227 protein-coding genes, 3 pseudogenes and 1 riboswitch (1 of these 231 cut by a window edge) are annotated in these 230,686 nt (G+C 34.8%); of the genes and pseudogenes, 119 read left to right on the top strand and 111 right to left on the bottom strand.

Going from position 1 to position 230,686, the window contains the following annotated elements:
• The 5 genes in view from CQA38_RS01130 to rimO are tightly spaced (at most 42 nt apart) and all read right to left on the bottom strand, a layout consistent with a single transcriptional unit that may run on beyond the window.
• A protein-coding gene (locus CQA38_RS01130; protein WP_137632169.1) for a thiamine-binding protein crosses the window boundary here: on the bottom strand, positions 1 to 73 show its 5' portion. Its footprint begins 218 nt before the window's first position; 73 of the gene's 291 nt are visible here — the first part of the coding sequence; the start codon lies at positions 71 to 73; its stop codon lies beyond the left edge, outside the window.
• On the bottom strand, positions 70 to 711 hold the full coding sequence (gene thiE, locus CQA38_RS01125; RefSeq protein WP_137632168.1) for a thiamine phosphate synthase: 642 nt from the start codon (positions 709 to 711) through the stop codon (positions 70 to 72). Before thiE ends, CQA38_RS01130 begins: the two co-directional genes overlap by 4 nt.
• Entirely contained in the window at positions 708 to 1,520 is an 813-nt protein-coding gene (gene thiD / locus CQA38_RS01120) for a bifunctional hydroxymethylpyrimidine kinase/phosphomethylpyrimidine kinase (RefSeq protein ID WP_137632167.1), read from the bottom strand. Before thiD ends, thiE begins: the two co-directional genes overlap by 4 nt.
• A 42-nt stretch (positions 1,521 to 1,562) precedes the next feature.
• The gene (gene tilS / locus CQA38_RS01115; protein WP_137632166.1) at positions 1,563 to 2,558 is read right to left on the bottom strand and encodes a tRNA lysidine(34) synthetase TilS; all 996 of its coding nucleotides are present in this window, start codon (positions 2,556 to 2,558) and stop codon (positions 1,563 to 1,565) included.
• On the bottom strand, positions 2,558 to 3,868 hold the full coding sequence (rimO, locus tag CQA38_RS01110) for a 30S ribosomal protein S12 methylthiotransferase RimO (RefSeq protein ID WP_137632165.1): 1,311 nt from the start codon (positions 3,866 to 3,868) through the stop codon (positions 2,558 to 2,560). The genes tilS and rimO overlap by 1 nt, the downstream gene beginning before the upstream one ends.
• Positions 3,869 to 4,032: 164 nt before the next feature.
• Here rimO and CQA38_RS01105 point away from each other — a divergent pair, with 164 nt between their 5' ends.
• From CQA38_RS01105 to CQA38_RS09295, 5 genes are all read left to right on the top strand, one after another.
• A complete protein-coding gene (locus CQA38_RS01105) occupies positions 4,033 to 5,619 on the top strand; it encodes an AAA family ATPase (protein WP_137632164.1) in 1,587 nt (528 codons plus the stop codon).
• A gap of 78 nt (positions 5,620 to 5,697) precedes the next feature.
• Entirely contained in the window at positions 5,698 to 7,185 is a 1,488-nt protein-coding gene (locus tag CQA38_RS01100) for a hypothetical protein (RefSeq protein WP_137632163.1), read from the top strand.
• Between the two features lie 62 nt (positions 7,186 to 7,247).
• A complete protein-coding gene (gene prfB, locus CQA38_RS01095) occupies positions 7,248 to 8,339 on the top strand; it encodes a peptide chain release factor 2 (RefSeq protein WP_137632162.1) in 1,092 nt (363 codons plus the stop codon).
• Between the two features lie 45 nt (positions 8,340 to 8,384).
• A riboswitch (TPP riboswitch) is annotated at positions 8,385 to 8,490 on the top strand.
• Between the two features lie 106 nt (positions 8,491 to 8,596).
• Positions 8,597 to 9,892: a phosphomethylpyrimidine synthase ThiC gene (thiC, locus tag CQA38_RS01090; RefSeq protein ID WP_137632161.1), complete on the top strand. Its 1,296-nt coding sequence runs from the start codon at positions 8,597 to 8,599 to the stop codon at positions 9,890 to 9,892.
• A gap of 393 nt (positions 9,893 to 10,285) precedes the next feature.
• Positions 10,286 to 11,596: a Cj0814 family flagellar-dependent secreted protein gene (locus CQA38_RS09295; RefSeq protein ID WP_212741802.1), complete on the top strand. Its 1,311-nt coding sequence runs from the start codon at positions 10,286 to 10,288 to the stop codon at positions 11,594 to 11,596.
• A 71-nt stretch (positions 11,597 to 11,667) separates the two neighbouring features.
• Here CQA38_RS09295 and CQA38_RS01080 read toward each other — a convergent pair whose 3' ends face one another.
• The 6 genes from CQA38_RS01080 to CQA38_RS01055 are packed head-to-tail and all read right to left on the bottom strand — an operon-like array spanning position 11,668 to position 17,091.
• A complete protein-coding gene (locus tag CQA38_RS01080; protein WP_137632160.1) occupies positions 11,668 to 13,392 on the bottom strand; it encodes an ATP-binding protein in 1,725 nt (574 codons plus the stop codon).
• Positions 13,385 to 13,813 (bottom strand): hypothetical protein, encoded by a 429-nt coding sequence (locus CQA38_RS01075; protein ID WP_137632159.1) that lies wholly within the window; start codon positions 13,811 to 13,813, stop codon positions 13,385 to 13,387. Before CQA38_RS01075 ends, CQA38_RS01080 begins: the two co-directional genes overlap by 8 nt.
• A gap of 58 nt (positions 13,814 to 13,871) precedes the next feature.
• Positions 13,872 to 14,363 (bottom strand): YajQ family cyclic di-GMP-binding protein, encoded by a 492-nt coding sequence (locus CQA38_RS01070; protein ID WP_137632158.1) that lies wholly within the window; start codon positions 14,361 to 14,363, stop codon positions 13,872 to 13,874.
• Positions 14,353 to 15,285, bottom strand: coding sequence for a D-2-hydroxyacid dehydrogenase (locus tag CQA38_RS01065; protein ID WP_137632157.1), 933 nt, complete (start codon positions 15,283 to 15,285; stop codon positions 14,353 to 14,355). The genes CQA38_RS01070 and CQA38_RS01065 overlap by 11 nt, the downstream gene beginning before the upstream one ends.
• A 12-nt stretch (positions 15,286 to 15,297) precedes the next feature.
• Entirely contained in the window at positions 15,298 to 16,470 is a 1,173-nt protein-coding gene (locus CQA38_RS01060; protein ID WP_137632156.1) for a glutathionylspermidine synthase family protein, read from the bottom strand.
• Positions 16,471 to 16,491: 21 nt separating this feature from the next.
• Complete coding sequence (locus CQA38_RS01055; RefSeq protein ID WP_137632155.1) at positions 16,492 to 17,091, bottom strand: UPF0323 family lipoprotein; 600 nt, start codon at positions 17,089 to 17,091, stop codon at positions 16,492 to 16,494.
• Between the two features lie 475 nt (positions 17,092 to 17,566).
• Here CQA38_RS01055 and CQA38_RS01050 point away from each other — a divergent pair, with 475 nt between their 5' ends.
• Positions 17,567 to 18,004, top strand: a complete 438-nt coding sequence (locus CQA38_RS01050) for a pseudoazurin (RefSeq protein ID WP_137632154.1) — start codon at positions 17,567 to 17,569, stop codon at positions 18,002 to 18,004.
• Between the two features lie 40 nt (positions 18,005 to 18,044).
• Here CQA38_RS01050 and CQA38_RS09170 read toward each other — a convergent pair whose 3' ends face one another.
• From CQA38_RS09170 to CQA38_RS01010, 9 genes are all read right to left on the bottom strand, one after another.
• Positions 18,045 to 18,200 carry a hypothetical protein gene (locus CQA38_RS09170; RefSeq protein WP_170999454.1) on the bottom strand — a complete coding sequence of 52 codons (156 nt, stop codon included), beginning with the start codon at positions 18,198 to 18,200 and terminating at the stop codon, positions 18,045 to 18,047.
• 11 nt (positions 18,201 to 18,211) lie between these two features.
• Positions 18,212 to 19,180 (bottom strand): UDP-3-O-(3-hydroxymyristoyl)glucosamine N-acyltransferase, encoded by a 969-nt coding sequence (gene lpxD / locus CQA38_RS01045; RefSeq protein ID WP_137632153.1) that lies wholly within the window; start codon positions 19,178 to 19,180, stop codon positions 18,212 to 18,214.
• A gap of 74 nt (positions 19,181 to 19,254) precedes the next feature.
• Positions 19,255 to 20,643 (bottom strand): replicative DNA helicase, encoded by a 1,389-nt coding sequence (locus CQA38_RS01040; protein ID WP_137632152.1) that lies wholly within the window; start codon positions 20,641 to 20,643, stop codon positions 19,255 to 19,257.
• 99 nt (positions 20,644 to 20,742) lie between these two features.
• Complete coding sequence (pyk, locus tag CQA38_RS01035) at positions 20,743 to 22,188, bottom strand: pyruvate kinase (protein ID WP_137632151.1); 1,446 nt, start codon at positions 22,186 to 22,188, stop codon at positions 20,743 to 20,745.
• A 50-nt stretch (positions 22,189 to 22,238) separates the two neighbouring features.
• Positions 22,239 to 23,582, bottom strand: coding sequence for an FAD-dependent oxidoreductase (locus CQA38_RS01030; protein WP_137632150.1), 1,344 nt, complete (start codon positions 23,580 to 23,582; stop codon positions 22,239 to 22,241).
• Positions 23,583 to 23,602: 20 nt separating this feature from the next.
• Complete coding sequence (locus CQA38_RS01025) at positions 23,603 to 24,232, bottom strand: type III pantothenate kinase (protein ID WP_137632149.1); 630 nt, start codon at positions 24,230 to 24,232, stop codon at positions 23,603 to 23,605.
• Positions 24,219 to 24,533, bottom strand: coding sequence for a hypothetical protein (locus CQA38_RS01020; protein ID WP_170999453.1), 315 nt, complete (start codon positions 24,531 to 24,533; stop codon positions 24,219 to 24,221). The genes CQA38_RS01025 and CQA38_RS01020 overlap by 14 nt, the downstream gene beginning before the upstream one ends.
• A complete protein-coding gene (locus CQA38_RS01015; RefSeq protein ID WP_137632148.1) occupies positions 24,530 to 25,525 on the bottom strand; it encodes a hypothetical protein in 996 nt (331 codons plus the stop codon). The genes CQA38_RS01020 and CQA38_RS01015 overlap by 4 nt, the downstream gene beginning before the upstream one ends.
• Positions 25,522 to 26,085, bottom strand: a complete 564-nt coding sequence (locus CQA38_RS01010) for a hypothetical protein (protein ID WP_137632147.1) — start codon at positions 26,083 to 26,085, stop codon at positions 25,522 to 25,524. The genes CQA38_RS01015 and CQA38_RS01010 overlap by 4 nt, the downstream gene beginning before the upstream one ends.
• A 118-nt stretch (positions 26,086 to 26,203) precedes the next feature.
• On the opposite strand from CQA38_RS01010, the gene gatC reads away from it, so the two are divergent.
• From gatC to CQA38_RS00950, 12 genes are all read left to right on the top strand, one after another.
• The gene (gene gatC / locus CQA38_RS01005) at positions 26,204 to 26,491 is read left to right on the top strand and encodes an Asp-tRNA(Asn)/Glu-tRNA(Gln) amidotransferase subunit GatC (RefSeq protein ID WP_137632146.1); all 288 of its coding nucleotides are present in this window, start codon (positions 26,204 to 26,206) and stop codon (positions 26,489 to 26,491) included.
• Between the two features lie 11 nt (positions 26,492 to 26,502).
• Positions 26,503 to 27,051, top strand: a complete 549-nt coding sequence (locus CQA38_RS01000; protein WP_137632145.1) for a CvpA family protein — start codon at positions 26,503 to 26,505, stop codon at positions 27,049 to 27,051.
• Positions 27,052 to 27,066: 15 nt separating this feature from the next.
• Positions 27,067 to 27,534 (top strand): Fur family transcriptional regulator, encoded by a 468-nt coding sequence (locus CQA38_RS00995; RefSeq protein ID WP_137632144.1) that lies wholly within the window; start codon positions 27,067 to 27,069, stop codon positions 27,532 to 27,534.
• Positions 27,534 to 29,033, top strand: coding sequence for a lysine--tRNA ligase (gene lysS, locus CQA38_RS00990; RefSeq protein WP_137632300.1), 1,500 nt, complete (start codon positions 27,534 to 27,536; stop codon positions 29,031 to 29,033). Before CQA38_RS00995 ends, lysS begins: the two co-directional genes overlap by 1 nt.
• A 2-nt stretch (positions 29,034 to 29,035) precedes the next feature.
• Complete coding sequence (locus tag CQA38_RS00985) at positions 29,036 to 30,280, top strand: serine hydroxymethyltransferase (RefSeq protein WP_137632143.1); 1,245 nt, start codon at positions 29,036 to 29,038, stop codon at positions 30,278 to 30,280.
• Complete coding sequence (locus CQA38_RS00980) at positions 30,277 to 30,822, top strand: DUF1882 domain-containing protein (protein ID WP_137632142.1); 546 nt, start codon at positions 30,277 to 30,279, stop codon at positions 30,820 to 30,822. The genes CQA38_RS00985 and CQA38_RS00980 overlap by 4 nt, the downstream gene beginning before the upstream one ends.
• A gap of 13 nt (positions 30,823 to 30,835) precedes the next feature.
• Positions 30,836 to 31,639 carry an SPOR domain-containing protein gene (locus CQA38_RS00975; protein ID WP_137632141.1) on the top strand — a complete coding sequence of 268 codons (804 nt, stop codon included), beginning with the start codon at positions 30,836 to 30,838 and terminating at the stop codon, positions 31,637 to 31,639.
• On the top strand, positions 31,636 to 32,430 hold the full coding sequence (locus CQA38_RS00970) for a shikimate dehydrogenase (protein ID WP_137632140.1): 795 nt from the start codon (positions 31,636 to 31,638) through the stop codon (positions 32,428 to 32,430). The genes CQA38_RS00975 and CQA38_RS00970 overlap by 4 nt, the downstream gene beginning before the upstream one ends.
• A 254-nt stretch (positions 32,431 to 32,684) precedes the next feature.
• Positions 32,685 to 33,824 (top strand): hydrogenase small subunit, encoded by a 1,140-nt coding sequence (locus CQA38_RS00965; protein ID WP_137632139.1) that lies wholly within the window; start codon positions 32,685 to 32,687, stop codon positions 33,822 to 33,824.
• 3 nt (positions 33,825 to 33,827) lie between these two features.
• Positions 33,828 to 35,543, top strand: a complete 1,716-nt coding sequence (locus CQA38_RS00960) for a nickel-dependent hydrogenase large subunit (protein WP_137632138.1) — start codon at positions 33,828 to 33,830, stop codon at positions 35,541 to 35,543.
• 10 nt (positions 35,544 to 35,553) lie between these two features.
• Positions 35,554 to 36,276, top strand: a complete 723-nt coding sequence (cybH, locus tag CQA38_RS00955) for a Ni/Fe-hydrogenase, b-type cytochrome subunit (protein ID WP_238386846.1) — start codon at positions 35,554 to 35,556, stop codon at positions 36,274 to 36,276.
• Positions 36,276 to 36,812: a HyaD/HybD family hydrogenase maturation endopeptidase gene (locus CQA38_RS00950; protein ID WP_137632136.1), complete on the top strand. Its 537-nt coding sequence runs from the start codon at positions 36,276 to 36,278 to the stop codon at positions 36,810 to 36,812. Before cybH ends, CQA38_RS00950 begins: the two co-directional genes overlap by 1 nt.
• 224 nt (positions 36,813 to 37,036) lie before the next feature.
• Here CQA38_RS00950 and CQA38_RS00945 read toward each other — a convergent pair whose 3' ends face one another.
• Together CQA38_RS00945 and CQA38_RS00940 are read right to left on the bottom strand one after the other, a co-directional pair.
• Positions 37,037 to 38,224 carry a type II secretion system F family protein gene (locus CQA38_RS00945; RefSeq protein WP_137632135.1) on the bottom strand — a complete coding sequence of 396 codons (1,188 nt, stop codon included), beginning with the start codon at positions 38,222 to 38,224 and terminating at the stop codon, positions 37,037 to 37,039.
• The gene (locus CQA38_RS00940; protein WP_137632134.1) at positions 38,221 to 39,864 is read right to left on the bottom strand and encodes a GspE/PulE family protein; all 1,644 of its coding nucleotides are present in this window, start codon (positions 39,862 to 39,864) and stop codon (positions 38,221 to 38,223) included. Before CQA38_RS00940 ends, CQA38_RS00945 begins: the two co-directional genes overlap by 4 nt.
• A gap of 348 nt (positions 39,865 to 40,212) precedes the next feature.
• Between CQA38_RS00940 and plsY the strand changes: the two genes are divergently transcribed.
• From plsY to CQA38_RS00920, 4 genes are all read left to right on the top strand, one after another.
• Entirely contained in the window at positions 40,213 to 40,839 is a 627-nt protein-coding gene (plsY, locus tag CQA38_RS00935) for a glycerol-3-phosphate 1-O-acyltransferase PlsY (RefSeq protein WP_249355141.1), read from the top strand.
• The gene (locus CQA38_RS00930; RefSeq protein WP_137632133.1) at positions 40,824 to 41,141 is read left to right on the top strand and encodes a dihydroneopterin aldolase; all 318 of its coding nucleotides are present in this window, start codon (positions 40,824 to 40,826) and stop codon (positions 41,139 to 41,141) included. Before plsY ends, CQA38_RS00930 begins: the two co-directional genes overlap by 16 nt.
• A gap of 83 nt (positions 41,142 to 41,224) precedes the next feature.
• A complete protein-coding gene (gene hsrA, locus CQA38_RS00925; RefSeq protein WP_137632132.1) occupies positions 41,225 to 41,896 on the top strand; it encodes a homeostatic response regulator transcription factor HsrA in 672 nt (223 codons plus the stop codon).
• Positions 41,897 to 41,963: 67 nt separating this feature from the next.
• The gene (locus tag CQA38_RS00920; protein WP_137632131.1) at positions 41,964 to 43,424 is read left to right on the top strand and encodes a Ppx/GppA phosphatase family protein; all 1,461 of its coding nucleotides are present in this window, start codon (positions 41,964 to 41,966) and stop codon (positions 43,422 to 43,424) included.
• A gap of 8 nt (positions 43,425 to 43,432) precedes the next feature.
• Here the strand turns inward: CQA38_RS00920 and CQA38_RS00915 are convergent, their stop codons facing one another.
• The 14 genes from CQA38_RS00915 to accB all read right to left on the bottom strand — a co-directional run bounded on the left by CQA38_RS00915 (position 43,433) and on the right by accB (position 60,416).
• Positions 43,433 to 43,978, bottom strand: a complete 546-nt coding sequence (locus CQA38_RS00915) for a phosphatase PAP2 family protein (RefSeq protein ID WP_137632130.1) — start codon at positions 43,976 to 43,978, stop codon at positions 43,433 to 43,435.
• Between the two features lie 57 nt (positions 43,979 to 44,035).
• Positions 44,036 to 44,833, bottom strand: coding sequence for a hypothetical protein (locus CQA38_RS00910; protein ID WP_137632129.1), 798 nt, complete (start codon positions 44,831 to 44,833; stop codon positions 44,036 to 44,038).
• Complete coding sequence (gene fliN, locus CQA38_RS00905; protein ID WP_137632128.1) at positions 44,833 to 45,144, bottom strand: flagellar motor switch protein FliN; 312 nt, start codon at positions 45,142 to 45,144, stop codon at positions 44,833 to 44,835. Before fliN ends, CQA38_RS00910 begins: the two co-directional genes overlap by 1 nt.
• Complete coding sequence (locus tag CQA38_RS00900; protein WP_137632127.1) at positions 45,141 to 45,560, bottom strand: hypothetical protein; 420 nt, start codon at positions 45,558 to 45,560, stop codon at positions 45,141 to 45,143. The genes fliN and CQA38_RS00900 overlap by 4 nt, the downstream gene beginning before the upstream one ends.
• Before the next feature lie 66 nt (positions 45,561 to 45,626).
• Positions 45,627 to 46,370, bottom strand: coding sequence for a tryptophan synthase subunit alpha (gene trpA, locus CQA38_RS00895; protein WP_137632126.1), 744 nt, complete (start codon positions 46,368 to 46,370; stop codon positions 45,627 to 45,629).
• Complete coding sequence (gene trpB / locus CQA38_RS00890) at positions 46,363 to 47,541, bottom strand: tryptophan synthase subunit beta (RefSeq protein WP_137632125.1); 1,179 nt, start codon at positions 47,539 to 47,541, stop codon at positions 46,363 to 46,365. The genes trpA and trpB overlap by 8 nt, the downstream gene beginning before the upstream one ends.
• Complete coding sequence (locus tag CQA38_RS00885; RefSeq protein WP_137632124.1) at positions 47,538 to 48,128, bottom strand: phosphoribosylanthranilate isomerase; 591 nt, start codon at positions 48,126 to 48,128, stop codon at positions 47,538 to 47,540. Before CQA38_RS00885 ends, trpB begins: the two co-directional genes overlap by 4 nt.
• The gene (trpD, locus tag CQA38_RS00880) at positions 48,118 to 49,731 is read right to left on the bottom strand and encodes an anthranilate phosphoribosyltransferase (RefSeq protein ID WP_137632298.1); all 1,614 of its coding nucleotides are present in this window, start codon (positions 49,729 to 49,731) and stop codon (positions 48,118 to 48,120) included. The genes CQA38_RS00885 and trpD overlap by 11 nt, the downstream gene beginning before the upstream one ends.
• Positions 49,731 to 50,972, bottom strand: a complete 1,242-nt coding sequence (locus CQA38_RS00875) for an anthranilate synthase component I family protein (protein ID WP_137632123.1) — start codon at positions 50,970 to 50,972, stop codon at positions 49,731 to 49,733. Before CQA38_RS00875 ends, trpD begins: the two co-directional genes overlap by 1 nt.
• A 107-nt stretch (positions 50,973 to 51,079) precedes the next feature.
• Positions 51,080 to 54,256: a S8 family serine peptidase gene (locus CQA38_RS00870; RefSeq protein WP_137632122.1), complete on the bottom strand. Its 3,177-nt coding sequence runs from the start codon at positions 54,254 to 54,256 to the stop codon at positions 51,080 to 51,082.
• 49 nt (positions 54,257 to 54,305) lie between these two features.
• Positions 54,306 to 56,102: a glutamine--fructose-6-phosphate transaminase (isomerizing) gene (gene glmS / locus CQA38_RS00865; protein WP_137632121.1), complete on the bottom strand. Its 1,797-nt coding sequence runs from the start codon at positions 56,100 to 56,102 to the stop codon at positions 54,306 to 54,308.
• A gap of 2 nt (positions 56,103 to 56,104) precedes the next feature.
• A complete protein-coding gene (locus CQA38_RS00860; RefSeq protein ID WP_249355139.1) occupies positions 56,105 to 58,159 on the bottom strand; it encodes a nucleotidyltransferase in 2,055 nt (684 codons plus the stop codon).
• Between the two features lie 473 nt (positions 58,160 to 58,632).
• Positions 58,633 to 59,964, bottom strand: a complete 1,332-nt coding sequence (locus CQA38_RS00855; RefSeq protein ID WP_137632119.1) for an acetyl-CoA carboxylase biotin carboxylase subunit — start codon at positions 59,962 to 59,964, stop codon at positions 58,633 to 58,635.
• On the bottom strand, positions 59,964 to 60,416 hold the full coding sequence (gene accB, locus CQA38_RS00850; RefSeq protein WP_137632118.1) for an acetyl-CoA carboxylase biotin carboxyl carrier protein: 453 nt from the start codon (positions 60,414 to 60,416) through the stop codon (positions 59,964 to 59,966). Before accB ends, CQA38_RS00855 begins: the two co-directional genes overlap by 1 nt.
• Before the next feature lie 146 nt (positions 60,417 to 60,562).
• Between accB and dcd the strand changes: the two genes are divergently transcribed.
• From dcd to glpQ, 33 genes are all read left to right on the top strand, one after another.
• Positions 60,563 to 61,123 (top strand): dCTP deaminase, encoded by a 561-nt coding sequence (dcd, locus tag CQA38_RS00845; RefSeq protein WP_137632117.1) that lies wholly within the window; start codon positions 60,563 to 60,565, stop codon positions 61,121 to 61,123.
• Positions 61,124 to 61,193: 70 nt separating this feature from the next.
• Positions 61,194 to 62,198, top strand: coding sequence for a UDP-N-acetylglucosamine 4,6-dehydratase (inverting) (gene pseB / locus CQA38_RS00840; RefSeq protein WP_137632116.1), 1,005 nt, complete (start codon positions 61,194 to 61,196; stop codon positions 62,196 to 62,198).
• The gene (gene pseC, locus CQA38_RS00835) at positions 62,192 to 63,322 is read left to right on the top strand and encodes a UDP-4-amino-4,6-dideoxy-N-acetyl-beta-L-altrosamine transaminase (protein WP_137632115.1); all 1,131 of its coding nucleotides are present in this window, start codon (positions 62,192 to 62,194) and stop codon (positions 63,320 to 63,322) included. Before pseB ends, pseC begins: the two co-directional genes overlap by 7 nt.
• The gene (locus tag CQA38_RS00830) at positions 63,316 to 64,626 is read left to right on the top strand and encodes a DUF4910 domain-containing protein (RefSeq protein WP_137632114.1); all 1,311 of its coding nucleotides are present in this window, start codon (positions 63,316 to 63,318) and stop codon (positions 64,624 to 64,626) included. Before pseC ends, CQA38_RS00830 begins: the two co-directional genes overlap by 7 nt.
• Positions 64,623 to 66,125 (top strand): amino acid adenylation domain-containing protein, encoded by a 1,503-nt coding sequence (locus CQA38_RS00825; RefSeq protein WP_137632113.1) that lies wholly within the window; start codon positions 64,623 to 64,625, stop codon positions 66,123 to 66,125. The genes CQA38_RS00830 and CQA38_RS00825 overlap by 4 nt, the downstream gene beginning before the upstream one ends.
• Positions 66,112 to 66,864, top strand: a complete 753-nt coding sequence (locus CQA38_RS00820; RefSeq protein ID WP_137632112.1) for a GNAT family N-acetyltransferase — start codon at positions 66,112 to 66,114, stop codon at positions 66,862 to 66,864. The genes CQA38_RS00825 and CQA38_RS00820 overlap by 14 nt, the downstream gene beginning before the upstream one ends.
• Positions 66,865 to 66,894: 30 nt before the next feature.
• Positions 66,895 to 67,128: an acyl carrier protein gene (locus CQA38_RS00815; RefSeq protein ID WP_137632111.1), complete on the top strand. Its 234-nt coding sequence runs from the start codon at positions 66,895 to 66,897 to the stop codon at positions 67,126 to 67,128.
• Positions 67,125 to 67,913 (top strand): AAC(3) family N-acetyltransferase, encoded by a 789-nt coding sequence (locus CQA38_RS00810; protein ID WP_137632110.1) that lies wholly within the window; start codon positions 67,125 to 67,127, stop codon positions 67,911 to 67,913. The genes CQA38_RS00815 and CQA38_RS00810 overlap by 4 nt, the downstream gene beginning before the upstream one ends.
• The gene (locus CQA38_RS00805) at positions 67,910 to 68,914 is read left to right on the top strand and encodes a 3-oxoacyl-ACP synthase (protein WP_137632109.1); all 1,005 of its coding nucleotides are present in this window, start codon (positions 67,910 to 67,912) and stop codon (positions 68,912 to 68,914) included. The genes CQA38_RS00810 and CQA38_RS00805 overlap by 4 nt, the downstream gene beginning before the upstream one ends.
• Positions 68,915 to 69,012: 98 nt before the next feature.
• Positions 69,013 to 69,705 (top strand): pseudaminic acid cytidylyltransferase, encoded by a 693-nt coding sequence (gene pseF, locus CQA38_RS00800; RefSeq protein ID WP_137632108.1) that lies wholly within the window; start codon positions 69,013 to 69,015, stop codon positions 69,703 to 69,705.
• Positions 69,702 to 70,556 (top strand): UDP-2,4-diacetamido-2,4,6-trideoxy-beta-L-altropyranose hydrolase, encoded by an 855-nt coding sequence (gene pseG / locus CQA38_RS00795; RefSeq protein ID WP_137632107.1) that lies wholly within the window; start codon positions 69,702 to 69,704, stop codon positions 70,554 to 70,556. Before pseF ends, pseG begins: the two co-directional genes overlap by 4 nt.
• Positions 70,528 to 71,088, top strand: a complete 561-nt coding sequence (gene pseH, locus CQA38_RS00790; RefSeq protein WP_137632106.1) for a UDP-4-amino-4,6-dideoxy-N-acetyl-beta-L-altrosamine N-acetyltransferase — start codon at positions 70,528 to 70,530, stop codon at positions 71,086 to 71,088. The genes pseG and pseH (CQA38_RS00790) overlap by 29 nt, the downstream gene beginning before the upstream one ends.
• The gene (locus CQA38_RS00785) at positions 71,088 to 71,819 is read left to right on the top strand and encodes a formyltransferase family protein (protein WP_137632105.1); all 732 of its coding nucleotides are present in this window, start codon (positions 71,088 to 71,090) and stop codon (positions 71,817 to 71,819) included. The genes pseH (CQA38_RS00790) and CQA38_RS00785 overlap by 1 nt, the downstream gene beginning before the upstream one ends.
• The gene (locus tag CQA38_RS00780; RefSeq protein ID WP_137632104.1) at positions 71,809 to 72,495 is read left to right on the top strand and encodes a methionyl-tRNA formyltransferase; all 687 of its coding nucleotides are present in this window, start codon (positions 71,809 to 71,811) and stop codon (positions 72,493 to 72,495) included. The genes CQA38_RS00785 and CQA38_RS00780 overlap by 11 nt, the downstream gene beginning before the upstream one ends.
• The gene (locus tag CQA38_RS00775; protein ID WP_137632103.1) at positions 72,485 to 73,165 is read left to right on the top strand and encodes a PIG-L deacetylase family protein; all 681 of its coding nucleotides are present in this window, start codon (positions 72,485 to 72,487) and stop codon (positions 73,163 to 73,165) included. The genes CQA38_RS00780 and CQA38_RS00775 overlap by 11 nt, the downstream gene beginning before the upstream one ends.
• Positions 73,162 to 73,602: a UDP-4-amino-4,6-dideoxy-N-acetyl-beta-L-altrosamine N-acetyltransferase gene (gene pseH / locus CQA38_RS00770; protein WP_137632102.1), complete on the top strand. Its 441-nt coding sequence runs from the start codon at positions 73,162 to 73,164 to the stop codon at positions 73,600 to 73,602. The genes CQA38_RS00775 and pseH (CQA38_RS00770) overlap by 4 nt, the downstream gene beginning before the upstream one ends.
• A 36-nt stretch (positions 73,603 to 73,638) precedes the next feature.
• The gene (pseI, locus tag CQA38_RS00765) at positions 73,639 to 74,670 is read left to right on the top strand and encodes a pseudaminic acid synthase (protein ID WP_137632101.1); all 1,032 of its coding nucleotides are present in this window, start codon (positions 73,639 to 73,641) and stop codon (positions 74,668 to 74,670) included.
• Positions 74,671 to 74,744: 74 nt separating this feature from the next.
• Positions 74,745 to 76,409 carry a VWA domain-containing protein gene (locus CQA38_RS00760; protein WP_137632100.1) on the top strand — a complete coding sequence of 555 codons (1,665 nt, stop codon included), beginning with the start codon at positions 74,745 to 74,747 and terminating at the stop codon, positions 76,407 to 76,409.
• An 8-nt stretch (positions 76,410 to 76,417) separates the two neighbouring features.
• Positions 76,418 to 77,392 carry a GDP-mannose 4,6-dehydratase gene (locus tag CQA38_RS00755; RefSeq protein ID WP_137632099.1) on the top strand — a complete coding sequence of 325 codons (975 nt, stop codon included), beginning with the start codon at positions 76,418 to 76,420 and terminating at the stop codon, positions 77,390 to 77,392.
• Positions 77,385 to 78,533: a LegC family aminotransferase gene (locus CQA38_RS00750; RefSeq protein ID WP_137632098.1), complete on the top strand. Its 1,149-nt coding sequence runs from the start codon at positions 77,385 to 77,387 to the stop codon at positions 78,531 to 78,533. The genes CQA38_RS00755 and CQA38_RS00750 overlap by 8 nt, the downstream gene beginning before the upstream one ends.
• An 87-nt stretch (positions 78,534 to 78,620) precedes the next feature.
• Positions 78,621 to 78,815 carry a hypothetical protein gene (locus CQA38_RS00745; protein ID WP_137632097.1) on the top strand — a complete coding sequence of 65 codons (195 nt, stop codon included), beginning with the start codon at positions 78,621 to 78,623 and terminating at the stop codon, positions 78,813 to 78,815.
• Positions 78,808 to 79,074, top strand: coding sequence for a type II toxin-antitoxin system YafQ family toxin (locus CQA38_RS00740; RefSeq protein ID WP_137632096.1), 267 nt, complete (start codon positions 78,808 to 78,810; stop codon positions 79,072 to 79,074). The genes CQA38_RS00745 and CQA38_RS00740 overlap by 8 nt, the downstream gene beginning before the upstream one ends.
• A gap of 11 nt (positions 79,075 to 79,085) precedes the next feature.
• Positions 79,086 to 79,691 carry a NeuD/PglB/VioB family sugar acetyltransferase gene (locus CQA38_RS00735; protein ID WP_137632095.1) on the top strand — a complete coding sequence of 202 codons (606 nt, stop codon included), beginning with the start codon at positions 79,086 to 79,088 and terminating at the stop codon, positions 79,689 to 79,691.
• A gap of 27 nt (positions 79,692 to 79,718) precedes the next feature.
• Positions 79,719 to 80,786, top strand: coding sequence for a formyltransferase family protein (locus CQA38_RS00730; RefSeq protein WP_137632094.1), 1,068 nt, complete (start codon positions 79,719 to 79,721; stop codon positions 80,784 to 80,786).
• A complete protein-coding gene (locus tag CQA38_RS00725; RefSeq protein ID WP_137632093.1) occupies positions 80,783 to 81,505 on the top strand; it encodes a class I SAM-dependent methyltransferase in 723 nt (240 codons plus the stop codon). The genes CQA38_RS00730 and CQA38_RS00725 overlap by 4 nt, the downstream gene beginning before the upstream one ends.
• On the top strand, positions 81,498 to 82,163 hold the full coding sequence (locus CQA38_RS00720; protein ID WP_137632092.1) for a class I SAM-dependent methyltransferase: 666 nt from the start codon (positions 81,498 to 81,500) through the stop codon (positions 82,161 to 82,163). Before CQA38_RS00725 ends, CQA38_RS00720 begins: the two co-directional genes overlap by 8 nt.
• On the top strand, positions 82,157 to 83,191 hold the full coding sequence (locus CQA38_RS00715; RefSeq protein ID WP_249355136.1) for a hypothetical protein: 1,035 nt from the start codon (positions 82,157 to 82,159) through the stop codon (positions 83,189 to 83,191). Before CQA38_RS00720 ends, CQA38_RS00715 begins: the two co-directional genes overlap by 7 nt.
• Before the next feature lie 52 nt (positions 83,192 to 83,243).
• Entirely contained in the window at positions 83,244 to 83,870 is a 627-nt protein-coding gene (locus CQA38_RS00710; protein WP_137632091.1) for a DapH/DapD/GlmU-related protein, read from the top strand.
• Positions 83,857 to 84,636 (top strand): 3-hydroxyacyl-CoA dehydrogenase NAD-binding domain-containing protein, encoded by a 780-nt coding sequence (locus CQA38_RS00705; RefSeq protein WP_137632090.1) that lies wholly within the window; start codon positions 83,857 to 83,859, stop codon positions 84,634 to 84,636. The genes CQA38_RS00710 and CQA38_RS00705 overlap by 14 nt, the downstream gene beginning before the upstream one ends.
• Position 84,637: 1 nt before the next feature.
• A complete protein-coding gene (locus CQA38_RS00700; RefSeq protein ID WP_137632089.1) occupies positions 84,638 to 85,831 on the top strand; it encodes a DUF2972 domain-containing protein in 1,194 nt (397 codons plus the stop codon).
• A 45-nt stretch (positions 85,832 to 85,876) separates the two neighbouring features.
• Positions 85,877 to 87,010, top strand: coding sequence for an N-acetyl sugar amidotransferase (locus CQA38_RS00695; protein ID WP_137632088.1), 1,134 nt, complete (start codon positions 85,877 to 85,879; stop codon positions 87,008 to 87,010).
• 11 nt (positions 87,011 to 87,021) lie between these two features.
• Positions 87,022 to 87,708, top strand: coding sequence for a class I SAM-dependent methyltransferase (locus CQA38_RS00690; protein WP_137632087.1), 687 nt, complete (start codon positions 87,022 to 87,024; stop codon positions 87,706 to 87,708).
• A 71-nt stretch (positions 87,709 to 87,779) separates the two neighbouring features.
• Complete coding sequence (gene glpQ, locus CQA38_RS00685) at positions 87,780 to 88,835, top strand: glycerophosphodiester phosphodiesterase (RefSeq protein WP_137632086.1); 1,056 nt, start codon at positions 87,780 to 87,782, stop codon at positions 88,833 to 88,835.
• Between the two features lie 24 nt (positions 88,836 to 88,859).
• On the opposite strand, the gene CQA38_RS00680 is transcribed toward glpQ, so the two are convergent.
• Positions 88,860 to 89,114, bottom strand: a complete 255-nt coding sequence (locus CQA38_RS00680; RefSeq protein WP_170999452.1) for an NAD(P)H-dependent oxidoreductase — start codon at positions 89,112 to 89,114, stop codon at positions 88,860 to 88,862.
• A gap of 96 nt (positions 89,115 to 89,210) precedes the next feature.
• Between CQA38_RS00680 and neuB the strand changes: the two genes are divergently transcribed.
• The 10 genes from neuB to CQA38_RS00630 all read left to right on the top strand — a co-directional run bounded on the left by neuB (position 89,211) and on the right by CQA38_RS00630 (position 102,910).
• Positions 89,211 to 90,221, top strand: a complete 1,011-nt coding sequence (gene neuB, locus CQA38_RS00675; RefSeq protein WP_137632084.1) for an N-acetylneuraminate synthase — start codon at positions 89,211 to 89,213, stop codon at positions 90,219 to 90,221.
• Between the two features lie 32 nt (positions 90,222 to 90,253).
• Complete coding sequence (gene neuC, locus CQA38_RS00670; protein ID WP_137632083.1) at positions 90,254 to 91,408, top strand: UDP-N-acetylglucosamine 2-epimerase; 1,155 nt, start codon at positions 90,254 to 90,256, stop codon at positions 91,406 to 91,408.
• Between the two features lie 7 nt (positions 91,409 to 91,415).
• On the top strand, positions 91,416 to 92,456 hold the full coding sequence (locus tag CQA38_RS00665) for a nucleotidyltransferase family protein (protein WP_137632082.1): 1,041 nt from the start codon (positions 91,416 to 91,418) through the stop codon (positions 92,454 to 92,456).
• On the top strand, positions 92,419 to 93,411 hold the full coding sequence (locus CQA38_RS00660) for a gfo/Idh/MocA family oxidoreductase (RefSeq protein ID WP_283202088.1): 993 nt from the start codon (positions 92,419 to 92,421) through the stop codon (positions 93,409 to 93,411). Before CQA38_RS00665 ends, CQA38_RS00660 begins: the two co-directional genes overlap by 38 nt.
• Positions 93,404 to 94,117 carry an acylneuraminate cytidylyltransferase family protein gene (locus CQA38_RS00655; protein WP_137632081.1) on the top strand — a complete coding sequence of 238 codons (714 nt, stop codon included), beginning with the start codon at positions 93,404 to 93,406 and terminating at the stop codon, positions 94,115 to 94,117. Before CQA38_RS00660 ends, CQA38_RS00655 begins: the two co-directional genes overlap by 8 nt.
• The gene (locus CQA38_RS00650; protein ID WP_137632080.1) at positions 94,117 to 94,896 is read left to right on the top strand and encodes an oxidoreductase; all 780 of its coding nucleotides are present in this window, start codon (positions 94,117 to 94,119) and stop codon (positions 94,894 to 94,896) included. Before CQA38_RS00655 ends, CQA38_RS00650 begins: the two co-directional genes overlap by 1 nt.
• Positions 94,897 to 95,051: 155 nt before the next feature.
• Positions 95,052 to 97,055 carry a motility associated factor glycosyltransferase family protein gene (locus CQA38_RS00645; RefSeq protein ID WP_137632079.1) on the top strand — a complete coding sequence of 668 codons (2,004 nt, stop codon included), beginning with the start codon at positions 95,052 to 95,054 and terminating at the stop codon, positions 97,053 to 97,055.
• Positions 97,037 to 98,911 carry a motility associated factor glycosyltransferase family protein gene (locus CQA38_RS00640; RefSeq protein WP_137632078.1) on the top strand — a complete coding sequence of 625 codons (1,875 nt, stop codon included), beginning with the start codon at positions 97,037 to 97,039 and terminating at the stop codon, positions 98,909 to 98,911. The genes CQA38_RS00645 and CQA38_RS00640 overlap by 19 nt, the downstream gene beginning before the upstream one ends.
• Positions 98,912 to 98,920: 9 nt before the next feature.
• The gene (locus tag CQA38_RS00635) at positions 98,921 to 100,822 is read left to right on the top strand and encodes a motility associated factor glycosyltransferase family protein (RefSeq protein ID WP_137632077.1); all 1,902 of its coding nucleotides are present in this window, start codon (positions 98,921 to 98,923) and stop codon (positions 100,820 to 100,822) included.
• A gap of 363 nt (positions 100,823 to 101,185) precedes the next feature.
• Entirely contained in the window at positions 101,186 to 102,910 is a 1,725-nt protein-coding gene (locus CQA38_RS00630) for a flagellin (RefSeq protein WP_137632076.1), read from the top strand.
• Positions 102,911 to 102,956: 46 nt separating this feature from the next.
• Here CQA38_RS00630 and CQA38_RS00625 read toward each other — a convergent pair whose 3' ends face one another.
• A complete protein-coding gene (locus tag CQA38_RS00625; protein WP_137632075.1) occupies positions 102,957 to 103,814 on the bottom strand; it encodes a phospholipase A in 858 nt (285 codons plus the stop codon).
• On the bottom strand, positions 103,801 to 104,385 hold the full coding sequence (locus CQA38_RS00620; protein WP_137632074.1) for a molybdenum cofactor guanylyltransferase: 585 nt from the start codon (positions 104,383 to 104,385) through the stop codon (positions 103,801 to 103,803). The genes CQA38_RS00625 and CQA38_RS00620 overlap by 14 nt, the downstream gene beginning before the upstream one ends.
• 81 nt (positions 104,386 to 104,466) lie before the next feature.
• On the opposite strand from CQA38_RS00620, the gene CQA38_RS00615 reads away from it, so the two are divergent.
• From CQA38_RS00615 to CQA38_RS00585, 7 genes are read left to right on the top strand one after another with little or no spacing between them, the layout of a single operon-like run.
• Complete coding sequence (locus CQA38_RS00615; protein WP_137632073.1) at positions 104,467 to 105,777, top strand: NFACT RNA binding domain-containing protein; 1,311 nt, start codon at positions 104,467 to 104,469, stop codon at positions 105,775 to 105,777.
• A gap of 2 nt (positions 105,778 to 105,779) precedes the next feature.
• The gene (locus tag CQA38_RS00610; RefSeq protein ID WP_137632072.1) at positions 105,780 to 106,112 is read left to right on the top strand and encodes a hypothetical protein; all 333 of its coding nucleotides are present in this window, start codon (positions 105,780 to 105,782) and stop codon (positions 106,110 to 106,112) included.
• Positions 106,113 to 106,127: 15 nt separating this feature from the next.
• The gene (locus CQA38_RS00605) at positions 106,128 to 106,856 is read left to right on the top strand and encodes a phosphatidate cytidylyltransferase (protein ID WP_137632071.1); all 729 of its coding nucleotides are present in this window, start codon (positions 106,128 to 106,130) and stop codon (positions 106,854 to 106,856) included.
• Positions 106,853 to 107,935, top strand: coding sequence for a 1-deoxy-D-xylulose-5-phosphate reductoisomerase (dxr, locus tag CQA38_RS00600; RefSeq protein WP_137632070.1), 1,083 nt, complete (start codon positions 106,853 to 106,855; stop codon positions 107,933 to 107,935). The genes CQA38_RS00605 and dxr overlap by 4 nt, the downstream gene beginning before the upstream one ends.
• Complete coding sequence (locus CQA38_RS00595) at positions 107,932 to 109,320, top strand: M99 family carboxypeptidase catalytic domain-containing protein (protein ID WP_137632069.1); 1,389 nt, start codon at positions 107,932 to 107,934, stop codon at positions 109,318 to 109,320. Before dxr ends, CQA38_RS00595 begins: the two co-directional genes overlap by 4 nt.
• Positions 109,317 to 110,324 (top strand): tRNA (adenosine(37)-N6)-threonylcarbamoyltransferase complex transferase subunit TsaD, encoded by a 1,008-nt coding sequence (gene tsaD, locus CQA38_RS00590; RefSeq protein WP_137632068.1) that lies wholly within the window; start codon positions 109,317 to 109,319, stop codon positions 110,322 to 110,324. Before CQA38_RS00595 ends, tsaD begins: the two co-directional genes overlap by 4 nt.
• 36 nt (positions 110,325 to 110,360) lie before the next feature.
• A complete protein-coding gene (locus CQA38_RS00585; protein ID WP_137632067.1) occupies positions 110,361 to 110,930 on the top strand; it encodes a prepilin-type N-terminal cleavage/methylation domain-containing protein in 570 nt (189 codons plus the stop codon).
• A gap of 154 nt (positions 110,931 to 111,084) precedes the next feature.
• Here the strand turns inward: CQA38_RS00585 and CQA38_RS00580 are convergent, their stop codons facing one another.
• From CQA38_RS00580 to CQA38_RS00515, 15 genes and pseudogenes are all read right to left on the bottom strand, one after another.
• Positions 111,085 to 112,173, bottom strand: a complete 1,089-nt coding sequence (locus CQA38_RS00580) for a DegT/DnrJ/EryC1/StrS aminotransferase family protein (RefSeq protein WP_212741801.1) — start codon at positions 112,171 to 112,173, stop codon at positions 111,085 to 111,087.
• Positions 112,174 to 112,270: 97 nt separating this feature from the next.
• Positions 112,271 to 112,855: an acyltransferase gene (locus CQA38_RS00575; protein ID WP_249355135.1), complete on the bottom strand. Its 585-nt coding sequence runs from the start codon at positions 112,853 to 112,855 to the stop codon at positions 112,271 to 112,273.
• A gap of 259 nt (positions 112,856 to 113,114) precedes the next feature.
• Positions 113,115 to 113,522 carry a hypothetical protein gene (locus CQA38_RS00570; protein WP_137632066.1) on the bottom strand — a complete coding sequence of 136 codons (408 nt, stop codon included), beginning with the start codon at positions 113,520 to 113,522 and terminating at the stop codon, positions 113,115 to 113,117.
• Positions 113,519 to 114,082, bottom strand: a complete 564-nt coding sequence (locus tag CQA38_RS00565) for a dTDP-4-dehydrorhamnose 3,5-epimerase family protein (protein ID WP_137632065.1) — start codon at positions 114,080 to 114,082, stop codon at positions 113,519 to 113,521. Before CQA38_RS00565 ends, CQA38_RS00570 begins: the two co-directional genes overlap by 4 nt.
• 43 nt (positions 114,083 to 114,125) lie before the next feature.
• Positions 114,126 to 115,193: a GDP-L-fucose synthase gene (locus CQA38_RS00560; protein ID WP_137632064.1), complete on the bottom strand. Its 1,068-nt coding sequence runs from the start codon at positions 115,191 to 115,193 to the stop codon at positions 114,126 to 114,128.
• Positions 115,186 to 116,454 (bottom strand): DegT/DnrJ/EryC1/StrS family aminotransferase, encoded by a 1,269-nt coding sequence (locus tag CQA38_RS09290; RefSeq protein WP_212741803.1) that lies wholly within the window; start codon positions 116,452 to 116,454, stop codon positions 115,186 to 115,188. The genes CQA38_RS00560 and CQA38_RS09290 overlap by 8 nt, the downstream gene beginning before the upstream one ends.
• 12 nt (positions 116,455 to 116,466) lie before the next feature.
• Positions 116,467 to 117,384: pseudogene (locus CQA38_RS09285) on the bottom strand (GDP-L-fucose synthase); the annotation flags it as partial.
• Positions 117,385 to 117,390: 6 nt separating this feature from the next.
• Positions 117,391 to 118,527, bottom strand: a complete 1,137-nt coding sequence (gene gmd, locus CQA38_RS00550) for a GDP-mannose 4,6-dehydratase (RefSeq protein ID WP_137632062.1) — start codon at positions 118,525 to 118,527, stop codon at positions 117,391 to 117,393.
• A gap of 28 nt (positions 118,528 to 118,555) precedes the next feature.
• A complete protein-coding gene (locus CQA38_RS00545; RefSeq protein WP_137632061.1) occupies positions 118,556 to 119,950 on the bottom strand; it encodes a mannose-1-phosphate guanylyltransferase/mannose-6-phosphate isomerase in 1,395 nt (464 codons plus the stop codon).
• Positions 119,951 to 120,142: 192 nt separating this feature from the next.
• Positions 120,143 to 121,093: a KpsF/GutQ family sugar-phosphate isomerase gene (locus tag CQA38_RS00540; RefSeq protein ID WP_137632060.1), complete on the bottom strand. Its 951-nt coding sequence runs from the start codon at positions 121,091 to 121,093 to the stop codon at positions 120,143 to 120,145.
• Positions 121,094 to 121,105: 12 nt separating this feature from the next.
• Complete coding sequence (locus CQA38_RS00535; RefSeq protein ID WP_137632059.1) at positions 121,106 to 122,779, bottom strand: polysaccharide biosynthesis/export family protein; 1,674 nt, start codon at positions 122,777 to 122,779, stop codon at positions 121,106 to 121,108.
• Positions 122,779 to 123,897: a capsule biosynthesis protein gene (locus tag CQA38_RS00530; protein WP_137632293.1), complete on the bottom strand. Its 1,119-nt coding sequence runs from the start codon at positions 123,895 to 123,897 to the stop codon at positions 122,779 to 122,781. Before CQA38_RS00530 ends, CQA38_RS00535 begins: the two co-directional genes overlap by 1 nt.
• A 76-nt stretch (positions 123,898 to 123,973) precedes the next feature.
• Complete coding sequence (locus tag CQA38_RS00525; RefSeq protein WP_137632058.1) at positions 123,974 to 124,660, bottom strand: ABC transporter ATP-binding protein; 687 nt, start codon at positions 124,658 to 124,660, stop codon at positions 123,974 to 123,976.
• Complete coding sequence (locus tag CQA38_RS00520) at positions 124,657 to 125,436, bottom strand: ABC transporter permease (RefSeq protein WP_137632057.1); 780 nt, start codon at positions 125,434 to 125,436, stop codon at positions 124,657 to 124,659. Before CQA38_RS00520 ends, CQA38_RS00525 begins: the two co-directional genes overlap by 4 nt.
• Positions 125,437 to 125,641: 205 nt before the next feature.
• Positions 125,642 to 126,070 carry a hypothetical protein gene (locus CQA38_RS00515; RefSeq protein WP_137632056.1) on the bottom strand — a complete coding sequence of 143 codons (429 nt, stop codon included), beginning with the start codon at positions 126,068 to 126,070 and terminating at the stop codon, positions 125,642 to 125,644.
• Between the two features lie 79 nt (positions 126,071 to 126,149).
• Here CQA38_RS00515 and CQA38_RS00510 point away from each other — a divergent pair, with 79 nt between their 5' ends.
• Positions 126,150 to 126,704: an ATP-binding protein gene (locus CQA38_RS00510; RefSeq protein WP_137632055.1), complete on the top strand. Its 555-nt coding sequence runs from the start codon at positions 126,150 to 126,152 to the stop codon at positions 126,702 to 126,704.
• Between the two features lie 39 nt (positions 126,705 to 126,743).
• Here the strand turns inward: CQA38_RS00510 and CQA38_RS00505 are convergent, their stop codons facing one another.
• Entirely contained in the window at positions 126,744 to 128,522 is a 1,779-nt protein-coding gene (locus CQA38_RS00505) for a hypothetical protein (RefSeq protein WP_137632054.1), read from the bottom strand.
• A 93-nt stretch (positions 128,523 to 128,615) separates the two neighbouring features.
• Here CQA38_RS00505 and CQA38_RS00500 point away from each other — a divergent pair, with 93 nt between their 5' ends.
• Both CQA38_RS00500 and CQA38_RS00495 read left to right on the top strand, forming a co-directional pair.
• Positions 128,616 to 129,311, top strand: coding sequence for a dUTP diphosphatase (locus CQA38_RS00500; protein ID WP_137632053.1), 696 nt, complete (start codon positions 128,616 to 128,618; stop codon positions 129,309 to 129,311).
• Positions 129,312 to 129,410: 99 nt separating this feature from the next.
• On the top strand, positions 129,411 to 130,148 hold the full coding sequence (locus CQA38_RS00495) for an EI24 domain-containing protein (RefSeq protein WP_137632052.1): 738 nt from the start codon (positions 129,411 to 129,413) through the stop codon (positions 130,146 to 130,148).
• Here CQA38_RS00495 and CQA38_RS00490 read toward each other — a convergent pair.
• The 3 genes from CQA38_RS00490 to CQA38_RS00480 are packed head-to-tail and all read right to left on the bottom strand — an operon-like array spanning position 130,125 to position 133,344.
• On the bottom strand, positions 130,125 to 131,021 hold the full coding sequence (locus CQA38_RS00490) for a radical SAM protein (RefSeq protein ID WP_170999460.1): 897 nt from the start codon (positions 131,019 to 131,021) through the stop codon (positions 130,125 to 130,127). The two genes, CQA38_RS00495 and CQA38_RS00490, sit on opposite strands and share 24 nt — an antisense overlap.
• 5 nt (positions 131,022 to 131,026) lie before the next feature.
• Entirely contained in the window at positions 131,027 to 132,049 is a 1,023-nt protein-coding gene (hemE, locus tag CQA38_RS00485; RefSeq protein ID WP_137632050.1) for a uroporphyrinogen decarboxylase, read from the bottom strand.
• Positions 132,046 to 133,344, bottom strand: a complete 1,299-nt coding sequence (locus CQA38_RS00480; RefSeq protein WP_170999451.1) for a glycosyltransferase family 2 protein — start codon at positions 133,342 to 133,344, stop codon at positions 132,046 to 132,048. The genes hemE and CQA38_RS00480 overlap by 4 nt, the downstream gene beginning before the upstream one ends.
• Positions 133,345 to 133,451: 107 nt before the next feature.
• Here CQA38_RS00480 and CQA38_RS00475 point away from each other — a divergent pair, with 107 nt between their 5' ends.
• The gene (locus CQA38_RS00475; protein WP_137632048.1) at positions 133,452 to 134,537 is read left to right on the top strand and encodes a glycosyltransferase family 4 protein; all 1,086 of its coding nucleotides are present in this window, start codon (positions 133,452 to 133,454) and stop codon (positions 134,535 to 134,537) included.
• On the opposite strand, the gene CQA38_RS00470 is transcribed toward CQA38_RS00475, so the two are convergent.
• From CQA38_RS00470 to CQA38_RS00455, 4 genes are read right to left on the bottom strand one after another with little or no spacing between them, the layout of a single operon-like run.
• Complete coding sequence (locus tag CQA38_RS00470) at positions 134,526 to 135,467, bottom strand: glycosyltransferase family 2 protein (RefSeq protein ID WP_137632047.1); 942 nt, start codon at positions 135,465 to 135,467, stop codon at positions 134,526 to 134,528. The two genes, CQA38_RS00475 and CQA38_RS00470, sit on opposite strands and share 12 nt — an antisense overlap.
• Positions 135,464 to 136,402, bottom strand: a complete 939-nt coding sequence (locus tag CQA38_RS00465) for a glycosyltransferase family 2 protein (protein WP_137632046.1) — start codon at positions 136,400 to 136,402, stop codon at positions 135,464 to 135,466. Before CQA38_RS00465 ends, CQA38_RS00470 begins: the two co-directional genes overlap by 4 nt.
• A gap of 15 nt (positions 136,403 to 136,417) precedes the next feature.
• The gene (locus tag CQA38_RS00460) at positions 136,418 to 137,275 is read right to left on the bottom strand and encodes an alpha-1,2-fucosyltransferase (protein WP_137632045.1); all 858 of its coding nucleotides are present in this window, start codon (positions 137,273 to 137,275) and stop codon (positions 136,418 to 136,420) included.
• Between the two features lie 52 nt (positions 137,276 to 137,327).
• Entirely contained in the window at positions 137,328 to 138,416 is a 1,089-nt protein-coding gene (locus CQA38_RS00455) for a hypothetical protein (protein ID WP_137632044.1), read from the bottom strand.
• A gap of 67 nt (positions 138,417 to 138,483) precedes the next feature.
• On the opposite strand from CQA38_RS00455, the gene CQA38_RS00450 reads away from it, so the two are divergent.
• Genes CQA38_RS00450 through waaF form a run of 3 tightly spaced genes read left to right on the top strand, consistent with a single transcriptional unit; the run spans position 138,484 to position 140,952 of the window.
• Positions 138,484 to 138,870, top strand: coding sequence for a hypothetical protein (locus CQA38_RS00450; protein ID WP_137632043.1), 387 nt, complete (start codon positions 138,484 to 138,486; stop codon positions 138,868 to 138,870).
• A 6-nt stretch (positions 138,871 to 138,876) separates the two neighbouring features.
• On the top strand, positions 138,877 to 139,908 hold the full coding sequence (locus CQA38_RS00445) for a hypothetical protein (protein WP_137632042.1): 1,032 nt from the start codon (positions 138,877 to 138,879) through the stop codon (positions 139,906 to 139,908).
• Positions 139,909 to 139,959: 51 nt separating this feature from the next.
• Complete coding sequence (gene waaF, locus CQA38_RS00440) at positions 139,960 to 140,952, top strand: lipopolysaccharide heptosyltransferase II (protein ID WP_137632041.1); 993 nt, start codon at positions 139,960 to 139,962, stop codon at positions 140,950 to 140,952.
• On the opposite strand, the gene CQA38_RS00435 is transcribed toward waaF, so the two are convergent.
• The 8 genes from CQA38_RS00435 to carB all read right to left on the bottom strand — a co-directional run bounded on the left by CQA38_RS00435 (position 140,942) and on the right by carB (position 149,876).
• A complete protein-coding gene (locus CQA38_RS00435; protein ID WP_137632040.1) occupies positions 140,942 to 141,334 on the bottom strand; it encodes a DUF4878 domain-containing protein in 393 nt (130 codons plus the stop codon). The genes waaF and CQA38_RS00435 overlap by 11 nt on opposite strands.
• 43 nt (positions 141,335 to 141,377) lie before the next feature.
• Complete coding sequence (gene gmhA, locus CQA38_RS00430) at positions 141,378 to 141,938, bottom strand: D-sedoheptulose 7-phosphate isomerase (protein ID WP_137632039.1); 561 nt, start codon at positions 141,936 to 141,938, stop codon at positions 141,378 to 141,380.
• The gene (rfaE1, locus tag CQA38_RS00425) at positions 141,932 to 143,320 is read right to left on the bottom strand and encodes a D-glycero-beta-D-manno-heptose-7-phosphate kinase (RefSeq protein ID WP_137632038.1); all 1,389 of its coding nucleotides are present in this window, start codon (positions 143,318 to 143,320) and stop codon (positions 141,932 to 141,934) included. The genes gmhA and rfaE1 overlap by 7 nt, the downstream gene beginning before the upstream one ends.
• Positions 143,313 to 144,269 carry an ADP-glyceromanno-heptose 6-epimerase gene (gene rfaD, locus CQA38_RS00420; RefSeq protein ID WP_137632037.1) on the bottom strand — a complete coding sequence of 319 codons (957 nt, stop codon included), beginning with the start codon at positions 144,267 to 144,269 and terminating at the stop codon, positions 143,313 to 143,315. The genes rfaE1 and rfaD overlap by 8 nt, the downstream gene beginning before the upstream one ends.
• A gap of 1 nt (position 144,270) precedes the next feature.
• Positions 144,271 to 144,807: an HAD family hydrolase gene (locus CQA38_RS00415; RefSeq protein WP_137632036.1), complete on the bottom strand. Its 537-nt coding sequence runs from the start codon at positions 144,805 to 144,807 to the stop codon at positions 144,271 to 144,273.
• A 116-nt stretch (positions 144,808 to 144,923) separates the two neighbouring features.
• A complete protein-coding gene (locus CQA38_RS00410) occupies positions 144,924 to 145,766 on the bottom strand; it encodes a site-specific DNA-methyltransferase (protein WP_137632035.1) in 843 nt (280 codons plus the stop codon).
• The gene (locus CQA38_RS00405) at positions 145,747 to 146,592 is read right to left on the bottom strand and encodes a type II restriction endonuclease (RefSeq protein WP_137632034.1); all 846 of its coding nucleotides are present in this window, start codon (positions 146,590 to 146,592) and stop codon (positions 145,747 to 145,749) included. Before CQA38_RS00405 ends, CQA38_RS00410 begins: the two co-directional genes overlap by 20 nt.
• Positions 146,589 to 149,876, bottom strand: coding sequence for a carbamoyl-phosphate synthase large subunit (gene carB, locus CQA38_RS00400; RefSeq protein WP_137632033.1), 3,288 nt, complete (start codon positions 149,874 to 149,876; stop codon positions 146,589 to 146,591). Before carB ends, CQA38_RS00405 begins: the two co-directional genes overlap by 4 nt.
• Positions 149,877 to 150,052: 176 nt before the next feature.
• On the opposite strand from carB, the gene CQA38_RS00395 reads away from it, so the two are divergent.
• Positions 150,053 to 150,310 carry a zf-TFIIB domain-containing protein gene (locus tag CQA38_RS00395; protein ID WP_137632032.1) on the top strand — a complete coding sequence of 86 codons (258 nt, stop codon included), beginning with the start codon at positions 150,053 to 150,055 and terminating at the stop codon, positions 150,308 to 150,310.
• A gap of 150 nt (positions 150,311 to 150,460) precedes the next feature.
• Here the strand turns inward: CQA38_RS00395 and CQA38_RS00390 are convergent, their stop codons facing one another.
• Positions 150,461 to 150,874 (bottom strand): helix-turn-helix transcriptional regulator, encoded by a 414-nt coding sequence (locus CQA38_RS00390; protein WP_137632031.1) that lies wholly within the window; start codon positions 150,872 to 150,874, stop codon positions 150,461 to 150,463.
• Positions 150,875 to 150,978: 104 nt separating this feature from the next.
• Here CQA38_RS00390 and CQA38_RS00385 point away from each other — a divergent pair, with 104 nt between their 5' ends.
• The 4 genes from CQA38_RS00385 to CQA38_RS00370 all read left to right on the top strand — a co-directional run bounded on the left by CQA38_RS00385 (position 150,979) and on the right by CQA38_RS00370 (position 152,840).
• Positions 150,979 to 151,254 (top strand): DUF6150 family protein, encoded by a 276-nt coding sequence (locus tag CQA38_RS00385; protein ID WP_137632030.1) that lies wholly within the window; start codon positions 150,979 to 150,981, stop codon positions 151,252 to 151,254.
• A gap of 73 nt (positions 151,255 to 151,327) precedes the next feature.
• Positions 151,328 to 152,047: an ion transporter gene (locus CQA38_RS00380; protein ID WP_137632029.1), complete on the top strand. Its 720-nt coding sequence runs from the start codon at positions 151,328 to 151,330 to the stop codon at positions 152,045 to 152,047.
• A 33-nt stretch (positions 152,048 to 152,080) separates the two neighbouring features.
• Positions 152,081 to 152,377, top strand: coding sequence for a hypothetical protein (locus CQA38_RS00375; RefSeq protein ID WP_137632028.1), 297 nt, complete (start codon positions 152,081 to 152,083; stop codon positions 152,375 to 152,377).
• Positions 152,325 to 152,840, top strand: coding sequence for a hypothetical protein (locus tag CQA38_RS00370; RefSeq protein WP_170999449.1), 516 nt, complete (start codon positions 152,325 to 152,327; stop codon positions 152,838 to 152,840). The genes CQA38_RS00375 and CQA38_RS00370 overlap by 53 nt, the downstream gene beginning before the upstream one ends.
• Positions 152,841 to 152,931: 91 nt before the next feature.
• Here CQA38_RS00370 and argS read toward each other — a convergent pair whose 3' ends face one another.
• From argS to CQA38_RS00320, 10 genes are all read right to left on the bottom strand, one after another.
• Positions 152,932 to 154,536: an arginine--tRNA ligase gene (gene argS, locus CQA38_RS00365; RefSeq protein ID WP_137632026.1), complete on the bottom strand. Its 1,605-nt coding sequence runs from the start codon at positions 154,534 to 154,536 to the stop codon at positions 152,932 to 152,934.
• Between the two features lie 3 nt (positions 154,537 to 154,539).
• A complete protein-coding gene (locus tag CQA38_RS00360; RefSeq protein ID WP_137632025.1) occupies positions 154,540 to 154,788 on the bottom strand; it encodes a twin-arginine translocase TatA/TatE family subunit in 249 nt (82 codons plus the stop codon).
• A 1-nt stretch (position 154,789) separates the two neighbouring features.
• A complete protein-coding gene (gene gmk / locus CQA38_RS00355; protein ID WP_137632024.1) occupies positions 154,790 to 155,410 on the bottom strand; it encodes a guanylate kinase in 621 nt (206 codons plus the stop codon).
• Positions 155,411 to 155,412: 2 nt separating this feature from the next.
• Positions 155,413 to 157,308: a hypothetical protein gene (locus CQA38_RS00350; protein WP_137632023.1), complete on the bottom strand. Its 1,896-nt coding sequence runs from the start codon at positions 157,306 to 157,308 to the stop codon at positions 155,413 to 155,415.
• Between the two features lie 56 nt (positions 157,309 to 157,364).
• A complete protein-coding gene (gene fliR, locus CQA38_RS00345) occupies positions 157,365 to 158,132 on the bottom strand; it encodes a flagellar biosynthetic protein FliR (protein ID WP_137632022.1) in 768 nt (255 codons plus the stop codon).
• Positions 158,119 to 158,754: an ABC transporter ATP-binding protein gene (locus tag CQA38_RS00340; protein ID WP_137632021.1), complete on the bottom strand. Its 636-nt coding sequence runs from the start codon at positions 158,752 to 158,754 to the stop codon at positions 158,119 to 158,121. Before CQA38_RS00340 ends, fliR begins: the two co-directional genes overlap by 14 nt.
• A 1-nt stretch (position 158,755) precedes the next feature.
• Complete coding sequence (gene tsf, locus CQA38_RS00335; protein WP_137632020.1) at positions 158,756 to 159,832, bottom strand: translation elongation factor Ts; 1,077 nt, start codon at positions 159,830 to 159,832, stop codon at positions 158,756 to 158,758.
• A gap of 2 nt (positions 159,833 to 159,834) precedes the next feature.
• Positions 159,835 to 160,635, bottom strand: a complete 801-nt coding sequence (gene rpsB, locus CQA38_RS00330) for a 30S ribosomal protein S2 (RefSeq protein ID WP_137632019.1) — start codon at positions 160,633 to 160,635, stop codon at positions 159,835 to 159,837.
• 107 nt (positions 160,636 to 160,742) lie between these two features.
• Positions 160,743 to 161,321, bottom strand: a complete 579-nt coding sequence (locus CQA38_RS00325) for a threonine/serine exporter family protein (protein WP_137632018.1) — start codon at positions 161,319 to 161,321, stop codon at positions 160,743 to 160,745.
• Positions 161,318 to 162,094 (bottom strand): threonine/serine exporter family protein, encoded by a 777-nt coding sequence (locus CQA38_RS00320; protein WP_137632017.1) that lies wholly within the window; start codon positions 162,092 to 162,094, stop codon positions 161,318 to 161,320. Before CQA38_RS00320 ends, CQA38_RS00325 begins: the two co-directional genes overlap by 4 nt.
• 118 nt (positions 162,095 to 162,212) lie before the next feature.
• Here CQA38_RS00320 and CQA38_RS00315 point away from each other — a divergent pair, with 118 nt between their 5' ends.
• Positions 162,213 to 163,160 carry an L-lactate dehydrogenase gene (locus CQA38_RS00315; protein ID WP_137632016.1) on the top strand — a complete coding sequence of 316 codons (948 nt, stop codon included), beginning with the start codon at positions 162,213 to 162,215 and terminating at the stop codon, positions 163,158 to 163,160.
• A gap of 221 nt (positions 163,161 to 163,381) precedes the next feature.
• Here CQA38_RS00315 and CQA38_RS00310 read toward each other — a convergent pair whose 3' ends face one another.
• The 3 genes from CQA38_RS00310 to gltB are packed head-to-tail and all read right to left on the bottom strand — an operon-like array spanning position 163,382 to position 170,362.
• A complete protein-coding gene (locus tag CQA38_RS00310) occupies positions 163,382 to 164,833 on the bottom strand; it encodes a glutamate synthase subunit beta (protein WP_137632015.1) in 1,452 nt (483 codons plus the stop codon).
• A 1-nt stretch (position 164,834) separates the two neighbouring features.
• The gene (locus CQA38_RS00305; protein WP_137632014.1) at positions 164,835 to 165,809 is read right to left on the bottom strand and encodes an HTH domain-containing protein; all 975 of its coding nucleotides are present in this window, start codon (positions 165,807 to 165,809) and stop codon (positions 164,835 to 164,837) included.
• 53 nt (positions 165,810 to 165,862) lie between these two features.
• A complete protein-coding gene (gltB, locus tag CQA38_RS00300) occupies positions 165,863 to 170,362 on the bottom strand; it encodes a glutamate synthase large subunit (protein WP_137632013.1) in 4,500 nt (1,499 codons plus the stop codon).
• Between the two features lie 228 nt (positions 170,363 to 170,590).
• Here gltB and CQA38_RS00295 point away from each other — a divergent pair, with 228 nt between their 5' ends.
• Positions 170,591 to 171,028 carry a replication/maintenance protein RepL gene (locus CQA38_RS00295; protein ID WP_170999448.1) on the top strand — a complete coding sequence of 146 codons (438 nt, stop codon included), beginning with the start codon at positions 170,591 to 170,593 and terminating at the stop codon, positions 171,026 to 171,028.
• A 42-nt stretch (positions 171,029 to 171,070) separates the two neighbouring features.
• Here CQA38_RS00295 and CQA38_RS00290 read toward each other — a convergent pair whose 3' ends face one another.
• Positions 171,071 to 173,587, bottom strand: coding sequence for a molybdopterin guanine dinucleotide-containing S/N-oxide reductase (locus CQA38_RS00290; RefSeq protein ID WP_137632011.1), 2,517 nt, complete (start codon positions 173,585 to 173,587; stop codon positions 171,071 to 171,073).
• A 1-nt stretch (position 173,588) separates the two neighbouring features.
• Positions 173,589 to 174,167 (bottom strand): cytochrome c3 family protein, encoded by a 579-nt coding sequence (locus tag CQA38_RS00285; RefSeq protein WP_137632010.1) that lies wholly within the window; start codon positions 174,165 to 174,167, stop codon positions 173,589 to 173,591.
• Between the two features lie 237 nt (positions 174,168 to 174,404).
• Here CQA38_RS00285 and CQA38_RS00280 point away from each other — a divergent pair.
• Both CQA38_RS00280 and CQA38_RS00275 read left to right on the top strand, forming a co-directional pair.
• Positions 174,405 to 174,743, top strand: a pseudogene (locus tag CQA38_RS00280) (multidrug efflux SMR transporter); the annotation flags it as partial.
• 80 nt (positions 174,744 to 174,823) lie between these two features.
• Entirely contained in the window at positions 174,824 to 175,141 is a 318-nt protein-coding gene (locus CQA38_RS00275; protein ID WP_137632008.1) for a multidrug efflux SMR transporter, read from the top strand.
• Positions 175,142 to 175,143: 2 nt separating this feature from the next.
• On the opposite strand, the gene CQA38_RS00270 is transcribed toward CQA38_RS00275, so the two are convergent.
• The gene (locus CQA38_RS00270; RefSeq protein ID WP_137632007.1) at positions 175,144 to 176,136 is read right to left on the bottom strand and encodes a putative sulfate exporter family transporter; all 993 of its coding nucleotides are present in this window, start codon (positions 176,134 to 176,136) and stop codon (positions 175,144 to 175,146) included.
• A 173-nt stretch (positions 176,137 to 176,309) separates the two neighbouring features.
• On the opposite strand from CQA38_RS00270, the gene modA reads away from it, so the two are divergent.
• The 6 genes from modA to ung all read left to right on the top strand — a co-directional run bounded on the left by modA (position 176,310) and on the right by ung (position 181,689).
• Positions 176,310 to 177,059, top strand: a complete 750-nt coding sequence (gene modA / locus CQA38_RS00265) for a molybdate ABC transporter substrate-binding protein (RefSeq protein WP_137632006.1) — start codon at positions 176,310 to 176,312, stop codon at positions 177,057 to 177,059.
• Complete coding sequence (locus tag CQA38_RS00260) at positions 177,060 to 177,443, top strand: hypothetical protein (RefSeq protein ID WP_137632005.1); 384 nt, start codon at positions 177,060 to 177,062, stop codon at positions 177,441 to 177,443.
• A gap of 3 nt (positions 177,444 to 177,446) precedes the next feature.
• Complete coding sequence (gene modB, locus CQA38_RS00255) at positions 177,447 to 178,127, top strand: molybdate ABC transporter permease subunit (RefSeq protein ID WP_249355133.1); 681 nt, start codon at positions 177,447 to 177,449, stop codon at positions 178,125 to 178,127.
• An 8-nt stretch (positions 178,128 to 178,135) separates the two neighbouring features.
• The gene (locus CQA38_RS00250; RefSeq protein WP_137632004.1) at positions 178,136 to 179,020 is read left to right on the top strand and encodes an ATP-binding cassette domain-containing protein; all 885 of its coding nucleotides are present in this window, start codon (positions 178,136 to 178,138) and stop codon (positions 179,018 to 179,020) included.
• A gap of 71 nt (positions 179,021 to 179,091) precedes the next feature.
• A complete protein-coding gene (locus CQA38_RS00245; protein ID WP_249355130.1) occupies positions 179,092 to 180,888 on the top strand; it encodes a PhoX family phosphatase in 1,797 nt (598 codons plus the stop codon).
• Between the two features lie 111 nt (positions 180,889 to 180,999).
• The gene (ung, locus tag CQA38_RS00240; protein ID WP_137632003.1) at positions 181,000 to 181,689 is read left to right on the top strand and encodes a uracil-DNA glycosylase; all 690 of its coding nucleotides are present in this window, start codon (positions 181,000 to 181,002) and stop codon (positions 181,687 to 181,689) included.
• Positions 181,690 to 181,727: 38 nt separating this feature from the next.
• Here the strand turns inward: ung and CQA38_RS00235 are convergent, their stop codons facing one another.
• A complete protein-coding gene (locus CQA38_RS00235) occupies positions 181,728 to 182,225 on the bottom strand; it encodes a flagellar FLiS export co-chaperone (protein ID WP_137632002.1) in 498 nt (165 codons plus the stop codon).
• Positions 182,226 to 182,350: 125 nt separating this feature from the next.
• On the opposite strand from CQA38_RS00235, the gene CQA38_RS00230 reads away from it, so the two are divergent.
• The 5 genes from CQA38_RS00230 to CQA38_RS00210 all read left to right on the top strand — a co-directional run bounded on the left by CQA38_RS00230 (position 182,351) and on the right by CQA38_RS00210 (position 187,318).
• Positions 182,351 to 183,187: a biotin synthase gene (locus CQA38_RS00230; protein ID WP_137632001.1), complete on the top strand. Its 837-nt coding sequence runs from the start codon at positions 182,351 to 182,353 to the stop codon at positions 183,185 to 183,187.
• Positions 183,168 to 184,361, top strand: coding sequence for a cation:proton antiporter (locus tag CQA38_RS00225; RefSeq protein WP_137632000.1), 1,194 nt, complete (start codon positions 183,168 to 183,170; stop codon positions 184,359 to 184,361). The genes CQA38_RS00230 and CQA38_RS00225 overlap by 20 nt, the downstream gene beginning before the upstream one ends.
• 114 nt (positions 184,362 to 184,475) lie before the next feature.
• Entirely contained in the window at positions 184,476 to 185,744 is a 1,269-nt protein-coding gene (locus CQA38_RS00220; protein WP_137631999.1) for a citrate synthase, read from the top strand.
• A 38-nt stretch (positions 185,745 to 185,782) separates the two neighbouring features.
• Positions 185,783 to 186,547 carry a 3'(2'),5'-bisphosphate nucleotidase CysQ gene (locus tag CQA38_RS00215; protein ID WP_137631998.1) on the top strand — a complete coding sequence of 255 codons (765 nt, stop codon included), beginning with the start codon at positions 185,783 to 185,785 and terminating at the stop codon, positions 186,545 to 186,547.
• A 9-nt stretch (positions 186,548 to 186,556) separates the two neighbouring features.
• Positions 186,557 to 187,318, top strand: coding sequence for a hypothetical protein (locus CQA38_RS00210; protein WP_137631997.1), 762 nt, complete (start codon positions 186,557 to 186,559; stop codon positions 187,316 to 187,318).
• Here CQA38_RS00210 and CQA38_RS00205 read toward each other — a convergent pair.
• From CQA38_RS00205 to CQA38_RS00195, 3 genes are read right to left on the bottom strand one after another with little or no spacing between them, the layout of a single operon-like run.
• Positions 187,311 to 188,087 carry a UDP-N-acetylmuramate dehydrogenase gene (locus CQA38_RS00205; RefSeq protein ID WP_137631996.1) on the bottom strand — a complete coding sequence of 259 codons (777 nt, stop codon included), beginning with the start codon at positions 188,085 to 188,087 and terminating at the stop codon, positions 187,311 to 187,313. The two genes, CQA38_RS00210 and CQA38_RS00205, sit on opposite strands and share 8 nt — an antisense overlap.
• Entirely contained in the window at positions 188,084 to 188,350 is a 267-nt protein-coding gene (gene fliQ / locus CQA38_RS00200) for a flagellar biosynthesis protein FliQ (protein ID WP_137631995.1), read from the bottom strand. The genes CQA38_RS00205 and fliQ overlap by 4 nt, the downstream gene beginning before the upstream one ends.
• A 59-nt stretch (positions 188,351 to 188,409) precedes the next feature.
• On the bottom strand, positions 188,410 to 189,273 hold the full coding sequence (locus CQA38_RS00195) for a menaquinone biosynthesis family protein (RefSeq protein WP_137631994.1): 864 nt from the start codon (positions 189,271 to 189,273) through the stop codon (positions 188,410 to 188,412).
• 184 nt (positions 189,274 to 189,457) lie between these two features.
• On the opposite strand from CQA38_RS00195, the gene recA reads away from it, so the two are divergent.
• From recA to flgE, 10 genes are all read left to right on the top strand, one after another.
• Entirely contained in the window at positions 189,458 to 190,489 is a 1,032-nt protein-coding gene (recA, locus tag CQA38_RS00190; protein ID WP_137631993.1) for a recombinase RecA, read from the top strand.
• Positions 190,486 to 191,727, top strand: coding sequence for a phosphopyruvate hydratase (eno, locus tag CQA38_RS00185; protein ID WP_137631992.1), 1,242 nt, complete (start codon positions 190,486 to 190,488; stop codon positions 191,725 to 191,727). Before recA ends, eno begins: the two co-directional genes overlap by 4 nt.
• Before the next feature lie 116 nt (positions 191,728 to 191,843).
• Positions 191,844 to 191,999: a hypothetical protein gene (locus CQA38_RS09165; protein WP_170999447.1), complete on the top strand. Its 156-nt coding sequence runs from the start codon at positions 191,844 to 191,846 to the stop codon at positions 191,997 to 191,999.
• The gene (locus tag CQA38_RS00180) at positions 191,986 to 192,657 is read left to right on the top strand and encodes an AMIN domain-containing protein (RefSeq protein ID WP_137631991.1); all 672 of its coding nucleotides are present in this window, start codon (positions 191,986 to 191,988) and stop codon (positions 192,655 to 192,657) included. The genes CQA38_RS09165 and CQA38_RS00180 overlap by 14 nt, the downstream gene beginning before the upstream one ends.
• On the top strand, positions 192,657 to 192,800 hold the full coding sequence (locus CQA38_RS09160) for a hypothetical protein (protein ID WP_170999446.1): 144 nt from the start codon (positions 192,657 to 192,659) through the stop codon (positions 192,798 to 192,800). The genes CQA38_RS00180 and CQA38_RS09160 overlap by 1 nt, the downstream gene beginning before the upstream one ends.
• 92 nt (positions 192,801 to 192,892) lie before the next feature.
• Positions 192,893 to 193,813 carry a branched-chain-amino-acid transaminase gene (gene ilvE / locus CQA38_RS00175; protein ID WP_137631990.1) on the top strand — a complete coding sequence of 307 codons (921 nt, stop codon included), beginning with the start codon at positions 192,893 to 192,895 and terminating at the stop codon, positions 193,811 to 193,813.
• An 11-nt stretch (positions 193,814 to 193,824) separates the two neighbouring features.
• Positions 193,825 to 194,883, top strand: a complete 1,059-nt coding sequence (locus CQA38_RS00170) for an SPFH domain-containing protein (protein WP_137631989.1) — start codon at positions 193,825 to 193,827, stop codon at positions 194,881 to 194,883.
• 16 nt (positions 194,884 to 194,899) lie between these two features.
• Positions 194,900 to 195,430, top strand: a complete 531-nt coding sequence (locus CQA38_RS00165; RefSeq protein WP_137631988.1) for a DUF2393 family protein — start codon at positions 194,900 to 194,902, stop codon at positions 195,428 to 195,430.
• The gene (locus tag CQA38_RS00160; protein ID WP_137631987.1) at positions 195,430 to 195,933 is read left to right on the top strand and encodes a DUF2393 family protein; all 504 of its coding nucleotides are present in this window, start codon (positions 195,430 to 195,432) and stop codon (positions 195,931 to 195,933) included. The genes CQA38_RS00165 and CQA38_RS00160 overlap by 1 nt, the downstream gene beginning before the upstream one ends.
• Before the next feature lie 534 nt (positions 195,934 to 196,467).
• Positions 196,468 to 199,170: a flagellar hook protein FlgE gene (gene flgE / locus CQA38_RS00155; protein WP_137631986.1), complete on the top strand. Its 2,703-nt coding sequence runs from the start codon at positions 196,468 to 196,470 to the stop codon at positions 199,168 to 199,170.
• 493 nt (positions 199,171 to 199,663) lie between these two features.
• On the opposite strand, the gene CQA38_RS00150 is transcribed toward flgE, so the two are convergent.
• The 3 genes from CQA38_RS00150 to ribA are packed head-to-tail and all read right to left on the bottom strand — an operon-like array spanning position 199,664 to position 201,265.
• The gene (locus CQA38_RS00150) at positions 199,664 to 200,047 is read right to left on the bottom strand and encodes a hypothetical protein (RefSeq protein WP_137631985.1); all 384 of its coding nucleotides are present in this window, start codon (positions 200,045 to 200,047) and stop codon (positions 199,664 to 199,666) included.
• Between the two features lie 29 nt (positions 200,048 to 200,076).
• Positions 200,077 to 200,688 (bottom strand): 16S rRNA (guanine(527)-N(7))-methyltransferase RsmG, encoded by a 612-nt coding sequence (gene rsmG, locus CQA38_RS00145; RefSeq protein ID WP_137631984.1) that lies wholly within the window; start codon positions 200,686 to 200,688, stop codon positions 200,077 to 200,079.
• 1 nt (position 200,689) lies between these two features.
• Complete coding sequence (ribA, locus tag CQA38_RS00140) at positions 200,690 to 201,265, bottom strand: GTP cyclohydrolase II (RefSeq protein WP_137631983.1); 576 nt, start codon at positions 201,263 to 201,265, stop codon at positions 200,690 to 200,692.
• Between the two features lie 67 nt (positions 201,266 to 201,332).
• Between ribA and hemB the strand changes: the two genes are divergently transcribed.
• Both hemB and argF read left to right on the top strand, forming a co-directional pair.
• A complete protein-coding gene (gene hemB, locus CQA38_RS00135) occupies positions 201,333 to 202,319 on the top strand; it encodes a porphobilinogen synthase (RefSeq protein ID WP_137631982.1) in 987 nt (328 codons plus the stop codon).
• 117 nt (positions 202,320 to 202,436) lie between these two features.
• Positions 202,437 to 203,336, top strand: a complete 900-nt coding sequence (gene argF / locus CQA38_RS00130) for an ornithine carbamoyltransferase (RefSeq protein ID WP_137631981.1) — start codon at positions 202,437 to 202,439, stop codon at positions 203,334 to 203,336.
• On the opposite strand, the gene CQA38_RS00125 is transcribed toward argF, so the two are convergent.
• Positions 203,333 to 204,742: a DASS family sodium-coupled anion symporter gene (locus CQA38_RS00125; RefSeq protein WP_137631980.1), complete on the bottom strand. Its 1,410-nt coding sequence runs from the start codon at positions 204,740 to 204,742 to the stop codon at positions 203,333 to 203,335. The genes argF and CQA38_RS00125 overlap by 4 nt on opposite strands.
• A gap of 270 nt (positions 204,743 to 205,012) precedes the next feature.
• Here CQA38_RS00125 and CQA38_RS00120 point away from each other — a divergent pair.
• From CQA38_RS00120 to CQA38_RS00110, 3 genes and pseudogenes are all read left to right on the top strand, one after another.
• A pseudogene (locus CQA38_RS00120) lies at positions 205,013 to 205,505 on the top strand (DUF2603 domain-containing protein).
• Positions 205,492 to 206,844: an oxygen-independent coproporphyrinogen III oxidase gene (gene hemN, locus CQA38_RS00115; protein ID WP_137631979.1), complete on the top strand. Its 1,353-nt coding sequence runs from the start codon at positions 205,492 to 205,494 to the stop codon at positions 206,842 to 206,844. Before CQA38_RS00120 ends, hemN begins: the two are co-directional and overlap by 14 nt.
• 2 nt (positions 206,845 to 206,846) lie before the next feature.
• Positions 206,847 to 208,166, top strand: coding sequence for a (Fe-S)-binding protein (locus tag CQA38_RS00110; protein WP_137631978.1), 1,320 nt, complete (start codon positions 206,847 to 206,849; stop codon positions 208,164 to 208,166).
• Here CQA38_RS00110 and CQA38_RS00105 read toward each other — a convergent pair.
• The 5 genes from CQA38_RS00105 to gltX all read right to left on the bottom strand — a co-directional run bounded on the left by CQA38_RS00105 (position 208,144) and on the right by gltX (position 213,840).
• A complete protein-coding gene (locus tag CQA38_RS00105; RefSeq protein ID WP_137631977.1) occupies positions 208,144 to 209,679 on the bottom strand; it encodes an inorganic phosphate transporter in 1,536 nt (511 codons plus the stop codon). The two genes, CQA38_RS00110 and CQA38_RS00105, sit on opposite strands and share 23 nt — an antisense overlap.
• Before the next feature lie 92 nt (positions 209,680 to 209,771).
• On the bottom strand, positions 209,772 to 210,956 hold the full coding sequence (gene pdxA / locus CQA38_RS00100; RefSeq protein WP_137631976.1) for a 4-hydroxythreonine-4-phosphate dehydrogenase: 1,185 nt from the start codon (positions 210,954 to 210,956) through the stop codon (positions 209,772 to 209,774).
• The gene (locus CQA38_RS00095; protein WP_137631975.1) at positions 210,953 to 211,723 is read right to left on the bottom strand and encodes a pyridoxine 5'-phosphate synthase; all 771 of its coding nucleotides are present in this window, start codon (positions 211,721 to 211,723) and stop codon (positions 210,953 to 210,955) included. Before CQA38_RS00095 ends, pdxA begins: the two co-directional genes overlap by 4 nt.
• Positions 211,724 to 211,780: 57 nt before the next feature.
• On the bottom strand, positions 211,781 to 212,440 hold the full coding sequence (locus tag CQA38_RS00090) for an MqnA/MqnD/SBP family protein (protein WP_137631974.1): 660 nt from the start codon (positions 212,438 to 212,440) through the stop codon (positions 211,781 to 211,783).
• Positions 212,437 to 213,840, bottom strand: a complete 1,404-nt coding sequence (gene gltX, locus CQA38_RS00085; RefSeq protein WP_137631973.1) for a glutamate--tRNA ligase — start codon at positions 213,838 to 213,840, stop codon at positions 212,437 to 212,439. The genes CQA38_RS00090 and gltX overlap by 4 nt, the downstream gene beginning before the upstream one ends.
• Positions 213,841 to 213,904: 64 nt before the next feature.
• On the opposite strand from gltX, the gene CQA38_RS00080 reads away from it, so the two are divergent.
• Positions 213,905 to 214,726: a peptidylprolyl isomerase gene (locus CQA38_RS00080; protein WP_137631972.1), complete on the top strand. Its 822-nt coding sequence runs from the start codon at positions 213,905 to 213,907 to the stop codon at positions 214,724 to 214,726.
• A 17-nt stretch (positions 214,727 to 214,743) separates the two neighbouring features.
• Here CQA38_RS00080 and serC read toward each other — a convergent pair whose 3' ends face one another.
• Positions 214,744 to 215,820, bottom strand: coding sequence for a phosphoserine transaminase (gene serC, locus CQA38_RS00075; RefSeq protein WP_137631971.1), 1,077 nt, complete (start codon positions 215,818 to 215,820; stop codon positions 214,744 to 214,746).
• A 29-nt stretch (positions 215,821 to 215,849) separates the two neighbouring features.
• Entirely contained in the window at positions 215,850 to 216,815 is a 966-nt protein-coding gene (locus CQA38_RS00070; RefSeq protein ID WP_137631970.1) for a Ppx/GppA family phosphatase, read from the bottom strand.
• 245 nt (positions 216,816 to 217,060) lie between these two features.
• Between CQA38_RS00070 and gdhA the strand changes: the two genes are divergently transcribed.
• Positions 217,061 to 218,413, top strand: a complete 1,353-nt coding sequence (gene gdhA, locus CQA38_RS00065; RefSeq protein WP_137631969.1) for an NADP-specific glutamate dehydrogenase — start codon at positions 217,061 to 217,063, stop codon at positions 218,411 to 218,413.
• 269 nt (positions 218,414 to 218,682) lie between these two features.
• Positions 218,683 to 219,276 carry a hypothetical protein gene (locus tag CQA38_RS00060; RefSeq protein ID WP_137631968.1) on the top strand — a complete coding sequence of 198 codons (594 nt, stop codon included), beginning with the start codon at positions 218,683 to 218,685 and terminating at the stop codon, positions 219,274 to 219,276.
• Positions 219,277 to 219,425: 149 nt separating this feature from the next.
• Here CQA38_RS00060 and CQA38_RS00055 read toward each other — a convergent pair whose 3' ends face one another.
• From CQA38_RS00055 to CQA38_RS00045, 3 genes are read right to left on the bottom strand one after another with little or no spacing between them, the layout of a single operon-like run.
• Positions 219,426 to 219,953, bottom strand: coding sequence for a hypothetical protein (locus tag CQA38_RS00055; protein WP_137631967.1), 528 nt, complete (start codon positions 219,951 to 219,953; stop codon positions 219,426 to 219,428).
• A 2-nt stretch (positions 219,954 to 219,955) separates the two neighbouring features.
• On the bottom strand, positions 219,956 to 220,684 hold the full coding sequence (locus CQA38_RS00050) for a thioredoxin fold domain-containing protein (RefSeq protein WP_137631966.1): 729 nt from the start codon (positions 220,682 to 220,684) through the stop codon (positions 219,956 to 219,958).
• Positions 220,685 to 220,739: 55 nt separating this feature from the next.
• Positions 220,740 to 222,053 carry an MFS transporter gene (locus CQA38_RS00045; protein ID WP_137631965.1) on the bottom strand — a complete coding sequence of 438 codons (1,314 nt, stop codon included), beginning with the start codon at positions 222,051 to 222,053 and terminating at the stop codon, positions 220,740 to 220,742.
• A 128-nt stretch (positions 222,054 to 222,181) separates the two neighbouring features.
• Between CQA38_RS00045 and CQA38_RS00040 the strand changes: the two genes are divergently transcribed.
• Both CQA38_RS00040 and CQA38_RS00035 read left to right on the top strand, forming a co-directional pair.
• A complete protein-coding gene (locus tag CQA38_RS00040; protein ID WP_137631964.1) occupies positions 222,182 to 223,051 on the top strand; it encodes a hypothetical protein in 870 nt (289 codons plus the stop codon).
• A gap of 44 nt (positions 223,052 to 223,095) precedes the next feature.
• Positions 223,096 to 223,704 (top strand): non-canonical purine NTP pyrophosphatase, encoded by a 609-nt coding sequence (locus CQA38_RS00035; protein ID WP_137631963.1) that lies wholly within the window; start codon positions 223,096 to 223,098, stop codon positions 223,702 to 223,704.
• A gap of 56 nt (positions 223,705 to 223,760) precedes the next feature.
• On the opposite strand, the gene CQA38_RS00030 is transcribed toward CQA38_RS00035, so the two are convergent.
• From CQA38_RS00030 to CQA38_RS00005, 6 genes are all read right to left on the bottom strand, one after another.
• Positions 223,761 to 226,184, bottom strand: a complete 2,424-nt coding sequence (locus CQA38_RS00030; RefSeq protein WP_137631962.1) for an MMPL family transporter — start codon at positions 226,182 to 226,184, stop codon at positions 223,761 to 223,763.
• Positions 226,181 to 226,762, bottom strand: a complete 582-nt coding sequence (locus CQA38_RS00025; RefSeq protein ID WP_137631961.1) for an ABC transporter substrate-binding protein — start codon at positions 226,760 to 226,762, stop codon at positions 226,181 to 226,183. Before CQA38_RS00025 ends, CQA38_RS00030 begins: the two co-directional genes overlap by 4 nt.
• Positions 226,763 to 226,774: 12 nt before the next feature.
• Complete coding sequence (locus CQA38_RS00020; RefSeq protein ID WP_137631960.1) at positions 226,775 to 227,461, bottom strand: MlaA family lipoprotein; 687 nt, start codon at positions 227,459 to 227,461, stop codon at positions 226,775 to 226,777.
• Between the two features lie 116 nt (positions 227,462 to 227,577).
• Positions 227,578 to 228,015 (bottom strand): phosphoribosyltransferase family protein, encoded by a 438-nt coding sequence (locus CQA38_RS00015; protein WP_137631959.1) that lies wholly within the window; start codon positions 228,013 to 228,015, stop codon positions 227,578 to 227,580.
• A gap of 9 nt (positions 228,016 to 228,024) precedes the next feature.
• Positions 228,025 to 229,344, bottom strand: coding sequence for an NCS2 family permease (locus CQA38_RS00010; protein WP_137631958.1), 1,320 nt, complete (start codon positions 229,342 to 229,344; stop codon positions 228,025 to 228,027).
• Between the two features lie 87 nt (positions 229,345 to 229,431).
• Positions 229,432 to 230,686, bottom strand: a 1,255-nt coding sequence (locus CQA38_RS00005; RefSeq protein WP_137631957.1) for a DUF2972 domain-containing protein, incomplete at its 5' end; no start/stop codon positions are given.

Raw genomic sequence — 230,686 nt, 5'->3', positions numbered from 1 at the left:
CCTTAGCCACTTCGGCACTTTTTGATACTTCCCCACTTATACTAAATATACAAAATTCCATTAAAACACTCATCTAGCCTCCTTAATCTGTATTATCTTTGCTCTAAGCCTTAAAGCTGTCTCATAAGCATTAACGCTTTGCATTAAAGCTCTTATCACAGCTATACCAGCGATTTTGCTTGATTTTAACTCTAAAACATTGCTTTCATCTATGCCACCTATTGCCACGACTTTTAAATTCGTATTTAAGGCTAGTTCTTTAACACCTTTTACGCCTATAAGCTCGCTTTCTTTTGAAAGGCTAGGAAACACTGCCCCACAACCTAGATAATCAGCTCCAGCTGTATTTTTAAGCTGAGCTAGAGTTTTTACACTTAAACCTATGATTTTTTGCTCTCCTAAAAGCTTTCTTGCCACATTTACACTTAAATCATCTTGCCCTAAATGCACCCCAGCACATTCTAAAGCTAGGGCAATATCAAGCCTATCATTAATGAGTAGTGGCACACAAAGCTCATCACAAAGCCTTTTAAGCTTTAAGCCAAGCTCGAAAAACTCCCTTGAACTTAGCTCTTTTTCTCTAAGCTGCACCACGCTTACACCGCCTAAGATGGCGTTTTTTACTTGATTTAAAAAGCTCTCATCGCTTCTTTTTTGCCTGCTTGCTACAAGATATAAGCTCAAATCAAGCTTGTTTTTATCAAAACTCACTCAAGCCCCATAGATTCAAAAAGATGATTAGTAGGACCACAACCCTTGCCTAAATTTAAAGAATATTTTATAGCCTTAAACACATAATCTTTTGCCTCTTTTACCGCTTCAGCCTTGCTTTTACCAAGGGCTAAGCTTGAAGCTAGAGCTGAACTTAAGGTGCAGCCTGTGCCATGTGTATTTTTTGTTTCTATCCTCTCAGCCTTAAAAATCTGCACATTTTGCCCATCAAAAAAGACATCATTAGCATTTGTCTTACTATGTCCGCCCTTAAGCAAAACCGCCTTTGCTCCAAGCTCACAAAGCTCTTTTGCAGCTTTTATCATATCTTGTTCATCTTTGATCTCAAAGCCACACAAATACTGAGCTTCTGGGATATTTGGGGTTAAGATATCAGCAAATTTAAGCATTTTTTGCTTAAAAAGCTCGCAATTTTCAAGAGGCATTAAAGCAAAGCCATTTTTAGCAAACATAACCGGATCAATCACAATATTTTCTGGCTTAAAATGAGCTAAATTTTCAGCCACGCATTCTATAGTGGCTTTACTTCCAAGCATACCTATCTTAACAGCTTTTGGAGGGATATCCTCAAAGATAGCCTGCATTTGCTCGTCAATTACTTGCTTTGGTATATCAAAACAGCTTATCACACGCGCTGTATTTTCAGCCACAACGCTTACTACAACGCTCATTCCAAAAAGCTTAAAAGCACTAAAGGTTTTAAGATCAGCTTGCAAGCCAGCCCCACCGCTACAATCACTTCCAGCTATTGTTAAAATAGGCGTTAAACTCGATCCTATAGCTTTCATTTGTATCCTTTTTTGCTTGAAATTATATCAAAATTTAAAGCTTTATGAGCCAAGTTTAAAACTTTGTTGAATTTCATTTAAAAAATCCTGCTCATTAATGCCTTGAGTGTAAAAATAAGCCCTTAAAAGCTTAGGAATGCCTGCTTTTCTATACCTTTCTTTAAATTCTTTTGGGATTTTTTCACAAGTTTTATACTCAAATACAAAGGCAAGCTCATCTTTAAAGCAAAGTGCTATTTTACCTGATATAACCCCATCTTGTTTCATCATTTGTTCTCTTTGCTTAGCACTTATTCTTAGTCCTTTTGCCTTAATGGCTTTTGCGATCAAGCTTTCTTGCTTTGAGAGTATGCTTATGCCTTTAAATTCCTTGTAAAAAGCATTTTGATAAAGGGCATTTGTGTCTTTTTGAAGATAATTAAAACTTCTTTTTACTCCCTTAGCAAAAAGCTTTAAAAAAGGCTTTGAGAAGTGTTTTCTTATATAATTGCGTTCAAATCGTTCATCTTCATTGCTTAAATCTTTAAAATAAACAATATGCTTTTGCTCTAAAAAATCTAAAATTTCATCTTTACTCACGCTTAAAAAAGGACGCACTAAGGTAAAACTTGGCTCTTTTTGAAGCTCTTGCATACCTAAAAGCTCGCTTAAGCCTGCTCCTTTTTTAAGCTGCATTAAAAACCACTCAAACTTATCATCAAGCTGATGGGCTAAGATAAGGTTTTCATAGCCTTTTTGCTCGCAAAGTTCTTTAAAAAAGCTATAGCGAAAATCCCTTGCATTTTTTTCAAAATTATTCTTAAATTTTGGGGCAGTTTTTATAAAAATTTGCTTATTGTGCTTTTTGGCAAGCTCTTTGGCTGCTTTTAGCTCAGCCTTGCTTTGCGCTCTTGTGCCATAATCAACTAAGGCTAAATCAAAGCTGATATTTTGCTCTAAAAGCGTGTAAAATAAAGCTGTGCTATCGCTTTGATAAGAAAAGCCAAGTAAATTCTTAGCCTTGCTTAAAGCCTGCAAGCTTTTTTGACTAAGCTTCATCAAAGCTCTTTTAAGGCTGTTGCGATGAGCTTTTTATCGATACTTTGAGTGATTTTGCATTCATAAATTTTACCAAGTTCTAGCTTGCCACATAGGCTTTCATTGATGAGAATTTCCCCATCAATCTCCCTGTCCCAACGCAAATCCTTTCCAGCGATGAAAAACTCGCCCTCGCTACTTTGCCCTGTGATGACAACCTGCCTTGTTTTGCCTACTTCTTTTGCAAAGCTTTTTTCTATGGCTTGATCAACGATTTTTTCGATGATTTTAAGTCTTTTGTTGATGATTTTACTTGGCACTTGAGGCATGTTAAAAGCGGCGGTATCTTCTTCTTTAGAATAACCAAAAACGCTGATTCTATCAAAGTCAAAGTCCTTGATAAACTCGCAAAGCTCGTTAAATTCAGCCTCATTTTCATGAGGATGTCCTACTATAAAGCCTGTGCGTAAAAAGCTATCTTTGGCTGAACTCATAAGCTTTAAAAGCTCTAATAAAGCCTTTTTGCTTGTGCCTCTTTTCATGATTTTAAGCATGGTATCATTGATGTGCTGTAAAGGCATATCAAAATAATTTACAAAAACCTTTGAAGCGATGATTTTTTCGATCAAAGCCTTGCTCGCAGTCGTTGGATACAAATACAAAATGCGTGCAGATTTTATGCCCTCTAGCTTTTCAACCGCTTCTATAAGCTTAATGAGCCCATCCTTTTGCCCCTCATCAAAAAGATAAGAGCTCGTATCTTGAGCGATGAAAGAAAAGTCAAAATAACCCTTTGCTATAAGGCTTTCAAGTTCGCTTATTATGCTTTTTATGCTTCTACTTTTTAGCCTGCCTTTAAAGCTTGGTATGGCACAAAAGGAGCAGTTTTGATTGCAGCCCTCAGCGATTTTGATAAAAGCATGCGTTTTTGAACCAGTGATAAGCCTTTTGCTTTGTTCATTTTGCAAATAGGTTGAGTTTGAAAACAAATTCACTTTTTTAAGGATGATCTCATCAATCTTATCATAATCACTCACCCCAGTAAATAAATCAACCTCAGGAAGCTCCTTAATCAGTTCATCTTTATAACGCTGCATCAAACAGCCCGTTACAACAAGCACAGAACTATCTTTTCTTTGCTCGTGCAAGGATAAAATGGCATTAACGCTTTCTATCTTGGCGGATTTGATAAAGCCACAAGTATTGACTATCAAAACATCAGCATTTTGAGGCTCATCACAAAGCTCATAATTTTCAAGCCGTCCTAGCATAATCTCACTATCAACTAAGTTTTTATTACAGCCTAAAGACTGCAGGTAAAGTTTTGGCATAATCTTCCTCTTGATAAATTAAAGGCAAATTATAGCTAAAATTGTTTAAATTAAAAATAGCATAAAATTTTTAACTTTTTATAATTAAAAATTCAAAAAATGATACAAGCTATCATAAAAACTCGTTATAATACAAAATTATTTTATTTTTTAAAGGAAAAAAAATGAACTATATTTCAAGAATTCAAAAACTACGAAAAGTTCTGGGCGAAGGTTTGCTTGAAAAAGAAGAAGCCATTGCTCTAACACTTTTGTGTATGATAGCTGGCAAATCTATCTTTTTATATGGTCCTGCTGGCACGGCAAAAAGTCTTGTGGCAAGACGTGTAAGTCAAGCCTTTCAAAGCCATAAATTTTTTGATTATTTGATGAATAAATTCAGCACTCCTGAAGAAGTCTTTGGTCCTTTAAAACTTAGCGAATTAAGAAAAGATAATTTAGAACGCAATATAGAAGGCTTTTTACCAGCTGCGGATTTTGCGTTTTTAGATGAAATTTTTAAAAGCTCCCCAGCTATCTTAAATGCTTTACTTACTATCATCAATGAAAAGAAATTTAGAAATGGCAAAGAAAATATCAAAGTGCCTTTAAAAGCCCTTGTTGCTGCAAGTAATGAGCTTCCAGCTAAAAATCAAGGCTTAGAAGCCTTATATGATCGCTTTATCATGCGTTTGATTGTGCCAAGACTTGACGAAAAAGACAATTTTGCTAAGCTTTTACAAACCCTGCCTTTAAATGAGGAAATAAAGCTTGATGAGGCTTTGAAATTTAGCAATGATGAGCTTGAAAATATCAAAGAAAAAGCCAAAAAAGTAGAACTTCCTAAAGAAATCATAGACATATTGCTTAACCTTAAAGCAAGGATAGAGCTTTTCAACAAAGAACTAGAAACAAATCAAGAAGTAAATGTAAATTTTATCGATGTGAGCGAAAGAAGATGGATAGTCATAATGGAGCTTTTGCGTTTTGCTGTAGTTTTAAGCGATAGGACAAAAATGAAAGTGGTTGATCTGCTTTTAATCAAGCATTGTTTGTGGAGCAATGAAGAACAAAAAGAAGTTGTAGAAAAACTTTTAAATGAAAGTTTATCTGGATCAAATACCCAAATACTAAAGTATGAAAAGGAATTTGAGGAGCAAAAAGAAGGCATTATAGAAAGTTTAGAAGAAGAGGTGTTTTATTATAAAACATTAAAAAAAGATGGAAAAGTATTTATACATTATGAAATCCCATACTTAAACAAAGACAAAAAACAAGAGATAGCGCATATTAACGCACCAGAAGAAGACTTAGATAAAAAGGAAATTTTTCAAGGATATAAATATGACTCTTATTATGGGTGGCGGAGAACAAGCGAACATTATTATTGTTTTAATAAAGCAAGAAATAAGTGCCTTATTTATATAAATGTTAAATATAATGATCCATCACAATGTGAATGTAAAAAAGAAATTAGCATCACAAATCACTCAAAAATAGTTTCTTCACGCATCTCATTAAAAATTCAAGCAAAACTCAAAGAAGACTGCGAAGAAATGATTGAGAAATTTCAAGCTGAACTAGATATGATTAAAAAGAAAAAAGAAGTATTTTGCAAAGAAAATCAAAATGCCTTTATCGATCAAGAAAATGAAGAATTTCAAATCTTACTTCAAGGTTTAGAAACAGAAAAAAGCACCTGCGAACAACTTGTCATAGAAACTAAAAAGCTCAAAGATAAGGTTGAAAAGCACCCAAATATAAAGGGCTAAAATGGCTTTAAAGCAGGAGAAAAAGAAGATTTCAAACTTTGTGATACAAGGCATTTAGCCTCTTATTGTGGGTATGATTTGGAGCTTGATGAGCTAAACATCAAAGAAAGCTTGGAACGAAGGCGAAATTTATGCGATGAAGAACTTCAAAAAAAACTTGAAAATATACCTCTTGAGATCAAACAAGAAAAAAGCAAACATTTTAAGCACGAACTTGAATTTAAAGCCCAAGAAATGCCGAGTCTATCAGCCTTACCAAAACTTTTAAAAGAGATAAAAAAATATAACGCAAATTTTGATACCAAATTTTATACAAAAGAGCTTAAGCAAAGACAAGCAAAAGAAAAAGACTACGACGCAAAAGATTTGCATAAAAATGCCTTAAATAACTGGGAAAAACACATTCAAGAAAAGCTCAAAAAACGTAAAGAAAATCTCACTGAAAATGCCCAAAGCAAGCTCATCAAAGATACAAGAGAATATCTTGAGCTTTTAAGGCAAATGCAAGAAAGCTTTGATGAGATGGGCGAAGCTGGTGAGGTATTTAAAGACGGCGTGATGAATGAGCTAAGAGAGGGTTTAGCAAGCGGTAGAAGTGCTGATGAGTTTTTACAAGATAGTGAAGCAAGAAATGAATTTGGACGCGGTAGCGGAGGAGGCAAAGGGGAGTTAAAAAAACGCATACAAAATTTAAGTGTTTGGCTTAAGCTTTTAAATCAAGAAAGCGTAAAAAAACTTTGTGATATGCTAGGTAAGCTTACCAAAGAAGAAAAAAAGCTAGAACTTGAAAAGATACAAAGCCTTCAAAGCTATGATATCAAAATAAGAACACCACACATCAAAGAAGAAATCACGGGCATTGTTTTAGGCAGGGATTTAGAAAATACCCTGCCAAGCGAGTTAGCTTTGATTGATGATGTAGATTTTGGCATACTTTTTGATCTTAAATTTAGCGAAAACCGCCTTTTTTGTTTCGAAAAACAAGGCTTTGAAAGTCAAAGCAAACAAAAGATGATAGATGAGGAAAAAGAAAAAGAGCTAAGCGAAGCAAAAGGTCCTATAATACTTTGCGTAGATACAAGTAGCAGTATGAGTGGCACACCAGAAACCATAGCTAAAGTCGTGGCTTTATATATGGCAAAAAGGGCTATGGAGCAAAAAAGAGCGTGTTATCTTATCAATTTTAGCGATGGCATTCATACCCTTGATCTTAGTCCACCAAACAACCTTTTTAAGCTTTATAATTTTTTAGAACTGAGCTTCAACGGAGGCACAGACGCCTTACCTGCTTTAGAAGCTGGCTTTAAAAAGATGAAAGAAGAGGCGTATCAAAAGGCTGATATGCTAGTGATTAGTGATTTTATCTTTAGTGGCTATGATATGCAAAGGATAAAAACCCTAATGAAGCAAAAAGATGAAACAAATAAATGCTACGCTCTTTATGTAGGCTCTTTTGGGGATAGTTTAGCAAAAACGAAGCTTTTTGATGATGAGTTTATCTGCGAAGCAAATGGCAGAGTTTCTAATCTCAATCTTAGTATAAAATCCTTAAAAGCTAAAATTTAACTTAACTTTTTCTCAAACTTTAAGCCAAGTTTTGTTAGAATTTAAGTTTTTTGAGGGATAAAATGGATACTTATGAATACAGTGAACTTTTAAAAAGCTTAAAAAATAAAGTCGGCAATATCGCTTCCATCATCAAGCCAGATGAGCTTAAAACGCGTTTAAAAGCTATAGAAGAGCTTGAAAACTCGCCTGATTTTTGGCAGGATGCTAAAAATGCAGCTAGCATTGGCAAAGAAAAAACCAAACTTTCAAATTTACTTAAAAATTATGAAAATGCTTTTAATGCCCTAAATGACGCTAACGAACTTTTTGAGCTAGCTAATGCTGAAGAAGATCATGCTACGCTTGAAGCTTTATTTGAGGACTCCAAAAGCCTTGAAGAACATATCAGCCAGCTTGAAATTTCCATGCTCTTAAGCGATGAAAATGACAATAAAAATGCCATTATTTCCATACACCCAGGAGCTGGAGGAACAGAAAGTAATGACTGGGCGAGTATGCTTTATAGAATGTATTTAAGATTTTGCGAGCGAGAGGGCTTTAAGGTTGAAACCTTAGACTTTCAAGAGGGGGAAGAAGCTGGGCTAAAAGATGCAAGTTTTTTGGTAAAAGGCGTAAATGCTTATGGGTATTTAAAGGCTGAAAATGGCATACACCGCCTTGTAAGAACCAGCCCTTTTGATAGTGCAGGACGCCGCCACACTAGCTTTTGTAGTGTTATGGTAAGCCCTGAACTTGATGATGATATAGAAATAGAAATCGCTGAAAAAGACATAAGAGTGGATTATTACAGAGCTAGTGGAGCTGGAGGACAGCATATTAATAAAACTGATTCAGCAGTAAGAATCACTCATTTTCCAAGTGGCATAGTGGTGCAGTGTCAAAACGATAGAAATCAGCACAAAAACAAAGCCACAGCCTTTAAAATGCTCAAATCCCGCCTTTATGAGCTAGAACTCATGAAACAACAAGATGCTAGCCAAGTAGGAGAAAAAAGCGAAATGGGCTGGGGACATCAAATCCGCTCTTATGTGCTTTTTCCTTATCAGCAGGTTAAGGATACGCGTTCAAATGAAGCATTTAGCAATGTTGAAGCTATTTTAGACGGAGATATTAAAAAGCTTATTGAGGGTGTTTTAATCGCTTCAAAATAAAAGTTAAATTTAGCCTTCTTAAAGCAAAACTAAGTTAAAATTCGCCTCATAAATGACGGGAGCTTGTGTAACAGGCTGAGAGTAAGCTAAAAAGCTTAGACCGAACCGGAACTAGATAATGCTAGCGTCGGGAAGATTTATGTTTTTGCTGTTTTTATCTTTAGGTATTGTAAATTTTACACGCAAAGATAAACACTCTTTATTTCTCACACTCAAACTTCTTTCATTTATCTTCAAAATTCAAACAAGGAGATCAAATGAATACTCAAATGTCTTATGCCAAAAAGGGCATAATCACCACTCAAATGCAAGAAGTTGCTAAAAAAGAAGAAGTTAGCGAGGATTTTTTACTTGAAAATATCGCTAAAGGCAAGATCATTATCCCTGCAAATATCAACCACAAAGCCCTTGAGCCAAATGGTATAGGCAAGGGTTTAAAAACCAAAGTCAATGTTAATCTAGGCGTTTCAAATGATTGTGTGGATTATACTGAGGAGATGAAAAAGGTTGATTTGGCACATAAATTTAAGATTGAAGCCATTATGGATTTGAGTAATTATGGCAAAACAAGCCGTTTTAGAGATGAACTTATCGCTAAATCAAAAGCTATGATAGGCACGGTGCCAGTTTATGATGCGGTGGGCTTTTTGGAAAAAGACTTAGCTCAAATTAAGGCAAAAGACTTTTTAGATGTGGTGTATCATCATGCAAAAAGTGGGGTGGATTTTATGACTATTCATGCTGGCATAAACTCACGTGCAGCAAGGGTTTTTGAAGAGGCAAATCCTCGCATAACCAACATAGTTTCAAGAGGTGGTTCTGTGCTTTATGCGTGGATGAAAATGAGTGGAAATGAAAATCCTTTTTTTGAGTATTATGATGATTTGCTTGAAATTTGTGCTAAATTTGATGTTACGCTTTCACTTGGCGATGCTTTGCGTCCAGGCTGCACGCATGATGCAAGTGATGCAGCTCAAATCGCTGAACTTATCGAGCTTAGCTTGCTTACAAAAAGGGCATGGGAGGCAAATGTACAAGTGATGATAGAAGGACCAGGGCACATGGCGATTAACGAAATTGCTGCAAATATGCAACTTGAAAAAAGAATTTGCAATGAAGCGCCTTTTTATGTGCTAGGACCTTTGGTTACTGACATAGGTGCAGGACATGATCATATAAGCGCGGCTATTGGCGGGGCAGTTGCGGCTGCAAATGGGGCTGATATACTTTGCTATGTAACCCCAGCAGAGCATTTGCGTTTGCCAAATTTAGACGATGTGCATAATGGCATAGTAGCCACTAAAATCGCAGCTCATGCTGGAGATATAGCCAAACTTGAAAAAGCAAGGGAGATTGATGATGCGATGAGTAAGGCTAGGCAAGAAATTGATTGGCAGATGATGTTTAAACTTGCAATTGATGGGGACAAGGCTAAAAAAATGTTTAATGAAAGACGTCCTGAGGAACTCAATTCCTGCTCAATGTGTGGAAAAATGTGTGCGATGAATACCATGAATCAAATCCTAAAAGGCGAACAAGTAAGCCTTGTGTGAAATTTGACTTTTGCCTACTTTTGGTGTTTAACGCCAATATGCTTAAACACCAAAAAATCTTTAAATCAAAGCTCAAATACAAAAAAGCAAAATCTAAGCATTCCTTATCCTAAAATACAAACTCTTCAATTTAAACCCTAGCAGATCAAATTTATCTTGCTCTTTTACTGCTACACCTTCATATCCACACTTTTATTTAAAACATTAAAAGTATTTAAGCTTATCTTTGAAAGCATACTTACTAAATCATTTGAATTTAAAAACTCACTTTGATAGACATTTTGGCGGTTTGCAAATTAAATAATATTTTTCAATTTGCTGGAGTTTAATGGCTTCAGCAAAAATTCATTCTGCCGATTTACTTTAATAATAAATTTCAAAAGGCAAGCTCAAATGCAAATAAGCTCTATAAATTCATATTCAAGCTACGCAAATACTTTTAATTCTCAAACAAAAACTCAAAATTTAAATGAAAATTCCACTCAAACTAATACTTTAAATTCAAGCATTTCAAATTTAGTCCAAGATGAAAGCAAGGCAGTCTCTCAAGTCTTAGGTTATGGTGTGGATAAGGAAGGCTTTTTTACTAGTGATTTTAATGAAGCAGCTGGCTTGCCAAAAGATTATAAAATTTATGCAAAAGGAGCTGAAAATTTTGTAAATTCTATAACAAGTTTAGAAAAAAACCCTACTGGTAGAGCTTTTACAAGTATAGATTTAGCTAAAAGTTTAGGTAGGGCTTATCAAGTTTTTTCACAACTTATAAGCAATGTTAAGGGAAATTTTACAAAAGAAGACATTGATAAAATCCCCCAATGGTTTGAGTGGGATACTCAAAGCTTGCAAGTCAGTAAAATTTATACAAAAGATGAGTATTTAAATATCACACCAAGCAAAGAAAGTGCATATAGCTCTTCAAAACATGCTTTGAGCTTTGCAAGCTGGGATAAACTCGGTTTGGATTTTGTAGATAAGAGCGAGGATATTTTTGCTTCTCATTATGGTGATATAGGCAAAAGCATTTATACTCATACTGATAAAAGCATATCTAAAGGCGGTGTTTTAATGGCATTTTTTACAAGAAATGCTGACTTTTTGCGTGGAGAAACGACTGTATTTGGTAAGATGACAGGCGTGGATGATGATTTTGGTGTAAGTCAGAGAAAAGAATTAGATGAATTTATGCAAAATAATCCCATTACCTACACACTCAATGAAAATGTAGCAGCTGAATTTTTAAAACGCTTTGCACTTAGAAGCACCTATACAGATGTAGAAGACTTTAAAAACGAATGGCTAAAACTTAAAGCTGAATCTGATAAGGCTTATGCTACAATGCAAAATGAAAAGCTATATTCACAAGCTTTAAATAATACAAATAACTTTTTAGCCCAAAACAATGATAACCCACAAAGTAATGAAGCAAACAAAACAACTTTTACTCCAATACAAGCAGAAAGTAAAAATGAAACTTATAAAGCTATAGATACAAATGAACTTCTTAAAAAACTTTTAGAAGAAAGTTTTGATGAAAAAGATTTTCTTAAAATGCTTTTTGGGATAAAAGATGAGAATTTAAATTTAAAAAGTCTTGATTTAAATTCAAATGAGTTTTTAAATTCAAATAATTTAGTAAGTATGCTTTCAAAGATAAGCTTAAATACCTTTAATGTTTTAAATAAAAGTGTGGATATGAAGGTGTGAAGCTGGGAGATAAGCTTGATATTTTGCTTGTGGATGAAAATATTTTTAAACTCAAACTTTTTAAAAACCTCCTAAGCTCCAAAACCTACGATTTTGTTTTTATCAAAGCTTGAGCTTAATTCTTTATGTATGCTTTCTAAAAAATCTTGCATTTTGAAAATGCCCTCTTTTGAAATGGCTGCTTTTAGGGCTGTGTTTTTAATCACCATGATGATTTGAGCGCCACTAAGTTCATAGTTTGCTAGCACATTGACGCTAAATTCTTTGTCAAATTCGGCATTTTTAGGTAGGGATTTTTGCCAGATTAAAAGCCTTTGAGTAAAATCTGGCTTTTTAAACTCTATCTTATACTCAAACCTTCTTGAAAAGGCACTATCTAGGCTTTCTAAGAAATTTGTTGTAGCGATGATTACCCCACTAAAACGCTCGATTTGTTCTAGGAAAATATTTTGCATTTGATTGTGCATTTTATCAGCCCCACTGCTACTTTCAATCCTCGTGCTTAAAAATTGATCGGCTTCATTTAAGAGTAAAATTGGGCTTTGCTTGCAATTTTGAGCGATTTTATTATAAGTGTCAAAAATTTTTCTTACATTTTGCTCGCTTTCGCCCACATATTTGCTTAAAATTTTAGAACAATCAAAGCTTAAAACCGCCTTTTTCATAGACTTTGCAAGGCTTAAAGCACTCATAGTCTTACCCGTTCCAGCAGGTCCATAAAAAATGATCTTTGCTTCTATATTTTTAGAGCTTTTTATGCCCCAAGAACTTAAACGCTCAAGCACTTTTTTATCCTGTTGCTTTAAGATATTTTCTAAAAGCTCCTTTGTTTTTATAGGCATGATCACATCGTTTATATCAGTGTTTGGCTCTATAAGCTCAAATATATCTTGATCCTTTACAACGCTTTCTAGCCTTAGCTTAGTGTTTTTGCTTGGCTCTTTAAAATCAATTATGCGTTGTAAAATGCTCTCACTTAAATAAAAGCTTTTATTAATATCTCCAAAAGGGCTTAAAAACTCATCATAATCAATGAGATTTTTTTCCATAAGTTTTGAGTTTTCATCAAATAAGGCTTTATTTTTAAGTCTTTCAAGCTCAGAATTGCTGATAAGTAAGAGTAGGGAATTTAAATCCCTTGCATTTGAGTTTTCATCATTAATGCTGTATTCTTCTTTTAAAAGGGCGATGAAGATGATTTGCTCTTTTTCATTTAGGGCGTATTCTTTAAAAATTTCAGCCAAGACATTGTAAAATTTGCTGTGTTTAAGACGCTCTTTGATATGCTTTTCATAAGCTTTTATGGTGTTTTTAAGCTCATCATTTTGATATTTTAAGTTAAAATTAAGTCTTGCATAAAGCTCAATACGTTCAAACTCATCTTTTAAATACTCCAAATAATCACTATAAGCGTCTTTTTTAGACATATCAAGCACACTTTTTTCCTCGATAAAATGCAAAAAAAGCTCGCTTAAGCTCAGCTCAGTTTGAAGTAAATAAAGCATTGAAGCTCTTAAAGCCCTTGAGTCCGTGCTTTTAAAAGCACTCATACTTTGAGTGATAAAACCAAGCTCTATAAGATGTTTAAGCTCTTCTAAGTGATCTAAATGTGAAAAAGAAGAATCCCCAAAAAGAGTAAAAAGCACGCTAAAAGCACTGGTGCTTGAGTTTGCTTGCACATAGTTTTTACAAAGCTCTCTTAAGATCAAAGCCTCATTTTCACTGCATTTGAGTTTTTTAAAAAGCTTAGTTTCTGTGATATTTTTTTTGTTTAAAAACTCTTTTAAATCATTCATTATCAACCTTTTTAATGCTTAGCCTTATATTGTTTTTCTTTTCTATAAAAAGCATTTCCTTATCACAAACTTGATATCTTATATCATAATTTACACCCTGTAAATTCTGGCTAAAACCACAAGCATTTTGCACTAAATTCTTGCCCTCAAAAAGAGGCTTAAAACGCAAAATATCTTCTAAAAAATCATCATAATAAGCCTGTCCTAAATACCTTTGATTAAAAGCTTTTTTCTCAAAACAAGCTTGTTCTAAGCAAATTTTATCTTCTATCTTAAGCCTTAAAAGCACCTGAGCGAGTTTATAAAGCTCTAAGCTCACTCCCTTTTGCTTTTCATACAAAAAACCAAAATCAGCATTTCTTAAGCCCTGCACCTTTAAGCTTACATATACAGGCTCTGATTTTCCTTTTTTTAAAGGCATAGAACAACTGAGCAAAAAAAAGCTTAGTAAAATGATGGTAAATCTCAAAATTTAGACTTTATTTTAAATTTTTAAAGCTTAAATTCAGCTCTAAATTGAGTTCTTTAACCAGCTTCATCACATCTTGTAAATCATCAATTTGCTTAGCACTTACCCTAATCTCCTCGCCTCTAATTTGAGAGCTTACCTTAAGTTTGCTTTCTTTGATAGCTTTGTTGATTTTTTTGGCATTTTCACTATCTATGCTTGAAGCTAGTTCTAGGCTTAATCTTGCTAAAGCCCCGCTTTCTCTGCTTTTTTCTTTAATAGCGGCAGCATTAACCCCTCTTTTGATAAGCTTTGAAATAAGCATATCTTTTAAGGTATCAAGCTTAGCTTCGCTTGAGGAAGAAATTTTAAAAAGCCCAAGCTTTTCATCAAGCTCAAACTCAGCCTTTATACCCTTTAAATCATATCTGCTTTCAAGTTCTTTTTTAGCTTGCTCTAGGGCGTTTTTAAGCTCTCCGCTATCAATAGCTGCGCTTATATCAAAACTATGCTCACTTGCCATTTTTTACAAACTCCTTTAAATTCTCAAGCACCATTTCTATGAGCTTTTTCATAGCTTCAGCACTCGCAAAAGCTATGTGAGGTGTGATGATAAGCTTTTCTTTATCTTTGATTTTTAAAAGTGGATGATTTTCCCTCATAGGCTCATGTTCAAGCACATCAAGTGCTACTCTTATATCTTTTTTATCAAGCACAAGGGCTAAAGCCTCTTCATCTACTATACCACCGCGTCCTACATTGATCAAAATAGCCCCATCTTTCATGAGTTCAAGCTCTTTTTGCGAGATGAGCTTTTTTGTCTTTTCATTAAGCGGAGCGTGAATGCTGATAATATCACAAGTTTTAAGCAAATCCTCAAGGCTAAGATGAGTAAAATCAGCCTTTAAATTCGCCCCTGTTGTAGAATGATAAAAAACCTTTGCTCCAAAGCTAGAAGCTATATTTGCAACCTGCTTTCCTATACTACCAAGCCCTATAATGCCATAATTTTTTCCCTCAAGTGTATGAATGATACGAGAAAAATCCGTAAAAATAGCACTCTTACACCATGCTCCACTCTTAGTAAAAGTATCATAATACACCACATGATTTAAAAAGGCAAAAAGCAAGGCAAAGGTATGCTGAGTAACGCTTGAAGTAGAATAACCTGCTACATTTTTTACCACTATGCCCTTATTTTGTGCGTATTCTACGGCTATGTTATTCGTGCCTGTGGCTGTTTCTAAGATGAGTTTTAGGTTGGTATTGTCAATAACTTCTTCATCGATAATGACTTTATTAACCACGGCTACATCAGCTCCTTTTAGCCTTTGTATCACCTCATCGGTGCTTGTAAGCTCATAACTTACAAATTCGCCAAAGTCCCGAAAAGCACTCAAATCAGCTTCCCCTAAAGTAAGGGCGTCTAAACAAACTATTTTCATTGTATCTCCTTTTTATGCCTTTATGATATGTCCTACAAATTTAGCAAAATTATCAAGCACCAAGCCACCTTTTCTAAAGCCTAAACCACAGCCCTCATAGGCAAAAAATACTCCAGCTTGGTATTTTTGTCCCTCATGTTCGTTAAACTCCACAAATTCTTGATAGATGAATTTATTATTTGCATACTCGCCCTCTGTTTCAAAGCTGATAGAACCATCTGCTTCTATTATGCTTATATTTGCGCCTTCTCTACCAAAAACAGGCTTTTTCACGCATTTTTTACCCACTAAAGGCTTATCGCTAGTTTCTAAAAGCAAAGGATGGTTTGGATAAAGCTCCCATAACACTTTTAATATGCCCTTACTTTGAAAAAGTAAGGTATAAGCTGGATTTAAGATAATCGCCTTTTGATTTTGCATGATCTGTGTTAAAAGCATGGCTAACTCGCCTTCTTCTATGGCTATATTTTCCCAAGGGATAAGCTTAAAGAAGTATTCAAAATTGATACCATTTTTGAAAATTCCCTCTGGGCTAAACTCCACCTCATCAATAAAGCTAAAATCACTCTCAAAGCCAGCTTCTTTAGCAATATGAGCTAAAAGCTTAGTGGTGATCTCATCTTCATGAGAGCCAGCTATGCTTGAAAAAAGGATTTTCCAGCCCTGATAATACTGCTCAAAGCCCTCAACACTTTCTTCAAGAGTAACAAGTCTTTTAAAATTATCCATCAAGCTTTCATAAAGGCTGTTAAATTGCAAGCTTTCATCAAGAGCATTTTGCTTTAAAATCGCCCATTGTAAAATCGCTGTTTCAAAAAGACTGGTTGGAGTATCAGCGTTAAACTCTATAAGCTTAATTGGCTTGCTATCAAGCCCGCCAGCTAGATCAAAGCGAGAATACAAATGCCAATGCACCTCATTTTCCCAGCTCATCTTAATAGCATCAATTAAATTAAAAGGAATGCCTAGCTCATCAAAGCGGTTCTTATCAATCACTTCTTGAGCCGCAGCCACAACCATATCATAAAGCTCATTTACCGCTTCATAATACGCATTTGCTTCTTTTTGACTCACTTGCACTAGCTCATTTGAAAGATACTCACTGCCATCATTATCGGTGTGCCAGCTAAAACCTATGCTTTCTAAATAGCTTTTTTCAAGGGCTTTTACTCTTAAAAAATTCATATTAACCTCATCTTTATTAAATTAAGAGCCAAAGCTGCTTGAACTTGAACTTGCTGCCTTTGAACCGCCTCCAAAAAAGCCTGATCTTGAGCTTGAACCAGCCCTTGCGTTTTGGCTGTTAAAGCTATTCATACTTCTTTGATAGGCACTTTGATTTGAAAAAGCTCCTCTTTGATTGTTGGCAAAATTTTGATTATTAAAAAGTTTTGAGCCTATCCAAGAACCTATGATGGCTCCAGCTGCACTAGCAAGCAAGGCTTCTCCTAAACTTAAACCACCTCCGCTCATTTGGGCGTTTTCTTGAGTAAGCTTTGAAGTGCCATTATCAATTTTAGCCTCTTCTTGTTTAAGCAAGGCGTCCATTTCTGCTTTAGTCAGTACTCTTTCAGTGCCATCAAGCTGTTGCAAAACCACTCTAGTTTCAGCACTTGGGAATTGTTCTTTGATCTTATACTCGCCTTTTGCAACTTCTTCTATAATGACAAAGGCACCTTGCTGGGCATTTTGGCTCATATCCTCTGCCCTAGTTCCTCCATCATTGCAAGCTATCAAAGCTCCAGCTGCAACCGCACTCAGTCCTGCTATCATGGTAAGTTTGGCTATTTTTTTGATGTGTTTCATGATCTTTTCCTAGTAAAAAATGAAATTTTTTAAGTGTAGCAAAGTTTTACTAAAATTTTGTAAAAATGAAAGAAAATTGCAAAAGTGTAGAATAAAAATAAACACAAAAGCCTGAATAACTCAGGCTTAAAATTTAATGTTGATGGCTAGCTTGATCAGATTTAGTATTATGATCAGCGCAAGCAAAAGCTGAAATGCTAAAAAGGCTCAAAAGAGCTGCAAAAACGATCTTTTTCACTGCTTATCCTTTCTATGAAATATTTTTTTTAAGCGTGATGATAATATCATGTCATTTTTTAAAAACTACTTAAAAACAATAAGAAATATTAATATCTAAAATATTATCTTATATCTTTGAATTCTAATAATATATAAGTTTTAATAAAACTTAATAATGAATTAACTATTTTAAAGTTATAATTATTCTCACACAAAAATTTGTGTTTTAAAAAATTCAATTCTTAAAGGATTTCAAATGAAAAAAACTTTAGCAATGCTTGCTATGGTAGGCGTTAGTGCTCTTTTTGCAGCTGAACATGAAGTAAAGATGCTTAATAAAGGTGCTGATGGCATTATGGTTTTTGAACCAGCTTATGTCAAAGCAGCTGCAGGCGATACTATCACTTTTGTAGCTACTGATCCAACTCACAATGTCAAAAGTGTGCTTGTTCCAGATGGTGCTTCAAGTTTTCAAAGTCCGGGTGGAACAGTAAAAAAAGGTGAAAAATACAGCGTAAAGCTTGATAAAGAAGGTGTATATGTATATGAATGCGTCCCTCACACTCCAATGGGTATGGTGGGACTCATTCAAGTTGGAAAAGCTGTTAATGCTGATAAGGTAAATGATGGCTTATTTAAACCAGCAAAGGCAAAAGAAAGATTTAATAAATACGCTGCTCAAATTCAAAAATAAAGTTTCAATCTAGGCTTTTTAGCCTAGATTTTGAAAATATTTACGAGTATTTACGCACTAAAATGACGTGAAATATAGGATTTATAGACGTATTTAGCTCTTGTGTGGCTGGGTATTTCTTAGCTTTAATAGCTGGGATATCTTTAAAACACAAGCAAAGAAAAGAGCTAAATTCAGCCCTTTTCTTGACTTTCATAGCTTCTTAATTTATTCTTTTGTTTTTAAATCCTTGTGAAACAAATTTGCAAGCTTAGCTTGAAATTTAAGCCAATCTTTTTGAAGCATGATAGGAAAGCCTCCATATACCCTGCCTCCTTCTAAGCTCTTGCTTACCCCACCTCGTGCAGCAACGGTAGTAAAATCGCCTATCTTAAGATGTCCGCTTGTCGCACTTTGTCCGCCCATAACGACATTTTGCCCAAGTTCGCTTGAACCAGAAATTCCTGTTTGAGCTACGATAATGCAGTTTTTGCCAATAACGCAGTTATGTCCTATTTGAACAAGATTATCAACCTTAGTCCCAGCCTTTATGATGGTGCTTTCAAACACAGCCCTATCGATACTCGTGCAAGCCCCAATCTCAACAAAATCTTCTAAAATCACATTGCCATTATGATAAATTTTATAATGCTCCCCAGCGTTGTTGTGAGCATAACCAAAGCCATCACTTCCTATAACGCAGTTTGCAAGCAAATGACATTTTTTACCGATTTGACTATCACTATAAATAACCACATTTGGATGGATTATACTAAAATCGCCTATGCTGACATTATCGCCTATATACGCTCCTGCCATAATCACGACATTTTCGCCTATATTTACGCCACTTCCTAAATACACATTTGGCATTATAGTAGCACTTTTAGCGATAGTATTTGGTTTTTTTTCATTCGATACTAAAGGCTTTGCATACAGCTTACTTAAATACGCAAAAGAAAGCTGAGGATTAGCACTGATGAGCTTTTGCATATCTTTTGGCACTAAATTTTCATGCTTTTTGCTTACTATGATCGCTCCAGCTCCGCAATGAGCGATATTCTTAGCATTTTTATCGCTATCACAATAACTCAATTCATCAAAACTTGCCCTTGAAAGCGAATTTAAAGCCTTAATCTCTAAATCCTCGCCCTTAAACTCAAGCCCCAAAAACTCCGCTATCTCGCTTAATTTCATCATCGCCCCTTAATAAAATAAAAATATTATAATCATTCTTTCGTAAAAAAAGAATAAATCCTAGCAATTCACACTCATTCTTCAAAGCTCGTTGCTACAAATTCTTCCTTAGGAACTTGAGCAAAACTTGATTTTTCTTTATAAAAAACAAGCTCAACCGTGCCTGTAGGTCCATTTCTGTTTTTACCTACTATAAGTTCTGCTTTTTCTTCAAAAGGGTGTGGGATAAATTTCCTGACATATTCCTTGCCCTCAGCCTTTGCTTTATTTTCTCTTTCTTTTTCTTCTTGCTCTCTATACACTTCATCTCTATATACAAAAAGTATGGTATCTGCGTCTTGTTCTATGGCTCCACTTTCACGCAAATCACTAAGCATTGGGCGTTTATTTGCTCTACTTTCAAGGCTTCTGTTAAGCTGAGAAAGAGCGATAATAGGCATATCAAGCTCTCTTGCAAGAAGTTTTAAGCCTCTTGAAATTTCACTCACTTGCAAATGTCTATCTTTAAAGTCTGAATTACTCATCATCAAGCCTATATAATCCACCACGCAAAGCTTGATACTCTCATCGCTTGATTTTAGCCTTCTTAAAACAGCTCTAATATCCGTGATACTTGCATATCCACTATCATAAATATAAAAGTTTTTCTTTGAATACTCATCACAAGCATCACTCACCCTGCTCCACTCATCATCGTTTAAATCCGCAATCAAAAGCCTTTGAAGAGGAATGGAAGTTTTGGCTGAAAGTAATCTTTGCATGATCTGAGTAGCTGGCATTTCAAGAGAGAAAAACACCACACCTTGATCTTCTCTTAACGCCTTTTCGATGAAATTTAAACAAATCGTTGTTTTACCCATACCCGGTCTTGCTGCAACGATGATAAGATCACCATCTTTAAAGCCTTTTATCATTTTGTTTAAATCAGAAAAGCCCGTATCAAGCCCTAAAATTTCTCTGTGTTCGCTTTGCTTTTGCTTTTTAAACTCTTCCAAAAGCTCGCTTAAAACCACTTGCATATCTTTTATATCAGCACTATTAACGCGATTTGTAAGGTTAAAAATTTCTTTATTTAATTCATCAGTGATTTGTGATACGGCTTTGTTTGAGTTGATCTTTGAAGGTATGGTGTGAGCGAAATTTAAAAGCTGTCTTTTGATAGATTTTTCACGAAGCTCATGAGCGTATTTAACAACATCAACTATAGCTGTAGTAGAAAGCACTTCATTAAATACATTCTCATCAATCTTGCCGTGTTTTTTTACAAAACTTGAGCTGATAGGATCGTTTGCACTCACGCATGCTACAAAGGCTTTGAATATATCTTGATGAGGCTTAAAGCTAAAATCACTTGGCTCAATATCCCCAGCAATGCTCGCATAAGAATCCTCACTATACAAGCAAGAACTCAAAATCGCTCTTTCTAAATCCAAATCCACATTTTCGTCTATATTGTTTTTCATACACACCCTCTAAAAAGAGTAAATTTTAACAAAGAAAGCTTTAAAATCAGGATAAATTAATGAGTTTTTTAAGGTTTTTACGCTCAAAAAGGTGAAAACTCACCTTAAATAATACTCAATTTGCTCTTTTTTAAGCAAGCGAATAAGATTGCACGAGCCCTCAACACCGGTTGGAAAACCAGCTGTAAGGATATAAGTTTTATCTTTGTCGATAAATCCTTGTTTAAGGCTTGTATTTACCGCATCTTTTATAAGATCTGTTAAATCTCTCTTATCTCCATCAACAAGAACTGCAGCATTCACACCCCAAACTATACTTAAAAAATTCAAAGTTTTTTCACTATGTGCTGCAGCGATAATACTTGCATTTGGGCGATACCTTGCCATTTTAATGGCACTTTTTCCACTACTTGTAAGAGCAATAAGTGCATTAACATTTAAATCTCTTGCAAGATGAACGCTTGAACGCATCATAATATCTGTTTCATCAAAGTCATCAAAAATGCTAAATTTGTTGTAAGGATAGTTTTTTTCTGTCTCTATAATCGTTTTTGCCATGATATCTACAGCATTTGCCGGATCTATACCCACTGCACTTTCTTCGCTAAGCATTACCGCATCAGTGCCATCTAAAACAGCATTTGCGACATCTGAAATTTCAGCTCTTGTAGCATTTTTGGTTTTTGCTAAAGAAAAGAGCATTTGAGTGGCTGTGATGACGGGCTTGCTGGCTTGATTTGCTTTAAAGATGATTTGTTTTTGTATATTTGGGACTTTAAAATACGGCACTTCTATACCAAGATCGCCTCTTGCTACCATTATGCCATCGCTTGTTTTGATGATTTCATCGATATTTTCTACAGCGTCAAATTTTTCTATCTTGGCAAATATAGCTATTTTAGCATTGTTTTGTGCTAAAATTTGCTTTACTTCATCTATATCATGGGCATTTTGGACAAAAGATATAGCTAAAAAATCCACATTATTTTCAATCCCCCAAAGCAAATCGTCCTTATCTTTAGTCGTAATCACATCGATATTAATACGAGTATTTGGGAAATTTATACCCTTGTTTGAGCTTAAAAAGCCGTCATTTTCTATCACGCTTTCTACCTTATCATCGCTGATTTTTACAACTATAGCCCTAATGCTACCATCATAAAGATAGATATATTCGCCAATTTTAAGCATATCAAGAATTTCTGGGTGATTTATACCTAGTTTGTAATGATTTGGTGCTATTTTTTCGCCGATGATGTGTTCTTTATAAAAATCAAGCCTATCGCCACTTTTAAGCTCAAAAGGTTCTTTAAGCTCTAAGGTTCTTATCTTTGGTCCGCTGATATCTTGTAAAATTCCCACTCTTGCACCAAGTTCTTTAGCAACTTCTCGAATGGTGCTAAGGTTGTTTTGGTGGTATTCGTGCGTGCCATGCGAGAAATTAAGACGAAAAACATTTACCCCGTTGATGATCATTTGCTTTAATACTTCCTTGCTCTGGCTAGCTGGTCCAACGGTTGCGACAATCTTTGTTTTTTTAATCATCATTTCTCCTTGATTTTCTCATATCATAGCGTATTTTGGAAACAAAAAAGCTACACTAACTCGCTTTGAAATTTATCCTCATCAAACTTTGCACCCAAATACGTACACACGCTTAAAGCATCTTTTTTAGCATTGCCTAGGCAACTTGTTGCACCCGGACTTGGAGTCATGTTAAAGATAATGCCTTCTATATCATTGATACTTGCTTCGCCTAAAAGTAATTCACCTTTTGTTTTATCGATCACTTGAGGACGCACCCCACCAAAGCCATGAGCATAGTAAATATCCTCTGGTTTTAAGCTAGGTATGATTTTGCCTATCTTTTTGGCAAATAATTGTTTATTAAGCATTGGAATTTCATATAAATAATTATAAAATATATAATTTCTTACAACCTTATCCTTAAGCATATCAAGGCTTACTTTTGCAACCATTTTGTCAAATTTTAAGGCTTCAAAAAATTCAGGCATTGACTTTAAGCCTCTATATCGTTCAAGTTTTGGGATCACAAGTGCAGTAGGTCCAAAGCGGGTATTCATATCAGCCATGATATCTGGATCGCCATGCAAAGCCGCAAAAGGAAGTTTTGGATTTTGCACTGTATAAACCTTGCCATTTAAAAGCTTTTGTTTGGTTAAATAAAAGCTCCCAGCTACAGGCCAACAAGACTTATCAAGCCCAACGCCCATTTTATGTGCAAGATATAAGGAGTGCGCTCCGGCATTTACTACTATAGCTTTTGCTCTGTATTCTTGATAATCTTTGGTAAAAATATAAAAATAGCCATCTTTTTTCTCAAGTTTAATCACTTCTTGATTAAAGGCTACAAAGGTATTTTTATCCTCCTGTGTGGCGTTTTTTACCAAGCTTTCACTCATCTTACCAAAATCAATAGTCGTATAAGACTTGCCAGCTTCAGCACCCATAGCGACTATGTTTTCACTTCTATCTTTTATGCCATCTTTGCCAAGTACAACTTTTGGCTCAAGCTTTTTAAGCTGAGTTTTGTCAAAAAATTGTGCGTAAGGATACAAACTTTTAAATTCTTCATAACGATTTGTAAGATATTCGCACTCTTTATCGCCAACAGCAAGCACCATTTTTTGGTGTGAATATACAAAAAGATTGCCTTTTTCTTTTTCTTTAAGGGCATATTTTACCACCATATCAGCATTTGGCTTTACCTTAGCTGCTTTTTGGGCGCTATAATTTGTCTCTATATCTCCGCAATGAATGGTTTGAGAATTGCTCGTAGCCTTGCTATTAAGCGTTGCTGGGGCGTTGTATTTCTCAAGCAGTGCAATGTTTTTAATATCTGTATATCTTGCAAGCTCATAAAACAAAGCTGCACCTGAAATTCCAGCACCGATAACGATGACATCAAATTCTTTCATTTTTTTTCCTTATCATTTTTTTAATACAAAAGCTGCGGGTTTTCCTCAATAACCTTTTTCATTCCTCTAAATACAAGTAATTTATCATAAATCGCCTTTTCAAAAAAATTCGCCAAAAACTGCCCATCTCCACCGGTAAAATAAAGCTTTTGCTGGTGCGTAGCATTTTCTATAAGCAAGCAGATTCCTTTAAATACCCCATAGCTTAAAGCATCAATAGTTCGTTGCGGAAAGGCATCTAAGCGAAGTTGAGTGTTTAACTCGCATTTTAAACGTGGAGAAATTTCAGCATAAGCTTTTCTATAGCTTGCAATACCGGGCAGGATAAAGCCTCCTAAGTGCATACGATTTGACATTATATCTACACTTATAGCACTACCTGCATCAACGACTACACCATCTTCTATAGTATAACAAGCAGCGATTCTATCAATGCCTAAGCCCTTATAAATAGTGTCAAATTTAAAATAAGGCTCAAGATTGACAAAATGAGCTTTTTGTCTTATAAGCTCTTTAAGCCTATCATTAACGCTGATATAAAAAACCTTCTTTTCACTTTGAAAATTTACAAACTCATCAAGGCTAAGGCTGTGGTATTTATTATCATCTAAAAAGCTCGCACTTGAGTTGCCTATATCACACAAAAGCATAGTGTTTTATCTGCCTTTCATCAAGTAGCTTTTTTGCTTTTGAGCATAAAGGCGCTTTGATAAAAATAATACAATTTTGAATGTGTTGATAATGCTGGATAAGTTTTAATTTAAGTTCAAATAAAAACAAAGCATCTTTGCAAACAAATCTTGCCTGAGCTGAGTTTGAAAAAACAAGGGTATCTTCATCTTTAAACTCGCTTGCTAAAGCACAGCGATATACTCTTTTTTTACTTAGCTGGCTTAAATCGATACTTTTTATATACTTAAGCCCCAAGTAATCACAAAATTCTTCTATCATAACAAATCTAAAATTTTATTAGAATAATAAAATCTACCTTCCTTCATAAAAGCTTTCTCATCAACCGCACCTTTAAGCCTATAAACTTTCACATTTTCAAGGTTTAAATCACTTTTTATCAAATAGCCGGTTTTTTCAAAAACATATAAGTGCTTATTATATATTTCACTCTCATTATAAATCGCGAATTTAAATTTTTTTTCAACAAGCTTTTGTAAAGTCAAATCTGTTTTGATAATGTTACCATTTTTCGCAAAGATAAAAATAAAATCGTCCGCAAAATCCACATTCTTAATATCTTCATCTAAAGAATAAGTATTTTCAGCACTTACCACAACGATCTTTTTTGCTGTGGCAGCGATCATTTTATCGTGAAAAATTTCAAAATAAATGATGTTATTAAAAAAATCCTCACTGCTTACAACTACGCTTCTGATGATCTTTTGCGTGCTTTTATCAACGATATTAAGCTTGCCATCTAAACTTGGATATACGATAATGCTTGATAAAAAATACGGTGCTACAACGCGTGAATCTTGTGCAAGTGCTGGGGTTAAAGCTTGACTCATTTTTATACCTAAACTTCGGTTGGCTAAAATAAGCGTATTATCAGCCAAAACAAGAGCCAAATCATCACCTTCTAAAGCCACACTTAAAACAGCAGCACTAAACTTATGCGTATAAAGCTCTTCGCCTGCTTCATCAATAATCTTTAAATTTCCGTTCGCATCTGCAATGACAAACTCGCCTGCTTCATATTTTAAAAGCTCATAACCTTTTTCAAGCTTGAAATTTTCAATGACGCCGTTTGTGTCAAGAACTTGATTGTTGCGTAATTTTGCATAATTTAAATTTTTATCTATAATGCTTGATCTTAGTTTTTCATCATAGCTTAATTTTGCCTCTATACTTTCTGGTTCAAAATACTGCCGCTTCGTTCCACAAGCCGTAAAGAACAAAATAAAACTTAAAGCTAAAAGAAAGCTTTTCATTGCTTTATGCCTTTATAGTGCTTAAAATTATTTGCCAATCCTCTTAGCTCAGAAGTCGTTGGAATTTGAGCAAGCAAAAGCTGAGCTTGTTCTATCTTGCCCTCTTCAAGCAATTCAAAAGCTTGTAAAAGCTTGTTATAATTTCTTAAAAAAGTGCTATTATTTAAATCTGATTTTAAAATCGAGATTAACAAAGGATCAAGCTTTAGTTTTTCAAGCTCTGTAAATCTTGTGTCAAAATCACTCATATCTTTTTCATGGGCGAGTAAAAACAAAGCATATAAATTTGCGTTTTTTTCTTTAAGCAAGTCAAGATTTTGGGTATTGTTTGGATCTTGCATTAAATTTGCATAAATTTCATTATTTGCTTTTGTGTTTTTTTCATGAATCACCCCACTTGCATAATCATAAACAAAATAAACCACCAACGCAAGTACTAAAGCCAGGATATAATACTTGTATTTTTTAAAAAATCGTTCGCCTTTAATGAAGTTTTCGATCATCTGTTCTTCGGTGCTTAAACCCGTTTTGATCGCTTTTATATCATCTTTTAAAGCCATATTTTTCCTTTAAACTTAAAAATAAAACATAATTGTAGCATTAAAAAATTACAAATATCCTAAAATTTTGATAATTTTGTGCTATAATTATAAGGAAAATATTGATTTAGGTTTGCTTATGAAAATAGATAATGAATTGCTCCATAAACTTGAAAAGCTCAGTGCCTTAGAAATAGCAACTGAAAAACAAAATGAAACCATAGAACAACTGAGCGAGATCGTAAGCTTTGTTGAAATTTTAAACGAACTTGAACTTGATTCTATACAAGGCACAACAAGCGTAATCGAAGCTGCAACGCCTTTTAGACAAGATGAAGTAAAGTCTTCACAAGTTATTGATGCAGTGTTTGCACACGCTCCATCATGTCAAGATGGCTTTTTTATAGTGCCAAAAATTATAGAATAATAGAGGGATAAATGAGTCATATTTATTGGTTTGATGTATTTATCATTGCTTTTACCATTATCTTAGGACTTAAGGGTATTGTTAATGGACTTGTAAAAGAATTTTTTGGGCTTTTGGGTGTTGTGGGTGGCGTGCTTGTCGCATCAAGATACTCTCAAGAAGCAGCTGCTTTTATCGATAAAAGCTTTTATCAAATTCAAAATCAAGACTTAGCCGTTTTCATTGGCTTTTTAGCAGTTTTACTTATCTTTTGGATACTTTGTCTGATTATAGGAAGTGTGGTATCAAAGCTGATTAAACTCAGTGGCTTAGGAATTTTAGACCGAATAGGAGGGTTTCTTTTTGGAAGTGCGAAAGTTTTTTTGATTTTTGCAATCTTGCTTTTTTGTATCGGCAGGATAGATTTTCTAGATCAAAACTTACGCAAATTTACTCAAGGAAGCTATACTTTACCTTTGCTTGAACAAACCGGTGCTTTTATCATGAATGCACCTTCAGTAAAAGCAGGTATTGAAAGTGTAAGTCAAAGTTTTGACACCAATGATACAAAAACAAACTAATTAAGGAGAAAAACAATGTTTATCGAAAACATAGAGTATGATGCTTTGCTCGAGAAATTTAAAAAGATTTTGAAAGAAAGCGGACTTAAATACACAAGACAAAGAGAAGTTGTATTAAAAATTCTCTATCATAGTGATATGCACTACACACCTGAAGCTCTATATATGGAAGTAAAAGCCAAAGAACCGGATTTAAATATCGGCATAGCAACGGTTTATAGAACCTTAAATTTACTTGAAGAAGCCGAAATTGTTACTTCCATCTCTTTTGGTACAGCTGGAAAGAAATTTGAACTTGCTAACAAACCTCACCACGATCACCTTATCTGTAAAAATTGTGGCAAAATAGTCGAATTTGAAAATCCAACCGTAGAAAGACAACAAGCACTCATTGCCAAAGAGCATAAATTTAAACTCACTGGACATTTAATGCAGCTTTATGGAATTTGTGAGGATTGCAACCAAAACAAAGTGAAATTTTAATGTTTGATAATGTTTTAGAACAACAAAGGATAGCTAAGGCTGAAGAGCTACGAAAAAATGGGGTCAATCCTTATCCTCACTTTCTTAAAAAAGAGTTGAATATAAGCGAGTTTAAAGAAAAATTTGCTTATGTTAAAGAAAGCGAAGAAGGCAGAGATGAGAACCAAAAAGTCGTAATAAGCGGTCGTTTAAAGCTTTTAAGGATAGCTGGAAAGTCTGTTTTTGCTCACATAGAAGATGAGCTTGATCGCATTCAAATTTATTTTAATAAAGATGGCTTGGGTGAAGAGTATTATAATCTTATCAAAAAAAACCTTGAAGTAGGCGATATAATCCTTGTTAAAGGCTATCCTTTTGTGACTAAAACTGGCGAGTTTAGCTTGCATGTTGATACGCTAGAGCTTGCTGCTAAGGCTATCACGCCTTTACCTGAGAAATTTCATGGCTTAACTGATATAGAGCAAAGATACCGCAAAAGATACCTTGATATGATTATGAATGCTGAAGTAAGAAAAGACTTTATCTTGCGTTCAAAAATCATCTCTTTAATCCGCCATTTTTTTGAAAACAAAGGCTTTTTGGAGGTTGAAACCCCTATGATGCACCCTATTGCTGGTGGGGCAAATGCAAAGCCTTTTATCACTCATCATAATGCCTTAGGTGTAGATCGTTTTTTAAGAATAGCGCCTGAACTTTATCTAAAAAGACTTGTTGTAGGGGGATTTGAGGCTGTTTTTGAGATCAATCGTTGTTTTAGAAATGAGGGCATGGATCTTACGCACAATCCTGAGTTTACTTCCATAGAGTTTTACTGGGCGTATCATAATTACGAGGATTTGATGAATCTAACTGAAGAGCTTTTTGCTTTACTTTTAAAAGAGCTAAATTTAAGCACTAAGCTTGAGTATGATGAGCAAATTATCGACTTTTCAAAGCCTTTTGAGAGGATAAGCTATAAAGAAGCCTTGAAAAAATATGGCAATTTAGATGAAACCCTCATTAATGATAAGGAAAAAATTCTAGCCAAACTTAAACAAGATGGCTTTGAAGCCAATGAAAAGCTTGATTTAGGCTATTTACAAGCTGAGCTTTTTGATCATTATGTAGAAAGTAAGCTCATCAATCCAACCTTTATCACGCATTTTCCAATCTCTATAAGCCCACTTTCAAGAAGAAGTGATGAAGACGCACAAATTGCTGAAAGGTTTGAGCTTTTCGTCGCTGGTAAAGAATTTGCCAATGGCTTTAATGAGCTTAATGATCCTTTGGATCAATATGAGAGATTTTTAAAACAAATAGAAGCAAAAAAAGCAGGTGATGATGAGGCTTGCGAGATGGACGAGGATTTTGTGCAGGCTTTAGGCTATGCTATGCCACCAACAGCTGGGCAGGGTATAGGCATAGATAGGCTTGTTATGCTTTTAAGCAACAAAAAATCAATACGCGATGTCATACTTTTCCCAGCTATGCGTCCTTTAAAAACAGAAATCAAGGAGTAAAAATGAGTTTAGAGCAATTTGACAAAGAAATTTTTGATCTTACCAATAAAGAACTTACTAGGCAATGTGATCATCTTGAGATGATAGCTAGTGAGAATTTTACCCTCCCTGAAGTTATGGAGGTTATGGGTAGCATACTTACTAACAAATACGCTGAGGGTTATCCTGGCAAGCGTTATTATGGGGGTTGTGAATTTGTTGATGAGATAGAAAACATAGCTATAGAGCGTTGCAAAAAGCTTTTTAATTGTCAGTATGCAAATGTGCAGCCAAACTCAGGCTCACAAGCAAATCAAGGCGTGTATATGGCACTGCTTCAACCTGGCGATAAGATTTTAGGTATGGACTTAAGCCATGGCGGACACCTTACACATGGGGCTAAGGTAAGTTCATCTGGCAAGGTTTATGAGAGCTTTTTTTATGGCGTTGAACTTGATGGGCGTATAAATTATGAAAAAGTAAGAGAAATCGCTCACATAGTAAAGCCTAAGATGATAGTATGCGGTGCAAGTGCGTATGCAAGGGTGATTGACTTTGCTAAATTTAGAGAGATTGCTGATGAGGTTGGGGCGTATTTATTTGCTGATATAGCTCATATTGCTGGGCTTGTTGTAGGTGGGGTTCATCCAAGTCCTTTTCCTCACGCTCATGTAGTAAGCTCAACTACGCACAAAACCTTAAGAGGTCCAAGAGGCGGTATTATCATGACAAATGATGAAGAGCTCGCTAAAAAGATAAACTCAGCCATTTTCCCAGGCATTCAAGGTGGCCCTTTAATGCATGTTATCGCTGCAAAAGCAGTAGGCTTTAAGTTTAATCTTAGTCCTGAGTGGAAAGTATATGCCGAACAAATCATTAAAAATGCAAAAAAATTAGCCCAAGTACTCATGGCAAGAAAATATAAAATCGTAAGTGATGGCACAGATAATCACCTTGTATTAATGAGCTTTTTAGATCGTGAGTTTAGCGGAAAAGACGCTGATATAGCACTTGGAAATGCTGGCATTACAGCAAATAAAAACACAGTTCCAGGCGAAAAAAGAAGTCCATTTATCACATCTGGCTTAAGACTTGGCACTCCAGCACTTACAGCAAGGGGCTTTAAAGAGCAAGAAATTCAGCTTGTAGGAGAAAAAATCGCTGATGTTTTAGATGACATTAACAACACCGCCTTACAAGCTAAGGTAAAACAAGAGCTTAAAGAACTAGCTCATCAATTTATCATCTATACAAAGGCTATGTTTTGATTGCTATGAGTGATTTATCGCTGATTAAGATGATTAGCGATCATTATTTTATAAAACGGGATAAGATAATCAATAAATTTGAACATCGGGGTAGATATTTTTTCAATAAATTTGAAAGAATTAATGCTCCTTTAACTTCAAATTTAATCAAAGAACATATGGAAGGCAAGATTATCATTGCTCACGATCTCATCACGAGAGATAATCATGTCGAAAATATAGTCTTTGATTACAATGGTTTTAATGCTGAAAAATTTTGGCATAGAGCCCAACTCATCTTAAGAGAGCAAGGCTTTATTAATTTTACAGCTTACAAAACAAAAACGCCTGGGCATTTGCATCTTTATGTGCATAAAGGGCATACAACCTTTACAGAAGGTTGCCAGCTTGCTTCAAAGCTTTCTTCGCTTTTTGCAAGCAAAATGCCAACTGAATGGAGGGCATTTCCAAATTTAAATATGCCAAAAGAATACAATATTATGATCTTACCTTATGAAGTATATCGCAAAGAACGCGGTTCTTCATGGTCTAGACATATGTAAAAGGAGCAAAAATATGGAGAATAAAAATAGTTTTGATGATCTCATCTTGGATAAAAACAACAAAAGCGAAAAGATTAAAAAAATCCTGCTTCGTGTTATCGCCCTTGTTATCTTGTTTTTGATTGTAATGATAGTGATGAAGCTCATTAACAGCGATGAAAGCACGAACCAAGCGCAAAATTCTCAAAGTATCTTTCCGAGCGAACCAAGCAACGAACAAAGTCCAAATACTTTTGATCAAATTCCAATCAGCTCTTCAACCATAGAAGATGATCAATTTCAAGCTTTAAGAGATAGAATGCAAGGACTTGAACAAAACGAAAGTGCTGGCAATGAAGCCAATCAAAGCTTTGCAATGCCACCTTTAGAAGAACCTAGAGTAGAAATTCCAACTACCCTGCCACAAGAACCAGTCCAAACGACAGCAAAGCCCTCTGCCGAAGAGAAAAAGCCAACACCACCAAGCAAAACCCAATCAAGCCCTACAACTACAACAAAGCCAAAAACTGAGCCAAAACCAGCAGCTACTGACCCTAAAGACTTATTTGATGATGTAAAAACCACAGCAAATGATGACAAACTTAGTGCTGGGACTTATATACAAATTTTTTCAGTGTCTAAGTTTGATCCAAAGTCAAAAGAACTTGCCCTCATCAAGCAAAATGGCTATGAATATAAGCTTTATAAAACAAAAGTCAATAATAACGATGTAACAAGAGTGCTTATAGGACCTTTCTCAAAAGATGAACTTAGCGCCGAACTTAGCAAGATCAGGGAAAAGATCAAAAAAGACGCCTTTACTTTCCAAGTAAAATGAAATGTCTTTTAGCTGTCATTGGCGATCCTATCGTGCATTCAAAGTCCCCTAGAATGCACAACAACGCCATTAAAGCTTTAAAGCTTGATGGCTTGTATCTTCGCTATCATTTGCGTGATAAAAATGAACTAAAAAATACACTTTTTGCTTTAGGGCTTTATGGAGCAAATATCACCTTACCCTTTAAAGAAGAAGCTTTAAAAATCGCTGATTTTAAGGATGAACTTGCTTTAAAAATAGGTTCAGCCAATACTCTACTTATCAAAGAAAAGCAAATTTATGCTTATAATACCGATGGCTTAGGCTTTTTAAAGGCTATAGAAAATTTCACAACTATAAAAAAAGCTTTGATTTTAGGAGCTGGTGGCACAGCTAAGGCTTTAGCCTTTATACTTGATCAAAAAGGCGTTGAAGTGTGCGTTGCGAATCGCTCAAAAGAAAAATTACTTCATTTTCAAAACTATGAAAACTATACTTATGACAAACTCAAAGTGCAAGAATACGATCTTATCATCAATACTACTTCAGCTGGACTTAAAGATGAGAATTTACCTTGCGAAGTAAATTTACTTAACGAACTTTGCAAAAAAGCTCGATATGCTTTTGAGGTGATTTATGGCAAGCAAACACCCTTTTTACAGCTTTGCAAACACAACAAACTCGAATGCAAAGACGGACTTGATATGCTTTTATGGCAAGGTATTTTTGCTTTTAAACTCTTTTTTGATTTAAAAGACGAGACTAAAGATGCAAGCATAATCAAAGCCATGAAAGAAGCTCTTTTACTATAATCAAAACTTATAAATTTAGTTTTTTAGCTAAAAATTTACTTTTAAAAAGCTCTTAGGTAAGAAAAATTTTTAGATATGTTAAAAATGCGAAAATATGCATGAGGCACAAAAATATAAAATTAAAAGGTAAATAAATTACATTTCTCTTGTGTTTATTTTTTACACGCTTGAAAATAAATTATCAAAATTAAACTAAAATTAATAAATCTTATCTTATCATTAGCTTAATCAAATAAAAACCAAAAGGGGTCAAAATGACTTTTAAAGAACTAGAAGCTCGTTTGAAAGAGCTTGAAAGTCTGCCTTCTATGAAAGGAAATTCTTCTATACCCAAAGCTTTAGAAGAAGCTGGATTTTCAAGAAGAGATTTTATGAAATGGGCTGGGGCAATGACAGCATTTTTAGCTTTGCCTGCAAGCTTTACGCCTATGGTCGCAAGGGCTGCAGAGCTTACTGATCGCGTGCCTGTTATATGGCTGCATATGGCTGAATGCACAGGTTGTAGCGAAAGCTTACTAAGAAGCGATACACCAACTATTGATAGTCTTATTTTTGACTATATCTCTTTAGAATACCATGAAACGGTTATGGCAGCTTCTGGTTGGCAAGCTGAAGAGAATTTAGAATCAGCCATTGAAAAATACAAAGGGAATTATTTTTTAATGGTTGAGGGTGGAATTCCAGTTGGAGAAACTGAAAACTATCTTACTATAGGAGCTCACGCTAAAACGGGCAGACAAATCGCTACTGAAGCCTGTAATAACGCCAAAGCTATCCTTGCTATAGGTACTTGTTCAAGCTTTGGTGGCATTCAAGCAGCCCACCCAAATCCAAGCAACGCTAAACCTTTACACAAAATCACAAACAAAGAAGTGATTAATGTCCCGGGCTGTCCGCCAAGTGAAAAAAATATAGTTGGCAATGTGCTTCAGTTTTTACTCTTTGGCAAACCAGCTCTTGATGTGTATAATCGTCCAAAATGGGCTTATGGCTTAAGAATTCACGATCTTTGCGAAAGAAGGGGGCATTTTGATGCGGGTGAATTTGTCGAGCATTTTGGTGATGAGGGAGCAAAGAATGGATATTGTTTATATAAAGTAGGTTGCAAAGGACCTTATACTTTTAATAATTGCTCAAGAGAAAGATTTAACCAGCACACTTCTTGGCCTATTCAAGCAGGACATGGTTGCATAGGTTGTTCTGAGCCAAATTTCTGGGATACTATGCAACCTTTTGAAAAACCTTTAGCAAGCCACCAATTTAACAGCGTATTTGGTGGTTTGGGTTCTGATGCTATGGCTGATAAAATCGGCATTGGCGTGCTTTGTCTTACAGGCGTAGCTATAGCTGCTCACGCTGCAATTGCAACTATGAAAAAAGGAAATGAGGAATAAAATATGAGTCAAAAAATTATCGTAGATCCTATCACAAGAATAGAAGGACACCTTAGAGTTGAAGTTGTCGTTGATGAAAATAATGTCGTTAAAGAAGCCTACTCAGGCTCAACTTTGTGGCGTGGTATAGAAGTTATCGTTAAAGGACGCGATCCAAGAGATGCTGGCTTTTTAACCCAAAGAATCTGTGGGGTTTGCACTTTTTCTCATTATAAAGCAGGCATTGTAGCAGTTGAAAACGCTCTTGGTATTACTCCTCCTCTTAATGCACTTTTAACGAGGACATTGATGAACTCAGCCCTCTTTTTACACGATCACATAGTGCATTTTTATCAATTGCACGCGCTTGATTGGGTAGATATAGTTTCAGCCTTAAGTGCTGATGTGAAAAAAGCAAGTGATTTGGCTTTTACTTTTACTCCAAATCCTTATGCAACTGGAGCTGATAAACTCCTAGAAGTGCAAAAAAGAGTAAAAACCTTTGTGGATAAGGGCAATCTTGGACCTTTTGCAAATGCGTATTATGGACACCCGACTTATCGCTTAAGTCCAGAAGAAAACCTTATCGCACTCTCTCATTATCTTGAGTGCTTAAGGGTGCAAAGGATTATCGCTCAATGTATGGCTATTTTTGGTGCTAAAAATCCACACCCTCAAAGCTTAACAGTTGGCGGTGTAACTTGTGTTATGGATCTTTTAAGTCCAGCTAGAATGGGCGAGTATTTAGAAAAATTCAAAGAAGTGGCTGACTTTGTAAATCGTGCGTATTATCCGGATTTAATCATGGCTGGTAAAAAATACGCCACAGAAGCAAGCGTGGTTAATGATGTGGGCGTGCCAAATTTATTTACTTTCCAAGAATTTCAACTTGGAGCAAATGAATGGCTCTTTGAAAGCGGTATCATCAAAAATGGCGATTTAAGCAAGGTTTATGAGGTAGAAGAAGATAAGATCACTGAAGAAGCAACGCATTCTTGGTATAAAAATGACGCTCCACTTCATCCTTATGATGGCGAAACTGAGCCAAATTATACCGGACTTGTTGATGGTGAGAGCATAGATCATCATGGCAAAGTTGTTAAAACAAAGAATTTTAACACAGCAGGTAAATACAGCTGGATCAAAGCACCAAGATATGATGGTGAGGCTATGCAAGTAGGACCTTTGGCAAATATAGCTGTAAATTATGTCAAAGGTAATAAATATGTCGTGCCAGTTGTTGATGAGTTCTTAAAGGTAACAGGGCTTCCTATAACAGCCGTTTTAAGCACACTTGGAAGAACTGCAACTCGTTGTATAGAAGCAAAAGTTATCGCTGATAATGCTCTTACAGCATTTAACAACTTGGTTGAAAATTTAAAAACAGATCAAAGTACTTGCGCGCCTTATGTTATCGATCCAAACAAAGAGTATAAAGGACGATATATGGGGCATGTACCAAGAGGAACTTTATCTCATTGGTGCAGGATTAAAAACGGCGTGATTGAAAACTGGCAAGCTGTAGTGCCAAGCACTTGGAATGCTTCTCCAAAAGACAGCAAAGGCAAAGGCGGAAGCTATGAAGAATGCCTCATAGGGCTTAAAATAGCCGATGTCAAACAACCGCTTGAAATCATACGCAAAATTCACTCCTACGATCCTTGTATAGCGTGTGCTGTGCATGTTATGGATACTAAAGGCAATAATTTAAGCGAATACAAAGTCAGCGTAAATGTCTAAGGAGCTTCACATGAAAGAAAAAATTGCACTAAATAGCCTAAGGGCTGATCTTGACGGACAGCCTCGTCGCACTGAGTATGAATTTAGCATAGGACTTCGTGCTACGCATTGGCTTAGAGCTATTAGCATAGTGATTTTAGTAGGCACAGGCTTTTACCTTTCTTATGTGTTTCAAAGCCCTATAAGCAATGCAGAGCCAACAAATTTTATGCAGGCAAAATACCGCTTTGTACATGAAGTTGCTGGCTTTATCTTGCTTGCTTGTATACTTTTTAAGGTATATTTGTTCTTCTTTGATAGGATCAGTCACAAAGAACGCGTCAGTCTTAAAGATACGCTTAGCCCAAAAGTATGGATAGAACAGCTTAAATTCTATCTTTTTATAGGCAAACATCCACATTTAAAAGGTTGTTATAATCCTTTGCAGTTTGCAACTTATACTTTTTTTTATGCAGTTATGTTTGGTATCATTATCACAGGGCTTATTTTGTATGTGCATGTATATCATGACGGACTTGGCGGCTTTTTGTATGGCATACTTCGCCCTATAGAAGCTATGCTTGGTGGATTAGCTGAAGTTCGTACTTACCATAGGCTTTTAATGTGGGTTATTATTGTTTTTGTGCCTATACACATTTATATGGCTGTGTTTAACTCGCTTAAAGGTAAAGATGGTAGTTTAGATGCTATATTTAGTGGCTACAAATACATAAGAGACGATCAAAGATTTTAATGCGTTATCTTGTACTTGGTATAGGCAATATCATGTTTGCCGATGAGGGCGTGGGGGTGCATTTTGCAAAGCTTATGCAAAAAAACTACGCCTTTCATCACCCAAATGCAAGCCTTGAATTTATGGATGGAGGCACCTTAGCCTTTCAGCTTAGCTACATACTTGCAAGCTATGATAGGCTTATCATTATAGATTGCTTAGAAGCTGATGATGCAAATATAGGCGATGTGTTTTTCTTTCCTTATTCAGCCATGCCAAAAAAAATCTCTTGGAGTGGAAGCGCTCATGAGATAGAAATGCTTCAAACTCTGCAGTTTATGGAGCTAAACGGGGATTTGCCCCAAACTCAAATTCTAGCTGTGATACCAAAACGCATAGAACCTATGAGCTTTGAGCTTTCAAGCGAGCTTTTAAAAGCCATACCTCTCATGCAAAAAACTTTACTTGAATACCTTAGCAAAGAAGGCTTTAGTTACGAAAAAATAAATGATTTTTCTATACAAGAACTTGCTGAAATTTCATATAAAAACCCCTAAACCACACCCGCTTATTTTTAATATAAGCTTAAATTTAATACTTTTTTAAAAAATGAAATTAAGAGAAAAATAATTTATTATGTAAAAATTTAAACCAAGAAAATTAGATTTTACTAAATTTTGTGGATTGGTTGTTAAGCTTGAGGCAACTAAAGATTAGATTATAATGCCCTTTCATTTCTCACAATGGAAAAAATTCTTGCTTTTTTATGATTTATTTCATATCAAAAACTTACGCCAGAATTAAGCTCCCACATTGGCAAGAAAATTCCCAAAGCCAAAAATAGCACCAAAACTGCTACAAAAAGCGTCATTAAAGGCTCTAAAAGAAGTAAAAAAGTATCCATGATATGATTTTGTTTGAGCTCATAATACTCAGCGATTTTTGCACTCATTTCGTGAAGTTTGGAGCTTTTCATCGCTACAGCTAACATAGATAAAACTATAGGCTCAAACAAAGCTAGCCTCTTAAATGCCTCATCAAGCCTTAAGCCTTGCTCGCAAAGCTCGTCTAGCTTTTGAAACTTTTCTTGCAAGAAAAGATTACTTAGGCTCATTCTTGCAAGTTTTAAAGAGTGCTGTAGTGGCAACGCACTTTGCAAAAGCAAAGCAAAAATCATAAAAAAATGAGTGTTTTGATTATAAAAGATGAGTTTTGAGAAAAAAGGAATTTTTAGCAACAAAGCATGATTAAAATACGCAAAATCGTGATTTTTCTTATACAAATACACAAAAAATATCAAAAACACGCAACAAAGCACAAGCAAAGGCACGAAAAAGTCTTGCAAAAAATTATATATAGCCAGCATAAAACGCGTGATAAAAGGCAGTTCAAGCTCAAAATCATCAAAGATAAGTTTAAATTCAGGCACTACAAAAAGCATTAAAGCACAAAATACCACGATCAAAGATACAAAGACAAACAAAGGATACGCCAAAGCTTTTTTAAGACGTTTTGTATTGTTTAAGCTTTTTTCTCTTAGCTCGCAAAGTCTTAAAAACACACTAGATAAATCGCCTGTGTTTTCTCCCATCTTAATCAAAGCAAGCTCAGCCCTATCAAAAGCAAAACCAGAATTTTCAAAAGCTATATTTAAGCTTTGTCCGCTTTGAAGAGCTTGGAGAATTCGTGTTAAAAAAAGCTTGATTTTAGTGTCTTTATGATGAGCTTTTAACTCTTTAAAAGCCAAAGATACACTCACTCCAGCACCCAAAAGCAAGGAAAGCTCCTTAAAAAGCAAGGCTAAAATTTGTGGCTTTAAACTAAGATCAAAATACCTAAATTCTTCTATATGAAGGACATTAAAACCCTTAGCCCTAAGCTCATCTTGTGCTTTTAGCTTGTTTTGAGCTTTGATGATAAGGCTTTTTGTTTTATTTTTAGACTTGATAAGAACACTAAATTTTTTCATCTTAGCACCCTTAAAAGCTCTTGCAAACTCGTAACTCCAAGCCTTACCTTAGCCAAACCTAGCTCAAACATAGTTTTAAAACCTTGTTTTCTTGCATACGCTAAAAGCTCGTTTTTGCTCTTGTTTTCTCGTATCATTTCAGCTAAATTTGTATCGATAAATAAAAACTCAGCCACCACTTCCCTACCTACAAAACCGCTTTGCCTGCAGTATTCACAACCTCTTGCTTCAAAAAACTCTTCTTTTACGCCTTCAAATTCAATGCTAACTTTTTCTTTACAATGCTTACAAAGCTTTCGCACAAGCCTTTGAGCGATGATGAGCGTAAGAGCTGAAGCAAGTAAATAAGGCTTTGCTTTCATATCAAGCATTCTGCTGATGGCTGAGACAGCATCATTTGTATGCAAGGTTGAAAACACTAAATGCCCTGTAAGAGCTGATTTAACAGCTATATCAAGACTTTGTTCATCTCTCATCTCACCTATCATAATCACATCTGGATCTTGCCTTAAAATCGCCCTTAAAGCATTGTTAAAATCAAGCCCAGCTTTAGGATTAAGTAAAATTTGCTGCACCAAGCTTAAGCGGTATTCTACCGGATCTTCAACGCTGATAATCTTTTTATTTTCATTTTGAATTTCACTCATCGCTGCATACAAAGTCGTGCTTTTTCCGCTTCCTGTTGGCCCTGTAACAAGGATCATACCAAAAGGCAGTTGAATGCTTTGGCAAAAAAGTTGCAAACTCTTAGCTTCAAACTCCAAATTTTCAAGGCTTAAAAACTTCTGTTTTCGTTTTAAAATTCGAAGCACCAAACTTTCAGCATAAAGCAAAGGTAAAGACGAAAGCCTAAAATCGTATTCTAAGCCCTCAAATTCCATCACAAAACTTCCATCTTGGGCTTTTCTTGTCTCAGCTATATTTAAGTGAGCCAAAAGCTTGATATATAAAATCAAAGCATGATAAATTTCAAGCTCTACTCGCAAAAAAACACCCAAAAGTCCATCTATCCTAAAACGTATCAAAGCTTCTTCACTGCTTGGTTCAAAGTGTATATCACTTGCCCTAAGCTTTATAGCTTGCAAACAAATAAGCTCAAAAAGCTTTGCTACTGCACTCTTATCCTTTTTATCGCTATGTGTAAGTTCTATTTTAAGCTCAGCGATTAAGTCATTAATCTCGCATTCAAGGCTATATTTTTCAATGAAATTTTCTATCTTTGAAGGATTTGCAAGAAAAATTTTGATGAATTTATGTTTAAAAGAAGCTTGAAGCTTATCTAAAAGTTCATTTGAAGGTATTTTTGCAAAAGCAAGATAAATGAAGTTCTCATCTTCTTGAAAAACAAGACATTGACACTCTTTCATCTGCTTAAGACTTAATTTAGACAAAAAATAAGGATTATACTCTTTTAAAGCTTGAAATTCAAACCCTTTAAACACAGCAAAATCACGCAAAAAACGATCTTTATTGATATTTAAATCAAGATAAATTGTATCAAGTGTAAGCTTATCTTGCTCATATAACTCACATAAAATAGGCAAGATTTTCACATACTCAAGTTTTTGAAGCGAGTTTTTATCTTGAATATTTATGCCTAAAGCTTGAAATTTGTTTTTTAACTCATCACAATTTTGCACCCTACCCTCCTTTCTTTAATCATAACAAAAGCCAACTTTAAGAAAGGCGAATTTATAAAGATTTTTTAAGAATGTGTTAATTTATAGCTTATGAATTCGGGTATAATTTCAAAAAATAAGGAAAAATTGATGCAAAAAAATACCACTCTCTTTGCTTTTGGCTTAGCTGCAGCTGTTTTGATCTGCGTTGTACCGTTTTTTCATACTCATTTTATGCTTAAAATCATCTGCGGACTGATTTCTGGACTTATTTTGTATGTCTGTGCGTTTAAAAAACTTGATTTTGATGATAGCGCTTTATATGTTTTTGTGGGCTTTTTCATCGTGCTTAACTTTGCTTTTGGCGATATAAGTTCAAATCAAGGGGCAAATTTACTCATTTATCTTAGCATATATCTTTTAGGCTCTATTCCTTTTGGACTGATTTTAGCCCTTGTTTTTGCAAAAGTAGATATTAAAAGCGAGGGAAGCAAAAGTATAGGCGCAACAAATGTCTTAAGGGTAGTCAAGCAAACTGACCCAGCCCTAGCTAAAAAACTTGCTATCGCAACTATCATTCTTGATTTTGCTAAGGCAGCATGTCCGATTTTAATCGCTAAATTTATGGGAGCTGATGCAAATATGCTTTGGAGTATAGGTGTTTTTGCGGTGCTTGGGCATTGTTTTTCTATCTATCTTTTTTTAGACGGAGGCAAGGGCATAGCTACTGGGGCTGGGGTTATGGCTGTTTTGTTGCCACTTGAGCTTTTGGTGGCTTTATTTGTTTGGTTTGTGGTTGCTAAGGTGTTTAAAATTTCAAGTCTTGCTTCACTTGCTGGGGCATTAAGCTTTATTATCGCTTCTTTTGTATTTCATTATGATATGCCCCAAATTCATACACACGCACCGATTCTTATCATCTGTTTTATCATCTTTTATAAACACATACCAAATATCAAAAGATTGATTTTCAAAGAAGAATGCAAAGTCATATAAAAATAAAACTTCAATTCAAATGTATCATTGGAATTTTGGATTTTGAGCGAGAAAAAAAGCAAAAGATTATCATTAAGCTTAGGGCTAAAAGTAGTGATTTTTTAGATTATGCTTTGATTTGCAAATGGCTTAAAAAGACTTTCAAAGAAGAGCGATTTAAGCTTTTAGAAGAGGCTTTGAGCTTTATAAGTCTTCATCTAAAAGAGCTTTATCCAAATTTGACATTTATAAAAATCAGCATTTATAAACCAAAGATTATAAAAAAAGCAAAATGCGGTGCTTACTTAAAGAAAAAATATTAAATTTTTTTTAAAGTTTTTTGAATATTTACTTAAATTGTGTTATCATTTACACTTAAGATTTTAAAAATTTAAGGATTAATCCAATGAGAATTTTAGTGATTGAAGACGACAATGCTTTAAACAAAAACCTCGTAGAAAATCTCAATCAATCAGGCTATCAAACTGATTCTTCAGAAAATTTCAAAGATGGCGAATACTTTATCGGCATTAGACATTATGATCTTGTACTTTCAAGCTGGAGCTTACCAGACGGCGAGGGTGCTGATCTCATCGGTGTGGTAAAGCAAAAATCTCCTCGTACTGCTGTTTTGATACTCTCTGCTAAAAACGACAAGCAAAATGAGATCAAAGCCCTTAAACTTGGTGCTGATGATTATATCAAAAAGCCAGCTGATTTTGATGTGCTTTTAGCCCGCATTGAAGCTCGTTTAAGAATGGGTGGAAGCAATGTCATTAAGATAGATGAGCTAACTATTGATCCAGATGAAGAAAAGATCACTTATAAAGGACAAGAAATAGAGCTTAAAGGTAAGCCTTTTGAAGTTCTTACACATCTTGCAAGGCATTCTGATCAAATTGTCTCTAAAGAGCAACTTTTAGATGCGATTTGGGAGGAGCCAGAGCTTGTCACTCCTAATGTTATCGAAGTTGCTATCAATCAAATTCGTCAAAAAATGGATAAACCTTTAAATATCTCAACCATAGAAACCGTTCGTCGTCGCGGTTATCGCTTTTGTTTTCCTAAAAAATCATAAGCTATTTAAAGTTTGAGATAATGCAAAAACTCAACAATCAAGCCCAAATTGCTTAGGGAGTTTTGTGATGGCAAAACGAACAGCTATAGTGGATTTGGGTTCTAACTCAGTGCGTCTTGTTATCTTTGAAAAAAGTTCTCGATACGCCTTTCATACTTTAGCTGAATACAAACGCAAGGTAAGACTTGGCGAAAACGCCTATAATAACGCTAAATTCTTACAAGCTCAAGCCATGCAAAGAACTCTAGAAACCTTAGAGTATTTTAAAGAAATGGCTTTAAAGCACAAATGTAAAAAAATTCTCATTGTTGGCACCTCAGCCTTAAGAGACGCTCCAAATGGCAAGGATTTTATCAAAGAAGTAAAAGCTAAGCTTGGCTTAAACATACGCTGTATAGACGGCAAAACAGAATCTTACCTAGGCGGCTTAGCGGCTTTAAATTTACTCTCAAACATAAAAAATGCGACGACTTTAGATATAGGCGGAGGTTCAAGTGAGCTGTGTTTGATTAAAGAAGGTAAAATTCAAGACTGCCTTTCTTTAGACCTTGGAACAGTGAGGCTTAAGGAGTTATTTTATGATACAAACAGGTTTGAAAAGCTTGATACTTTTTTAGATGAGAGCTTAAAGCTGATCCCAGAGCATTTTAAAAACGACAAACTCATCGCTATAGGGGGAAGTTTAAGGGCGATTTCAAGTTCCATTATGGATAAAAACTCATATCCTTTGAAAACTTTGCACGAATTTAGTTATAAACTTAAAAATGAAAAAAAACACCTTGAGAGAATTTTAAATGCGAGCGTTGAGGATTTGTATGATTATGGTATCAAAAAGGATCGTTTTGATACGATCAAAGAAGGCGCGTTGATCTTTACAAAAATCGCAGCCAAACTTGGCACAAAAGAAGTGATTACAAGTGGAGTTGGAGTGCGTGAGGGTGTGTATTTAAATGATATCTTACCACCTAATAAACGCTTTGCAAGTAATTTTAATCCAAGCGTAAAGTCCTTGCAGGATCGATTTTTGGGCAAAGAAAAAACTAAAATTCCTCATTATGTTTCTTTGCTCTTTGATGAGCTTTCAATTTTACACAATCTTGACGCGCATTATAAAAGCACATTAATTCATGCTGCTAAGCTTTGCAATATAGGCTCGTATTTGAATTTTTACTTTTCAAATGAGCATAGTTCATATTTTATCCTCAATGCTTTAAATTATAATTTTTCTCATCAAGAAAAAACACTCATTGCCATACTTATTCGCAGTGCTGGACGAAAGATCGGCATTTATGCTGAACCTTTTAAGGAGCTTTTGCCTTCATTTGAGATTATGTCTTGGCTGAATTTTATGCTTGGTTATGCAAAAATCATCGCTTTAAATCACCCAAATGAAAGCAAACTTGAATTTACACTTCACAATAACAGCTTATATCTTTACAGCACTAAAAATCTCAATATCCCAAAAGATGAGCTTAAAAAACTTATCTTACCTCAGGACTTGGTTCTTGTTTTAAATCAAAAGCCTTGATTAAAAGCTTAGAATTTATATGAAAATACAAGCTTATACGTGTTTTGATAACTTTGATCTAGCTTTTTCTCATTATCCATAAGAAAAGCTAAATGTAAATTTTCATCAAACTCATCAGCGCTGAAATAACTTAAACTATAGCCCAAAACTGCTCCGGCGATAACTTGAGCTGTGGTGTGTCTTTGAGCGTGTATCCTTGAAGCTCCAACCGTGCTAGCTAGCAAAGTAAAAGGCAAACTCGCTTTTAAACCATATCGTTTATGTGAAAAACCAGCTGCAACAAAGGCAAAAGAAGTGTGTCCGCTAGGAAAGCCATCAAAACTGCCGTTTTTAGGACGTTGAGAAATTTGAGCTAAGTGTTCATCGTGTTTAGAAAGGGCTACGAAGCTGTATTTGACTGCGTAAGTTGAAGCAAGAGTTAAAGCAGAGCCTAAAGCAAGTTGCTTAAAGCCTTCATAATCTTGTGTTGCAAGCGTGTAAGTAGCTAAGCTTAAGGGCAAAAACTGCATTACATCGCCATATTTTTCAATCCAATGCCCCCCCCCCATTGCCATAAGAAAAGCTTATCATGCAAGCAAAAGCTAGCACAAGCTTTCTTAATCGATATTTTTTCATTGTTTCTCCTTTTTTTTGATGAGATTTTGAATTTTTTGTTTATTTTCCTCAAAAAAGCTGTCAAAACTACGCTCTTTAGGTGTATGTTCAAGGCTTTCTTCACTTTGTGCATCACTGGTTTGCAAAAGTAGATTTGAAGCCCCTATGATTAAGGTGTAGCGTTTATTATCATATTCAAGTATGATGAATTTATTATTTTTATCTAAAGGTCTTTGAAAGATGAGTTTAACTTCTTTTGAGTTAAAATGATTTTTGTATTCAAGCTTGCGTTTAATCCACCAAAGCACGATTAAGAGTAAAACAAGCACGCTTAAAACAAGGATATAATTTGTAAAATCAAAGCCCTCTAGGCTCGAGTTCTTGGGCTTTATGCTTTCATTGTTTTCATTTTTTAAGCTTAAAATACTTACTGTAGAGGCATTTAAGGCATTTTGACTTACACCTTGAGGTAAAACTCTTACGCGAAGTGAAATTTGATCTTTATCGCTACTTGCATTCACGCTTGCGTTATTTTGCGTTTCAAGCATGATAAGGGTTTGTTTATTTTGTGGGGTGATGAGAATTTGCTTGAGTAAATTTGACTTGAGTTCCCTTTTTTCTTCTTTTGCAGTGCTTAACTCATCAAGCGTGATAAGCACGAAATTCCCTTCTTTTTTCTGGACGATCTTGCCCTTATACGCACTATCAAAAACAAACATCAAATCAACCCTATCGCTTCTTTCATACACGCTAAAATCAACAAGCTTGGCAGCAAAAAGGGGTAGAGCAAAGCATAAAAAGAGTAAAAATTTCATTATGCTTCTTTTTTAAAGTATTGCAAAACGCTTTTAGAATCTAAAATTTCATTGATACGAATGGCAAGATTTTTTTCATATACCATTACTTCGCCTTTACCAAAGATTCTTTTATTGATATAAAGTTCAACACTTTCTCCGGCTGGCTTTTCAAGATCAATAACAGAACCCACATCAAGCTTTAAAAGATCACTTACGCTCATATTTGTAGTGCCAAGTTCGCTGACAAAATCAACGGTTATGTCTAAGATATCTTCGTATGACTCAAGTAAGCCGGCATGATCGCCAAATTCATTTAATTTTTCACTCATATTTTTTTATAACCTACTCTTAATAAAGCTCCGTTAAGATCAAAAGTTAAAGCTCTATCAAGCTTGAAATTTTCAAAATCAACCCTACCTAAATACTCAGGTATGCCAAGCACATAATCCCCGCCTTTTTCATTGAGTTTCATCTTTGCATAGCCTATGATTTCATTAGCACATTCTTTAGCTAAGTCGCAAAAATCGCCCTCATGAAAAGTTACATTTTGCAAAAATACCAATCTAAAATGTTCAAAAACTTCTTTTGAGAAAAAAAGATAGAAGTTAAATTCCCCCTCGATCTCGCTTTTAAGCATAATAGCCGCACCATAAAGCTCACCTTCTATATGCTCCCTTTGAGTAAGCTTGCCTTTTAAAATTTCCTCAAAAAAATGCTTGATAGAATCCTCAACAGCTCTAAACATCTTTTCTCCTTTTTTAAGTATAATTATAATAAATGAAAAATAAAAAAATAATTTATTCTTCGCTTTTTAAAAAATTTCATTCACTTTTTGCATGATTTTTGTGATCTTTTTTTCTTTAAAAGCCTCAACAATACTTGTGCCAACTATAGCTCCATCACAAATTTGCTTGATATTTTGCACATCTTTAGCATTTTTTATTCCAAAACCTATAAAAATAGGTAAAGTTGTGTAAGCTCTTAGCTCTTTAACTAAGCTTTTAAGCCTTGAAAATCCTACTTGCTTGCCCCCTGTTATGCCAAGACTAGCCACCACATATACAAAGCCACTTGCCCTTGTGAGTATCTTTTGCATACGTTCTTTTGAAGTTGTAACGCTGATTAAAGGGATGAGTGCAAGCCCTGCTTTTTCACACTCCCTAAAAAGCTCTTCATTTTCTTCAAAAGGAAGTTCTGGCACGATAAGCCCTTTAATGCCTACTTTTTTACTCTCTTCAACGAATTGTTTTATCCCATAAGAAAAGATTAAATTATAATAGACTAAAAAAACTATAGGCTTTTTGATTTTTAGCTCAGTTAAGCTTTTAAAAACCTCGTGTATATTTATGCCTTCATTTAAGGCTTGTAAGGCTGCCTCGCTGATTATCCTACCATCAGCTATAGGATCAGAATAGGCTATGCCAAGTTCTAAAATATCAATCTTACTTGTATCAAGTCTTTGTAAAAAAGCCTTAGTTGTGGCTAAATTTGGATAGCCAAATACACTAAAAGCCACATTTGCCTTTTCTTTATAAAAATGCTTAAAATCAACCATAAATTTTTCCTTTTTTATAGCCTAAGATAGTGTGCATATCCTTATCGCCCCTGCCTGAGATATTGACTACTATAACGCTTTTTTTATTTAGGCTTGGACAAAGTTTTTCAAGATAAGCAAGAGCATGAGCACTTTCAACAGCTGGGATAATGCCTTCTTTTTGACATAAAAGCTTTAAAGCATTCATGCATTCATCATCACTCACAGCATAGTATTTGACGCGTTTAAGCTTTTGCAAATACGCATGCACTGGACCAACTCCGGGGTAATCAAGCCCAGCTGATATACTATGAACGGGCAAGATATTGCCAAATTCATCTTGTAAAACCTTAGTTTTCATGCCATGGATTATGCCATCTCTTCCCTTTGTTAAAGTGGCTGCGTGATAAGGCGTATCAACACCTAAGCCTCCTGCTTCTATACCGATAAGCTTAGTGTGTTTATCCTTTAAAAAACCTTGAAAAATTCCAATGGCATTTGATCCACCACCCACACAAGCGATGACATAATCAGCCTTTTTACCAAGCTTTTGAAGTTGTTTTTTACACTCCTTGCCAATCACGCTTTGAAAATGCGCGACAATTTGTGGGTAAGGATAAGGACCAACTACGCTTCCTATGACATAAAAACTTTTTTCTATCTCATTGATCCACACTTGAATGGCTGCTGTAGTAGCTTCTTTAAGTGTTTTTAAGCCGGTATGAACTTCTCTTACCTTAGCGCCTAAGAGTTTGATTTTTTGGACATTTAAAGCCTGTCTTTGTGCGTCAGTTGCTCCCATAAATACTTCACATTCTAAGCCCAAAAGTGCCGCAGCTGTAGCTGTAGCTAAGCCGTGCTGTCCAGCTCCAGTTTCAGCAATGATCTTTTTTTTACCCATTTTTTTAGCTAATAAGGCTTGAGAAAGAGCATTGTTGATCTTGTGCGAGCCTGTGTGATTTAAATCTTCTCTTTTAAGATAAATTTCATGCCCATAATATGAACTTAAATTTTGAGCTTTATACAATGGAGATTTACGCCCTACATAGTCTTTTAGCAAGCCTTTGAGCTCTTTTTTAAATTCCTTTGTAAAAGCTATGGTTTTAAAAGCATACTCAAGCTCGATAAGAGCAAACATAGCCGTTTCTGGCACAAAGCTACCTCCAAAATCCCCATAATAACTTTTCTTCATCGTCCTACCTTTTTTAAAAGTTGCATAATCAAAGCCTTATCCTTTAAGCCTAAAGCATTTTCAACCCTTGAGTTTATATCGATGATCTTAGGCTTAAACTTACAAGCTTGTTCTATATTATCAAGTCCTATGCCACCAGCTAAGGCAAAGTCTTTTGGGTAATCTTGCAATAAATTCCAGTTAAAACTTGTGCCATTACCGCCTTTAAATTTACCCTTAGTATCAAAAAGCACTAAATCAGCATTGATATTTTCATCATATTTAAGCTTTTCATCTACGCTTATAACTTGCCAAAGTTCAAGTTTTAAGGCTTTGGCTTGAGTATAAAGATCCTTGCTTACCTTTTTATAACACTGAAGGACATCTAAAAAACTTGCATGCTTGAGTATAAACTCATCGCTTTCATCAACAAAAACCCCAACAGCTTTTTTTCCTGAATTTCTAATGATAAGGCTAAGCTCTTGGGCTAAATCAAAGCTTACTTGTCTTGGGCTTTTTGCAAAGATAAGCCCCATATAATCGATATTTAAGCTAGCAATTTGCTCGCAATTTTGCCTTTCTTTAATCCCACAAATTTTAATTTTCATGCAAGGTTCTTAATTGTTCTTGATAGGTGTGAAAAAAGTCAAGCACCCTACCAGAATAAATAGCCTCAAGCACTATATCCTTAGCCTGCATAGGATTTTCAACCTTATTTGCTGTATAAAGAGCAAACATAGCATTAAGCACTACTATATCAAATTTAGCCCCCTTAATCTTCCCAGCTAGAGTATCAAGCAAAATCTTCGCATTAAAGCTCGCATCAGCTCCTACTATATCGCTGTGAAAAGCTCTTTTAAAGCCAAATTGTTCTGGGCTTACTTCATAGTATAAGATCTCACCATCTTTAAGCTCATATACGCTAGTATCTGCACAAATGCTTATCTCATCCATGCCGTCCTTACCACGCACTACAAGGGCATGTTTTCGTCCAAGTGCCCTTAAAACCTCAGCTAAAAGCTTATGCACAGGCTCGTGATAATTACCTAAAAGCTGGTATTTAAGCTTTAAATTTGGGTGCAATAAGGGCCCTAAGACATTAAACACGGTTTTTACCCCAAGTTTTTGTCTTACTTCTCTTACCTCACCAACTAAGGAGTGAAAATAAGGAGCGTGAAAAAAGGCAAGTCCTAGTTTATCAAGCACTTCTTTTTGCTTGCTTATGCTCTTATATGTATTGATTTTTAAGGCTTCAAGCACATCAGAGCTTCCGCTTGAGCTTGAAATGGCTTTATTTCCATGCTTTGCTACCTTTACGCCAAGTGCGCCTAAGATAAAAGCTGTTGTGGTAGAGACATTAATACTCTTAAAGCCATCGCCTCCTGTGCCTACTATATCGATCATCTCACTTTCATCGCTAAAAGTTTGTGAGTATTTTAAGATATTACGCACTAAGGCACTTAGGGATTCTTCGTTTAAGGATTTTTCAGTGATTAAGATAAGTAAGGCAGCAAGCTGTATAGGCTCATAGTCTTTTGAAGCGATGATTTTACAAATTTTTTCAAAATCAAGGCTTGTAAGGGCGGTATTTTCTTGAAGTTTGTTGATAAAATGAGTTAGTTTTGGTTTTTCTTCAGGCTTTTTTTCAGCTTTTAATTCTAAGAAATTCTTAAAAATCTTTAGCCCATATTCGCTAAAATAGCTCTCTGGATGAAACTGCACACCAAAATAAGGCAAGCTTTTATGCCTCATCGCCATTAAAACTCCATCTTCAGTATAAGCAAGAGCTTCTAGGCACTGGGGTAAATCCTCAACTACTAAAGAATGATAACGCATCACCTCAAAACTTAAGGGCATATCTTTAAAAATATAAGCTTGATCTTCAAGCTTGATTGTTGAAGTATTACCATGTGCAACTTGCTCTAATCTTGAAATAGTCGCATTAAAAGCAAGCCCTAAGGCTTGATGACCCAAACAAACGCCAAGTATTGGTATATCTAAACCGCTTTTAAAAAGCTCTAAGCTTATGCCACTATCTTTTGGGTGTTTGGGTCCTGGACTTATGACTATAAAATCTGGCTTTAAAGCCTTAAGCTCATCTAAGCTTATCATATCATTTCGCACCACTTTTACTTCGCCTTCATAAAGCTGAGTAAGCATGGTTTTGACATTAAATACAAAAGAATCATAATTATCAATCAATAAAATCATCATTTATCCCTTAAAGCTTCAAAGCTTTTAATGAGGCTTTGTCTTTTAGCCTTGATCTCAGCGTATTCTTTTTCAGCCTCGCTTTTCATCACTACCCCAGCCCCACTTGCGATAAAAGCTTTGTTTTGAGTAAAAAAAGCTGAACGTATAATAATGGCTAGGCATACATTTTCATTAAAATTTAAAAAGCCAATAGCCCCACCATACACGCCACGATTAAGCCCTTCAAGCTGAGATATAAGCTCTAAAGCCCTAATCTTTGGAGCCCCACTTAAGGTGCCTGCTGGAAAGATAGCCCCTATAGCATCAAAAATGCTTGCTTCATCTTTTAAAAAAGCATACACACTTGAAACTATATGCATGACATATTGATAATTTACCAGCTCAAAGACATTTTCAACCCGAGTTTTTGTCCCAAATTTAGAGATGTCATTACGCGCAAGATCAACAAGCATTCTATGCTCGCACAATTCTTTTTCATCACTGAGTAAATCTTTTGCTAGAGCCTCTTTATCACTTGTTTCATCTAAAGTTCTTGTGCCAGCTATAGGAGCGATAAAAATTTCTTTATTTTTAATACTTAAGACAAGCTCAGGTGAAGAGCCAACCACAACGCCATACCTACTTGGAAAGTGAAACATATAAGGGCTTGGGTTTTGCTTTGCAAGCTCACTATAAAAGCTAAGGCTATCAACATTACTTTGTATGCAAAGTTGTTTTGAAAGCACGACTTGAAAGATGTCTCCACTGGCAAGGTATTCTTTAGCCTTTTGTATCATGGCTATAAAATCAGCTTTTTCAGCTTCTAAATCATTTTCTATCTTAAAATCAAACTTACAAGTCTTATCTTGAAATTCTTCATCTTTTAAGCACTCAAAATACTTTTTATCTCCATACTCAAAATAAAGCTTAGAATGCTTTTCATACACCAAATACGCCCTAGCATTGGCAAATAAAAACAAAGGAAAATCATAATTTTTAAGCCTAGGCGTGTCAATTTTTTCAAAAAAAGTATAAAAATCAGCAGCTAAAACCCCAAAAAATCCAGCATATTCGCACAAAGGCTTTTTCGCACTTTCTTGATAAAACTCAAATTTAAGCTGACTTAAGTCCATATCTTTAGCGTCTAAAAAAAGAGGGTCAATACCAATGATGACTTTGTTATCATCTTCAGCAAAATAAGAATACTCATAATGCTTTAAAAGTTGTTTATAATACACAATCGGCGAGCATGAAAGCATAAAAAACCTTTGATTATTTTCTTAATAAAAGTTTAAGATAATAAGGCTAAAATTTGGCTGAATTTAGCTTTAAAAGCATTGTAAAATCAAGAAACAAAGCCAAGAGTTTAAAACTGATATTGTGCTTTTATATTAAAATTAATATTGTTTGAGTTTTTACTTATCTCATCATCAAAACCCAGCAAAAAAGAAGTTTTATCTGTGCCAAGACGCACATTTGCTCCTATGCGGATAAGACTTTTATCCAGTTTGTGCTTAAGATTAAAATTTGAACCTGTAAAATCATAAAAAGAAGCACTATTTTTAAGCACATTGCCTAGTAATCTTTGTTCGTAAAACGCAAAAAGATTAAAACCTGAACTTGGATTTAAATCATACGCATCACTTAATGTATAAGATAAATTTGTCCCCACGCTCATACTAAGACTATGATAGTTTTTGTTTTTATGATTTACGCTAAGCAAGGCTTTGTTTTCTTTGATCTCATCTTGATACATAAAAGTATAAGCGCCATAAATCATAGGAGAGAGTTTTAATGTAGAATCAATCAAAGCAAAAGAAAGCTTTTCATCTAAAAGCAAATCCTTGCTTATACCTGCGTGAAAAGAGCTTAAAAGGTTGTTATAGCTTGCTTTTGGGCGAGAGTCTTGATTGTAAATATTTCTTCGAAGTTGATTTCGAGCAAAGCCCAAAGATACACCACTCACAACATTTACAAAATCAAGATCAGATTTGAAAGTAAAACCCGTTGAAAGAAGATGAGCTTTTATATATGAGTTTTCAAAATCGCTGTAATTATACGCATAGTTTAAAAATCCAGCCAAAAAAGTTCTCTCATCAACATACTTTAAAGCTTCTAATTTTGAACCCACGCCATATCCATCATAAGATTCATCATCAACATAAGTATAACTTGGATTTAAGCTGATTTGCTCGCTATTTTCTTGCAAGAGCAAGAGTATATTTTCAAAGCCTAATCTTTCTTGAATTCTTCTTATCCTTGCTGTATTTTTAAGATGATCGTTATTGTCTATACTTTCTAAGGTTTTTACATAATCATTATTTGCCATAGCATTAAGCTCGCCAAAAAACTGAGTATAAGAAGCTGGCAAAGTTCCTGACATAGCCATAGCCCTTAAAGCCCTTGCTAGACTTGCATTTGCTCCTTCATAATTTGCATAAACATTTGCTTTAGTGCTTGCATTTAAAACCAGCTTATCAGGTGAAAGAGTAAAGTCAAATACTGAAGAATTAGCCACACTTACATTAAACTGAGATAAAGAATTTTTTAAATCGCCCAAATTTAAAGCAATATTTTGCGCGCTCGGTGAAATTTGAGCAATTATAGGCGCATACACCAAAGAAGCGCCTTGAGCTATATTGTAATTATTAGCTTTAAGTAAGGAATTTCCACTTGTATTAAAGCTCAATCTTAAAGTCGCCAAACTTGCTTGAGTATAAGCACCCTTTACCTCAAGCACTGCTAAACCATTACCTCCTATATCAAGCAAGCCATTATTGTGTAAATTTTGATTTAAAACCACACTGCTTGTACTTGGCATAGCCTTAGAAAATATACTCGCAAGCCTTTTAATGTCTGCGTTTAAATCGCTTCTTTCACCCACAAATAAGGTTCCGCCTTGTTCTACAAAAACTGAACTTTGAAGGCTTCCTCCTGAACCATCATTTCTTTTATACAAAGCAAGAATGCCTCCACGCACTATAGTATCGCCTTGATAAGAATTTGTTCCACTTAAGATGAGCGAGCCTTGTCCTTCTTTGATCAAGCCTACTTCAGTGATATTTTGCATTTGCGCTGCTGGGCTGTTAAGAGCTGAGCTTAAATGTAAATTGCTATCCCAAGTTTTTTGACTGATATCATTGCTAAACTCGGCTGTGTATCCTTGAGTATCAAGGGTATAAAAGGCTTGTTGTTTGTTATTATGTGTTTGAATGTCTTTTAAATTCAAGCGATTTGTATCAAGTATGCTTAAACCTTGCAAAGCTTTTTGAGCATCTAGTATGCCTTGTCCGAAAATCTCTTCTTTACTTACTTGCTGAGCAGCTTGAGTGGTATTTAAATTATTCATTATATAATCTGTGTAGTTTTGAAGCACGCCACCTATATTAAGTGCTAAGCCATTATACAAAGCATCAACATCAGCTCTTTTTTCAGCATCAGTTGCTGGCACGGCTTGATCTATATACACTAGGGTATAAGTTGTTTTAACACTTGCACCACTGCCCTCGCCAATACTTTTAACAACCATTTTTGGAGCTTGATAATCTTTATTTGCCGTGCTTAAAAGCACATCTGCAATTTGTGCGCCGTTTAAAAAGGGAAATTTTTCTTGCACCAAAGCTGCAACTCCACTGACTAAAGGTGCAGCCATAGAAGTGCCTTGTTTTAAAGTATAACTATTGTTTGTATTTGCATCAACTGAGTTGATCTTTACTCCAGCTGCTGTGAGGGAGAAATTTACAGCTCCTTTAAAGCCATTGCTAAAATCAGCCACGCCCTTGCCATCGATAATAAGCTTACCATCAGCTTGTCTAGTGATATACTCGCTATCAAGCGCACCCACCGCAAGCCAAGATCGAATACTTTCATCATATCTTGGCAAAACAGATTGTATGTTTGGCGATAAAACACCTTCATTGCCAGCTGCAAATATACTTAAAAGCTTTCTTTCTTGAGCAAGTTTATACAGCCCACTTGTGGGAGCTAAAGGGTTTGTAAGCTCTTTCATAGCATAATTTGCATCATCTATTATACTTGTGTTTTGAACTAAGTTCTTATTTAAATCATACTCAAGCCCCACAACAGGGTATATGTTAGAACCCCAGCTATTATTTACGATCTTTACTTCACCTTTGTTTTTAAGTATATTGTAAATATCGGGTAAGTTTGTATGTGTGTTATCGCCAAAAATGCCAACACCATAAAAGCTTGCATTATAAGCAGCCCCATAAGGCTCACTTCCTCCAAGTCTTGAACCAAGTGCTATACCAGCCACATGGCTACCATGAGTATCAATTAAAAAATTTGGAGTATAGCTTTGCCCATTTTGATCGCTAGGATAAGCTACAGAACCTAAAATTCTATCTTTAAGGCTTTGATGGGTAATATTAAAGGCATCATCAAGTATGCTTATATGAACGCCATTTCCTGTAATGCCACTTTGATGAGCTTCATTAACATTGTGAAGCTCAAAAGGACTTAAGGCAAAAAGCTTTAATGTAAAAACAAAAAATAAAACCCAAGCCCTTTTAAACAAGCACATTTTAACTCCAACTTTACGCTTTTATAAAACTATAAAATAACGTTGCAAATCACTCCACTGTAACTGATTTGGCTAGATTTCTTGGCATATCCACATCATTGCCTAGACGCACAGAAATTTCAAGAGCTAAAAGCTGAGTGATGAGCATCATCTCAAAAAACTCACACATATAATGCTCTTGCTCTGAAGTTTTGATAAAATCATCACTTAAGTCAAACTCAAGCGGCGAGATACAAAGTAAGGTTGAATCCCTTGCGATGAGTTCTTCAACATTTGACTTTGTTTTATCATAAAGCATATTTTTTGGCATTAAAGCTATGGTGTAAAGCTTGGTATCAGCTAAGGCTATAGGTCCGTGCTTCATCTCTCCACTTGGATAGCCCTCAGCATGTAGATAGCTAAGCTCTTTAAGCTTTAAAGCCCCTTCTAAAGCTAAAGGATAAAATACATCGCGTCCTATGTAAAAAAAGCCATGCCCATCTAAGTAACGTTTGCTAAGGCGGTGGATTTTTTCATGAAGCTTACTTTGAACGACAACCACACTTGGAGTGTGCAAAAGTGCTTTTATATCTTTGCTGATATTAAATTGCTTTTTTTGAGCTATATATAAAACGATGAGCCATAAGGTAAGCACTTGAGAAGCAAAGGCTTTGGTGCTTGCTACGCCTTTTTCTATGCCAGCTCTTGTTAAAATACTTAAATCTGCAAGGCGAACTATGCTTGAATTATCTACATTGCAAATCGCAAAGCTTTTTGCACCTTTTTCTTTAGCAATCTTTAAGGCTTCAAGCGTATCAGCTGTTTCTCCACTTTGAGAGATGACGATGAAAAGTGAATTTTTCTTGATAATGCCTTCTTTATAGCGAAACTCGCTAGCTATTTCAACCCTAGCTCTGATTTTTGCCACTCTTTCAAACAAATAACTTGCCACTAAAGCCGCATGATAGCTTGTGCCACACGCACACAAAGTGATCTCATCAAAGGCTGTTAAGTCCTCATTTTTAAGCTCATCAAAAACTATGCTTTCACCCTCAACACGCCCCATTAAAACCTCGCTTAAAACACGGCTTTGCTCATAAATTTCTTTTTCCATGAAAAAGCGAAAGCCATCTTTTTGGGCGTAGGATTTATCTTGAGAAAGTTTGCTAAAGTGTAGGTTTTTAAGCGTATTATTTTCATATACTTCAAGCGAAGTTGGGCTAGCTTTACCATAACTTAAGTCTTCAAGATACACCACCTCATCAACATGACCTATCAAAGCTGCATCTCCTGAAGCAAAATACAGCTCATTTGAGGCATTTTTGCCTATGATTAAAGGTGCAGCATTTTTAGCAAAATATATACAATCTGGACTTTTTTTACTCACTAAAAGTATAGCAAAGGCTCCTTTTAGCTCTTTTATAGTGAGTTCAAAAGCTTTAAAAGGTTCATTGGTGCTTGCATAAAATTCAAACAAAGCTACGATGACTTCAGTATCTGTCTGACTTAAAAAGCTTACGCCCTTGCTTTCAAGCTTATCTTTAAGCTCTTTGTAATTTTCTATAATGCCGTTGTGAATAACGCAGGAGTATTGTCCTAGATGAGGGTGAGCGTTGATTTCTGTTGGCTTGCCATGTGTTGCCCAGCGTGTGTGTCCTATGGCTACGCCTAAGCCCTCACTTGTGAAGTTTTTGCATTTATTGCTTAAATTTTCAAGCTTGCCAACAGCTTTGAAAAAGTCAAGTTCATTTTCTTTCATCACAGCTAGACCGGCGCTGTCATAGCCTCTGTATTCTAGCTCTTTAAGCCCGCTGATGATGAGTTCTTTTTTTTCTTTATTGCCTATATAACCTACTATTCCACACATTTTTACTCGCTTGTTAGGGATTTGATGAGTTCATCTTTTTTTTGCAATAAATTTTCATTTTTTTCAAAATAAAAGCTATTGCGTGTGCGTCCTTTGATTGTTTGAATTTTAGCTGCGCTTAAATTCAAATCAAAACGCTTAAACTCGTGCATTACAAAAGCCATTAAGCCTTGCTGATCCTTGGCGTTAAGATTAAGCTTGACATAGCTTTTTGAATACTCTAAATCAAATTTTAGCTCATCTTTTTTAATGCTTGGTTTTTTTAGCTCTATCTTGTTTTTATGCACTAAATTTTGCTCTAAAAGTTGAGTGAGTTTTTGTTTTTGAATATCACTTATGGTATTTGAATACTCAAATTTAAGATAAATTTTTTCATCAAAAAGCTGAAAAAAGCTCATAAAGATGAGGTTTAGACTACTGAGTGCATTTAAAATACTAGCGATATCAAATTGCTTTAAAGCTATCATTTCTAAGATGAGATTTTTTTCGTTGTTAAAGCTAAAGCTAAAGTCTTTTTGCTGGGCGATTTTGGCAATTTTTACTATATCTTCAAAGCTATTTTTGATGATGAAAAGGTTTGAAACTATATGCGTGATCTTATCTTGCAAGATACTGCTTTGATCTAAAAATACCTTGCTTCGCTTTAAGGTTTGCTCTTTTTTTACCCTTCTTGCGATCTCATCAAGGTAATTCACATCTTCAAAGCCAGCCAAAGCATTTAAAAGCAGTTTTTCAAGACTTCTAAAATAAAAATCATGCGTGATATGTAAAACTCTTGCATTGATAAGAGTTAAAGCGTGAATCAAACGCAAAGTTTTTTCATTTTCAAGACGACTAATGAGCGTAAAGATAATGGTTTCATTATAAATATCTTCTTTTTCGATGATATCTTTCATGGCATTAAAATTTTTAAACACTCTTAAGCCAAATTCTACCAAATCAGCATTTAAGCTAAGTTTTGCACAATATGATCGATAAATGTTTGCTAAAGAAACTTCATTTTCAGCCTCAATCGCACTCATCACAACACTTAGCTTTAAGATCATTGTTTCATCAGCATTTAAAGCCTTAAAGCATTCAAACTCATCAAAGCTTAGCTCAAGCTCTTTAAGGCAAAGTAAGGCATTTTCATCAAGGCTGTAAGCTCCTTCCTCGCTAAGCAAAAAACGAAATGAGGCTAAGGGCTTAAGCATTATGCTTAAAAAGGAGCTGTCAAAGAAAAGTTTGAGTAAAGAAAAGCTGTGTTTGCGGCAAAGACTTTGTTTAAAATGCTTAAGAAGCTCTTCAAATTCATCTTTTTGCACCCTTAAACGACGCAAGCTCATCAAAACACTAATGTCAAATTCCAAAGGCTTATCTTCAAGGGAATTTAAAGCGGCTAAAAACTCGCTTGCATTTTGAAACTGCATACTTTCATCAAGATAAATTACACCTTTTTGATCTTGCTTGAAATGCCCGATTTTACTTAAATTTTCATTCTTGTCAAGCAGGTTTTGAATACATTTTTGCAGATAAAGAGCATAAATTCCACTTGTTTGCATTGAACTCATCGCTTTTTGTAGCAAAGCCTTTTTTGCATCAACGCTTTTTTTATCTTTTTTTTGCATAAGTTTGCTTAAAAAATCAAGCTTTGCAAGCTGAAATTCATCTTCATCTTTTGAATGCTCTATATTTAAAGCAGATTTTAAAGAAAGCAAGAAATCCATAGCCAACCTTAGCTCGCTTAACTCGTTTTCATCGATAAACTCAAGGGCGTAACTTTGAGGGGAGTTTTTAAACAACAAAAGCAAAGAACGAAGCAAAAGATAATTATCAAGTCCGCCAAAGTCTTTTTTGATATCAAATTCTTGAGCGATGAAAGGCGTTTGAGTGTGGTTGAGTTGGCTTAAAATTTTGTTTGCTAGCTCGAGTTTGTGATTTTGTAGATAAAGCGTGCTTGTTTCTTTTACAGCTTTAAATAAGGCTTTTGAACCACACAAATACCTTAAATTTAACAGATCAAGCCCAAGTTTTGCCTTGCTTACAAGTCCATTTAGCTCGCAAATTTCAGCTTGCATAACAAAGCCAAGATCGTTTAAAGCGGCAATAAAAGCCTTCATAATAGGTTTTAAATGATACGCAGGCACATCTTTATACACAAAAAGTAAGGGCAAGTTTTCATAAGCTGCAAGTTTAAAATCTGCATACTGATGATGTGCTAAGATACACAAAGGCACACTTTCATCATCTGGTAAAAAATCCTCAAAAAAATCCTCAAGTATGATTTTAAAGGTTTTTTTTACAAAATTATCCACTTCTTTAGAATAATACAAGCTAAAAGAGCCCTGTTTTAAAAAAAGCTTGGCATAACTTGCTTTAAAGGCGTTTAAATCATTTTTAAGTTCTTGAAATTTGCTTTGCAAATCTAACCTCTTTTTTTAGTATTTTGATGATAAAACTTTTTGCAGATGGTATCATAGCAAATTTATCTTTGTGTTTTGCTGAGTTGAAAAGCTAAAGGGCTGATAAACTTCACTCGCCCTTTAGCTTTTTAGTGTCTTGCAAGGTAATTGGTGTCAAAGGTATTGTTTAAAAAGTCTGGATTTTCCATCATAGCAGAGTGAAAATCTCGTGTGGTTTTAATGCCAGAAACGATTAATTCATCTAAAGCCACTTTCATCTTTGCAATAGCTCTGTTTCTATCCTCGCCCCAAACCACAAGCTTTCCTATCATAGAATCATAATAAGGAGGCACGCTATAGCCTTGATAGCAATGACTTTCCATTCGGACATTGCGTCCAGCTGGTGGGACATATTTAGTGATTTTGCCCGGACTTGGCACAAAACTTTTTGGATCTTCAGCTGTAATGCGGCATTCTATGCTATGCCCTCTTAGCTTGATAGTTTCTTGAGCTGGTAAAGCGTAACCTTCAGCCACTTTTATCATCTGCTCGATAATATCAACCCCGCTTATCATCTCACTTACGCAGTGTTCAACCTGCAAGCGCGTATTCATCTCGATAAAATAAAAATCTAAATTTTTATCCACTAAAAACTCAAAGGTTCCAGCTCCTTCATAACCTATAGCCTTAGCTGCTTTTATAGCCGTATCCAAAAGCTTTGCTCTTGTTTTTTCATCAAGTAAAATCGCAGGGCTTTCTTCGATGAGTTTTTGATGACGTCTTTGCATAGAGCAATCTCTTTCGCCTATGTGAATGACATTGCCAAAGCTATCACCTATAACTTGCACTTCTATGTGACGTGGATTTTGAATGTATTTTTCCATATACATAGTGCCATCACCAAAGGCTGTCATGGCTTCACTTTCTGCTGACCAAAAGGCTTTTTCTATATCAGCTTCTTTTTCTACCACACGCATACCGCGTCCGCCCCCGCCAGCTGCAGCTTTTAAAATGATAGGATAGCCTATTTCTTTAGCCAGCTTTTTAGCCGCTTCAACACCTTTTAAAGCCCCATCACTTCCGGGGATCACAGGCACTCCAGCTCTTTGCATCATTTGCTTTGCTTTACTTTTATCAGACATCAAAGCCATAGCCTCTACTGAAGGACCTATGAATTTAATGTTATGCTTAGCACAAATTTCAACAAAATTTTGATTTTCACTTAAAAAACCATAGCCCGGAAAAATCGCGTCAGCTTCAGAAATTTCAGCCGCTGAGATGATATTTGGTATATTTAAATAACTCTCTGTGCTTCTTGCATCACCTATACAAATGTTTGCATCTGCATATCTTAAATAAAGGGCATCTTTATCAGCTTTTGAATACACGCAAATTGCCTTTTTTCCCATTTCTTTGATAGTTCTTAAGGCTCGCAGAGCTATTTCACCGCGATTTGCGATTAAAACGCTTTTGATTTCCATTAAATTTTCTCCACAACAAATAAAGGCATATCAAACTCAACAGGTTGCCCATCAGCAACTAAAACTTCAACTATCCTACAATCATACTCAGCTTGAATTTCATTCATGATCTTCATCGCCTCGATAATGCCTATAGTATCGCCCTTTTTAACACTTGAGCCAGCTTTGACAAAGCTTGCCGCACCAGGGCTTGGGGCTTGATAGAAAGTGCCTACCATTGGGCTGTTTAGGGTTGGTTGGTTGTGTTTTTTATTTGGGGAAGCTTCATTGACAACATTAACATTTATAGGTTGTGGGGCTACAGTTTGTGGAGGACATACAAGAGCTGGAGCTGGCTCGCAAACCTCCCTTTCAAGCTCGATCTCAAAGCCATCTTGTTCTTTGATCTTAATCTTACTGATATTAGCTTCTGCAAATAAAGCCATTAATTCTTTAATTTCTTCCTTAGTCATAAAATCTCCTAATTTTGTTAAGAACTTAATCCTAAATTATACCCAAAGATTTAAAATTTTGGGATTAAAAATGAGATTTTATTATGAAAGTAATTAAAATTTGATAAATTTCAAGTATAATTTCAAATTAAAAACAAAGGTAAAATATGGGCTTAAAAGCGGATAATTGGATACGAAAAATGGCATTAGAACATAAAATGATAGAGCCATTTTGTGAAGCAAATATAGGCAAAGGCGTGGTGAGCTATGGGCTTTCAAGCTATGGCTATGATATACGCGTGGGTAGGGAGTTTAAAATTTTTACTAATGTTAATTCAACCGTGGTTGATCCAAAAAATTTTCTTGAAGCCAATGTCGTTGATTTTGAAGGCGATGTATGTATAGTGCCAGCAAATTCCTTTGCTCTAGCTAGGACTTTGGAGTATTTTAAAATGCCTGATAATGTTTTAGCTATTTGTCTTGGTAAAAGCACTTATGCAAGGTGTGGCATTATCGTTAATGTTACCCCTTTTGAGCCGGGTTTTGAAGGACATATCACCATAGAAATTTCAAATACCACGCCCTTGCCAGCAAAAATTTATGCCAATGAGGGCATAGCCCAGGTGCTCTTTTTAGAAGGTGATGAAAAATGCGATACCACTTATGCAGATAAAAAAGGTAAGTATCAAAGCCAAAAAGGCATAACTTTGCCAAGAATTTTAAAATGAAAGGCTGATTTTTGGAACGATTATTGCTAAAATAAAAATTTAAAGACTTAGGATAAATTGAGGAAAAGTAATGTTTAATGACAAAAGCATACTCATCACAGGTGGCACTGGCTCTTTTGGCAAGACTTATACTCAAATTTTACTGAGTAAATTTAAGCCTAAAAAAATCATCATTTATTCAAGAGATGAGCTTAAGCAATTTGAAATGGCTCAAACTTATAAGGCTTCTTGCATGCGGTATTTTATAGGCGATGTGCGTGATAAAGATCGCTTGATTAGAGCGATGAATGGGGTGGATTTTGTCATACATGCTGCTGCTTTAAAGCATGTGCCAATTGCTGAATACAATCCTATGGAATGCATAAAAACAAATATAAATGGCGCTCAAAATGTCATCGATGCTTGCCTTGAAAACAAGGTGCGAAAATGCATAGCTCTTAGCACTGATAAGGCTTGCAATCCTGTGAATTTATATGGGGCTACCAAGCTCGCAAGTGATAAACTCTTTGTCGCAGCAAACAACATAGTAGGCAGCGATCATACTCTTTTTAGCGTAGTAAGATATGGCAATGTCGTTGGCTCAAGGGGTTCAGTAGTGCCATTTTTTAAAAAGCTTATCGCCCAGGGTGCTAAAGAACTGCCAATTACTGATGAGCATATGACTAGATTTTTTATCAGCCTTGAAGAAGGGGTAAAATTTGTGCTTAAAAACTTTGAAAGAATGCAAGGTGGAGAGATTTTTATCCCTAAAATTCCCTCCATGAAAATCACTGATTTAGCCCTAGCTTTAGCTCCAAATTTAAAACATAAAATCATAGGCATAAGAGCTGGAGAAAAACTGCATGAGATCATGATAGCTAGTGATGATAGCCATTTAACTTATGAGTTTAAAGATCATTTTGTCATCGCTCCTAGCATTAAATTTGCTAATACCAATATCGATTTTTCTTGCAATGCTCTTAATGAAAAAGGCAAAAAAGTAAAGCCAAATTTTTCTTATAGTTCAGATAATAATCCTTCTTGGGCAAGCAGGGAAGAGATTTTAAGCATTATTAATAAGGGTTTTGAATGTTAAGTTATTCTCATCAAAATATCGATGAAAGCGATATAAAGGCTGTAAGCGAGGCTTTAAAAAATGAGTTTTTAACTGGGGGCAAGATAGTAGAAGAATTTGAACAAGCCTTGTGTGAGTATGTAGGCGTAAAATATGCTTGCGTTGTAAACTCAGCTACTTCAGCCTTGCACCTTGCTTTTTTAAGCTTAAATGTTAAGGATAAAACTATCTTAAGCACGCCTATGAGCTTTATCGCTACAGCTAATGCAGCTTTAATGGCAGGAGCTAGAGTTGAGTTTATCGATATAAAAAATGATGGCAATATAGATGAAAAAAAGCTTGAAACAAGGCTTGAGGCAAGTGCTCAAAATATAGGGGCTATTTGCGTGGTTGATTTTGCTGGCAATAGCGTTGAAATGGATACAATTTTAAGCCTAGCAAGCAAGTATAAAATCCCTGTACTTGATGATGCAAGCCATGCCCTAGGAGGCGAGTTTAAAGGCAAAAAGATAGGCTCTCATGCAAAGCTTAGTATTTTTTCCTTTCATCCTGTTAAGCCTATCACTACCTTTGAAGGTGGAGCTGTAGTAAGCAATGATGAGGCTTTGATCAAAGAAATCAAGCTTTTAAGAAGTCATGGCATTTTTAAAAAAAGGCTTTGGGATAGTGATAGCTTGAGTTTGGGCTATAATTACCGCTTAAGTGATGTAGCTTGTGCTTTGGGGCTTAATCAGCTTAAAAAGCTTGATACTAACTTAGAAAAAAGAGAAAAAATCGCTAGCTTTTATGATAAGGAATTTGAAAAAAATCCCTATTTTAGCACCATTAAGATAAAAGAATACAAAAAAAGCTCAAGGCATTTATATCCTATCTTACTTTATCCAGAGCTTCATTGTCAAAAAGAAGAATTATTTGAAGGCTTGATTAAAGAAAATATCGGCGTGCAGGTGCATTACAAGCCAAGTTATCAATTTAGCTTTTATAAGAATTTAATGGGAGAAATAAGGCTTGAAAATACAGAGCATTTTTATAAAAGCGAGCTTAGCATTCCTTGTCATCAAGAAATGAGCCTAGATCAAGCAAAATTTGTTAAAGACAAGCTTTTTACACTTTGTGAAAGTCTCAAAAAGGCTTGTGTATGCTAAATTTAAACGCAAATTTAGGCAAGCAAATGCACGCTCTAGCTTCAAGGCTTTTTCCGCTTTTTAGAAGCATTACTGGCGAGGGCTTTAGACAAAGTCTTGGAATTTTAAATGAGAACTTAAACAATGCCTTAAACATTCACAGCATTAAAAGTGGCACTCAGGTATTTGACTGGCTTGTGCCTCCTGAATATAGCGTTAAAGAAGCCTTCATCATCACTCCTGAGGGCAAAAAAATTTGTGATTTTAAGCAAAATAATCTTCATCTTTTAAATTTCTCCACCTCCATTGATAAAGAACTTAGCCTAGATGAGCTTAATGAGCACTTATATTCGCTTGAGCATTTACCTGAGGCTATCCCTTATGTAACGAGTTATTATAAAAAGCGTTGGGGTTTTTGTATAGCACATAATGAACGTTTAAAGCTAAAAAGTGGTAAATACAAAGTCTTTATAGATGCAAAGCATGATGAAAATGGGGTTTTAAACTATGCTGATTTACTCATACCTTCTAGCACAAAAAGCAAAGATGAAGTGCTCATTTCAAGCTATTTATGCCATCCTTCTATGGCAAACAATGAACTTAGTGGTCCTATTGTAGCTTGCTTTTTAGCCAAGCACTTGCAAAATTACGCTTATGGGGGGGGGCATTTAAAATATAATTATCGCTTTGTTTTTGTGCCTGAAACCATAGGTTCTATAGTCTATCTAAGCAAACATCTTAAACACTTACAAAAAAGAGTAAAAGCTGGCTTTGTGCTTTCTTGCATGGGCGATGATGAGGCTTATTCACTCATTCACAGTCCAAATGCCAATACTTTGGCTGATAAAATAGCCTTACATACATTTAAAAATAAAGAAAATTTTAAAGAATTTAGCTTCTTAGACAGGGGAAGCGATGAGAGACAATACTGCTCCCCAAATGTCAATTTACCAGTAGTTGGGCTATGTAGGACAAGGTATGGGGACTTTAAAGAATACCACACTAGCTTAGATGATCTTAACTTCATCAGTGCTAAGGGCTTATTTAACTCCCTTGAAACTATGATCCAGCTTATTTGTAACCTAGAAATCAATGCTGTATATAAAAGTGAGTGTTTTTGCGAGCCAAATTTAGGCAAAAGAGGACTTTATCCAACCTTAAGCTTACTCAATTCCCCTCCTCTTATTGCAAACTTTCTTGCTTTTTGCAACGCACAAAATGACTGCATAGATATAGCTGATAAACTTGGCATAAAAGCTTATGAGCTTAGAGAATGTATAGAAAAGTTATTAAAACACAAACTCATTAAAAAGGTAAACTCATGATAAGACATATTGATGATTTTTTACAAAAAAGTGTGCAATTATACCCTGAAAAAACGGCCTTTGTTGAGGGCGATTTAAGTATAAATTATAAGGATTTTAATACCCTTAGCCAAAAGCTTGCTAGTGAAATTTCAAGTCATTTAAAACACAGTTTTACTCAAGAAAGTGTGCTTATCTTACTGCCAAAGGGCATAGCTTGTTTAATAAGCTTTTTTGGGGTAGCAAAAAGTGGACATTTTTATACCCTACTTGATGAAAAAAGTCCAAAAGAAAGGCTTGAAAAGATCAAAACAGTATTAAAGCCCAAACTTTTAATCACAAGCAAAGCGTATGATTTTGAGTTTTTGGGAATAAAAACCTTGTATTGTGAAGATTTTTCTAACTTTAAAATCAATGAAAATGCCCTTATAAAAGCTAAAGAAAAGCATATTGACACAAATTTATTATATGTATTTTTTACAAGTGGAAGCACAGGCTTACCAAAGGGTGTAAGCATTGCTCATAAAAGCGTGATTGATTATACTTTTTGGGTGTGTGAGACTTTCAAACTTGATGAACATGAAATTTTAGCTAATCAAGCCCCTTTTTATTTTGATAATTCTATCTTAGATATATTTTCAAGCATAAAAGCTGGAGCTTGTGTGCACATACTTGAAAATTCACTTTTTGCCTTTCCTGCTAAGGTTTTAAGCTATCTTGAACAACATCATATCAGCATGATTTTTTGGGTGCCTTCGGTTTTGATTTATTTTGCTAATACTCAGGCTTTAGATGAACTAAAGCTAAGCAAGCTTAAAAAGGTATTATTTTGTGGAGAAATCATGCCAAATAAGGCTTTAAATTATTGGAGAAAGCATTTGCCTAAGGCAGAATATGCAAATTTATATGGACCTACTGAAATTACTGATGTGTGTTGCTTTTATAAGGTAAATAGAAACTTTAAAGATGAGGATATTTTGCCTATAGGTAAGGCTTGTCATAATACCCAGCTTCTAGTCTTTGATGAAAACTTAAAGCTTATCGATGAAGAGCAAGTTGGTGTTAAGGGCGAGCTTTTTGTGCGTGGAACTAGCCTTGCTTTGGGCTATTATAACGATAAAGACAAAACAAGTCTTGCCTTTATACAAAACCCCTTACATAATGCTTATTTAGACTTAGTGTATAAAACAGGCGATATTGTCGCTTATAATGAATTTGGCGAGCTTTTATGCTATGGACGCAAGGATAATCAAATCAAAATCAAAGGACACAGAGTAGAACTTGGCGAGATAGAAAGCATTATAAATGCTCATAAGGACATTAAAAACTGCGCTTGTATTTATAAAGATGAACGCATTATTTGCTTTTATGAAAGCAAGCTTTTAGAGCTTGATTTTAAAGGCTTTTTAAAGGATAAATTACCATCTTATATGCTGCCAAGTAAATTTATGGCCTTAAAACATTTCAAACTCAATCAAAATGGCAAAATAGATAAAAAGGCTTTATATGAACTCGTTTGAAAACTTTTTAAAAGCCTATGAAAAGGGCTTTAAGCTTCAAAACTATTATGAGGGTATGCAAAGCCTAAAAGAAAAGCTTTTAAGCTCTAAACTCACATTAAAGCAAATTGAGCATAATTTCTTTTTTTATGAAAAGAACTCAAAACTTTTGCATTTTTTTATAAGCCATACTCACAAGGATTTTAAGCTTAAAAATAGCATAATCAAACTCATTTATAAAAGACAAAAAGAGCTTTTAAATTTTAAGGATTTTTTAGAATACAATCATTTTCAAGGCTTTGAAAGCTTTGTGCAAATGAGGCTTAAGAATGAGACTTTAAAGCCTATAAATTTTGACTTTGTCGAATTTGCAAGGCTTGAGGATTTACATGATTTAAAGGATTTTTTTACAAGCTATTTTGATGAGCAGTTTTTATTTGTTTATGATGAGGCTGATTTGCAAGCAAAGATAAGAAAAAAAGAAATACTTTGCGTAAAAGAACTAGGCAAAATTAAAGCTGCACTAAGTTTTAGCGTTCAGCTAGGGTGTGCAAATCTTGACTTTATAGCCTCAAGCATAAAGCAAGAACATAAAAATGCAGGCTATGCCCTACTCAATCATTTTTTCATACTCAATCAAAAGGCTTATTTTTTCAAACTCTTTGTCAATGAAAACAATGAAAAAGCCATAAATTTTTATCAAAGAGCTGGCTTTGTTCAAGATATGGTGAAATTAGAATTTTATAGGAATTTTAATTGATATAAACACATTTTAAATGAAAGGAAAAACATGAATACTCAAGAACTTAAAGAGCTTTTCAAAGCCATAGAAAGAGAGGATATAAAAGAAAGCGATACAGAGCTTTTAAGCTCAGGTAAAATCGACTCTTTAGACATTATGGCTTTAGTTGCTGCTATAGAAAAGCATTTTCATCAAGCCTTAAAGGCTGAGTTTATTAAGGCTGAAAATTTTGAAAGTTTTAAGAGCATACAAGCTATGATTAAAGAGGCTTTTGGCAAATGAGGGCTTTATTTAAGGCAAAAAATAAGCTTTTTTATGATGAGGATTTTAAAACTTGCTTAGAAAAACTTGGAGTTCAAAAAGATGACATTCTTTGTGTGCATACTCAGCTTTTTAATTTTGGCGAGTTTGTGGGTAAAAAAGAGGACTTTTTAAATGCTCTTATAAGCTCTTTTGAGGAGCTTTTAGGTAAAAATGGCACCCTCATCATGCCAACTTTTTCTTATAGTTTTTGTAAAAATCAACCCTTTGATATACAAAAAACACCTAGCACCATGGGCATTTTAACTGAACATTTTAGAAAAATGCCTGGTGTGAAAAGAAGCCTTGATCCAATCTTTTCTTTTGCCATTAAAGGTAAAGATGAAAAAGACTTTTTAAAGCCTTGCAAAAGCTGTTTTGATAAGGATTCAGTATATGGGATTTTGCTTAAAAAAGCTGGTAAGATACTCTTGCTTGGCACCAAAGAGCTTGGTTTTACTTTTACGCATTTTGTTGAAGAACAAGTTGGGGTGAAGTATCGCTATTTTAAGGAATTTAAAGGACAAATCATAGATGAAAACTCACATGCTTATGAAGCAAGTATAAAGTATTTTGTAAGAGCCTTAGATAAAAACTCAAATTTAAGCGTGCAAAAACAAGTGAGTTTACTTAAAAAAGATGATAATTTTAAAAGTCTAGACTTTGCCAACTCAAGCCTTACTCTAATTGCTGCTCAAAAATACTTTCAAAGTGTTTTTAAAGCCTTAAAACAAGATGAAAATGCCCTACTTGAGGATACACAATGAAAACAAACTTACACACTATAAAAGCTGGCGTTTTAGTGCTTGGAGAATGTGAAAAAAGCTTAGATGAAGAATTAGCCCATCTAAGCCAAAGCAAAAGAGAGTTTTTCAAAGCACAAATGGGTATAAACAAGCATTTTATAGCAGACAAACAAAGCTTTGCAAGTGATTTAAGTATAAAGGCTATTGATGAGCTTTTAAAACTCACAAATTTTGATAAAAATGAGCTTGATTTACTCATCTTTGCTAGTCATACGCCTGATTTTTACGCTCCTGCTACAAGCTCACTTATCCATAAAGAGCTACAATTAAACTCAAAAACCACCTGCCTTGATCTTACAAATTATTGCACAGCCTTTTTACAAGGACTGCTCACAGCTTTTTTACATCTTGAAAATAAAGAATATAAAAACATAATCTTAGTTTGTGCAAGTGTAAAAAGCAAAAAAATAGATCCAAAAGATAGCTTTACTTATGCTACGCTAAGTGATAGTGCCAGTGCTTTTTTACTGAGCAAAAGCAATAAAAAAGATGAAACTTGCTTTTTTATGCAAGAACTATTTAGTGAGTTTGCACTTGAGGAAACATTTTCAAGTTCTTCATATAAACAAGGACAAAGCGAATTTATCAAGGTGAATAATGATTTATTTTTCTCCTTAGTGCAAGAAAAATTTCCCAAACTCTTAGAGACTTTTTTAAACAAAAATAAAGCCTTGCAATATGAGTATTTTTTCTTTCATTATGCTAATGATTTTTTTAGAAAAAAATTACTTCAAAACTTAAAACTAGATGAAAAACTATGCTTTTCTCAGTCTTTAGAACAATTTGGCAATCTTGATGCCAATAATTTAAGTGCAAATTTAATACTTTTTAACCAAACAAAACTCAAAGATGGGGGGGGGGGAAAGCAAATTTTGCTAGCAAGTTATGGAACAGGAATGCATTTTATGCTAGCTAGTTTAAGGCTTAAAGCTTTTAAAAGCAAGATCATCAAAGCAAAATAAACTTAGTTTCTACAAAGAAAAATATTTGAGTTTATTTTTTAAAGCTTTTCATATCAAAAATAAAGTATAATGCTTTTTAAAATTTTAAGGAAAAGTCTTTGAAAAGCATTTGCATTATACCAGCTCGTGGGGGCAGTAAGAGGATCGCTTATAAAAATATCATCGATTTTCATGGCAAGCCCCTCATTGCTTATAGTATAGATCATGCTTTAAATTCTGGTATCTTTGATGAAGTGATAGTCTCAAGCGATGATGAAAAAATCATCAATGTGGCTTTAAGCTGTGGTGCAAACGTGCCTTTTGTGAGAAAAAAAGAACTAAGTGATGATTATAGCTCAAGCACAGCTGTAATTAAAGATGCTATCTTAGAACTTGAAAAACTTGGTAAAAGCTTTGACAATGTATGCTGTTTGTATGCAACCACGCCTTTATTAAATGCTGAAATTTTAAAACAAGCTTATGAAAAATTCCTTGACAATCAAAGCGAGTTTTTATTTGCCGCTTGTGAGTTTGACTATCCTATACAAAGGGCATTTAAGCTTGATGAGAGTCAAAGGGTAAGTATGTTTGATGAAAGCTTTTATTTTTCACGTTCTCAAGACTTGCAAAAAGCTTATCATGATGCTGGGGCTTTTTATTTTGGTAAGAAAAAAGCTTGGCTTGAAAAAGACTTTTTGTTTAAGCCTTATTCAAGTGTGTTTTTGTTACCAAAAAATTTAGTGTGCGATATCGATACGTATGAGGATTTAGAATTTGCAAAAATACTTTATATGATGAAAGAAAAGAAATGAAAGTACTTTTTCGTGCCGATAGCTCTTCTAAGATAGGACACGGGCATATTAGAAGGGATTTGCTTTTAGCTTCAAAGCAGTATTATGAAGACGAGGTAAGCTTTGCTTGTCTTGAACTTGAAGGCAATATCATAGAAAGCATTCCTTATGAGGTGTTTTTGCTTGATAGTAGCGCTATTAGCGAGCTGATCGATCTTATACTTGATGAAGGTTTTGAGCTTTTAATCATCGATCATTATCAAATAAATGCAAAAGATGAAAAACTGATCAAAGAAGCTACTGGAGTTGAAATTCTAAGCTTTGATGATGAGTTAAAGCCTCATTATTGTGATATCTTGCTTAATGTCAATCCTTACGCAAAAGCCGAACTTTACAAAAATCTTGTACCAAGTTTTTGCGAGCTAAGATGTGGCTTTGCGTATGCTTTAATACGAGATGAATTCTACGAAGAAGCCAAAATCACAAGAAAAAAAATCCATGATATCTTTATCTGCTTAGGTGGCACAGATAGTGCAAACTTAAGTGCCAAAATCGCTCTTGATCTGCCCTCAAGCCTTAACATTATCATCGCTACAAGCTCACAAAACAAAAACCTCAAAGCCCTTACTCAAATTTGTGAAAATCACAAAAACATCACTTTGGCTGTGGATTTAAAAGATTTTGCAAAAACGATGAATGAAAGCAAAAAGCTTATCATTCAAGCAAGCAGCTTAGTCAATGAAGCTTTGATCTTAAAAGCTAAATTTAAAGCTATTTGCACGCATAAAAATCAAGAAAAGATCGCCTTTTGGCTCAAAGATAATGGCAAGGAAGTTGAGTTTTATGATAAAGCTGGCGAGCGTTATGCTTAAAGACTTTACTAAGCTTGATCAAAAAGAGCTTGAAATGGTATTACAATGGAGAAATGATATAAGAATAAAACATTTTTTTCTCCAAAAAAATATAAGCTTAAAAGAGCATTTAAACTTCATTGAAAAACTCAAAAACGATAAGACTAAAAAATACTTCTTAGTCTTTGAGAACTCAAAAGCCATAGGTGTGATTGATTTTGTAAAAATCAATGAAAAAGCTTGTGAATTTGGCTTATATCAAAACCCGAATTTAAAAGGATATGGCAAAGTTTTAATGAAATTTGTGCTAGAATACGCCTTTGACACCTTAAAGGTGCAAAACCTTAAAGCAAGGGCTTTTAAAGACAATGAAAGGGCGATAAATTTGTATTTAAGTTTTAATTTTAGCATAGAAAAAAGTGATGAAAAGATGATGTATCTTAGCCTTAATGGGGGGGGGGCATTAAAAAGCTCTCATCTTAGCACTCTTTATTTTTACTCTTTTAAATCAAGCCTGATTTTTCATGCTTTAACTCAAAAGCGAGCAAGCTGATGAAAATCGCTGTTTTAACTTCAAAAAATCAATGGTTTATCCCTTATGCAAAAAAGCTTATTTCACAGCTTAAAAATGCAAGGCTTTTTTACGATCATAAAGATTTAAAAGAAAACTTTGACATAGTATTTATACTTTCTTATCATAAAATCATAGAAAAAGCTTTTCTAGCCAAACACAAGCATAACCTTGTCATTCACGCTTCAAATTTACCTCAAGGTAAGGGCTGGTCTCCACTTTTTCACCAAGTCTTACAAGGGCAAAATGAAATAGTTTTTACCCTTTTTGAAGCAGGAGAAAAAGCTGATGGTGGCGATATCTATCTGCAAGAAAGCTTATACTTAAACGGACTTGAACTTTACGAGGAATTAAGAGCCAAGCAAGGACAATTGTGTATTAAACTTGTGCTTGATTTTTTAAAACTTTATCCAAATATAAAAGCAAGAAAACAAAGCGGAAAAGAAAGCTTTTATCCAAAAAGAAGCCCTAAAGATAGCGAGCTTGATATACACAAAAGTTTAAACGAGCAATTTAATCTTTTAAGAATTTGCTCAAATGATGAATTTCCAGCTTTTTTCATTAAAAATGGTAAAAAATTTATACTTAAAATTTACTACGATGAGCAGCCAAATACTTCTACTGGGGGGGGGGCATTAAACAATAAACACTCTCATCATAATCTATTTTTTTTCAGTCTGCATAAATCTCAAAGGCTTTCTTATGCGGGATAAAATTCTTATAGTAGCTTCAAAACCATATGATATAAAAAATTTTTATGTGCTTAAAAAGCATTATACTCATTTTGATTTTTATCTCACAAAGAATAAAATAAACATTAAAAAAGTGCAAAGTATAAATCCAAAATGGATATTTTTCCCTCATTATAGCTATATGATAGATAAAGAAATTTATGAAAATTATACTTGCATTATCTTTCATATGAGCGATTTACCTTTTGCTCGCGGAGGTTCTCCTTTACAAAATTTAATCATTAGGGGTATTTATCAAACAAAAATTTCCGCATTAAAGGCCGTTGAAAAACTTGATGCTGGAGATATTTATATGAAGGTAAATTTTGATTTAAGCAAAGGAAATGCCAAAAAGATATATCAAGAAATTTCAAGTATTATTTTTAATCAAATGATACCATTTATCATCATACAAAATCCAAAACCATACGCCCAGAAAGGCGAAATTTGCTTTTTTCCCAGAAGAAAACCGGAACAAAGTAATTTAAACACTTTGGATGAATGTAACTTGCAAAAAATTTATGACTTTATACGAATGCTTGATGCTCCAAAGTATCCAAAGGCATTTTTAGAATTTAAAAATATAAAAATCGAGTTTGAAAAAGTTCAATTTGGCAAAAAACAACTTATAGGAAGGTTCAAAATACATGAAAAATAAAATTTTAATCGTAGCGGCACATCCTGATGATGAAGTCTTAGGTTGTTTTGGCACAGCTGCAAGGCTCATACAAGAAGGTAGCGAAGTTTATACACTGGTACTTGGAGAAGGAAAAACAAGCAGGAAAGACCAAAGACAACTAGCAAAACATGAAAAAGATTTTGCTATTTTAGAACAAGAATGCATCAAAGCAAATGAACTTATCGGTGTTAAAGAACTTTTTAGAACTAAATTTGCCGACAATCGCTTTGATAGTATAAATTTGCTAGATATTATTAAAGAAGTAGAGAAAATCAAAAACAAAATAAAACCAAATATTATTTTTACACACTATGAAAAAGATTTAAATATTGATCACCAACTTTGTTTTAAAGCTGTACTCACAGCTTCAAGAAGCTTAATAGGCGAATGTGTAAAAGAAATTTATAGTTTTGAAGTACTTTCTTCGACAGAATTTAACTATCCTTTGAGTTTTTCACCTAATGTATATTTTGACATTAGCCAAACACTAGAACTTAAATTAGAAGCTATGAATATCTATAAATCCGAGCTTTGTGACTTTCCCCATCAGAGAAGTCTTGAAAATATAAAACATAATGCAAAATATCATGGCATAAGAATGGGTGTAAAGTATGCTGAAGCATTTATAGCAATAAGAATACTCAAATGAAATTAAAAAATTTTATAGAGCTAAACAATCAAGAAATAAAACTCGTTTATAAATGGAGGATGAAGCAAGCTGAAAATATGCTCAACAAATACTTTAGCTTTAATGAGCACAAAAAATTTATAAAAGATTTACCCCTACATAAAGACAAACGTTATTTTTTATGTTTTTATAATGATGAGATGATAGGCGTGATATATTTCATTAATATCTGCAAACAAACAACTGAATTTGGATTATATCAAAATCCAAATTTAAAGGGAAACGGAAAAAACCTTATGAAAGCCATGCTAGCATATGCTTTTAATGAATTGAAGCTTATAAAAATAAAAGCTAGAGCTTTTAAACACAATGAAAAAGCTATAAAACTATATCTTGATTTTGGTTTTTGTCTCGACAAAGAAGATGAAAAAATGAAATATTTTCATCTAATAAAATAAATTTCGATATAATCAAAAAAATACTCAAGGATATTTATGCAAATTGCTAATTTTAATACCCAAAAACAAGTCTTTATCATCGCTGAACTTTCAGCTAATCATGCCGGTTCTTTAGAACTTGCTTTAAAAAGCGTTAAGGCAGCTAAAGAAGCTGGTGCAAATGCGATAAAAATTCAAACCTATACCCCAGATAGTCTTACTTTAAATAGCGATAAAGAAGATTTCATCATCAAGGGCGGACTTTGGGACAAAAGAAGACTTTATGAACTTTATGAAAGTGCAAAAACGCCTTATGAGTGGCATTCTCTCATCTTTGAAGCAGCACAAAATGAGGGCATAATATGCTTTTCAAGCCCCTTTTCAAAAGAGGATGTAAATTTTTTAAAAAGATTTGATCCTCCTGCTTATAAAATCGCTTCTTTTGAAGCCGTTGATGAAGCCTTTGTTGAGCTTATCGCTAAAGAGCAAAAGCCTACTTTTGTTTCTTGTGGTATAGCTGATGAACTTGAGATTAAAGCTGTGGTTGATATATTTAAAGTATGTAAAAATGAGAATTTAATGCTTTTAAAATGCACCTCATCTTATCCTGCAAGCTTAGAGGATATGAACTTAAATGCCATAAAAAGCTTGCAAGAAAGATTTAACACCGAAGTTGGCTTAAGCGATCATAGCTTTGGTTCAATGGCTAGTGTTTTAAGTGTAGCGCTTGGAGCAAGAGCTATTGAAAAACATTTTGTGCTGGATAAAAGCATTGAAAGCGAGGATAGTGCTTTTAGCTTAGATTTTCATGAGTTTAAAGCCTTGGTTGAGGCTGTAAGAGAGGCTGAACTGGCACTAGGCAGTGCGAGCTTAGCCCTTGATGAAAAGGCTTTAAAAAATAGAACTTTTGCAAGAAGTTTATATGCAAGCAAAGATATTAAAAAGGGCGAAATTTTTAGCGAGCAAAATGTTAAAAGTGTGCGTCCTAGCTTTGGTTTGCACCCAAAAGAGCTTAAAAATTTACTTGGAAAAAAAGCCTTAAAAGACATAAGTTTTGCAAGTGCTTTAAGCAGACAAGATTTTGAGTAAAAAATTAAAACATAAAATAAGTTTAAGCTAAGAAAGATTTTGATACGATATCCGCAAAAATTAGGAGATTAGCGATGCTAAAACAAATCTTTTTTTACTTAGCTTTAAGTTTTGTGTCGGTGCAGTTTATCGCTTGTGGAAATAATTACAGCCCTAATTCTACTACTAATTACAATGAGATGTATTATTCAAGGCCTAGTTATGATTCTATGGAAGAACGACGGATAAATTCTAGCGTTTCTAATATAGGAAGCGTAAGTGAGCTTTCTGGGCAAGCTGAAGCTGAGTTTAACACGAATTCTTTCGATCATATAAATGAAAATGTCTTTATCCAAAGCTCAACTTCGCCCTTATCAACCTTTAGTGCTGATGTAGATAGTGCTTCTTATACCCTTGTTAAATCTTTTATCGAGAATTCAAGGCTACCAAGTGCTGGTATGATAAGAACTGAAGAAATGTTGAATTTTTTTGAGTATTCTTATCCTGCTCCACAAAATGAAGCTGTAGCTATAGATGCTCAGCTCAGTGATACTTTTTGGAACAAAGAACACAAACTTTTACGTATAGGCATTAAGGCTAAGGAGTTTGATTGGGATAAGCGTCCTAGCTCACATTTTATCTTTTTAATCGATGTTTCAGGCTCAATGGATGGTGAGAATAGATTACCTTTGGTTAAAAAATCTTTAACAATGTTGCTTCAAAAGCTTAATAGAAAAGATAAAATCAGCATAGTTACTTATGCTTCTGGCACAAAGGTGGTGCTTGAAGCAAGCTCTGATAAAGCTAAAATCAGACAAGCAATTGCTTCTTTATATGCAAGTGGATCAACTAATGGCGGTGATGGGCTTGAAAAAGCTTATGAACTCGCACAAAAGCATTTTATCAAAGGCGGAATAAACCGCATAATACTCGCAAGTGATGGGGATTTTAATGTAGGCATGACAAGTCAAGATGAGCTTTTAAAATTCATACAACAAAAAGCAAAAAGCGGGGTGTATTTTAGTGTATTTGGCTTTGGAATGGGAAATTTCAAAGACTCTTTGCTCGTAAAACTTGCTGATAATGGCAATGGAAATTATGGCTATATCGATGATGAACTTGAAGCAAAAAGATTGCTCGTTGATAGGATAGGCGCAAGCTTAATCACTATCGCAAAAGATGTAAAAATTCAAGTTGAATTTAACCCAAGCAAAGTGGCTGCTTATAGGCTCATAGGCTATGAAAAACGAAAACTTAATAATGAGGATTTTAATGATGATGAAAAAGACGCTGCTGAAATGGGCTTAGGACACAGCGTTACAGCTCTTTATGAACTTATCCCAGCTGATAGCTTACAAAATGAAAACAAAGCTTCAAACGCAAAGCCCATCATCGATCCTTTAAAATACAGCTCTCAAGTGGCAAATGAAAAATTCAAAGAAGAATGGCTTAATATCAAAATTCGCTATAAAGAACCGCTCAATCAAGCACACAACAAAGAAAAATCAAAACTCATCGAAAAAGCTCTTAGCGATAAAGATTATGATCCAAAAGGCGATGTAAATACGCGTTTTGCTGCTGCAGTGGCAGCTTTTGCGATGATTTTACAGGATTCAAAATACAAAGGCAGTGCAAACTTTGACATGATTTTAGAGATACTAAATGACAAAGAAGTCAGCAATGATGTCTATAAAAAAGAATTTATAGGGCTTGTATCAAAAGCAAGTCGCCTTAAAAGCCTAAATAACAAATCACAATAAGGACAAAAATGAAAATTCTCATCACCGGAGCTGATGGCTTTATAGGCTCTCATTTATGTGAATGCTTGCACGCTAAGGGACATAAGATCAGGGCTTTAAGCCAGTATAATTCTTTTAATTTTTGGGGGCATTTGGAGCATTTGCCTTGTAAAAATGAGCTTGAGATCATTAGTGGGGATTTAAGGGATAGCTTTTTTTGTGAAAAGATCACTGCGGGAATGGACGCTGTGTTTCATCTTGGGGCTTTAATTGCCATTCCTTATTCTTATGAAGCCCCAAAATCCTATGTAGATACAAATATCATAGGCACGCTTAATATGCTTGAAGCAGCCAAAAAGGCTAAGGTAGGACATTTTATACACACCTCAACAAGCGAGGTTTATGGCACAGCCCTTTACAGCCCCATAGATGAAAAGCACCCTTTACAACCTCAAAGCCCTTATTCAGCAAGTAAAATCGCAGCTGATATGTTAGCGCTTAGTTATTATAATACTTATGAAATGCCTATTATCATCGCGCGTCCTTTTAATGCTTATGGACCTAGACAAAGTGCAAGGGCTATTATCCCTAGCATTATCATTCAAATTTTAAGTGGGGCAAAGGAGCTTAAACTTGGGGATTTAAGTCCAACAAGGGATTTAAATTTTGTGCTTGATACTTGCGAGGGCTTTGCAAGCTTGCTTGAGCTTTCAAGCTTTGGCGAGGTATTTAACATAGGAAGTGGAGTTGAACACTCTATGCAAGAAGTGCTTGATATAATTCAAAGCATTTTAGGAACAAATATCAAAGTTAGTCAAGATAAAGAAAGATTGCGTCCTAAAAATAGCGAGGTTTTTAGGCTCATAAGTGATAGCTCAAAACTTCAAAAAGCAAGTTCTTGGAAAAGTAGATTTGATCTTAAAGAGGGCTTAAAACAAACGCTAGCATGGTTTGAAAAAGAAGAAAATTTAAAACTTTATAAGGCTGGAATTTACAATGTTTAAGGCTGAACTTAGCTTTATTAAAAGCCTTTTTGCATCTAAGAAGCAAATTCCTTTACATGAGCCAAAATTTATAGGCAATGAGCAAGATTATTTGAATGAATGCTTAAAAAGTGGCTTTGTCTCAAGTGTTGGTGAGTTTGTGCTTAAATTCGAACAAGCTATGGCTCAATATACAAAAAGCAAATTCGTTGTAGCTATGAATAGTGGCACTTCTGCGCTTCATATAGCCCTTTTAGCAAGTGGAGTAAAGGCAAATCATGAGGTTATCACTCAAAGCCTAAGCTTTGTAGCCACTGCAAATGCCATAGCTTACACAGGAGCAAAGCCTATTTTTATAGATATAGATGAAAAGACTTTAAGCCTAAGCCCTAAAGCTTTAAGGGCATTTTTAGAACAAAATACCTTGATTAAAGATAAAAAATGTTTTAACAAAAATACCAAAAAACGCATAAAAGCTTGTATAATCATGCATAGCTTTGGCTTGAGTGCAAAGATAACTGAGCTAAAACAAATTTGTGATGATTTTCACATCACTTTGATAGAAGATGCAGCTGAAGCTGTAGGCTCGCTTTATAAAAACAAAGCCTTAGGCACCTTTGCTAGAGCTGGAATTTATAGCTTTAATGGCAACAAAATCATCACAGGAGGTTGTGGGGGCGTGCTTTTAAGCGATGATGAAAAACTAGCCTTAAAAGCAAGACATCTAAGCACCACCGCTAAAATCCCTCATGCTTATGAATATAAACACGATGAAATAGGCTATAATTACCGCCTTTGCAACATAAACGCAGCCTTACTTTTAGCCCAGCTTGAAAAACTTGATGACTTTGTGGAAGATAAAAGAAAGCTAGCCAAGCAGTATAAAGCCTTTTTTAAGGACAACAAGAATTTTATTTTTGTCGATGAAAGCAAAGATGAAAAAAGCAATTTTTGGCTTAATACTCTCATCGCCAAAGATGAACACACAAGAACAGCCTTTATAGAAGAAGCTCACAAAGAAAAAATTTATCTACGTCCAGCTTGGCAGGGCTTACATAGCCTTAAAATGTATAAAAACTGCCAAAAAGACGAGCTTAAAAACACAATCAAACTCATTTCAAGGATAGTTAATCTGCCAAGTAGTGTGCGTTATGAGGGTTGAAAATATCAAAAAGATATAAAGTATTTTAAAATATGAAAAACAGCTTAATTGTAAATTTATGTTATAATAAGAACAAAAGGATAAAAAATGACTTTGATTTTTGAAAATGTAAAAGATGAGTTTTTACCAGCATTTAAGGGGCTTGCTAAAAGTGCTAAGGTTAAGATGAAAAAAATCGATACTCCAAATAAAGAATTTTTAGAAGCTATAAAAGAAGCAAAAGAAGGTAAAACAACTCGTTGGGATAGCGTTCAAGCTTTTGCTAAGGCTATGAATGTATAAACTTGAAACTACTCATAAATTTGATAAGCAATATAAAAAATTATCTCAAAAAGATAAAAAATTAAGCTTAGAGCTTATAGAAAAATTACTTAGTGGTGCAGTTTTAGAACCAAAATATAAAGATCATCACTTAAAAGGCAAATATAAAGATTATAAAGAATGCCATATTAGGCCTGATTTACTTTTAATTTATCAAAAACAAAATACTATTTTAGTGCTTACTTGTATAAGCATAGGCTCTCATAGCAAACTTTTTTAGGACAAGAAAAAATGAAAGAAAAACTACTCATCATCGGTGCTGGAGGACACGCTAAATCTTGCGTTGATGTGATTGAAAAAGAAGCTAAATTTGAAATTCTTGGTTTTGTGGATAATAATACCAAGTCAAAAAACATTTTAGGTTATGAAATTTTGGGCTGTGATGATGATTTACCTCGTCTTTTTAAGCTTTGTAAATTTGCTTTTTTGGGTATAGGACAGATCAAAAGCCCTGAACTTAGAATGAAGCTTTTTGAACGTCTAAAAAGCATAGGTTTTGTTTTACCTACTATCATCTCGCCTCTTGCTTATGTTTCTAAACATGCTTTTATCTCAAATGAAGCAAGTATCATCATGCATCAAGCCTTAATCAATACAAATGCTAAGATAGGAAAAGCCTGCATTATCAATACCAAAGCCTTGATAGAACATGATGCAGTGGTGGAGGATTTTTGTCATATCTCAACAGCTGCTGTAGTCAATGGAGAGTGTAAAGTGGCTCAAAAAAGCTTTGTAGGCTCAAATTCCATGCTTAAACATACTCAAAACCTAGCAGAACAAAGCGTATTTTTTGCTGGTAAAAATCTAACATGGGGGGGGGGCTTTATAAATTCATAAAATTTACTCCTCTTAAAAGGAGTAAGAATGCAGCTTAATATAGGCTATTTTGCAGATGGCAAATGGGCGTATAATTGCTTTTTAAAGATCATTTCACATCAAGATATGAGTATAAAATTCATAGTCTTGCGGTATAAAAATCCTGATTTAAGTTTAATCAAACTTGCTAAAAAACATAAAATCCCCATCTTCATCGTCAAAGATATCAATGATACAAACTTCATCAAGGAAATTTTAGCTTTTAAGCCAAATTTACTTGTTTCAATGAGCTTTGATCAAATTTTTAAGGCTGATTTATTGGCTCATTTTAAAAATAAAATCGTTAATTGTCATGCTGGAAAACTCCCTTTTTACAGGGGTAGAAATATATTAAACTGGGTTTTAATCAATGATGAAAAAGAATTTGGCATAAGTGTTCATTTTGTGGATTTAGGCATTGATACAGGCGATATTATTTTGCAAAAATGCTTTGCAATAAGTGATAGGGATGATTATTCAAGTTTGCTTAAAAAAGCTCATATAGAGTGTGCAAATGTGCTTTTTGAGGCTTTAAAGCTCTTTGTTAAAGGCGAAGTTAGGGCAAAAAAACAAGGTAAAATGGGCTTTTACTGCCCAGCTCGCATAAAGGGCGATGAGTTTATAGACTTTCATCAAAGCTCAAGAGAATGTTTTAATTTTATCCGTGCTTTAAATGCCCCAAATTTAGGAGCAAAGGCTTTTATCGAGGATAAAATCATCACTATGTTTAAAAGCAAACTTATTAAAGCACCCAATTACAAAGCTATAGAAGGTGCAGTTGTGGGGCTTGGAAAAGATTGTTTCTTAGTTAAAACTAAAGATAGCGTGCTTAAAATCACAGCTTTTCACTTTGAAGGACAAATAAAAATAGGCTATAGACTTAAAGCCTCACCACAAGAAAATACCCAGCACAGAACAAACTATCTTAAATTTGATAATGGGGGGGGGGCATTTAAATTTATCATTTTTATTTATAGCCCTTCCTCATACTTTCTTTTTATATATTTATACATTTTCTTATATTTTTACACTCTTTTTTATACAAAAAACACAATTCAACATAAGGAGAATACATGAAAAAATTTATTAGCAATGCTGAAATCAGCACAGGTTTAGGTAGCCCTGATGAAATTTGGGAACAAATTTACACACATAAAGAATGGGGCAAATACCCAAGCGAAGCCATTATCCGCTTTATCGCTAGAAATTTTTACAATGCAAAAGATAGAAACAGCGTAAAAGTGCTCGAACTTGGGCTTGGCACAGGAGCAAATTTGTGGTTTTGTGCTAGAGAAGGTTTTAGGGTAAGTGGGATTGAGTGGAGCAAAAGCGGGATTGAAAGATTTGAAAAAAGAATGCAAGAAGAGCATTTGAGCGGACAAATTGACACACTTTTGCAAGGTGATTACGCACAAAAACTTGATGAGCTTGAAGATGAAAGCTTTGATGCTTTTATGGATTCTTATTCACTCGCCTATAATGATTTTGAAAAAACAAAAAATATCATTGAAAAAGCAGTAAAAAAGCTTAAAAAGGGCGGAAAATTCCTCTCCATTACCCCAAGTGCAAATAATTTTGGCTTTAAGGAAGATAAAAGCTTAGGACATCACTGCTGCCGCCCAGTTGAGGGAAGCGATGCTTTCACAGGCGTAATTCGCTTTTGCGATGAAGAGGACATTAAAAAGCTTTATGAGGGCAAGGACTATGAAGTGCAAAGCATTAGCAAGCTCACGCACTCAAGTAAGGGCGTTGTGGAAAATGACTTATTTATCATTACAGGGGTAAAACATGGCTAAGCAAATTTGGGAGGATATTTTTTCAAGCAGAGAATGGGGCAAATACCCGCCAGAAAATCTCATACGCTTTATAGCTAGAAATTTTTATAAAGTTAAAGATAGAAACAAGGTTAAAATCCTAGAACTTGGACTTGGCACAGGAGCAAATTTGTGGTTTTGTGCAAGAGAAGGTTTTAGGGTAAGTGGGATTGAGTGGAGCAAAAGTGGGATTGAAAGATTTCAAAAAAGAATGCAAGAAGAACACTTAATCGGACAAATTGACACACTTTTGCAAGGTGATTACGCACAAAAACTTGATGAGCTTGAAGATGAAAGCTTTGATGCTATCATCGATGTAGCTTCTTTAACCTGCAATGATTTTGATAAAACAAGGCTGATTTTTAGCAAGCTTATCAAAAAGCTTAAAACCAAAGGCAAGTTTTATTCCTCGACTCTAGCTAAAGGACTTTTAGGGTATGACAAAACTAAGCCAGCCTTTCAAGAGCCAAAAGAAGGCATTTACACTCATGTTGGCTCACTTCGTTTTGAGGATAAAAATAGCCTAAAAAGACTTTATAAAGATAAAAATTTTAAGATAGAAAATATACTTACAAGTATATTAGAGCAAGATAAAACCATAATTGATAAGCTTTATATAGTAGAGGGTGTGAAATGCTAGGGGGGGGGCATTACAAAAATTCAAACCAGTACCATATCTCAAAACAAGAGCTTTGGAAAATGAGTAAAATTTCACTTCAAAGCTTTTTAGATACCCGTCATCAAAAAAAGCTATCGTATGAGCATGATATTTATTTTAAAGCAAGCTATGCAAGGCTTTATGGGGAAGTCTTTGAGTTTGAGTTTAAAAGCAAGGGCTTTGTTTTTAAAAGCTTAGGCATTAAAAGCAAGATTACAAATACACCATTTTTCGATCTACAAAGCCCATATGGCTATAGTGGTTTTTATGCAAATACTGATGATAAAGCCTTTTTAACTCGGGCTTTAAAAGCTCTCAAAGAAAAAGCCTTGAAAGAAAAGATCATTGCTTTTTTCGTGCGTTTTCACCCTTTTGATGATAATTTATCCTTGTATGAAAATGAGCTTGAATTTTTCAAAAAAGATAAAAAAATCGTCCTAGTGCCTCTTGAAAATGGCATAACTCACATACGCTCAAATTACAGCCCTCGCATTAAAAGCTATATTAAAAAAGCAAGAACTGAGATTAAGATACAAGAATGCTTTAAAGATGAAAATCAAGCTTTTATAGAGCTTTATACGCAAACCATGCAAAGAAATAAAGCTGGGAGTTTTTATTATTTTGACAAGACATATTTTGACGCACTTTTTGATTTTAAAGAATACAAACTTTTCAAAGCCTTAGATAAAGAAGGCAACAAAGCCTATGCTTCTTTTTTTATGAATGAAAACTTTGCGTATTATCATTTAAGTGCAAATTCCAAGCATTCAAACGCTAGTGCTGCTTTACTTGACTTTGCTTTTGAATACGGATCCAGCAAAGGAGTGAAGTTTTGCATACTTGGAGGAGGTATGCAAGATGATGATAGTTTGTATTATTTTAAAGAACGTTTTTCTACACTTTGGACTTATTTTTGTATAGGGGGAATGATTTTTGATCACAATACTTATACGAACTTGTGTAAAAATTATAAAAATTCTTATTTTTTAGCCTATAGGGGGGGGCATTGATTTTCTTAAGCTTCATTCCAAGGTATCTTCCTCATGAAAAAAAGGAGTGCGCATGAATAAGCTTATCTTAGTTGGCTCAGGTGGCTTTGCTAAAGAGCTTTATCAATACCTTCAAAACACCGATCATGAAATTTTAGGCTATATAGACAAGCAAAAAAGTGCTTTTTACGAACTTTCTTATTTAGGCGATGAAGGAAGCATACATCAAAGCTTTTTTAAAGAGGCAAGTTTTTTACTTGGTATAGGACAAGTTGAGTTAAGAGCCAGTATCATCGCTAAGCTTAAAGCTAGAGGGGCGAATTTTTTTAGCTTTATTCACTCAAGTGCCATTGTAGCTAGTGATGCTTTGCTTGGTGAGGGCGTAGTGCTTTGTCCACATAGCATGCTTAATGCTGGTGCAAAACTTGAAGACTTTGTGCTTTTAAATATCTATGCTTCAGTGGCTCATGATTGTGTGGTAGGTGAAAACTCAATACTTTGTCCTTACGCTACCTTAAACGGAGAAGCCAAAACAGGTAAGAATTGCTTTTTAGGCACTGGCGCAAGTTTGCTGCCTAAGGCTAGACTTGGAAATAACTGCGTTTTAAGTGCAGGTGTTATGCTTTCAAAATCATACAAAGATAATCAGCTCATATTTAATTTAAGAACTTTAAAGGTAAAACAAAATGAAAAGGCTTAATATCTTAGCTTGTGGCACTATGGGAACGCAAATTAGCGCTTTATTTTATAATCTTGGCTTTGAAGTTTGCATTTATACGCACAAAACAAGGCTTAAGGAGCTTGAGTTTCAAGCTAAAGTCCTTAGCAAAAAGCTTAATTTAGAGCCTAGTCAAAAGGGCAGTTTTTGTTTTTATACTCGTATTAAAAGCCTGCCTGAAGCACTTTGTATAGAGTGCTTGCCTGAAAATTTAGAGCTTAAGCAAAGGTGCATAAAAGAATTTCAAAGCTCTCATGAAAGGGCTATATTTTCAAATTCAAGCTCTTTTTCAAGTAAGGATTTAGGGTGTGGCTTGCTTCATTTTTTTAATCCCATATATTTAAAACTGGCTGAACTTTATGATCCTAAAAATGAAGCTTTAGTGTTGATACAAGAATTAAAAAAGCTTGATTTTTGTCTTATCAAGGCTAAGGGAAATAGAGGTAATTTAGCAAATTTGCTTTTATTTAATGAAATTGCAACTTTCTTTAAGATGATAGAAAAGCTTGATTATAGCTTGCAAGAATGTGAGCTAGTGTATGAAAAGCTTTATGAAAAAAGAGATATTTTAAGCATAATTGATATTATAGGCATTGAAATTTGTGATCAAATTTGCTTGAATTTACATGAAGATGATGAAAGTTTTTATTATCCAAAAAGTTTTAAAAAAGCCCTTGAACTTGGCATACTTGGCAGGAAAAATAAAACCAAAATCAAAGACTTTTTACTCTCAATAAAGGAAGTTTAAAATGCACATACAAACACTAATACACTCAAAGCTTTTAAATGATGAAAGCCTTAAAAATCTTTTATGGGCTAAAAACATTGCTTTGCCTTTAAACTATGAGTTCATACTCATTGCTACTGGGCTTTGTGGCTCATCTGCTTTGGTGAAATTTTTGCAAGCTTGTCATATCACTTTATGCGATGAGAGTTTAAGAAAAAGTGCTAAGGGGCTTTATTTTGAACATTTTAAAAGGCTTCAAAGCCCAGCTTCATATAAAATTATCAGCTATATAGAGCATTGGAATTTAAATTTAAAGCAAAGAGCTGATTTTCTTGCAAGCATAAAAAAAGAAGTTCCTGTTTTATCTTTGGTGCGTGATCCTATCTCTATACTAAAAACTGGGATAAATCATCCAAGTAGTGGTGGAGCAAAGCGAGTTTTAAAGCTTGATGAAGATTTTAGCTCTATTTTAAATATCAAAAAATACTATATCAATGGCTTTGCTTCAAATGCCCTTAAAAATAAAAAAGTGCTAGGACAAGCTCCAAATTTACATTCTTTGCCTAAGTGGATCAATGAACTTATTTTTTGTCAAGATTTTTTTGTAAAAAATTTAAAACATCATGAATTTTTTTATATGGATATGAGTGAAATTATGCCTGATAAGGCTTTTGATAGTTTAAGCAAACTGGCTTTAAAATTTGATTTTAAAGCTCCTAAAAAAGATAAGGCACTTTTTAAAGGACAGATTAATGGCAAGCTCATTACTTATTTTCCCATTTTCCTAGAGCTTCCTTTAAAAAATAAAGCAAAAAAAGCCATCAAAATCACCTTAAGCACTCATCAAATTCATCCTCATTTAAAGCATTGTAATGAGCTTTTAGATGAAAAAGACTTGGCTTTTGAAAACATGCTTTTATACTTAGCTCAAGATGAGTTAGAACTTGTGCTTAAAGAAAATAAGCTTTTAAAGCAAATAAAAAGTTATTTACAGGATTTTTTAAGAGCCTTAAAAGAGCGTATAAACACCGAGCAAAATAAGCTCTATAAAGAAGAAGATATTTTAAATTATCTTTTTGAAAATAAGACTTTAAGTAAAAAATTATTGTATATTTTGCAAAACAATCTTAAGCATATCAAGCAAAACAGGGCTGATATAGTCAGTTCTTGGAAGTATTATCAAGAATTCATGGACTTTGCAAAACATATCAAGTGATTGAAGTTTTTGCCGATTTACAAATTTATTTTAAAAGGAGAAAACATGCAAGTACAATATTGCTCAAAGTGTGTGATGCCAAATACTCGTCCGGGTATTAAATTTAGCGACATGGGGGGGGGCAAATGGCTATGTTCAGCTTGTGTAAATCATGCTAAAAAAGATGAGGTTGATTATAAAACCCGCTTTAAAGAGCTTGAAGAGCTGTGCGATAAACACAGGCATAGAAATGGCAAATTTGAATATGATTGTGCAATAGCTGTAAGTGGGGGCAAGGATAGTCATTTTCAAGTGCATATTATGAAAGAAAAACTTGGTATGAATCCTGTGCTTTTTAGCGTTGAGGATAATTTTACCATGACTGAAGCTGGCAAGAAAAACTTACGCAATTTAAGCGAGGAGTTTAAATGCCATATCATTAGCTTAAAACCAGATATTTTTACTCAAAAAAAGATTATGCGAAAAACCTTTGAAAAATATGGTAAGCCAACTTGGTTCATCGATCGCTTAATTTATAGCTATCCTTTTGCCATGGCAGCTAAGTTTAACACTCCTCTTTTGGTGTATGGCGAAAATGTAAGTTATGAGTATGGTGGCACAGATAGTGTTGAAACGCCTAGTGCAAAAGGCATTTTTTTAAATGGAGTGGCAAGTGATTTAGACATTCACGAGTTTTTAGATGAGGACATTAAAGAGCAAAATTTACAACTTTTCTTTGATCCAAACAAAAACAAGGCTGATTTAGAAAAACTTGAGCCTATATATCTAAGCTATTTTGTGAAGTGGAATTCCTATCAAAACTATATTTTTGCAAAAAGCAGAGGCTTTACAGACTTACAAGGTGAGTGGGATAGAAGCCATTGTGCTGAGAATTTTGATCAAATCGATACCATAGGCTACATTTTACACGCTTGGATGAAATACCCTAAATTTGGACACGCTATGGCAAGTGATTATGCGGCTCGTTTTGTAAGATATAATCTTTTAAGTAGGCAAGAAGCTGTAAAACTTGTAAATGAAAGAGATCATAAGCTTGATAATAAAGTCGTAGAGGATTTTTGCTCTTTTGTGGGCTATACTAAAAGTGAGTTTTACAAAGTCTTAGAAAAGCACTATAACAAAGACTTATTCTATCAAAACGAATATGGCGAGTTTAAGCTTAAAAACCCATTAATTTAAAAGGAGAAAAGATGACAAATTCAACTCAGGCTTATACAGACAAATACGACAAACAAGGCTATGGCTTAAGTTTTCCTGATGGACATATAGTGCGTTTTTATGAGAGAATTCTAAAATACAAGCTTAATTTTAAAGGTAAAACCATGCTTGATTTTGGTTGTGGTAATGGAGTGCATTCAAAATACTTTCAAAGCAAAGGTTACAAGCCCTTTGGTATAGACATAGTGCCAAGCTTAAAGCAAGCTTATGAAAGTCTCACAGGGGGGGGGGGTGCATTAAAAGGTGAATGTCATATCATAGAAGCGAATGTGAGTTTTAAGCATTTATTTAGCGAAAAAATGGATTTGATTGTCGCCAATCAAAGCCTTTATTATTTACCTCGTGAAAATTTTTCTAAAACCATAGCTGAATTTTACGAACTTGCCAATGAAAAAGCCATACTTTTTGCTACTATGATGAGTGAAAAAAATTATTATTTTAAACACGCCTTAAAAGAAGCTCAAAATGGCTTAAGAGAAGTAAAGCTTGAGGGCAGACTCAATGAAACAAGCTATATACATTTTGTGAAAGACACCAAAGAGCTTTGCGAGCTTTTCAAGCCTTTTAAGCCTTTGTTTTTAGGTGAATACGATCCTATAAATTTTTATGACTTTGAAGGCAGTGCTCATCATTTTATCTTTGTGGGTATAAAAGAATAAAAATTTTAAAAGCTAAGTTTCCAAAAAGTTTCTCCTTTTTTTTAAACTTAATCCAAAAAAAGGAGGACAGGATGTTTAAAAAAATATCTTTTTTGATCTTGCTTTTGCTTTCTTGTGAGGCTTTAGCTAGTGAAAAACTTATCATTGCTCATAGGGGTGCAAGTGGGTATTTGCCTGAGCATACCTTAGCTTCAAAGGCACTTGCTTATGGTTTTGGTGTGCCTTATTTAGAACAAGACTTAGCTATGACAAAAGATGATAAGCTTGTGGTGGTGCATGATATTTATTTGGATAGAATTTCTAATGTAGCTAGTGTTTTTCCAAATAGAGCTAGAAAAGATGGACGCTATTATGTCATTGATTTTACCTTAGCTGAGATTAAGAGCCTAAATTTTACTGAGGGTTTTGAATATAAAAATGGTAAAAAGGTGCAAGTTTATAAAGATCGCTTTCCTATGGATAAATCAAGCTTTAAAATCCATAGCTTTGAAGAAGAGATAGAGTTTATACAAGGACTTAACAAAAGTATGGGCAAGGATGTGGGGCTTTATGTTGAGATAAAAATGCCTTGGTTTCACACTCAAGAGGGCAAAGATATAGCCAAAGCCACACTTTTAACACTTAAAAAATATGGGCTTACTAGCAAAGATTCAAAGGTATTTTTTCAAAGTTTTGATTATCCAAATTTACTCTATGTCAAAAATACCTTGATGAAAGAGCTAGGAATGGAGCTTAAACTCATAGCCTTAATAGGCAAAAATGAGTGGAATGAAACTTATGAACTTAAAGATGGAAAATGGCAAAGCTATGATTTTAACACTCTTTTAGATGAAAAAAATATGAGTGAAATAGCTAAAATAGTCGATGGTTTAGGACCAAGTTATGATATGCTTTTTGATACACAAAAAAGCAAAAAAGGCAAGATAGTCATTAACGATCTTGTAAAAAACGCCCACAAACATAAGCTCTTAGTGCATCCTTATACTCTAAGAAAGGATAATTTACCAAGCTATGCTTCAAATATCAATGAACTTTTTGAAGCCGTCTTATTTAAAGCAAATGCTGATGGGGTATTTACTGATTTTCCTGATTTAGCCCTTGAGTTCTTAAAAAATGCCAAGCCTTAAAGCGTGAAAAATCACGCTTTTTGCCTAAAAAGACTTCAAATAAGCAAGATACTCATCAAGTGGAAGTTTAAAATCTGCAGTGTGGGTATTAAAAATGGCAAAAGACTTTTGAGCAAGAGCACCTATAACTTCATTGTCAAAGCTTTTTCTAATAGAAAAAATACAAGTATCTATATCGCTTAGTTTTTCTCCATTTGCCCTAGTGAAAAGCTCATCTTGCCAATGCTTAAGCAAGGCTGGAGAACTATACCAAAAAAAGCATAACCCATCTTTAGCCAATACTAAGAAAAACAAGTATTTTAAAAGCTAAACGAGTGTAAATTTATTTCATTTTGACTTAAATTATGCTATTATCTTTTTTTAAAAAGGATAAAAATGCAAAAAACGCTCATTATCGCTGAAGCTGGGGTAAATCATAATGGGGATTTAAACATGGCAAAAAAGCTTATTGAAGTAGCTTGCGAGGCTGGGGCTGATTTTGTGAAATTTCAAAGCTTTAAAACCGAAGAAGTTGTCAGCCTAAATGCTCCAAAAGCTGCTTATCAGCTTGAAAATGCCCTTGATAAAAATGAAAGCCAATTTGAGATGATTAAAAAGCTTGAACTTGATAAAAAGGCTCATTTAGAGCTTATTAAACATTGCAAAAAATGCGGCATTGCCTTTCTTTCTACCCCTTTTGATCTACCTAGCATTGCTCTTTTAGATGAACTAGGACTTGATATTTTTAAAATTCCAAGTGGAGAAATCACGAATTTACCCCTACTTAAAGCCATAGCAAAACTAAATAAAAAAGTGATTTTAAGCACAGGAATGAGTGATATAAACGAGATAAAAAATGCTTTAAGTATCTTGATACAAAATGGCACAAAGGCTGAAAATATCAGCATTTTACATGCTAATACAGCCTATCCAACCCCTTTTGAGGATATGAACTTAAATGCCATAAAAAGCCTACAAAAAACCTTTAGCAAACACAAAATCGGACTTTCAGATCACAGCCTTGGCTTGCACTGTGCTGTAGCTGCGGTAGCTTTGGGAGCTAGCATTATAGAAAAGCATTTTACCCTTGATAAAAACTTAGCTGGACCAGATCATAAGGCTAGCCTTGAACCTCATGAGTTAAAAGCTATGATAAAAGCTATAAGAGAATGTGAGCTTGCCTTAGGAGATGGGATCAAAAAAATCAGTGCTAGCGAAAAAGAAAATCTATGCATTGCGAGAAAAAGCCTTGTTGCAAAGAAAGAGATTAAAAAAGGTGAGCTTTTTACTGAGCTTAATTTAAGCACCAAACGCCCAGCAAATGGCATAAGTGCTATGCGTTATGATGAGTTTATAGGACGCAGGGCAAATAAAGATTATAAAAAAGATGAATTGATACAAGAATGAAAACAAGCCCTTTAAAAGCAACAAATAACAAAATGCAAAAAAGAAAAATTTGTGTGATAACAGCTACAAGGGCGGAGTGGTATTTACTTTCAAAGCTTTGTAAAGAAATACAAGCTGATGAAAACTTAGAACTTCAGCTTATCATAACTGGAGCACATTTAAGCCAAAATCAAGGGCTAACTTATAAAGAGATAGAGCAAGAATTTAAAATCAATAAAAAAATTCAAATTCTACTAGCAAATGATGATAAAATAGCACTTTGCAAGACTATGGGCTTAGCTTTTATCTCTTTAAGCGAGGCTTTAGCAGAACTTAGTCCAGACATCGCCCTTATCTTAGGCGATCGTTATGAAATGCTTGCAGTGGCTAGCACCTGCTTACTCCTTCATATACCTTTGGCTCATTTATGCGGTGGAGAGCTTACTTTAGGGGCATTTGATGATAGTATAAGGCATGCTATTACGAAAATGGCTCATCTTCATTTTGTAAGCACGTCCCTTTATAAAAAGCGGGTAGAACAGCTTGGCGAGGAGAGTTCAAAAGTCTTTAATGTAGGCTCTTTAGCTGGCGAGCTTATTTTAAATACAAAACTTTTAAGCAAAAAAGAGCTTGAAAAAAGCCTTAATTTTAGCTTTGATAAAAATATTTATCTCATCACTTATCACCCAACAACCTTAAAGCTTCAAAGCCTGCAATATGAAGTTAAAATGCTACTTGATAGCTTAGATACACTTGAAAATGCAAGCCTTATTTTTACTAAGGCAAATGCTGATGAAATGGGGCTTTTTATAAATGAAAAGCTTCAAAGTTACTGCGAAAAAAACGCTCATAAAGCAAGGCTTTTTGATAATCTTGGCTCACAAAAATACCTCAGCCTGATGAAAATAGCAAAGGCTGTTGTAGGCAATTCCTCAAGTGGCATTAGCGAGGCTGTGTTTTTTAAAAGCCCTTGCATTAACATAGGCGATCGCCAAAAAGGACGTCTAAGAACAATCAATATCATCGATACACCTATGAATGAGCTTAAAAAAGCCTTTGAAATGCTTGAAAATAAGGCTTTTAAAGCAAAATTACAAAATCTTAAAAATCCTTATAAAAACAAAAACGCAAGCAAAATGATTAAAGAAGTATTAAAAAAAGTCGATTTAAGCACAATTTTACAAAAAAAATTTATTGATTTAAAATGAGCAAAAGATGAATGTAAATGCCCTTAAGCTTAAGATAAACTCAAGTGGTAAAGAAGCCTTAAAGGTTCTTGGTAAAGAAAGAGCTAGGATAGCTTTGGTGATGAATGATGAGGACAAGCTCATTGGCGTTATCACTGATGCGGATTTACGAAAAGCCTTACTTGAGGGCTATGATCTAAACTCAAGCATAGCAAATATTTATACTCAAAATCCCAAAACCATCACTTCTAAAACAAGCAATGATGAAATTTTTGCCCTTGCTTCAAGATATGATATTTATGATTTTCCTGTGCTTGATCAAGAAGGTAGGGTTGTAAAAATCTTAAGCGTTGCAAAAATGCTTGAAACCAAAAAGCGAAGCAATAAAGTCGTTTTAATGCTTGGCGGACTTGGCAGTCGCCTAGCTCCACTTACAAACGATACGCCAAAACCCTTGCTTAAAGTTGGCTCAAAGCCCATTTTACAAACCATAGTTGAACGCTTTGCTAAACAAGGCTTTTGTAATTTTATCTTTTGTGTTAATTATAAAAGCGAGATGATAGAAGCGTATTTTAAAAATGGCAGTGAATTTGGCGTAAATATAGAGTATATACACGAGCAAAAAAGGCTTGGCACAGCTGGGGCTTTGTCTTTACTTGATAAGAATTTATTAAATGAAAGCTTTTTTGTGATGAATGGAGACATTTTAGCCGAGCTTGATTTTAACGCTATTTTAAAACAGCACAAAAGAAAAGAAGCACATGCGAGTATGTGTGTGAGAAAATTTAGCTATCAAGTGCCTTATGGGGTGGTAAATTGCGATGAGGAACAAATTCTTAGCATAGAAGAAAAACCGAGTTTTGAGTTTTTAGTTAGTGCTGGAATTTATGTTTTAGAGCCTGGAATTTTGGACTTTTTAAAGCAAAATGAGTATTTGGATATGCCTGATTTATTTAGCCTGCTTTTAAAAGAGCAAAAAAAGCTAGTTAGTTATGAGATTAAGGATTATTGGATAGATATAGGAAGATTTGATGAATACCAAAGGGCAAATGATGAGTTTAAGTCCTAAAAAAGTTTTAATCATAGGCTTTGGAAGCATAGGAAAAAAGCATTTTTTAGCCCTTAATAAGCAAAACTTAAGCGTTGATATAGTCTCAAAATCTGCTGATTTTTCAAGTTTAAAAGCTGAATTTAAAGAACTTTCAAACCCTACCCTACTTGAAAATACACAAATTTATAAAAGCCTTAAAGAGCTTGATTTAAATAAATACAAGCTTTTCATTATAGCAAACATTACCACAGCCCATTTTGATACGCTTAGTTTTCTTGATAAAAAAGTGCAAGATAAAATCATACTTGTAGAAAAACCTTTGTTTGAAAACTATAAAAAATTTACTCCAAGTGGAAAAAATGAAATTTTCATCGCCTATTTGCTTCGCTTTAATCAAAGCATTATGCGTTTAAAAGCACTTTTAGAAGAAGAAATTCAAAAGGGGCAAATGCCTTATTTTGCAAGTTTTGTGTGTCATTCTTATCTGCCTTCTTGGAGAAAGCTTGATTATAGGCAAAATTATAGCGCAAAAAAAGAGCTTGGCGGCGGGGTTATGCTTGATCTTTCTCATGAGCTTGATTTGGCTTTATTTTTCTTTGATAAGCTTAAACTTAGCTTTGCTCAAAGCAAGCAAATTTCAGAGCTTGAAATAAATAGCGATGATTTTGCTTTTTTGGCACTAAGTTCTAAAAAATGCCCTATAATTCATATCCAGCTTGATTATTTTAGTAAATTTAATCAAAGAGTGATACAAATTAGCACACCCTCAAAAAGCTTTGAGCTTAATTTAAATGAAAATTTTATAAAAATTTATGACACAAAACAAAACTGCACCCTAATCAAAACCGAGGATAACACCATAAAAACACTTGAAAGCTTGCATAAAGCAGTATTAAAAAAAGATAAAAAACTATGTTCTTTAAAAGAAGCAAAAAAGCTTTTAAAACTCATAAAAAAGGCAAAAAATGAATAATAATATACTTTGCACCATTTGTGCTAGAGCTGGAAGCAAGGGTGTTAAAAATAAAAATATTAAAAAGATAGAAGGACTTGAGCTTATAGCTTATAGCATTATACAGGCTAAAAACTCAGGGCTTTTTAAACATATAGTCATTAGCACAGATAGTGATGATATAGCTCATGTAGCCTTAAAATATGGAGGCGAGGTTTTTTTTAAAAGAAAGGCTGAGCTTGCAAGTGATAAGGCAGCTAAAGTGCCTGTTATGCGTGATGCTTTGCTTCAAAGTGAAGCGCATTTTAATACCACTTTTGATACCCTAATCGATCTTGATGCAAGTGCGCCTTTAAGAAGGAGCGAGGATATAAAAAAAGCCTATGAGCTTTTTAAGCAAAGTGGCAAGGAAAATTTAATCACAGCAGTGCCTGCAAGACGCAATCCTTATTTTAATCTCATAGAAATAAAAGAAAATGGTGCCATTGATACAGCAAAAACTTATGCTTCAACTACGCGTCAAGATGCTCCAAAATGCTATGATATGAACGCAAGCATTTATATTTTTCAAAGACAAAGACTACTTGAAAGTGATAGTGTTTTTGGAACGAAAACTGCTTTATATGTGATGAATGAAGAAAGTGCTTTTGATGTGGATAGTGAATTTGACTTTAAGATAGTTGAGTTTTTAATCAAAAGCAAAAAGCTAAAACAAGAGGAATTTTAATGCTAAGCAAAAAAGTGATTTTCATCGCTGGAGCCTGCGGGCGTATAGGCACCGCACTTTGTGAAAAACTGCTTTTAGAGTGCAATGCTAGCCTCATTTTAGCTGATATTGATGAAGCAAAATTAAGCAAGCTCGAGCAAAACTTAGCTAAAAATCCTGCCCTAAAAGCAAAAATTCTAAGCACCAAGCTTGATATTACAAGCAAACAAAGTTTAGATGAGGGTATAACTAAGGCAAATAAGCATTTTGGCAAGATAGATGGCTTTGTCAATACGAGCTATCCTATGGGTAAGGATTGGGGCAAAACGCCTTATTATGAGCTTGAGTATGAGCAACTTTGTGAGAGTTTGAATTTGCATTTGGGCGGTTTTATGCTTGCAGCTCAAGAATTTGTAAAATTTTTTAAAGAACAAGGCTGGGGCAATATCATCAATCTTAGCTCCATCATGGGCGTATATGCACCTAAATTTGAAAATTACAAAAACACAAATATGCAAAGTTCTTTAGAATACAGCGTCATAAAAGCTGGCATTAATCATCTTGGAGTATGGCTAGCAAAAGAGTTATTCAACACCAATATACGCGTCAATACACTCTCAAGTGGAGGCATACTTGATCATCAGCCTGAAAGCTTTTTAAACGCCTATAGAAACTGCTGTGCAAGCAAGGGCATGCTTGAAGCAAAGGATATAAGCGGAACAATAGCTTTTTTGCTTAGCGATGAGAGCAAGTTTATCACAGGAGCAAATCTCATAGTCGCTGATGGCTGGGGGCTTTGATGATGGAAAATGAAGTTAGGAATTTATCATAAAATGAGCCAAAAGAATGTAATATACACAAAAAGCAAACTACAAAGAATAAAAAATGAAAAATTTTACTCAAATTTCAATGGATTGCTCGGACTTTAGCTCACAAAAAATAAAAAGGACAAAAGATGAAATTTAATGAGGCACAAAAAGAACTTTTTAAAAAAAACTGCAAGGCATGTTTAAACAAACCCCTGATTAAAGAGCTTAAAAAGATCAAAAAATGCTCTCGTTTTACACTTAAATTTGGCAACGATTCACTTGATATTAACATACAAGATAGCAAAGATAAAAGCCTTATGTATGAAAATGCCCTTGATGAACTTAACAGCAAGCTTGATGTATATCAAAAAAAATACCCCTTATATCCGGTGCTTTATTTTTACGGCTTTGGCAATGGCATACTTTATAAAGCCTTGCTTCAAAATCCAAATTTAAAACATTGTGTTGTTTTTGAAGATGAGCTTGAGCTGATTTTTTTGATGTTTCATATTATTGATTTTTCAAGTGAGTTTGAAAGCAAAAAGCTTCTTATTTTTGCTCCTAAGCTTACAAAAATGAACGATTATCACGCCATTTTTACTTCTGATCCCTTTTGTAAAATGTATAAAGCTTATTTTTTAGAGCTTCATAGTCATTATTATGAAAAGAAAAGTGAAAAGATCATTGAGCTTAACAAAACTCTTGTAGCCGCTCAAAAACAAACTGCTATAGAGATGGGTAATGATCCTCTTGATGCTTTACAAGGCTTAGCGCAACAAGTTTATAATCTCCCAGCTCAGCTTACTCACCCAACAAGCAAAAAGCTTTTACAAAAAAGAGGAAAACAAGTTGGCAAATGCGCTTTGATCGTCTCAACCGGACCAAGTCTAAGCAAACAGCTTCCTTTACTTAAAAAATACCAAGATAAAGTCACTATCTTTTGTGCGGATTCTGCTTATCCTATACTTGCTCAAAATGATATAAAACCAGATTATGTATGTATGCTTGAAAGGACTGATTTTACAGCTGAGTTTTTTAACCATGATTTTAAAGAGATTGATAAAAATATCATTTTTGTGCTTTTAAATTTAGTCCATCCTAATGCTGTAGCTTACTGCGAGCAGTATAATAGAAATTATTTGCTTATGCCTAAAAAACTTCACTTTTGTGAGTATTTACATTTTACGCAGTTTAAGCATATAACTGGTATGAGCGTAGCTCACATGGCTCAAGAACTTGCTTTTGGTTTAGAATACACAAATATTATTTTTATAGGACAAGATTTAGCATACGCTGATGATGGCAGCTCGCATCCAAAAGACTATCAGCATTCTGCAAATTTTGAAAGCTCAATGTATGAAGATGATATGCTTACAAATATACCTGCATGGGGAGGGACAAAAGAGGTAAGAACTCATCACATTTGGCTTGCATTCAAAGATATCATCGAAAGAAATATCATAGTGTATAAGCTCAGAAATAAAAAGATCACATTTTATAATGCCACAGAAGGTGGAGCGAGGATAGAAGGCTGCACGGAAATACCTTTTAAAGAAGTCTGTGAAAAATTTTTTCAAAAACAAGAGCCCAAACATTTTGAAAAACTTGAACCTTTAAGCTTGACAAAACAAAATGAACTTCTTTTAAAAGCTTATGCAAAGATCAAAAAAAGCATCGTGATTTGCGAAGAGATGATTAAAAGACTTAAAGAAATTTTAGAAGCATGTATTGAAGAAGCTAAAAATATCGATACAAACAAAAACTACGAAGAAAATAAACTCATATTTAACACACTTTCAGAGCATATCGATGAGGCAAAAGAAATCGTTGAGGATAAAAAGCATTTCGTTTCAGCCACTGAAATTTTATTCCCCTTACTTAATCAGTTTGAAATCAATATCGCTCCGCTATTTGTTTATAATCCACAAAATGAAGCAGAAAAACAGCAAAAAATGATTCTTTGGCTTGATAAACATATATCATGGATAAGACTTGTTGGCTCTCATCTTGAAGCTCAAGTTAAAGCCTTAAATGAAAACTCAAAGCCTTTAGTTAGCCTTTTAAAACAAAGAGGGCAAATTTTTGAAGCGAAAATGAAGATGATTGATGAAAAAGCACAAAAAGGAAAATCATGCCTCATGTTTTACTAAACAAGACTTTTACTCAAAACCTCAATGCTATTTTTAGAGTCGATCAACCTTTAAGCGTAATGTTAAGGCAAATTTCAAAACTTGTGAAATTTAAAAATGAAGGGAAAAAACTTATCTTTTTGCCAGAAAATGAGCTTGTGTATGAAGACTTTGAGGCTCATTTTAAAGAAAAAAAAGAGTATTTTGATCAAAACTTTGCAAAGTATCCTGTGATGTTTTTTTACGGGCTTGGTAATGGTATCTTACTTAAATATTTACTTGAAAACAAAAAGCATAAAAGAATTATCGTCTTTGAAAGCGAACTTGAGCTTTTTTACCTTGCTTTACAAGAGCTTGATTTTAGCAAGGATATAGAACAAGAAAGGTTGATATTATTTTATACACCAAACCTTAATCCAGCGCAATTTCAAACTCTTTTTGCTTATCCTGATATAGAAACTTCACTTAAAACTTATAATTTTCATATTCAATGTGAATTTTATGAAAAGCATTATAAAAATGAGATAGAAAAAATTCATCAAGAACTCATAGAGCAGATCAAATTTAGCTTTTTAAAAAGAGGAAATGATCCGCTTGATTCTATCATTGGTATTAAAAATATCTTGATTAATCTTCCTAAGATGTTAAGGCACGGCATTTTTAAAGCTTTCTTAAAACAAAGATTTAAACAGGTTAAAAATGCTATCATCGTCTCAACCGGACCAAGTTTAAGTAAGCAACTACCTTTGCTTAAAGAATATGCAAATAAAGCAAGCATTATGTGTGCGGATTCTGCTTATCCTATACTTGCTAAAAATGGCATTAAACCGGACTTTGTTTTTATGCTTGAACGCACGGATTTTACGGCTGAATTTTTTAATAATGATTTTAAAGAATTTGATGATGGGATTTTATTTATCCTTACTTCAGTGGTGGATAAAAACGCTACAAAATACCTTGAAAAAAATAACAGAAATTATATGATCGTTTCTCGCCCTTTGCTTTTTGCAGTAAGTTTAGGGCTTGATGAGTTTGGTTACTTAGGTGTAGGACATAGCGTGGCAAATATGGCATACGAGCTCGCAGCAGCTTTAAGACATGAAAATATCATTTTTATAGGACAAGATTTAGCATACGCTGATGATGGCAGCTCACACCCAAAAGACTATCAGCATGGAGCTGAGTTTGAAAGCGATCAAAGGCGTGATCTTTACACGCTCGCGTATGGACAAAAAGGACAAGTAAGAACTCAAATTACTTGGAATTTATTTAGACACGCTTTAGAAAGTGATATAACGCTAAGCAAGCTTAAGCTTGGTATAAACACTTATAACGCCACTGAAGGCGGCGCACACATCAAAGGAAGCATAGAAAGACCTTTTAAAGAGCTTTGCGAAACACTTTTAAAAGAAAATGTGCAAAAACCCTTTGCCATGCCACCAAGATATGATGAAAACAAGGCTAAAGCGCTACTTAAGCAAAGCAAAGAAGATTTGCAGGCAAAGGTAAAAAAAGCTGATGACTTTCTTGAAGAGATTAAAAAAGAACTTGAGCTTTTGCAGAGCTTGTTACCAAGGGATTATGTTTTTGAAAAGCTTGATTTTGAGGCTTTAAAAAAGTCAAAAGAAAGACTTTTAAAACTCATTCAAGTGCTTAAACAAAAGGTTATTTTTACTGAAACCTTGCATGCTGTGTATTTTCACAATGAATGCGAACTTGTCCGCCTTGAAAGCGTGATGAGCAAAAACGAACACGAAGAAAAAGAGCTTTTAATCCTTTTTTTAGAAACGCAAGGACGATTTTTTATCGAACTAGGTGAATATATCTATACACAAAACAATGCCATTTTAGAATGCATAAAAGAATATACTATTTAAGGAGAAGATATGCAACAAACAACTTTATTTGAAAAGAACATTGATGCTTTAAAAGGCGTATCTTACAAAGAACTTAAAGATGAGCTTTTAAAGATAAAAGTCGTGCATAAATTCAAATACGAATTTGATCCTAAAGATACTTTAAATACTAACATCATTGATCTGCAAACACAAAGAAAAATGTATCAAGCACCACTTCGTGAGCTTGAAGAAAGCTTAGAACCTTTTAAGGACGAGTTTAAACGTTATGATGCCTTGTTTTTTTATGGCATGGGTAATGGCATTTTATACAAGGTTTTAGCACAAAATGAAAAGCACAGACGCATTGTCATTTTTGAAAAAGAACTTGAGCTTATTTATATGGCTTTTAATCTCATTGATTTTAGCGAAGCCCTTTTAAAAGGACAAATTATCATCATTTATACTCAAAATTATGATTTTAACCTAGCTACAGATATTTTTTCTTTGCAAGGCGTGGTGTTGTTTTTGAAACTATATAACTTGCGTATTCATTGTGCATATTATGAAAATCAAAGCAAAGAACTCAAGCATATCAACGAAATCAACTTGCAAGCCATTCGATCAGTTACCCTAAAGCATGGCAACGATCCAGCCGATGCACTCATGGGCATAGAAAACTTTACTTTAAATTTACCCTATATGCTTACACACCCTACTTTTAAAGAGCTACTTAAAAAACGTAAAAACAAAGGTAAAAACGCTATCTTTGTAGCCACTGGACCAAGTTTAAGCAAACAATTCGACTTACTTAAAAAATACAAAGATAATGCTGTGATCTTTTGCGCTGATAGCTCTTATGCTTTACTTCACAAACAAGGCATAAAACCAGATTATGTTTTGTCTTTGGAAAGGATCACGAACACTTCAAAGCTTTTTGATAACGATTTTGGCGAATTTGATAAAAATATACTCTTCATACTTTTTGTTCTAACACACCCAAATACGATTAAAAATCTTGAAAGAAACAAAAGAGCTTATATGCTTACCCAAAGAAGTCTTGCGTATTCAAGCTATCTTGATCTTAAGGATTTTGGCTATTTAGGTGGTGGGATGAGCGTGATGAATATGGCTCATGAACTTGCCATAACGCTTGGCTATAAAAATCTTTTTTTTATAGGACAGGATTTAGCTTATAATGAAGAGGGTAAATCACACCCAGATGATTATATGTTTGCCAAATTTGGTGCAAGCGTAAAAAGCAAAAAAAGAGATGATCTTAAAGTTACAGCTTATGGGGGCAAGGGCGAGGTTAAAACTAGTGAAGTATGGATGCTCTTTAAAGGCTTTTTTGAAAACCTCATCGCTAAACAACCAAAAGATGTAAAGTTTTACAACTGCACTGAAGGTGGAGCAAGGATAGAAGGAAGCATAGAAATGCCTTTTAAAGAAGCTTGCGAGCAGTTTTTAAGCAAAGAAGTAAAAAAACGCTTACCAAAGCTTCAAAAACCAAGCCGCAAAGAAAGCAATGAATATATGCTTAAAGCATATGAAAAGATCAAAAAGGGTATGCGAACAAGTCAAAGATTTATCAAAAAATCTAAAAAAATTCAAAAACAGCTTCAAGGACTTACCAGAGGTGTGCAAAAAAGCACGCTTGATGATATAAATAAAAGTATTGATGAGATCAAAAAAGCCTTTGATAGCAAAAAAACGCTTTATTTTAAAGAACTCTTAGGACCAAGCTTGTTTCATCAAGAACTTCAATCAGCTCCTCTTTATGTCCAAAATTTCAACAACGAAGGCGAACGACAAAACAAGCTTATGGCGTGGATTTCCTCTCATGAAGCTTGGCTTGAAGAAATCATTGATTTTTTAAGTATTATGGAAGAAAAGATGAAAGCTGATATCGTGCCTTTAAGAGAAGCTTTGGAAAAAAGAAAGCTTTTATAAAAAGGGTTTCATTGCAAGCCATATTTACACGGCTTGCAATCCATACAACAAATAAACTACAAAACAACTTGCTTAAATTCAAAAATATTTTCAAAAACACTCAAGTTAATTTTCACTTTGCCGATATAGAGATTGAATCTTTTCAAAATATTGCTTAAAAAAGTCAAGTCTAAGGCTTGACTTTTTTTTTAATCTATTTTATTTTTTTACACCAATTTAATTTAAAAAATCAAATTCTATTTATATTTTGCTTATACTGCACTTTGTTATATCCCTTTCAAATTCCTTATTTTAGGCATAAAATTAAAAGTTGGAACACTTCTTGCTTTAAAAGGGCTAAGCAATATTTTGAAAGGATTTAAAATGAGTTTAAGAATAAACACGAACATTGGTTCGCTTAATGCTCACAATGCGTTAAATATGACTTCTAACGCACTTGACAATTCTCTTAACAGGTTAAGCACAGGGCTTAGGATCAACTCAGCCAAAGATGATGCTTCAGGTTTAGCCATCGCTGATCAGCTTCGCTCTCAAGCTTCTACGCTAGGACAAGCTATCAACAACGGCAATGACGCCATAGGTATACTTGCCACCGCTGATAAAGCGATGGACGAGCAGGTAAAAATCTTAGATATGATTAAGACTAAAGCAACACAAGCTGCACAAGATGGGCAAAGTCTTAAAACAAGAAATATGCTTCAAGCTGATATCAACCGCCTTATGGAAGAACTTGACAATATCGCTAATACCACCGTTTTTAATGGCAAACAACTCCTATCAGGTGGCTTTATCAACCAAGAATTTCAAATCGGCTCAAGCTCAAATCAAACTATAAAAGCAACTATAGGCTCAACTCAAAGCTCAAAGATCGGTGTAACAAGGTTTGAAACAGGAGCAACTATCACTGCTTCAGGACCTGCAAATATGACTATTGTGAATTATAATGGTGTTGATGACTTTGACTTTGCTGAAATTCAAATTTCATACAGCGTTGGCACAGGTGTTGGAGCTTTAGCTGAAGAGATCAACAGAGTAGCTGATAAAACAGGTGTTCGTGCAAGCTTTACCGTGCAAACTTATGGCACCTATCCTATACAAGAAGGAAAAACAAGTGATAATTTTTCAATCAATGGCGTAGTTATAGGACAGATTGATTACAAAGCAGCTGATGAGAATGGACAACTTATATCAGCAATCAATGCTGTAAAAGATACTACAGGCGTGCAAGCAGCCAAAGATGCAAATGGCAAGCTCGTTTTAACCTCAACTGAAGGAAGAGGCATAGTTATAGGAGGAAGTATAGGTGTAGGTTCAGGCGTAATTAACAGCCAATACTCAAATTTTGGACGCCTCTCACTCATTAAAAACAGCGGACAAGATATCGCTATATCAGGCACTGGCTTTGGCTTTACAGTAACAGCCGGGGATTTTGTTTCTCAAAGCTCTGTTTCTTTGCGCGAATCAAAAGGGCGCATTGAAGGTAATATGGCTGATGCTATGGGCTTTTTTGCATATCCGGGTGGAAGTAGATATATCATCACAGGATTTTCATCAGTTCAGGCTTTTATGAGCAGTGCTGGTTCAGGCTTTTCAGCTGGTTCAGGTTTTTCTGTAGGTTCTGGAAACAACTATTCTGTTTTATTGGGTGATATTGGTGTGTTTATCTCAGCTGCCTCAGCCTTTTCAAATGCCTATCAAGTCTCAGCAGGATCAGGGTTTTCACAAGGTTCTGGTTTGTCAAATTACGCACCGATGAAAACGCTTGAGCTTGGCATAGCTGATAACACAGCCGGTGTAACTACGCTTAAAGGAGCAATGGCGGTAATGGATATAGCAGAAACTGCGATCTTAAATCTTGATCAAGTGCGCGCTGATATAGGTTCGGTTCAACAACAACTTGAAGTTACGATAACTAATATCAGCACCACACAAGTTAATGTTAAATCAGCTGAAAGCACCATACGAGATGTGGATTTTGCAAGTGAAAGTGCGAATTTCTCTAAGCAAAACATACTCGCTCAAAGTGGTAGCTACGCTCTTGCACAAGCCAATCAATCACAACAATATGTGCTTCAACTCTTACAATAAATTCAAATTTTGCTTCAAGCTTGCGACTTTTCTCGCAAGCTTTGTATCAATACGCTATATAAAAACCTAAAGAAAACTTGTGTAAATATCGGTTATAATCAATCAAACTTTCCCCATAGCCATTAAAATACTGCACATACAAAAACACTCCATTGCCCCAAAAATCAAAGCCCGCATCAAACTGCAACGCTCCTTTGTTTCGCTTAAAATTCAAGTTATTTCTCACAAGTACGCTTGTAAAATAATCCTTCGCCAAATAACTCACAGCCAAATCAAAATTTCCCATATAACTTGTGATGTCTTTATTATCATCATCTTTTTCAGGCAGCCTATACCATAACCTTGGCGTGATAAAAAAGCGATCATAAACAAGCAAAGTGCTTATATACACTCTATTCCATGAGCGTGATTGAAGCTCGGTATCATCTTTGCCGTTTGATTCGTGAAGCAAGGATATGCGGACATTTTTTAAATTTTCAAACTGATCTATATAAAGTGGCACAGAAACAAAAAATTCAGGCTGATAGTTAATCTCTCTAAAAGGCGAAGAGTCCTTATAAAGCTGCCACCAAGCAGTTTGTGTGTAAGCAAAATAAAATTTTTCATCAAAACCAAAAATATTTTCAAACAAGGGCTTTTTAAGGCTGATTTGAAATTTCGCTTCAGTGCGTTTGTGTCGCGGATATTTGCCTTTAAAAGTATAAGAAAAAGGTAAAAAATAATTTGCCCCATGCTCGCTAATCTGTAAAAAATTTTCTCTTTTTATCTCACCAAGATAATTTTGTAAATTTAAAACTGCCAAGTCTCTTTCTTCTCTTAAGTTTTGCTCTAATCTTGTGCTTGTTTCAGCTCTCACAAGACTTATAACTACGCACACAGCACATAAAAATTTAAAACATTTCATTTTTAAATCTTACATAACTTTCAAAGTCATTTAAATTCACAAAGGCTTTATCGTCATTAAAATCAAGCACAAAAGCATTATTTTGCTCGCATAAGCTTTGAATTTTGTGTTTTTTTTGTTTTAAAAGCTCAAGACATTTGCTAGATAAAGAACTATGATAAAAGCCACACAAAGCGTGGATATACCCTTTGCTTCGTGGTAAGATGATTAAGGATTGATCAAGGTGCTTTGCAAGAGTAGTAATGTGTTCTTTTTCTACACTTGGCATATCAACACTGATCACAAAAACAAAAGTATCTTTAAAATAATCAAGCACACTAAAAAGTGCAAGCATAGGCGAAAACTCCACATCTTCAAGCTTTTTATCAAAAATAAGTTGTTCAAAATGAGCCTTAAATTTATCCTCTTTGCACGAAAGAAAACAGCTTTGAAAAAACCTGCTAAGCCTTGAAAATTGAAATTCAATCAAGCTTTGATTATGAAAAGGCAAAAAACACTTATCTTGCCCCATACGACTTGATTTGCCACCACACAAAATCACACAAGGCAGAGTTTGAAGATCAAAGTGCATTTTTTTTCCTTAAAATATAAATTTTGAAATTTTAAACATTTTACATTAAAATAACATAAAAAATACTCTATAATTAAAGTTATGAAATACCAAGTTTTAATCCAAATCGCAAATTATCTTAAAGCTTATAAAAAACTCTATTCTATCAAACGCATAGATGATAATGTCTTTAAGCTTGAGTTTAATAAACTCTGCCTCATTTTTGATCTAAGCCGTTTTAAAAGCGCTATTTATGAAGCTAAACTTTTAGAAAAAAAATACAATGCCCCATTTGATTTTATGCTTCAAAAATACTTTAGCGGTGCTGAAATTTTAGATATAAAAGTGCTTGAAAATAATAGAGTCTTATGTTTTCACACTCAAATACAAAAAGCATACAAAAACTTCACAAACAAAATCTATTTTGAATTTACAGGCAAAAATACAAACGCTATCATTACCGATGAAAATGACATCATTATCGAAGCTTTAAGACATATTGAAAAATCCTACAGAAGCGTAAAAATAGGACAAAAACTTGAGCCTTTAAAGCCTTTTAAGATCGAAGAAAAAGCCTTTGAGATCAAAGACTTTAAAGCATATTTTACTCTTGCTTTTAAAGAGCAAAACCAACTCAAAATCAATGCCCTAAAAGAAAGCAAAAGCAAACAAGTGCTGAAAAAAATCACCAACTTAAAAGAGCATTTAAGCAAGCTTGATGATGAAAATACACTTGAAAAACAAGCCCGAAATTATGAATACAAAGCCCAAGTTTTAAATGCAAATTTATATCATTTAAAAGACTATGAACGTCATTTTTCTTTAAAAGATTTTGAGGGCAAAGAGCTTTTTTTTGAGCTTGAAAATACTCCAAAAATGGAAGCTCAAAGGCTTTTTAAACTTTCAAAAAAACTCAAACAAAAAGCTAAAAATATCTTCATCGAAAAAAACTCACTGCTTGAAAAAATCAGCTTTTATGACAATCTTTTAACACTTATCACGCATTCAAACTCAAGCGTAGAACTTGAAATTTTAGTGCCAAAAAAGCAAACAAATACAGAAAAAAAAGTAAAAAAAAGTGATGAGGGTGTGGCAAGTTTTTATTTTAATGAATGTAAAATTCTTATCGGCAAAAACGAAAAAGCAAATGAGTTTTTACTACACAACACAAAAAAAGATGATATGTGGCTGCATGTGCAAAACTTACCCTCCTCACACGCTTTTATCATCTCAAATAAACAAAAACTAAGTGAAGAAGTGTTACAATTTGCGGCGAAATTGTGTGTAAATTTCTCGAAGTTAAACTCTGGGGCATATTTAGTCGATTATACGCAAAGAAAATTTGTTAAAATAAAACAAAAGGCTTTCGTAAATTATACAAATTTCAAAAGCTTAAGCGTTTTAAAGGAGTAAAAATGCCAGTCAGTCCTTTAGGAAATCTTAATTTCATCAACCAAAATGTCGGCGCAGTATCAACTCAAGCAAGCAATGAAGCTGCTAAAGAAGGCTTTGCAAATATGGCAAATTTAGCTGAGTTTGCTGCAAAAGAAAAAGCAGTTGAAAGGCTTGAAAAAGTCGCTCAAAGCCAAGAGGTGCAAGATGAGATTAAAGAAAGGGCTGATGAAGAAGAAAAGAAACGCAAACACGCTAAAGAAGAACAAGAACATAATGAAAATGAAGAAGAAGCAAGTGAAGAAGATGAGTTTAAAAGCGCGCACAAGCTTCACAGACTTGATTTAAGCATTTAAGATAAGGAGAAAGCTTTGTTTGATACGACACGGATTATTAGCGGGGTGGTTTTAGCAGCTGGGGTGATTTTGATCTTGCTCATTAATGAACTAGCCCTTAATTTTGTAGTCTTTGCACTTTTATTTTACCTTGCTTTTAACGAAGGTAAAGCACTTTTTAAAGAACAAAGTGCGAATGTTTGGCTTGGCTTACTTGTCTTTGTGATAGGAAGCGTGCTTAAAGAGCCTTTGCTTGTAGGCGCGTTGTTTTTTATACTTGTGGTGGGATTTTTGGTGTATAAAAAAGAGAAAAATTTACAGCAAAGTTTGATTTATCTTTATCCGACTCTGCCTATCTTAGCACTTTGGCAGTTGTATTTAGAGCATGGCGTGTTTGCTTTGTTTTGGCTTATTTTTATCGTAGCAGTGTGCGATAGTAGCGCGTATTTTGTCGGTAAAATGATAGGTAGCACACCTTTTTCACCAACAAGCCCAAATAAAACAAGAGAAGGCGTCATCGGTGGTTTGGTGTTTGCAACCATTTTTGGCACGCTTATTGGACTTTTTGGATATAGCTTTTTGCTTAGTCTTGCTGTTTCTTTTTTAAGTGCTGTTTTTGCAGTAATTGGGGACTTGTTAGAAAGCTATTTTAAACGCAAAGCAAAGATTAAAGATAGTGGCAATCTCATACCCGGACATGGTGGAATTTTAGATAGGATTGATGCTTTAATCATCGCTGCTTTTGTCATGGTTGCTCTTTTATGATCCTTTTTGGAAGCACTGGTAGTATAGGGCAAAATGTGCTTTTTTTAGCCAAAAAGCACAAGATCAAGATCAATGCTCTTGCATGTGGGGAAAATATCAAGCTCTTTAAAAAACAAATTGCTGAGTTTAAGCCAGAATTTATTTGCATTAAAAACAAACAAGACAGGCACGAGCTTGATTTTAATCCCAAAAAAATTTTTTACGCCCAAGAAGGCTTAGAGCAGATTTTAAATATCAGTAATTCTAAGCTTGTAGTAAATGCCATAGTGGGTTTTGCGGGACTTCGTGCAAGCATACAAGCAAGCAAATTAAAAAAAACTCTTGCTCTTGCAAATAAAGAAAGTCTTGTTGTAGCTGGGAAATTTTTTAAGCATACAAAAATCAAACCCATAGACAGCGAACACGCCGCGCTAAAATGTTTGCTTAAAGGACAAAAAAACATAGAAAAGCTTTATATCACCGCAAGCGGAGGAGCTTTTTTTAAGCATAAGATTGAAGAGCTGAGTCAAGTCAGTGCAAAAGAAGCCTTAAAGCACCCAAATTGGAGCATGGGAGCAAAGATCACTATAGATAGTGCAACTATGGCAAATAAACTATTTGAGATCATTGAAGCTTACCATCTTTTTGGCTTTAAAAACCTTGATGCGATTATAGAGCCAAAGTCCTTAGCTCATGCTATTTGTGAATTTAAAGATGGTGGGGCTAGCGTATATTTTTCAAAAGCAGATATGAAACTAGCTATCTCTCAAGCCATACTGAAAAAAAAGAATCAAAAAATTTTACAATCACTAGACTTTGTTAAGCTTGCTAGTTTAAAATTCCACCATATAAATTTGAAAAAATATCCCATTTTTTCGCTCAAAAAAGCTTTGCTTGAAAATGTGGATTTAGGTGTGATTATAAACGCTGCAAATGAAGTTTTGGTGAGAAAGTTTTTAAACAATGAATGTAAATTTTTAGATATTGCTAGTGGCATATTTAAAGCACTTGATCGCTTTGAAAATCCTTATATAAAGGATATAGAAGAGGTTTTTGAGCTGGATAAAAAAGTAAGGGAATTTATAAAGGTGCGAGTATGAAAAAACTGATTGTGTTATTACTAAGCTTTGCATTAAGTTTTGCTTTAGAATTTAGCGTAAGCGAGAATGGCAAAAGTCTTGATGATAATAATACCATTTTAATTTTTGGTGGCATACAAGGCGATGAGCCGGGTGGCTTTCATGCAGCAAGCTTGCTGATAAGTGATTATAATATCACAAAGGGCAAAATCATCGTTGCGCCAAATTTAGCTTTTGATAGCATTATCAAAAGAAGCAGAGGTGCCAAGGGGGATTTAAACCGCAAATTTGCAAAGCTTAAGCCAAATGATCCAGATTATGAAACCGTGCAACGCATCAAAGAGTTGATCTTACGCCCTGAAGTAGGTATGGTAATCAATCTTCATGATGGATGGGGCTTTTATCGTCCTGAGTATATCAATGCCGAGCAAAATCCTAAAAGATGGGGCAACTCAAGCGTGATTGATACAAGCGAGATTAACGCAAGCAGATATGGCGAGCTTGAAAAAATCGCTCAAAGCACCGTTGAAAGCGTAAATTCCTCGCTCATTGATCCAAAACACCAATACTTCCTTAAAAATACTAGAACAGAAGAGCTTGATGATACTGAGATGCTTAAGGCTTTAACTTATTTTGTAATCTCAAACAACAAGGCTGCTTTTGCGAATGAAGCGAGTAAAAATCTGCCGGTAAATTTAAGAACTTATTATCATTTAGTGGCGATTGAGCATTATTTAAAAACAGCTGGCATAGAATTTCAAAGGAGCTTTGAACTCAGTCCTGAGGGCGTAAAAAAAGTTATCAACAAAGAACTCTTGCTTAAACTTTTCCGCAAAAAAATTCTCCTTGAGCTTGATAAACCAAGAAGCGTGATTAACTACCTGCCTTTTCCACTCTATAGAGAACTTGATTATGAAACAAGCAACGAGCTTACTGCTGTTATTGCTGAACAAAACTCATTTTATATCCAGTATGGCAACCGCTTTCAAAGCAGGATATACCCTGAATACTTCGAATTTAGCGATGCTTTTAATGAATTTCAAATTCTTATAGATGGAGAAAACAAAATCATTCCTTTTGCAAGCAAGATCAAAGTCAAAAAAGAATTTATGATCCCACGCATTAACAAGGTGCGTGTCAATATCATAGGACTTGATATGGGGCGCGATGAAAGTGGTATTGTTGTCACTAAAAACAAGATGATTCCAAGATATTCGCTTGATACAGCTGGCAAGGTTTTTCGTATAGAATTTTATGAGTTGCGTTACGCTAATCTCTTAAATCAAGTGACTAATCTTCCATCAAATAAAATCATCAAAAACGCTCCGATGCCAAGCGAAGCAGTATATAAACAAGCTCTAAAAAAAGACAAATTTCTTGGCTCTATACTTGTTGAGTTTGAATGAAAAACCTCATCTTAGCTATAGAAAGTTCTTGTGATGATAGCTCGCTTGCCATCATCAACAAGGACGACTTAAGCTGTGTTTTTGAAAAAAAAATCTCTCAAGAATTGCAGCACTGCCGGTATGGAGGCGTCGTGCCAGAACTTGCCGCGCGTCTTCATACTGCTGCTTTACCACAAATTCTAGAGCAAGCCAAATCCTTTTTAAATAGGCTTTGTGCCATAGCTGTTACAAGTGAGCCGGGTTTGAGCGTGAGTTTGATTGGTGGTATTAGCATGGCTAAAACCTTGGCTTTAAGCTTAAATTTACCCCTTTTGGCGATCAATCACCTTGCAGGGCATATTTACTCGCTGTTTTTAGATGAAAAAGCAAGCTTTGATATGGGTGTTTTGCTTGTTAGCGGCGGGCATACTATGGTGCTTTTTATCGATAAACAAGGCAGAGTTAATGAGCTGGCTAAAACGCTTGATGATAGCTTTGGAGAAAGTTTTGATAAGGTTGCTAAGATGATGGGACTAGGCTATCCGGGCGGAAATGCGATCGAAAGACTTGCCCTAAAAGCCACAGAAAAAAAACTCTGTTTTAATATCCCTTTAAAGCACAGCAAAGACTTAAACTATAGCTTTTCTGGACTTAAAAACGCTGTAAGACTTGAGCTTTTAAAACACGAAAAAGTTGATGAAAACACAAAAAGTGAAATAGCCTTTGCCTTTCAAAACGCAGCCATTACTCATATACTTGATAAACTTGAAAAAATATTTTTCCTTCATCGCTTTAAAAGTTTTGGTGTTGTGGGTGGAGCAAGTGCGAATTTAAGTCTAAGATCAAGACTTGAAGCACTTTGCAAAAAATATGATTGCACGCTCAAGCTTGCCCCGCTTAGTCATTGCTCTGATAATGCTTTAATGATCGCAAGAGCAGCATGTGAGAAATTTAAAAAACAAGAATTTACAAGTATAAAAATGGATATTTTACGCACAAGAAGCGAAAATTTAGGCTGTATTTGAAACAAATTAGGTATAATGCTTTAAAAAGGAAAAAGCGTGAAAAAAGCCTTTAGCGTCCTTGAGCTTATCTTTGTCATCATCATACTTGGCATTTTAGCCGCCATAGCCCTACCGCGTCTTAGTTCAAGTAAAGACGAAGCAGAAATAAGCAAAGCAATAAGCAATCTTAAAACCTTAGTCAGTGATTTTAGCTCCTACGCTCTTAAAAACGACGCTCTAGCCTCAACGCATTTGATGAGTAATGTTAGCAATATAGAAAATGTCGATCTGAGTAATTTTAACGGCACAAGAATCGTAAATTTTAGCGTTGCTGGGGCAAATGATTGTATAGAGCTTGTCTTTATCAACTCAAGCCACACCCTCATCTTTGGCTTTGCATCAAATGCAAATATCAAAACCTTGATCACAAACCTAGCCGCAGCTGAAAATTCCCTAAAAGCAAACCCAAACGATACAAACGCTAAAAATGCCTACACAACAGCTCAAAACGCGCTTTTAAACGCTGATTTCACAAGTCAAAGTCAAAGCAAAGCCTGCGTTGCCTTAAGCACACAAAATGCTTTTAAAAGCCTAGCTAGCAAAACTTATACACTTTTGGGGAATTAAATTCTAAGACAACTATAAAGAAAGCCCAAGTGTTGTTTTATGAGTTTATTTTTATAAAATTAGAGTTTTTATTCTTAGCGTAAATAAGTTGTGCTCCTAGATATAACAATTTATTAGGAGCATTTTTAATATTTTAGCCCAGCTGTTTAAAGATTTATTGATAAAATTCTCTTATTTTCTCGCAGATGTATTGTATCTCATCATCTTTAAGCTGCACGGCTGAAGGCAACCAAAGTCCTTTTTCACCTACTAAATTTGATACTTCATATTCGCCTTTTACTTGATAAGCGATTTGTTTGTTGATAGGACCATACATAAGCCTTGTGCCTATATTGTTCTGTTTTAAAAACTCGATAAGCCCTTTACGATCTTCACACAATATATCATAAAACCAAGGAGTAGTGTATTGCAAATCCTGATCAAAAATTTGTACCTGAGAAATACCATCAAGCCCTTTTTTATAAAGTCCATAAAGTTCTTTTTTGCGTTTTATTCGCAAAGAAAGTTTCTTCATTTGCTCTATACCTACACAAGCTTGAAGTTCTGTAAATTTAAAATTATAACCTATACTATCGTGAAAATCATTGCCTCCTTGACTTCGTCCAAAATCCTTAAGTTTGCGTAAGTTTGAAGCGATTTTATCATCATTTGTGATCAAAGCTCCACCTTGTCCTGTAGAAATGATCTTAGGTGCAGAAAAAGAAAAGCTACCCACAAGCCCTTTTGTGCCGATATGCTTACCATTTGGATAAAAACTTCCCAAACTTTGAGCCGCGTCTTCGATTAAAATAAGCCCATTTTCCTTACATAAATTTTTAAAAGCTTCGATTCCAGCTTTTGGAGAGCGTCCATTTGCACTTACAAGCATTATGGCTTTTGTCTTGGCTGTGATAGCTTTTCTAGCTTTTTGTATATCCATACAAAGTGTTTCACGCTCAACATCAACAAATATAGGCTTAGCACCAAACATTTTTACAGAATTTGGTGTTGCTATCATGGCATAGTTTGGCACAAGCACTTCATCATCTGCTTTTATACCTACGCTAAGAGCAGCTAAGGTAAGGCTTATGGTGCCATTATTTACAACTATACAATGCTTTGCTCCTGTAAACTCAGCTATCATTTGCTCAAATTTTTCCGTCCTTTTAAACTCGGTTAAAAAGCCATCTTCGTCCATATATTCACATAAAGCCTTCTTTTCCTCAGCACCAAAAAGTGGTCTCATTTGCATAATGAAATCCATTTATTCTCCTTTAGATTTGATTAGTTTTTGATATGATTTAAAATCACTCACAAAATATTTTTCCTTCCCAATAAAATAAAACTTTAATAGCTCACACTTACACCTCAGCTATAGCTAAAGTATGTAGAAATTCCTTCTCAAATTTAAGTAAATTTTTACTTCTTTGCTTTATCTTTTTAGCCGGAATCCCTGCATAAATTCCAAAAGGTTCAGTTGATACCTTCATCATGCTCATAGCACCAACACTCGTGCCTTGTTCCAAAACAACTCTGGGTAAAATAAGCACCCCTGAACCCACAAGGCAATGGTTTTTTAAAACTATACTGCCCCTTTGAGTATTTTTCAAATGTGCTGGCACATCAGCACTGACCAAGCTTTGCCCTGAATAATCATCGCTTTCACAGAGCAAGCGCGAATACGAACCGATATTCACAAAATTGCCTATTTCAATACCCAAATTTGAAGCATTCAAAAAACAATATGAAGCAATATGTACATAATCTCCAATTTTTATATCTCCACTTAATATACAAAAGCTTCCTATTCTTACATTTGAACCAATGCTTATCTTTTCTGGACGATAAATAGGTGTAAGTCTATCGATAAGCACATTTTCACCCAAACTTTTAAAATTCATCGCTTCAAGTTCTTCGCGTGAAAAAAACATAGAATTTATATTCATTTTTTCTCCTTTTTGTTCTGAAATTCTTTTTTGATCCTAAATATATCATTTACAGCAATTTTTTATATTCTCCTCTGTGAAAGTAAATTAAATTTTACATCTTTTGATAATTTTAGACGATGCGTTAAAGCTCACTTAGACTGGCAACTTAACGCTTTTTTGCCTGCTTTTAACTCGTCATAATCAACACTAGTATAGATTATTTTAAAGATGAATTATGGCGCATTGCTTGATATCAACACAAGAAGCCTGTATATTTTCACTCACTTTCTATCCTTCTTCTATCAAGATCAGCACCTACATAAGGACCATTTTTGATTTCAACTACTTTTGTGCCATCTTCAAGTATATCATAGCCATGTCCGCCTCTTAGCATGATAAGTATATCTCCGGCTTGAGCGATAAATTCTTCTAAAAACTGGGCATTTGTATTATATACACGCACTTTTATGCTACCTTTTTTGATAAAAAGAACCTCTTGCGTCCAATACACCTTGCGCTCTACTTCATTATGAATATGAGCTAAGAGTTTTTTGCCTTTATTATAGCCCCAAGTACCAACTTGAATAAACTCTTCATCTTGTGAAAAGAAATTTAATCCCTCGATACAATCTTCTTCCTTGATATGTCTTGCTAAGACTATATCTTTTTCTTTAATTTCTCTCATTTATTCTCCTTTTTTGCTGAATTTAAACTTTGTAAGTCCCTGTTTGAGAGTATGGGTTTTTGATTATTTAAGTCCCAATCAATGCCTATACGATTATCATCATAAGCAAGTGAAAATTGATCTGGTGCATCAAAATATTCACCTTCATAGGCGAGCTTGTAATGATATAAAGCCTCTTTACTTTTAACATAATAAGCATTTCCCATATGTGGTGGTATGAGTATGAATTTTTGCTCATTTTGGTTGATAATAAATTTCTCATATTGTAAATAGCTAGGACTTTCTTTTCTACAATCAACCACAACTTGCAAAATTTCTCCATACACACAACTTACAAATTTGTAAGATTTAGTATCTCCGTGTATGCCGCGTAAAACATTTTGCCTTGAAAGAGAAAATTTATCATGCTTAAAGAAAAGCCCTTTTGGTAGAAGCTTGTCTATCTCATCTTTTAAAAATGAAGTGTAGATATTGCCACGAAGATCGCTAGAAATATTTGGTGTGATGATATATACACCTTGAAGCTTGGTGCTTTGTTTAATATTAAATTCTATAGCCATTAAGCAGCCTCCACAAAGGAAGGCTGTAAAGACTGAGAAGCTTTTAAATCAAACGCCCCCCCCCATGAGCTAGTTTATACCATTCATATATATTTTTAATGCCTTGCTCTAACTTTGTTGTGGCACCCCAGCCCAAATTCTTTAGCTTTGATACATCACTAAGCTTTCTCATCGTGCCATCTGGCTTTAAAGTATTAAAAATGAGTTTGCCTTTAAAGCCAATTATGTTTTGTATAAGTTCTGCGAGTTCTTTTATACTGATGTCTTTTCCTGCGCCTATGTTTAGGTGTGTATTTTTGATTTCCTTTGAGTTTTTGTTTGATAAGTCTTTAAAATCAATATTTTGCATGATGAAAATACAAGCCTCGGCCATATCATCAACATATAAAAATTCCCTTCTTGGCTTGCCACTACCCCAAATTTCAACACTTTTTTCACTCACTCCAAAGTTAGCCAGATACGCTCTAGCTTCATCAATACTCTTTATTTTAAGATTATTTAATACAAGCTCATTTTTGCCCTCATCAAGCAATTTCGCAAGATAGATTTTTCTTAATAAAGCCGGTAAAACATGAGAGCTTTTTAAATCAAAATTATCATTTATACCATATAAATTCGTAGGCATAACGCTTAAGAAATTTGTGCCGTATTGGAGATTATAGCTTTCACATAGTTTAAGTCCGGCTATTTTAGCTATAGCATAAGGTTCGTTTGTGTATTCAAGTTCTGAACTAAGAAGGCTTTCTTCGCTAATTGGCTGAGGGGCATTTTTAGGATAAATGCAAGTTGAACCTAAAAAGAGTAGTTTTTTGACTTTATTTTTATATGCTTGATGAATGACATTGTTTTGAATTTGTAAATTTTCATAGATAAAATCAGCTCTAAAAGTGTTATTGGCTTCTATACCACCAACTTTTGCTGCAGCTAAAAAGACATACTCAGGCTTTGTTTTTTCAAAAAACTCAGCCACTGCTTTTTGATCGCACAAATTAAGCTCAGCATGTGTTTTAGTGATTAAATTAACAAAGCCTTGAGCCTGTAAAGCTCTAAGCAAGGCTGAACCCACAAGCCCTTTATGCCCAGCGATAAAAATTTTACTTTCTTTACGCATAGAACAATCCTTTCTTGAAAGAAAGGTTGTTTATAGGGCTGTCTTTTAAAGGACTTAGAAGTTTATATCTTAATGCCCCCCCCCCTCTATGAGTAAGCTTGTTTAAAGTTTTATAAAGCAAATCGATTTGAGCTTTGATATTGACTTGATGATTGCCTACAAAAAAGCCATTTGTATGTAAAAGCTTGGCATTTTTAAGCTCACCAAAAAGCTCATAATCAAAGTATTTTATCACCTCATTTTGGGTAAAATCCCCTGTTACTATAGGACGCACTTCTATATTTGCCTCTTTAAAGGCTTTAATCACTTCTTCTCTTGTGATCTTACTTTGAGGCTTGATGATGAAAGAAAAGCCAAACCAAGAACTTAAGCCTATTTCTTGCTGGATGATAAAATCCTTATCATCTTTAAAAAGCTCTACAAAATAACTTGCATTTTCACGGCGATTTTTTAAAAACAAAGGTAGCTTTTTAAGCTGTTGTATGCCTATGGCTCCACTCATTTCAACTGGACGCACATTATATCCGGGCAAAACAAATTTAAAGGCTTCTTCAAAATAATCATCACTTTTTGTTCCGCTTACTAAATTATGCTTTGGCAAATTCCTTGTCCAGCCATGTGCTCTTAAAGAAAGCAAGATATGGTAAAGTTCTTCATCATCACTTACTACAAAACCACCCTCCATAGTCGCCATATGATGAGAATAAAAAGTAGAAAAAGTCCCCATAATGCCAAAAGTTCCAGCCTGCTTACCCTTATACTCAGCACCCATAGACTCGCAATTATCCTCAAGCAAGATAATATCTTTGCCCTCAATCATAGCCTTAATCGCATCAAAATCATTTGCATTACCCAGTAAATTCACACACATTATCATCTTTGTTTTATCATTAATTGCCTCTTTTAAAGCCAAAAGATCATAATTTAGCGTATATAAATCAATATCTACAAATTTAAGTTTAAGTCCGTATTGATAAAGCGGATAATAAGTCGTGCTCCAAGAAACAGCTGGCACTATAACCTCATCGCCTCTTTTAAGTTTTGGTGTTTTGGTGTAAAATAAAGCCGCAGTGGCGATTAAGTTTGCTGTTGAGCCTGAGCTTGTCATCACAGCATATTTTGAGCCAACGAATTTAGCAAAATCTTTTTCAAATTTAGCCACTTTTTTACCCATAGTAAAAATATCACTATCAATGACTTCTTGTATAGCCTCAAGCTCTTTTTCATCCCAAGTTGAGCTAGCAAGAGCATATCCTTGCATTTGTTTTTCTCCTTTTAAATAATACTCATAAGTTTTTGCTATGCCTTCTTCAAGTGAGGTTTTAGGTTCAAAATCAAAGGCTTTTAAGCGGGTATTATCGATGAGTTTTTGTTTCATTCCGCTTGGCTTACTTAAATCATGCTTAAATTTACCCTTAAAACCAAGCACCTTTGCTACTGCTTCATAATACTCATTTATAGTATAGTCTTTTCCTATGCCCACATTTAAATTCTGTGGTAACTCCTCAAAACGTTCAAGAGCCTCAAAAACAAAATCTGCCAAATCCTCAGCATACATAAACTCACGTCTAGCACTACCATCGCCCCAAATTTCAAGCTCTTTTAAGCCTTTAATCTTAGCTAGATGAACTTTAGCGATAATGGCTGGGATAAGATGAGCATTAAGGCTGTCAAATTTATCAAATTTGCCATATAAGTTACAAGGGATAAGGCTTTTATATAAAAAATTTGTATCTTGGCTGATATACTCACAAAGCCTTACACAAAGAATTTTTGCTAGAGCATAGCCCTCATTTGTAGGTTCTAGCTCGCCACTTAAGATTAACTCTTCTTTAAGAGGATTGCCAGCATTTCTTGGATACATACAAGAACTTGCTAAATTGAGTAAATTTTTAATACCTTTTTGATGAGCGCCGTTGATTAAATTCAAGCCCATATAAGCATTTTGACTTAAAAAAGAGCTTGGATTTTTGATATTTGCCATGATGCCCCCAACAAGTCCTGCACAATGAATAACACAATCAATGCTATGTTCTTGCAAGAAAGCATTAATACTTTCTTGAGATAAAAGATCAAGTTCTTTACTGCTTGGAGCAAGTATATTATAAAGCTTTGCTTTTGTATGAGTGATGATATTTTGTCCCACCATACCACTTGCACCGGTGATGAGCAAGGTTTTTTTATTTTTCATTGCTTCTTACTCAAAATACCGCATAATCTTGTATCCACCTTCTTTAAGATACATATCTTTACTCATAAGCTTTAAATCACTACTCATCATATCATTTACCAAATCTTGTAAATCATACTCCCTGCTCCAGCCAAGCTCGGTTTGAGCCTTGCGTGGATCACCTAAAAGCAAATCCACCTCACTTGGGCGAAAATACCTCTTATCCACACAAACTAATTCTTGATTTAAACTCAAATGTGTATAATCAAGCCCCAAAGCCTTAGCCCTATCTTCATCTATACTAGCGATAAAGCCCACTTCATCAACGCCCTTGCCCTTAAACTCAAGTTTTAAACCAAGATAAGCAAAGGCTAAACGCACAAAATCCCTTACCTCAGTAGTTTCTCCTGTAGCGATAACAAAATCATCAGCCTTTTCATGCTGCAAGATAAGCCACATAGCCTTTACATAGTCTTTTGCATGCCCCCAGTCTCTTTTGGCTGAGAGATTGCCAAGATAGAGTTTATCTTGTAAATTTAAGGCTATTTTTGCTGCAGCTCTTGTAATCTTTCTTGTAACAAAGGTTTCACCCCTTATAGGACTTTCATGGTTAAACAAAATTCCATTGCTTGCAAACACCCCATACGCTTCTCTATAATTTACGCTAATCCAATACGCATAAAGTTTAGCACAAGCATAAGGAGAGCGAGGATAAAAAGGTGTTTTCTCACTTTGAGGCACACCTTGAACTAGTCCATAAAGCTCAGAAGTTGAAGCTTGATAAATGCGTGTTTTATCAACAAGTCCTAAAAATCGCACCGCATCAAGTATGCGTAAGGTACCTATGCCATCAGCATTTGCTGTGTATTCTGGGGTATCAAAGCTCACATGCACATGGCTCATAGCAGCAAGATTATAAATTTCATCTGGTTTTATCTCAGCTATAATGCGAGTAAGATTCATACTATCAGTCATATCCCCATAATGTAGGTAAAAATTATTGCTTTTATTGTGCTGATCTTCAAAAAGATGATCTATCCTATCGGTGTTAAAAAGTGAGCTACGACGTTTTATGCCGTGCACTTCATAGCCTTTTGAGAGTAAAAACTCACTCAAATACGCCCCATCTTGTCCTGTAACACCTGTGATTAAGGCTTTTTTCATTTATATTCTCCTTTATTTAATACTGCACTCATTGGCGTTTAAAATCATCATCAATTCGCACTATATCATCTTCTCCTGTGTATTCTCCTACTTGAGCTTCGATCAAGATGACTGGAATTTTACCTTCATTGCTTAGCCTGTGCTTTTGTCCCATTTTGATATATATGCTTTCATTTGGACGCACAAGGCTTAATGTGCCTTCTATCTCAACGCTTGCTGTGCCACTTACGACTATCCAATGCTCATTGCGGTGAAAATGCTTTTGCAAAGAAAGCCTTTTACCCGGTTTTACCTCTATGCGTTTAAGTTTATAGCCCTTTTCATCTTCAAGCACAGTATAAGTTCCCCAAGGGCGATGTGCTGTAAGATGAATTTTACAAATCTCTCCTTGATCTTTGAGCTTAGAAACTAAATTTTTAACATTTTGGGACTTGCTTTTAGGGCAGATCATTAAGGCATCTTCTGTGTCTATGATGATGAGATTTTCTAAATTTGTAGTGGCAATGAGCTTTTTTGAATTTGAACAAAATATGAGATTGTTTTTACTTTCAAGCATAAGAGTTTGAGCCTTTATAGCATTGTTATGCTCATCTTTGTCAAACTCATCATAAAGCGCATCAAAACTGCCTACATCACTCCATTGTATATCGCTTTGAACCATTTTGACTTTATTTGATTTTTCCATCAAAGCATAATCAATGCTTAGCTCAGGTATGTTTAACATATACTCTCTTTTAATCCTAAGCAAGGCTTTTTCTTCATAAGCGTTTTCATAAGCTTTTTTACAAGCCTTAAGTATATCAGGGGCAAATTCACTCATCTGTTCTAAGAAGAAACCAGCCTTAAAGACAAACATACCACTATTCCAGAAAAAATTTCCCTTTGTAAGATAAGCTTGAGCAGTATTTAAATCAGGCTTTTCATGAAAGGCAAGCACTTCTTCGCCCTTTGCTTCTATATAACCATAACCTGTTTCAGCATAATTTGGCTTGATACCAAAGGTAACTAAAAAATTGTGTTGTGCTAATTCACAAGCTCTAGTAAGCACTTTTTCATAGGCTTTTAAGTCTTTTATCAAATGATCGCTTGGGCTAACCAGACACAACTCATCTTTATCTAAAGCTAAGGTGGCTAAGGTGATCGCTGCAGCTGTATTTTTAGCTAAGGGCTCAAGCAAAAAAGAAAAGCTATCTTGTAAAATCTTGCCTTGATTTTGCAAATTTTCACATTGATCAAGAGCTAAAAAATACTGCTGTTCATTTGAAACAATAAGGCTTTGAGAGCAAAAAGAGGCATTTCTTTGAAGGCAAAGCTCAAATAAAGAATTCTCATCAAAAAGCCTCAAAAACTGCTTAGGCATAAGCTCTCTTGAAAGAGGCCAAAGCCTAGTGCCACTACCACCGCATAAAAGTATATTTGTCATTAAAAATCTTTATTTTTTGTTAAGAAATTGTATTATACTTAAAAAATGTAAAAATTTTAGTATTTTAAAGCAAATATCAAACTCCAATCATTAGACCATTATTTTTTTATTTGTAGAAAATGCCTGTATTTTCATTTTATTTACAAAAATATTGTTTTGATCTTGATTTTTAGTTTGTTATTATTTTCGTTCTCACACCCTGCCTATATCGTAAAGCTGGATGATGCCTACGATTTTGCCTTTTTTTGATACTGGGATTTCTTTGATTTTGTGCTTTATCATGAGCTCTTCAGCTTCTGTTGCCATAGCATTTGCATCTATTGTTTTTGGGTTTTTACTCATAATTTCTTTAGCTAAAAAATCAAATCTTGGCTTATCATTTGCCTTTAAAGCCCTTCTTAAGTCCCCATCTGTGATGATACCTACGAGCTTTTCATCTTCTAAAACTATGCAAAGTCCTAATTTTCCACTTGTCATTACATCAACAAGTTCATTAAAATTCGTTTCTGGGCTGACTATAGGGAGTTTTTTCACCATCAAATCCCCTACTTTTGTGAGTAATTTTCGCCCCAAACTTCCGCCCGGATGAAACAAGGCAAAATCATCTGGTTTGAATTTCCTCTCTTTCATCAAAGCAGCAGCGATTGCATCGCCCATAGCAAGCGTGGCTGTAGTGCTACTCATAGGGGCAAGTTGCAAAGGACATGCTTCTTTTTTGACATAAATATCTAAAAAAATATCAGCTTGCTTGGCTAAGGTTGATTTAGCCACGCCACACATTGCAATGAGTGGAATTTGACGTCTTTTCACTGCTGGTATAAGCTTTAAAATCTCTTCTGTTTCGCCTGAATTTGAGATCGCTAAAAGCAAATCTTCACTTGTAAGCATTCCAAGATCGCCATGCAAAGCTTCGGCTGGGTGCATAAAAAAGCTTGGTGTGCCGGTGCTTGCTAGGGTTGCGGCGATTTTTGCTCCTATATGCCCTGATTTACCCATACCACTGATAACACAACGCCCTTTGATTGTTAGGATTAATTCTATAGCTTTTACAAATTTCTCATCAAGCCTTAAAGCCAAATCTTGTAGGGTTTTAGCTTCGATCTCAAAGACTTCTTTAGCGATATTTAAGATAGCATTTTCCATCATTTTTCCTCATCATAAATTCAGCACAACATTAGTCGCAATGGCGATTTGATATAAAATTTGAGTAAGCATACTGACAACTTGAAGATTTTGACTATCAACTTTTGGTAGGACAAGTATGCTATCTCCGGGCTTTATGCTCGTGCCTGAGCCAAAAAAGCTTGCGGTGTATTTTTCAGCCTTACCGCTTGAGCGTATGACAAGAACTCTTGATTTATCAGCCCTTTGACTAAAATCACCGGCAAGTTGTATGTAATAACGCATTTTTTCATTATTCATATACACAAAAGCTCCGGGCAAAGCAACTTCACCTTGAACTAAAACAAGATTATTTTTGCTTGGAACGACGATGAGATCATCTTCTTCAAGGACTATACTTTTATAAGCTCTTGCATCATCGATGATGATTTGTCCTTTTGGCTCTACTTGTTTTGCTCTTTGGATAAACTCAAGTATAGTTTTTGCTTGGGTTGCACGCACAGCTGCTATATCAGCATTAACCGCAGGAGCTGTTAAGGCTAGTGTTTCAAGCTCTTTAAGTTGGGCTTCTATGAGCTTTTTTTGTGTCAGCGCAACGCTTTTTCGAAACACTTGCACGGAGTTAATATCTGATTGGGCGTTTGTGATGATACTTCGAACTACTTCTTCAAGCGTAGTGCCTTTTCTTACTACCACAGAATGAAGTCCGTTATGTTCGCCTTCTATCCTCACACTCACGCTTTGAGCGGTATAATCAGGACGAAATTCCACCACATCGGCAGTATTTAACTTTACATTTGCAAAGTCTTTTTTTGTATAGGATTTTACTTCTAAAGCATGATTGGCTGCGTAGCTTTTAACGATAGCATTTGTAACGATAGGCTTTGCTCCAGCAGCTATGGCTAAATCTTGCAGGGTAAGTATATCATTTTTAAGCTCAAAGCGAAAGGGTTTTTGCACATCTCCGCTTGCAAAAGCGTATTTTTGCACGCTATCTACAAACACGACATCGCCCGTCCTAAAAGCAAATAAGCTCATCTTGCCCTTAAGCAAAAAATCATACAAATCAAGCTCTTCCACAAGTTTATCATCTCTTAAAATGCGTATATTTCGAAAACTTCCATAGTCTAAATTTATGCCATTTGCTTTATCAAGGTATTGGATTATCGAGTCTGAACTGAGCCCTTGATAAAGTCCGGGCGCATTGACATTTCCTGTTACAAAAACGCTCACGCTTTGATAAGCATTCATATCTGCATACACAAAGACATTATTTTTATAAATTTTACTTACGCTAGCTTGAATAACTTTGAGCAAATCAGCATTTCTTACGCCCAAAACCTTAATCGCTCCAACTTGAGGCACGAAAATATTACCTTGAGAATCCACAACTAAATTGCGTTCAAACTCAACCGCACCCCAAATTTTAAGGCTAATTTGATCGCCAACAGCGATTTTATAGTCTGGATTATACACATGCTGGGTATTTTTGCTGAAATTTCCACCAAATAAATGCGAGCCAAAGACTTGAATGACTGGAGCTTGAATGAAATTTGATTGTGCTGAGACATTGTTTTCAAAAGTGGTATTTGAGCTAGTGTTTAAATCATTTGCTAAAACGCTTGTGCTTGTCGTTCCAGCAATTTGTGATATATCAACAGCCAAGACTAATAGTGGAAAAATGAGGCTTATTATAATCTTTTTCATTAGTATTTATGCTCCTCTATAATCGTTTTTATAAGCTTTGCTACCCCAAAAACAAGGCTTAAGATCACAAAAATCGTGATGATATTATACAGCTTTTTAGGATACATCGCACTTTGTGGAGTGGTGGGATTTTGAATGATGACAAGTTGTTTGATCTTTCGTATAGCTTCTATCCTTGTTGTTTCAAATGCTTTTAAAGCCGCTGTATAGGCACTTTCAGCAAAACCAGCTTCAATAGTAAGTTTTTGAAAATCAGCAGCTAAATCATTGAGCTTTGATGCGTTTGAACTTGAAGCAATGCGTGATTTTTCAATCTCAAGCTGTTGTTTTAACGCGCTAATCTCAGCTTTTAAGGTGCTTAACTGGGGAGCATTTTCGTTGATATAGCTTTGCATGGCTAAAAGTTTGGCTTCTTTTTCAGCGATATTGCCTTCCATTTGGGCGATAAAGCTTGCTCTTGATTCAGCTTCTTTTAAAGGATCAAACACACCATGTTCGTTTTGAAAAGCTGTGAGTGCATCAGCACTTTGTTGATATTTAATCTTGTATTTTATCAACTCTTCTTCAGCAAAAGCAAGCTGCTCTCTTGCACCTTTGTGTGAAACCTCATTCACAAAACGCTCGCTTTCATCAAGTATGCTTTGAGCGATAAGATGGGCTTGTTCTGGAGTAAAACCCTCAACTTGTAAGACGAGTAAGCCGTTATTATCCGTGATTTTTACCCGAGCTTGATAAAATTTCAAAAAACTTTCTTGATCGGCTGAGGAACTAAGAGAAAAGAAAGGATCGAGCTTTTGAGCTTCATAAAATTTGCGAATACCTATCTTTTGATCTAAAATTTGAAGCATATCCAAAGACAAAATATAAGTCTTAAGATAAGTAATATCTTCATTTGAAGTTGCCCCGCTTGCACCAAGTAAAGTTGTTAAGCCACTTAAAGAAGCTGAGCTTGAATCAGAATTTGTAGAACGCACGCTTATCACACTTTCGCTCACATAACGATTAGCTGCGATAAAATAATAATACCCCAAAATAAAAGCCATCAAAACAAGCACGACTTTATAAGTATCAAGCAAAAGAAAGCTTTTAAGCTTTTGTGAGAAAGAATTTTCTTGAATGGTTCTAAAGGTTTTTGCTGAATTAAATTGCTTCAATTTAGCAAGCACTTCTTTGTTTTTGATACGAGCGATGATATTATTTTTTTTCATGCGTTATACCCTTAATCTCGCCTTGATACACAGCTATGCCCTCATCAACATCATCATACACATCAACAATACCATCATGAAGCAAGATAATCTTATCACACCACTGCTTAATCTCAGCAATATTATGAGAAACCATAATCACTTTTGAGCTTGAAAGCTTTTCTTCATATAACTTGCGACTTTTTTTCGCAAATGCTGGATCGCCCACAGCACCAGCCTCATCGATCAAATAATAATCAAAGTCAAAAGCCATACTCAAACCAAAACCTATGCGCGAACGCATACCACTTGAATAAGTACTCATCGGCTCATCAAAAAATTTACCAATCTCAGCAAAGTCTTGCACAAACTCGATCTTCTCGCGTAATTTTTTGCCTCTACAGCCATAAACTCGTGCCACAAAAGCTATATTTTCTCTTGCTGTTAATGAACTTTGAAAGCCCCCACCAAGCCCAAGAGGCCAAGAAATTCGCACATTAGTGAGAATTTTGCCTTTATTTGGCACTTCAGCCCCGCTAAGCATATTCATCAAAGTTGATTTTCCAGCCCCATTTTTACCCATCAAACCAATAGAACAGCCATCTGGAAATTCAAAGGTAAAATCCCTAAAAACATAGTGTTTGCCACCATTTGTTAAAGGGTAAAATTTCGTGATACGATCAAGCTTTATCATACTTTACTCGCTGAAAGTTCTTGTCTTTTATGATAATAAAACCAAAGCCCCACAAGTAATAGCACCACATTAACAACCAAAGGATATAGCAAAGTTATACCTTCTCGTGCAGGGTAGTTTTCAAAATAATTCATTCTTAAAGTCTCCATAATATGCAAATATGGATTATAAAGTAAAACTTCAAACAAAGCCTCAGGCACGATCCAGCTTGGATAAACCACAGCTGAAGCGATATAAAGAACTATGCCAACATAAGGCAAAACAGACTTTAACACATCAATAAGGTGATTTAATATACTCATACAAAGCCCTAAACAAAAACCAGAAAAGACTAAAAACAAAAAGCACAAATACACTTCTAAAAAGTGATATGGCAGGACATTGATCGAGCTAAACCAGCCCACAAGAACCATTAAAATCACAAAGATAAAAAAATACACGCACGATTCAACCAAAGTCCTTGCGATAAATACATGAATAGGCTTAACCGGCTTATACGCAAAAAGCCCCAAATTTGACATAATGCCACTCATCATTTGAGTGAGTATATTTCGAAACATAAAAAAGGGGATAATTCCACTTGCTAAAAACATAAAGATCGATATACCATCAGGAACAACCATATGTGTTTGCTCGCGGATCAAAGTTACTACGCTTAAAATCACAAAAATTTGAGTCATAGGCTCGCCAACTACCCAGATATAACCTAAGCGTCTATTTTTACCAAAGCGTGTTTTTAGCTCTCTAAAAAAAAGTGCGTAAATGACATTAAACATTGTGTTTTTCGCCTTTTAAATACCCCAAATGCTATCCTTAACTTTGAAAATTAAATTTTTAGATTGTAACCAAAAAGATTTAATCAAACTCAAATTCCTAAAGTTTTTTATATTTTAAAATGCTTTAACACCTAACTTTAAACGCAAAAAGATGATTAAAACCGCTCCAAAAATATAGAAAAATTAAGGTAAAAAAACAAAGACTTTATGGAAAATAAATTTTTTCGCTCAGCTGATTATCCGTAAATTTCGCCCATACTATCTTTAGAGCGTAAAAATCAGTCTTTGCAAACCTTGCGAAAATAAAACGTTTTAGATAAATCTTTTTTTGCGCCTCACTTGCTTTTTCAAAAATAGCTTTGATTTGCACTCCTTTTAAAAGAGCGATTTTGCTGTCTTTGGCGATATTTACGGCTATATTTGGATACTTTAAGCTTAATTTTACATGCTTTGAATTACAATCAGAAGCGATAATAAGGCTTAAACTCTCTTCATCAAAGGCATAAAAAGCATTGGCTACATACACGCTTAAAGGAGTTTGACTTGAAATTTTTATATTAAAAGTCATATCATCGATACTTGCAAGGCTTAAAAGCCTCATTTTATGGATAAAGTGCTTGATTGTTTCGTGCATAAAAAATTATAACCAAAAAAGTTAAAAAAAATTAAAATACTGCCGATATAAAAGCATAACTTAAAATCAAGGATAAAAAATGCAAGTTGATGCAAGCAAAAACCAAAATTTGGCCTTTTCATACACCACAAGTAGTGGTAAAAACCTTTCTATGACAATGTTTGACAACCAAAGCGTAAGCTACACTCAAGAAGGTGATAAACAAAACTTAAATTTACGCCGAGAATACGGCTTTAGCTTTAGCTATCAAGGCTCACAGCTTACTCAGCAAGATTTAGATGAAATTCAAAATGCAATGAAAGAGATAGAACCGCTCATCAGCGACTTTTTAGAAAGCTCAAAGGTTGGGGACTTAAAACCAAAAGATTTCATTCAAAATGCAATGAAAATCGCCAATCTCTTACCAACTCCAAGTGATGAAAATACCGCAAATGCAACAATGAGTTCTTTGGTTGATAAATTTAATTCTCTCATCAAAGAACACCAAAGCAGCTTGCCACAAGAAAATACCAATATGCTTGAAGATAGCAAAAAACTCATCGAAGAAATTTTAGAAAAAATTCAAGAAAAGCTTAAAGAACAGCAACAAGAACTTCAAAATAAAGATGAAAATGCTATAAATCTACTCGCTTAGTGCTTTTGCAAGCTTATTACAGCTTGCAAATATGTAATTTCAGCCTTCAAATGAATTTTTCTTAAAAGCTTTTCTCTCTTTTTCATATTCAAGTGCAAGTTTTCTTACTTCCTTAAAAAAATAAAAATACCCTCCCTTATACCAGGTTTTTTGCGCTTTAATCAAAGAAAAGCCCAGTTTATAAAAAGCATGATTTTTTACAAATTTTAAAGCCCTTTCATAGTCCTTATAATCACGCAAAGAAACGCAAGCTTTTAATCGTTTTTGTTTAAAATCAAGATATGTTTGAAGCAATATAAAAGGCATTTTTATTATGCCAAAAATACTATAAGAATTTTTTACCATAATTTCTCCAAGCCTATAGCTAAGATGATTTTTCATTCTGTATTCAGCTCCAAGAGGCATGAGTGGTTTTTCAAGTGTGTTAAAAAGTGAATGAATAAATGAGTTTTTAGTGCTTTGAAAATCTTTTAAATTTTTATATACCAAATCATCATAGCCTAAATTCCAAGCAATTTGTAAGGCTACAAAGCTTATATAGGGTAAATGGGGTTTAATATGATTTAAATAATGCTTAAAAGTAAAGCTATAATCATAGCGTTTAGGCTGGCCTGAAAACAAAGCATGCAAAAAGCTTTGCTTGCGTTCAAATAAAATTTTCTCAAGCATATTTTCTGCTTCTTGTATTTTTCCTTGTAAAAAAAGACAATCCAGCCACAAAATACGATATGCTTCATTTTCATTATCATAAGTTAAAGCCTTGCTAAGCCAAGTTTTAGAAAGCTCAAGAGGCATTTTAAGCTCTTTAGAAAGTCTAAAAGCTTGAAAACAAGCAAAAACTTTTTCAAAATTATGAGCATTGATTTTATCAAGGTATTTTTCTGTGAGTTTGTATTGACTTTGTAAATCAAAGTATTCATAAACAATAATTTCTTCTTTTGGCTTCCCTGTTAAAACAGCTAAATTGGCATAGCCTGAATTTTTTGTACAATAAATTCTATCAGCATAAGACATTAAAACATTTTCATAAAAGGCTTTATGTGCAGGATTTTCAAGCTCATCATTTTCATATAAATCAATAGAAAAAAGCAAATTATTATTTTGCTCTTGAGTAAAACCAAACAAAACTGGCAAATCTTTTTTTAAAGTTTTAAGTAAGCTTAAATCATCGCTAAATACAAGCAAGGTATTATTTGCCTCAATTTCTTCTTTAATGATTTCTACAGCTAAAGGAAAGCTTAATGCCCTAAAATAAATACTTGATCTTACAACCCCATTTTGATTTGATTTTTTAAAAATAGCATCTCCAGCTCTAATGTGCAAGACACTTAATTGTGTATTTTTAGCTAAATTTTTAGCTTTTATCTTGGCTTTTTCTATGAGTTTTGTAAAAGTTTCATTAAAACCAATTTGAGTAAAAAGATAAGACATTTGCTTTTTATATTCTTGGGTATTAATATCATTAAATATAGTATCAAGTCTTTTTTGAGTGGCACGATAAGGCGGATTTAAAGCCGCAGTTGTGATAAATTCTTGAATACTTTTGCGTTTAAAGCGACCAAATTCATCAAGAGCATCTTCAAATTGACCATTAAAAGAATATTTTTGAATAAATTCTTGAGTAAAAATTTCTTCTTGGGCAGGTACTATGATTGGTGCAAGCTCGTTTGCACAAAGTTCTTTAGTGCTACCTTGCAAAGCATGCCATACAAAACCAAATTCTAAATTAAAACGATGAGCCAAATAAAGTGCATTAAGCATAGCTCTTAATCTCTCGCCTAAACCATCATCTCTACTTGCTAAAATGAGTCTTTGCATTATTTTTACTTTTAATCAGAAATTTTAAAGGCTTAAGTATATACAATTTAAGCTAAAAATCTGCTATAATAAAACTTTATTCAAGGAAAAAAAATGACTCAAAACAAAATCATCGAAAAAATGCTTCTTTTGCAACAAAAGCTAAATGATGAAACAAACGGCAAGGACTGGGAACAAGGCTATACTAAAGAAGGTAAGCTCATCAGCTTTAGAAGGTGCATTTATATGGAATGTGCTGAGCTTATTGATTCTTTTGCTTGGAAGCATTGGAAAAGTATCACAGCGCCGACGAATTGGGATAATGTGCGTATAGAGCTTGTGGATATTTGGCATTTTATACTTTCTTTAACGCTTGAAGAGTACAAAAATAAAGGCATTGATGATAAAGCATTTATAGCCGAAGAACTTAGCTCGGTAAGTGCATTTAATGACTTTTGCAAAGAAGCTGGCGAACCAAAAGAAGATGATATTTATGGCATTATCAATGATATAGAGCTGATTATCCACAAATGTAGTGGTTTTGGCTTTGATATGGGCGAGCTTTTATCGGCATTTTTTACCTTGTCAATGAAGTGTGGTTTAAATTTACACAGCCTTTATAAAGCCTATATAGGCAAAAATGTCTTAAATAAATTCCGACAAGATCACGGCTACAAAGAAGGAAAGTATCAAAAAATATGGGACGGCAAAGAAGATAATGAAATTTTAAATGAAATTTTAAAAGCTCAACTTGAGTTTGACACTATATATCAAGAGCTAGAAAAGCTTTATACTCAGCTTAAAAGATAAAGTGCATAAGTATGCTAAAATTTGTGTATTTTTTAGACTTTTGTAAATTTTTAGCAAGGCTAACAAATTTGCTTTCATCAAGCAAACAAGGCTATTTTCATGACTGAAGTTTTTTCACTTGCCTTAAAGGACTTTTTTACAAAGAAATTTTTAAAATTTTCTCTGGTGCCTTTGATTTTAAGCTTTTTTTTATTTGTGATTTTAGCGTATTTTGCTTTTAATTTTTTGTTTGAATATTTTGATGCTTTATTTGCAAATGCAGAAGAAGGCTCGTTTTTAGCCTGGCTTTATAGCTTTGCGATTTTTCAGTTTATCCTTGCTTTGCTTGGCATCATGTCAGCTTCTTTTTTAGTGGTGTTTGCTTCAGTATTTTTTGCGATTTTAGTGGTGAGCTTTTTAACACCTTTTATCTGCAAAGAAATTAATGCTAAGTATTACCAACACGAGCTTAAAGACGAAGTTTCCTTTTTTAAAGCCTTATTTAAAATGCTTGTCATCTTTGTGAAATTTTTGCTTTTATTTGGCTGTGCTTGCCTGCTTTATCTTGTGCCTTTTGTGAATTTATTTGTGTTTTATCTTGTATTTTATTATCTTTTTCATAAGCTTTTAATCCTTGATGTAGCAAGCTCTATGCTTAATGATAATGAATTTAAAGCCTTTTATGCTAAAAGCTCGCCACTTGAGTTTAAGCTAAGCACCCTTGTGTTTTATCTTATTTCTTCTGTGCCTTTGGCTGGCTTGTTTTTGCAGGTGTTTTTTGTGATTTTTTTAACGCATTTATTTTATCAAAAAGTGCTTGGCTTAAAAGCAAACTTAAGCCCTATAAAAGAGCATTGAAGCAAGTTTTTGAGTATAAACCTTGCCTTCTTTGACAAGATTTTGAAGTAGCTTTTGGCTTTTTAGGCTTAATTTCATCTGTATATCTTGCTTGCTTTGTGGACGAAGATGAAGCATTTTTAAAAGCTCATTTTCACTTAAATCAAGCTCTTCTTTTATATAATGTCTTTTAGCGATTACGCAAGGAAAAGCCCTGATATACTCACTAAGCTCACTAAGCTTATCTTCACTTACACCCTTTACAGCATAGGCTGGAGGGCGATCTATGGTGCTTATGTCAATGCGATCTGGTTGTATGTGTAAAAAAGCTTCATTTAAGGCTTCAAACTCAGCCTTTGTATCATTTAAACCCTGCACCACAAGCACTTCCATCACAAGTTGTCCTTTAAAAGCCTTGCTAAACTCACTCATCTTTTCTATAAGTGTTTTTACTTCTATGCCTTTTAAGGCTTTATCTACTCGCAAAAAAGTCTTTTGCACTGCACTATCAAGGCTAAATTTCACCACATCAAGAGCTAAAAGAGCTTGAAATTTAGCCTCATCTAAAACTGCTGTGCCATTGCTTAAGATGAGAAGCTTTTTGTCTTTTTTTATGCTTTGAAGGGCTTGTATAAGCTCATCTAGCTTTTCATACATGCTTGGTTCGCCATTTGCAGTAAGGGTGATAAAATCAAATTTTACGCCCTCAGCTATCTTAGCTTGCACGCTTTTAATGATATGTTCAAGGCTTGCACTTTGTGTTTGTTTGCTTTGAGCTTTTTTAGGCTCAAGCTCACAATACACACAATCAAAATTACATTGCTTGCCAAAAGGACTTAAATCCACGCCCAAAGAAAGTCCAAAACGTCTTGAGCTTACAGGACCAAAGACTATATCATTCAAAGAGCTGAGCTTTCTTGCACGAGGTGGATAAAGTATTTTGCATTTTCTACAGGTATATCTGGTAAAATGCCATGTCCTAGGTTAAAGATATGATTTTTGCCCTTCATTATGCTTAAAATTTCTTTTACGCCTTTTGTGATGGCTTCTTTTGAGTATAAACGACAAGGTTCAAGATTGCCTTGCAAGGTATAATCTTTGCTTAAAATATCTCTTGCAAGCTCTAAAGGCGTATCCCAAGACACTCCAAACACATCAAAATCGCCTTTTATATGAGCTAAATACCCACTCACACCCTTAGGAAATAAGATCACAGGGATATGAGGGTATTTTTGCTTGATAAAATTTGAAAGTTCAAGCATATAAGAAAAAGAAAACTCAAAAAAAGCCTCTTTTTCTAAAGCACTTGCCCAGCTATCAAAGATTTGCACCGCATTTGCTCCAGCTTTAATCTGTGCTTCAAGATAAAGCTTTAAGGTTTGAGTAAGCTTTTTAAGCAAGCTGTGTAAAAGCTCTGGATTTTCATAAAGAATTTTTTTAGATTTAGCATAATTTTTACTGCCCCTGCCCTCAAGCATATAAGTTGCTATAGTCCAAGGCGAGCCACAAAAGCCAATAAGAGCCTTATCTTGGGGCAGTTTTTCACGGGTTAAAGAAAGGGCATCATAAACATAACTTAGATTTTTTACAGCCTTTTGAGTATCAAGGGCATTGATTTGCTCTAAGGTAGAAAGAGGCTCATCAAACACAGGCCCCTCGCCCTTTTCAAAGCGAAGTTTCATACCCATTTCTAAAGGCACAACTAAAATATCAGAAAAAATAATCGCCGCATCAACACCTAGAATATCCACAGGCTGCAAGCTCACTTCACTAGCAAGCTTATAATCCTTACAAAGTGAGAGAAAATCCCCAGCCTTAGTGCGAACTGCCATATACTCAGGCAGATAACGCCCAGCTTGACGCATCATCCACACCGGAGTGTAAGGAGTAGGCTTTTTAAAACAAGCGTCGATGAAAATCATTGATTATCCTTTTTAAGCAAATACTTTAAATTTGATATAAACTTCAGTTTTTTAGGCTGTCTGTGTAAATCTTTAAAAAAATGTGAAAGAATTGTAGCCTTTGAAAGCTTGAATTTTGCTAAAAAGGCTTTGATATCAAGGGGATCATTTTGTAAGGAAATTTTAAAGATTTTAAGATAAGTGAGTGTGCTTAGAGTAAAAAAGGTTTTAAATTTAAGCTTAAAATTCTCATCTTGTAAAGACATTTGATTGTAAAAATCCTCGATTACAAGAGCAAGCCTAACAAAACAATATGCTTTAAAATACGCCCTTAAGCTTTGATAATCTTTAAAATAAGGCTTTAACTCAAGTAAAAAGCTAGGCATTTTTTGAGGCATTTGTTTTACCTTTTGCCCGCTCATAGTAGAAGCTACTCTTACTCTATACACATAAAGAGCTTCATTTATATAAGCGATCTTTTTTGCTAAAGCAAATAAAATCGTGCCAAAGTCATGATCTTCGTGAAAAATTGCGTGTGTAAAACGCAAATTGTAGCGGTTTAAAATTTCACTCTTAAAGCTTCCCTGCCAAGCAAAATAAAAATCATAAATTTTATTTTCACTTAAAAGCTCTAAGCCACTATTATACTCATCTTTGTTAAGTTTTTTAAGGGTGGGAAGCTTGGGCTTATTTTTAAATTCTTTCGCGCTTTCATGAAATTCAACAAGATTATGAACTAAAATTTCTAAGTTTTTTTCAAGCATATTTTTAACACAAAGTTCTATACAATCAGGCTTGATATAATCATCACTATCTACAAAATGAATAATCCTTGAGGGTAAGTTTTGCACTAAAAGTTCATTTATATTTTCTAAGTCTGTTTTGATGAAATTTGAAGCAATTTTTATAAAATGTTTTTGAATTTCTGTATGAGAAATTTCTTTTGTGATTTTATCAAAAGTATGGGTTTTTAGAAAAGATTGTATGCTTGAGTTTTCATTTGAATTGAAATCATTATTTTTTTGTATAAAACTTTCACTTTCTAAAAACTCTCTTAAAGCAGAACCTTTGATAAACTCAAGTCCTAAGTTGCGAGCTGAAGCTTGCCCTGAATTTGGCTTTGAAAGCACTAAAATTCTTTCATCTTTACTAGCAAATTCTAAAGCGATTTCTAAACTCTCATCATCACTTCCATCATCAACTAAGATAATATCTAAGTTTTTATAACTTTGATTGATAAAGCTAAGAAGACATTCTTTAAGATAAGCTTTAACATTGAAAATTGGAACGATGATAGAAACTAAAGTATTTTGCAAATTTTTTACCTTCAAGCTTTAAATACTGAAATTATAACATATTTGTATTTGATATAGCGATAAAAATGCTATAATGCACTTTACAAATATTTATTTTAGGTTAAATCATGAATATACTTATAACAATAGGGGATTTAAATATCGCAAGAGGAGCGGAACGGGTTGCTGTTAATCTAGCCAATGCCTTTAGCGAACAAGGACACAAAGTTGAACTCCTTAGCTTTTTTAAAGGAGATTTAAATTCTCCTTTTGAAATTTCTCCTAGTGTAAAATTAAGTTATATAAACCCTTTTTCAGAAGAAAACCAAAAAAAAGATAAAAATTTTTTATATCGTTTTTATATTAAAAATTTTTATAAAATATTTCTAAGCTATAAAATAAAAACAATGTATCCTGAAGTTGATTTTATCATCAGCAATTCAAGTAATTATTTTCCATATTTTAAAAATAAAAATACGCGCTATATAGCCATACAACACATGCTTGCAACACAAGGCTCCAAAAGAAATAAATTATATGATGCTTTGGTTATCCTTTCATCAAAAGAGCTTAAAATTTGGCAAAATTTTTATAAGTGTGTTGCGGTTATACCAAATTTTATTCCTCATATCCCCAATTTAAATACAAACCTAAAACAAAAACAAGTTATTGCCGTGGGGAAACTATCCAAAGAAAAAGGTTTTAATCGCCTTATCGAAATTTGGAATTTACTTGCTCAAGATGAGAATTTTAAACAAGAATTTAGACAGTGGAAGCTTATTATTGTAGGTGATGGAAAATTGAAGGAAGATTTGGAAAAACAAATAAGAGATTTGAATTTAGAAAAAAACATCATCTTAAAGCCTTTCACAAAAGAGGTAGAAAAAGAGTATTTGAATGCAAGTATTTACGCGATGAGTTCTCATTTTGAAGGCTTACCTATGGTGCTTTTGGAGGCTTGCTCTTACGCATTAACTCCGATTTCTTTTGATATAAGAACAGGACCAAGCGATATCATAGAAAATGAAAAAACAGGATTTCTGGTGCAAGATGATGATTTACAAGATTTTGCACAAAAGCTTAAACTTTTAATGAAAGACGAAAGTTTAAGAGAACAATTTGGTAAAAATGCCAAGGAAAAGATAAAAAAAGAATTTAGCAAAGAAGTTGTCTTAAAAAAATGGGAAGAGCTTTTTAAAAATTTAAAAGCCTGATTTTCTTACTATTTTTTTTCTAAAAAAGTTTAAATACCTTTTCTTTAAACTCAAAATAAACCTATGTACAAATTTAAAATAAGGATACCGCCATACGCCATATTTATAACTTCTATTCGCATTGTGAATTTTTAAAATCAAAATAATTTCTTGGACAAAAAATTTATAATCATCATCACCTTTTAAAGCCAGCTTTGCTAGCTCATTTTGCACAAATTCGCAGTCTTTATTTGCTTGAGGAATTTTTGTCAAATCTCTGCTAGATTTTGGATTGTAACAATAATAATATAAATGCTCATTAAGCAGATAAATGCGATCACTCATAAGCAAAATCCCCATACAAACAAGTATATCCTCAGCAACAGTGAATTTATGAGAAACAGCTAGAGTGTCAATGGCCTTTAAATATACTTGCTTCTTAATACACTTGCCGCAAACATTGTAACAATTTGCATCTTTGTTAAAATAGAGTCTTTGAAATTCTTGCTTTGTCAGGAGCTTGTTTTTTGTGATAGTATCTTGCTTGAAAAAATGATATTTTTCATCTTGCTGATAAAAATTAAACATGATAAAATCAAGTTTAAAGTCCTTATTTTGCTCTAAAATTTCAAACAACCTCTCACAAGTTTTTTCATCAAGATAATCATCTGGATCTAAAAACAACAAATATTCTCCTTTTGCAGTTAAAACTCCATTATTTCGAGCTGTAAAAGTGCCTTGATTTTCTTTATTATAAACAATCTTTACCCTCTCATCTTTCAAAGCAAATTCCTTAGCAATTTCTATGCTTTTATCTTGCCCACAATCATCGACGACAATGATTTCTATATCTTTAAAGGTCTGATTTATACAAGAATTTAGAGCTTGTGTTATAAACTTTTCGACATTATAAGTTGGAAGTATGATTGAGAATTTTATTTTATTGCTCATATTACGCCTTTGGAAGCTAAAAAGCGTTTTATTTTAAATGTTTTTTTATTGATTTTTTCTTTGATCCTATCTAAGAGTTTAAAATTCCTTTCTTGCTTTTTTAATATATTGGTATAAAGAAAATGTTCTCTTTTTAAAAAATAGAGAAATAATTTGTATAAAATAGGACTAAAAATTTCAGGATAAGTTTCTTTCAGGTGGATTATTTCTTTGATGACTAGTTCATGACTTTGTATTATTTTAAGAGTATTTGTAGATTCTTGATTGTTGGTTGATGATTGAGGGTTGATTCTATAAAAATACAAAACTTTATTTATGTTTATAAAATTTTCACAAATGCTATATAAAACAAAAGATTGCAAGACATCTTCAGCGATTGTGATTTTGGTGCTTAACTTATCAAAATACGGCACAACTTGTTTGTATTTTTCTGTTTTGATGAGCTTTGCCCAAACATTCCACCTAAAAGAAAAATTGCGCAAAAAATGATGATGAAGCTCTATTTTTGAAAAAGAAGCATTTTTAAACTGATATAAAATGTTGCTTTGATTATCACAAATTTTAAAAGCTCCAAAACTTACTATATCAGCCAACCCGTTTTTACTTGCCTTGTAAGCAAGCTCGCAAGTTTTTATGTCTAAAAAATCATCACTATCAAGGTTTAGGATATATTCTCCTTTTGCGATTTTTACGCCTTCAAGTCTAGCTTGTAAAAGCCCTTGATTTTCTTCATTATGGATAATTTTTATCCTCTCATCTTTTAGAGCAAATTCCTTAGCAATTTCTATACTCCTATCTTGTCCGCAATCATCAATGATGATTATCTCTACATCCTTAAAAGTTTGATTTATGCAAGAATTTAGAGCTTGTGCTATAAAAGCCTCGACATTGTAAACGGGCATTATTATGGAAATTTTAGGATTTATATTTTGCATATCTTTCCCTTGTTATCAAAGCTTTATCCATTGCTGAGACAATATATCGTCAAAGCGTATATCTCCACGATACCAAATTTTTGGGGCGATGATGATCTTATCTTTATTTGCGTTTAGTGCTGCGCCCCACCAAGAAAAGGTTGAATTTGCGATGATATTATGCTTGCAATGCTTCATTAACTCTAAATCAAAATAATTTTTGTCTTGATTGCACGAGACGATACTCATATTTTTAGCATTAAAATGTTCTTTTACCCAAGCAAGATCATTTGAAAAGATAAAATAATGAGGATTTTCCACTCTTTCGTTGATATAAGTTATAGCTTTTTGATAATACTCAAGCGTGCAGACATTAAACTCAGGTAAGCTTAGATAATCTCCTCTTCGTATATGCAAGCTTACCGAGTTTAAAGCTTGAATTTGTTCTAAAAGCTTTAAATTTTCATCATTAAGCTTTTCTTTTAAGTTTAAGTCTTGAGTAATGCTATCCCAAATATGAGCTGAGTATTTTTGACTTTGAAAAAAACCTTCATAGAAGGTATTTTTTCTCGTTTTTCTCAATAACTCAGGGCAATACACCCCAGCCTTTTCATACTCTTCAAGTACTTCTTCTTTAAAATACTTTCTTGCAAATTTTGGTATCCAAGAGCCTTTTAGGGTATATTTTTTAAGTTCTTGAGAATCTATGCAGGCTAAGTCGATATTAAAATGATCAAGCGCAAAAGCACCAAAATTTTGTGGATTTGAAGTTTGATCTTCAAACCAGCTTATATCAAGTAAAACTTCATCATGAAATTTTTCTTTCAAAGCTCTTGCAAAGGCATATTGAAAGAATTGATTACCTAAACCGCCTTGAATTTTTACTATATTCATATTTTTCCTAAAAAATTGGATCAAAAAACAACTATTATAACATAAAAATTTCTTATCTCAAAAAGAAAGTTTCATAAAGCCTATCATCCACATTTTGATATTTAAGACTTCTTTGATAATTATCAAGAATAGCTTCTTTTCTTTGCTCATAATCTTGAGGTGTACATTGTTTTAAAATTTTATGTATATCATCTTTTTCATTGATGATGATAATGCCATCAGTATTAAAAAATTTTCCTATATCACTTGCTCCTAAGTAAATAGGCACACACATAGAAATAAAACAATCAAGAATTTTTTCAGTAAAATAATATTTACTGATTTGATTTTCAACTACGATTTGATAGCGATATTCGTGCAGGCTTTGCGACTTAAATGCGATGGGATTATTAAAAAAGGCTCCAAAAAGTCCTAATGCCCCCCCCCCATAATCTTTTGAAATTTTGCTTAATTTAGAAGCTATATCATTTCTTATAAGGTGAATTGGGGTAAGAGTTTTGCCAGAACAAACCATGGAAATATTTTTTGTTTTATTTTCATAATTTTCTGCACTAGGCTTTAAACTATCTCCTTTTTCATTATAACACCAATTTTGCACACACATAAAAAAATCTGCATTAGCAAAATCATCGAGAATTTTTTCATCATGAGTAAGAATTTTTTCAAAATCTTTCACATTATCCTTGCATTCATTAAGAGCTTTATAAACATCAAACTCAATAGCTCTAGGCTCTACAAGCATACCAAATTTATGAAGTGGCTTAGCTATAGTTTCAAATATAGCCCTTCCTGTATAAAAATGAGTATTCAAAGCAAAATTATATCTATCCCATAAAAAATACTGGCTCAAAGTTCCATAAGGACAAAAATTAGAATTATGATCTCTTAAGAAAAATATATCCATTTGCTTGCCATTTTTATTAAAAATTTGTGGTTTTTCATAAAAAAATTTAACCCCTACATTGTAAGTAGGAAGGTAAATTTTTCCATATATACTACTGGCTTGAGTATATTTTTCGTCTTGTAAAAGAAAGTCAAGCTTTATTTTCATACCAAATAATGTTAAAATTTTGTGCTTGCTTCCTTTTTCAAAAACATTTTTAACCGAACAACACCACTCTATAAACCTTCTTATATTCATAAAACTACTCCTTTACTTGTCTGTGTTATGATAACATATTTTTTAAAAAAACAAAAAAAGGAAATTAGTGAAGCGCAAAAAAATACTTAGCGATAGAAAAGATTCTAATGGAAATAGATTTATAGGTATTATCAATGCATTTTACATTGCCAAACAATGCAATCAAAAGCCAATGTTTACTTGGGACGCAGTGAGCAAAGCTCATCTACTCATAGAAGATTACAAAAACTTCAATAAACAGCGTTTCATTTCAACTGCCCTTGATACCAAAGAAAATATTTTTAGTAAAAATTTTATCCAAGAACACTGCCTCACTTACGAAGATAAAAGCTCGCTTTCTCTTACTACTGATGAAAAATTCCGATATCTTAAAAAATTTAAAAATTACATTCTAAACACAAACTACGACTATTATGAAATCACTCGAACGGAAGATTATATAAAAGATATATGAAAAGATTTGGATATATGCGATTATACCCAAAGTGCAGCTGAAATTTTTAATAATATAATTTTTACAGAAAAAGTAGCAAATATCATCAAACAAGCTCATCTAAAAGCTGCAGAACTAACAAATACTAATGGGGGGGGGGCATTAACAGCCTTTCATATAAGAGCTGGAGATGCTGTATATCCTTTTGCAGATTTTAGAAAAATGCCCTGTGTAAATTTTCACCCCACGCCTATAGAACTTGCTTATGAAATAATCAAAGATTTAGCTAAAGAAACTAAAGTCATCATTTTTAGCGATGATATTAACTCTGTTGAAGAACTCAAAAGAGTATTAAATAGCAAAAATATCTTTTTAGCTGAAGAATTTAGAGATTATCATCAATTTTCAAATACCGAGCTTTTCCTTTTTGATACTGTTTTAATGTCACATGCTAAAAAAATATATGGCACACACTCAGCAGTTGCCAATTTTGCTGCTACTATAGGCGGTGTAGAACTTATCAATCCTCACACAATCTACCCAGCCAACAAAATTTATCAAATTTATAAAGAAAACTTTGGCAAACTTGATCTTCATGACGCTCATAAAGCTCAAACTCTTTTTTATACTTATCTTGCTGCAAGGGCAAGTGGAGAAGAGTTTGAAAAACTTATCTCTTTACTTGAACAAGCCTTAAAATATGACTATGAAAACGATAAATATAGAATTTATATCCTTGATACTCTCATCTGTAACAATGAATTTAAAAGAGCAGATGAATATCTTGGACAAATACTTCAAACACGAAAAGATAAGTTCTTAGAACTTTTCTTTACGGACAATGAATGGGCAAATTGTAAAGAAATGCTTTTAAAATATTGCTTTATCAATACACGAAAATTTAAAAATCTTGATTTAATTGCAAAAAGAGCACGACAACTTCCTTATTGTAAAGATTTTTTTAAAGAAAAGAAATTAAGAAAACTAAGACTTTATCTACCTCAAAGGCATTTATGGTTTAAAAAATACTTCAAAAGACATTACAACAGGTATTTATAAATTTTCAGTCAATATTTGCTATAATTTTTCAATTTAACAAAAAGGCAAGGCTTGAAAATTTTTATCCACCTTCCAACCTGGCTTGGCGATGCTGTTATGGCAAGTGCGGCTTTAAAGCTTGTGTTTGAATATTTTACAAAGCTTGATAAAAAAACTGAGTTTATACTTCATGGCTCTTTTGTGGCGTGCAAGCTTTTTAAAGAGTGTGAAAATACACGGATTTTTATAGAAGATAAAAAATCAAGATATTTAAATTTTTATAAACTTACTAAAATTTTGGGTAGGGTTGATTACGCCTTTTCTTTTAGAGGGGCATTTTCAGCTAAATTTATGCTTTTTTTACTGCCTTCAAAGCATAAATTTATCTTTGATAAAAAGCGCAACAAAAACGCTCATCAAGTGCTAAAATACCTTGAATTTATCAAAAACTCACTCAAGCTTAAAGAAGCAGTGCAAGATGAACTTTTTTTACCTATAAAAGCCTATAAAGACTTAAATAAAAACGAGCAAAAAAAGCTTTGCGAGCATTTTAAACTTGATATGAACAAGAAATTTTTAGGTATAAATGCTGGGGCAAAATACGGCAGTGCCAAGCGTTGGAATGAAGAGTATTTTGCAAAGGTTGCTCTTGAGTTTAGCAAAAGTCATGAAATTCTTATCTTTGGCGTAGCAAGCGAACAAGAACTTTGCGACAAAATCGAGCTTTTGCTTCAAAAAAATGGCATAAAAGCTTTAAATTTATGTGCTAAAACAAGTATAAAAGAGCTTTGCGAGCTTATTTCTAGCCTTGATCTTTTCATCAGTAACGACAGCGGTGCTATGCATGTAGCAGCTGTATATAAAACGCCTACTATAGCGGTGTTTGGACCTACAAAATTCACTCAAACTTCGCCTTGGCATAATGAAAACGCAAGGCTTGTACATTTAAATCTAGCCTGTATGCCTTGCATGAAACGAGTGTGCCCTTTAAAGCACCACGCTTGCATGCAAGAGCTAAAGCCTGAACTTGTCATCAAAGAAGCAAAAAGCTTACTTAAAGAGTAAAGATAATCTTCCAAACTCCATCGATTTTCACGGCATTTAAACGCTCATCATCTATGCTTTTATCGTTATAAATAAGCTCGATTTGAAGCTCTGTAAGCTCGCTATTTAGCTCTTTTTTATCAACGATTTTAACTTCTTTAACGCCGCCGTGTTGAGCAAGCTTTTCTTTAAGCTTGCTTAATCTTTCATTAAGCTTTTCATCGATTTCTTTAGTGCTTAACTCGCTTTGAACGCTTGCTGGCACATATACATAGGACTTTATCCTGCGAAAATCGTCTTCTTGCACCGCCTTAAAATAATCCTCGCTAATGTATTTTGGACTATTTTTAAACGCGCACGCACCCAAAAATACACACACTACCAAAAAAATGTATTTTTTCATCTTTGCTCCTTTTTAAAACACTCTTTAAATTTTTAGCACTTCTTCAAAACGCCTCATCGATAAGCTGACAAATAGCATGTATGCTTAAGATATGCATTTCTTGAATCCTTGCTGTATCATCGCTTGGAACGACTAAATTAAGCTCGCAAAGCTCATTCATAGCTCCTCCACCCTTGCCGCTAAGTCCTATGCAGTGCATATTTAAGCTTTTTGCTTTTTTAAAAGCTTCAAGCACATTAGGGCTTTTTCCACTGGTTGAAATGCCTATTAAAATGTCTTCTTCTCGCCCCAAAGCCTCAACCTGTCTTGAAAACACAAACTCAAAACCATAATCATTGCCTATAGCACTAAGAGCTGATGTATCAGTTGTCAAAGCTATGCCAGTTAAGGCTTTGCGTTCTTTTTTGTAACGCCCGCTTAATTCAGCTGCGAAGTGTTGAGCGTCTGCTGCTGAACCTCCATTGCCACAAATTAGCACTTTTCCGCCATTTTTAAGGCAAGTGATAAGCATACTAGAAATTTTTGCGATTTGTTCCTTTAAAAGCTTACTTGCCTCAAGGGTTTTTTGATGTTCTTCAAACTCTTTTTCTATGATACTTAGCATTTATTCTCCTTTATTTTATCTATAATCAAACTCGTACTAAAGCCCTCTTCAAAGGCTATAAGCTCAACTCTTTCAACCAAATCAGCCCCGACAACTTCTTTACCCTCATAATCAGCCCCTTTAACCAAAATATCTGGCTTTAAAGCTTGAATCAACTCATAAGGCGTATCCTCATCAAAAATCACGACAAAATCCACAAAATAAAGTGCTGCAAGCAAAGCCGCTCTTTGAAACTGGCTATTTACAGGACGCGTTTTGCCTTTTAAACGCTTTACACTGGCATCTGAGTTTAACCCCACCACGAGCAAATCGCCTAAATTTCTTGCTTTTTCAAGGTATTTGATATGTCCAAAATGCAAAATATCAAAACAACCATTAGTAAAAACCACCTTTTTGCCAAGATGGGCAAGTCTTTTAGCAAGGGCATTTTTTGTGATAATCTTAGCTTCAAAGCTTGTTTTGCCGTAGTTTTTAATCTCCTCAAAACTCACACTCACACTTCCTACTTTGCTTACCACAACGGCAGCGGCTGCATTTGCTAGCTCACAAGCTTTTATAAGTGGTACTTTAAGCGCAAAACAAAAGGCAAGCATGGCTATGACGCTATCTCCAGCCCCTGTTACATCAAAAACCTCTCTTGCCGTAGCCTCAATGATATGCAAATCATCATCAAACACAGCTATACCAGCTTCTGAAAGAGTGATGAGTGAGAATTTAAGCTGAAACTTTTCTTTAAGCTCTTTAATACCTTTTTTAAGATTATCCCCATCTAAATCGCTCATTTTAAGGGCTTCTAGGGCTTCTTTTTTATTTGGAGTAAGTAAGGTTGCCCCTGTATATTTTGAATAATCACTCCCCTTTGGATCAATGAGTATGGGTATGTTTAACTCGTTTGCTTTTCTAATGAGCGCCCTTGTTACCTTAGGACTTAAAACACCCTTTCCATAATCACTTAAAACCACGCTTTGATACTCTTTGACACATGCTTCAAACTCAGCGATCAGCTCATCTTCTAAGCTGATATACTCAGTGCTTTCATCATCAAGGCGTAAAACCTGCTGAGAGTGAGAAATAATGCGGTTTTTGAGCGAAGTTTTGCGTCCTTTTTGAGTGAGTAAAACCCCATCAATCCTTGTCTTTAGAAATTCCCCAGCCTCATCATCGCCCACTACACTTAAAGCCTTGACATTAGCATTTAAAGCCTTTAAATTCGCATAAACATTTGCTGCTCCGCCAAGCCTTTTATCTTGGCTTTTTGATTTCATTACTAAAACAGGGGCTTCAGGACTTACACGCTCACAATCACACCAAATATAATTATCCACCATCAAATCCCCAACAACAAGGATTTTAGGGCTTTTATCAGCTAGAAAATCAAGCATTTACTTCCTTTTCATGAATGCGTTTAATTTCGCTTATATAGTCCTTAATGCCCTCTTCTAAGCTAAACTTAGGCTCATACAACCCACCCCAATTACTCAAATCAGCTTGAGTATGAAACTGATAAGCCTTTGCATAAGGATTTTTGATATATTCGCAAGGCAAAGTTGTGCCAAGCTCAATTTGTAAAATATCAACGATATCTTGAAAGCTTCTTGGAATGGAAGTTGCCACATTATACACCCCACTTTTTGCTTCTAAAGCCTTTAAATTCGCATTTATCACATCTTTAATATACACAAAATCCCTAAAAATTTTTTCACTTCCCTCAAACAAACGCGGATTTTGTCCACTTAAAATTTGCAAGCCAAATTGCAAGATCATCGACGCTGTTTTGCCCTTGAAAAACTCACCCTTACCATAAACATTAAAATATCTAAGCCCTACTATATCAAGCTTTTGGCTGTATTTAAAAGCCAAATGATCCATCATAAGCTTTGAAAAAGCATAAGGATTTTTAGGCATCTCATCTTTTCCTACGATTTGCGGACTAACTGCGTCCCCATACACTGAAGCTGAACTTGCGTAAATAAGTCTTGCTTTAAGCTTTATGCTTAAGTCTATAAAGTTTTTAAAGCTGTTTAAGTTTGTGCGTAAAATAAGACTTTCATCGTCTGCTGTGGTATCTGAAATGGCTGCTTGATGAAAGATCACTTCAGCTTTAAAATCCTCAATCTTTTCAAAAACACAAGGCTCATTTATATCACCCACAAAAAGCTCGCCTTTAAAGCCAAGTAGGTTTTTAAAATGTCCTAGACTTTTGAGGTTTCCGTTGCTAAATTTTTCCTCATTTCTCATCTTATCAATCACTAAAATTTCATGTTTATCTTGCAAGGCTAAAGCAAGTTGCGAGCCTATAAATCCAGCTCCTCCTGTGATAACTATCTTCATTTTATCCTTTCAATTTCTTTTTTAAAAATACCAAAGCCAAATTTAAGTTTTTGCAAATTTCAAAATGCTCTTTTGTTGGTTCATTATTTATTTTTTCATCTTCACTTAAAAGCACTAAGGTGCCAACTTTTGCGGCTAAACCTGCTTGCATATCGCTTAAATTATCGCCTATAAAAACTGAATCTTGCATATTGATGTCAAATTCAAGCTGGGCTTTTAAAAGCATACCCGGCTTTGGTTTTCTGCACTCACAATTTTCTAGGTGAGGGCAATGATATATTTTAGTGATTTGTATGCCCTGTTTTTTAAAACCTTCGCACATAAATTGGCTTAACTTTGCAAAATCAGCTTCAGTGTAATAGCCCCTTGCGATGCCTGATTGATTCGTGATCACAAAGATTTTAAAGCCTTCTTGTATAAAAAATTCGCACAAAGGAAAAATCCCTTCACAAAACTCAAAATCTTCTTGTTTATACACATATTTTTTATCAATATTAATCACACCATCACGATCTAAAAATAAAGCCTTTGTTTTCATTGTTTCTCATTATAATATAAATTTGCAAAAATTATAGCACTAAATATAAAATAATTCTTAAGAAAAACATTCTTTATGTCTATAATGCAAAGAATCAAAGCAGATCATGAATGTTTTTAAAACAAGCCCAAATTCTGCAAGATTTTTATATCATTTATCTTGTTTTTCATCATTTGGATATTTTTTTCAAGCTCTAATTTTCTTGCTACTGAGATTTTTATATATTCATTTTCTTTCTCAAAGCCTATGAATTTGCGTCCTAATAAATTTGCTGCTATGCCTGTGCTTGCACTACCACTAAAAGGATCGCCAATCAGTGAGTTTGCCTCACTTGTCATCAAAAGAAGTCTGACAAGTAAAGCTAAAGGCTTTTGTGTTGGGTGTTTGCCATTAGTTTTTTCCCATGGAGCTATCGCAGGAAAAGCCCATACATCACGCATTTGTTTGTTATCATTTAGCCTTTTTAAAAGTTCATAATTAAATATGTGTTTGTGTTTGGCAGATTTTCGAGCCCAGATAATCTGCTCAGTGCTATGCGTAAGATAACGACAGCTAAAATTTGGTGGTGGGTTAGTTTTTTGCCAAGTGATGATATTTAAAATTTTAAAATCAAGTTTTTGCAAAACCCTGCCAAGAGAAAAAATATTATGATAAGTCCCACTTATAAGTAAGCTTCCTGTGTCTTTTAAAGCAAGTTTAGCATTTTGTATCCACTGGGTATTAAACTCATCAATATCACTTATGTTTTCTTCTTTGTCCCATTCGCCCTTATTTACACTTACGATTCTACCACTTTGTATGCTTAAGCCATCGTTTGAAAGAAAATAAGGCGGATCAGCAAAAAGCAAATCAAAACAGCCTTTAAACTGGGGTAAAAGCTCATTGCAATCACCTTGATAAAGACTAAATTGCTTGTCTTTACTTTCAAAAGTTGAAGGCTTAGTGTGAGGGCTTGTCATTTTTGACCTTTGAGATAAAATCTTGTATATTACTAAGATTGTAAAGCTCTACACTTTTATAAGCTTCTTCAAGTTTATTTTTAGCTTGTAACCAACCTTGTCCGTCAGTTATCCAAATAAACTCATAATTTTCAAAAATATCAAATTTAGGAGCTAAATCCTGATAAGCTCTTGAAGTTTCATTAAGTTTGCTTCCCCCACTTGAATAAAAATTGCATTCTATAAAATAAGTTTTTTCTTTACCAAAAACTACAAAGTCAAACTTTTTAATATCCTCTCCAAAAGCCTTGTGCAAGTCTGTAAAATCTGTGATATAGACTTGTTCTTTAAATTCCAAACTAGCCTTTTTAAAAATTTGAGCAATGAGATTTTCCATTGTGCTGCCACTACGATTTTTTCGCGCATTACTATCAAGTCCAACCTCTACACCAAAAACAAAGTCATTTAAATCTTTGATTTTTCGATCTGTAAATACCTCAGCCAAACTACTTTCACACATAAACTCATAAATGCCATCTACACTAGAAAAATACGAATTTAAAGCCCTTTGCCTACCAAAACTATCAAATAAAACATCCTTTTTATCTCGCACAGCCAAAATGATATGCAAGCACTCAAAGGCTTTTGGGTATTCCTTAAAAAGTTTAGCTATATTTTGTTTTAATTCTGCTCTATTTTTACCAAGTAAAAAATTTAAATGATTTAAAGAGATGCTTATTTCATCGCGGTTTTTTAAGCACTTTTGCCAATCAACATAAAAGGCTAAATTTTTATTACTAGGCTTTAAGGTAGCTAAAAATTGCTTAAAATCTAAGTTATTTTTCATTTTTTTAAATAATCCTGCAAGCTTTTTACCTCTAAATAGCTTTCATTTTGCACTGCTTTAATCGACTTTGCGCCAGCTAGGGCTCCTCTTAGGTTTGTAAAATATGGAATTTTAAAGCGAATGATGTTTGCTCTTATTTTTTTGGTATCATCTTTAAAGCTGTGTTCATCGCTGGTGTTAATCACTAGGGCTATCTCGTTGTTTTTGAGCTTATCCTCTACATTTGGGCGTCCTTCTGAAATTTTATAGACTAGCTCGCATTCAAAGCCTGCATTTTGGATTTCTTTGCAAGTGCCAGCTGTGGCTATGAGCTTAAAGCCTAGATCACTATAAGCTTTTGCAAGGTTTTTGGCGTATTTTTTATCGCCTTCTTTTAAAGAGATAAACACATTTCCTTTTTTTGGTAGGTGGTTAAAGGCTGAAATTTGACTTTTTGCGTAAGAATTTGCAAAGTCCTTGCTTATACCCATAACCTCGCCAGTTGAACGCATTTCAGGTCCTAAGTCTAAATCACTTCCATTAAGCTTAGCAAAAGGAAATACCGCTTCTTTTACGCTCACAAAGCCTAAATCCTTAGGCACAAAAATGCCATTTTTTTCCTCAATCACAGCAAAATTATCATAAAATTTCAAGGCTTCTTTTAAATTGCCTTGCCACATTATTCTAGTGGCAATCTTAGCTAAAGGCACGCCTGTAGCCTTGCTTACAAAAGGCACGGTTCTGCTTGCTCTAGGATTAACCTCTATCATAAAAAGCTCATCATTTAAAAGGGCAAATTGTATATTAAGCAAGCCCACAACGCCTAAATTTAAGGCTATGTCTTTGGTTTTTTCTCTGATTTCATTTTGCACTTTTTCACTGATATTAAGCGGAGGTAAAGAACAAGCAGAATCCCCACTATGAATGCCAGCTTCTTCAATATGCTCCATAATGCCAGCCACATACACATCTTTACCATCACTAAGCGCATCAACATCAAGCTCAGTAGCATTATCTAAAAACTGATCGATTAAAACCGGGCTTTTATCACTCACATCAACAGCTTCTTGCATGTAAAGTCTTAGCTCAGCTTCATTATGCACCACTCTCATCGCACGTCCGCCTAAAACATAGCTTGGGCGAACTAAAACCGGATAAGCAATATCACTTGCCTTAAGCACAGCTTCTTCAACACTTGTTGCAGTGGCATTTTTAGGCTGTTTTATACCTAGTTTTTCACAAAATTCAGCAAATTTCTTTCTATCTTCAGCCAAATCTATCACTCTTGCTGAAGTGCCTATAATCTTAGCTCCAAAAGCACTAAGACGTTTAGCAAATTTTAAAGGGGTTTGTCCCCCAAAATGCACTATCACTCCATCTGGTTTTTCTCTTTCAACTACAGCCCTTAAATGCTCAAAATCAATAGGCTCAAAATACAAAATATCGCTAGTATCATAATCAGTGCTTACTGTTTCTGGATTGCAATTATACATAATAGTTTTAATGCCTAGATCATTTAAGGCAAAAGAAGCATGCACACAAGCATAATCAAACTCAATGCCTTGTCCTATGCGGTTAGGTCCTCCTCCTATAATCATGACTTTTTTTTCTTTTTTATCTTTTTTGGCTAGAGTTTCATTTTTATTTTGAGTAAATTCATTAATGCTTGTACTTGAGTAAAGATAAGGCGTAAGGGCTTTAAACTCGCCTGCACAAGTATCTACTTCATTATAATTAAGATTGATTTTTTGTCTTAATCTTGCATAATATATATCATTTTGAGAAAGCTCTAAATTATCTTTTAAATTCACAAGCAAGGCAAGCATTTTATCAGAAAAGCCCATAGCCTTAGCTTTTCTAAGCAAGGCTTTATCATTTAATATATCCATATCTATGCATTTTTCAAATTCCACTATCTCTTTGATTTGCTCTAAAAACCAAGTATCAATCTTGCAAAGCTCATGAACTTCAGCCACACTAAAGCCCTCTCTAAAAGCTTGTGCTAGGTAAAGCAAGCGTTTTTCATTAGCATTTCTTATATTAAAAACAAGCTCATTTTTATCAGCTTTTATAAAATTAAAACCAAAATATCCTTTTTCAAGTGAGCAAAGGGCTTTTTGTATGCTTTCTTTAAAGGTGCTTCCTATAGCCATCACCTCGCCCACACTTTTCATCGCTGTGCCAAGCTTTGAGTCTGCATTTGGGAATTTCTCAAAGGCAAAACGAGGAATTTTTGTGACTATATAATCAATCACCGGCTCAAAGCTAGCTGGGGTTCCTGTGATGTCATTTTTAATCTCATCTAAGCTAAAGCCTACGGCTAAAAGTGTAGCTACTTTTGCTATAGGATAGCCTGTAGCCTTGCTTGCAAGAGCTGAGGAGCGAGATACTCTTGGATTCATTTCTATAACGATCATGCGTCCATTTTTTGGATTGACAGCAAATTGCACATTTGAGCCGCCTGTATCTACGCCTATTTCTCTTAAAATGGCAAAGCTAGCATTTCGCATGACTTGGTATTCTTTATCGGTTAAGGTTAAAGCTGGAGCTATGGTAATGCTATCTCCAGTATGCACGCCCATAGGATCAAAATTTTCTATACTGCACACTATGATACAATTATCATTTTTATCGCGTATGACTTCCATCTCATATTCTTTCCAGCCAAGCAAGCTTTCTTCTATGAGAATTTCATGGATTGGACTAAGAGCTAAAGCTGCTGTGGCAAGCTCTTTAAACTCATCTAAATTATACACCACTCCTGAACCTGCCCCACCAAGCGTATAAGAAGCGCGTATCATCAAAGGAAAGCCTATATCATCAACTGCCTTTAAAGCCTCATCATAATCATAAGCATACATAGACTTTGGTAAATCCATGCCAATTTTTTTCATACATTCTTTAAAAACCTGCCTATCCTCGCCCTTTTTAATGGCTTCTGGCTTTGCTCCAAGAAATTTCACATGGCTAAAATCCTTCTTAAAATCTTCACTTTCAAAAAGTTCCATAGCCACATTTAAAGCCACCTGTCCGCCCATAGTAGGCAAAATCGCATCAATTTTTTCTTTCTTGATAATCCTTAAAATACTTTCTTTACTAATAGGCTCTATATAAGTAGCATCAGCAAATTCTGGATCAGTCATGATGGTAGCTGGATTTGAATTAATCAGCACAACCTTATATCCTAACTGCTTAAGCGTTTTAGCCGCCTGAGTGCCAGAATAATCAAACTCACAAGCCTGCCCTATAACTATAGGACCGCTACCTATAAGCAAAATAGTATGAAAATCACTTCTTTTTGGCATGGTTTTTCCTTGAATTTTGAGGGCAATTATAGCATTTTGAACTTTTATTTTTGGTTAAAATTATACTGAATTAAGCAAATATTTTTAATAAAAAAGGTATATTTTGTAAGAAAAATTTAAATAGCATTTACCAAAAAATCTTAAGATTAAAACTTATCAAAAAACAAGGAGTAGATATGCTTTGTCCTGTATGCAATGGCGTTGATTTAATTATGAGCGAGAGAAATGGCGTGGAGATTGATTACTGCCCTAAGTGTCGTGGGGTTTGGCTTGATCGCGGGGAGCTTGATAAAATCATCGAGCGAAATGGCGCGCAAACTCAACACAATCACAATCCACAAAATTATAATCAAAACTACAATAACAACTATCAACATGGTAGCTATCATAAAAAGAAAAAAGAAAGCTGGCTTGGCGAGCTTTTTGATTTTTAAATTCAAGTTATTTAGGTTTTTATAACTTAGATATAAAATCAAGTTTATAAAAACCTCTCATTTGCTGAGTTTAAAAAGTGTTTATTTTAAACATAGCTTAATGAAAAAATCTAATTTTACAATATATACATTTGCATTAAAATATAGACTTTAAAAAATTTTTTGTATATTTTTGTTAAATTCATCGGTTTTGATTTTGTGCTGAAAAAGGGCTTGTTCTAAGACTTTAATCGTTTTTGGCGAAGCGTATTCTAGCAAAGCAATAATCTTTTTATACTTATACATACTCTCATCTTTAGCATAAATTTTTTGTATGATTTTATCGCTTTCATCTTCAGTGCTAAAAAACTCTTGCTCGCACACTCCTAAAGCCTCAGCGATAAAAGGGAGCATATCAGCTTTTAAGTCTATATTGCCATTTAAATACGCATAAATACTTGAAAAAGTCGGCACTTCGCCGGTTTTGTTTGCTCTCATATCAAGGTTTATAAGTCTTTGGGCGAGCTCTTTTTTCGTGATTTTTTTAGCTTTTAAAATTTCATTGATTCTTTCATATACTTTCATAAAAACTATTATAGAATTTTAAATTATTGATAAAATATATTTTATTATTGTTTAAGTATAATTTGTTATGATTACAAATCAATTTTTCCAAACAAGGAGCAAAAATGGCAAAAATTTTCGTTAAAAATACAGGCACAGCCAAAATAAAATGCTGCGAAGTTACTTCAGAACATAGAGCTGATATACTCGTATATGTTGTAGATAAGGATTATAAAGCCAAAAACGACGCTTTGTGGTTTTATACAGACAACGAAAATGGTGCAAGTTCAACCATAACTTGGGTAAAAAATGAGTCAAGCGCACAACTTAAAGTTATGTTTGTTGATAAAGACTATAAAGCAAAATGGAAGAGTTCAAATCAATTTAGAGGTAGATTATAGCTTTACAAGTTTGGCACAAACCATTTTAAGTTAAGTAAGATAAGCTTAAATTTTTAGGGTGAAAAGGATTAAAATGCTTAAACTTTTACACAAATTTGAAAATTTTATAAATTCAAAATTTACAAATTATCTTATCTCATCTATTGTGCTTTTTAATGCCATAATCTTAGGTTTAATGACTGAAACCAACTTAAAGCAAAATACTATATTGCAAAACTTAAACAATCTTTGCCTTTGGTTTTTCTGCATTGAAATGCTTGTAAAAATTTTAGCTTTGCGTTTAAGCTTTTTTAAATCAAAGCTAAATATCTTTGATCTTATTATTATCGCAATCTCTGCTTCACCAATACTTGGCGATCTTTCTATACTTCGCTTTTTGCGAGTTTTTATCTTATTTCGCTTGTTTTCTACACTACCACAAGTTAATTTTATCGTTTCAGTTATGTTAAGATCTCTACCAAGTGTTGCTTGCACGGGTGTAGTTTTACTTTTTATTTTATATGTATATGGGGTGCTTTGTGTAGAGTTTTTTGGGGTTGATTTTCCGCAGTATTTTGGAAATTTAGGTAGAAGTTTTTACACCCTTTTTCAAATCATGACTTTAGAAGGCTGGAGTGAAAATATAGTGCGTCCCATCTTAGAACTCTACCCTTATGCATGGATACTTTTTATAAGCTTTATACTCATGGCAAGCTTTGTAGTTCTTAATATCGTCGTTGGCATTATCATTGATACGATAAATGAGCTTAAAAATAAAGAAGATGCCAAAGCAAGAAAAATTATGATAAAATAGCTTATATAAACAATTCAAATCAAGGAAAAAAGAATGGAAAATTTTAAATACGCAAAGTATTATCTACTTGATAAACATTACAAAAGCGATAGTTTTACCAATGGTAGGAAATTTAAAAAATTCTTTAACGACTTTGCATACAAAGTATTTGAGATCAATCTAACCATGCAAAAAGATATCGGTGAATTTCCTTTTATACTTGGTGAAAGAACTGGATATGCAAGCATGGCACACGCTTTGCACCTAATCACGCCTTATGTTTATAGCGAAGTAGGACTTGATTGCAAAGGCTCAAAAAAAACCTATAAAAAATGCACAAGGCAAGGATAAAAACACGCGTAGTGTGGATTTGTGGTGTCAGCTAGGCAAAGGCGAGGAAGCTTTGCAGATATGGATAGAACACAAATACCTTTGGCTTAATGTAAGCATCAAAGCTAGTGCTGAATTTAATACGATTTGCCTTGAGATCATCTCACAAGCACGCGAGCAAATAAGAGATATTAAAAAATTGCAATTTGAGGGCTTAAAAGTAGCAACTTTTGCGATACAAGTGTATGCAAACAAAAACCATATAATGACAAATGATGAGCTAGAAAGTGTGCCTGAATATATAGAAGCAGTGCTTGCTGACTATAAAGATGGTCGTAGCTATATGGGTGCGCTTTGTGGGGTGCTTGATCTGCGCGAGAGCATTGCAAAGGCTGGCATTGAGGAAATTTATCATCGATATGGCGACTATGATATAGAAATTTACACACCTTATGTAGTTTTTGGGGCTATAGTTTTGGAATGATGATTTTACAAAAACTTAAATTTTAAGAAAAAGCCCAATTTATGGGCTTGAATACTTTTGTGTTAAGAAAAAATACGCAAAAAGACAGATCCTACTTCAACTCATCAGCATTCATCTTATCTTTTGCTTCTATACCCATAAGCTTTAAGGCTGTTTTTATGCTTAGAGCTACTACTGCAAAGAGCTTTAGCAAGGCGTCCTCATTATCTGTGCCTAGCACTTTGTTTTCATTGTAGAATTTATGAAAACTTGCTGCAAGGCTTTTTAGGTAGTCTGCTATCTTTTGCAAAGCCCTATTTTCAAAGGCATCGCATAAAATAGCATGTAAATTTAAGCTTTCAAAAAGCAAATTTAAAGCCTCATCATTGAGTTTACTTAGATCAGCGCTGATAACTTGCTCTACACTCTTGCCAGACTTTGCAAATACTTGATGAATGCGCGCGTGTGCGTAGTTGATATAAAAAACCGGATTTGAGCTATCTTGCTTTTTAAGTTCATTAATGTCAAACTCAAGATGAGTATCACATTTCTTACTTAAAAAAATAAAACGCAAGGCATCAGCTCCTATCTCATCAAGCACTTCTTGCATAAGTATGAAATTTCCAGCCCTCTTACTCATCTTATAAGGCTCGCCATCTTTGAGCAAGGAAACCATTTGCGCTAAAATCACTTCAAGTTTATTCTCATCAAAACCAAGAAAGCTCATCGCTGCTTTCATCCTAGCTATGTAGCCGTGATGATCAGCTCCCCAGATATTGATACACTTATCATAGCCTCTGCTTAGCTTATCTTTATGATAGACTATATCAGCAGCAAGGTAAGTTCCTCGCCCATCTTCTCGCACGATGACGCGGTCTTTTTCATCGCCTTTTTGACTTGACTTAAGCCAAATTTTACCCTCTTTTTCATAGCTAGCATGATTTGCTTTTAAAGCCTCAAGAGTAGCGTTAAGCTCTTTATACAAGCTTAATTCGCTGATGAAATGATCGATTTTTATACGTGCTGTAGCTAAAGTTGCTTTGATCTCAATAAGCATTTTATCCTTTGCCCAAGAAGCGATTTTAGGGATATTTTTTTCTTCAAAAAAATCCGCCCCAAACTCAGCCAAAGCTTCCTTAGCAAGCTCTTTGATATACTCACCTTTATAATACTGCTCAGGATAAACAACGTTTTGCTTAAGCTCATTTTCACGCACAGCTAAAAGCACTGAAAGTCCTAGAAGCTCGATTTGATTGCCTGCATCATTGATATAATATTCAGTGTCAAATTTAAAACCCAAATGCCTTGCTACCCTAGCTAAAGTATCACCAAAAACAGCCCCTCTAGCATGTCCTATGTGAAGCGGTCCTGTAGGATTTGCACTCACATATTCAAGCAAAAAACTTTGCTTTTTAACACTTCCTTTTGCAAAATCCTCGCTCTTGCTTAAAGCCTTTGTGGCTTCATCGTTTAAAAACTCACGCGAAAGCTTGAAATTCACATAGCCATTAACAGCCTCAACCTTTTCAAAAAGTGTTTCATTATTTAATTTACTAGCTAATTCCTCAGCGATAAGCTTAGGATTTTTTCTTAATTCTTTAGCCAAAGAAAAGGCAAGTGGGGTTGCAAAATGAGCGAGATTCTTATCCTTTGGGCTTTCAAGTACAAAGTCTTGCTCTAAGCCTTGCTTTACGCACTCATACACTCTTGTTTTCAAAACTTAAGCTTTCTTTTGCTCGTCGCTTTTTATGCCCTCATCGCTTGTAAAAACCTTTGCATCTGGTTTTTCTTCAAGCTTTGCAGAATTTTTATTTGCCTCATCTTCATCATTACTCATCTCGCTTTTAAAGGTTTTTATGCCTTTACCCAAGCCTTTTGCAAGTTCTGGAATTTTTTTAGCACCAAATAAAAGCACGATGATAAGTAAGATAATCAGCCATTGTCCCGGTCCTATAGAACTTAAACCCATTTTATTCTCCTTTATACCATTGAGTTTGAATTTCAGCTATATTTTTATTTTGCACGCGTTTTTTGCATGCATCAAAGATAGCTTTGAGCTCTTTATAACTTTGCTCTAAATCCTCATTGATGATTAAAAAATCATACTGAGCGATGAAGTTCATCTCATTTTCAGCTACAATGAGGCGTTTTTTAATCGTGTCTATTGTATCAGTTTTTCGATTAATAAGTCTTTTCTCAAGCTCATTTTTTGTCTTTGTTGTGATAAAAACTGAGCTTAATTCATCTTTAAGTTTTTCTTTAACTATGCAAAAACCTTGCACATCGATGTCAAAAATCACCACCCTACCCTCAGAAAGAGCCTTTTGAGTGTGTTTTAAAGAAGTGCCATAAAAATTATTATGCACCTTAGCCCATTCTAAAAAAGCTCCTTCATCTATACCTTTTTGAAAGCTTTCTTCGCTTATAAAATGATAATGAACCCCATCTATCTCGCCATCTCGAGGCTTTCTTGTCGTGCAAGAGATAGAAAAATAAAGCTCATCTTTAAATTCACTCATCAAGCGGGTTAAAAGCGTGGATTTACCTGCCCCGCTTGGTCCAGAGATCAAAAGTATATAACCACCTTGCACGTTTAAGCTTTCTCATCAAATTTGATGTTAATGCTAATGTTCATATTCATACCCTTTAAAGCAGCTTTTAAAGTATCATCTTTAATACTTTCATTTACAGCTGCGGCTATACTTTTGCTAAGTTCATCGATGATCTCATCGCTTTTTTGGCTTGGGGTTTCTTGTGTTGTTTGAGTATGTGCTGACTCTATAGGCTCTTGCGTTGGTTCTTCCTCGCTCACTTCTTCTCCCAATGCAAGCTGAATTTCTCTTTCATTGAGTTGTTCTATATCCTTTTGAATTTCAGCATTTTCTAGTTTAGGGCTTGGTGATTCTTCGTTTTGCAAATCCTGTTTATCCAAATCATTTAGTGCAGCAAGTTCGGCTTTGATTTTATCTTGAGCGCTTAAGTTTTCATCAGCTTTTAAATCTTCTTCATCGATAAGTTGAGGTTGAGGCTCGTTTTGCTCTTCTTTTGTCTCAAGTTGCCCTAAAAATTTCGCATCTTCTGGTATATCATCAAAATCAATTTGCTTTTCTTGCTTTTCCTCGACACTGAAAGGCTCATGAGCTGGCTCATCTTGAACTTCTTGTGAAGTGTTGGACTCTTTTTCATCTTGAGTTTTAAGCTCATCTTGAGTTTCATCTTTTAATTCTGCTTGCATTAAGTGCTGAGCCTTTGTTTCATCTTGAATTTGCGGGGCTTGCTCGGTATTTGTTTCAACTTGAGTTTCTGACTCGTGAGTTTCTGGTTCGTTTGAAGTTTCGTTTATTTTTTCTTCTGTAAGCTCTTGCTTAGGCAAATCAGTCAAATCACCTATCTTATTCTTTTCGTTAGAAACAAGCTTATCCGTCTCATCTTGAGCTTCAGTCTCTTGAGATTGAGCTGCTTTATCTTGGTTTTCTTGCATATCTTCTTGCAAGGCTTCACTTTGTTCTAAAGCTGGTTCTTGTGAAATTTCTTTAGGCTTATGTAAATCAAGCTCTTCATGAACTTTTGTCTCATCTTGAGCTAAATCTTGGCTTAATTCATCTAAATTTATAGGTTCATCAGCCCAAGAAGGAGTTTGGGCTGCATTTTCATCTTGAGTTTGTGCTGATTCTTCTTGGCTAAGTTCTTCAGGTAAAGCTTGAGGCTGTGTTTGATCAAGATTTAAATCAAAGTCTTTCAGCTCTTCATCATCGAATTCTTCAGGCTTGCTAACTGATTTTTCTTCATCGCTCATCTTGAAAACTCTATCTAAATCATTTTCATCAAAATGCTCATCTTGTCCTTCAAGCTTTGTAATTTTTTTCTCTTGCTCGCTTAGATCTTCTACTTGAGGCTCTTGCACTTCATCTTCTTTTTGTATTTTGTTTTCTTCTTCATCTTGAGTTTGATTTGATGAAGGTTCATCTTGGATTTTAGGCTCATCTTGAGAATTTAATTCTTCTTTAGCTTCATCTTTCAAAGCTGTTTCATCTTGATTTTCTTGCTCTTTTTTATCTGTATTTGTATCATCAATATCTTCAAAATTCAAAGCATCAAGATCAAGCTCCATATCATCATAAGGATTTTCTTCTTTATTTACAGGCTCTTTATCTTCTTCTTTGACGCTTGGTTCTTCGACAACTTGAGCTTCTTCTATAGTTTTATTTTCTATGAGTTTTATCAAATCAGTTGGCAAAAATGGCTTGTGTAAATTTTCTACACCTTCAACATTTTCAGCACTTTTTGGACTCAAATAAATGAGCTTTTCGCATTTTTGAGTAAGCTCTTTTATATCAGCTTCAACTTCATTATCAATGATGATAATATCACTTCTTCCTTGAAAGTCCTCAGCATTTTCAAACTCTTCAAATTCATAAGCTATTTTTTCAGCACTCAAACGCACAAGTTTTGAAACGATAGGGTTTTTATTGAGCAATACGATTTTCATGCACCATTCCTTAAGATGAAAAACTATATTTTAAGATATTTTTTATTATTAAATGCTTAGATAAAGAATAAAGTTTGCATATTTGAAAAAACTTTTAAAATAAGTTCTTTAAAATACTGCATCATTATCGCTAAAATCGAAACTAAAACTACAAAACCAAGCGCAATTTTTATAGGATAACCCACAACCAAAAGGTTAAATTGAGGCATAGTTTTCATCAAAAGCCCAAAGATTAAATCCGCTAAAAGATTAATCGCTAAGATCGGAAAAGCCATCGCAAAGCCTATCATAAAGATATTAAGCATACTTGTATTAACATAACGAAGCAAATTTTCGCCCGGATAAAAACCGCCCAAATCAATATAAGTTAAAGAATTACTCAAAAAAAGCAAGATCAAATGATGTCCATCAAAGGCTAAAAATATAAGCAAGGCAAGTAAATTTAAAATTTGAGAAGTAATAGGCACACTCGCTCCAGAACTTGGATCAAGCACGCTTGCCATAGTAAAGCCCATAGTAAAAGCCATTTGCTCGCCTGCAAACTGCACGAAAGCAAAAACTATACTCAGCAAAAGTCCAGCTATCATTCCAAGCAAAGCTTCACTTAAAATTTGCAAGATAAAAAAAGAATTATAACTTGGCATTTCAAGCTTTGCTAAAGGAAATAAAAACATAGTCAAAAACAAAGCTAGAGTTGCTTTGATAATATTTGGGATATTATTGTGTGAAAAAAAAGGAAAAAAAACAAAAATCCCAGCTACTCTTGCAAAAAGTAAGAAAAAAGCCGCGACATTTTTATCGCCAAGATAATTAACAAATTCCATTTTGACTTAGCTTATACTGCTCATCGCAAAGCAAAGCAAGCGAATTATCGTGCGTTACAAAGATCAAAACACCTGCATTTTCTTTTACATAGCTGTTTAAAATTTCTATAACATTAGTGGCATTTTCTTTGTCTAAATTTCCTGTTGCCTCGTCTGCAAAGATAATCTTAGGCTTTTTGCAAAGCACCCTTGCTATACTTACTCTTTGTTGCTGTCCTCCGCTGAGTTTAGCGATTTTTTGATGTAAAAGATGAGCTATGCCAAGCTTTTCAAGTAAACTTTTATCTAAGCTTTGTCCTGATAAGACGCTAGCAAGTTCTATGTTTTCAAAAGCAGAAAAACCCTTAAAAAGATAATGAGTTTGAAAGATAATGCCAAAAAAATACCTTCTTATCCTTAGTCTTTCACTTTCACTTAAGGCATACAGATCATGATTTTGAAAAAGAACTTTTCCTGAATTTGGTTTTAAAAGTGTAGAAAGTATGTGTAAAAGTGTGGATTTTCCACAACCTGAACTTCCTTGTATGGCTATGCTTTGTCCCTCATTAAGACTAAAGCATAAATCCTTAAAAAGCGGATAATCAAAGCTGTGGCTTAAATTTTCCGCTCTTAAAAGTTCCATTTTAGCTCATTTGTGCAGCTACTTCAGCAGCAAAGTCCTCAGACTTTTTCTCAAGTCCTTCGCCCACTTCAAAGCGGATAAACTCGATGATTTCAAATTTTACGCCAAGTTCTTTGATCTTTTCTTCTATAACTTGCTCTATAGTTTTTTTATCATCCATTACAAAAAATTGTCCCATTAAAGTGAGCTTGCTATCAAGCTGAGAATTATCACTGATGAAGCTATTGAGCTTACCTGGGATAATATTTGCCCAAATTTTTTCTGGTTTATTTTGAGCTTTAAGCTCAGCTTTGATATCCTCTTGGGCTTGCTTTAAGATAGCCTCGCTAAGTTGCTTTCTGCTGGCGTATTTTGGAATTTTATGCTCTGGCTTGTTTGGATCTTTGAGTCTTCTTCGCTCTTCATTATCCTTTTCAAGCTCGGCAACTAAGGCTTTGTATTCTTGCTCTACAAAATTGATATCTAAGTCTTTATAGCTAAGATATACAGGCTTCATAGCAGCTATATGCATACAAAGTTGCTTTAAAAAATCAGTGATTTTTTTCGCACCCTCTTCACTCTCAGCACTTGCAGCGATGATAACGCCAACGCGTCCATTAGTGTGGATATAGCCATTGACTATGCCGTTATTACCAGCTTTTAAGGTGGCTAATCTACGCACAACAAGGTTTTCACCTATGGTTGCGATTTGAGATTTAAGGTATTCTTCAAAAGGAGTGCCATTAATCACGCTTTTATTAAGCTCTTCAGTAGTGCTGATAGCTTGAGCTTGAATGTGAGCTGTGGTATCTTTAGTTAAGGCGATAAATTGCTCGTTTTTAGCTACAAAATCAGTTTCTGAATTAATCTCACTTAAAGTCGCTTGCTTAAAATCCTCGCTCACTTTAACGCTTACTAGCCCTTCAGCAGCTAAGCGATCAGCTTTTTTAGCTGCTTTTCCTAGTCCTTTTTCGCGTAAGTATTGCACCGCTTTTTCAAAATCGCCCTCAGTTTCCTTAAGAGCATTTTTACAATCCATCATTCCAGCTCCGGTGCTTTCACGAAGCTCTTTTACCATTTGTGCAGTGATTTCAGCCATGATTATTTTTCCTCTTCTTCAAAGTCTTCTTCGCTAAATTCTTCACTCATTGCTTCTTCAACGATAGCTTCTTTTTCTTCATCGCTGACTTCTTGTTTTTCTTCGCTTATATCCTCATCTTGCTCTCTTAAAGCCTTGCCCTCGATGATAGCTTCTGACATTTCTTGGCAGAAAAGCTGCACTGAGCGGATCGCATCATCATTTCCTGGGATAGGATAGGTTACAAGATCAGGATCACAATTTGTATCAAGTGGTGCAACTACAGGAATTCTTAAGCGATTAGCTTCTTTTACAGCGATTTTTTCTTTAACCGTATCAATCACAAAAATCATATCAGGTTGAGTTTTAAGATGTCTTATACCGCCAAGATAAGCTAAAAGTTTTTCCTTTTTGCGAGTAAGCATTAAGGCTTCTTTTTTGGTTAAAAGCTTGATAGAGCCATCTTCTTCCATTTTTTCTATAATTTCAAGCTTGCGTATGCTTTGACGAATGGTGCCAAAATTTGTCATCATACCGCCAAGCCAGCGATGATTAACATAAGGCATACCGCATTTTTCAGCATATTCTTTAATCGCAGCTGAAGCTTGTTTTTTTGTGCCTACAAAAAGTATAGTTTTACCCTCAGCAGCAGCGTCTCTTACTATGTTGTAAGTGTAGCGAAAATAACGCAAGGTTTTTTGCAAATCAATAACATAAATGCCTTTTCTCTCACCAAAAATGAATTTTTTCATCTTTGGATTCCACCTGCGTGTTTGATGCCCAAAATGCACACCGCATTCAAGCAAATCTCTCATACTAACCATTTGTTTCTCCTTAAAATTTAGCTTTTTCCTCCGCACCCCTTGAACTCATCAAGCTAAAAAGGATTGGTGCGTGTGAAATAAAAAGGCTAATTCTAGCAAATTTAAGTTTAGTTTTTGCTTAGTTTTTCATGGCGTTTGAAAATTTCGCTTGGGTGGGTAGTAAGACGTTTAAACCGCTTGTATTTTTCAAAATACTTTGCACCTCTTGTCATCATAAAGCTTTGCTCAAAAAAGATTAATAAAGTCATTGAAATGCCTACAGCTAAAGCTAAAGTTACTGAAATCGTCGTTAAAAAACAATCAAAAAAATCCACCAAATACCGCGTTTTTTCAGTCGCATCGCTTGAGTTGATAAAATAAAACAGATACAAAATCGCCCTATACGCATAAATTCCAGGTATCATCACAAGTAAAGCCGGAAAGGCGATAATCTCGGCTGGGGTTTTTGAAATTTTAGCAAAAAGCATACCAAAACAACCCACTAAAAAAGACGCAAAAAAAGTCGCAAGAGCAAGATTTTGAAAAGAAAAAAACTCAAGCAAAGTAAAGCGAAAACCATGCCCAATAGCCGCCAAAAGAGCCGATAAAAATAAGGTGCGAATAGGAGGATTGCAAGAGTATGCAAAACCAAAGCCAGCAATTGCTGCAAAAGACATATCGGTAAGTATAGAATAAAACCCATTCATTGCCAAAAACCTAAATTTGAAAGTGCAAGCGTGGTGTAAATGCCTACTGCTATACAGCTGATTAAAATCGCTACGCTAATAATGCGGCTTAAACCCACTAAAACATAGCTTTTAAGTATGTCAATAACCGAGTTGATAAAGAAAATTCCCGGGATCAAATACAAAATGCTCGAACCAAGTGCAACCTCGCCTGTCTTCGTAAAACCTAAATCAACGCCTATAGAAACGATATATGAGGAGATGAATGCACAGATGATGTATTGAATTCTCATATCAAGTTTAAAATGAGTAAAAACTGCCCTTAAACTTGAGCCAACAAGAGTGCCTAAAAACACCAAAATCGAGGTTTCAAAATCTCCTCCAAAAAGTCTTGAAAAAGCCATTTGGGCTATACTTGCAAAAAGTATATAAGTATAAGCTGGGCGTTGATTTTTTTGAATAAGCTTTTCAAAACACCTTTTTGCGACTTTTAAGTCATGGATATGATCATAAATCGCCCAACTTAAGGCGCTCAAATCCAAGATCAAACGAAAATCAATGGGAGAGTATTTGTTATTGACAAGATAAGTGCGTGAGATCGAAATATCATCAGGATCGATAAGGTTAATCAATGTATGATTAAAAGAAAAGTGCAAATGAATCTCGTAGCCAAAGGTTGCAGCTATGCGTTCTGCACATCGATTTACGCGCGAGCTATAAGTGCCAACGCCCACCATAGTGGAGATGTATTTGATCAAAAAATTACTCAGTTCTTGAATATCTGGCTTTTGCATGCATATTTTCTTTCATAGAAATTCTTTTGTATTTCTAGCACAAAATGTTTAAAATAAGGTAAAATTATAACAGATTTTTAAAATTTTGTTTAAAAAATCATATAAAAAAGGATAAAAAATGCAAACAAAAGTAGGAATTGTCGGTGTAGGATTTGTAGGAGCAACAACAGCTTCAAATCTTGTGAGTGCGGCAATGTGTGATGAGTTAATGCTTTATGATATTAAAACTGATTTGGCTGCTGCTCATGTTCATGATCTTAAAGATAGCTTGGTTTTCACTCATTCGCATACGAAGATATATTTAGCCAAAGATATCCAAGAGCTCGCAAAGTGTCAAGTAATCGTGCTTTCTTTTAGAAAAACACATTTAAACACCCTAGCTACAAGACTTGAGGAGCTTGAAAACAATGCTTTTGAGCTTATAAATATCATCTTACCACTTGAAAAAGCCGGTTTTAAAGGCGTGTATGTCATCGCTACAAATCCAAATGATAGTATCGTTTATCTTACTGCCTCGCTTAGCAAGCTTGAAAAAGGACGAATTTTTGGTTCTGGCACAAATTTAGATAGCTCAAGATTAAGGCGAATTTTAGGCGATAAACTAGGACTTAATCCTTGCAATATCAAAGCTTTTATGATAGGCGAGCATGGAGACTCTCAATTTGCCTACCTAAGCCATGCTTATGTGGGTTCAAAAAGCTTAAATGAGTATTATGAGCAAAAATTAGGCAAAAAGCTCAACACAGAAGAACTTGAAAAAGAAGTGGCAAATGAGGGCTATTTCATCTACAACAAAAAAGGACGCACAGAATACGGCATAGGAGGCTCTTGTGCCATGCTTGCTGAAGCCGTGCTTAAAGATAAAAAACTTTTAGTTCCAGTTTCTAGTGTGTTTAAGGATTATGCTTTGTCTTTACCTTGTATAATTGGTAAAAATGGCGTTGAAGAGGTGCTAGAGTGCGAATTTAGCGAAGTTGAAAAAGCCAAACTTAAACAAACGCAACACAGCATAAAAACAGCCATTTTAAGCGTCAAGGATAGGCTTGAAGCTAAGATTAAAGCTTAAAATGGCTTTGATGAATTTATAAAATACAAGCTTTTTATTTTGTGTTGATTTTTGATAAGAATTGAAGAGCTGGTTTTTTAAGACATTGTTTTTTTACAAATGTCTTAAAATAACTTAGCTTTTATAAACAAAATTGGCTTGTTTGAAGTGGTTTTTATCATAGATTTTGCAAAAAAACTTCACTTGCTTAAGCCCCTTTTATATCGCACAAATTCACAAACCTAAGCCTTGCTTAAAAACTCACTTATAGCCTTCGCGCAGCATTTGCCATCTTCTATGGCATTGACTACTAAACTTTGTCCCATTCGAGCATCTCCGCAAACAAAAACCTTTTTTCTTGTGCTTTGATAATTTGTGCTTAAGATATTGTTTTTTTCATCAAGTTCAAGTTTGAAATTCTTTGCTAGTTCATTTTCACAACCACTAAAACCCATAGCCAAAAGCACAAGATCAGCTTTATAACTTTTTTGTGAGTTTGGCACTATTTGGTTGATGAATTTGCCTTCTTTTTGCACCCTTTTAAGATCGCTTGCAAGCACGGCTGTAACTTTGCCATTTTTGCCGATAAATTCTTGCGTTGCTTTTTGATACTCTCTTGGATCTTTTTTATATACTGCAATAGCTTCCTCAAGTCCATAATCAGTCGTGAAAATATCAGCTTTTAAGGGCCAAGGATTGTCCTTTGTCCTAGTAAGTGGGCGTTTAGGACTTCGCTCAAAACGCGTGATACTCTTTGCTCCTTGTCTAGTCGCCACAGCAACACAATCCACACTTGTATCGCCACTTCCTATGATAAGCACATCTTTGCCCTTAGCCAAACTTGCTGCCTTGCCATTATCTAGTAAACTTTTTGTGTTTAGGGTAAGAAAATCCACTGCAAACATTATGCCCTCAAGCTCTCTACCTTTGATGTTTAAGTCATTTGGCTTACTTGCGCCAGTAGCTAAGATCACAGCGTCATAATCCTTGATGAGCGTATCAGCCTTTTCTTTGCTGTTGATATCTTGCTTGGTTTTAAACTCTATGCCACTTTGTCTTAAAAGCTCTATCCTTCTTTCAACCACACTTTTTTCAAGCTTCATATCAGGTATGCCATACATCAAAAGCCCGCCCAAACGATCGCTTCTTTCAAAAACGCTCACCTTATAACCAAGTAAATTGAGCTTGTAAGCTGCAGCTAAAGCTGAGGGACCGCTTCCTACTATGGCTATTTTTAAGCCATTATAATGCTGGGGCTTACTTGCTTTAACAAGTTTCATCTTAAAGGCATTTTCTATAATGGCGTATTCGTTTGCTTTTATGGTTACGCTTTGTGAGTTAATCGCACACACACAGCTATCCTCACAAGGAGCTGGACAAACACGGCTTGTAAATTCAGGAAAAGGATTAGTAAGGCTTAAACGCTCATAAGCTAGGGCGTAATTGCCTTTACACACAGCATCGTTAAATTCTGGGATTAGATTATGCAAAGGACAGCCTATATCTTTTTTATCCTCAACAAGCCCAGCTTGACAAAAAGGCACACCACAATTCATACACCGACTCGCCTGCTCAATCTGCTCTTTTTCATCAAAAGCAAGCGTAAATTCTTTATAATTTTTAATACGTTCAAGTGGCGCAATTTTTGCAATCTTTGCTCTATTAAATTCTAAAAATCCTCTAGGATTTGCCATCTTAGTCTCCTTTGTTTATATGTTTGTCTTTAAGGTATTTTTCAAACTCATCATCTTCTAAAACCTTATCAAAGCTTGAGCCAATCTCACCTATATTTTCATAATGAGCTTTTATCTTGCGGTTTATATCGTTGATAAAATCCCTAAAATTGCTATTATTAGTTACTAAAACATCGATAGTCTCAACATCTAAGCTTGTATTTTCTCTAGCTTGAATCACAATTTTAGAATTTGCAATTTCACTTTCAAGTTTTATAAGTCCTATACCAAAGCTCGCATTAAGCCTCACAAGCACGGCTAATACCTCGCTATCAACTTCTTCATACACGACTAAATAGCCCTCATTTGCCCAGCTTGAATTTGATACAGCTTGAAAATAACATTCTTTAAGATTGCCAAAATTTAAAGCAATTTTTAACTCAAAAGAGTAAAGCTTATAATCTGGTCTATCGATATTTTGAAGCAATTCTAAAGTCTCGTTTTTATAACTTCCAAAAGGAAAAGAAACAGCGACGATATCAGGATGATCCCATTTGTTCTTACCACTTGTATTTTTTACACTTTTTTCATGGTAAATCGTCTTTGCATAAGCGTTAAATTCACTCTCATGCAAAAATTTCACAAGCAATGGGTGCAAGTCTCTTTCGTTAAATTTTTCTTTTGCTGGTTTTTTTATAGGGGTTTCTTGGATAAATTGTTCTGGTTTTTTATTGTCTAGTTCCGCACTTCTACTTTTAAGCCAAAATGTAGCAGGTTGTTTTGAAACGATGATAAAATCAGCTTTTTCGCCTTTGTTTTTGACATTCATAAAAAGCTGTGCTCCAAGAGAATTATAAGGCGTTTTTCCTATGCTTGAAAGTCTTTTATCTATACCTTGTTTAACAACCTCATCCCAAACTTGCAAAAAAGTAAGAGGCTGTTTTGTTTTTGCTAGAACTTCTTTCGCTGCTTCTAAATAAGTCAATTTCTTTTCCATTTTATTTCCTTAAATTTTTCTCATTCTATCAAATTCCTAAACTTTTTCAAAGCTCACTTGCCCTTGGTTATCAGCTCAAAGGCTGCGAGTTCTGGGTTTTTTTCTTTTTTGCATAGTTCTAGGGTTTGAAGCATTTTTGCATAATCCCTTGGCATGATTTTAAAGAAATTTTTTGGGCTAAAACGTTTGAGTATGCGTGCGGCTTTGACTGAGCTTGTGTGCTTTAAATGCTCATTTATCAAGCCTAAAAGCTCATTTTCATCATCTTTGCTTAGCTCTAAGATATCCACTAGCTCAGTATTGACAAAACCTTCGTTGTGACGTCCGTATATATAGGCTACGCCCCCACTCATACCAGCAGCAAAATTTGCACCTATATCGCCAAGCACGACGACGCGTCCTCCTGTCATGTATTCACAACCATGCACGCCTGTGCCAAGCACGACTGCACTTGCTCCTGAATTTCTCACGCAAAACCTTTCTCCTGCTATGCCATCAAGATACACTTGTCCCTCAGTTGCGCCGTATAGGCAAGCATTGCCAGCGATGATATTATCTTCTGCTAAGAAATTTGCTTCTTTGCTTACTTTTGCACTGATCTTGCCACCGCTTAAGCCTTTGCCTAGATAATCATTTGCATCGCCTACTATACAAAGCTCAATGCCCTTGCATAAAAACGCTCCAAAGCTGTTTCCAGCATTGCCTATAGCTTCTATGCTGATTTGCCCTTCATTTAAGCCTTTGGCTCCATATACTCTAGTGATCTCACTTGAAAGCATAGTTGCAAAGGTTCTACTTGAGTTGCTTACCTCTAAAGCAAGCTTGATCTTTTTGCCCTTTGATACAGCTTCTTTGCAAAGGGGTAAAAGCACCCTATAATCAATTGTTTTTTCAAGTTTGTTATCTTTAAAGCCCTGAAAATGCACGGCTGTTTGGTTGTAGGTTGCTAAGGATTTTAAAATGCTATCAAGATTAACCTTGCTTGCCTTGCCTTGTAAATTTTTCTTTTGAAAGAGTTTATCAACCCTACCTATCATATCATCAAGCTTTTCAAAGCCAAGTTTTGCCATATATTCACGCAGTTCTTCAGCGATAAAACGCATGAAATTTTCTACCCATTCAGGCTTACCTTTAAAACGTCCTCTAAGCTCTAAATCCTGCGTAGCTATACCAAAAGGACAAGTGTTTAAGTGGCATACTCTCATCATCGTACAACCCAGCACGATCAAAGGAGCGATCGCAAAGCCAAATTCCTCAGCCCCTAAAAGTGCAGCCACAGCTAAATCTCGCCCACTCATAAGCTTGCCATCTGTTTCAAGGCGAACCCTATCTCGCAGCTTGTTTAAAATCAAGGTTTGATGAGTCTCAGCAAGCCCTATTTCCCAAGGAATTCCAGCATTAGCTATACTTGTTCTAGGGCTAGCTCCTGTGCCTCCATCATAGCCTGAAACTAAAATGCAGTTTGCCCCAGCCTTAGCTACACCTGCCGCAACCGTTCCTATGCCTGCTTCACTCACAAGTTTAACTGAAATGCTGGCTTTATCATTTGCGTTTTTAAGATCATAAATAAGCTGAGCTAAATCCTCAATCGAGTAAATATCATGATGAGGAGGAGGAGAGATTAAAGAAACGCCCGGTGTAGAGTGGCGCGCTTTAGCAATCCAAGGATAAACCTTAAAGCCCATGAGCTGCCCGCCCTCTCCGGGCTTTGCACCTTGTGCGACTTTGATTTGCAGTTCTTTGGCATTGACAAGATAATTAATATTTACACCAAAACGCCCACTGGCAACTTGCTTGATAGCTGAGCTTTTATCATCGCCGTTAAGCTCTTTGATATAACGCGTTTCATCTTCACCACCTTCGCCTGAATTGCTTTTTGCTCCCAAGCGGTTCATCGCTATAGCAAGGCATTCATGCACTTCTTTTGAGATAGAACCATAACTCATCGCCCCTGTTTTAAAACGTTTGACTATGTTTTCTACGCTTTCAACCTTGTCTAAGCTTATAGCTTCGCTAGTGTCAAAGTCCATTAAATCTCTGATTTTAATAAGCTTGCTATCAACAAGACTGGTGTATTTTTTAAATCTTGCGTAGTCTTTGTTTTTGCACGCTTCTTGTAAATGAAAGATAACTAAAGGATCAATGATATGATCGGTTTTTGTGCTTCTAAAAGCGTGGCTTCCTTTTGAATCAAGAGCCAAATCGTCATTCTTAAAGCCCTCAGTATGCACTTTTTTTAGCTCTTCAAAAAGCTCATCAAGTCCTATACCTTCTATCCTTGAACTGACTGAGCCAAAGTATTGTTCGCAAAATTGTGAATTTAAACCTAAACATTCAAAAATCTTTGAGCCATTGTAACTTTGCAGGGTTGAAACGCCCATTTTTGAAGCGATTTTTACAATGCCAGCTGAACTTGCTTTGATGAAGTTTTGCACGGCTTTTTCATAGCTAAGCTCTAATTCGCCTTTTTTGATAAGATCATAAATACTCTCATACACCAAATAAGGACAAATTGCTGTTGCTCCAAAGCCAAGCAAGCAAGCAAAATGATGAATTTCTCTTGGCTCAGCACTTTTAATGATAATACTTGCGTGTGTGCGTAAAGACTTGCTTACTAGATAGTGATGAAGCCCTGAAACAGCAAGCAAAGAAGGGATATAAGTCTTTGTTTGACTTACGCCCTCATCACTTAAAATCACTATACAAACACCTTTTTTTATACTTTCCTCAACGCTTTTAAAAAGTTCATCTAAGGCTTGTTTGAGGCTTTTTTTGTGAAAATCAAAAAGTAAAGAAAACTCAGCCACTTCAAAGTCTTTTAAATTTTTAATCTTAAAAAGCTCTTCGTTGCTTATCAAAGGAAGCTGAAGCTTTGCTCTTTTGCAGTTTAAGGCACTTGTTTTGAGTAAATTGCCTTCTGTGCCAAGATAAATTCGCGTTGAAGTAACGATTTCTTCGCGTATAGCATCAAGTGGTGGATTTGTAACTTGGGCAAAAAGCTGTTTAAAATAATTAAAAAGCGGTTGAGGCTTTTCATCAAGCACAGCCAAAGGCGTATCAACACCCATTGAAGCAAGGGCTTCTTTGCCTGTATTTGCCATAGCTAAAACACTCCCCATAAGCTCATCAAAACTCCAGTTAAAAAGCTTTTGCAAACGCAAAATTTCAGCCGAGCTTAAAAACTCGTGTTTATAGCCCTTAGAACTTAGTTCTTCTATATGCACAAGGTTTTTAAGCCATTTCTCATAAGGCTTAGCATTTGCATAATGATCCTTTAGCTCCTTATCATCAATCAATCTTCCTTGCTCAGTATCGACAAGCAAGAGCTTACCCGGTTCTAGGCGTTTTTTGGCTTTAATATTTTTTTCATCTATCTTTAAAGCCCCTGTCTCACTTGCTAAAATCAAAAAATCATCATTGGTTAAATAATAACGACTCGGACGAAAGCCATTTCTATCAAGGCTTGCACCCATAATCACTCCATCAGTAAAGATGATAGAAGCAGGTCCGTCCCAAGGCTCCATTAAGGTAGAATGATACTCATAAAACGCCCTTTTTTTCGCGTCTATAGTTTTGTTTTTATGCCAAGGTTCTGGCACCATCATCATAAAAGCTTCTTCAAGCGTGCGTCCATTGAGGCTTAAAAACTCTAAAGTATTATCAAACATAGCAGAATCGCTACTTGGCTTTGCGATGATAGGAAATACTTCATCTAAATTTTTAAAATAATCACTTTGCATTAAACCTTCTCTAGCCCTTATGCTACCGATATTTCCTTGTATGGTGTTAATCTCGCCATTATGCACCATATAGCGGTTTGGGTGCGCTCTTTCCCAGCTTGGAAAGGTATTTGTAGAAAAACGCGAATGCACCAAAGCAATAGCAGATTTTAAATTCACATCTTTAAAATCAAGATAAAAATCACTCAGCTGAGTAGAAAGCAACATACCCTTATATACAAGGGTTCTTGAGCTAAAAGAACAGATATAAAATTTAGGCACATTTAAAGCCCTTTTTTCAATAATCCTTCTTGTTTCATACAGCACACGCTCAAACTCAAGCCCAGCCTTAACTTCTTTTGGACGTTTTACAAAGGCTTGCAAAAAATACGGCATAGCCTTTAAAGCAGTATGTCCTATATCGCTAGGATTAACAGGCACAACTCTAAAGCCTAAAAACTCAAGATTTTTATCTTTTAAGCCTTGTAAAAACAAAGCCTTAGCTTGCTCTTTTGCTTCAGTATTTGGGGATAAAAACATTTGTGCTACAGCATAATCGCCTTCTTTAGGGAGTTTAAAGCCGAGTTCTTGACTTGCAAAAAAATCATGTGGCACTTGTATAAGTATGCCAGCTCCATCGCCAGAGTTTTCCTCAGCTCCAGCCCCACCTCTATGCTCAAGCTGCATAAGTATATCAAGAGCATTTTGAATGACTTTATATGAGGCTATGCCCTTGATATTTGCAACCGCTCCTATACCACAGGCATCATGCTCAAAACGCGGATCATAAAGCCCTATCTTTTGGTTTTTCTCTAAAATATCATCAGTATTCATAGCCTTATCCTTCAAAAATTTAAATAATAAAATGGGTATTATAGCAAATTAACTTTAAATTGAGATTATTTTTTATCTTAAAAAATACTAAAATGAAAAAAAAATATAATAAAATAAAAATTATATCTTAAAACCTACTTCTTTAATAATATAAAAAAATTAAGCAAAAATTAATTTATTTCAAAATAAAATCTCTTACTTTAAATGAAAAATTTTAGGAGAATTGTAGTGGAAAATGTAAAATATGAAATTCGCAATTTTAAAGACAATATAGAGGATTTTTTTAAATCTCTCACAAAGAGTATTTGTTTATTTGTAGGAATTGATTCAAAGGTGGCTCACAATGTTTTGTATTGGATATTAATAGAGGCTGTTAATATGAATAATGTCTTTAAGATCTATGCTAAAACAAAAAGAAAAATGGGACAAGACTTAAAAGAAAATAGCAAAACAATCACTCACGCCATAAATTTGCTAAAAGAGCACAACATCATAATCCCTTCACAAAAAGAAAATAAATATACTTACTTTTTAAATCCAAATATATTTGCCAGAAATAGTTTTTTAAATATAACAAAATTAAAACTTGAAAAAAAATTTAATCATGATTTTAAAAAAGGCGAAATGAGTATTGAAAAAATACTTACAATTTATTACAAAAACTAACTTTAATCTCCCTCCCAAAAGGGAAGGAGTAAAAAAGGCAGTTTAAATCGCGCCTTTTGGAGCAGAAAAAGCCGTAACTTCTGGTAGTGTTTGTGTAAATTTTTCTATATTTACAAGCCCGGTATGAGCGATATTGCCATTTGCGAGCTTTGAAGTTGGTAGATCAAGCGTAAGCACATTGACACCGCCATATTTGCAAAGTCCATTTTCATCTGGATCATACCAGCCACCCTCGCAAAGCCTTACCACACCTTGCATAATATCATCGCTTAAAACAGCTCCAGCTAAAACCTCTCCTCTTTTATTAAACACGCGTACTACATCGCCATTTTTAATACCAAGTTTTTTGGCATCTTTTTTGTTGATAAGTATAGGCTCTCTGCCATTTACGGCGTATTTTTCACGCAAAGAAGTATGACAAAGCTGAGAGTGCAAGCGATTTGCTGGGTGATTAGTCAGCAAGTGAAAAGGTGTATTTTCGTTTGCATTGCCAAGCCATTCTATAGGCTCAAACCAAGTAGGATGGGCTTTGCAATCATTATATTTATACTTTGCTATGCTTTCAGAATAAATTTCTATAAGCCCTGATTCTGTGCCAAGAGCATTTAAGATAGGATCTTCTATAAAGTCAGCAAATCTTACCCATTCCATACTTTCCATACTTGGCTCAAAAGTGATAGGCTCATTTTTCGCCCAAAATTCCTCAAAGCTTGGCATAGGCGTTGCAAAAGCCTCACCAAAAGCCCTTGTTTGTCTTAAAGCACTTTCATAATACTCTTTGATGAAATCCATAGCCTTTTTACCATTATCACTAAAAGCATTATATACAGCTTTTCCATAAACCTTACAAATATCAGCAAAAATTTCATAATCATCCCTGCTCTCATCAAGTGGTGCTACAGCTTGCTTCATCGGCACGATATGCATATTTGAATAATCCCCAGCCATAGTAATATCATCTCTTTCATAGCTTGAGGTTGCAGGCATAACAATATCAGCCATTTTTGCCGTTGGCGTCCAATAAATTTCATTCACCACAACGGTGCGAGGTTTTCTCCATGCTTTGACATTGGTATTTGTATCTTGATGATGCACAAGAGGATTACCGCCCACCCAATAAATAAAATCAATATCTGGATAAGTGATCTTTTCGCCATTATGATCTATAGTTTTACCCGGATGAAGCAAGGCATCAGCTATGCGAGCAAGTGGAAAAGAATGACTCGCAGCATTTTGCAACCACTCAGCCCCGCTTAAAGTTTGAGTGCTTTTTGGCATACCTTGAAATTTACCATTTTTCCAAATTCCAACCGCGCCAGCACTTATACCGCCTATAACACCACCTTTGCAAGTTGGTACACCTCCACCGCTGTAATGATAGCTAAGCCCAAAACCACCACCTTTTGTGCCGATTTGTCCAAGCATAGAACAAAGTGTTACAAGCATCCAGTGTGGTTGCTCGCCATGATGTGCTCTTTGCATAGCCCAACCACTCATTATCATCGTAGGATTATCATAAAAGCTTTCAGCAAGTTTTTCAATCACTTTTGGCTCAATGCCACAAATTTCACTCGCCCACTGCACACTTTTAACGATACCATCTTCTTTACCTTCTAAATAAGCTTTAAATTGATCAAAACCGGTAGTGTAGTTTTCTAAGAACTCGTAATTAACCTTTTTTGTAGCAATTAAATGACTTGCCATACCCATCATCATCGCTACATCAGTATTTGGGCGAGGAGCGATCCAATCAGCCTTTAAAAATTTAGCCGTTTGGGTGCGGATAGGATCGATGACAATGACTTTAATCTTACTTTCCTTAAGCTTTTCAAAGTATTCTAAAGCCTTTTGCTCATTAGCCGTCCAAGAAATTCGCAAGGTTGAAAGCGGATCAGCACCCCAAATGACGACTATCTTGCTTTCATTCAAGATATTTTCCCAAGAAGTTTGTTGCTCATACACCTCAATAGAACCCACCACATAAGGCATTATAACTTGACTAGCTCCGGTTGAATAATCCCCAGTAACACCCACAAAGCCACCTGTTACATTCATAAAGCGGTGCAAAAGTATGCGTGAGTTTTGCATATTGCCACTACTTTTCCAGCCGTAACTGCCTGCAAAAACGCCTTGCGCGCCTTTTTGTTTGCGAGTTTTAGCAAGCTCTTTGGCGATAAGCTCTATAGCCTTTTCATAACTTACCCTTACAAACTCATCTTTACCGCGAAGCTCTGGTTTAGGGCTATCTGGGTTTTCAAGATATGATTTTCTTACATACGGAAAGCGAACGCGGGATTTGTAAATCATATCTGGGGTTTGATACCAAAGCGGATTATCCATATTTGTAAGCTTTCTCCAAGGCTCACTTTTTACCACTACACCATTTTTTATAGTAAGCTTTAAAATGCCCCAGTGTGCTGCTGTAATCACTGAGCCATTTTTTACAAGCCCTAAATTTGACTTAGAAGCTTCTACGCTAGCATTTGCTAAACTTGGCAAAAAAGGTAAAGTCGCACTTAAGGTTGTTGCTGCTTTTAAAAATCTTCTTCTATCTAACATATTATTTTCCTTTTTTAAAATCTTTTGCATTTTTTTGCAAGTATTCAATCACAAGCCAGCGATCTGCTTTATCAATGCCGGTGCGATCAGCCATTGAGCGAAACACAGCAGGCCAAGCATTAGCTGTAAATTCATTTATCTTGTGTGCGGTATGGCAAATGCCACAATTTTCCGTATAAAGCGAGCTTGCTCGCGCAAGCATTTCTTTATCGCTTTTAGCAAAATCAGCCTTATCAGCCCACATTTGTATGCTCGCTCTGTTCCATTTACCATTTTTACCTTTGCTTTGCTTGATGAAATGAAGCTTGGCATTTTTAGAAAATGCTGCAACGATAATGCGTTGATAATCGTTAAAATACAGCACTGAAGGGGCTTTAGGATTTACAAAACCTGAAATTTCTAGCAAGAGCTTATCGCCCTCAGTTTTAACAATTCTAAAGGCATTTGTTGGCAAAAGCCTGCCAATGACTTTAGTATCGTCTTTGTTTTGATAAAGCGAGATGACTTTATCACTGAAAAGCTCATTTTTAGCAAAACACAAAGAAAAACTTGCTAAAAGAAAGAAAATGAGTTTTTTCATTTTTGCTCCTTGAATAAATTTAAATTTTTTATTATTCTATTTTAAAGATAATAAATTATTTCTTAAATAAATAGTAAATTTTTTAAATGCTTATAAAATAGTAATTTAATATTATGCTTAATTTCAAATTTTATATTATTCTAAAGCGATGCAAAATTAAATCTTATTAACTCAATGTTTGCTTAAAATTTATTATAATCCCGCTTTAAATTTACACTCAAATTTTAAGGAAAAGCTGTGAAAAAACAAACAAAAATCAGCACTAATCTTGCTTGGGCTTTAATCATACTTGGAGGTATTGTTGAGTGCTTTTGGGTAAATGGGCTTAAACACGCTGATAATTTTGCTCTTTATATCTTTACAGGACTTGGCATACTCATTTCTTTTTGCTGTGCGATTTTGGCGATGAAAAAGATAGAGGTAAGTATCGCTTATGCTGTATTTGTAGGTATTGGCACGGCTGGGGTAGTTTTAGGCGAAATGTTTATCTTTAATGAGCCTTTTTCATGGCTTAAAATTTCTCTTATTAGCGTGCTTATACTTAGCGTCATAGGACTTAAGTTTATAAGTCAAGAACATGATGAAGAAAGTGTGGAGAAATTAAGCTCTGATCTTGGTTTAAACGAGCTTGAAGATGAGCTTTTAGGAGAGATAAAATGAGCTGGTTTTGTTTAATACTTGCTGGGTGTATCGAAATTCTTGGTGTGATCGCGATGAAAAAGCACATACAAAGCGGAAAAAAGATATATTTTCTTGCCATTGTTATTTTATTTATGTGCTCTTTTGGCTTTTTGTCTTTGGCTATGCGTGAAATTTCAGCTGGCACAGCTTATGCGATATGGACAGGCATAGGAGCTGGTGGAGGCGTGATCGTGGGCGTGCTTTTTTTCAAAGAAAGCAAAAATGTTTTAAAACTTGTTTTTGTAGGGCTTATCTTGCTGTGTAGTGTAGGTTTAAAGCTTGTTTCTCATTAAATTTAACGCACAAAGAAAAATACAAGCACGAAGCCAAGCACAAGCAAGATCACAAAAAGCACAAAAGCAAGCTTAAAAGCGTCTTTTCCAAGACTTGCAAAGCTTTTAAGATCAATTTGCAAGCCCAAAGCTGCCATAGCTGCACTTAGACTTAAAACGCAAAGAATTTTAAAAAAGTCAAGTAAAAATTCAGGCAAAGAAACAAAAGAATGAAAAATTATCACAGCCAAAAAAGCAAGCGCAAAATAAGGGATATGAAGTTTTCTTTTCTCCCCTTGTTCGCTTTTACTAAAGCACAAAGGTAAGATCAAAAGCACAGGCACAAGCAAGATCACGCGTATCATCTTAATGATGATCGCCACAGCCGCACTTTCATCGCTAATACTACTTGCTGCTCCTACAACATTTGCTACTTCATGCAAAGTAAGTCCTATATAAACGCCCATTTGCGTGTCATCAAAGGGTAAAATTCCACTAAAATACAACAAAGGATACACAAGCATAGATAAAAGCCCAAAAACCACTACTGAGGAGATCGCAATAACACTTTTTTGAGCTTTGCTACGAAAAGCACTTTCTAAAGCTAAAACCGCAGCTGCTCCACAGATCGCACTTCCACCACTGATTAAGATCGCAAGTTCTTTATCTATCTTAAAATACCGCACGCCTATATAAATTCCAAGCCCTAAAACAAATACAACAACACATAAAGCAAGCAAAACTCCACTTATACCGACATTTGCAATATCTAAAAGCGAGACATTAAAACCATACAAAATAATGCCAAATCGAAGCAATTTTTTCGCACTAAAGCTTACACCTTTATCAAAATTTGAATGCACCTTAAGATACAAAGGTGATAAACACGCTGCTAAAACAATGGCTATGATTAAAGGCGAAAGATGCAAAGCCTCAAAAAAAGAAAGCTTAGCTAGAAAAAAGCCCATTAAAGCAAGACAAGAAGTAAGTGCAAAACCTTTGATAAAATTTGACATTATTTTTCCTTAAAACTAAAAATTATAGCATTTTGTGTAAAAATTCAAAACAAATTTGCATTTATTTTTTTGAAATAACACCTTCACACCCAAATAAAAATTATGCAATTTTAAAATAAAAATAGAAATAAATTATGCTACAATAACATAATTTTAATTTTTAAGGAAAAATAATGAAAAAAATGCTTTTTGTTTTAGCAAGTTTATTACTTGCAAGTTCTTTGTGGGCTGAGAAAATCAGCGTATTTGTAGCTTCTTCAGCTTCAAAAGCTATGCAAGAGGTTAAAGATGAGTTTATCAAAAAACACCCAAAAGATGAGGTTGAGCTTATATTTGGGGCTTCTGGCAAGCATTATCAGCTTTTAAAAGAGGGGCGTGAATTTGATCTTTTCTTTTCAGCTGATGCAAAATACGCCGCACAGATTGAAAAAGATGGCAATGCTATCACTAAGCCAGCTGTGTATGCTCTAGGCGTTGTGGCTCTTTACTCTCTTGATGAGAAGTTTTTACAAGGTGGCTTAGAAGCTCTTGCAAGCAAAGCAAAAGACATAAAACACTTAAGCATAGCCAATCCAAAAGTCGCTCCTTATGGAGTAGCAGCTGAGCAAAGTCTTAAGAACTTAAAAATTTATGATATTTTTAAAGATAAAATCGTCTTAGGCGATAATATCTCTCAACCTGTTATTCATGTTGATACAGCTGCTGCTGAAGTTGGCATAGTTGCTTATTCTTTAGTTTCACCTGTAAATAAGCCAAAAGGTAAAGCTGTGCTTGTTGATAGTAAGCTTTTTAGCCCACTTGAGCAAAGTTTTGTCATCACAAAATACGCTAAGAGCAAAAAACTTGCCACTGAGTTTTCAAATTTTGTGCTTTCTAAAGAAGGCAAGGCTATCATTGAAAAATATGGCTTTGGCACAAGATAAATGAATGTGCTTGCTGGAAAAATCCTAAGCTTTCATCACAAAGATGAAATTTTTCTTGTAAAAGTTGAGCTTGAGCGAGGGGAAATTTTTAATGTCTTAATGCTTGATTTTCCTTCTTTGCATGCTAAGCTCAACTCAAACATAGAATTACTTTTTAAAGAAGATGAGCTGATCTTAAGCTCTAAAGAAGTGCTTTTAGGCGTTGAAAATAAGCTTAGCTTAGAAATTCAAAGCTTTACAAAAGGAGCAATTCTTAGCCAAGTTTTTTTTAAAGATAATTTAAGTGCTTTGCTGAGTAATGAAGCCTTTGAGCTTTTAAATTTAGCTCCTTCACAAAAGATTTTTGGCTATATAAAGCCAAGTGATATTATGTTAAAAGTGTAAAATATGCAGATTTTAAACCCTGAGTTTTTACAAACCTTATTTTTAACCTTTAAGCTTGCTTTTATCACTACTTTTTTGCTTTTTTTTATAGCTGTGGCTTTAGCTTATGCCCTTGTTTATACAAATTTTCGTTTTAAAAGCGTGGTGCAAGTTATCGTTTCTATGCCTTTGGTGCTGCCGCCTAGCGTGCTTGGTTTTTATTTTTTAATGGCTTTTTCTCCAGCAAATTTTTTTGGACGCTTTTTGGATGAAACTTTTGGTATAAAGCTTGTTTTTAGCTTTGAAGGACTTGTAATTGCTAGCATTATCTTTTCTTTGCCCTTTATGGTTTCTCCTATTCAAAGTGCTTTTTCAAGTGTGCCAAAAAATCTTATTGAAGTATCTTATACCTTAGGAAAAAGCAAATTTATCACACTTTTAAGAGTGATTATACCAAGCTCAAAGGTAGGTATTTTTACAGGTTGTGTTTTAGCTTTTGCTCATACTATAGGCGAATTTGGCGTTGTGATGATGATAGGCGGACATAAAAAAGGCGAAACTTTGGTTGCTAGCATAGCTATATATGATGAGCTTGAGGCTTTAAATTACACTCTAGCACACCAATACGCCTTTGTGCTTTTTACGCTTTCTTTTATCATACTTTTAAGCTTGTTCTTTGTCAATAAAAAATTCACTTCCTTTTAGGCGAAAAAATGATTAAAATCCACATCAAACATCCTATGAAAACAGCAAATGGCGATACATTTTTAGAAGTTCAAAAAGAGCTAAGGGCTGAGGAGTTTGTGTGTATATTTGGCGAAAGTGGGGCTGGAAAGACGACGATTTTACGCATTATCGCTGGACTTATAAAACCAGAGTTTGGCTATATAAAGGTGAATGATGAGCTTTGGCAAGATAGTCATAAAAATATCTTTTTACCTCCTCAAAAAAGAAAGGTAGGCTTTGTCTTTCAAGACTATGCGCTTTTTTCACACTTAAATGTGCGTGAAAATTTAGCCTTTGCTTTAAAAGGCGAGCAAAAAAAGATCGATGAGCTTTTAGAATTAATGAACTTAAAAAGCCTTGAAAAAGCCTATCCACACCAGCTTTCAGGCGGACAAGCTCAAAGAGTAGCTCTAGCTAGAGCCTTAGCTTTTAATCCTCAAATTCTACTTCTTGATGAGCCCTTATCTGCGCTTGATTTTAAGATGAGAGGCTTTTTACAAGATGAGCTTTTAAAACTTACAAGGCATTTTAAGCTTACAACTTTGCTTGTAAGTCATGATATAGGCGAAATTTACAAGCTTGCTTCAAGAGTGATTAAGCTTGAATATGGAAAATGCATTCAAGATGGCAAGCCAAGCGAGCTTTTTTCACGCTCAAACTTTTCAGCCAAACTACAATTTAGCGCCACTGTGCTTGAGATTAAAAAAGCTGATATTTTAATCATACTCACACTTTTAATAAACCAAGAGCTTGTTAAAATCACGCTAAGCGAGGCTGAGTTTAAGCAAAATTACGCCTCACTTAAGATAGGCGATACTCTTATCATCGCTGGGAAAGCCTTTAATCCTCTCATACTTAAACTTGAAAAATAAAACTTAATGTAGTCAAAAAGTTTCTTAGTAGCATTAAAATTTTATTCTTTATTTTTTATGAAAGGATAAATATGCAAGAAAAGAGCTGTGAAAGAAGGGCTTTTTTACGCGGTGTTGCTGTGGCTTCTATGGTAAGTTTTTTTGGCGGTATAAATCTTAGTGCAAGCTTGCTTAAAGACAAAGAACTTTTGGGCTTTAAGGCTATAAAATCAAGCACTGAAGATAAGGTTATAGTCCCACAAGGCTATGAAGCAAAGGTGCTTATCACTTGGGGAGATGCCCTTTTTAGCGATGCCTTAGCTTTTGATGAGAGCAAAAATATCACTCAAGCTTCTGTAAAAAACGCCTCTAGGGTTTTTGGCGATAATACCGATGGAATGAGCTTTTTTCCACTAAGTAAAGAAAGGGCTATACTTTGTGTAAATAATGAATACATCAATCCTGAAATCATGTTTAAACATGAGGGTAAAAATTTAAGCAAAACAGATATACAATACGAACAAGCAAGCCTTGGGGTATCTGTTTTTGAGATAGCGAAAAAAGGCGAAAATTATGAAGTTATAAAAGACTCAAAATACAACCGCCGCATAGACGCACACACCAAAATGAGCGTAAGCGGAGCAGCCACTAAGGCTGTTTTGGCTGGTAAAAGCTTTGTTTATGGCACCTTAAATAATTGTGCAAATGGACAAACACCTTGGGGAACTTATCTTACTTGTGAAGAAAATATAGATGATTTTTTTGGTTCTTCTGATGAAAAAATACTTGAAGATGAAAGCTTAAAACGTTATGGCTTTTCAGCTAAAAGCGTGTATGGTTGGGAAAAATTTGATCCTAGGTTTGATTTGGCAAATGATAAAAATGAAGCTAACCGCTTTGGCTGGGTGGTTGAGATTGATCCTATGAATGCTAACTCAACGCCTATTAAACGCACCGCACTTGGACGTTTTAAACATGAAAATGTCGAGCTTATCGTAGAAAAAGATGGCAGCGTTATAGCTTATATGGGCGATGATGAGGCAAATGAGTTTATTTATAAATTTGTAAGTAAGCACAAATTTATCAAGGGTAAAGCTAGTGATAAAATCCTTGATGAGGGCACCTTATATGTGGCTCAGTTTAATGGCAAGCAAGATGAGTTTAGAGGCGAGGGTAAGTGGCTTGCACTTGAATTTGGCAAAGGCAAGCTCACCCAAGAATATGGCTTTAAGGATCAAGGCGATGTGCTTATAAAAGCGCGCTTAGCAGGCACTTTAGTAGGAGCTACGCCTATGGATCGTTGTGAATGGATAGCAAGTCATAAGCAAGCTGGCTCAAAAGCCGTATTTGCAACGCTTACAAATAATTCTAAACGCAAAGAAGCCAATCCTGCTAATCCTCGCATTAAAAATCTTTATGGACAAATCATACGTTTTGAGCCTAAAATTTCACACACTGAAGATACTTTTACTTGGGAGCTTTTTGCACTTGCTGGCAATCCAGACAATCAAAAAGGACTTTATAAAGGCTCAAATAATATCACCAGTGAAAATAAATTCAATTCCCCAGATGGACTTGCCTTTGATAAAGATGGCAGACTTTGGATACAAACAGATGGCAACTACTCAAATAAAGGAGAATACGAGGGCATGGGAAATAACACCATGCTAGCAGCAAATCCTGCCACAGGAGAGCTAAGACGTTTTTTAACAGGACCAGTAGCATGTGAAGTAACAGGTATAGCCTTTAATGAGGATTATACAACTTTATTTGTAGGCATTCAACACCCAGGAGAAAATCTTGCAAATTCACATTTTCCTTATGGAAAAACCCCTCGTTCTGCTATTATGCAAATAAGAAAGCTTGATGGAGGCGTCATAGGAAGCTAAATTTCTATACACAAGCTTGCTTTTGATTTTAAGGCAAGCTTGTATTTTAAGCTTTTTTATTATACTCTTTCATACAAATTCGCACTCAAACTACTTAAAATAAGGAAAAAAATGCAAATCAAGCTTGAAGATATAGCCATGAATGAGGACTGGAAAAATTTTTTAAAGCCTCTCTTTTTTGAGCCTTTTTTTTCAAGGATTAAGCAAAATTATATACAGGCTTTGCAAAATGGCAAAACTATCTATCCTCCAGCCAAACTTACTTTTAATGCTTTTAATCTCACGCCTTTAAATGAGCTTAAAATCATCTTGCTCGGACAAGATCCTTATCATCAGCCAAATCAGGCTATGGGCTTAAGTTTTAGCGTGCCAAATGGCGTGCGTGTGCCACCATCTTTAATCAATATTTACAAAGAATTACAAGCCGATCTTGGCATACAACCAAGCAAAAATGGGGATTTAAGCAAGTGGGCAAGGCAAGGAGTCTTGCTTTTAAATGCCATTCTTAGCGTTGAAGCAAACAAAGCAGCAAGTCATCAAAACTTTGGCTGGCAGGAATTTACAGACGCAGTTATCGCTCTTTTAAGTAAGGAAAAACAAGGCTTGGTATTTTTGCTGTGGGGAAATTTTGCTCGCTCTAAAAAAAGCCTTATTGATACAAACAAACACCTTGTTTTAGAAGCAGCTCATCCTAGCCCACTTGCTCGCACAGGTTTTTTAGGCTGTAAGCATTTTTCAAAAAGCAATGAATGGCTTATAAAACAAGGTAAAAAGCCTATTGAGTGGGATTTAAATGCTTAGCTAAAAACAAATTTCAGCTTTGAATAAAGCTGAAATTTTTAGCGAAATAAGCCTTTAAAGTCAAAGTCATTTGCGCCCATGAAATTATTGCTTGGAGTGCCTAAGCTAATGGCGGTTGCAAGATCAAGGAGCAGATTTTCTATCTCTTCTCTTTTATCTTCTATATAAGCTAAAACACCTTTATAATCACTTTTTTCAAGCACAAGCAAAGGATTTTGTATCTCAAAAGCAAAGCTTTGCCCTGAAACGCCGATTGAAAAGCTATTATCAAATAAAGAATTTCCCATAAAAGAGCTATTTTGGATAAGTTGAGAAGTCTGTGCGTCAAGCCCTCTTTTTTGTTCTTCACTTAAATCTTCATCTATCCTTGCTTTTAAATTCTGCTCGATCTTTTTTAAGGACAAATCCAAAACTTGCAAAGCACCGATAAAATCATTCGCGTCATTGATTTGCGTGCAAACTTGCTTCGCGTTAAATTCGCCCTGTGCCTTTACCTCACCTAAGTGTTTTTTGAAAATTTCAAGCTCTTTGCTCATTGTTTTTCCTTCAAATCTAAAATTATATTTAAAGAAAAGCAAAAATCGTTCCAAAAATAAAGTTTTTGTTTTTATATAAATTTTGCTAAAATACAGACTTTAAATTTTAAATATAAGGCAAAATTATGCAAATAATGCTCTGCGCGATCTGTAATATCTCAAGTGGAAATTGTTCTGAAGACTGCAAATACTGCACTCAAAGTCGTTTTGTAAAAACTGATATCATTAAATATAAACAAAAAGATATAGAACAAATCGTGCTTGAAGCAAAAATGGCAAAGAAAAACCACGCTCTAGGCTTTTGTTTGGTGAGTGCTGGACTTGGGCTTGATGATACTAAGCTTGAGTATATTTGTAAAGCAGCTCATGCGGTAAAAAAGGCTGAGCCTGAACTCATGCTTATCGCTTGTAACGGACTTGCAAGCCTTGATCAGTGCAAAGAACTTGTTAAGGCCGGGGTATTTTCATATAATCACAATCTTGAAACTTCAAAAGAATTTTATCCCCAAATTTGTAGTACACACAGCTGGCAAAGCAGATTTGAGACGAATTTAAACGCCAAAGAAGCCGGACTTATGCTTTGCTGTGGTGGAATTTATGGACTTGGTGAGAGTGAAGATGATAGGATAAGTTTTAGAAAGAGTTTAAAAGAGCTTGAGCCTTTTTCCTCACCGATTAATTTTTTTATACACAATGAAAATTTTTCAATCAAGCCTAAAAAACTCAGCACAGATGAAGCCTTAAATATCATCAAACAAAGCAAAAAAGACTTACCAAACACACATATTATGATCGCTGGTGGGCGTGAAGCCGTGCTAAAAGAAAGACAATATGAAGTGTTTGAGTATGGAGCAAGTGCTGTAGTGATAGGGGATTATCTTACCACCAAAGGCGAAGAAGCTTGCAAAGACATACAAGAGCTTGAAAAAAGGGGATTTAGCTTTGTTACACAATGCCATTGACGCTCAAGCTTTAATCGATCTTAAAATTTTACTTGTTATCGCTTGTGTTTTGCTTTTATCACCTTATATAGCTAAGCTTTTAAAGCTGCCTGTTTCAGCTACTGAGATCATACTTGGGGCTTTAGCGGCGTTTTTTGGCTTTGTGGGAAAGAGCGAGAATTTTCAACTTTTAGCTAATGTTGGCTTTTATTTTTTGATGTTTATTGCTGGTATGGAAGTGAATTTAAGACTTTTTTTTACTATGCAAAAAAGTATTTTTAAGCGCAGTATTTTTTATATCATCTTGCTTTACCTTATCAGTTTTATCGCTGTGAGTGCTTATGGGCTGAGTCTTATTTTTGTCATTATTTTACCGGTGATGAGCGTTGGGCTTTTATCTATTTTGTTTAAAGACTTTGGTAAGGATTGTGAGTGGCTTAATCTTGCTATGCTTGTAGCGACTTTAGCTGAAGTTGTCAGTATCATCTTGCTTACTATCACAGGGGCATTTTTGCAGGATACGACTTTGTTTGATGTGGGGCTAAATTTACTTTATTTGTTTGCATTTTTAGTCTTTTGCTTGTTTGGTTTTAAAATTTTAGGCATTCTTTTTTGGTGGTATCCAAATTTAAGGCTTGTTTTAATGCCTTGGCAGGATAAAAACGAAAAAGATATTCGCTTTTGTATGGCGATTTTAATCCTTGTCATCATCACTATGATACTAGCTCATCTTGAAATCGCACTTGGAGCCTTTATAGCAGGCTCATTTATCGCGACTTTTTTCAACCACAAAAAAGACTTAGAAGAAAAGCTTGCTGGCTTTGGATATGGCTTTTTAATCCCGATTTTTTTCATTTATATAGGCTCAACGCTAAATTTACACTTGCTTGTAGAACTAGGTGTGCTTGAAGATGCTTTGTATTTGCTTTTGGCGATGATTGGCTTAAGGCTTGTTTGTGCTTTGGTATTTCTTAAAAAACTTGAGCTTAAAAATACCATTTTATTTGCACTCAGCCACTCCATGCCTTTAACTTTACTTATCGCCACGGCTACGCTTGGTTTTAATGCAAAGGTTATTGATTTTGAGCTTTATTCAGCCTTGATTTTAACAGCTTTACTTGAGGCTGTATTTGCGATGAGCTTGATTAAACTTATCGCAAACTTTAAAAAAGTAACAAATGAATATAAAGCTTAAACTAAAAAAGTTACTTTTATACTCAAATTTGACTTTTTGCCTTTCAAAGCTGAGAGTAAATTAAGCCCTTTTTTGTTAGTATATCTTATACATAACTTAACAAGGAGAACGACAATGTCAGATTCAATCAGCGTAACAGACAACAGAAATGGCAAAAGCTACGAATTTCCGATCTATAACGCTTCTATAGGACCAAGCGTAGTAGATATGTCAAGCTTTTATAAGCAAACTGGTTTATTTTCATATGATGAGGGTTTTACCTCAACAGCAAGTTGTAAAAGTGAGATCACCTATATAGATGGAGAAAATGGAGTTTTAATGCACAGGGGCTATCCTATAGAATGGCTTGCTAAAAACAAACTCTTTTTAGATGTGGTGTATTTGCTTTTATATAAAGAGCTTCCAAGTCCAGAACGTCTTGAATCCTTTCGCTATGAGCTTAAAAAACGTTCTTTTATCCATGAGGGTATGTGTAAAATTTTTGATGCATTTCCGGATAATGCTCATCCTATGGCTGTGTTACAAGCTGCAACAAGCTCACTTTCAGCCTTTTATCCAGATCATTTAAATATGGATATTAAAGAAGAATATATGGAAATGGCAGCACGAATCATCGCTAAAATGCCTACTATCGCAGCTACAGCTTATCGCTATAAACACGGCTTTCCGCCAGCCTATCCAAATTTAGATCGCGGTTTTACTGAAAACTTTTTATATATGCTTCGCACTTATCCTTATGATCATGTTGAGCTTAAGCCTATTGAGATTAAAGCTTTAGACACGGTTTTTATGCTTCATATTGATCATGAGCAAAACGCTTCAACCTCAACCGTTCGTGCTGTTGGCTCAACACATGCTCATCCTTATGCGTGTATTAGTGCTGGTATAGGTGCGCTTTGGGGGCATGCTCATGGAGGAGCAAATGAAGGGGTGATTCGTATGCTTGAGATGATACGCACGCCAGATCGCGTTGATGAGTTTATCAAAAAAGCAAAAGATAAAAACGATCCATTTAGACTTATGGGCTTTGGGCATAGAGTGTATAAAAACTTTGATCCTCGTGCAAAAGTGCTTAAAAAGCTTAGAGATGAGCTTATTGATGCTATAGATATTGATACAAATTTGATTAAAGTCGCTGCTCGTATCGAAGAGATCGCTTTAAGTGATGAGTATTTTGTAAGTCGCAATTTATATCCAAATGTGGATTTTCACAGCGGACTTATCCTAAAAGCTCTTGGCATACCAAATGAAATGTTTGCTGTGCTTTTTGTTATCGGTAGAACTCCGGGCTGGATCGCTCAGTGGATAGAGCTTAAAGAACAAGAAAGCCTTAAGATAGTGCGTCCAAGACAACTTTACATCGGAGAAAAACCAAAGGTTTAATCTTTTACCCTATAATCACGCTCATATAAAGGGGTAAAATGAATCTTGATCGCTTGCTTAGTATCGCTTTAGAAGCTAGCTCAAAGGCTTCTAAAGCTATCTTAAATGTAAAAAATGATTTTAAGGTATGGCAAAAAGATGATTTAAGCCCCTTAAGCTCTGCTGATCTAGCTTCAAATGAAGCTTTGATCGAAATTTTAAGTCAAAGCGATATTCCTATTTGCTCTGAAGAAAAGCCTATAAGTTATGACGAAAGAAAGCACTTAAAGCATTTCTGGCTTATCGATCCGCTTGATGGCACAAAAGGCTTTATCAAAGGAAGTGATGAATACTGCATACTTATCGCTTTAATAAAAGATCAAAGACCAATTCTAAGTATCATCAAACAACCCAGCACAGATGAATGCTTTTACGCACACAAAGAAAGCAAAGTATATAAAAACGACACCTTACTTCAAAAAGATGAAAAAGCATTTAAAGCAAGCGAAAAAACAGCTCTTGTTAGCGTACATCACCCAAACGAAAAAAACCAAACCTTTTTAGATCAAAACGCTCTTGAGACGATTAAGATCAGTTCAGCACTTAAATTTAAGCTCTTGCTTGAAGGAAAGGCTGGCATTTATCATCGTTTTGAAAGCTTGCATTCTTGGGATATAGCCGCTGGGGATTTTTTAATCAATCAAAATGAAGGCTTGATGTGTGATTTTAATCATACGCCCTTACTTTACAATCAAAAAAGCTTCTTATGCCCTGGTTTTATCGCTTTAAGTAAAAAAGAAAATTTTCATACTATTATCTTATAGGAACTTTTTGTGATTCGAATTCTTATTTTTCTTTTTGTGCTCTCACTAAGCTTTTGTTTTGGTAATGAATTTGCCAATAAAATCATCATCAAACTTGAAGCAAATGATGATTTTACGCTTATTGATCTAGGGCAAAGCCAAATTTCAAACGACGAAAAAGCCTTATTTGATAGCTCAAAAGAGCTGGTAAAAAATAATTTATATTTGCGTTATGAGGATAGCTCCAAAGACTTCGTGCTTTTAACCGGCTTTAGCACAGCTTTTAAACTTGATTTAGAAGAGTTTAATGCAAGTGCAAATGAACTCAGCGCAGATATCTTTGAACGTTTTGTTGAAAAAGTAAGCCTTGAAAGAAGCTTAGAGCTTTTAAACAAGCAAAATAACATACTTTATCAAACTCCAAGCAACTTTACTGCTCTAAGCAAAGATAAAAAGCATCTTATGTTTGATATATCAAATTTACTCAACTATGAAGCTGATCTTGAAAGAATGTATGCAAAAGCCCCTGAATACATACTTTTCATAGTGCTAGATAATTTCGAGCTAGAAATTCAAAAAAAATGGCTCATGCAAAAAAAAGTCGCAAAAATCGGCGTGCTATATAAAATCGTCAATTTACGCACAAACAAAATCATCAAAAACGAATACCTAAGCTTTTACTTTGATCTTTTAAAGCAAAAAGAAGCTCAAGCAAACTATGAGCTTAGTATCGAGGAAATCAGCTCTTTTTTAAAAGATTATTTCTCCAAGCTTGCCACAAAACTTAAATGATAATAACTTCTTTTTCAAGATGAATGCCAAATTCCTCAAATACTCTTTTTTGAGCCAATTCTATCAAAAAAAGAGCATCTTCAAAACTTGCGTTTTTGGTATTGATGAGAAAATTTGCATGCTTTTGACTTATCATGGCATCTCCTTTTTTAAAGCCCTTAAGCCCCACAGCTTCGATAAGCCTTCCTGCAAAATCATCTTTTGGGTTTTTAAAGATAGAGCCAAAACTTGCCCCATTTGGCTGGTTGTTTCTAGCTTGTTTTAAAGCCTCATCTTTCTTTTCATCAAAGCCGTATTCAAGCTTAAAAATCGCTTCAAATATCACTTCTTTTACCCCACAACAGCGGTAAGAAAAGGCGCAATCTTGCTTTAAAAGCTCTTTATTAGCAGTGCTTATACTTAAAAGATTTTTGCTGATATTTTCATCTTTTAAGCCAGCATTCATTTTTAAAAGCCCACCTAAAAGCCCGGGGATTTTGCCTAAGAATTCAAAGCCGGCAAGATTGTATTTTTTGGCAAAAAGATAGATTTTTTTGGCATTGCACGCACAGCCTATTTTTAACGTGCAAAAGCTTGAGTTTTGCTCCATAACTTCAATAAAGTCAAATTCTTTTCCCAAAAGAGCAAGTTTTTTAGGGCTTGGCGAAACAAGTAAATTATTTGCTCCACCTACAACAAAGCCCTTAAATTCACGCTTAGTATCTAAAACTTCAACCTCAAACGCCTCACCTATGCGAACGCTTGAGTATTTTTTAAAATCAACAATCATCGTATAAAAGTTGGAATTTGCTCAAAAATCCCTGTGGTAAAGTCAATCATAGTATTCATCATCCAAGGCATTAAAAAGATTAGCACCACCACAACAAGCAAAATCTTTGGCACAAAAGAAAGTGTCATTTCATTGATCTGCGTTGTAGCTTGAAAGATAGAGATGATAAGCCCAGCGATAAGCCCAGCCAAAAGCATAGGTAAAGAAAGCATAAGCGTTACCTTAAAAGTTTGCACGCCTAAAGCTACTAAAGAACTTTCCATTTAATTCCTCTTCATTTTTGCCTAATTATAGCTTAAATTTCATCATTTTAAACGCAAAATTATGAATTTCTTAAAGCCTCATACTCAAGCGGGATAAGATAATCCTTGCTTTGAATGAGTTTATCATAAAATCCAGCCTTAAAACCAAGCTCAAAAAGCTTATCTACAGCCTTAAACTGAATTTCATTCATACTAATGGAGTTTTTATTTGCATACAAATCAAGATAAGTATGAAGTTTTGCTTCATCAACGCGGATTAAGCCCCTTTGCAAAAGCATTTTGCTTAAGATAGAGCGGTTATGATCAGCTAAACTTACAGCCTGAGTTAAAATTTGCTCTATTTTAATCGCATCGCTAAGCGGTAAAGAACGACGCAAAGCCATTCCACCAAGTGGTAAGGGTAAATTTTCTTTTGCAAACTCAAGCCAAAGATCAAAAATTTCAACCTCCACGCACAAGCTTTCATCAAAATCCAAAATGCTTTCATGGATAAGCACGCCCGCATCAACTTCCCCACTTAGCACCGCTGCTTCTATCTCAAGGAAATTTTTATATACTATGCGAGCTTGTGGGTATTTAAGGCGAAAGATTAAAGCATTTGTGGTATTTGCTCCACTTAAAGCGACTTTGAAATTTGACTTTAAGTGCGTGCTTTTTTTCTTGATGAGCTTTGGACCATAACCCTCGCCAAAGCTTACTGCTGTGCGTAAAAGAGCGTATTCATCAGCGATTAAAGGATACAGGGCAAAAGAAATGGCACTTGCATCAAAAACATTTTCTAAAGCCTTTTCATTAAGCGTTTGTATATCAAGGGCTGAGTTTTTAAAACAAAACTCCTCGCCACACCAGCCAAACTTAATCGCCATATACATAAAAATATCATCAGCATCAGGAGAATGAGCCACTTCAACTAACTTTTTCACTTCAAGCCTTTTTGTAAATTTTTAAAACAAGGCTATATTATAGCACTTTTTAGCTAATTTTACTGAGCTAAAATCAAGTATTTTAAATGCTTGGATAGAAATTTTTCATTTTTTATACGAAATAAAACTTTCCTTAAACATAAATGGTGTAAAATAAAACTTTGAATTTTACAAAGGAAAGAGTATGGATGAAAGCAAGAAAAAATCCCTTGATGCAGCCTTAAAAAGCCTAGATAAAACCTTTGGTAAAGGCACTATACTAAGACTTGGTGACAAAGAAGTCGAACACATTGACTTTATCAGCACAGGCTCAGTTGGGCTTGATCTTGCTCTTGGCATAGGAGGTGTGCCAAAGGGTAGGATTATAGAAATTTATGGACCAGAAGCCAGCGGTAAAACAACCCTTACCCTTCATATCATTGCAGAGTGTCAAAAAGCTGGTGGAGTATGTGCTTTTATAGACGCTGAACACGCTCTTGATGTAAAATATGCTAAAAATTTAGGCGTAGATACAGATAATCTTTACATCTCTCAACCAGACTTTGGCGAGCAAGCCTTAGAAATCGTTGAAACCATAGCTAGAAGTGGGGCAATTGATCTTATCGTCGTTGATAGCGTGGCAGCCCTTACGCCAAAGGCTGAGATAGAAGGAGATATGGGCGATCAGCATGTGGGACTTCAAGCGCGTTTGATGAGTCAAGCCTTAAGAAAACTTACTGGCATAGTGCATAAAATGAACTGCACCGTGATTTTCATCAATCAAATTCGTATGAAAATAGGCGCTATGGGTTATGGCACTCCAGAAACTACCACAGGGGGAAATGCTTTGAAATTCTACTCCTCAGTGCGTTTAGATGTAAGAAGGATAGCCACTTTAAAGCAAAATGAAGAGCCAATTGGCAACCGCGTTAAGGTAAAAGTAGCTAAAAACAAAGTCGCCCCGCCATTTAAGCAAGCTGAATTTGATGTGATGTTTGGCGAGGGAATTTCTAAAGAAGGCGAAATCGTTGATTATGGTGTAAAGCTTGATATTATCGATAAAAGCGGAGCGTGGTTTTCTTATAAGGCGAGCAAATTAGGACAAGGTAGAGAAAATGCTAAGGCTTACTTGAAAGAAAATCCAGCCATAGCTGAAGAAATAGTCACAGCCATACAAGGTTCTATGGGTATAGAAGGAGCTTTGACAAGTGATGATAAAGAGGAGGAAGAAGAATGAAAATCAAAGACATAAGAGCCTTTGAAGTGCTTGATAGCAGGGGCAATCCAACCATAAAAGCAGAAGTTTTACTTGAAGATGGCTCAGTCGGAGCTGCTATAGTTCCAAGCGGAGCAAGCACAGGTTCAAAAGAAGCCTTAGAGCTTAGAGATAAAGATGAACGATTTGGCGGCAAGGGCGTTTTAAAGGCTGTGGCAAATGTCAATGGCACAATTGCTCAAAATTTAAGAGGCTTAAGCGCTTTTAATCAAAACAAGATCGATCAAAGCTTACTTGAACTTGATGGCAGTAAAAATTATGCAAATTTAGGAGCAAATGCGACTTTAGGCGTAAGTATGGCAGTAGCGCGCGCAGCTGCAAATTCGCTGAATATCCCTTTATATCGATACTTAGGCGGAGCAAACGCAAGCGTGTTACCAGTGCCAATGTGTAATATCATCAATGGAGGCGCTCACGCAAACAATAGCGTGGATTTTCAAGAATTTATGATTATGCCTTATGGTTTTACTAGTTTTAAAGAGGCTTTAAGAGCAGTGTGTGAAATTTATGCAAGCTTAAAAAGCGAGCTTGCAAGCTTAGGGCATTCAACCGCACTTGGCGATGAGGGAGGCTTTGCTCCAAATTTAGCTAATAATACCGAGCCTATCGAGCTTTTAATGACTTGTATCAAAAAAGCAGGCTATGAAAATAAAGTCAAAATCGCCCTTGATGTTGCAAGCACAGAGCTTTACAAAAACGGCAAATACGAGCTTGAGGGCAAGAGCTTTTCAAGTGAGGACTTAATCGCCCGCTATGTAGAACTTTGTACGAAGTATCCAATTTGTAGTATTGAAGATGGTTTGGCTGAAGATGATTATGATGGTTGGATCAAGCTTACTGAAGCTTTGGGTAAGAAAATTCAGCTTGTGGGCGATGATTTATTTGTAACTAATGAAGAAATTTTGCGTGAGGGTATCATTAAAAAAATGGCAAATGCTGTTTTAATCAAACCAAATCAAATCGGCACCATCACACAAACGATGAAAACCGTGCGTTTAGCTCAAAGGCATAATTACAAATGCGTGATGAGTCACCGCTCTGGAGAAAGTGAAGATGATTTTATCGCTGATTTTGCTGTGGCTTTAAACACAGGGCAGATTAAAACAGGAGCTTTAGCAAGAGCTGAACGCACCGCAAAATACAACCGCTTGCTTGAGATAGAGCTTTCAAATGATGAATTTATAGGAGATAAACTCTGAGCGATTTACTCAAAGAATACGATGAGCGCACTCGTAAAAAAGAATTCCGCAAAGAGCTATTAAGGCTTTGCGCGTATGGCTTTTGTGCGATCATCGCAGCGATTTATTTTGGTAATATGCTTTTTGGGCAAAGCTCGCTTGAAACCTTGCTTGCCCTTGAAGCCACTAAAAAAGAGCTTAATCAACGCATCGCATGGCTAAAGACACAAAATGCTTTGGCGCAAAAAGAGTATTTTGAACTCAAAGGACTGTATCCAAATGAAAACAAATAATTTATTTTTTATTTTTTTATTATGTTTGAGTTTAAACGCTGATCAAAGCCCCTTTATCAGCCCTCAAAGCATAGATCAAAACGCTATTGCACCAGAATTTGATAAAGCTGAAATTCGCTTTAATTCAGACGCTAGGATTTTAAAAAGCATTCAACTTGAATACATAGCCCTTGATGGCTCGACAAAAACTCTAGTCGTGGATATCAACAAAAGCATAGATTGGCACAACCTTTACTTACTTAGCAAGGCTTCAAAGCCAAATTCTACAGCCGTGCTTGATGTATCTGTTACTATACCAGAAAAAGCTCTTCCTACAGAAGCTGAACTTAATTCAAGCACTGAATTTCAATTCCCAGAAAACAATGGCAAACTTGAAGAATTTATCTCTTTTGCAAGCTTTAATAACCGCATTAAAATCAACACTCAAGATGAGATGATTAGCGATTTTATCGTGGGAAATCCAAGCAAAATCGTGCTTGATTTTAAAAGAGACACTGCCTTTAATACCAAAAACATCAAACTTGGCTCAAACACACCTTTCACAAGAATGATACTTGGCTCGCACAAAGGTTATTACCGCCTTGTTATTTATATGGACGGCAAGTATAATTACCGCCTTGAAAAAGACGCTAGCGGCTACACCTTACACCTTTTATAATGCCAACAAAAGAAAATTTACTTTTTATCTCGCTTTGTTATCTGGGCGTGGTGCTGTATATGCTTTTGCAAGCTCATTTTTTCTTTGCTTTAGCTCTTGTGCTTTTTTATGCCCTTATCGCCTTTGTGTTTTTTTTATCTTGATAAAAACAAAAAAGCTTGAAATAAAAAACTAAATATTAGCTTATTTGTGATAAAATAACGCTTTTATTTGCAAATACAAGAAAGGTAAATCCATGAAAGCTGAAGCAAAAAAAATTTGGATGGATGGTAAGATCATTGATTTTAAAGACGCAACTGTACATGTTTTAACTCACTCTTTACACTATGGAAATGCTGTGTTTGAAGGAACTCGTGTATATAAAACAGATAAAGGCTTGGCTATTTATCGCTTGCAAGATCACACAAAAAGATTATTAGAAAGTGCTAAAATCACGCTGATTGATTGCCCTTATTCTCAAAATGAGCTAGAACAAGCTCAAATTGAACTTATTAAAGCAAATGAATTTAAGACAAATACCTATCTTCGCCCTATTATATTTTTAGGCGATGGCACTATGGGTGTGTATCATAAAAACGCACCCGTTCGCACAGCAATTGCTGCTTGGGAAGTAGGAGCATATCTTGGCGAAGAAGGCTTGAAAAAAGGTATAAAAGTCAAAATTTCAAGTTTTGCAAGAAATTCAGTCAAAAGCTCTATGGGTAAAGCAAAAGCAAGCGCAAACTACTTAAATTCACAGCTTGCAAAATATGAAGCCATAGAAGCAGGCTATGAAGAAGCATTAATGCTTGATGAAGAAGGCTTTGTGGCTGAAGGCACAGGTGAATGCTTTTTTATCGTTAAAAATGGCGTTTTAATCACTCCACCAAACGATTTTTCACTTAAAAGTATCACTCAAGATAGCGTGATTAAGATCGCTGAAGAGCTGAATTTAGAAGTTAGACGCCAAAGAATTTCAAGAGATGAAGTTTATACCGCTGATGAAGCTTTTTTCACAGGCACAGCAGCTGAAGTTACACCGATTAACAATATAGACGCACGCATTATAGGGCAAGGACAGCGAGGTGAGCTTACTAAGCTTATACAAGATGCGTATTTTGATGTGGTGTATGGACGCAACGAGAAATTCAGCTCATTTTTAACTTATATCAACTGAAAAGGACATAAATGCCAGCAGATTTAAATGATTATTTTAACAAAAAAAACGGCAACTCAAGTGGCAACAAAGACAAACAAAGCTTTAATTTCAAAGCCCCGGAATTTAATTTCAAAGGCTTTGGTAAATTTTCTCCGCTCATTTACACTCTCATTATCCTTGTGCTTATCTTAGTGCTTGCAAAGCCCTTTGCTATAGTTAATGAAGGTGAAAAAGGTATCAAAGTAACCACAGGAAGTTATGATCCCGTGCCTTTAAATTCAGGGCTTCATTTTTTCGTGCCTATCTTTCAAAAAATCATTATCGTAGATACTCGCCAAAGACAGATGACTTACACTACCTCAGAAGCTCCAACGACGATTCAGCAAAGCTCGGGCATAGTTGAAAAAAGCTCTATTTCTGTGCTTGACTCAAGAGGCTTAACCGTGCTTGTTAATATCACGGTTAAATACAGCCTCAATCCAGATGAAGTTTCACGCACCATAGCCCTTTATAATCTTAACTGGGAAAACAAAATCATCGATCCAACCGTGCGCGATGTGGTTCAAAGCGTGATCGGCAAATACACCGCAGAAGAATTACCAGCCAATCGTAACGCTATCGCACAGCAGATTAATGATGGCATTACTAAAACCATCACTTCTTTACAAAATGCGCCGGTATGGCTTCAAGATGTGCATTTAAGAGAAATCATACTTCCAGCAAGCGTAAAAGAACAAATCGAAAGAGTGCAAATCGCTAGACAAGAAGCCGAACGCGCCACTCAAGAAGCTATTAGAAAAGCGACTTTAGCAGAAGGTGAAGCAAACGCAACCATCATTAGCTCAAAAGGACGAGCAGACGCAGCACGTATAGAAGCTGACGCGCAAGCTTATGCAAACAAAGAAATCGCACAAAGCCTAAATAACCCGCTTTTAAATTTAAAGCAAATCGAAGTGCAAGGCAAATTTAACGAAGCCCTACAAAACAACAAAGACGCAAAAATCTTTCTAACACCGGGCGGATCAGTGCCAAATATCTGGGTAGATACCAAAGATACCAAACAACAAAGCTCAGTAGGCACAAGATAGCAAAGAGGAAACGAGCATGGCAGATGGGCTAAGAGAAAATTTACTCTTTTATCTTAAGCACCTTTATCCAGTGGATTTTTTATTTGCCTTGCTCGTTGTTTTTATCTTTATCTGCGTGCTTTTATTTGTCGCTTTTTTGCGAAATTCCCCTATCATCGCTACTTTACTCATCTTGTTTAACTTTATCTTTTGTTCGTGTTTAGCTGTGTATGGATACCAGTTCATAGACTCAAAAGTGCGTCAAAGAGCTGTAAATATAGTCAATGAAAATTTTTATGGCAGTTCAAATTTCGCCCTTGACTTTAGCATTAGTAATGACTCAAAATACAACTTCAAATACTGCAAAGTTAAAGCCAAAATTTACGATCAAGCCGACGCAAACGCTAGTTTTATCACGCGTTTAAAAAGCGAGTATATCCCCATACGCGTAAAAAGCAAAACCATAGATGAACTTTTAAAAGGACAAAGCAAAGATCAACGCATTAACTTTGAAAATTTAAGCCACGAAAACAATTTTTCAGTAAAACTTCAAAGCGAGTGTTTTTAATGACTATCTTTCATTTTATCGTATGTATAGTGTGCTTGCTTGCTTTTGTGCTAGGCTGTGTGATTATCTTTATCAAGGTAAAACAGCTTCACACTGCTATAGCGTGCTATTTTATCAATATACTCATCACTTCCATACTGATATATTCACTCTTTTTAACCATAGAACAATACACCAAACAAGCTGAAATTTCAAATGTCAAATTCATAAGAAATCTTCGCACCGAAAGCGTTGTCATCAGTGGCAGAGTAACAAATAAAACCAAATTTGACATCAATAAATGTTTTTTAGAACTCACCATAACAAACAAAGTCGGTGGTGGCGAAGGAGCTTTTAAAGCAGACTCAAGTAAAACCATCCAAAGAGGCTCAAACAGCGTGCATTATGATATACAGATCATCAAAACCCTGCCCGGAAATACTTACAAAGACTTTCAAGCTCAAATTCCCTTTCCACCGCAGTTTGTGAATGTCGAGTTTTATCATCTTTTACATTGTATATAAGCTCTTTTAAATTTTTGTATCATTGTAAGGGGTAAAGTGATTGTTTTTTATCAAGCTTTAAAGCACCCAGCCCGCGACTTCTTAAGGGTGCTTGATTTGTGTTTAAGTTATGCTTAAGCGGGCGTTTTGTATAATTTAGTTTGGAATTTATAGAGTTTTGTCAAGGAGTTTTAAAAGCTCCCTGATAAGCTCAAGTATCAAAATAAGAATTTTTAAAAACTTACCTATCAAATCAAGCTCTCCTTTCCGCACCGAAAAGAAGTTAAGCACTTAAACGAGAAGCATTATAACTGAACTTGCTTTTAAAAGTGCTTAATATAAAAAGTTTGCAAAAGTAAATTCTTTATATTTTGCGGATTTGTTTTGTTTTTTCAAAAAGTTTGCAATGACAAAATCCCCTTAAAACCAAATCTTGCCTTTGTATAAGCAAGCCTTTACCACCTCCTTCTTTTCTCTTAAATTTCCTCAAGATTTTCAAAAGTTGGAACACTTCTTGCTTATGTATTGCAAACAATATTTCATAAAGGATTCACTATGATGAGATCACTTTGGTCTGGAGTATCTGGACTTAGAATGCACCAAATCGGTATGGATGTTGAGGGTAATAACATCGCCAATGTTAGCACCAACGGCTTTAAATACTCTCGTGTTAATTACAGCACTATGTTTTCTCAAACTATGGCTATCGCTACGCGTCCAACAGGCGAACTAGGCGGACAAAATGCGATGCAAATCGGGCTTGGTGTAAATGCAAACTCAACTTATCGTATCCACTCACAAGGAAGTATCACAAGAACAGATAGCAACTATGATATAGCGATCAATGGAAATGGATTTTTCTTAGTGAGTGATGATGGCGGAGACAGCAAATACCTCACAAGAGACGGCGCATTTAATGTTGATGCGGCTGGAAATTTTGTCAATGCTTCAGGTTATGTCGTGCAAGGCTGGGTAAGAAACCCTACCACAGGACGCGTTGATACCACCGTGCCAGCAGGCAATATCAGCTGGGATCCTGCTATGCAACTTCCAGCAAATCCTAGCTCACAAATTTATCTTAATGCTTCTTTAAATAGTGGCTTAAAGATCGATGAAGCAACTTCAAGAGTGATTTATAGCCTTGATTCAGTGTATAATTACAACACCAAAACAGGACAAGCTACTGATGAAAACGATAGTGGCACAACGCAGTTTTATACCACTTCAAACAACGAGCAAGCCGTAACTGAAAAAGGTGTGGATTTTGCTTCTTTGTTTGATGGTGATTCATATCAAAGCTTAAATGTTCGTGATGGACAAGGCATTTGGATGAGTTTTGCTGATGCTGAGTTTAGCACAAATAAAACTGGACTTAATGCTTTTGATCCAAATTTAACTCAAAGTCAAACCGCTGCATTTTGGGGAAGCACAAATGGCAATGTGCAACCAAATACCGTAAATTTAGATATCACGATAAATGGCGTTGCTATACAAAACAACACTATCACTAGCCTTGATCAAGCGATCCAATACATCAACACCTTTACCGCAGCTACAGATACCAGAGAGGGCACAGGTGTAAGAGCGGTAAAAAATGCTGATGGTTCAGGTATAGACTTTATCAATACCAATGCAAACGGCACAACTGATAGTATGAAAAATATCAATTTAGTAGTCAATGCTGCTAACACAGCCGGTGAAGCACATAATATCACTTATGATGCAGCCACTCAAACATTTACTACAACTGCCTTAGCAAGAACTGCTCCAGTTGGACAAACTGGAACTCCATCTTTATGGACTGCTGATGGCACAAATGTTACAGCGACTATAAATGGTGCTGGAACAGCTGGTGCAACCATAACCTTTGGTGTAGGAGCTGCATATGGCACAGATGCCACTAGCAACCTAACCCTTAATAGCGTGCGAGTTATTACCGCTCACAAATACACTTATAGTTCTTCGGCTCAAAATTTATCACCGATGATTAATCCAGATGGTGGAATGCAATATACTCCAGGCGTAGAACAAAACGCTGGTGCAGCTAATTATCAGTGGCCAGCTACCGATCAAGGTGTGGCTTCACAAAACTACTACAACGCTGTTGTGAATGGTAGTCTTAAAAATAGCGACACAAGGGTATTTCACTCAACAGAAGACTTAAGAGAGCTTTTGCAAAGAGATGCAAGGTATGGGGTGGATTATGATGGCACAGGCACACATGGCACAGGCGATTTGAATGAAAAAGTCAAGGTTGTAGTCAATGAAACTGGAAACTATGTGATCTCAAATCCAAATGAAACCACCACAACACCACAATTAACACAAACGGCAGGTGGTGTGCTTGGTGGTGCTTTAACCGCTGATCCTAAAAATATGAATTTCCAAGCTACAGAGTATCAAGACGCAGCTGGAACGATCAGTAAAAATACAGCCTTTTCAAATGTCTTTCAAGGCTGGGAAGGCAATCTTAACACCGGCACAGCAAACAAATCCACCAAAGACTTAGCTTTAAGTGCCTTTGGGGCTTCTTTGCAAGTCTTTGACTCTTTAGGAACTGAACATCTTATCAGTGTTGAGTGGGTAAAACAATCCACCACACTTGATGGAGGTAATGAATGGCAAATGATTATAAAAGTGCCAGAACCTGCTACGATCAACACTACAGGTGATGGTCCAACAAATATAGTCGTAGGAAATGTGCGTTTTGGTAATGATGGCTCTTTGATCTCATATAGCCCAAGAACGATTAATTTTAGCGGAAACAACGGCTCAGCACCAAATCAACAAATTTCTTTGAATTTGGGTTCTTCTGGGGACTTTGATGGACTTGTCAGCAACGATCAAACCTCAGCCTTACAAAAACAACAAACAGACGGCTATAAACCGGGCTCTTTAAGACAAGGTGCGGAAAATATCCGCGTGGATCAACAAGGCAATATCATCGGAAGCTTTGATAATGGAATCCAACTTGTCCTTGCTCGTGTAGCTATGGGTAATGTAACAAATGATGCTGGGCTTGAAGATATGGGAGGCAACCTCTACCGCGTCAGTGCAAACTCTGGGGACTTAACCATAGGCACTTCAGGCACAGGCGGACGAGGCACAATGCAAACTTCAGCACTTGAAAGCTCAAATGCTGATCTTAGCACAAGCTTGACAAATCTCATCATCATACAAAGAGCGTATCAAGCAAACTCAAAAACGATCACAACAAGCGATCAGTTGCTAAACACACTCATACAGCTTAAACAATAAGCTTTTAAAAGCTTTTTAAGCTAAGCCTAGCCTAAGTGGGCTGGGCTTAAAATCTAGCTTGTTATATGAAGTGAGTTAGATTTTATAAAAAATGAAAAAACCTTGCTTTTTAAGCAAATTTGGAATGAAATTTGCTTAAAAGTAAGTTTTAACTGCTTCTTCGTGAAGCAAAATCAACTGAAAATTAAGCTGATTTTAAGCTTAATTAAAACAAGTGAAAAGAGCTGATAAAAGCTTCTTAAAGGTCCGGAGCATCCTTTGTCTTCCTTAAATTTCCACTCCGGATCTTTCAGAGGCTTTTTAAGCCTTGCTTTACAAGTCTATGATGTAGCCTTGTAATACGAGACTTTTTTGTGGGCTTGACAAACCTTCAATCTATTGCAAACTCGCTCTTTTTTAAGAGTGAGTTGCAAAGATACGCCTAAATAACACTTGTTTAAGCACTTGTTTTTATCGTTAGACTGGGTAAGATAAGTGTATTTGTGAGCTTTTATTATCTAAGGAAGCTTTCAAGTAAAACCCCATCAACTCCTAGTTTATAGGCTTTTTCAAGTTCTTTTAAATGTGGCACAAGAAGCAAAACTTTACTATCAAAAAGATAAAATTCAGCCATTTTGCTTGCCTTTTGGGCTAAGTTTTCATCTTTAAGCAAGATAAAGCTTGCTTTTAGGGCATTGGCAAGTAAAATTTCATTTTCATTTTGAGCTAGGATAGCAAATTTAAAGTCTTTTTCAAGACAAAGTTTGATGAAGTTTTCATCGTATTTGAAGCAAAATATATTTTTTTCATCTTTTTTATCAACGCTTTTGAGCTCATTTTCGCTCAAAATTTGCTTAAAATGAAAACTTTGTATGAGTTTGTGTCCAAAGATTAGCATTTTTATCCCTTGAGTTAATTTATTTAGCTTTATCTTTTATAAGCTTTTATGGTTTCTAATACCTTTAACGCTTCAGCTCCTTTGATAAAGCAATATTTTCTTTGTTTGTCATTGATGATTTCAACTTCTTTGAGGTGTATAAGCTCATTTTCAAGCTCGCTTCCTTTATAAAGTAAAAAAAGCGAATTTGTATCAAAAAATCCCTCGCAAAGCTTGATAAGTGGCTCAACTTTCATCAAGGCTCTTGAGGTGATGAGATCGGCTTTAAATTTGGGCTTAAAAAGCTCGATTTTTTCTTTATGGATATGTAAATTTGCAAGCTTTAAACGCGTTTTTATAAGTCTTAAAAAGGCTGATTTTTTAGCATTTGGCTCAAAAAGATGAAAATCAGCCCTTAAAAAAAGAGCTAAAAAAAGAGCTGGAAAACCTGCCCCAGAACCTATATCAACCGCTGTTTTAACAAAGCTTAAGTCTTTAAAATCAAGCACTTTTACGCTATCATAAATTTCTTTATCTAAGTCTTTAAAATGGCTAAGATTATGCACTTTATTAAATTCACTTAAAAGCGTTTTATACTCTAAGCATTGATTTTCAAACTTTTTTTGCTCGCTTAAACTTAGCTTTTTGATATACTCAAGCATTTTAAAGCAAATGCCCCATTTGTTCTTGCTTTACCTTAAGATAGCCTTCATTAAAGCGGTTTGCTTTGATTAAAATCGGCACTCTTTGAAGCACCTTAACGCCTAAGCTATCAAGCTTTAAGGGGTTATTTGTAAGCAAATTGACTTCTTTGATTTGATAATGCTTGAGTATAAAATCAACGACTTCATAATGCCTCTCATCAGCCTTAAAACCAAGCTTGAGATTCGCTTCTATGGTATTTAGCCCACAATCTTGTAAAGCATAAGCATTGACTTTATTAAAAAGCCCTATTCCACGCCCTTCTTGCCTAAGATAAATGATTAAACCGCCATTTTTTTCTATATAATCAAGTGCAAACTCAAGCTGAGGACCACAATCGCATTTTAAGCTTCCTAAAGCATCTCCTGTAAGGCATTCTGAATGAATTCTCATATTGACAACACCTTTTAAATCGCCTTTTATGATACACAAATGCTCTTTTTCCTCGCCACTTGCAAGCTTTTCTTTAAAGCTTTGAATTTGAAACTGCCCAAATTTGCTTGGTAAATTTGCTTGATCTGAAATTTTTATATCCAAAATTAAGTCCTTATCAAAATAAAATATGTTAAAATCGCTGTGATTTTACCAAAAAAAAGGAAATTAAATGTTTAAAAGACTAAGAAGATTGCGAATGAATGAAAATTTAAGGACTATGCTAAAAGAAACTTCCCTAAAAATAGAGGACTTCATCTATCCGCTTTTTGTGGTAAATGGTAACAATGTAAAAAAAGAAATTTCTTCAATGCCCGGTGTGTTTCAGCTTAGTATTGATGAGCTTTTAAAAGAGTGCAAGGAACTTGTAAGCTTAGATATCAAAGCAATCATACTTTTTGGGGTGATAGAAAATGAGCTAAAAGATAGCTGTGGCAGCGAAGCACTTGATGAAAACTCACTCATTGCAAGAGCTATTAAGGCTATTAAGGCTGAGTATCCACAGCTTTTTATCATCACTGACCTTTGCTTTTGTGAATACACAGATCACGGACATTGCGGTATCATTGATCCGCACACTAAAAGCGTGGCAAATGATCTTACCCTTGAAATTTCAGCCAAGCAAGCCCTAGTGCATGCAAAAGCTGGAGCTGATATGATCGCACCAAGTGGTATGATGGATGGCATTATCGCTACTTTGAGAAAAGCCCTTGATGAAAATGGCTTTGAAAACCTACCTATAATGGCGTATTCGACTAAATTTGCTTCAGCTTTTTATGGACCTTTTAGAGATGTAGCTGAATCTGCTCCAAGTTATGGGGACAGAAAAAGCTATCAAATGGACTATGCTAACGCCAAAGAAGCACTTTTAGAAAGCCTTGAAGATGAAAAGCAAGGCGCTGATATACTCATGGTAAAACCAGCCCTTGCATATCTTGATATCATCAAAGAGCTAGCTCATCACACCTTGCTTCCAATTTGTGTATATAATGTCAGTGGCGAATACGCTTTGCTTAAAGCTGGCGCAAAGCTAGGCGTGATAGACTATGAAAAGCTAATGGTAGAAACGATGATCGCCTTTAAAAGAGCTGGCGCAAAGCTAATCATCAGCTATCATGCTAAAGAAGTAGCAAGGTTGATAAAAGAGGGGAAAATTTAAGGAGGGATAAAGCTTGTCGCTAAGAAATTTGCTGTGAGGTATAATATTTTAAAGACAAAAAGAGCAAAAAAGAATGATTTTTTGCTATAATTTTAATTTGCGTGAGAAAGGATAATCATGAGGCATTGTTTGACTTTAAGGGATTTTAGCAAGGATGAAATTTTAGCTCTTGTAGCTAAGGCTAGCGAGCTTAAAAAAAATCCGCAAAAATTGCTTATCGATAAAACTTTGGCGATGATTTTTGAAAAAAACTCTACACGCACTCGAATGGCTTTTGAGCTTGGCATTACTCAGCTTGGCGGTAAGGCTTTGTTTTTAAGCTCAAATGACTTGCAACTTAGTCGTGGCGAGCCTATCAAAGATACGGCTAGGGTGATTGCGAGTATGGTTGATTTTGTCATGCTTAGAGTCAATTCTCATGAAACCTTGCTTGAATTTGTTAAATACTCCAAAGCACCTATCATCAATGGCTTAAGTGATTTGTATCATCCAACTCAAGTTTTAGGGGACTTGCTTACCATTAAAGAATACAACAAAAAAGGCAAAATCGCTTATGTAGGCGATAGTAATAATATGTGTAATTCTTGGCTTATCACGGCTTCAATACTTGGCTTTGAGCTTAGCGTTGCTACACCAAAAGGCTATAAGATCAACGAAAATGTGCTTGAGTTTGCACTCAATGAAGCTAAAAAATCAGGTGCAAAACTCAGCTTTACAAATGATAAATTTGAAGCCCTAGCTGGTAAAGAAGTCATCATCACTGATACTTGGGTTTCTATGGGACAAGAAGCTGAAAAAACAAAGAGGCTTAAAGACTTTGAAGGTTTTATCATCGATGAAGAAGCGATGAAAAAAGCTGAAAAAGAAGCGATTTTCTTGCACTGCTTGCCAGCGTATAGAGGCTATGAAGTAAGCGAAGAAGTGTTTGAAGCTCATAGCAAAGAAGTGTTTGATGAGGCGGTAAATAGGCTTTATGTAGTAAAGTCTTTGCTTTGTTTTTTAAACACTCATCGTTAAAAGATAAAAAGCCACCAATACCACACCCCAAACAAAGTTACTAAAACAATACCAACAAGGGTAAGCAAGCTTCCAAATTTCATCATATCTAAAGTTTTAATCCCACCTTGAGCAAAAACTATAGCATTTGGCGGGGTTGAGATAGGGATCATAAAAGAAAAGCTCGCACAAATCGTGATGATAAGCATAACAAGCATGCGGTGCGTTTCATCTAAAAAGCTTACTGTAGCAACATTGATAATAGGCAAGATGATAGCAATAAGTGCTGTAGTGGATAAAAAGCTCGTAGCAACGATAGCACAACAACTTGCGATAAACACAAAAAGCACAAAAGGCAAATCCTTAAAAAGCAAGAAAAACTTCTCAAATGCCCCACTTAGCTCAGCTTGAGAAAAAGCTGTGGCGATACAAAAGCTTGCTCCAAACAAAAAGATAAGTTCATAAGGTATGGATTTTGAATCATTCCATGATAAAAAGCCTATTTTTGGCAAAAACATCATCAAACCAAAGGCAAGCAAAACCACATTTTCATTTAAGCCCAAACCATTGTAAAATGGCTTTATAGGCGAGTTTATAAAAAGAGTGATGAGTAAAGCGCACAAAAATACAAGCAAACGTTTTTGCTCTTTGGTGCTTTTCATCTGTGTAAAAGCTTCTAAATTCAAGCTCTTGCCCTCAGTATTAAAAGAAAGAATTTTAATCATCGCAAAAAGCATAAGCAAAGTGATAGGAAGCATCATAAAAATCCAAGTTGTAAAGCTTAGACTTGGCATGTGGATATTTTCTAAAAAGCCAAGATAGATCAAATTTGGCGGACTTGAAATAGGCGTTGTGATCCCACTAATACTTGCTGCAAAGGCTATAGTAAGCAAAAAACGCGTTCTTAAAAAAGTATCATCACTGATTGACATCGCAACAGGTAAGAGTAAAAGAGCTACGGTTGAGTTTGACAAAGCAGAGCCAAGCACTATACTTGCAAAGCCAAGAGCGCAAATCACGCCTTTTGGGGTTTGAGGAAAGCGACTTAAAAAAGTCTTGGCGATCACCTTGTGAAGTCCTGTTTTCTCAGTAGCTGTAGCAATCATAAAGCCACCTAAAAATAAAAATATTATGGGATTAGCATAATTTGCAGTGGCTTGTTTTGTCTCTAAAATTCCAAAACTAGGAAAAAGTATAATAGGAAGCAAGGAAACAACGCCCATAGGTAAGGCTTTGTTCGTCCATAAAGTCACCAAAAGTGCCATTATACCAAGCAAGATAGAAACTTTAATGGAAGCTTTGAGGTAAAAGAATGCTATCGCTGTAGCGATGAGAGCAAGGAATACTGCCAAAACCAAGCCTAAAAAAATTTTAAAAAATTGCTCATCTTTTAATTTTTGTTTGTTAAGCTGGGCTTTTTGGCTCATCTTTGCTCCAAGATCGCTTTTTGAAAAAGATTATAACTTATCTTAGCTCAGTTTGTGTAAAAAAGAAGCAAAATTTAAGAAAGCAAGGTTTCATTTTGTAAATTTTATAAAGTTTTATTGATAAAACTATCCTGAAAAGTTCTTTCATTTTTTATCTTGCAACTTAGCTTGTGCTAAAGTTTTTAAAGCTTTTTCTCTTTTTGTTTTATCTTTCTAAGTCAAAAAGTGCTATAATCTTAAAATCATAAACGAACAAATAAGGAAAAATTGATGAAAAGCCTAGAAAAACAAAGTAAAAGCCTCCAAAAGATAGATGAATTAAGTCAGAATTTAGGCATTAAAGCAGATGATAAAACTATACTTGAACTCAAAAATACCCAAAATGAAAATGAAAAAATTTTAAGCCTTAAAAGCGGACATTGGCAAGCTCCTGAGCCTTGGTTTGTCATTGATGAGGAAGATAATTTGCATACTTTGATTTCAATCAATAGCCTTAAAAGCATGCTTGAAGGACTTAAAGAGCTTCAAAAAGAAAATTTTGAGCTTAGGCTTGAAAAGGCGATTTATCAGCAAATTCCCATTGATTTTAATGATGTTTGGATTGTGGCGATGGACGAGATCAAAAAACAAGCTAAAAATAACACCACTCAACTTAATATCGATCTTTCAAAGCTCATGGAAAATATCAAAAAAGAACACCCAAATCTTTTTGTCGATATGGAAAGTCTTGTCATGCAAGGTGAAGCACAATGAGAGATTATAAGGCTTTTGTGAAGTATTCAAAACCCGGACCTCGTTATACTTCTTATCCTACGGCTTTAGAATTTAATGCTGAGTTTGCATATCAAGATTATATAAACATTCTTAAAGCTCAAACAAGGGATTTGTCTTTGTATTTTCACCTGCCTTTTTGTAGGAGTGCGTGTTATTTTTGCGGCTGTAATGTCATATATACTGCTAAGGAAGAAAATAAAGAGCGGTATTTAAAGTATCTATTTGCCGAACTTGATCTTTTAAAAACGCACATAAACACACAAAGAAAAGTCGTTCAAATGCACTTTGGTGGTGGCACACCGACTTTTTTTTCAGCCTCGCAACTTGCTTCTTTAATCACTAAGATAAAAAGTGTATTTGTGAATTTTGATGATAAGGCTGAGTTAAGCTGTGAGATTGATCCTAGGTTTTTAAACGAGGATCAAGCTGAGATTTTAACGCAAAATGGCTTTAACAGAATCAGCTTTGGCGTGCAAGACTTTGATGAAAAAGTGCAAAAAGAAATTCATAGAATTCAGCCCTTTGAACTGACTTTAAAAGCGGTAGAAATGATGCGTAGCAAGGGTGTTAAGTCTGTGAATATGGACTTAATTTATGGACTACCTTTTCAAAATTTGCAAAGTTTTAGCAAAACTCTTGAAAAAGCCTTGCTTATAAATCCGGATCGCTTTGCGATTTTTAATTACGCTCATGTGCCTTGGCTTAAAAAAAATATGCGTAAATTTGATGAAACAACCCTACCAAGTCCAGATGTCAAGCTTGAAATTTTAGAATACTGCGAAAAGTTTTTAACGCAAAATCATTATAAAATGATAGGTATGGATCATTTTGCAAAACCAGATGATGAATTGTTTAAAGCCCTAGAAAATGGCTCTTTGCATAGAAATTTTCAAGGCTATACTACTAGAGGCGGAGCTGATTTAATCGGTGTTGGGCTTACAAGCATAGGCGAGGGTATGAGTCATTATGCGCAAAATTACAAAGATATGCCAAGCTATGAAAAGGCTATTGATGAGGGCAGACTTCCTTTTGAAAAGGGCGTGCTTTTAAATGATGATGATAAGTTGCGAAAGGCTGTGATTATGTCTTTGATGGCAAATTTTGCTCTTGATATCAAAGGTATTGAGCGTGAATTTGGCATTGATTTTAGGACGTATTTTGCTAGGGATTTAGAACTTTTAGACGAATACAAAGACTTTTTTAGCCTTGATGAAAATACCTTAAAAGTCAATGAAACAGGGGCTTTGCTGATAAGAAATATCGCTATGTGTTTTGATGCGTATTTGCAAAAATACCGCGATCAAAAAGTTTTTTCAAAAACGGTGTAATAATGCTTTTAAAAGATATAACAAATGCGTGTGTAAAATGTGGCAAATGTATCCCAGCTTGCACTATCCATGAGATCAATGCTGATGAAACAACGAGTCCAAGGGGCTTTTTAGACTTAATCACAGCGGTAAAAGAAGAAGAGCTAGCGCTTGATAAAAATGTCAAAAAGATATTTGAAAGCTGTTTTTTATGCACAAATTGCGTGCAAGCTTGTCCTAGTAGCTTGCGGGTTGATAGCGCGATCGAGGCTATTCGTTTTGATTTGGCTCAAAAATACGGCATTGCTTGGTATAAAAAACTTGCTTTTTTCTTGCTTTCCAAACGCAAGATTATGGATATAGTGGCAAAATTTGGCTATGTTTTTCAAAGCTGTGCTTTTAAAATTCAAGGACAAAATAGCATTGCAAATACTGATAAAAAAGGCAATTTACAAAAAAGCTTTGGTATGAGAGCAAGATTTTCTTTTCCTATGGTGAAAAAAGGACGTTTGCTTATAAGCTTAAACAAAAAAAGCTTTTTAAACTCACAGCCTGAATTTGTAGATAATGGCGGAGCAAAAAGCATAGGCTTTTTTGTGGGTTGCTTAGCAAACTATGCTTATACAAGCACGGCTGAAGCGGTTTTAACCATCGCTAAAGAGCTTAAAATCAATGTGGATTTAATGAAAGATCAAGTATGCTGTGGAGCGCCTCAGTATTTTACGGGTGATTTTAAAAGAGTTGAGGTTTTGGCTAAAAAAAATATAGAATATTTTGAAAAAAAACTTGAGACTCTTGAAGCTATCATTGTGCCAGAAGCGACTTGTTCGGCAATGTTAAATGTGGATTATGAGCATTTTTTTGAGCTACTTAATCAGCCTGATTGGGCTAAAAGAGCAAAGCAAGTTGCAAGTAAGATTGTTTTGGCAACAAAATATTTTTATGAGCAAAATGAGCTTTTAAGCTTGCTTGAAAAAAGAGGCAAGCAAGATTTGCTTATCACTTATCATGATCCTTGTCATGCAAAAAAAATGCAAGGCGTTTTTAAAGAGCCAAGAGCTTTATTAGGGGCGAATTTTAAACTCGTAGAGCTTTCACAAAAAGATACTTGCTGTGGCTTTGGTGGAGTGAGTATGCAAACTGAGTATTATGAAAATTCTTTAAAAGTTGGGCTTAAAAAGGCAGAGGATATCAAAGCCAGCAAAGCTCAAATCATCAGCGCAGAATGCTCAGCCTGTAGAATGCAAATTTCAAATGCTCTTACTCAAGCTCAAAGTGAAGTTTTGTTTAAAAATCCACTCGAGCTTATCGCTTTGGTGCTTACAAGCCAAGAGCAAGCTTAAAACCAAAGAAAAACACAGCCCCTAAAATCCCAGCAACTGGCAAGGTGATGATCCAAGCCAAACCTATAGGCTTCATCATCGCCCAATTTGCATTTTTATTATACAAGCCTATGCCTAAAATCGCCCCTATGAGTATATGTGTAGAGCTTACCGGTATGCCAAATTGTGTCGCAAGCAAGATCACTATACTTGCACCAAGTTCTGCACTAAAGCCTGTTGTAGGCTTGATTTGTGCGAGTTTTGAGCCAACCGTTGTAATCACTTCTTTTCCCAAGAACCAAAGCCCTATCACAAGAGCAATACCAAACATCAAAAGCACAGCAAAAGGCACAGGAGAGCTTGGATTAATCACGCCGTTTTTAAACACATCTAAAATCGCCGCAAAAGGTCCTAAAGCATTTGCAATATCATTTGCACCATGCGAAAACGCAAAGCTTGAAGCAGTAAAAATTTGAAACCAAGAAAAAATGCGATCTATAGTTTTGTTAAGTTCTGTTTTCTTAACTATCCTAACCACCGCAAAAGTAAGTGTATAAGCGATGATACCGATGATACAAACAATCCAAACATTTTGTATAGCATTAAGCGTGCTTACCTTATCAAGTCCTTTAAACAAAAACATAGAAGCAATAATCATCGCCGCAACGCAACCAACCATAGGAATATGCGTCTTAGCTTCTGTAAAAATATCCATATTTTTTTCTTGTTCTTTATACTCTTTCATTTTATTTTTATAAAAACTTTTTGTTTTTTCATCATCATCTTCATCGTCTAAAACAATAGCACTGAGTTCTTTAATCTGTTCGCTTTGAGGCATTTGCTTAAGATTTGAGAAAAATTCTTCTTTGAAATTTTTCTTTTCTTTTTTGATGATTTTAAGATTTTCGCCAAGCTTTTGTGAAGGGCTTAAAATTTTGCGGTGGATATAAGAAAAGATCATATAAGAAACCAAGCCACCCAAAAGTGGAGAAATCACCCAGCTTAAGGCTATCCTGCCAATCTCAAGCCAATTTACCATAGATAAAGTTTGCGCTCCGCTAAAATAAAACGCCCCCATAGCCACACTTGCACCAACTATACCGCCTATAATGCTGTGAGTAGTAGAAACAGGCAAGCCCTTTTTTGTCGCTACAAAGATCCATAAGCCAGAGCTTAAAAGAGAAGAAAGCATAATAATGACAAAAAGCATAGGATTTAAATCAGTTGGAAAGACAACTATACCGCTTCGTATAGTTTTAGTCACTTCACCTCCAGCAAATACTGCCCCACTAAGCTCAAACACAGCCGCGATGATTAAGGCTTGTTTGATCGTGATCGTTTTAGCCCCAACACTTGTTCCAAAGGAATTTGCAACATCATTTCCACCTATGTTAAATGCCATAAAAATGCCAAAAACACTCGCTAAAATAAATAAGATCAAATAGTGATTTGGGATATAATTATACCCCCATATCCAAAAGCAAATCACGCTGATAACAAAGATAAACAAAGCCGCAGCATTATCTCTTAACACGATAAAACCTTTTTTTAATGATTTTTAAATCATCATTATAGCTTGATTTCGCTTTTTTTGCTTTTAAAAATAAAAAATTTACTTGAAAGTGTTTAAAAATGGCGTGAAGAATGCTTTGTTTTTATGAGCTTTAAGGCTGATTTTACCGCTTCTTCATAACTTTTTGTACTTAGTTTTGCATTTTTATAAGCCTTATCAAAAGCAGTGCCATGATCAACACTTGTTCGAATGATAGGTAAATTCAAGCTAATATTTACACTTTTTTCAAAATACAAAGCTTTAAGTGGAGCAAGCCCAAGATCATGATACATACTTACAAGGCGGTTGCAATGCTTTAAAGAAGCTTTGCTAAAGGCTGTATCAGCGACTAAAATTTCAGGGATATAAAAATGCTTTATATGCATTTTTTGATAAAGCATATCACATATCTTAGGTTCTTTTAAAAGCTTTTCTAGGATATATGCGTCATTATTTTTTTCAAAATATGCTTCTAAAAAATTTTGATTTTTATGATTTTCTTTTAAATTTAAAAAAATATTGCTTATCTGCACGGCTTTTTTCATCTTTTCTTCTTCAGCTCCACCAATCGCCCCATAATCTCCTGCGTGCGGATTAAATCCTAAAACGCCTATATTTTTAAAATGAGTTTGTGTGTAAAAGTTAATCAAAAAGCGAGTTAAAGCTGGAATTTGGATACGCTTGCTTACCTCATTTAAGGGGATATGTTCGGTAAAAAGAGCAACAAAAAGCTTAGAACAACCAAGCATCATAATAGCATCTTGTTTAAAAAAATCACTCAAAGCCCCAGTATGCCCCTTATAGTCTATATTTGCAAGCTGCCAAGCTTTTTTATGAATGGGCAGGGTAATTAACGCCTTTGCAAAGCCTTGTTGGGTAAAATAACACGCACTTTCAAAACTTAAAAAGCTATACAAACCGCTATTTTTATCAATCTTTGAAGCTTGAATGCTAAATTCACTCTTACTTTTACTTTGAATAGGGCTTATAAAGCTTGAGATACGCAGTTTTTTTGAGCTTTTATCTTCTTTAAATTCAAACACCTCGCCCTTATCAAACTCAACGATATGAAAATCATCATCTAGGTGCAAATCAAGCTTTTTAAGCCCTTGTTTTAAAAGTCTTTTATGGATAAAATAATAAGGCTCGCAAAATTTTGAAATTTTTTTATGACAAGTCAGCAAAAGCTCCAAACCTATGCCATTGATATCGCCTATGCTGATGGCGAGTTTTGGGCGTTTTTGAGGTGTTTTTTTCATACAAGCAAACTTTTCATCTCTAAAATGGCTTCTTTTAAACCGACAAAAACTGAACGCGCAATGATACTTTGTCCTATGTTAAGCTCTTTGATCTCTTTGATTTGGGCTATATCTTTGACATTTTTATAATTTAAACCATGTCCAGCCACGACAAATAAATTTAAACTTTGAGCCAAAGCAGCTGCTGTTTTAAGCCTTTCTAACTCATTTTCAAGCTTGAGCTTTAAGTTGCTTTTATCAAGATCAAATTCTTTGATCTTGTAAGGTGTGCGTAGGATATTGCTAAAAAGAGCATTGTGTAAATTTGCATACACTCCGGTGTGAAGCTCTATGCTATCAGCATTTAAAAACTTTGCCTTAGAAATATCAGCTTCATTTGCATCGATAAAGAGTGAGACTTCGATCCCAGCTTGCTTAAGTTTGTTAATATTGCTATCAAGCCCTTTTATATCGAGATTTAAGCCGCCTTCTGTGGTAAGTTCTTGCCTTTTTTCAGGCACTAAAGTAACTTTGTAAGGCTTATAACGTAGGGCGAGCTCTATCATTTCATCAGTATTAGCACACTCTAAATTCACTACGCTTTTGCAAAGTGTAGTGATCTCTTTAAGATCGTTTTCATTGGCATGTCGGCGATCTTCTCTTACATGAAGCGTGATAAGATCAGCATATCTTGCAGCCACAAATGCTGCCTCAAGTACTTGAGGATCATCAACCTTTCGAGCCTCTCTTAAAACAGCGATATGATCGATATTTACGCCTAAAAGCATGATTTATCCTTTAAATTTAACTTAAAATGAATACACAAAAGCTTGATTTTGCTTTTATTAAAGCTTTGAAGTTTCTTTTAAAAAACGTTTTAAAGCCTTTTTTTCTTTTACCTTTATATCATAATAAATTAGACTTAAATATGCCTTAATCGCAGCCTCACTTATACCCCTACTTTGGGCATAATGCTTGAGTATATAGTTTGGAATTTTAATCTTTTTTTTATCAAACTGACTTAAAATTTTTGCAAATAAAGCCTTTTTTCTAAGACAAGAAAAGCGAGCAAATACAAAGGGTAAATTTGTCTTTTCATGCCAACGCTCACACAAATCAACATAGGCATTTGGCTCTTTTAGATAAAGTTTTAAAGCCTTATCGCCTATGATTACCCTGCCCTTTTGTTTTAAAACATGAGCTAGGGCATTTGAAGTTGCTGAAGCTGTGTCTTTTGCTGACTTGGTATTTTTTTCAACAAGAACGGATTTGACTTTTTTATTGGCACAAATTCCAAAGTCTAAATTCTGGTATTTTTTACGCGCACTTTCTATGCTTGAAATTACAGCTGCGTCTATGCGTGCGAAAAATAAGTCACGATTAAGCTTACTTGGCACGCCCTTTTTATACTCCATAGCCTTTTTAAAGCCATTTGGCAGGGGGTATTTTTTAAGGTATATATGCAAGGGCAGTAAATTGATATAATCAATCTTGCCAAATATCATTTCTTCATCGCCTTTAAAAAAGCATTTACCCTTAATTCTAGCTCATCTAAGCCTATAAATTCAAGCACTTCAAAGATACTAGGGCTTACTGAACTTCCAGTAATGGCTATGCGTAAGGCTTGGGCTAAATCTTTTAGCTTGGCATTTTTGCTTTCTAAAAAGCTATTTGTAAAGCTTTCAAGCTCGCTTGCTTTCATTACATCAGAGTTTTTTTCAGCCTTTAAGGCATTTAAAAAGTCCTCTAAAAGCTCTAAGCTTGCCTCAGTGATAAATTTTGCCACTGCTTTTTCATCATAGCTTTGCGGGGCATTAAGTATGCTTTTTGCAGAACTTATAAGCTCTAGCAAGGTTTTTGCCCTTTCTCTTAAAAGATCAAGTAAAAACTCTCCTTTGCTTATGCTAGAAAAATCAAAGCCAAGCTCTTTTATATGCTCGTTTAATTCCTTAAAAGCTAGGGTTTTGATATAATGAGCATTGAGCCATTCAAGCTTTTTAAAGCTATAAGTTGAAGCACTTTTGCTAATATGACTTGGATCAAAGATGGTTTTAAGCTGCTCTAGGGAAAAAATTTCATCATCACCATGACTCCAGCCCAAACGCACTAAAAAATTTAACAAAGCCTCAGGTAAAAAGCCTAAAGCCTTATACTCCATCACATCAGTTGCCCCATGCCTTTTTGAAAGCTTTTTACCATCCTCGCCGTGTATCATGGCTAGATGATAAAATTTTGGAACCTTAAAGCCTAAAGCCTCATAAAGCACGATTTGTTTAGGCGTATTTGAAAGATGATCATCGCCTCGTATCACATCACTCACGCCCATTAAAGCATCATCAATTACAACGGTAAAATTATAAGTTGGGCTTAAATCACTTCTTGCGATAATAAAATCATCCATTATATCCTTTATCTCAAAGCTTATATCACCCTTTACGCCGTCTATAAATGAAATAGTGCCGTCTTGAGGTGCTTTAATCCTCACAACCGGTGCAATCCCAGCAGGTGGCGTGCCGGTGAAATCTCTATAACGCCCATCATACCTTGGTCGTTCTTTTCTAGCTTCTTGAGCCGCTCTTAGCACGTCAAGCTCTTCTTTACTCATATAACAATAATACGCCTTGCCCTCATCAAGAAGCTTTTGAATATAAGTTTTATAGATATCAAAACGTTTGGATTGATACTCTATAGCCCCATCATAATCAAGCTTGCACCACTTAAAAGCTTGTATTATAGCCTCAGTTGCTTGCTGGCTATTGCGTTTTAAGTCTGTATCTTCTATACGCAACAAAAACTTGCCCCCATTTTTGCGTGCATAAAGATAAGAAAAAAGTGCTGTTCTTAAACCCCCGATATGCAAGTATCCTGTGGGGCTTGGAGCAAAACGAGTTGTTAAATTTTGCATTTTTTGCCCTTTAGTAAAAATTTATTGATATAATGCAATATTTATACTTAAATAAAGGTTTGATATGAAAAAAATTTGCTTTTTTTTATGCTTTTTACTCTCTTTAAATCACGCACAAGAAATCAATTCTATCGCCATCATCGTTAATAAAGAGCCTATCACTTCTTTTGAGATTAACGAAGCGATAAATGAACTTAAAGTGCCAAGAAATCAAGCTATATCTATGCTTATAAATGATCGTTTAGAGGAGAGCGAAGCTAAAAGAATGGGAATTTTTATCAATGAGTTTGAACTTGAAAACGAGTTAAATAAAATGCTAGCTCAAAGTGGGGGCAGTATGCAAAGTCTGCAAGCAAGTTTAAGCTCAAGTGGCGAAAGCTTGGAAGATTTTAAAGAAGATTTTAAAAAGCAAATGCAAAGAAAAAAGCTTTACGAAGCAGTGGCAAGCGGAGCAAAAATCGATAATAGTGAAGATGCGATGAGATCGTATTTTGAAACACATTCAAATGAGTTTGTGCTTTACGCGAGCATTGATGTTAATATTTTTAGCTCTTATGAAGCAAAGGATTTAGAAAATTTACAAAAAGGTGGTAAAAAAGCTTCTAACGTGAAAGAGCATAGAGAAAATTTAAACACAAGCAATGCTGATCCACGCTTGCTCGCCTTTCTTTCAAGACTTAATATCAACGAATTTTCGCCTATACTCCAAAATAGCGGCGAGTTAAGCATTTATCAAGTCAAAGCCAAACATCAGCCTCAAACACTGCCTTTTGAGCAGATTAAAGAAGAGGTAGCAAATGTCTATATCAACGAGCAAAGACAAAATTTTATTAAGGATTTTTTTGATAAAGCAAGGGCAAAAGCGACGATACAATACCTTCGCTAAAGCCCATTTTTACACTCTTAACCAAATTTAGCTTGAAAATGCTTCATAAATTCACACAAACTTTTAACCTGATCTAAAGTTATAGCATTATAAATACTCGCACGAATTCCACCTAAAAGCCTGTGTCCTTTAAGTCCTAGCATATCTTGCTTTTGAGCTTCTTCGATGAAAATTGGCTCAAGTTCAGCATTTGTAGCTATGTTAAAGCTCACATTCATCAAAGAACGATCCTCAACCTTTGCATGCCCCTTATAAAAGCCCTTGCTTTCATCGATAGTGCTGTATAAAAGCTTAGCTTTGGCTTGATTGTTTGCATGCACCTTATCAAGTCCGCCTTGCTCTAAAAGCCATTTCATCTCTAAAGCAAACATATAAATCGCAAAGGTTGGTGGCGTGTTAAATAAAGAATTATTTTCACTGTGAATGCTGTATTTAAGCATACTTGGTATGTTTTTTTGCTTAGATCTTTCAAGCATATCTTTGCGGATAATCACACAAGCAAGCCCTGAAATTCCAGCATTTTTTTGCACGCCTCCATACAACACACCTATATTGCTAAAATCAACCTTTCTTGAGAAAAAATCACTTGAAGCATCGACGATTAAGGGGCATTTGCTCTTTGGATAGCTTTTATACTGCGTTCCATAGATAGTGTTATTTGAGCAAATATAACCATAATCAGCATTTGGCGAAAACTCAAATTCTGGGATATAAGAAAAGCTTTGTTCCTCGCTACTTGCGATGACTTTGTGGTTGATGCCTAAAATCAAAGCTTCTTTAATGGCTTTTTTTGTCCAAATGCCAGTATTGACATATTCGCATACTCCATTTAAGGCTAAATTCATAGGAATCATCGCAAATTGAAGGCTTGCTCCACCTTGCAAAAACAGCACTTCATACTCATCATCTATGCCATAAAGTTTTTTTGCATTATTCATCGCTTCAAAATGCACTTCTTCAAAAACTTTGGTTCTATGGCTGATCTCCATAATAGAAAAGCCCTTATTTTCATAGTCTAAAAGCTCTTCTTGAGCTTGTTTTAAGATACTTAAGGGCAGGGTTGATGGACCTGCGCTAAAATTGATTTTTCTCATCTGTTCTCCTTTGCAAAATGAAATTATAGCTAATTTTGTGCCGCGATACAAACACCTTCTCTTAAACCCTCATCAACAACGACGAGCTTTTGCCTATCAAACAAAGCAAAAAGCAAAAACGCTCCAGCGATAAGAAAATGGCTTCTGTCTTTTCCTACCCAAAAATCAGCTTGAGCTTTACTCATCTTTGAAAGTTTTAAGGCAAAATGCAAAAAGTCATTCTGTCTTAAAAATGTGCCATTAATAAGCCTTGCTTGATAGTTTTGATACGTTATGCCTTTTTTAAGGGCTGCTACGCTTGTAGGCACACCAGAATTAAGCACCACAACCCTACCCTGAAAATGCTTTAGTTTTTGCAAAGCTTCATCACTTTGCTTAAAAGCCTCAAAAGCAAGATGTTTAAGGAATTTATCTTTAAGCAAAAACTCAAGTTTAAGCTTTTTATCTGTGTTATTTTTTAAAAAATATCTTGTATTAAAGGTTGATAAATTCGTATTTTGACTAAATTTAAAATTCGCTTTTGCTTTTTCATAAAAAGAAATGATACCAAAATCAAAACTTTGTGAGAAGTTCTTAAAAGAAAGCTCACAGCTTGCTCCACCCAAATCACAAAATGCAAGATTTTTTTCCACAAAATTTAAGTTTTTCAGCGCATTTTTCATACCCAAAACGCTCAATCTAGCCTCTTCATCAGCACTAATAAGCCTAAAATTTACACCAAATTCTTGTTTTAACTCTTTAAAAATCGCCTCAGTATTATTTGCTTTGCGAAACGCAGCCGTAGCTACTGCATAAGCATTTTTAAGCTCAAAACCCTGATTTTCAAGCTCCTTTAAAGCATTTTTAAGTCTTTCAATCGCTTCTTGAGAAATTTCTTTGCTCTTGCTTAAATCACGAGCCGCGCCGATAACAAATTCAGCTTCTTTTATCGCCTTAAAACACTCATTCATTTCAACAGCTCGAAGCGTGTTTGAACCAAGATCAATGCCAAGCATATTTTCCTTTCTTTACTTACAATTTTCATAAATTTTTATGTTATTTTATAATAATATTTTCGCCTTATCACTTCAAATTTAACTTTTTTATCATTAAACTCAAAATTATAGATATAGTTAGAAAGTTTTATATAAATTATAAATTTGTTAAGTTTTTTTATGAATTTAAATATTTTTTAAAGTATTTTCAAAGCTGATTTTTTGTAAAATGTTTGAGTTAAAACTTAAACATAAAAGGAGAGCCAATGAGTGCATACATCAACAAGGTGCTAGAAAATATCAAAAAAGCTTCTCAGCCCACTTTTTTACAAGCTGCTACTGAGGTTTTACATTCTATAGAGCCTATTTTAAAGGCAGATAAAAGATATGAACAGCACAGCATTTTAGAAAGACTTGTGGTGCCAGAAAAAGTTACTCAATTTCGCATCGTGTGGATCGATGATAAGGGTAAAGCTCAAACAAATTTGGGCTACCGCGTGCAGTTTAGCTCGGCTCTTGGACCTTATAAGGGCGGACTTCGTTTTCACCCAAGTGTAAATTTAGATGTGCTTAAATTTTTAGGCTTTGAACAAATCTTTAAAAATTCTTTAACAGGACTTATGATAGGCGGTGGTAAGGGCGGATCAGACTTTGATCCTAAGGGTAAGAGTGAGGGCGAGATTATGAGGTTTTGTCAAGCTTTTATGCTAGAACTCAGTAAAATCATCGGTGCAAATACTGATGTGCCAGCTGGCGATATAGGCGTTGGCGGGCGAGAGATAGGCTATATGTTTGGAGCATATAAAAAACTCACCAATTTATTTGATGGCACACTTACAGGAAAAGGGCTAAAATGGGGCGGAAGCCTTGCAAGGACTGAAGCTACTGGTTATGGTTGTGTATATTTTGCTGATGAAATGCTTAAAAAGGCAAAAGATTCGCTTGAAGGCAAGGTTTGTGCTGTCTCAGGAAGTGGAAATGTGGCTATTTATACTATAGAAAAACTTGCTGCTTTTGGTGCAAAAGCTGTTACGATTAGCGACAGCTCTGGTTTTGTGTATGATAAAGAAGGCATTGATCTTAAGCTTTTAAAAGAGATTAAAGAAGTCAAGCGAGGTAGAGTGAGTGATTATGCAAAAGCAAAAAAAGGTGCTGAGTTTGTAAGTGTAGATAAATACAAAAAAGGCACAAATGGTGTTTGGAGCGTCAAGTGTGATGGAGCTTTTCCAAGCGCGACTGAAAATGAGCTGAATTTAGCCGATATTAAAACCCTTTATGCTAATGGTTGTCGTTTTGTGGCTGAGGGCGCAAATATGCCAAGCTCTTTAGAAGCGATTGATTTTATGCTTGCTCAAAAAGACTTTCATTTTGCTCCAGCTAAGGCTGCAAATGCTGGCGGGGTAGCAACTTCTCAGCTTGAAATGCAACAAAATGCAAGCATGGCACAATGGAGCTTTGAAGAAGTGGATAAAAAACTGCATAAGATTATGAAGGACATCTTTCATAATTCTTATGAAACCGCAAAAGAATTCAAACACGCTGGAAACCTTGTCGTAGGCTCAAATATAGCCGGCTTTAGAAAAGTCGCTGAAGCTATGCTTGAGCAAGGGTATTGCTGATAAATACAAAATTTAACTAAGATGAGCTAAGCTTAAACTCATCTTAGTTGCTTTAGTGGTTTTGCTTTTTAAATAGGATTGATGATATCTTATATTCTTTACATAAATTTAGACAAAAAACGATAAATATCATATAAGTTTTATTCATTATAGCGTATTTAAATCTTTAAATAAGTGATGAATGGCGTTATTAGGAGAATATGAATGAATAAATTGTATTTGAATTTAAGAATTTTAAATATTAATAGAAATTTAAAAAAGGAGTAAAAATGAAAAAATATACATTAGTGGTTTTAGTTTTTTGTTTCTCTTTGCTTCATGCTTTAAGCATTGATGAAATGCTGGAGCAAGAGATTTTACCGCCTAGCTTTGATTGTGCTAAGGCGGTGAGCGATGATGAATTGCTCTTATGCAATCACATAGGTTTAATGATAGAGTATGAAAATAAGCTTTCTGCTGCAATGGATAATTTTTATTCAAGTTATTATAGGATTGTTTCAAAGCATATAAATGCACAAGATAAAAACAAGCTTAGAAATATCTCTAAAGCAATGATAAAAGAAAGGCAAAGAAAAGTTAAAGAAGAGCTTGAGCTTACAGATTTACCAGAAGGAGCAAATCCTATTATCCCAGCGTTAAACGCGGTTGAAATGATGCAGGATGTGTATTTGGCATATTTTCAAAAAATTACTGATTTTATTTATGATGAGCCAAAGTATGAGCATATCTTTGAACAAATTTTCACACGCAATGCACAAGAGTATTATGAGCTGATACAAACTAGCGATACACTAAAAACGATTATCGATAAGGCTGCTAAAGAAGGCTTGGTGGATAAAAGAGGCAGACTCTTAGCGAAGTGATAAACTTGGGCTTAATTTTAAAAATTCTAAGTGATTTGATTTACACTTAATCATAATAAAAAGCTTTAAAGCCTCTTTTAAGAATGTGCTTTAAAGTTTTTATTGTTTTTGTGTATTATAAAATACCTTAAATTTAGCCTTAGCAGGGTTTAATATACATAAAAAAAGCTTAAAATTTGAGTGATAATTTTATCTTCTAGGGAAGCTTTGCTTTCTTTTGTATTAGCCAAAAAGCTTGTTCTAGCGATTAAGCTTGTCTTTTGTGCTTCTTTTGTGAGTGTGTTTGTGATTTGAAGATTAACTTGCAAAAGGTAAAAATTTTCTACCTCATAATCATAATCAACCCTCATAAAAGGTCCATATATAAAGCCCACGCTACCGCTGTTTATCTTTCTTGCATAAGAAAATTTCCTAAAATCAACAAGATTAAGTAAAATTTCAAAGTCTGCAGTATTTGCATTTGTGGCTATATTAAAGCCCTTATTTACAAGGGCATTTTCAAGCTTTGTTTGAAGCGTATTTGGAATTTGGGCTGGATTTTGTAAATTTATACTTACACTTTTTGGTAAAGTGGTTTTGATAAAAATACCCTCATTGCTCGTTTGTATAAAGCTTTCAACCTTAGAAGCACACGCTGAAAACAAAAGAGTAAAAAAGACAAGGATACAAATTCGCATTTTTATTCTTTAATGAGAGTTGGAACCGATCTTAAACCAAGCTTTTGGTATTTTTCAAAAAGAGCGTAATAAGTGTTTAGTTCTTTTTGAGAGACTTTGTCGTAATTTTTGATATTTTCATCATAGTATTTTCTTAAAATAGCGATTTTTTGTGCGTCTGTTTTGGCGTTTTTGCTTTCTTTGTAAATCAAAGCTGTTTTTTCAAAAGCACTTTTTCCATGCACTGGAGTGATGATGAGTTTGAGCTGATTTTCTTTAAGTTCTTCTTCAATGCCTGCTAAATGCGCTCTACAATAAGGGCATTCAGGATCGCTAAAAACATACAAAACAGGCTTATTTTTATCGCCTAGCGTGATAATTTGCATTTCATTTTTAAGGGCAGCTTTTGCTTTTTGTGAAAATTCTGCTCTTTGTTGCTCTAGTGAAGTCATTTCGTATTCTTGGCGATACATTCTTTTTTGTTTGACATCAATAACTTCTGGAAAGATAAAATCATCTTGCACGAAAATAATATCTTGCGTGCTTTGTTCGCCAACTTTTATGCTTAGCTCTACGCTTGTGATATTTGAGTTTTCAAGTTTTTCTTTTTTCAAAACTGAAACTTTAGCATTTGGCACTTGCATTTTAATCAAATCAGTATAAAACTTAATCGCCTCATCATTTTTATCAGCAAATGCTTGAGAAAAAACCATGCTTAAAGTAAGGGCTGAAAGGCTGAGGAGCTTTTTCATCTTTTTTCCTTTTTATGAATTTCTTATATTGTAATTTGGCTTTGTAAATATTTCGTTAAAGCTTATTTTGAATTTCTTTTTCATCAATGAGTTTTGAGTCGTATTTGATGACTTTGTGTTGCGTGTTTTCATAAATTTCAACTATGCCTTTAAGCCCTAAAAGTTCGTTTGTATTAAGTTTTTGACTTAAAGGCAAATAGATATTTTTAAATTCGCTTGGATTTTTAAGAAAACACAGCAAAATAAACCAAAGCGCGATAAATACAACAAGAACAAGTAAGCCTAAAGAAAAATACCAATCCGCCCTCTCACTCAGCACAAAGCCACCTATCACCCCGCCCGCAAAGCTTCCAGCATAGCCAAAAGAATTAAACACACCTAAAGCCGCTCCTTTTTCGCCTGCCTTAGCAAATTTAGAAGCACAGCTTTGCATAATAGGCTCATGCAAGTTAAAGCCCACAAAAAACAGCACCACAGCCAAAATAAAAACAAGCCTTCCCCAGCTTAAAAATCCAAGAGCAGGCACACAAGCAAAGAAAAAATATGCCACAGCAAAGAAAACAACCCCAAGCAAAAGTATGCCCTTAGCAAGCCCTCTTTTTTCCCCCAAAGCTCCAGCCATACCCATAGCCACAAAACCAGCGAGCATCGAGTAAAGATAAGTATCAAACAAATCAAGTCTAAATCTTGTAAGCACCAAAGGGATCAATAAAAAGCTTATACTCATGAGCATTTTTTGTGAAAAATTTGTTAAATTCATCAAAGCAAAATTTTTCTCTATCAAAAAGCGTTTGAGTGGAGTTTTTTCATCGTGTTGTATGATCTTGCTTTCTTTTGGCACCCAAGTATATAAAAGCACTATGCAAAGCAAAGTTAAAGCTATGCTAAGATAAAAAAGGCTTGAAAGTCCAAATTTTTCACTCATTAAAGGAGCGAGGATTAAAGAACTTGCAAAGGCTAAGCCTATAAATGCGCCCATTAACGCCATAGCCTTAGAGCGTTTTTCCTCGCTGATAAAATCACTAATCATCGCCACAGCCACAGCCCCAATAGCCCCAGCACCTTGTAAAGCTCTACCTAAAAGCATGATATATATATCTTTTGCTTCAGCACAAATGATCGAGCCTATGATAAAGATGAGTAGCCCCAAAAGCATAGTTTTTTTGCGTCCTATTTTATCACTTAAAATGCCAAAAGGCACTTGTAAGATCATTTGAGTCAAAGCATAAATTCCAACGAGCAAGCCCACTAAAAAAGGCGTAGCCTTATCAAGTTCTAAGGCATAGACACTTAAAACAGGAAGCACGATAAAAAGCCCAAAAAATCTTGTCGCGATGATAAATGAAAGTGGTAAGACGCTTTTTAGCATTGATTTTCCTTGATGTATTAAAAATTTAATTTTACTGAGCTTAGCTAAATTTATCATTAATACAAATACATTTTTTTAAGCAAAACTAAGCTATAATAAGCCTTATTTTTCACACTTTAAGGAAGTTTATGCAAGCACAAGAAGAATTATTGCTTCAAAATAAATTAAAAAGCAAATTATATAAAAATGATCTCTTTAACCTTTTAAATACCCTAAAAATACAACAAGATCAAGAAAAATACTTTAAAAGACTTTTACAAATTCCCCTTAAAAGTCCTTTAAAATGCCTTTTGTGTGGTATCTTTCCATTTTTTTTGAGTTTTGGTTTGTTAAGCTTTGATAGACTTTATAAAGGAGATGAAAAACTTGCTCTGGCTAAGGCAGGGGTGGCTTTATCGTGGGTTTTGCTTGTGTGGATATCTTTTGGGGGTTATTATGTATTTGGATTTGATCCTAGTTTTTCTTCTTTTTCTATAATTTTATCTGCTATGTTGAGTGTGTTGTGGCTTGTCAATTTTGTAGATTTAAGTGTATGTTTCCTTACCATTAAAAATGCAAATTTGAAATCCCTTATGAGTGTTTTTTATCCATATTATACGAGTGTTTTATATGAACAAATACAAAGCAAAGTTCAATCAAAACACAAAGAAGCTCTTTTTAAACATATGCAAAATGCTGATGAAAACGAGCTTTTAAGGCTTATGGGTTTAAGGCTTAAAAGCCCTTATCTTAGCCTTATTTTTAGTCTTTTGCCTATGTGTATATTTTGTGGTTTAAGTCTTGATCGCTTTTATAAGGGCGATTTAAAGATCGGCGTGATGAAGCTTGGTGCATTTTTGGCTGTTTTTGTGTGTATGTTATTTTTAACACCAGATATTCGTTTTTATGCTGCATATGGCTTTGCTTGTTTGTTTGTGTTTAATCTTGTTGATATTTACTTTGTGTATAAAGGTATTTGCAAAGATAATTTAGAAAAAATCTTTCAGGAAAAGGCTTAAAATTCTTTGAAATTTGCTATAATAAAGGCTTTTATGGAGCATAAATGAAGATTGTATTTGCGAGCTCAAACAAACATAAGCTTAAAGAGATCAAAGATTTGCTCAGTGGCTTTGAAATTTATGCCTTTGATGAGGTGCTAAAGCCTTTTGAGATAGATGAAATTGGCAAAAGTTTTAAAGAAAATGCTTTGATTAAAAGTAGGGCTGTATTTGAGGCTTTAAATGCTAAGCAAAGGGCTGAATTTGTGGTTTTAAGTGATGATAGTGGCTTGAGTGTCGCCGCACTTGATAATAAGCCAGGAATTCATTCAGCGCGCTTTTCAGCACAAGGTGATGATGGAAGTAACAGAACAAAACTCATCAAAGAGCTTGAAAAGCTTGATCTTAAAGAAAGCAAGGCTCATTATACAGCCTGCATAGCTTTAAGCTCAAATTTAGGCGAGTTTTATTCGCATGGCTTTTTGCATGGCAGGGTTATTGATACACAAAAAGGACAAAATGGCTTTGGCTATGATAGCCTTTTTATCCCAAATGGCTTTAATCAAACCTTAGGTGAGCTTGATGAAAGTGTGAAACGATGTATTTCTCATCGCTTTAGAGCTTTGAGTTTGAGTCAAATTTGGCTAAATACTTTTTGCAAAGGAAAAAAATGAAGGCATTTATCAAATATATATTTGTAATTATTATGGCGTATGTTGTATTTATGGCTTTATACTTGTTTGTTTTGCAATCTTAGGCTTGAAAGTAAGCTAGGTAGCAAGATAAGACTACCTAAAAGCAAAAGTATCATCACGATAAGAGTTAAAAAGCCAAAATAAATCGTTGGGATAAAATTACTACTCATCATAACACTAAAGCCTAAAATAATGGCAACCTTGCTTTGAAATAAAGCTGATCCTATGTGAAGATGAGAAACTATTAACGCTTCTTGCAAGCTTTTTTTGCCAAGCTCTTCTTTAAATCGGTAAATATAATGTATGCTATCATCTACGCCTATACCTATACAAATAGCTGCTATAGTTATACTCATAAGATCAAGACTTAAGCCCAAAAAGCCCATAAAAGCAAAAACAAGACTTAAAGGAATGATATTAGCAAGTATGCCTACAAGAGCAAGTTTAAAGCTTTTAAACACCAGCACAAAAAGGGCAAAAATCGCTATAATCACAAAAACAAGAGTATTAAACTGCGATGCAAAAAGACTTTGAAGCATATTATTATAAAGGAGCATTATACCACTAAGCCTAAACTCAAGGGCTTCGCCTTGCAAAAGCGTGCCAAGTTCTTCATTTATACTTTTTAAAAACTCATTTCTTTGAAGCGTTGCATCAGAGTCTTTTATGCGCATAACAAAGCGGAGTTCATTCTCATCAACATTGACAAAAGGATTTAAAAGCTCGTTTTTAAAATTCAAAGGTAAATTTTCATACAAAAAAGCCAAAGCAAAATCATCTAAATCTTTACCCTCGTTGATACTTTTGCCAAGTATTAAAAGACTATTTAAGCTAAGAGTTGAGCCGACAAATTCCTTTTGAGTAAAATAATCATGCACTTTTTTAACCAAACGTATCTTATCAGCACTAAAAAAATAAGTCTTTTGTTCAGCCAGTGCGTTAAATTCATCTTCAAAGCTATCTTGAGTAGCTTGCAAGCTTTTGTTTTGAAATCGAAGCACGACTTCTAAAGGCATGGTGCCACCTAAATGCTCGTCAATAACAAGCAAGCCTTTTTTAATCTCAGAACTTTCTTTAAAATAATTCACAAAAGAATTTTCAACCCTAAGCTGTAAAATTCCAAAAAAAGCGATGATAAGGCACACCACACTGACAAGAAAAACAAGTTTTTTTCGCCTAAAACTAAAATTCGCACACCATGCCAAAAAGCCAAAATTAAAGCTTTGCTCAAAAAGCTTCTTGCTAGCAAAAAAAGGCATCAAACACGCAAAGAAAACAAAGCTTAAAACAAGACTTATGCTTATGCCTATACTCATCATTATACCAAGCTTAATGATAGGCTCTATATTTGAAAAAATGAGGCTTAAAAAGCCAATGGCTGTAGTTAAGATAGCGTAAAAACTTGGTTTTAATTTCGCCAAAAGTGTAGCTAGAGTAAGTCTAGCTGAATTTGCTTTTGGAAATTTTTTATTAAGATGAATAAAATGCGTGATAAGATGGATAATCAAAGAAATACTAATAATAAGCATAAAAGCAAGATAATTTGATGAAATCACCGTGATCTTAAAGCCAAGCAGAGCAAACACTCCACTTGCCACACTTAGCGAGACAAAACAAGTTAAAAGTGCTAAAAATACAAAAGAAATTTTGCGAAAAAACAACCACAAAACAAGCGTTAAAAGCAAGCTTAAAGCCACACCATACACCCACAAATCAGCCTTAATATAACTAATCATATCATCAGCGATCATACTCACACCGCCAAGATAAATTGCACCGATTTGCTTTTCATAGTGCGAAGTGATGGCTTTTATGGTATCAAGTCGTGTTTTATTTTCGAGTTTATTTTGCTCGCTTATACGATCAAGCTTGTTTTGAATTTGAGCTTTTAAGGCTTCATTTGTTGTATTTTGACGCTCTTTTATAAGCTCAAGATAAGCTAAATTTGGCTCAAAATACACAATCAAAGCTGTAGTTTTGCCATCTTTTGAGATGATATTGTTTTGATAAAAGGGGCTGTTTAGAATTTCAGCTTTAGCTTTGCTTTTGTTAATATCCTCATCAGCAAGGCTTGGGATATGCTCAAGCAAGGCTTTTAAGTCTTCATTATCTTTGCTGGTAAGCAAAGGAGCGTTGATAATGCTTAAAATTCTTTGTACGCCTTTGATCGCTTCAAGTTCGTTTTGCAAATTTTGTATCATTTTAAGATTGGCTTCGCTAAAAGGATTTTCATCCTTAAAACGCAGAGCAATCATTAAAAAATCATCACTCTTATAACGCTCATTGATCTGTCTATAAAAGCTTAAATCCTCATCATTTTCTAAAAGCAAGCTATCAGCACTTGCATCAACGCTAAGTTTGCTGGCAAAAAAGCTTAAAAACACACATATACTAAGGCTTATAAAAAGTGTAAGTTTAGCGTGTTTGATGAGGGCTTTAAACAAAGTTTCAAAGATCATTTGCCCTCAAAATCAATCGTTTTAAGCTTGACAAGCAAACTTTGAAAACCTTCTTTTTCAAACAAATCAGCAAACTGGGAACGATAAGTTTGTATGATAGAAATACCTAAAACATCGACATCATAGATCAACCATTCATCATTTTTGGCTTTGTAGAATTTAAAAATGATATTTTTAGCTTCGCCATCTATAACCATAACCGAGTGAAGCCACACTCTTGTATCGTTTTTTTGCTCGAGTTTTTTTACTTGGATGCGCTCGTTTGTGTAAAGGCTAAGCTTGCTCGTAAAACTTGATTTGAGCTGGGCTTCAAAAGCTGTATCAAATTCAGCTTTTTGGCTCGCACTAAGCTTATCATAGTTTTTTGAAAGACTAAGTTTTGCCATAAGTTTATAATCAAATATAGGATCAAAAAGCTTAAAAATCCCATCAGCAGCTTTGCTTTTGTCCTTAGTAGCATTTTGCAATAAAACAAGGCTTTTATCTATATTTTCTTGCATGATTTGTGGCAGGCTCTCAAGTTTTAAAGCAAAGGCATAAAACACGCTCAAACAGAGTATGCAAAGTATTTTTTTCATCTTTTTTTCTCCTTATTTACTCATCTCAATCCGCCTTTTTTCATACGCATCGCGTAAAAACGGATAGAGATTTGGGGTATTAAAATAAATCTCATCAAAAGTATCAAGTTCAAAACTCATATCATTCATTATAATATACGAATTTACACCAACGCTTAACAAAAACGGATCAATATAACCAGTTGGGCTAGAATACCAATTTACCGGCAAAGAAAGCGTATCTCTAAGATTGCTTGGTCCTAAAAAGGGTAGCACGAGATGAAAGCCACTTCCTACACCCCAATGAGCTAAAGTCGTGCCAAAATCGGCTGGATATTTGGGGATATTTGTCTTACTTGCCGCGTCGATAAAACCAAAAAAACCAAAAACAACATTTACACCAAAGCGTTTAAGCTCTGTGCCAGCTTCTTTGAATTTAAACTGCAAGGCATTATTGATAAAACGCAAAGGCATAAATATATTGTTTGTGAAATTTCTTACCCCATATCTTATAAAATCAGGCGTAACATATCCATACGCTTTACTTACCGGTCTAGCAGCATATTTATAAAAGCCAAGATTAAACGAAGTCATCACTTCATTATATCCTCTTAAAGGATCATACACCTCAAAGCTAAATTCTTGCTCAAAGTCCTCAAAATCCTGCCCAAAACTCAGCACGCTTAAGCATAAAAAAAGACAAAAGATAATTTTTTTCAAATTCTTCCTTAAACAATCAAAGCTAGGATTTTAGCATAAATTAATAAATTGTAAAGTTAATGTTAAAAGTAGCATTTAGCTAGTTTTAGCACCACAATGTGCTTAAAATTTGAGTTTTATATCTTTTCCCAAAAAAACTCTATCCATTCATCTGTTTTTTTTACCTTAAATTCAGGCTCTAAAAGGGCTTGATCTTTGTAAAATAAGCTTGCCACCTTAAATTCTATCTTTGGAAATTTTTCTTTTAAAATTCTTAAAATTTCTTGCATGGTTTCGCCACTATCTATGATATCATCAACAATTAAAACTTTGTCAAATTTACTCAGTTCGGGGATATTAAAAATTTCTATATGCCCTAGCTTTGCAGTATCATTATAATGGATAGAATTCAGTGTAAAAATCAAACGAGTATTGATATGCATAGCTAAAAAATGTCCTAAAGTCATACCTCCTCTAGCTACTGCAACGATAGCGTCTGGGTTAAAATTGTTTCTTATTTGTTTGGCTAAAACTTTGACATCTTTTTCAAATTCCTCATACGGATAAACGATCATTTTTTCCTCCTATCTAAAAAATTGCAAGCAAAAAACAAGCAAAGAAATCGCACTTAAAGCCAAAATACCAAGTGAAATTTGAGAAAATTCCCTACGAAATATACGCACCAAAATATACGCTAAAAAGCCAAAAGCAAAACCGGTTGTAATCGAATAAGTCAGTGGCATTAAGATGATGATAAAAAAGCTTGAAACGGCTACGGCTGGGTCTTTAAAGTCTATGTCTTTGACATTCATAAACATTAAAATTCCTACCATAATAAGCACTGGATAAATCGCACTTGAAGGTATAGCTTTAAACAAAGGCAACAAAAATAAAGTCAAAGCAAAGCAAAGCGCAACCACAAGGGCAGTTAAGCCTGTCCTTCCTCCGCTTTCTACTCCAGAAGTGCTTTCTACAAAAGCTGTAACCGTTGAAGTGCCAATACCAGCTCCTATCACTGAAGCTGCAGCGTCTGCACTTAAGGTTTTACCAAGCTTTTTATCTCCTTCTTTTTTATCATCAAAAATTTTACCCCGCACCCCAATGCCAGTAATCGTGCCAACCCCATCAAAAAGCTGAGTTACAAAAAAAGTCAGTATAATAGGGATCATTGAAAGCTCAAGGGCTGCTTTGATATCAAGTTTAAGAAAAATTTCATTTAAGCCATTTTCTCCGCTTAAATTTGGTAAAGAAAAGATTTCTTTTGGAAAACTTGCCCCATTTATGCCAAAAATCCAAGCAATTAATGAGCTTGCAAGTATGGCTAAGATAAAAGCTGCTTTAAGCTTAAAAGCCCAAAATAAGATCACCAAAAACAAAGCAAAAAGCCCAAAAAGCACCTTTGTATCCTTAAAATCCCCCAAAGCAACAAGGGTGCTTTGATCGGCTTTAACTATGCCTAAATTTTGCAAAGCCACAAAGGCGATAAAGGCTCCTATGCCAGCTGATATAGCAAGTCTTAAGTCCTGCGGTATGCTCTTTACGACCCAGACGCGAAAATTTGTAAAAGAAAGGAGTAAAAAAACAACACCAGAGATAAACACTGCTCCTAAGGCACTTTGCCAAGGGATATTTAAAGCTACGCACACACCAAAGGTAAAATACACATTCAAACCCATACCAACACTCATGGCTATAGGAGTATTGGCATAAAGGGCGTTAATGGTAGTTGCGATGATGGTGACTAAGGCTGTGGCGATGATTAAAGCATCAAATGGCATACCACTATTAGAAACTATGCTTGCATTGACAGGGATAATATAAATCATAGTTAAAAAAGTGGTAAGCCCAGCTATACACTCAGTTGCAATGTTAGTTTTGTTTTCTTTAAGCTTGAAAAAATCCATCTTAAGCCTCTATTGAAGTTTTAGATAAGATTTTATTATAACATAAATTCGCAAAAACAACTCAAAATTTTGTGTCTTGTTTGGTTTTTAAGCCTTTTTATCCAACTCCTCACACATTTTTTCAAATTCATTATAGTATTTCCAAGAAGCGATAATGTCAGGGCGAGTTTGTTTTATACCTTCTATACAATTTATATCATCTTTATAGAATGATTTTAATTTTTCTCTTTCATCTTTATTTTGTCGTAAAATTTCTAAGAGTTTTTCTTCTTTGATTAGATTTTTTTCACCTTCATCTATAGCTTTTTTTATTTCATTTATAAATTCAATCAAATAATTTTTTAATTTCTTAAAAAAATCCTCATCACCTTGTAATAAATCATATTGTTTTTTACTGATACATATCCCAATATGTTCGCTTAAATCATTATATATAATTTCTTTCATAAGATTAACAGTGTTTTTGTTATATGTTGTCAATCTACAAAATAGAAGAGTTATGCTATTTTCTTTATCAATTGTATAGTGTTTTTTGTTATGAATATTATGAAGACTAAAGGCATTTTCCAAATCTTTTTTATTGGCATAAAGCTTTAAAGGAAATAAATATCTTAAATAGCCTTTAAATTCTTGTACATGGCATAAATATTCCATTTCTTTTTTTGGAGCTGGAAAAGAAAATTGTTTTGCAAGATTACTTAAGGTTTGAAAAGCTTTATCAGGGGTAATTTCACTCATATCAATATAGTTAATTGTGTTAAAATTAATTCTTTTTGATAAGAATTGGCTAAAAAAGGAAGAAGTATTTTTTAGCCCTGCAAAATTAAAATTTATTTTGGTTTTAATATGACGCAAAAAATCAAGATAACACCGATAATCGAAAGTAAGATTAAATTCTATTGGCAATTCTTTTTTTGTATTGATAGCATAAGAAAAATCCCTGCCAACACAATGTTTTAATATCCCTATAGGATCTCTTACTCCAAAAAGTATGGGTTTATTTGTATCAAGTAAAAATAGAAATTTATTAAAACAAGGTAAATGGCATTCAGAGATATTGATGGCTTGATTTTTAATCTTAGTATCGCATAAGTTTTGGAAATAAAAGCAATACCTTTTTTTAGAATCAAAAGTTAAACCCCAAGAATACCTAATAAAAATATCACAACAGTGATATAAAAGTGTCATAAATGCAGCCGCACCTACTCCATGTGGAGAAATATAGATGAATTGGTATCTCTTAGGCAACCCCAAATTCAACTCCCAAGCAATATCAGCTTCTATATCAGTATAAGATAAACTTTTATTAACAAATAAGTTTTTATTAACTTTATCCTCATCT

This window comes from Campylobacter sp. MIT 12-5580, from assembly GCF_005406235.1.
In the GTDB taxonomy this organism is placed as follows: domain Bacteria; phylum Campylobacterota; class Campylobacteria; order Campylobacterales; family Campylobacteraceae; genus Campylobacter_D.
Note: the sequence above shows the minus strand (reverse complement) of the source record. Positions and strands in the feature narration are given on the sequence as shown.

Coding starts and splice junctions, on each gene's coding strand:
- CQA38_RS00390 (WP_137632031.1), bottom strand. CDS start 150,874: ATGAAAGTATATGAAAGAATCAATGAAATTTTAAAAGCTAAAAAAATC.
- CQA38_RS00470 (WP_137632047.1), bottom strand. CDS start 135,467: ATGAGCAATAAAATAAAATTCTCAATCATACTTCCAACTTATAATGTC.
- modA (WP_137632006.1), top strand. CDS start 176,310: ATGAAAAAAATGCTTTTTGTTTTAGCAAGTTTATTACTTGCAAGTTCT.
- CQA38_RS00825 (WP_137632113.1), top strand. CDS start 64,623: ATGATAAGACATATTGATGATTTTTTACAAAAAAGTGTGCAATTATAC.
- CQA38_RS01010 (WP_137632147.1), bottom strand. CDS start 26,085: ATGGCTTTAAAAGATGATATAAAAGCGATCAAAACGGGTTTAAGCACC.
- argF (WP_137631981.1), top strand. CDS start 202,437: ATGAGGCATTGTTTGACTTTAAGGGATTTTAGCAAGGATGAAATTTTA.
- CQA38_RS01075 (WP_137632159.1), bottom strand. CDS start 13,813: ATGCCTTTAAAAAAAGGAAAATCAGAGCCTGTATATGTAAGCTTAAAG.
- CQA38_RS00595 (WP_137632069.1), top strand. CDS start 107,932: ATGAAAAAACTGATTGTGTTATTACTAAGCTTTGCATTAAGTTTTGCT.
- tsaD (WP_137632068.1), top strand. CDS start 109,317: ATGAAAAACCTCATCTTAGCTATAGAAAGTTCTTGTGATGATAGCTCG.
- gltB (WP_137632013.1), bottom strand. CDS start 170,362: ATGAATACTGATGATATTTTAGAGAAAAACCAAAAGATAGGGCTTTAT.
- CQA38_RS00080 (WP_137631972.1), top strand. CDS start 213,905: ATGAAAAAAATTTGCTTTTTTTTATGCTTTTTACTCTCTTTAAATCAC.
- CQA38_RS00820 (WP_137632112.1), top strand. CDS start 66,112: ATGAACTCGTTTGAAAACTTTTTAAAAGCCTATGAAAAGGGCTTTAAG.
- CQA38_RS00805 (WP_137632109.1), top strand. CDS start 67,910: ATGAAAACAAACTTACACACTATAAAAGCTGGCGTTTTAGTGCTTGGA.
- CQA38_RS00520 (WP_137632057.1), bottom strand. CDS start 125,436: ATGTTTAATGTCATTTACGCACTTTTTTTTAGAGAGCTAAAAACACGC.
- lysS (WP_137632300.1), top strand. CDS start 27,534: ATGTTTGATAATGTTTTAGAACAACAAAGGATAGCTAAGGCTGAAGAG.
- CQA38_RS00245 (WP_249355130.1), top strand. CDS start 179,092: ATGCAAGAAAAGAGCTGTGAAAGAAGGGCTTTTTTACGCGGTGTTGCT.
- CQA38_RS00715 (WP_249355136.1), top strand. CDS start 82,157: ATGCTAGGGGGGGGGCATTACAAAAATTCAAACCAGTACCATATCTCA.
- thiC (WP_137632161.1), top strand. CDS start 8,597: ATGAATACTCAAATGTCTTATGCCAAAAAGGGCATAATCACCACTCAA.
- CQA38_RS00920 (WP_137632131.1), top strand. CDS start 41,964: ATGGCAAAACGAACAGCTATAGTGGATTTGGGTTCTAACTCAGTGCGT.
- CQA38_RS00575 (WP_249355135.1), bottom strand. CDS start 112,855: ATGAATATAAATTCTATGTTTTTTTCACGCGAAGAACTTGAAGCGATG.
- CQA38_RS00810 (WP_137632110.1), top strand. CDS start 67,125: ATGAGGGCTTTATTTAAGGCAAAAAATAAGCTTTTTTATGATGAGGAT.
- CQA38_RS01055 (WP_137632155.1), bottom strand. CDS start 17,091: ATGAAACACATCAAAAAAATAGCCAAACTTACCATGATAGCAGGACTG.
- hsrA (WP_137632132.1), top strand. CDS start 41,225: ATGAGAATTTTAGTGATTGAAGACGACAATGCTTTAAACAAAAACCTC.
- hemB (WP_137631982.1), top strand. CDS start 201,333: ATGTTTAAAAGACTAAGAAGATTGCGAATGAATGAAAATTTAAGGACT.
- gmhA (WP_137632039.1), bottom strand. CDS start 141,938: ATGCTAAGTATCATAGAAAAAGAGTTTGAAGAACATCAAAAAACCCTT.
- CQA38_RS01030 (WP_137632150.1), bottom strand. CDS start 23,582: ATGAAAGAATTTGATGTCATCGTTATCGGTGCTGGAATTTCAGGTGCA.
- CQA38_RS00570 (WP_137632066.1), bottom strand. CDS start 113,522: ATGAGAGAAATTAAAGAAAAAGATATAGTCTTAGCAAGACATATCAAG.
- gmd (WP_137632062.1), bottom strand. CDS start 118,527: ATGAAAAAAGCCTTAATCACAGGTGTTACAGGACAAGATGGGGCGTAT.
- CQA38_RS09170 (WP_170999454.1), bottom strand. CDS start 18,200: ATGAAAGTCAAGAAAAGGGCTGAATTTAGCTCTTTTCTTTGCTTGTGT.
- eno (WP_137631992.1), top strand. CDS start 190,486: ATGAAAATCAAAGACATAAGAGCCTTTGAAGTGCTTGATAGCAGGGGC.
- CQA38_RS00325 (WP_137632018.1), bottom strand. CDS start 161,321: ATGAATGGGTTTTATTCTATACTTACCGATATGTCTTTTGCAGCAATT.
- CQA38_RS00745 (WP_137632097.1), top strand. CDS start 78,621: ATGACTTTGATTTTTGAAAATGTAAAAGATGAGTTTTTACCAGCATTT.
- CQA38_RS00515 (WP_137632056.1), bottom strand. CDS start 126,070: ATGCACGAAACAATCAAGCACTTTATCCATAAAATGAGGCTTTTAAGC.
- pseC (WP_137632115.1), top strand. CDS start 62,192: ATGTTAAGTTATTCTCATCAAAATATCGATGAAAGCGATATAAAGGCT.
- CQA38_RS00110 (WP_137631978.1), top strand. CDS start 206,847: ATGCTTTTAAAAGATATAACAAATGCGTGTGTAAAATGTGGCAAATGT.
- CQA38_RS00945 (WP_137632135.1), bottom strand. CDS start 38,224: ATGAAAAAATTTAGTGTTCTTATCAAGTCTAAAAATAAAACAAAAAGC.
- CQA38_RS00650 (WP_137632080.1), top strand. CDS start 94,117: ATGCTAAGCAAAAAAGTGATTTTCATCGCTGGAGCCTGCGGGCGTATA.
- CQA38_RS00635 (WP_137632077.1), top strand. CDS start 98,921: ATGCAACAAACAACTTTATTTGAAAAGAACATTGATGCTTTAAAAGGC.
- CQA38_RS00455 (WP_137632044.1), bottom strand. CDS start 138,416: ATGAATATAAGAAGGTTTATAGAGTGGTGTTGTTCGGTTAAAAATGTT.
- CQA38_RS09290 (WP_212741803.1), bottom strand. CDS start 116,454: ATGCAAGGATATGCTCTTGCTAGCTCAACTTGGGATGAAAAAGAGCTT.
- rfaE1 (WP_137632038.1), bottom strand. CDS start 143,320: ATGCTTGATTTTCTAGCTGATAAAAGCCCTAAAATCCTTGTTGTTGGG.
- lpxD (WP_137632153.1), bottom strand. CDS start 19,180: ATGAAATTAAGCGAGATAGCGGAGTTTTTGGGGCTTGAGTTTAAGGGC.
- CQA38_RS00725 (WP_137632093.1), top strand. CDS start 80,783: ATGAAAAAATTTATTAGCAATGCTGAAATCAGCACAGGTTTAGGTAGC.
- CQA38_RS00815 (WP_137632111.1), top strand. CDS start 66,895: ATGAATACTCAAGAACTTAAAGAGCTTTTCAAAGCCATAGAAAGAGAG.
- CQA38_RS00960 (WP_137632138.1), top strand. CDS start 33,828: ATGAGTCAAAAAATTATCGTAGATCCTATCACAAGAATAGAAGGACAC.
- serC (WP_137631971.1), bottom strand. CDS start 215,820: ATGAGAAAAATCAATTTTAGCGCAGGTCCATCAACCCTGCCCTTAAGT.
- CQA38_RS00160 (WP_137631987.1), top strand. CDS start 195,430: ATGACTATCTTTCATTTTATCGTATGTATAGTGTGCTTGCTTGCTTTT.
- pdxA (WP_137631976.1), bottom strand. CDS start 210,956: ATGAAAAAAACACCTCAAAAACGCCCAAAACTCGCCATCAGCATAGGC.
- cybH (WP_238386846.1), top strand. CDS start 35,554: ATGAAAGAAAAAATTGCACTAAATAGCCTAAGGGCTGATCTTGACGGA.
- ilvE (WP_137631990.1), top strand. CDS start 192,893: ATGAAAGCTGAAGCAAAAAAAATTTGGATGGATGGTAAGATCATTGAT.
- CQA38_RS09165 (WP_170999447.1), top strand. CDS start 191,844: ATGCTTTTTGGGCAAAGCTCGCTTGAAACCTTGCTTGCCCTTGAAGCC.
- pseB (WP_137632116.1), top strand. CDS start 61,194: ATGTTTAATGACAAAAGCATACTCATCACAGGTGGCACTGGCTCTTTT.
- CQA38_RS00410 (WP_137632035.1), bottom strand. CDS start 145,766: ATGACAAGCCCTCACACTAAGCCTTCAACTTTTGAAAGTAAAGACAAG.
- recA (WP_137631993.1), top strand. CDS start 189,458: ATGGATGAAAGCAAGAAAAAATCCCTTGATGCAGCCTTAAAAAGCCTA.
- CQA38_RS00150 (WP_137631985.1), bottom strand. CDS start 200,047: ATGCTAATCTTTGGACACAAACTCATACAAAGTTTTCATTTTAAGCAA.
- CQA38_RS00860 (WP_249355139.1), bottom strand. CDS start 58,159: ATGCAAGCTGAAATTTGCGAGCTAAATGGACTTGTAAGCAAGGCAAAA.
- CQA38_RS00785 (WP_137632105.1), top strand. CDS start 71,088: ATGAAAATCGCTGTTTTAACTTCAAAAAATCAATGGTTTATCCCTTAT.
- CQA38_RS00460 (WP_137632045.1), bottom strand. CDS start 137,275: ATGAATATAGTAAAAATTCAAGGCGGTTTAGGTAATCAATTCTTTCAA.
- CQA38_RS01065 (WP_137632157.1), bottom strand. CDS start 15,285: ATGAAAATAGTTTGTTTAGACGCCCTTACTTTAGGGGAAGCTGATTTG.
- CQA38_RS00025 (WP_137631961.1), bottom strand. CDS start 226,762: ATGAAAAAAATACTTTGCATACTCTGTTTGAGCGTGTTTTATGCCTTT.
- CQA38_RS00580 (WP_212741801.1), bottom strand. CDS start 112,173: ATGGATTTCATTATGCAAATGAGACCACTTTTTGGTGCTGAGGAAAAG.
- CQA38_RS00060 (WP_137631968.1), top strand. CDS start 218,683: ATGAAAAAATATACATTAGTGGTTTTAGTTTTTTGTTTCTCTTTGCTT.
- CQA38_RS00405 (WP_137632034.1), bottom strand. CDS start 146,592: ATGAAAAATAACTTAGATTTTAAGCAATTTTTAGCTACCTTAAAGCCT.
- CQA38_RS00875 (WP_137632123.1), bottom strand. CDS start 50,972: ATGCTTTCATGCTCGCCGATTGTGTATTATAAACAACTTTTAAAGCAT.
- CQA38_RS00095 (WP_137631975.1), bottom strand. CDS start 211,723: ATGCTTTTAGGCGTAAATATCGATCATATCGCTGTTTTAAGAGAGGCT.
- thiD (WP_137632167.1), bottom strand. CDS start 1,520: ATGAAAGCTATAGGATCGAGTTTAACGCCTATTTTAACAATAGCTGGA.
- CQA38_RS00830 (WP_137632114.1), top strand. CDS start 63,316: ATGCTAAATTTAAACGCAAATTTAGGCAAGCAAATGCACGCTCTAGCT.
- pseG (WP_137632107.1), top strand. CDS start 69,702: ATGAAAGTACTTTTTCGTGCCGATAGCTCTTCTAAGATAGGACACGGG.
- CQA38_RS00750 (WP_137632098.1), top strand. CDS start 77,385: ATGTTTAAGGCTGAACTTAGCTTTATTAAAAGCCTTTTTGCATCTAAG.
- CQA38_RS00275 (WP_137632008.1), top strand. CDS start 174,824: ATGAGCTGGTTTTGTTTAATACTTGCTGGGTGTATCGAAATTCTTGGT.
- CQA38_RS00930 (WP_137632133.1), top strand. CDS start 40,824: ATGCAAAGTCATATAAAAATAAAACTTCAATTCAAATGTATCATTGGA.
- rpsB (WP_137632019.1), bottom strand. CDS start 160,635: ATGGTTAGTATGAGAGATTTGCTTGAATGCGGTGTGCATTTTGGGCAT.
- CQA38_RS00885 (WP_137632124.1), bottom strand. CDS start 48,128: ATGAAAATTAAAATTTGTGGGATTAAAGAAAGGCAAAATTGCGAGCAA.
- modB (WP_249355133.1), top strand. CDS start 177,447: ATGCAGATTTTAAACCCTGAGTTTTTACAAACCTTATTTTTAACCTTT.
- CQA38_RS01050 (WP_137632154.1), top strand. CDS start 17,567: ATGAAAAAAACTTTAGCAATGCTTGCTATGGTAGGCGTTAGTGCTCTT.
- CQA38_RS00690 (WP_137632087.1), top strand. CDS start 87,022: ATGACAAATTCAACTCAGGCTTATACAGACAAATACGACAAACAAGGC.
- ung (WP_137632003.1), top strand. CDS start 181,000: ATGCAAATCAAGCTTGAAGATATAGCCATGAATGAGGACTGGAAAAAT.
- CQA38_RS00360 (WP_137632025.1), bottom strand. CDS start 154,788: ATGGGTTTAAGTTCTATAGGACCGGGACAATGGCTGATTATCTTACTT.
- CQA38_RS00870 (WP_137632122.1), bottom strand. CDS start 54,256: ATGTGCTTGTTTAAAAGGGCTTGGGTTTTATTTTTTGTTTTTACATTA.
- CQA38_RS00040 (WP_137631964.1), top strand. CDS start 222,182: ATGCAAGCACAAGAAGAATTATTGCTTCAAAATAAATTAAAAAGCAAA.
- CQA38_RS00435 (WP_137632040.1), bottom strand. CDS start 141,334: ATGAAAAAATACATTTTTTTGGTAGTGTGTGTATTTTTGGGTGCGTGC.
- CQA38_RS00505 (WP_137632054.1), bottom strand. CDS start 128,522: ATGCAAAGACTCATTTTAGCAAGTAGAGATGATGGTTTAGGCGAGAGA.
- CQA38_RS00510 (WP_137632055.1), top strand. CDS start 126,150: ATGCAAGTTGATGCAAGCAAAAACCAAAATTTGGCCTTTTCATACACC.
- CQA38_RS00900 (WP_137632127.1), bottom strand. CDS start 45,560: ATGTTTAGAGCTGTTGAGGATTCTATCAAGCATTTTTTTGAGGAAATT.
- CQA38_RS00165 (WP_137631988.1), top strand. CDS start 194,900: ATGGCAGATGGGCTAAGAGAAAATTTACTCTTTTATCTTAAGCACCTT.
- CQA38_RS00500 (WP_137632053.1), top strand. CDS start 128,616: ATGACTCAAAACAAAATCATCGAAAAAATGCTTCTTTTGCAACAAAAG.
- CQA38_RS01105 (WP_137632164.1), top strand. CDS start 4,033: ATGAACTATATTTCAAGAATTCAAAAACTACGAAAAGTTCTGGGCGAA.
- dxr (WP_137632070.1), top strand. CDS start 106,853: ATGATCCTTTTTGGAAGCACTGGTAGTATAGGGCAAAATGTGCTTTTT.
- CQA38_RS01060 (WP_137632156.1), bottom strand. CDS start 16,470: ATGAATTTTTTAAGAGTAAAAGCCCTTGAAAAAAGCTATTTAGAAAGC.
- glmS (WP_137632121.1), bottom strand. CDS start 56,102: ATGTGTGGAATAGTAGGTTATATAGGCAATAAAGAAAAAAAAGAACTC.
- CQA38_RS00710 (WP_137632091.1), top strand. CDS start 83,244: ATGAATAAGCTTATCTTAGTTGGCTCAGGTGGCTTTGCTAAAGAGCTT.
- CQA38_RS00615 (WP_137632073.1), top strand. CDS start 104,467: ATGAAATACCAAGTTTTAATCCAAATCGCAAATTATCTTAAAGCTTAT.
- tsf (WP_137632020.1), bottom strand. CDS start 159,832: ATGGCTGAAATCACTGCACAAATGGTAAAAGAGCTTCGTGAAAGCACC.
- CQA38_RS00625 (WP_137632075.1), bottom strand. CDS start 103,814: ATGAAATGTTTTAAATTTTTATGTGCTGTGTGCGTAGTTATAAGTCTT.
- CQA38_RS00045 (WP_137631965.1), bottom strand. CDS start 222,053: ATGCTAAAAAGCGTCTTACCACTTTCATTTATCATCGCGACAAGATTT.
- neuB (WP_137632084.1), top strand. CDS start 89,211: ATGCAAAAAACGCTCATTATCGCTGAAGCTGGGGTAAATCATAATGGG.
- CQA38_RS01020 (WP_170999453.1), bottom strand. CDS start 24,533: ATGATAGAAGAATTTTGTGATTACTTGGGGCTTAAGTATATAAAAAGT.
- CQA38_RS00565 (WP_137632065.1), bottom strand. CDS start 114,082: ATGGCTATAGAATTTAATATTAAACAAAGCACCAAGCTTCAAGGTGTA.
- rsmG (WP_137631984.1), bottom strand. CDS start 200,688: ATGCTTGAGTATATCAAAAAGCTAAGTTTAAGCGAGCAAAAAAAGTTT.
- CQA38_RS00630 (WP_137632076.1), top strand. CDS start 101,186: ATGAGTTTAAGAATAAACACGAACATTGGTTCGCTTAATGCTCACAAT.
- CQA38_RS00545 (WP_137632061.1), bottom strand. CDS start 119,950: ATGACAAATATACTTTTATGCGGTGGTAGTGGCACTAGGCTTTGGCCT.
- CQA38_RS00540 (WP_137632060.1), bottom strand. CDS start 121,093: ATGGAAAATGCTATCTTAAATATCGCTAAAGAAGTCTTTGAGATCGAA.
- CQA38_RS00385 (WP_137632030.1), top strand. CDS start 150,979: ATGGCAAAAATTTTCGTTAAAAATACAGGCACAGCCAAAATAAAATGC.
- trpA (WP_137632126.1), bottom strand. CDS start 46,370: ATGGTTGATTTTAAGCATTTTTATAAAGAAAAGGCAAATGTGGCTTTT.
- rimO (WP_137632165.1), bottom strand. CDS start 3,868: ATGCCAAAACTTTACCTGCAGTCTTTAGGCTGTAATAAAAACTTAGTT.
- CQA38_RS00305 (WP_137632014.1), bottom strand. CDS start 165,809: ATGGAAAAGAAATTGACTTATTTAGAAGCAGCGAAAGAAGTTCTAGCA.
- CQA38_RS00070 (WP_137631970.1), bottom strand. CDS start 216,815: ATGCTTGGCATTGATCTTGGTTCAAACACGCTTCGAGCTGTTGAAATG.
- CQA38_RS00655 (WP_137632081.1), top strand. CDS start 93,404: ATGAATAATAATATACTTTGCACCATTTGTGCTAGAGCTGGAAGCAAG.
- CQA38_RS00090 (WP_137631974.1), bottom strand. CDS start 212,440: ATGATATTTGGCAAGATTGATTATATCAATTTACTGCCCTTGCATATA.
- CQA38_RS00705 (WP_137632090.1), top strand. CDS start 83,857: ATGAAAAGGCTTAATATCTTAGCTTGTGGCACTATGGGAACGCAAATT.
- CQA38_RS00665 (WP_137632082.1), top strand. CDS start 91,416: ATGAATGTAAATGCCCTTAAGCTTAAGATAAACTCAAGTGGTAAAGAA.
- CQA38_RS00740 (WP_137632096.1), top strand. CDS start 78,808: ATGTATAAACTTGAAACTACTCATAAATTTGATAAGCAATATAAAAAA.
- CQA38_RS00645 (WP_137632079.1), top strand. CDS start 95,052: ATGAAATTTAATGAGGCACAAAAAGAACTTTTTAAAAAAAACTGCAAG.
- accB (WP_137632118.1), bottom strand. CDS start 60,416: ATGACTAAGGAAGAAATTAAAGAATTAATGGCTTTATTTGCAGAAGCT.
- glpQ (WP_137632086.1), top strand. CDS start 87,780: ATGTTTAAAAAAATATCTTTTTTGATCTTGCTTTTGCTTTCTTGTGAG.
- trpD (WP_137632298.1), bottom strand. CDS start 49,731: ATGATTTTATTGATTGATAATTATGATTCTTTTGTATTTAATGTCAAA.
- CQA38_RS00205 (WP_137631996.1), bottom strand. CDS start 188,087: ATGATTGTTGATTTTAAAAAATACTCAAGCGTTCGCATAGGTGAGGCG.
- gdhA (WP_137631969.1), top strand. CDS start 217,061: ATGAGTGCATACATCAACAAGGTGCTAGAAAATATCAAAAAAGCTTCT.
- CQA38_RS00755 (WP_137632099.1), top strand. CDS start 76,418: ATGAAAATTCTCATCACCGGAGCTGATGGCTTTATAGGCTCTCATTTA.
- gatC (WP_137632146.1), top strand. CDS start 26,204: ATGAAAATAGATAATGAATTGCTCCATAAACTTGAAAAGCTCAGTGCC.
- CQA38_RS00775 (WP_137632103.1), top strand. CDS start 72,485: ATGAAAAATAAAATTTTAATCGTAGCGGCACATCCTGATGATGAAGTC.
- CQA38_RS00250 (WP_137632004.1), top strand. CDS start 178,136: ATGATTAAAATCCACATCAAACATCCTATGAAAACAGCAAATGGCGAT.
- CQA38_RS00855 (WP_137632119.1), bottom strand. CDS start 59,964: ATGGAAATCAAAAGCGTTTTAATCGCAAATCGCGGTGAAATAGCTCTG.
- CQA38_RS00720 (WP_137632092.1), top strand. CDS start 81,498: ATGGCTAAGCAAATTTGGGAGGATATTTTTTCAAGCAGAGAATGGGGC.
- CQA38_RS00055 (WP_137631967.1), bottom strand. CDS start 219,953: ATGCGAATTTGTATCCTTGTCTTTTTTACTCTTTTGTTTTCAGCGTGT.
- CQA38_RS00965 (WP_137632139.1), top strand. CDS start 32,685: ATGACTTTTAAAGAACTAGAAGCTCGTTTGAAAGAGCTTGAAAGTCTG.
- CQA38_RS00030 (WP_137631962.1), bottom strand. CDS start 226,184: ATGATCTTTGAAACTTTGTTTAAAGCCCTCATCAAACACGCTAAACTT.
- pyk (WP_137632151.1), bottom strand. CDS start 22,188: ATGATTAAAAAAACAAAGATTGTCGCAACCGTTGGACCAGCTAGCCAG.
- CQA38_RS00730 (WP_137632094.1), top strand. CDS start 79,719: ATGCAGCTTAATATAGGCTATTTTGCAGATGGCAAATGGGCGTATAAT.
- CQA38_RS00220 (WP_137631999.1), top strand. CDS start 184,476: ATGTCAGATTCAATCAGCGTAACAGACAACAGAAATGGCAAAAGCTAC.
- CQA38_RS00910 (WP_137632129.1), bottom strand. CDS start 44,833: ATGAAATTTTTACTCTTTTTATGCTTTGCTCTACCCCTTTTTGCTGCC.
- CQA38_RS01015 (WP_137632148.1), bottom strand. CDS start 25,525: ATGAAAAGCTTTCTTTTAGCTTTAAGTTTTATTTTGTTCTTTACGGCT.
- rfaD (WP_137632037.1), bottom strand. CDS start 144,269: ATGAAGATAGTTATCACAGGAGGAGCTGGATTTATAGGCTCGCAACTT.
- pseI (WP_137632101.1), top strand. CDS start 73,639: ATGCAAATTGCTAATTTTAATACCCAAAAACAAGTCTTTATCATCGCT.
- CQA38_RS01040 (WP_137632152.1), bottom strand. CDS start 20,643: ATGAAAAACAATATAGACGAAAATGTGGATTTGGATTTAGAAAGAGCG.
- CQA38_RS00235 (WP_137632002.1), bottom strand. CDS start 182,225: ATGAGCAAAGAGCTTGAAATTTTCAAAAAACACTTAGGTGAGGTAAAG.
- CQA38_RS00260 (WP_137632005.1), top strand. CDS start 177,060: ATGAATGTGCTTGCTGGAAAAATCCTAAGCTTTCATCACAAAGATGAA.
- prfB (WP_137632162.1), top strand. CDS start 7,248: ATGGATACTTATGAATACAGTGAACTTTTAAAAAGCTTAAAAAATAAA.
- hemE (WP_137632050.1), bottom strand. CDS start 132,049: ATGATTTTCATCGACGCTTGTTTTAAAAAGCCTACTCCTTACACTCCG.
- fliR (WP_137632022.1), bottom strand. CDS start 158,132: ATGGAATTTGTTAATTATCTTGGCGATAAAAATGTCGCGGCTTTTTTC.
- CQA38_RS00475 (WP_137632048.1), top strand. CDS start 133,452: ATGAATATACTTATAACAATAGGGGATTTAAATATCGCAAGAGGAGCG.
- CQA38_RS00610 (WP_137632072.1), top strand. CDS start 105,780: ATGCCAGTCAGTCCTTTAGGAAATCTTAATTTCATCAACCAAAATGTC.
- CQA38_RS00950 (WP_137632136.1), top strand. CDS start 36,276: ATGCGTTATCTTGTACTTGGTATAGGCAATATCATGTTTGCCGATGAG.
- CQA38_RS00340 (WP_137632021.1), bottom strand. CDS start 158,754: ATGGAACTTTTAAGAGCGGAAAATTTAAGCCACAGCTTTGATTATCCG.
- CQA38_RS00735 (WP_137632095.1), top strand. CDS start 79,086: ATGAAAGAAAAACTACTCATCATCGGTGCTGGAGGACACGCTAAATCT.
- CQA38_RS00380 (WP_137632029.1), top strand. CDS start 151,328: ATGCTTAAACTTTTACACAAATTTGAAAATTTTATAAATTCAAAATTT.
- CQA38_RS00125 (WP_137631980.1), bottom strand. CDS start 204,742: ATGAGCCAAAAAGCCCAGCTTAACAAACAAAAATTAAAAGATGAGCAA.
- CQA38_RS00700 (WP_137632089.1), top strand. CDS start 84,638: ATGCACATACAAACACTAATACACTCAAAGCTTTTAAATGATGAAAGC.
- CQA38_RS00315 (WP_137632016.1), top strand. CDS start 162,213: ATGCAAACAAAAGTAGGAATTGTCGGTGTAGGATTTGTAGGAGCAACA.
- CQA38_RS00290 (WP_137632011.1), bottom strand. CDS start 173,587: ATGTTAGATAGAAGAAGATTTTTAAAAGCAGCAACAACCTTAAGTGCG.
- CQA38_RS00975 (WP_137632141.1), top strand. CDS start 30,836: ATGGAGAATAAAAATAGTTTTGATGATCTCATCTTGGATAAAAACAAC.
- CQA38_RS00375 (WP_137632028.1), top strand. CDS start 152,081: ATGGAAAATTTTAAATACGCAAAGTATTATCTACTTGATAAACATTAC.
- fliN (WP_137632128.1), bottom strand. CDS start 45,144: ATGAGTGAAAAATTAAATGAATTTGGCGATCATGCCGGCTTACTTGAG.
- hemN (WP_137631979.1), top strand. CDS start 205,492: ATGAGAGATTATAAGGCTTTTGTGAAGTATTCAAAACCCGGACCTCGT.
- flgE (WP_137631986.1), top strand. CDS start 196,468: ATGATGAGATCACTTTGGTCTGGAGTATCTGGACTTAGAATGCACCAA.
- CQA38_RS00535 (WP_137632059.1), bottom strand. CDS start 122,779: ATGAAAAAGATTATAATAAGCCTCATTTTTCCACTATTAGTCTTGGCT.
- dcd (WP_137632117.1), top strand. CDS start 60,563: ATGGGCTTAAAAGCGGATAATTGGATACGAAAAATGGCATTAGAACAT.
- CQA38_RS00525 (WP_137632058.1), bottom strand. CDS start 124,660: ATGATAAAGCTTGATCGTATCACGAAATTTTACCCTTTAACAAATGGT.
- CQA38_RS00270 (WP_137632007.1), bottom strand. CDS start 176,136: ATGTCAAATTTTATCAAAGGTTTTGCACTTACTTCTTGTCTTGCTTTA.
- CQA38_RS00640 (WP_137632078.1), top strand. CDS start 97,037: ATGCCTCATGTTTTACTAAACAAGACTTTTACTCAAAACCTCAATGCT.
- CQA38_RS00560 (WP_137632064.1), bottom strand. CDS start 115,193: ATGCGTAAAGAAAGTAAAATTTTTATCGCTGGGCATAAAGGGCTTGTG.
- CQA38_RS00320 (WP_137632017.1), bottom strand. CDS start 162,094: ATGCAAAAGCCAGATATTCAAGAACTGAGTAATTTTTTGATCAAATAC.
- CQA38_RS00170 (WP_137631989.1), top strand. CDS start 193,825: ATGCCAGCAGATTTAAATGATTATTTTAACAAAAAAAACGGCAACTCA.
- CQA38_RS00350 (WP_137632023.1), bottom strand. CDS start 157,308: ATGAAAATCGTATTGCTCAATAAAAACCCTATCGTTTCAAAACTTGTG.
- CQA38_RS00285 (WP_137632010.1), bottom strand. CDS start 174,167: ATGAAAAAACTCATTTTCTTTCTTTTAGCAAGTTTTTCTTTGTGTTTT.
- CQA38_RS00695 (WP_137632088.1), top strand. CDS start 85,877: ATGCAAGTACAATATTGCTCAAAGTGTGTGATGCCAAATACTCGTCCG.
- CQA38_RS01025 (WP_137632149.1), bottom strand. CDS start 24,232: ATGCTTTTGTGTGATATAGGCAACTCAAGTGCGAGCTTTTTAGATGAT.
- pseH (WP_137632102.1), top strand. CDS start 73,162: ATGAAATTAAAAAATTTTATAGAGCTAAACAATCAAGAAATAAAACTC.
- CQA38_RS00995 (WP_137632144.1), top strand. CDS start 27,067: ATGTTTATCGAAAACATAGAGTATGATGCTTTGCTCGAGAAATTTAAA.
- CQA38_RS00495 (WP_137632052.1), top strand. CDS start 129,411: ATGACTGAAGTTTTTTCACTTGCCTTAAAGGACTTTTTTACAAAGAAA.
- CQA38_RS09160 (WP_170999446.1), top strand. CDS start 192,657: ATGCCAACAAAAGAAAATTTACTTTTTATCTCGCTTTGTTATCTGGGC.
- tilS (WP_137632166.1), bottom strand. CDS start 2,558: ATGAAGCTTAGTCAAAAAAGCTTGCAGGCTTTAAGCAAGGCTAAGAAT.
- CQA38_RS00465 (WP_137632046.1), bottom strand. CDS start 136,402: ATGCAAAATATAAATCCTAAAATTTCCATAATAATGCCCGTTTACAAT.
- CQA38_RS00215 (WP_137631998.1), top strand. CDS start 185,783: ATGAATCTTGATCGCTTGCTTAGTATCGCTTTAGAAGCTAGCTCAAAG.
- CQA38_RS00015 (WP_137631959.1), bottom strand. CDS start 228,015: ATGATCGTTTATCCGTATGAGGAATTTGAAAAAGATGTCAAAGTTTTA.
- CQA38_RS00760 (WP_137632100.1), top strand. CDS start 74,745: ATGCTAAAACAAATCTTTTTTTACTTAGCTTTAAGTTTTGTGTCGGTG.
- CQA38_RS00620 (WP_137632074.1), bottom strand. CDS start 104,385: ATGCACTTTGATCTTCAAACTCTGCCTTGTGTGATTTTGTGTGGTGGC.
- neuC (WP_137632083.1), top strand. CDS start 90,254: ATGCAAAAAAGAAAAATTTGTGTGATAACAGCTACAAGGGCGGAGTGG.
- CQA38_RS00310 (WP_137632015.1), bottom strand. CDS start 164,833: ATGGCAAATCCTAGAGGATTTTTAGAATTTAATAGAGCAAAGATTGCA.
- fliQ (WP_137631995.1), bottom strand. CDS start 188,350: ATGGAAAGTTCTTTAGTAGCTTTAGGCGTGCAAACTTTTAAGGTAACG.
- CQA38_RS00780 (WP_137632104.1), top strand. CDS start 71,809: ATGCGGGATAAAATTCTTATAGTAGCTTCAAAACCATATGATATAAAA.
- trpB (WP_137632125.1), bottom strand. CDS start 47,541: ATGAAGAAAAGTTATTATGGGGATTTTGGAGGTAGCTTTGTGCCAGAA.
- CQA38_RS00180 (WP_137631991.1), top strand. CDS start 191,986: ATGAAAACAAATAATTTATTTTTTATTTTTTTATTATGTTTGAGTTTA.
- CQA38_RS00970 (WP_137632140.1), top strand. CDS start 31,636: ATGAAATGTCTTTTAGCTGTCATTGGCGATCCTATCGTGCATTCAAAG.
- CQA38_RS00985 (WP_137632143.1), top strand. CDS start 29,036: ATGAGTTTAGAGCAATTTGACAAAGAAATTTTTGATCTTACCAATAAA.
- CQA38_RS01000 (WP_137632145.1), top strand. CDS start 26,503: ATGAGTCATATTTATTGGTTTGATGTATTTATCATTGCTTTTACCATT.
- CQA38_RS00010 (WP_137631958.1), bottom strand. CDS start 229,344: ATGGATTTTTTCAAGCTTAAAGAAAACAAAACTAACATTGCAACTGAG.
- CQA38_RS00415 (WP_137632036.1), bottom strand. CDS start 144,807: ATGAAAACAAAGGCTTTATTTTTAGATCGTGATGGTGTGATTAATATT.
- CQA38_RS01070 (WP_137632158.1), bottom strand. CDS start 14,363: ATGGCAAGTGAGCATAGTTTTGATATAAGCGCAGCTATTGATAGCGGA.
- CQA38_RS00230 (WP_137632001.1), top strand. CDS start 182,351: ATGCAAATAATGCTCTGCGCGATCTGTAATATCTCAAGTGGAAATTGT.
- CQA38_RS09295 (WP_212741802.1), top strand. CDS start 10,286: ATGCAAATAAGCTCTATAAATTCATATTCAAGCTACGCAAATACTTTT.
- carB (WP_137632033.1), bottom strand. CDS start 149,876: ATGCCAAAAAGAAGTGATTTTCATACTATTTTGCTTATAGGTAGCGGT.
- CQA38_RS00050 (WP_137631966.1), bottom strand. CDS start 220,684: ATGAAAAAGCTCCTCAGCCTTTCAGCCCTTACTTTAAGCATGGTTTTT.
- CQA38_RS01080 (WP_137632160.1), bottom strand. CDS start 13,392: ATGAATGATTTAAAAGAGTTTTTAAACAAAAAAAATATCACAGAAACT.
- CQA38_RS00395 (WP_137632032.1), top strand. CDS start 150,053: ATGCTTTGTCCTGTATGCAATGGCGTTGATTTAATTATGAGCGAGAGA.
- CQA38_RS00915 (WP_137632130.1), bottom strand. CDS start 43,978: ATGGCAATGGGGGGGGGGCATTGGATTGAAAAATATGGCGATGTAATG.
- CQA38_RS00035 (WP_137631963.1), top strand. CDS start 223,096: ATGAAGATTGTATTTGCGAGCTCAAACAAACATAAGCTTAAAGAGATC.
- pseH (WP_137632106.1), top strand. CDS start 70,528: ATGATAAAGCTGGCGAGCGTTATGCTTAAAGACTTTACTAAGCTTGAT.
- gltX (WP_137631973.1), bottom strand. CDS start 213,840: ATGCAAAATTTAACAACTCGTTTTGCTCCAAGCCCCACAGGATACTTG.
- CQA38_RS00660 (WP_283202088.1), top strand. CDS start 92,419: ATGAATACCAAAGGGCAAATGATGAGTTTAAGTCCTAAAAAAGTTTTA.